This is a genomic window from Robertmurraya sp. GLU-23 (genome assembly GCF_052983275.1).
In genome coordinates this window covers 1-230686 of record NZ_JBRKCV010000004.1, presented here as the reverse complement: position 1 = coordinate 230686, position 230686 = coordinate 1, and the positions used below count along the sequence as shown (strand labels likewise).

The window sequence follows — 230686 nt, the reverse complement described above, 5'->3', positions numbered from 1 at the left end:
TTGAATTACTGGGTTACTCACCCTTGGTTTGAATGACTTGGGCATGTTTGCCAGATGTATCATTCATTTTTTTACCATTGTTGCCACTGAACCCACGTGGTTGAGTTCCGAGGTGACTTGGAACAAAAGGTTTGGAATTTCTTTTTGGATTTCCCATCACTATCCCTCCTCTTTAAAAAGTATCAGCTTTTTTGAAGAGAAACATGTAAGGGAATCCTTCCCTTATTCCGCTTTACCTAGTCTTTTTTCCTCAAGCTTTGCTTCGATTTTATCTAAAGCCTCTCGATCGCGTAATAACTGAAGTTTGTTTTCAGCTACTAGTTCCTCAAAAGAGCGTTTTCTTGGTTTTCTCATGACGTATTCACCATCCTTATCCCTATTATAACAGTCATTATGCCCGGTAGTGCATGAAATTATTACAACTTTTTGAAAATTTAATAAAGTGCAAGCATTTGCAAAATAAAATCTGCCTCTTGAAAGGCAGATTACATGTTTTTGATATGCTCGCGGATGATCTCGATTGTCATAACACTTAAATGCTTACTACGAATGATTCCTTCACCATCGATAAAATAAGTAGTCGGAATGGTGAGAATTCTATATAGGTTATTAACTTCATCCTTGCTGTCTAATAAAACAGGAAATGTGACATTCGCTTCGCGTACAAACTTCTTCACATCGTATTGAGGGTCGATATTAATTGCTAATATTTCAACATTGTCATCCGCTTCATTGTAGAACTTTTGAATATCAGGCATTTCGGCTTTGCACGGAGGACACCAAGTTGCCCAAAAGTTGAGGATCACTTTTTTTCCACGATAATCCGATAACTTTACTGTTTTTCCATCGAGGGTCATTAACTCAAAATCAGGTGCTTTCTCTCCTACCCGTAAACCTGGGAGATTGTCTGGGGCTGCTTTCGCCATCGAATGAGGAAGTGTAAAGGTCATAAATGATAATAGGAATACCGCTAACGTTACTTTTTTAAGCATGATGTCCCTCCATGTAAATGATTGATTTAAAATATTGCAAAAAGCGTATGAACGATCCAATAAGAAATAACGAATGTAAGGAGAGTATATACTGCAGCATGTATTGTTAAAGGCACACTCCACTTGTTTTTATAAGCCTTTCTGATAAAAAATAATACAGAAACGAAGGTCCCCAATAGAATCCCCTTTGAACCGCCTGAAAAATAAAGAATTTCAATGGGTCTTTCGAATAGAATACTTGGGCGAAAAAGGACGATGCTAAATTTATATATGAGAAACCATAAAAATAAAGCATTCGTTAATTCATCCATAAACATTTTGAAGAAAGACTTGTTCTCTTTTAAAGTAATTTTTACCGTAATGTATGTAGTTATACCCGCTAATAAGAAATACAGCCATTTATACGGGATGAGTAGTGGACCTAAAACAATTGTCTCCATGAATAACTCCTTGCTTTTATTTTCTACTATTATACCCTGACTAGTATAAAAAAAGAGAGCTACAGGAGCTCTCTTTACGCAAACTAATTAAATAATTTCTTTAGTTCCTCACTATAATTCCCTTTAATGACACCTTTTTCGGTAATAATTGCCGTGATGAGGTCATGTGGTGTTACGTCAAATGCTGGATTAAATACATTCACGCCTTGAGGAGCTGTTTCAATCCCGAACGCTTGAGTGATTTCTTCTGAACCACGTTCTTCAATTGGAATATCTTCTCCTGTTGGTGTTTCTATGTCAATTGTTGGCGTTGGTGCTGCGACATAAAAAGGAATATTGTGAGCTTTTGCTAACAAAGCCACTCCGTACGTTCCGATTTTATTAGCGGCATCACCGTTCGCTGCCACACGGTCGCAACCAACAATAACCGCTTGGACCATTCCCTTTTTCATGACCATCGCTGCCATATTGTCAGCAATCAAGGTAACATCTACTCCAGCCTGCATTAATTCCCAAGTAGTTAAGCGTGCACCTTGAAGGAGCGGTCTTGTTTCATCTGCGAATACCTTAATATCCATCCCTTTTTCCTTAGCTAAGTAGATTGGTGCAAGGGCTGTACCATATTTCGCTGTCGCAATTCCGCCTGCGTTACAATGTGTAAGAACGGTCATTCCATCTTTAAGAAGGGTTAAGGCATGCTCTCCAATCGCACGACATAGTTCTTCGTCTTCATTACGGATTTCATGTGCTTCTTTTATTAAAGATGCTTTGATCTCGCTAATTGGTTGAGTTTGCTGTTGTTTCACAAGCTCGTCCAAACGATTTAATGCCCAGAAAAGATTCACCGCCGTTGGTCTAGATGAAGCTAAGTAATCAAGATGTTTTTTAAACACTTGATAAAAAGAATCAAAACTGTCTTCAGGTGCATCCTTTACCGCTAATACAAGTCCGTATGCGGCTGCGATCCCAATCGCCGGTGCTCCTCTAACCTTTAGTTGTTTAATGGCATCCCATGTGTCTTCTACGGTTTGAATTTCAATGAATTCAGTGATATGTGGTAGTTTCGTTTGATCTAGAATATGCAATCGACCTTGGTCGTCAAAAGTAACGGATTGAATAAAGTTAGTAGTCATTTCTTGCTCCTCATCATGTTGTAATTGGTTGCTATTATATTTTAACAATATTCTGTATTTGAGCAACTATTTTTTATAAAAAAACCGTGTAGCTAAATGCTACACGGTCTGAGTAATTAGTTTTGTAATTTTTCACGAAGAACCATTGGTAAAATTCCACCGTGACGGTAGTAATCAATTTCTACTTCTGAGTCGAAACGAACGAGGACTTCGAATTCTTTTTTGCTTCCGTCTTCCGCAGTAGCTGTAACCTTTAATAGGTCACGTGGTCTTACATTTTCATCCACTTGAACGTCGATTGTTTCTTTACCAGTTAGTCCAAGTGTATCAGCGTTTTCTCCATCTTTAAATTGAAGTGGAAGAACACCCATTAATACAAGGTTTGAACGGTGAATACGCTCAAAGCTTTCAGCTAAAACGGTTTTGATTCCAAGAAGGTTTGTACCTTTTGCTGCCCAGTCACGTGAAGAACCCATTCCGTAGTCCTTACCTGCTAGAACAATTAGGCCTGTTCCGTCTTGCTTATACTTCATACATGCATCATAGATAGATGTTACTTCCCCAGTTGGCCAGTAAGTTGTAAATCCACCTTCAGTACCAGGAGCCACTTGGTTACGGATACGGATATTTGCGAATGTTCCACGCATCATTACTTCGTGGTTACCACGACGAGATCCGTAAGAGTTGAAATCACGAATTTCCACTCCGTTTTCAAGTAGGTATTTTCCAGCAGGTGTATTTTTACCGATTGCACCAGCAGGAGAAATATGGTCGGTTGTTACAGAGTCACCAAACTTCGCTACTACTTTCAATCCACCTAAAGGTTTTACCTCTTCTGGATCTGGCTTTAAGCCTTCGAAGAACGGTGGGTTTTGAATATATGTTGAAGTATCATCAAACGTGTATAAAGAATCATTGCTAGTTTGGATTTCGTTCCAACGAGCATTGTCATCAAAGACATTTTCATATTCTCTTCTAAATAGTTCAGGTGTAACCGTTTGTTTTACTACTTCATTTACTTCAGCAGTAGTTGGCCAAATGTCCTTAAAGAATACATCATTGCCGTTACGATCTTTTCCGATTGCATCGTTTTGAAGATCGATATCTACTGTTCCAGCAAGTGCATATGCCACAACTAGTGGTGGTGAAGCTAAGTAGTTTCCTTTTACTAGTGGGTGAATACGTCCTTCAAAGTTACGGTTACCAGAAAGAACAGATGTGATTAGCAGGTCATTTTCTGCGACTGCTTTTTCAATTTCATCCTTTAAAGGTCCAGAGTTACCGATACATGTCGTACATCCGTATCCTACTAGGTTGAACCCTAATTGATCAAGATAAGGAAGTAAGCCAGAATCTGAAAGATAACCTGTTACAACCTTTGATCCAGGTGCTAAAGATGTTTTAACGAATTTAGGTACTTCCATACCAAGCTCAACTGCTTTTTTCGCCACTAAGCCAGCCCCTACTAATACGTATGGGTTAGAAGTATTAGTACAGCTCGTAATTGCCGCAATTGCCACAGCGCCCGTCTTCATAACAGTCGTGTCGCCATTGTCGAAAGTAACGGTTACTTCTTTGTCTTTTTCAGACTCTGTTAAACCGAAGCCTTGGTTGCCTTGAGGAGCAGTAATGGCTTCATTGAATTCTTTTTTCATTTGAGATAGAGGAATCAAGTCTTGTGGACGCTTTGGACCAGAAAGGTTCGCTTCAATGTCAGCAAGATTAATTTCAACTACATCTGTATAAACAGGGTTTAATTCTGGATCGAAGAATAAACCATTTGCTTGGCAATATGTTTCAACAAGCTTGATTTGCTCTTCTGTACGTCCAGTTAAACGCATATATTCTAATGCTTCTCCATCTACTGGGAAGAAACCACAAGTTGCACCGTATTCTGGAGCCATGTTAGCAACCGTTGCACGGTCTGCTAGAGGTAAAGAAACTACACCAGGTCCGAAGAATTCAACGAACTTATTAACTACCCCTTGCTTACGAAGAACTTGTGTTACTTTAAGGGCAAGGTCAGTAGCTGTTGCACCGTTTGGAAGTTCTCCAATTAATTTAACCCCAACTACTTCAGGAACTGGGAAGTATGAAGGTTGACCAAGCATTCCTGCTTCTGCTTCAATACCACCTACACCCCATCCAAGAACACCGATACCGTTGATCATCGTTGTGTGTGAATCCGTTCCAACTAATGTATCTGGGAATGCTTCGAATTCGCCATCAGCAGTTTGGTTAGTTAAAACCACGCCTGCTAAGAATTCAAGGTTAACTTGGTGAACGATACCTGTAGCTGGAGGAACGGCACGATAGTTATCAAATGCTTTTTGAGCCCAGCTAAGGAACTGATAACGCTCTGTGTTACGTTCAAATTCAAGATCCATATTAGCTTGAAGTGCATCAGCTGTACCATATTTATCAACCTGTACAGAGTGGTCAATAACTAGGTCAACTGGTTTTTCTGGGTTTATTTTGTTTGGATCTCCACCAAGATCAGCCATTGCTTTTCTTAATGATGCTAAGTCAACAACTGCTGGAACACCAGTGAAGTCTTGTAGGATAACACGTGAAGGCTTGAAAGGTACATCTACTTCTTTTACATCACTTGTTCCCCATTTTGCTAAGTTTTCAACATGCTCTTTTGTAATAACACGGCCATCATACTGACGAAGAACCGACTCTAGCAATACTTTAATAGAGTATGGTAAGTTAGAAACTTTCCCAATTCCAGCTTCTTCTAAAGCTCCTAAATGATAGTAGTGATAGCGCTTCCCGTCGATTTCAAAGGACTTACGGGATTGGAATACATCTTGATTAGACATATGATTTACCCCCATTACAATGTTCATATACCAATAGATTGATAGTTGAAAAGTGAATAAAATGAATTTTCTTCAAACTTTTCTTTCAATATTATCTTAATACAACCTTTTATATAAGTAAATAACAAGAAAGTTATTGTTTTTGATAAGTTGAGCTTATGTTATTTTCTATTGCCTTGTTTAGTATCATTGAAATCTTGAATTCATGGATGTGACACTTTTTATTCGAAGTAAAAAGGTTTTAGGTAAAGCTATGGTGGGAAAATAGTGACCTTATTTACACTTGAGGGGATTTGATAGCGTTATCAGTATGATCCATATCATTTTGGTGAAAATATCAGTGGAGGTGATAGAAATGGCAAAAAGAAAAGCAAACCATATAATCCCAACCACGAACGCAGCTAGCGCTCAAGGAGCTGGTACTGGTTATAATGAGGAATTTTCAAACGAACCTTTAACCGAGATGCAAAAGAAAAATAATAAAAAGAGGAAGAAAAATCAATAGTGCAAAAAGCTGACTCGATTATCTCGAGTCAGCTTATCTATGTTACTCAGTCATATTTACTTCTGAGACAATCGATTGTAAATCTTGTTGAAATCTTTCCAGCTGTGCTCTTTGGGTTTCAGACGCCACCTCAAGTGCATTTTCTATTTGGGCATACGCTTCGTTTACCTCTTTTTTCAAGTGCTTTAACTGATGTCCATAGCTAGCACTGTCTTGAACAATATCGTTATACAGCTCCTGCGCTTCATTAACGCCTTGCTGTGCAGCTAAAAATGCATGTTGTTTGTCCTCTTTATATGGCATGTAAGCCTCTCCTTTCTTTATTTGCTTGAGGTTAAATTGTGCAGGTAACGATAAAAATATTCGGTATAAAAAATCTTGCGGATTCCATCCTATCAATAGGAGGGATGAAAATGAACAAAAATGACGGAAAAGACATGCGTAAAAATGCACCAAAAGGTCACAATAACGGTAGCCAACCAGAGCCACTAAGCGGTTCAAAAAAGGTGAAAAACCGTAACCATACGAGACAAAAGCATAACTCGGGACATGATATGTAAGAAATTAAAGAGCTGTAGGAAACTCCCTACAGCTCTTTTGATAGCATCTTATCAACGGAAACTAGCGCATCAATAATCATATCTTCTTCTTCTACTGTCACCGTTCGTAAATCCAATAGCAGTTCATCCTTTTGAATACGTGCCACAATAGGAGGAGTATTTTCGGTTCGTAGACGATTAGCTAGTGTATCTGCAGTCATGGACTCACTTTTGATGTGAACAACTTCAGTAGCAAGCTCCACGTCTGGCATCGTTCCTCCGCCTACTTGGCTAGTAGCCTCCTTGCTGGTCACTGTATAGCCGCTTGTTTGTTGTGTTAGCCGGTCGATAAACTGGTGGGTTCGTATTTGTACCTCTTTTTCTGTGGCAAGTAGATCTCGTACTACAGGAATGGATTGTATTGCTTCTTTCCCTTTACTATAATCTAGTAAAGTCCCCTCAAGTGCTGCTAATGTCATTTTATCCACTCGTAGCACGCGAGCAAGTTGATGTTTTTTTAACTGGTCGATTAATATCTTTTTACCAGCAATGATCCCTGCTTGTGGCCCACCAAGTAGCTTATCCCCACTAAATGAAACAAGGTCTACTCCTTGTTTAAGAACATCAGACACAACAGGTTCTTCCCCTATTCCGTGCTGACTATAGTCGTATAGTGCACCGCTACCTAAATCCTCGTAAAAAATAACAGATTTATGACTCTTTGCTAAATCCACTAAATCGGATGTTTCTACTGACTTTGTAAATCCAATCACTTTAAAATTACTTGTATGTACCTTCATAATCATCGCTGTGTCTTCACTAACAGCATTTTCAAAATCATACAAATGTGTTTTATTTGTTGTTCCCACTTCTACGAGCTTTGCGCCGCTCTCTTCCATAATGGAGGAAATACGGAAGGAACCTCCTATTTCAACCAGTTGTCCTCTTGATACGATCACTTCTTTTTGAAATGCTAGCGCACGTAGAATGAGAAAAACCGCAGCTGCGTTGTTATTTACGACCATTGCGGCTTCTGCTCCAGTTAATCGTTTAATAAGCTCTTCTACATGATCATGTCGGGAGCCCCTTTCTCCTTCTGCTAACTTGTATTCGAGGTTAGAGTAGTTTTGGGCGGTTTGAATGACATGATTTATAGCGTTCTGGCTGAGGCGCGCTCTGCCTAGGTTTGTATGTAAGATGGTTCCAGTGGCATTAATGACTCTTTTAATCGTATATTGATAAGCGTGTATTAGTTCAGATTCTGTTTCTTGAAAGAGCTGATCTATAAATGGTTGAGATCCCGGTAAATCCCCTTCCCAGCAACCAGATAGTAATTGCTCGCGAATGCTATTGACGACATGTTTTAAAATCAGACTTATTTCGTTTCTGTCAATTCCGTATGCTTGTGTGAGTGTAGAAAAACGAACGTCTTTTTGAAGCTCATGAATCGGTGGTATATATCGTACAAACTCCTTCAAAATTAACCCTCCAGCCCTTATTTTGCCTGTTTAGTATAACATGTTTCACCGTTAGAAAAAATTCTCATACGATAATAACAGTTATCAACTACATGAGAGGAACACAGCGATGACATCTTCAAAAAAGAATTCTGACTCCCGGTCAATCGACAAATGGTTAGAAGCCTTATTTTTGGACCCGCTTACAACTTTTTTAGACGAAACTGCCTTTCGCATAGATATATTTGAATCAGGAACACAGTTTATTATCGAAGCAGATATTCCTGAACAATCCATTGAAACAACCGTTTTCCTTCAGGAGAATACGGTTATTATTACTGTCAATTGTAGCGGAAAGATACGAACTAGGAAGGTGGATTGGCCATTTGATGTGAGAGCCCATGAGGTTGTTGCGTACAAAATCGATCAAGTACTTGAGATTTCTATTGATAAGGAAAAAACGTTAGCACCGGTAGATCGTCTAATAGAGATAAAGAGGTAGCCTCTCTTTTAAAAAAATGAAAAGCCGTCTCTATTACAAGACGGCTTTACTGCTATATTTAGCTTTCCATTTTTGCGATAATGTCTGGGCTTTTTGGAAATACGCCCGTTTCCACTTTAGAATACATCTTTTCACCATTTACCGTAACTTCGAAAACCCCACCGGATGCAGGTACGAGCTCTAGTTTTGTAATGTCCTTACGGAAATGATTAAACAGGTCCTCCGCGAAACTCGCGGCTTTTGGTGCGTAGTTTCACATCATGCAAAATTCAATTTTTACCTCAAAAGACATCGTAGCTTCCTCCATTTTCAGCAGAAAGATTTCACAAAACTTTCATTTCTTTGTGATAATACTATTTTATTACAGGGTTGCTAGTTTTAGCAAGGTTACGAAATTCTTAAATCTCCTGTCGGGAAAACTACCAAAAAAGTGCTTTTCCTCCGCTTAGGTTGTATACTATTTTTTGGAGGTGAGTAATCATGAGCGAGTTAGAAAAAGTACGACTAACTTCCCTTTCTACAAAGGCTGGTTGAGGCTGTAAAATTGGTCCTGAGGACTTAGCGCAAGTTTTGCGCCTTTTACCTGAACAAAAAAGAACACCGGAGCTATTAGTGGGACATGAAACGTCTGACGATGCAGGGGTGTACCAATTAACTGATTCTTTAGCCATCATTCAAACAATTGATTATTTTACACCAATTGTTGATGACCCATATATGTTTGGTCAAATTGCAGCAGCTAATGCATTGAGTGACGTCTACGCTATGGGTGGGACACCGAAAACGGTATTAAATATTGTTGGTTACCCTGTCAAAAAGCTGGGACCCGAAATTTTATCTGAGATCTTAAAAGGTGCGAGTGATAAGGTAGTTGAGGCTGGTGCCTTAACGATTGGCGGTCACTCCATTGATGATCAAGAGCCTAAATTTGGGCTTTCAGTAACTGGTATCGTTGAACCAAATAAAATTTGGAAAAACATTGGTGCAAAGCCTGGTGATGTACTTGTCTTGACGAAACCGATTGGTGTTGGCATTATGACTACTGGAATTAAGCGGGCTGTTGTAACAAAGGAACAAGAGGAAACGGTTACCCTGCTTATGGCGGAGTTGAACAAACAGGCTTGTGAACGATTGAAGGATTTCGCTCCTCATGCCGTAACAGATGTAACAGGATTTGGCCTACTTGGTCATGCGAGTGAGATGGCTCGCGGAAGTGATGTTAGTTTTGAAATTGATTTTGAGCAAGTACCAGTTCTTAATGGTACATATGAGCTGGCTGAGCAAGGAATTGTTCCTGGAGGTTCTAAGTCCAATCACAAATGGCTTGAAAAAGATATTGCGTATGGAACAGACATAAGCATTCAGCAACAGCTTGTCCTTTGTGATGCAATTACATCGGGTGGACTTTTGATTGCCCTTCCATTGGAAGACGCGGAGAAGTATACCTCACTTGATTCCCGATATACTATCATTGGTCAAGTAGTTGAAAAGAAAGACAAACTTATTTATGTAAAATAGTCTTGAAAAAGCAGTGAATTCTACCTTCGCTGCTTTTTTGTGTCCAAAGAATAATAAGGGGGCTACCCTCATGGTTAGCCCCTTCCCCGCTTTATATGATTTTCTTTCTTAATTTATCCAGCATGTCGATGGTCATCGTCTCTAAATTAAAATCCGCCTTAAATCCCCATTCTTCCCTGGCAGCGGTACAATCAATCGAATCCGGCCAGCTGTCAGCAATTCCTTGTCGAATAGGGTCTACATCGTATTTCATCGTGAAATGAGGAATATGCTTTTTAATTTCAGCTGCAATTTCTTCTGGCGCAAAGCTCATAGCTGTCACATTAAAAGAATTTCGATGGATTAGTTGGGCGGAATCCGCCTCCATTAAATCAACAATGGCATTTAAAGCATCCGGCATGTACATCATATCCATGTACGTTCCTTCTTTAATATAAGAGGTATACTGTCCAAACTTAAGAGCCTTATAATAGATTTCTACTGCGTAATCCGTCGTTCCTCCACCCGGTGCTGTTACGTAGGAAATTAATCCAGGGAAACGGAGACCTCTTGTATCAACTCCGTAGCGATGATAATAATAATCAGAAAGCAGCTCACCCGCGACCTTATTTACCCCGTACATCGTGGTTGGACGGTGTATTGTGTCTTGGGGAGTATTTACTTTCGGAGTCGTTGGACCAAAAGCTCCAATTGAGCTCGGAGTGAAAAACTGACTTTTGGTCTCGCGAGCTGTTTCTAGAGCATTCATTAACCCACCCATATTTAAATTCCAAGCAAACACAGGATTTGCTTCTGCTGTTGCCGAAAGAAGTGCGGCCATGTGAATAACGGTATCTGTTTTGTACTTCTTCGCAACATCAAGCATTCTAGCGCCGTCTGTCACATCTACAACTTCAAATGGTCCACTTAAAGCTACTTCGCTTTCATTTTTACGAATATCTGTCGCCACTACATTGTCAGCACCGTATAAATCTCTTAATTTAACGGTTAGCTCTGACCCAATTTGCCCTAATGCCCCCGTTATCAAAATGCGTTTCATGTTTTTCCTCCCGATTATGCTTCCTCTTAGATGATTCCTAGCTCTTTCCCAACTCTTTCATAGATGACAAGTGCTTGATCTAGCATCTCCTTTGTATGAGCTGCGGAAGGCATATTTCTTACCCTTCCAGTCCCTCTTGGTACGGTTGGGAAGACAATCGATTTGGCGTACACACCCTCTTCATAAAGACGTTTACTAAACTTCTGAGTTTTTACTTCCTCACCAATGATGCATGGAGTAATTGGTGTTTCACTGTCGCCGATATTAAAGCCTAATTTGACAAGGCCTGCTTTTAAATAATTCGCATTTTCCCAAAGCTTTTCGTTCAGTTCCGAGCTTTCCGTTAATAACTCGATGGCACGAATACTTGCAGCCACATCGGCCGGAGTTAAAGAGGTGGAGAATAAAAACGGTCTACTGCGAACCTTCAACCAGTCTATTAAATCTTGCTTACCCGCCACATATCCCCCGACCACTCCAATGGCTTTTGATAAAGTTCCTATTTGTAGATCTACTTTGTCGGATAATCCGAAGTGCTTAACCGTTCCTGCACCCTTTCCGAGTACACCAGAACCGTGCGCATCATCTACGTACGAGATTAAATCAAACTCTTCTGCAATTTGAACGATTTCAGGAAGCTTGGCAATGTCACCATCCATGGAAAATACCCCGTCCGTAATCACCATTACCTTATTGTAGAGTCCTGACTCTGTTGCTTCCTTTGCCTTTGCACGAAGATCATCCATGTCTGAATGATTGTAACGAATGATTTTTGCTCGTGATAAGCGGCAGCCATCGATAATGGAGGCATGGTTTAATTCATCAGAAAGAATAGCATCATTTTTATCCATAATTCCTGAGATAGCAGCCATATTACAATTAAAGCCTGATTGGTAGGCAATGGCAGCTTCTGTTTGCTTAAATTGAGCTAATTTCTCCTCAAGTTCTAAGTGAAGCTTTAACGTTCCATTGATTGTTCGTACAGCACCCGCACCTACTCCAAACTTTTCAATGGCTTCTGTTGCGGCCTCTTTTAGACGAGAATCGGTTGCCAGTCCCAGATAGTTATTGGATGAAAGATTCACAAGCTCTTTCCCGTTAATTGTAATCATTGGACCGTTTGCACTTTCTAGTGGATCAATGACGTTATATAGACCCTTCCCCTTTAAATCTTCGAGATTTTCAGTTAAAAACTTAGCTAATTTCTTACTTGACATACCATTCATCCCCCTTGTGATGTTGTTTCGGAATAAACAACTGTCCACTGGAAAAAGACAGTTGTTATGTAGTTTAAACGTTGAAATATAAAGGTTTTTATAGTTTTTACTTTAGCATATTTTAATGTGTTGTGCATAGTGCGTGGACAAATTTCGTATGAATTACATTCTCGAAATTGATAAAGTATTCCTCTTGCAATAAATCAGTAGTGTAAAACTTAAAATTTTAGTATGATTAGAAAATGAGGTTTTTTATGATTACTTAAATAACGTGAGGAAATGTATTAATAAGGATTGTTATTCTACATAATAAAAATTCACTAAGATTTGGGGGAACTAAAATGAAAAGATTAGTAACTTTTTTGACGTTTGTTTTACTGCTTGGTCTTCTAAGCGGTTGTGTGGAGGAGAACGAGACATCTGAGCAAGAAGAAACAACCAAACAAACCCTAAAAATTGGTGCGATTCCAGACCAAGATGTTTCGGTTTTAAGTCGTAGCATGGGTGAAGTGGCGGACTATCTTTCTAATAAGACTGGTTTAGAGGTCGAGTACGTACCATCCGTAGACTATGCAGCGCTAGTAACGGCCTTTGAACGAGGTGAAATCCAACTAGCTTGGTTTGGTGGCTTAACGGGTGTTCAAGCAAGAAGTCTCGTTCCAGACGCGGAAGCCATCGCTCAAAGACCTCGTGATGAAGAATTCCACTCTGTTTTTATCGCTCAAAAAGAACTTGGATTAACATCGTTAAGTGATTTAAAAGGAAAAAGCTTTACTTTTGGTAGTGAAAGCTCCACTTCTGGACATTTAATGCCTCGATATTATTTAATGGAAGAAGGCATTGATGCGGACCTAGATTTTAACGGCAAACCATCTTACTCTGGTTCTCACGATAAAACTTATAAGCTAGTAGAATCAGGTGCTTATCAAACGGGTGCTCTAAACGTAGCCGTTTGGGAGGCAGCAGTAGCAGAAGGAAAAGTCGATACGAACAAAGTGGATGTATTTTATACGACCCCTGCCTACTACGATTATCACTGGACAATTAATACGCTTGAAGGATACGATTCTGACGTAAAGCAAAAAATAACAGATGCCATTCTTACTATGGGTAGTGAACAGCAGACGATTTTGGATCTTTTCCAAACGGATAAGTTTATATCAACAAAAAATGAAAACTACGAAGCCATTGAAAAAGTGGCAAAACAAATCGGTATTATTAAATAGAGGTGTAGATGTGGAGACCAGTCAAAACATCATCGAATTAAAAGATGTATCAGTCTCTTTTGACGGGAAGATAGCCTTATCTTCCCTTTCTTTATTCATTAAAAAGGGTGAACGAATTGCCTTAATTGGCCCGAGCGGTGCGGGAAAAAGCACGCTCTTAAATGTGCTATCTTTGTCAAATGTCAGTGGAACGGGAACCATCTTGATTGATGGGCAACCTCCCTCCTTTTATCGTAATCGCAAAGTTCGTGCCAAAAAGATTGGTGTTATTCGTCAGCAGTTTGATTTAGTGAATGCTCTTCCTGTCGTACATAACGTGTTAGCTGGGAAACTAGCGGACTGGAGTTTATTCAAATCTGTTCTTTCGTTAGTTATTCCTCAAGAGAAGGAAATGGCCGAACATGCACTTTCGCGAGTAGGATTGGGTCACAAAATGTTTGAGCGAACCGCTTCATTGTCTGGTGGTGAGCAGCAGCGTGTGGCATTAGCCAGATTGCTCGTGCAACAGCCTGAAATTATACTAGCAGATGAACCAGTGGCCTCTCTCGATCCTGCTCGAGCGGAAGATGTGTTAGACATATTAACAAAGCTTGTTCAAGAAGAAAAACAGACACTGATTACGAGCCTTCATTCAGTTGATTATGCAAAAAAGTACTTTACTAGAGTCATTGGTCTAAGACAAGGTGGAATGGTTTTCGATCTTCCTGTTGACCAATTAACGGAAGGTCACCTCAAAGAGTTATACAAATTGAGGGAGACGAGCGAATGAAACAGAGACTTAGATTTCAACAAAAAAACCTTCTCACTCTTATTTTAGTTCTAGTATTTTTATGGAGCTTACGTGTGATTGATTGGAAGGAGCCGCTTCTTCATCCGGGTGGAGGTGCAACCTTCCTCCAAATTATTGAAGCGATGGTACACCCTGATCTTTCTCCTAACATTCTTCTCCTCGCCCTTGATTCTGCTTGGGTGACGATTACCTATGCAGTGGCTGGAATGACAATTGCCATCTTTATTGCTGTTGTTTTTGGGGTGCTGGCTTCAGGTGTATTACAAAGCTCTAAGAAGCCTTTGAGTAAAAGCTTTTTCCGAGGATTTCTTGGTTTCCTTCGTGCTATTCATGAGCTAGTTTGGGCGTTGTTGTTTGTAGCTGCTTTCGGTTTAACACCTTACTCAGCTATTTTGGCTATCGCGATTCCATATGGAGGAATTCTAGGGAGGATCTTCGCTGATATGCTGTCAGATGTAAAAAATGAACCGATTCAATCTTTACAGTCAACAGGTGCGTCTAAGTGGCAACTGTTATTTTATGGCTATTTTCCGCTTGTGAAAGCAAATATGATTTCTTATACACTGTACCGTTTCGAATGTGCGGTTCGTTCCTCTGCGGTCATGAGCTTTGTTGGTTTAGGAGGACTAGGGTATCAGATTCAGCTTTCATTGGATGATTTAAATTACGAAGAAGTGTGGACATTTGTATTATTTTTAATGGCTATTGTGATCGTCATTGACGGATGGAGCAGCCAATGGCGTTCTCGTCTAGCGAAACGCTCCTCACGCTTTTCCCAGCTATCATTTTTAATATCTATTGCATTAGTGGTGGGGTCTTGGATATATTTGTATGTAGTCGAGAATGCCTCTTTTTTTACTTTGTTTACAGACGAAAATGGTCAGTATGCAAAAAAGTTTTTCCTAAGCTTACTTGGAATGGATGAAGAGTCTCCTGCCTTTTTTTCGTCTCAGAGCTGGCTTCTGACCCTGCAGTTGACTTATGATACGCTGATGATGAGTATTATTGCTATAGGAATAGCCACTATTGTTATGCTAATCACGGTTGTCCCTGCTGCACGAAATGTAGCAAATGGAAAGCTAACGATGAGTCGTTCTCCCTTTCATTGGGTATCTTTCTCTCTCATTCGAGCTTTCTATATTTTGAGTAGAGCGGTACCAGAACTGATTTGGGCCATGATGATTATTTTTATTTTTCAACCAGGTATCCTTCCGGGTGCAGTTGCAATAGCCCTTCATAATTTTGGTATACTTGGAAAGCTATGTGCTGAGGTTATTGAAGATCTTGATGAAAGACCTATTCGGCATCTTTCCTCTTCAGGAGCGAGTCACGCACAAATCTTGTTATATGGTGTCCTTCCCACCGTCCTTCCGAAATTTTTAAGCTTTATCCTTTATCGTTGGGAAGTGATTATGAGAACAACGATTGTTGTAGGATTTGTTGGTGCAGGAGGGCTTGGTCAGCAGTTTAAGCTTAGCATGAGTTATTTCCATTATTCAGACATTACTTTGATTATTTTTTGTTATTTATTGCTTGTATGGTTGGCTGACTTTTTATCTGAGCTTTCGCGTAAGGCAGCCAAATAATACAAGCTTGGGTACCTCTTTTTATGAGGTGCTCTTTTTTTTGTTCCAATATTAGCAAACAATAACATTCCATTAGGAAAATCGAGTATGTTTTTTCATAAATTTACAAACAATACCATTATCGATACTTTCGAAATGGAGGATTAGTATAGTGAGAAAAATAAGTGCGCTTATCTTCTTCGGTCTTATTTTTTTGCAATTGGGTATTCCGATTGCCCATGCTGCTGTAACGGATACGGAGCTTAATGAAATATTAGCAGACTACGATTTATCCAGAGAAGAACTGGATGTGATTTTGGCTGAATACGGTACAACGGTTGAGGAACATGAGTCCAAGCAAGAATTAGCAGAAGCGGTAGATTTTTATTTAAATCACCTGTCTGTATTAAAAGATCTCGAGGAATTTCTAGCGTCGATTGGCATCACAGAGGGCGAAGCTGACCAACTGTTTACACACCTCGAGAAAATCGATTCGGATGAAATGCAGAAACAAATGGTAGCTATCGATACAAGAATTGAGGAAATAATGTTGGCTTCTGACTCAGAGTTTACAGATGCTGAAAAAGAAGAGCTCTCTTCCCTGTTTGCGAGGATGATGGACGCTATGCAGTTAGTTCCTTCCTTTTATTTAGTCGATTCAACTGGAGCGCAAACAGGTATATCGTATGAACAGCTATTACAGGCGAATGAATTTACAAGTGACGCTCTCTTTGTACAATTGCATAGTTCAAGTGGAGAGTTGCTCGCAGATGTTGAGTTAACAAACGCCATGCTTTCAGGAGATTTTGTTTTGAGTGCTTTTGAAAAGGTCGCAGATGTTGGGGAACTAGTGGCACAACTTCCTGAAACAGCAAGTTTTTATGGAACGGGAATCCTTCTTGGTCTCATTCTAGCATTCTCTGGCCTTGGTCTTTTCTTGATAAGAAAGAAAACGATCTCCACAATAAAATAATACATGAAAATAAAAATGCTGGCAGTAGGCTTTCTCCTTTTAGGGGTTAGTCTTATTGCTGTCAACACGTATTACTATATAATAGGAATCTCTTCCGTCCAACAGGTTAAAATAGAACCCTCTTCTTCTGAGCAATTGACAGAAGAACCTCCTGACAAACAGTGGCCAGTATATGAAGCGAAACCATCTATCGGTGAGAAATTTGGTGAACTGTACATTCCTCGATTAGAGCAAGTGTTTGATATTTATGAAGGTACTGGAAAAGAAGTATTGCGTACAGGAGTCGGTCATTATATTCGAAGTGCTTTGCCCGGTGAAGAAAATCATACGATTCTTTCAGGTCATCGAGACACCGTATTTAGAGGCTTGCGTCATCTGAAGGAAGACGATGAACTAATCGTTAAAACAACAGAAGGAACTTTCACCTATAAAATCTATCGCATACGAATTGTAAAAGCGGACGATCATACGGTTATGACACCAAAGCCTAGTGCAACTTTGACGGTGACAACCTGTTACCCCTTCTATTTTATAGGCAATGCACCTGAACGCTATATTATTAGTGCCAAGCTCATAAATAAACACCGCGTGATTACTTAGAATCATCCTAGGTAATCACGCTTTTTTTGGAATGAGGACAAGATTCTCCCGATATAATCTAAAGTTAACATAAGTTGAAGGGAGAATGGCCATTGGCTTATTATTGGGGTGTAGACTCTGCTGCAGAAGTAACGGAGGACCTGTATAGTTGTGTGGAAAAGGGATTTGGGAAACCATCCTATTGGGGAAGATATTTAGCACCCATTTCTGGAAAAGTAGCTGGGCTCACGAGAGAAGAAGTACGTTTTATTCGTAATAGAGGCATTAAACTGTTACCGATATTAAGTAATTTTAGTGAAGCGGTTGGATACCGGGAAGGAAAAGTTGTTGCACAAAATGCCATTTATCATGCAAGACGATTAAGTATCCCAAAGGGCAAAGTGGTTTTTGGCAATATTGAGAAGTTTTTTAAAGTAGATGAAGAATGGATAAGAGGCTTTGTCGACGCGATGTACCCGAGTGGCTACAAAGCTGGCTTATATCACGATCCGGTTCATGGAGAATTTAATAAAGCATATTGTGCCGCTATTGCTAAAGATAATAAAGTGGCCAACCAGCTCATTTTGTGGAGTGCAGAGCCCGAGCCTGGTCCGACGAGAGCAAGAAGCGCTCCTAACTTTCGTCCGAAAAAGCCGTCATGTAAGGCCAATGTGTGGGGCTGGCAATATGGCCGCGATGCATCACAATGTCCGATTGATACGAATTTATTTAATAGCCGTCTTTATGAATTACTTTGGTAACGTTGGAAAAGCACTTGAGAATAGCTAGCTCAAGCGCTTTTTATTTTGTCGAAAATGAATTTTTACTCGGGTATTATTATCTTGTTCCTCGAACTCATCTTCCCCATCGATCGTAAGTTGCGAGGTACATTGTGGGCACCGGACAGCCTTTGCAGGAATATTTGACAAACAGAATGGACATTCCTTTACCGGGATGCTAACAACAGGCACTTTTTTTAAACGCCCTATCTGTAAAAGGACAAAATAAGTTGCAAATGAAATAATGGCAAAATCAATAATGGTACCGATAAATACGCCATAGTTAATCGTAATCGCCCCTGCTTCTTTCGCCTCAGCTAAAGTCGTGTAGGTTTGTCCTGTCAGGGAAAAGTACATGTTTGTGAAGTTAACTCTCCCTAAAATAAGGCCAAGCGGCGGCGTAATAATATCCTTCACGAACGAGTCCACCATTTTAACAAACGCTGTTCCAACGATGACCCCGATCGCCATTTCAACGACCGTCCCCCTTGTTGCAAAATCTTTAAAATTCTTTAAAAACCGAATGGTCGTCCCCTCCTTTGTGCACGCTTGTACCAATATATGAAAGAGGATTGTGGTTCATTCATTAGAGCGGTGTGTGGCTTGGGCAAAAAAAAAGAGCCCAAACGGACTCTTCCTTTGTATTATTCAGCGTTGAATACGCGAACTTCTTTCATTGTGTCACCGTTTCTCATCGCTTTTACAGCACTAATTCCTGAAGTTACTTTACCGAATACAGTGTGAACTCCGTTTAAGTGTGGTTGTGGCTCGTGAACGATAAAGAATTGGCTTCCGCCTGTATCTTTTCCAGCGTGTGCCATAGAAAGGCTGCCTTCCTCATGCTTGTGAGGGTTTCCTACTGTTTCACATTTGATAGAATAACCAGGGCCGCCTGCTCCTGTTCCAGTTGGGTCTCCCCCTTGACTTACGAAACCAGGGATAACACGGTGGAAAGTAACTCCATCGTAGAAACCTTCGTTTGCTAATTTTTCAAAGTTTTCAACTGTACCAGGTGCTTCGTTCGGGAATAAGTCAAATTCTACTTTTTCCCCATTCTCCATTGCTATATATCCTTTTTTAGCCATTGTGAGAACATCTCCTTCTTATGTAAAATCAGTTTATATCATATCACTACTCTAGTAGAAAAAACAAACATTACAATTTTTATTTCCAAGTCTTTAGTCGCAACAGAACCTTCCTTCTGATTTCTTCTAGCTTTGGTGTCTCCCCTTTTGAGCGCTTTTGTTTATTCCATTCGTTATAGCTAGCCACAGAGATTAACAAGGATCCGGCTAGTAGCAAGTATGCCCACCATGGGAGATTGCCCCAATATGGTCTTGTTTGCAAGAAGACATTAAGTAACAGGACACCTGAGCCAACAAAGAAATACGATTTGATTCGATGTATCGTTCCAGCCAAAACCGAAAGAAGTGAAAGGGTTCCAACGATAATCGCATCATACACGGTATTGCTCTGTAAACCATCTTGAACGAGTAATAAAGCGACTGCGATCAATATTCCCCATTGAATTCTTTGAATTAATAGGGAATATGTCCCCTTCAAACATCGCCCCAGATAAACTCCAAGTAGGATGAATGGTAACACATATAACTCTCTCTCGAACAAAACAGGGATCGTAAGTTGGTCAAGCACTTGATAGTAAGGCTCGAGTAAATAGCCGCCCGCTAAAAATTTTGGTATCCAAACAAGCTTTGGACTAACCCGCCTTTGCTGCATCCACAAAAACATACATATAAGGATACCAGGCAAGATCCTCAAAAGTATCCCTTCTGTTTCCAAGGTATACAGAAATAAAACGTACAGAAAAGCTGTAACTGTATACGCATCACAATAGAGAAATGGAAGTTTTGCATTTGACACGAATAGTCCTTTGTAAAGCTTTCTACCTGCAAAAAAGGAACACAAGCCGAGACCCGCAAAAAGTACCATTGTACTCTCTGGAACGAGTAAGCTTGAAACATAAGAAAGTTGAATGCTGCCTGCTAGCATGACAATCAATGGGAGTAAAACGAGGAAATCCCATTTTTGATGGTGTATAAGGAACAATAGCCCTATCCCATAAAGCATCAGACAAATATACGTATATTCCCCAAAAGGATACGATGTTAGCATGGAGAGCATTCCGATAATTGAAAATGGAACAAGAAAAAGGGTTGTCCTCTCCTTCCATTCTTTCGTACTAATTCCCCACCATATCGTTATAGAGATACTTGTCACGAAAAAGGAATACTCGGTCGAGTCCCAATCAGTAAGAAATAGACTGACAGCAACAAATAAACTTACATAACAGCCGTAAAGGAGCGTTTTTATTAACCATTCTTTGCTAACGAGCTTAACACTCACGCCATACAGCGAAGTAGCAATCGCAAAGCTCCAAATGCCATCACTATTAAAGGCAAAGAATGTAAGTAGCAAGGCTATTGGTAAATATACATGAGCTGTGTATAAGAAACTAGTAGACAGTTCTAAGTCATATCTTCGAATTACATAGCTTACTACGATTAAAATCACTCCACCGAACACCCATTGCTCCTCTTCTAGCCATAAAGGAAAGCGAGAACTTTCATGAATCGCATATATAAGAGAAATATAGGTAATGAGAGAGCAAAGAGTCACGTAATACACGAGGGCCTTTTGCTTTGTCTGTTGATAAAGCACATACGAAACAGCGATTCCACCAGAGAGAATAAAAACTCTGATATAATCATTTACTGGCAAACTAAATGCATAAAGAATTCCTACCAAGTAGAAGGCTTGTGATACAAAAAAGGCCGGTTTCTTTGTCTTCTCGATCAAGAGAAGAAGTACGCTTCCTGCGATAAAATTTAGGGCAGGACCCACGGCTTCCTTGCTCCAGTCCAACCATTCCTTACCTTCCTCGAAGAAGGCAGCCATACTTAACCCATAACAAATAGGAATGACCCAAGTAGTTATTTCCTGATAAAACGAGCGTTCCTCCACTTTTTTGCCAAGGATCAAGCATATAGCTAATAACCCAAACATCACCCCTGTTTCCCACCAGTCATACATCAGCCATGACGGAAGAATCGGTAAAAGCATGACCCCCAACCCCACATCTCTAGAGCTTTGGTGAATGACCGACGGCACCGTAACACCAAAAACAATGAAGAGGAAGAACCCGATAAAAACCAATGGGAGAAAGGATTCAAACAGGGCAACCTTATTTACAAGCATCATTAATTCAAATAAAGCTGCAACTAAAAAACTAGAAGTTACATACGTAAACCACTGCTTTTTTTCAGAAAGAGCTAAGTAATAAAAATTACCGGCAAGAACCAAATAAGAAATCATCATCACCAGTGTTGGATCTCCTAAGTTGACGAGGAAGGCTTTGGCGGATATGTACACAAATGCAATAAGTGATACCACCGCACTTGTCATCGAGAAGGTTTTCTTCCAATCCATTCCTCCTTGTAAAAATAGAGGAATGCCTAGTAGAAACGACCCTACCAATGCATACATGATTGGTCCAACTGTTAGAAGGATAGAGTTCTCGACAATCTGATACATTCCATAAACCAAAAATAAGGTAAAAACAAAATGATAGTTTTTGTGGCCAGTCACAAATACCATTGATAAATATAAGACGGCAGTGAGTAAGATGTTCATACCATAGAAGACAGGGTTATCAAATAGAAGGAGCATAAAAGCCGTCGTCAGTACTAAGCTAGCTTGGAAAAATGGAAGGATCTCTTTTGTAAACCATGTAAGAGATGGTTTCTTTTTCATATAAAAATGGAAGACTAACAAGCCCGCATGGTACAACATCATTCCGAAATAAAAACCATCTCTTTGGATAGGAAGTGCCGTGAGAAAAAATGCAGTACCAATTGTAGCAGCAATTCCTGCAAACCAAATAAATAAACGAGAAGAAATCTTTTTAGCTAAAAATAGATAAACTGGAACAAGTATGTAGCCACTTAGCATTCCAAGCAAGTATCTTCCCTCTCCTGTAAAAGAGAAATAAGAGCCTAATAGCTGAAACCAGCCAAGAGATAGCAGGAAAATGGGCAGAAATAAGCTTCCCAGTACGGTAAAAGCGAAAGCTGTTTGGTTGATATGAAGAATTCTATTAGAAATATAAGCCATTCCGTAGAATAAGCAAGCAACCAGACCGATGGCACTAGCCTTCATCCAACTAGACATGGTCTCCCAGTTGCTAGTCGCCACATATAAACCACCAATCAATAGCAGAATGACCCCTAAGTTAAGCAACCAAGTGATATTTCTTTCACGTAATTGCTCGGGCGTTTTCTTCTTCTTTTCTCTTACCATTTTCTTTTTCTCTGGTTTGGCAACCACTGTTTTAACAGGTGTCGTCACTTTTTCTTTTAACGTTTCATTAGGGATACTTATATAGTAATAGTGTTCGTATTCTTCGATTACCTTGTTATAGATAGCATGAGAAATAAGTTGCTCTTGTTTTAATAAATAAAGCTCTTCTCGAAAGATCTGTTTCCTTTGCTCCTTTGTAATGGAGTTCATTGTCATATCCTCCTTTTTGTGTAATTTTACACCATTATACTACTCTCACTATATTTTTTCTACCAATATTATGAAAAATCCCCATGATTTTTTTTGAAGGATTTTTCGTTTCGTCTATCGAAATACTAATTAAGAACTGTTTTTATTAAAGGAGAATGAGTGATGAACAAAGAGATTTTTCAATATTTAATTTCGAATCGAAGCAAACATTTAGAAGAGCTTACAGAGTATTTGGCCATACCAAGTATTAGCTCTCTTTCTGTGCATAAAGATGATGTGAAAGAAGCAGCAAAATGGACGGCAAAAGCACTTGAGGATGCCGGTATGGAAAATGTCCGAGTGTATGAAACAAACGGACATCCTGTTGTGTATGGTGATTGGTTAAAGCAAGAAGGAAAGCCAACTGTACTCGTATACGGCCATTATGATGTTCAGCCGGTTGATCCGCTTGATCTTTGGGATACTCCCCCATTTGAAGCCAATATTCGTGACAATAAAATCTACGCCAGGGGGGCTAGTGATGATAAAGGTCAAGTGTTTATGCATATAAAAGCAGTGCAAGCGATCCTACGAACAACTGGCAGCCTTCCTGTGAATTTCAAGTTTTGTATTGAAGGGGAAGAAGAAATTGGAAGTCCTACTCTTCCACAGTTTGTTGAAGAGAATAAGGAACTGTTGGCGGCTGATGTGATAGTGATTTCAGACACCGGTATGCAAGGACCTGGAATGCCTGCGATTTGTTATGGATTACGCGGTTTATGCGGACTTCAGATCGATGTAACTGGTGCAAATAGCGATCTTCATTCAGGACTATACGGAGGTGCGGTGCAGAATTCGATTCATGCACTAGTGGAGATGGTGAATTCCTTCCACAGTCCTGACGGAAAAGTGTTAGTCGAAGGCTTTTATGATCGTGTTCAAGAGATTACACCAGAAGAACGAGAAGCTTTTGCTGCACTAGGTGACATAGACGAGGAACTAATGGAGCAGTTAGGAGTTTCTGCACTGCATGGAGAACCTGGTTTTACCGCCCGAGAACGTACATACGTACGACCGACTTTAGAAGTAAACGGCATTTACGGGGGCTTTCAAGGAGATGGTATTAAAACGGTCATTCCTGCTAAGGCCTCTGCAAAAATTACCTGTCGTTTGGTACCTAATCAAGATCCAGCTGAAATTGCAGATCTTTTAACCAAGCATATTTACGCAAATGTACCTGCGGGTGTGACGGTAAATGTTTCCCTGTTTGATCAAGGTCATCCGTACGTAACTCCTCTTGAGCATCCGGCCATCCAAGCAGCTGGCAGAGCATATGAAGCGATTTACAAGGTTCCTACTTCTTACACTCGTGGAGGTGGATCGATTCCAATCGTTGCCGCTTTTGATCAATTATTAGGCTTACCAGTCGTATTGATGGGCTTTGGCTTATCAACGGAAAATTTCCACGCTCCAAACGAGCATTTCCATCTTGAGAACTTTGACAAAGGGCTTGAGACACTCTGCACGTACTGGTTCGAGCTTGCAGACTCGTTATAAACATAGATAAACAGGCAGCCTATTTGAAGGCTGCCTGTAGTTTTTCCATACTATTTTTTAAAAGTATAGACGGTTCACCTAGGGAAAGGATGTGTAGCTCGTGCATCGCTCTTGTGCAAGCTGTATAAAAGAGTCTTCGTTCATTTTCTCTAAAGTACGTATGTTCAGATGCGTCGTGAATAACAACTGCGTCAAACTCGATCCCCTTTGCCAAATATGCTGGGATGACGGTAATCCCTTTTTCGAAGGAGACGGTTCCCTTTTCGACCAGGTGAACATCACGACTGTTTTTTAAGGAAGCATAGACTGTTGCACTTTCTTTCGCCGTTTTACAAATGACTGCAATCGTTTCATGCCCTGCTTCAACAAGCTGATCAAGAAGGTTTTGTAACCCCTGTTCATGACTTTCCTTCTTTTTGTAAATGGTTAGAGTTGGTTTCTCTCCATCCCTGTTAAACGGTTCGATCATTTCCCCGTTTGGTAATAAGCCTTTTGTAAATTCAACAATTGGTCTTGTTGACCGATAGCTCTTCGTTAAAATAATGGTTTCTTTGTTTTTCACGTCTTCTCCAAGCAAAATGGAGCTTGTGTCATCCGTATGTGCATAAATCCCTTGATTGATATCACCAAGTAAGGTCATTTTGCTTACCGGAAACAATTCACGAATATAAGCAAATTGAAATGGTGAATAGTCCTGTGCCTCATCAATAAAGACGTGTTTGATAGAAAGCCTAGATTTGCTTCCCTCGATCTTCTCTTTTAAATAGACAAATGGGGTTGCATCCTCATAGGTTAAAACTCCTTCTTCTAATTGCCTTAAGCTTAGTCCAACGACCTCCTCCCATTCTCCAGACAGAGTGAAGAATAGGTTTCGATATAGTTCTTCGTAATCAATGAACTGATATCTTTTAACTTTTTTGATGAGAGGTTTAAAATATCTAGCAACGACAACACTGGATAAAAATTTCTCTTCTACTTCAAAATCTTGAAACCCGTCATTTTCTTTTTTTTGAAGTTTTTTGAAGCTCTCTAAATAATCCTCCTTATCAAGAAACTGGATTTCTTCCTTTACCCAGTCTTTCTTTGCTTCTGCGCGTTTGTGTTTACGAATTTCTTTTAATAACCATTCTTTTAACTCTTCCATTCGACTTGGGATACTTGCTTGTTTATCTAGACGATAAAACTTTTCTGTTATGTCTTCAGCTGACAAAAGAACTTTTCCTTTGAAAACGATCGGATGAAACTGAAGGCCTGAATGGTTTAGTTGTTGAATATAGCCATCAAGAATATTTTTATAATCAAGACTCGACTTTAACTTAATACTCTTCATTCGTAGCTCGTACGAATTGATCTGTTCGGAGGAAAGGAGACTTTCTAGCTGCATGAAAGAATCCTCAAGCTCTAACTTTCGACCTACTCTTGATGAGAGAAATTCTAAAAACGTACTTTGCTGCATGTTCTCTTCACCAAGCTCTGGCAAAACCGTGGACACATAACTATTGAACAAAGGATTAGGTGAAAACAGCATAATGTTTTGAGAGGTAATCTTCCCGCGATAACGGTAAAGTAAATAAGCTACACGCTGTAAGGCTGCCGATGTTTTTCCACTTCCTGCAACTCCTTGAACAATTAAAAGTTTGCTTTTTTCATCTCGAATGATTCGATTTTGTTCTTTTTGAATTGTCGCAACGATACTTTTCATTTGTGAATTCGCGTTATTTCCTAGTACTTCCTGTAACATTTCGTCACCAATTGTAATTCCGGTATCGAACATGCCTTGTATAACACTGTTGCGAATTAAAAATTGACGCTTTAACTCGATGACACCTTCAATCGTCCCCTCTGGTGTGATATATTTTGCCTCTCCAGGAGAGTAATCGTAATAAAGACTGGATATTGGTGCTCTCCAATCAAATATAAGAAAGTCTTCATCTTTTTCATCCATTAATGAACTAATTCCTATGTAAATAGATTCGGTAGTTGGTTCGTTGTTTTCTAAAAAGTCTACACGACCAAAGTATGGTGATTTTTTCAATCGAAACAAGGTATTGATTTGTTTATCGAGTTGACTTTGGCTTCGTTCCCTTTCTAATAGAAGCTGGGCTTGTTGTTTGATGCTTGAGAATGTTTCTGCTAAATCATCCGCTTCGTCCGTATTCACCGTTACGTCATTCCAAAAATTTTGCCTAATTTCAAGTGCATCTCCACCAACTTTTTCAAGATGCTTAAAGATTTTGTTTGATTTATAATCAATTACTTTTATGATCTCATTAACTCTTTTTTGCTCTAGTTCTCGTTCCCTTTCCACAAGCGAATCCCCCTTCATCTATCTGCATACCGTATTTCTTGAAAGAAAATAGTCACCCTCGGATGAAGATGACTTGTTCCTTATTTGCCGACCACTTTTTGTTAGTATAGACCGAAAAGGGTCATTCTAGAACAATGGTTAGTTAGACGGAATAAGCGTGTTTTGCTTAAATTTTCCTTTTTTTATGAAAATGTAAAGAGCTAAGAAAAGAAAAGCATTTAATCCACGCAATACAGTTGCTGTCGTCATGGCCATGTCCATAGATGTGGTTTCAAGTAAATATACCCCAAACTGAGGAGCGATAAAAGCCACAAATGCTAATAACACATTGTAATGTGAGATACATAAGCTTCGATTGTCTTCTTTTGTTACTTCTAGCAGTTGATTAAATAAGATCAAGACCGTGCCTGAGACGAAGAAACCTGACAACCCGTTCACGATTAATAAGTATACTAGATTGGTAGACAAAACGTTTAAAATAGGAGCGGTTGCCATCCCGACCGACACAAGAATCATCATCTTCGCATTGCTATGCTTGTCTGCCATTCTTCCCCACCACTTAAAGCTGACAATTTGTGCGACTTGATTCGCAACAGCAAATAAGCTAATCCATAGACCCGTAGCCATGGCATATTTAATCTGGTAAATGCTAAAAAGTGACCAAGCCATTTGCCAAGCAAAGTTAAAGAATAATCCACAAACTAAGAAGTATAGAAATGGCTTGTGCTTATAAACATGAAATCCGAGTCCTTTGCTTTTGGACATAGTTTTCTTTTCTAGCTTTGGTTCCTTATGTTTAAATAAATAATACACTTCCACTAAACCAAATAAAAAGGCTAGAAAAAATAATACTTGGTAGGGCATTGGATTGGAAGGATGAAAATACTGTAAAGATAGACCGATAATAAAAGTTGAAATCATTCCTACCATTGTTAATATACGATTGCGGTTACTAAAGAAATTACTTCTCCGTGACTCTGGTATCAAATCTCCAATCAAAGATTGCCAGCTTACAAGAGCAAAGGAACCGGGGAAATTCATTAAGCCAACTAGTATGACAAAAACCCAGCTTTTATAGTCACCTGGAATATATATGACAAAGGTCATTAATATAAGAAATAATCGAGTAAAGAGTATGGATAAGGCGGTAAACTTCTTTTTCTCATTTAATCGCCCTAATAGAATTGATCCGGCAATCATCGCAAACATACCGATAAATTGAGGAAGGGAATTCATAAGGCCGATTTGAAAATTGCTCGCACCTAAGGCGCTGATGGCAAATAAAGTGAAGTAATTATTCGTAATGTTTGTGACGATTGTTGAAGCGACTCCATTTTGAATGCTAAGCTTTTCATTATACTCATACGAAGAAGGTTTCATACACACAGCTTCTTTCTTTTTCCAATTTCACTATTCAAAAGTTATCATACTCCCAATCAGTTTCTCCCCGCAATAGGAATCTTTCGAATACCGAAAAAAGACACCTTGTGAGGTGTCTTTTGTGCTATTTTTTCAATATTTTTTCTAACACTTGTTGTACTTGATAGCCATGTTCAAACGTTACTATTTTTGCTTCTTTTCCTTCAATGGCATTAAGAATCTCCATAACAATATCATGTTGCTCGGTTCTTTCAATCGGAAGAACCGTAGTGGGCTTATCTGGTGAACTCATAGAAAGCTGGCTCCAGTTTGTTAAGTCAAGCGTCCCCTTTTCTCCAAACACTTTAAACGAGAGATGTTCCTTCTGGCCAATCCCGCTTACGCCATTAAATAATACGGTTACGCCATTTTGAAGCTTCATATGTGTGACAAATGAGGTTTCACATAAAGACTCGTCTTCAGGATAATCGACAAACGATGTTACGTCACGCAGTTCACCTAGCATATCGTGAATCATCTGAATATAGTGTGGTGCTACTTCCCTTATAAAGCCGCCTTGCTCTCGGCTAGAAATCCAATTATTTTTCTGCCATGTACGTGGCCACTCGGTAAAATGTAAATGAACCTCTACTCTTTTTACCTCCCCGATTTCTCCAGATAACACTTTATCTTTAAATAATTGGTACACATTTGTATACACCATTGGAAAATTCATCGCATGTGTAACTCGAGCTTCCCTTGCTGCCTGGAGCATTTCGAGGGCTTCATTTAAAGAATTGGCTAACGGTTTTTCACATAATACATGCTTCTTTTGTTTTATTACGTATAAAGCAATTTCATGATGATATTTGGGAGGGACTGCAATATATACCAAATCAATCTCATTTTTCTGTAACATGTCTACATAGTCCGTATGGAGTGAAACGTCTTCTAAGTCTTCTTTGAGTGTCTGTAATTTTTTAGCATTATGATCACAAACAGCAACGAGCTCCACGCCTGAATGGTACTGGAATTTACGCAGAACACGTTCTCCAATTGCACCAATTCCAATCATTGCTACCTTTACTTCCTTTTTCATGTCGACACCCCAAATTTTTTAAACATTATATTCATTATATCTTCTCTTAATGAACTTTTATGCCTGACTCAATTTTTATACATTATGTAACACCATAAATAAACGCTTATTTCTTTGCTCTCGCTCTTCTTCTGAAGCAAGGTCGTATTTTTTTAACAGATGAAACACATCATTTAAGATATCTTGACTATGTTCATGGGTAAAAAATGCCTCAAAAGAGGTGATCATGTCTGACGGTAAATACTCTTTTTGAGTTTCGTATTTGTTTCGAACGTCTCCAATGGGATGATTAAGTTTGCATTTGTTTTCCAAAATAACTACCTCCAGTATTTAAGCCTACTCTATAACATCTAAAGCAGAATTGGCAAGTTGTATGTTCATACTTTGTGTGGAGATAATAGTTTGTATTAGTTCAAAAAGGAGTAGCTTATGAAAAACAGAATTGGATTTTTTCTTATCGGAATCATGATACTTACCTTTGGTGTGTGTCTGATCATTCAAGCAGGTCTTGGTGCGGGTGCTTGGGATGCGTTGGCGATTGGAGAGGCACGTGTATTTGGCCTTAGCATGGGTACATGTGTATTAATTAATGGTATTATCCTAATTATTATTAATTCCATTCTTCAAAAGAAGAAACCAGAATATTTAGCAGGACTTACAATTTTATCGATTGGTTTATTAATTGACTTTTGGTTTTTTGTCTTATTTAATCACTATCACCCGGAGTCACTTTTGTTGAAAGTCATCTCACTTATTTGTGGGATTCTTATTTTGGGTCTAGGTATATCCATTTATCTTCAGGCCAAGCTACCATCAAGTCCCATGGATGTATTAATGGTTGCGATTCATGAGCGCTTTGGTCTCTCTCTTGGGTTTGCGAGGGTGATCGCCGAAGGTTCAGCATTTATACTCGCTCTTCTCTTCAAAGGAGAAATTGGAGTAGGTACGATTGTGGTCACGGTAACACTCGGGTATGTGGTTCAGCATTTGCACCCATATTTTGAACGGCTTTATCAGAAAAAAATGAGAGCTCACAGCTGATGAGCTCTCATTTTTTATTTATGCTTCTTTTTCAATGTATGGAAACGAAATCGTAACCGTCGTTCCCTCTCCTTCTTTACTTTCAAAGCTAATTGTCCCATCATGATTTTCTATGATATTGTAGCTTGTCATCAAACCTAAGCCTGTTCCTTTTTCCTTTGTAGAGTAGAAGGGCTCTCCTATCAGTTTGATCCGTTCCTCTGGCATGCCACAACCGTTGTCAATTATACGTATACAAAGGACCTCGCCCCCTTCTTCAAGGTTAACCATGATTTTCCCTTTTTCCTCGATAGCGTCTAAGGCGTTTTGTAACACATTATAGAACACCTGTTTGAGGGAGTTGCTATCGCCATTAATTTTTTTATTTGACAGTCCATTTTTTTGAAAAATAATTTCCTTGTTCGCTAAAAATGCCTGTGGTGTGAAAATTTGAATCACCTGTTCTAAAAGGTCATTTACACAGATCGCTTCCTTCTTTCTTTCCGTTGGCTTTGCAAGAGATAGAAACTCAGATAGGATGGATTCAATCCGACTGATCTCATTCAGTAAGATGGCTGAGTATTGAGTAGAGACTTCGGCACCGGAATTTAGTAATTGAATAAACCCTTTTATTGGAGTTAAGGGGTTACGAATTTCGTGGGCAACAGCAGCAGCCATTTGCCCCACAACAGCTAATTTTTCCGACTTTCTTAGGAGTTCGTCGGTTTCCTTCCTCTTTTGAATATTACGTGTGACGGTAATAAATTGTGACATGCAATTGCTTTCGTCATCAGTGACTTTCTTTATCGCCGTTTCCATCCATATATACGATCCGTTCTTCTTTTTTGCTCGAAAAGCAATCGTTTGTTCTTCTAGCGTAACGCTGTCTTGATCCTCAGGATGAACGAGTTTCGGCGAATAAAAACCAATGAGTTCTTCAGGCTCGTAACCAAGCTCTCCTTTGATGGACGGACTAATATACAGAAAGTGACCATGAGAGTCATGTAAACAAATAATATCAGAGCTGTTCTCTGCAAGCAGTCGATATTTTTGCTCACTTTGCCGTAATCCCTCATAAATCTTCGTGAATTCAGTTAAATCATAAATTTGTGCGAGGAAGAATTTTTTCTTTGTTTCTTGGTCTCGGATTGTACAAACCTTTAATCTGCCTGTTTTGATTTGTCCATTTTTATGAATATAGCGTTTAACCATTTCATATTCTGCGATGATCCCATTATGTAACCTTTGAAATTGACGAAAATCCTGTAGAAAATCATCGGGATGTGAAATACTTTCAATCGTTAGCGAATCACATTCATCTTTTGAATATCCGAGAAATTGGCAAAATGCGTTGTTCATTTCAATATATGTTAAGTCAGGCTCTATAACTACCTGTGGGAGTGTGGATTGATGAAAAATGTCCCTGAACATCATTTCCCTCCTTTGTTTTCTTTTTTTATCTATATCCAAATTTATCCTTTTATAAAACTCACTGCTGTATTTTTCCCATTCCGAATGCTACTATTTAGTTGAAAAGGAGGAATCATGCATGGCGTACATAGATATAAACGAAACATTAGATTTATTAACCGAGTTAGTCTCTATTCCAAGTCCTTCAGGCAACACAAATGACGTGATTACCTTTGTAGAGAAGTTTTTAGAGGAAATTGGAGTGGAAACAAAAAGAAATCGCAAAGGTGGCTTACTCGCTACAATTAAGGGGCGTGTGGACAGTCATCACAGAATGCTAACTGCGCATGTTGATACATTAGGGGCAATGGTGAAGGAAATAAAGTCAAACGGTCGTTTGAAGATCGATTTAATTGGTGGCTTCCAATATAACTCCATTGAGGGTGAGTATTGCCAAATTGAAACACGTAATGGAAAGAGATTTACGGCAACCATTTTAATGCGACAAACGTCTGTTCACGTTTACAAGGATGCAGGTAAAGCGGAAAGAAATCAAGAAAATATGGAAGTCCGAATAGATGAGGTTGTGAAAAATAAAGAAGATGTTAGAAAGCTTGGTATTGAGGTAGGAGATTTTGTTTCCTTTGACCCTCGTGTGGAGCGAACAGAAAGTGGCTTTATCAAGTCACGCCATCTCGATGACAAAGCGAGTGTAGCTATTTTATTACAATTGATAAAAACGATTAAGCAACAATCGATTGAACTTCCATACACCACGCATTTTCTTATATCTAACAATGAAGAAATCGGTTATGGTGGCAATTCCAATATCACACCCGAAACGATTGAGTATTTGGCAGTAGATATGGGTGCTATGGGTGATGGTCAATCAACAGATGAATATACGGTTTCGATTTGTGTCAAGGATGCGAGTGGTCCGTACCATTATGAACTTCGAAAACATTTGGTACAGTTAGCTGAAGAAAATAAGATTGGGTATAAGCTCGACATTTATCCATATTACGGTTCTGACGCTTCTGCAGCGATTCGCTCTGGACACGATATCGTTCATGGGTTAATCGGACCTGGTATCGATTCTTCGCATGCGTTTGAGCGTACTCATGAGTCGTCAATTGAGAATACAGGAAAGCTTTTGTATCATTACATTCAGTCTCAAATGGTGCAATCATAAAGTAGGAATTCCTTACCTTCTACTTAGAATAGATGTTTATTGATAGAACATACTATCTTTTGAGGTGAGTCATTTGATAAATGAAGATATGACAAGTAGTGAATCGGAAATTAGACGAGCAAGCAAACGTGGTGCAGTTGAAGATATCATACATGTAGCATCAGATGAAGATGGTCACGATCTACGTGTCTCCAACCGGTTTGGAGCCAACTTAAAACAAGAAATCAACGATAGCGAAAACATATAGTTCCAGAACATAATGTCCTTTGAAAAATAAAAACCCGTCCACCCAGTTATGATGGTCATCAACTGTGTGGACAGGTTCTTCTACTTATATCTCATTAAAAAGTAGTACGTGCTCCTAGGTAACGTGATTTCCAATATGTGTTGTTCATATCAGATATCGTCACCCCTTGAGAAGAGCTTGCATGGATAAATTGATTGTTTCCAAGATATATACCTGCATGCGATGGACCTGCTTTATACGTTGTAAAGAAAACCAAGTCCCCTACTCTAGGTGCTGATACAGATTTTGTAGCTCCCCAGATCGTCTCCACTGTTCGAGGAATAGAAACTCCAACTTTTGCAAATACATAATTTAAATAACCGCTACAATCAAAACCAGATGGTGTACTTCCGCCCCAAACATATGGAACACCGATATACTTTTTTGATTCTGTAATTAAAGAATTAATCGTTGAAGTTGAAGTTGTTGTTGGAGCTGTCGCTGTCCCAGACAATTTTAATACTTGTCCAACATACAATGTATTTGTTGTTAAGTTGTTTAAAGCTTTTAACTGATTAACAGTCATTCCGTTTCTTGTTGAGATTCCCCAAAGTGTATCACCAGCTTTTACTGTGTACGTTGAAGAAGTAGTGGTTGTGTGTGAGTGTGGTGCAAGTAATGTTAATGTTTGTCCAACAAAAATGCTAGAAGTAGAAAGCTTGTTCCACTCCATAATTTGCGAGACTGATAGATTATTGTTTAAAGCAATTCGATAAAGAGTATCTCCAGAAGAAACTTTATATGTTTTTTCATGTGCGCTCGCTGTACCATTGAAGGATGTGAAAAGTAAACCTGCTGTCACTGCGGCTGCAAATAGTTGTTTTTTCATGTATTCCCTCCTGTTAGCTCTTGTTGTTACCTTAATGATAGTTGGTATTTTACTAGAAAGGTATCACTAATAATTGGAGGGAGTGTATTATACAACCATGTATGGAATTTTTTATATCTCTTAGAAAAAGGAGCCTTTTATATTACATGTATATTACAGCATGGAATGTACGGCTGGAATTGTTTGTGATCATAATGTTACAGGAATATTACAGGAGTGAAACTTTTCTGGAAAACTTTTTTGAATATGGTCAATCTTACTAATAAAACGTTTGCATGCATAGTATTCGAGGTTCATGGAAATGAATATTGATAAAATTTTCTGAAAATAAGTCTTGACATTATTAACAAATCGCAAATATAAAGGGTTTTTAATTGTGTTGCTGATATATTATAATGAAAGACAATAGATATTTAAAACAGTTACAAAGAAAGGCTGATTCTGGTTGGAAACTTCAAATTTTATTAAGACAATTATTAAGGAGGATTTAGAATCGGGAAAACATAAAGAAATTATTACCCGCTTTCCTCCTGAACCAAATGGATACTTACATATTGGTCATGCAAAATCGATTGTAATTAATTTTGGTTTAGCTGACGAGTTTAATGGACGTACAAATTTACGCTTTGATGATACTAACCCATTGAAAGAAGATCAAGAATACGTTGATTCTATTAAGGAAGATGTCAAGTGGCTTGGCTTTGAGTGGGAAGAGCTTCGATTTGCTTCAGACTATTTTGAGGAAATGTATGACAGAGCCGTATTATTAATCAAAAAAGGTCTTGCCTATGTGGATGATTTAACAGCTGATGAAATTCGTGAATATCGTGGAACACTTACGGAGCCTGGGAAAGAAAGTCCGTTTAGAAATCGCTCAATTGATGAAAATCTTGATTTATTCGCCCGCATGCGCCAGGGAGAATTCGAGAACGGTCAAAAGGTACTGCGTGCAAAAATTGACATGAGTTCACCTAATATTAACCTTCGTGATCCAGTTATTTATCGTGTTTCTCATGCAAGTCATCATAATACAGGTGACAAATGGTGTATCTACCCTATGTACGCTTTTGCACACCCACTTGAGGATGCAATTGAAGGTGTTACCCACTCATTATGTACAACCGAATTTGAAGATCAACGCCCTCTTTATAATTGGGTTGTCGAGCAATGTGAAATGGATAGCCAGCCACAACAAATCGAGTTTGGCCGTCTTGGGCTTACCAATACGGTAATGAGTAAGAGAAAACTAAAACAGCTTGTCGATGAAGGCTTTGTTGATGGATGGGACGACCCTCGAATGCCAACGATTTCTGGTTTACGAAGAAAAGGCTATACTCCAGAAGCCATTCGTGAGTTTGTAAAAGAAACAGGAATTTCAAAAGGGTCAGGTGTGGTAGATTCTGCAATGCTTGAGCATTTTGTTCGTGAAGATTTAAAGTTAAAAGCACCAAGAACGATGGGTGTACTTCGACCGTTAAAAGTCGTTATTACGAATTATCCGGAAGGCCAAGTAGAGATGCTTGATGCTGAGATAAATCCGGAGAATCCTGATATGGGCATCAGACAAATTCCGTTCTCTAGAGAAATATATATTGAGCAAGATGACTTTATGGAGAATCCACCTAGTAAATACTTCCGCCTCTTCCCTGGTAATGAAGTGAGACTTAAGCACGCTTACTTTATTAAATGCGAAGAAGTCATCAAGGATGAGAATGGCAATGTTGTTGAAATCCACTGTACGTATGACCCGGAGACAAAGAGTGGATCGGGCTTTACGGGAAGAAAGGTTAAGGGTACTTTACATTGGGTGGAAGCATCACAAGCGATTCCAACAGAGTTCCGTTTGTATGAGCCTCTGATCTTAGACGACAAAGCCGAGGATGAAGAAGAATCAGAAAACAAAACTTTCCTTGATAACGTAAATGAAAATTCATTGCAAAAAATTAACGGATATATTGAACCAAATATGTCTAACATTCAAGCACATGATAAATTCCAATTTTTCCGTCATGGTTACTTTAATGTAGATCCAAAGGACTCAAAGCCATCACATATTGTATTTAATCAGATTGTTTCGTTAAAGAGTTCTTTCAAACTATAAAAAAAGAAGGTCAATCCATTTGGATTGGCCTTCTTTTTGGTTCGCATGAAATTCTCTTTAAAACTTGGTAATAATAGAAAACGAAAGAATTCATCATGCTATAGAAAACGGGGGGATGGTATGGAGAAGAGAATATTAAATGGATTATTAATAATGGGATTATTTCTTGTACCTTTTACTATCAAAGGTAAATTTAAAAAAGATTGGATTATTATCTTTTTACTAAAAGGATTTTTTTCTAGTATTATGGATACCTTCTTAACTAGACGGAATAAAGTCTCTTATCCTAAGCGGTTTTTGCCTAAATATTTTCAGATTAATGTATTATTTGATTATTTACTTTTTCCGATTACTTGTGTCCTTTTTAATCAATCCACGTATCATTCGAACGTGTTAGGAATTATGTTTAAAGCCCTATTATTTAGCGTCCCTATGACGGTTGGTGAGATGATTTTTGAAAAAAATACGAAATTAATTAAATTTAGTAAACAATGGTCATGGTTTCATACGCTCGTCTCTGAAATGTTAACGTTTATGGGGACTCGACTATTTATTGGTTTAGTTAGAAAATATAGCAAATGAAAACTGCAAGGAGAAATTGATCTGACCCAAAAAAGTTAGACATATATTTTAAGCAGCTTCTAAGATCTGAGTTCGGTATTCTACTGGACTTAGATCTTTTAATTTTTCCTTCATTCGTTTGTAATTATAGTAATTAATATAATCATCTAATTCTTTTTCAAAGTGCTCCATACTTTCGAATTTCTGGAGGTAAAGCAGCTCAGACTTTAATAAGCCAAAGAAATTTTCCATGACGGCATTGTCTAAACAATTCCCCTTACGGGACATGCTTTGTATGATGCCATGCTCCTTTAATGCTCTTTGATATCTTTTCATTTGGTAATGCCAGCCTTGATCGGAATGGAGGATGACTCGATCTTCTGATTTTAAACGCTTAGCTGCTTGCTCTAACATATCCCCTACAAGTTGATAAACTGGTCGTTTCATTACTTTATAGGCAATGATTTCGCCATTACATAAATCAAGGATTGGGGACAAATAGCGCTTCTCACCAAATAGATGGAATTCCGTTACATCAGTTACCCATTTCTGATTCATTTTTTCTGCTTTAAAATCACGTTGAATTACGTTCGGGGCAATACGTCCAACATTCCCTTTGTAAGAGCGATATTTTTTCAATCGAACCAGGCATTTTAGACCCATTTCATTCATAAGGCGGTTGATGGTCTTGGGATCATGAGAGAACCCGATTTTCTTTAATTCTTTTGTGATACGACGATAACCATAACGCCCTTTATGTTCATGATAAATAGATTGGATAGCTGTCTTTACTGCAAAATATTTATCTTCTCGATTTAATCGTTTTTCCCAATAATAATAGGTACTACGTGGAATATCAGCGACTTTGATAAGATCCACTACATCATAGATTGCCTTTAGTTCAAAAATTACTTGCGCTTTAATTTTGGACGTAATTCTTCCTGCATTTGAACTAAGGCATTTAACTTTTTTAAATAGGCGTTCTCCATCTCAAGTTGTTTAATTCGTTCTTCAAGTGCTTCAGTTGAACCCTCTACTAACTTTCTCTTTTTTGTCTCTTTTTTCATGGATGTTAGCCCCTTTTTCTTAGGAACGAGGGTATCAAATCCACCAGCATTAAAATTTAGCCGCCAAGTTCGAACTAATGCTGGAGAAGAAATATTAAAAATAGCAGCCGTTTCGTAGGAGGATGAACCCGTATCCTTCATATAATTAAGTACATCCATTTTAAACTCCGCAGAATAACTTGTATAGGATTTCTTAAATCCTTCTTCTCCCTGTATTTGATATAACCTGACCCATCCTTGAATCATTTGATAAGAAACTTTATATAAATCCTGAAGTTCCAAAAAACTATGTCTCCCCTCAAGGTAAAGACGAGCAATAAATATTTTCTCTTGGGCAGTAAAATTAGCCATAAAAACACCCCTAAATCGTTAGATTTGGTGTCTAACAATCTAGGGGCAGTTCAAATTCCCTTGCAGTTTTTATTATTGGTTTATATCTTCTTGGGGTACTTCAGTCTCATCAGTTTTTAACTTTCCATCAGTTTCTACTTCAGATTCTGTTTGTTCCTCAGCCTTGTTTGTATAGTCATAATCTTCAGGATTTACCGGAGTAAAACCATCTGGTGTATAGAAACGAAGTAAATCTTTATTAACAATCACGTCAGATGTTCGGAGCTTTTCTTCTGTTTGTTCCTTCATACGAGTGATCTCTTCTGTTTCCTCGATGCGCTCACCAGTTGCTGTATTATAGAGTCTACCATCGATATAAGTAACAGATTCACTAATGAAATTCCCGTTACGGAATGGTACAACAGCATCATGCTGTGGTGAAAATAAATCAGTACCAAGCTGGACATATTCCTTCGTGCTTACACCAAGTAGATGTAGAACAGTTGGCATTAAGTCAATTTGACCACCATATTGATGCATCGTTCCACCTTCAACACCTGGGATGTGTATGAAAAGTGGTACTCTTTGAAGTTGTGCACTTTCAAATTCATTTACCTCTTTATCAAGCACAATTGACATGGCTTTATTATGGTTTTCTGAAATACCATAATGGTCACCATACATAACGATCATTGAATTTTCATATAAACCACTTTCCTTCAAGTACGTAAAGAATTCACTTAAAGCTTCATCTAAATAACGTGCTGTTTGGAAATAGTTATCAACCGAAGTGTCTCCAGTTGTATGCTTTTCAATTGTTGCTTCCTCTTGATCCATTGGATATGGGAAGTGGTTTGATAAAGTTATAAATTTAGCATAGAAAGGCTGTGGTACGGACTCTAGTAATGAAACAGATTCCTCGAAGAACGGTTTATCTTTAAGACCGTAGTTAAGGACATCTTCTTCTTTTGCATTGTAATAGCTTAAGTCATAAAACTTATCGAATCCAAGTCGCTTATAAATTTCATCGCGGTTCCAAAACGTACGATTATTACCATGGAACACCGCCGATGTGTAGCCTTGTTGTCCAAGAATGGCAGGTGCTGCTTGGTATGTGTTACGTCCTCTTGTTGAGAAAGCAGAACCTTGTGGTAATCCATATAATGAGTTTTCTAACATAAATTCAGCATCAGCTGTTTTCCCTTGCCCAGTCTGATGGAAGAAATTATCAAAATAAAACGTATTGGAATCTCTCGTTAATGAATTCATAAACGGAGTTACTTCTTGTCCGTTTAATTGGTAGTCAATTAGGAAGTTTTGAACAGACTCTAAGTGAATATAGATTACGTTCTTCCCTTTTGCAACACCAAATAATTCTGGGTTTGGCTCTGCATATAACGCTCTTGTAAAGTTTTGCACTTCTGTAATATCGTCCGTGTCTGCCATCGCTCGTTGAGCAGATACACCTGTGCTTTGAATCGCATCATATATAGTAAAGTTGTACATACCTAAATATTTAACGATATAGTTACGGTCGAATGTTCGTGTTAATAGCTGAGGTCGATCTGTCTCAGCTAACCCAAGATTGACTGCGAAGAATCCAAGACCAGTAAGAAAAACAAGAGCAAGTTGTCGTCCTTTTAATTTTCCAACCATTGGGGTTACTCGCTTAGTTAGTAACAGTGTAAGCAAAATCAATGTGTCAACGAAATACAATGAATCCGTTGGTCGAAGTAACGCTAGAATACTTCCTCCAAGATCTGATGCGTTACCAGTTTGAGTTAATGTTGGCAACGTGATGAAATCGGAGAAAAAGCGGTAATACACAATGTTTGCAAACAATAAGAAAGTAAGAAAGAAATTAAAAGTCACTAGCATCTTTAAAGATCTTTTTCCCTTAAATAATAAAGCAAGTCCTAGAAAGAGAATTGCTGAACTAATGGGGTTTATAAATAATAAAAATTTCTGTATTCCATTATCAAGATCCAAGTTAAATTCAAATCGATATGCTCCATATGTTTTAATCCACAGAAGAATAATTGCCACAATATAAAATTGTATGTGTGTTAATTTTTTGTTAAGCATATTTAGTCACCTCTTCATCATTAAAACCTTTACTATAATAGCTCATTTTTAGTAATTGTCAATATCTTAAATAGTAGCGAGTAACAAACAATAGTGTACAACATAGTTATTAACAAATTGTGACGACTCTTGTCTTTTCTTTAAAAATATTTAATATACTCTTAAAAAATGCTCTTAAATTTTAGCATTCTGTTTACAAAAACAGATTATACCATAAAAAAAAGGAGTAAGGCACCCCTTACTCACAATTACTGTTGATTTTTTTGTAAATTTTTTGGAAGCGTTTTTCTCTCTCTTCCGTACGAAATATCGGATCTTCTACTAATAATGAGAGCAACTTTCTTCTTTTATAAATGTCCTTTACACTTTCTTGAATAAAGGTGCGCTTTTCCATAAGGAAATCTACATATTCTTCATATTCTTCACCATAAATGCCCTCTAGCTCATTTTTAATTTTTTTCGATAAGCTAGGGCTAGCACCAGAGGTCGTAACAGCAATGGCAAGCTTCCCTCTTCTAACGACAGAAGGTACGATTACATTAGAAGAGGAATGATCATCTGCAAAGTTCACGAGTTGATGCGGACTGACTACTTTCTTTAATTCAGTACTTACATGTGGATCATTAGTAGCAGAGATAATGTAGAACGCATCCTCTATATCGCTTAGTTCAAACGTCTTTTGGATCCAATGAACCAAACCATTGCTTACATAGGTAAGGATCGACTCATTGATAGCGGGACTTATGATGGTAATAACCGCTTCTGATTGCAATAGTCCTTCAAGTTTGCGAGCAGCAATTTGTCCCCCACCGATTACATATACCTTTTTATGTTTTAGATTTAAAAAGACAGGATATAAGTTTTCCATTTCATCACCATTTGCTGTTTAGGAATCAGACTTATTTACTAAAGAAAATAGGAGCGATGGGATGCTTGCTTCTTTTGTTTGCTTTGCCCCTTGGATATCATGAGCTAGAAGCGCGCCCATCGTTTGATTTCCTAAGCAGTACATTTCCAGATCTTTTAACGTATCTATCGTTAGAAAATCAGTTTTTTCAAGTGTTTTTATCAAAATTGATACTGAAGCGGAACTTGGAAAGATTACTGTATTAAGCTTAGAGTCGTCAAGCATACGTTTAAAAATAGGAAGATAACTTTCATCGACTTCTTTTATTGATGTTGTAAAGGTATCAAAATTCCCAAAATTCAAGACGTTTTGACTAGTTTCTTCTATATTATTACTATTTCCTATAAGGAGGATAGTCCCTCCTTTTCTTAATTTCTCAATTGGTTCAGCGAGCAGTCCTTTATTCAATAGTTGATTTACTGATTTCCTCGACAAGCCGTACAAATCAGCTTGGATGGACCGGATATCTATTTTCTCATCAACTAATATTTGGAAGAACTCGTCAACACTCTCTGGAGACGTAAATATGATGGAAGAATACATCGAAAGCTTAGATAAAATGAGGTAATCTGGAGTGATTTTTACGCGTTTCCACTTTGGAAATTCAATCACGTCAGCCCCTTGTTCTTCTAATGCCTTTGCTATATTGCTTGTGTTCAACCCTGTTCTTGGGAGCAAAACTTGGCGGCCAAACAATGGTTTTTTCTCAAACCAGCTTATTTTTTCTCTAAGAGAAGCGATGTTTCCGACAAGTGTGATGGCTGGATTCGTAAAGTTTGCTTCCTCTACACGTTGAACGATCGTTTCAAGTGTCCCTTCAAGTGTTTTTTGACGTCCAAATGTTCCCCACTGAATGAGTGTGACTGGAGTTGAAGCTGGTTTGCCATGTGAGAGTAAATTTGTACATATATGTGAAAGATTTCCTACTCCCATGTAAAAAGCAATCGTGTCGATTCCTTTTGCAAGACCTTCCCAATTGAGTGCGGATTTACCGTCTTTTGATTTATCATGAGCCGTAACAATGGCAAACGATTCTCCATATTCTCGGTGGGTTACTGGAATTCCGGCATAAAGAGGGGCAGCAATTCCCGAAGTTATTCCTGGAATCATTTCAAAGGAAAGGCCATTTTGTGCTAAAGCTTCAGCTTCTTCGCCTACTCGTCCGAAAACACCAGGGTCTCCTCCCTTTAATCGAACGACGATTTTCCCTGCAGCTGTTTTCTCTACAAGAAGATCATTTATTTTTTCCTGCCTGAGGGTATGACGATCAGGAAGCTTTCCACAGTAGATAAACTCACAATTTGGCGGTGCAAAATCCAGAAGCTTTGGGTTTGCAAGTCGGTCATATAGAATAACCTCCGCTCTTTGAATGGCTTCTAGGCCTTTTACTGTAATGAGACCAATATCCCCTGGTCCTGCTCCAACTAAAAATGCTTTTCCTGTTGTCATACAAACTTCCTCCCCTATGGCAAATGGGGGCGAAGTCGCCCCCATCCTTTATATTAGTAATAAAATCCGATTATCTTCTACTTCTACTTCATACGTTTTTACTTGTCCTTCGTCTGGTGCTTGCACCTTACCATCATTCAAAGAGATTTTCCAATCATAAAGTGGACAGTATACATAGCTTCCACTAACTAAGCCATCTGCCAATGTGCCTCCCTTTGGATGGGGACTTTTGTTCTCAACGGCTTTTACTTCTCCAGTTGATAATTTAAATAAGACTATTTCTTTTTCTCCAAGTCTGATTATTTTTCCTGCTTGATGTGCTAATGTTTGATAATTTCCGACATCAACTTTTGTTAATGTTTGTGGCATATCAATCACCAAAACCTTTCCTCTAATTTTACCCATCATTTTCGTGTTCGTAAATATTAATTTTTCCACTTATGATATTAGACTAAAACTTCTGTAATTTCCTCTGTTTTGTAGTATTTTTCACGAATTTGTTGATTTTTCAATGCTTCATTCCAAGGCTCAGTGTATCTAGTTAGCGAACGATCCAGTTTTGCCGTTAATTCTTTTCTTACTTCAGCATCCTGCAATACTTCTTTAACATGATCTAGCCCCACACGCTCAATCCAAGCAGATGTACGCTCTAGGTAATTAGCGGTTTCACGGTAGTATTGAATGTAAGCACTAATCATATCCATTACTTCTTCTTCAGTCTTTAACGTGCAGAGAAGGTCACCAGCACGTAGATCGGTTCCTCCGTTACCGCCCACATACAGCTCAAATCCGCCATCGATTCCGACAATCCCCATATCTTTTATCCCTGCTTCAGCACAATTACGTGGACATCCTGATACGCCCATTTTAAATTTGTGTGGAGTGTCTAGACGTTCAAATTTCTTCTCAAGGTCGATTCCTAGTTGCATGGTATCTTGTGTGCCGTAACGGCAGAATTGAGAGCCGACACAAGTTTTTACTGTACGTAATGTTTTTCCGTAGGCATAACCTGAAGGCATTCCAAGGTCTTCCCACACATTTGTCAGATCTTCCTTTTTTATACCTAGTAATGCGATACGCTGTCCACCCGTTAACTTTACAAGCGGTATATTGTACTTCTCAGTTACCTCAGCAATTTTCTTTAAGTCCTCAGCATTCGTTACTCCGCCATACATTCTTGGAACAACAGAGTATGTGCCGTCCTTTTGAATGTTTGCGTGCATTTTTTCATTAACAAGGCGAGAGTCGCGTTCATCAAGGTATTCTTCAGGATGTAGCATACCTAAATAGTAGTTAAGAGCAGGACGACATTTGCTGCAACCTTCCTCGTTGTTCCAGCCAAGAACATTCATGACTTCTTTTGTACTCATCATGCCTTTTTCTTTAATTTCAGCTACAACCTCGTCACGACTTAATGTTGTACAGCCACAGAGAGTCTTCTTATTTGCTTTTGTTGCATCAAATGAATCACCCAATGTGTAAGCAAGAATTTCACCAACAAGGCCCTTACAACGACCGCAAGAACGTCCGGCATTTGTACAGCTAGATACTTGATCAACGGTCGTAAGTCCTTTTGCTTGAATGGCTTCGACAATGGTCCCCTTTGAGACGCCGTTACATCCACACACAATCTCCGTATCTGGCATTGAGTCAACGCTCATGTCAGCTTGACCCCCGCCACAGCATCCAGAGTCTAAGATGCTTGCGCTTGTTTTCCCACTTACATCTTCTTTATCAACAAGCATACGGAACAATTTTGTGCTATCCTTTGTGTCACCGTATAGAACAATCCCTACCACTCGATTGTCTCTTACTAGTATCTTTTTATAGATGCCTTCAAATTCATTGTGAACTTTAATTGCTTTTGTAGATTTATCATCAATAATTTCACCTGCAGAATACAAATCAACATCAGATACCTTTAGTTGAGTGCCTGTAACAGATCCCTCATAAGGTACAACCTCTAAACCAAGTATTCTCTGTGCTAAAACCTTTCCTTGTTCATACAGCGGTGCAACCATTCCATACGTGATCTCTCTATGTTCTGCACATTCCCCAACCGCATATACATTAGATGTATTTGTTTCCATAAAGTCATTTACAATAATCCCGCGGTTTACGTTAATACCAGCTTCTTTTGCAAGCTGTGTATTTGGTTTAATTCCTACAGCCATAACGACTAGATCTGTTTTGATTTCTGTTCCATCGCTAAATCGAAGGCCTGTGACACGGTCATCTCCAAGAATTTCACTCGTTTGTTTTTCGAATAAAAACTTCATCCCTTGAGCTTCAAGTTCTTCTTTCAGCATCGTTGCAGCAGTCTCATCTAGCTGTCTTTCCATTAAATGTGGCATTAAATGAACCACATGTACGTCCATACCAAGGTCAATTAAACCTCTTGCAGCTTCAAGACCAAGAAGGCCACCACCGATAACTACCGCTTTTTTATGAGTTCGAGCGACTTCCATCATATTTTCACAATCTTGAATATCACGGAAGCCTGTTACGCCTTGTTTATCCGCACCTGGTACCGGTAGGATGAATGAGCTTGATCCTGTTGCAATAATAAGTTCATCGTAAGCAACGATCCTTCCCGTTGAAGAAACGACCGTCTTTATTTGTGGATTGATTTTTGCAACTGCTTCATTTGTATATAAAGTGATATTATTTTCTTGGTACCATTCCCATTCGTTTAGGAAAATGTCATCTACCGTTGTTTTCCCTTGCAGTACATTTGATAATTGAATTCGGTTGTAGTTTGGATATGGCTCATTTCCAAAGATTGTTATATGAAAAGCATCGGGTGTTAGTTTTAGAATTTCCTCGATTACTCTTACTCCTGCCATCCCGTTACCAATAAGAACTAAATGTCGTTTTTCCATTTTGTTATGTCCTCCCCAGCTTTAGCGTTATGCTCGTTATTTCACAATCAACTTGATAGCTCTATTTTAACTTCTTTTATGTTGAAAACTTGTGAAGTTTGTCACACTTTCGTGAACTATGTGAAGGTATTCACATTTTGTTCAAAGTTTAGGAAGGTAAATGAAAAAAGCTGGTGCATATGTTTGCACCAGCTTTTAAACTACCTATACTTCTTGTTTGACTTTTGGAAGTCCAGTAAATAAGAATTCATATTGCTTATAGCGGACCGTGAACAGCTTAATTGGATCCTCAAAAGCTGTTGGATTCTGCTGAAGCTTTGTTAATGATTGTTCATACTGACTGATTCTTTCTACTAAGTCTTCTGCCGTACGTGTTAATTCATCTTTTGGCTTTTGAAAGAACGATTCTAAATCCCTTTGTATGGCCATAGCAAAAAAATGATAAGGTGCAAAAAACTGTTTATTTACTTGTTTTGCTACTTCTGAATAATCTTCCGTTTCCACATAACGCTTGTATTTTTGCTGCAGCATGGCTTTATTTTGACCGATGCCTGCGAATAGCTTACCTGCGCCCTTTAGTAATAATTGGGTTGGATTATGCTTTAACATAATGTTGATGTGCTCTAATTGAACACCACTGGTCAACCGTCCAGTATCTCTTCTCCAATCATGAAGCAATTGATCATCTACTGGAAATTGGAATTTATCAATTCCATATAAGCCATTAAAACTTGTAGCCATTTCGTCCAAATAAGCACGAATTTGCTGTAGCTCCTCTTTCGTAAGACCAATCCATTGTTGAAGGGAGGAGTAAAGCTTTGGAAGGGTGGTGTTTTGTAAATATTCCTCCATTCGCCTGTTCATTTCCTCGTTTAATTGAAGATGGACAGTGGCAAGGTTGCTTTGATCTGTAATAGATTCAGCTGTGGTCTTTAGAACATTAGGTATGTCAGCTTCTACTTCTGCAGAAAGCTCCTGCAGAATTGTAACATAATTGTTCTTGAGTCTTTCTCCGACTTCCTGTTCTAAATCTCCAAGCTGCATGGAAGCTCCACTAACTTTAGCTAACATCTCTTTATTCCATTGAATGACATCGATTAATTTTTCTTCTTTATCAGCTCGTTTTGCTAATAGATAGTGTAGTGTTTCTTTTATAAAATAAAGCTCTTTTCTGGTTCTTCTTTCGTTGGATTGCTCACTGTTAACATCGATCAAAATGTCACTCCAGTCTACAGACTGAGAAGACGTGTACGGGTAAATGTCAGCATTCGGGAAAATAGGATTCAGCTTTTTCTTTATGGTTTCCATATAAAAAGATACGCCAGTCTCTTCTGCTACCGCATTTGGAATCGGAAGGATAAAAATGAACGTATGATCGTTAGCTTGCTGGTTCATTTGCTTAATCACATTCAATTCCATATCGTTTAATGGATTTTCCTCATTCAGAACATAAATAATGCTATCAGCCATGTGTAAATTAACAGATAGAGAACTTCTTTCTTGAACCGTTCCACGATACGGTGGTATGGACATTAATGAGGTGTTTGCACCTTTTAGTAGTTCATAAGGTCCTTTAGAGTGGATGTAATGATCGGTTGACCCAATTTCCGTAGGACTGCCTACTTGTTTGGATTCCACAGAGTTCACTTCAGTTAATTCAGGCTCAGGCAAGTAGCTATACAACGCCAGTTTTGAAGACAATTGGTTTACTTGTTCATGTCCAAGCAAATCACTTAAAATCGTTGTTTGTAGCTTACTTGTACCTGTAAACAAAGTTATGGTGCTTTGCTTATTTTGTAGATTCTCCATGATCCATTTCAGCTTATTACTTACCGGAAGATCTTCTTCTTCAGCCCAAGTTACGATACTAGAGAACAGTTGTTTAGTCTGGTGCACGTCAATTAGTCCATTTGGTGTTGAATTGGATAATGCATGTTTTGCCTCCGTAACGGTGTCTTCATTGATCGTACCAGGGAAAACCTCGTTCCAAGCTAGTGTTGCACATGCGGTAAAGATAAAATGATTTGATTCTGCGAAACGCATCCAATTTCTCAGCAGTAATGGAATGATTTCCTGAATCTCGTTTAACGAATACTTTCCATTTAAAAATAGCTGAAATGTTTTTAAGTATTTCTGAGATAACAGCTTCCATGATAATTGTTCAGGGAGCTCAGATTGGAGCAGTAATGAATTAAGCTCGCTCACCCAATCGAGTAGCACTGCTTGCTCTTCGTAATTTTCCCACAGCCTAAAAACAATTTTTTCGAATCGAATGCGATCAAGGCGTAACAAATACGATAAAAATGGCGTGTACTCTTCAGGTTTAAAAATGGTGGTCCGCTGTTCATCGCTATATCTTTTAATAACATCGATCCATTCTGGAGAGTTGGTACGCATAAATTCTTTCATGGCAAGATGAATTGCATTAGCCCAATCTTCTATTTCTTCAAAGAAGAGACGGGCAAGTTCAGTTACTCCTGGATAGTCAGGATGGTTATTAATGATGTCGCTAATAATTGACGTGGCTTCATGGGTACGACTGTCTTTTACATACAGTCTAAATAGCTGTAACGAGACTTCTGTATGAAGTACAACGGACTCGGTACTGACTCTTTTATAGATTTCCTCTGCAGTTGAATATTGCTCTAACTCCAAGTAAGCATCTGCAATATTCTTTTTCGCCCAAGGTGCTAATTCATTTTGGATACTTTCCCATTTAAAGATCGCTGATTCAAAGTCTTTGTAGAGGAAATACACTTCCCCTTGCGCGAATCGAATGGGTGTTAAGTCAGGTACGTCTTTTTGTTGCTCCTTATAATAAGCTTCCCCAAGCGAACGTACGGGGAAATCCGTTTCTTGTTCAATTAGGGTTTGATAATATTTTTTTTGTACAAATTGCTTCTCTGATGTCATGTTAATTCCTCCATATTTTTTCTCCCCATTCATTTTAATAACCGATAGAGTAAAATATGCTATGATGCTATGTAACTCTTTTTGGATTCTGTTAATTATAATATGATTCTACATAATTCGGAGAGAAATATCTTTTTATGTCGTAAAATGAACAAAAACACCTAGCTCAATAGAACTAGATGTTTATATTGTCCATCTCAGACGGACAAACGAAGGTATTTGTCCACGAACGGTGTCAGTCACCCTTTGTAGTTGGTGACGGTGCGGTAGAGTAATTCGGTTCCGAGTGAGATATCTTCGATCGTTGAAAATTCCTTTGGATTGTGACTAATTCCGTCCTTGCACCTCACAAAAATCATACCGTATTCGCATGCATAAGACATGGAAAGAGAATCGTGAAAAGGACCACTCATTAATTCTATCGGATTAAGACCGATCACATCACTCTGTTTCCTCATAATATTCATTAATCTTTCAGAGCAATACCTTGGTTCGCTATTGGTATCCTCGGAAATGGTACAACGTAAACCATGAGTTTCCGTTATTTCTTTGATCTGATTTCTAAGATTTGCTTCAAGCACATGTCTTCTATTAATATCAATATCTCGTAAATCGACGGTAAAGCTTACTTTCTCAGGGATAATATTACGAGAGTCCGGGAAAACCTGTAGACTTCCAACGGTTCCAACAGTTGGCGCATTGGGATCCTGACTGGCTAGCTCGTTTAGTGCAATAATTACTTTAGCAGCACCAACTAATGCGTCTTGTCGCATAGACATCGGAACGGAGCCAGCATGACCAGCAAACCCTTCTAACTCAACAGAAAGCCAAAGTGGGCCAGATATACCCGTCACAATTCCAACAGGAATCCCCTTTGCTTCTAAAATAGGACCTTGTTCAATATGAAGCTCTAAGAAGGCACCAATGCTTCCTTCTTTATACTCTGATTCCTTAAATCTAGTAGGATCACAGCCGAACTCGATTAGTGCCTCTCTTCTTGTTACTCCATTTTTGTCCCTCCTCTCAAGCTCTCCTTCTTCTAGCTTGCCAAGAATTCCTCTGACCCCAAATAGACCTTTGTTAAATCGACAACCTTCCTCATCACAAAAGGCAACTACTTCGATAGGAGTATCAGGGACTATGTTTTTTTCTATCATCGTTTGGACAACTTCTAGCGCACCTAATACACCAATTACTCCATCAAATCTTCCTCCATAAGGCTGCGAGTCGATATGTGAGCCAACCATTAAAATAGGTGCATCAGGATTCTTTCCTTCTAGTCTGCCAATTAAGTTTCCAAAATGGTCAATTCGTGCAGCTAATCCAGCATCTTCCATCCACCCTTTAACGGTGTCAACTGCTTGCTTATCTTCATTGGAAAGAGCTAAGCGACAAACACCTGTATCGGAAATCTTTCCAATCTCTGCAAGCTCATGTATTCTTTTTTCTAGTCGTTCCTTATTGATAGAAAGTGTTAGTAACGTCATCTATATCCCTCCTTGCCTTTTAAATGGTTGAAACGTACGGAAGATTATGTGCCATTGCAACACCCTCGTAAACGACCTTCCCATCAATGACATTTAATCCTTTAAATAAGGCCTTGTTTTCTGCAAATGCAATTTTGTAGCCTTTCTCTGCTATTTCGATAATATATGGAACCGTGACATTTGTTAGCGCAATGGTTGACGTTCTTGGTACAGCCCCAGGCATATTGCCAACTGCATAATGGACGACACCATGCTTTGTGTAGGTTGGATCGGCATGCGTGGTCACATGTGTAGCTGTTTCAAAGATTCCTCCTTGGTCAATCGCGACATCAACAATGACAGAGCCTTCTTCCATAAGTCGAACCATTTCTTCTGTTACTAGCTTAGGAGCTTTCATACCAGGAAGAAGAACCGCACCAATGACTAAGTCCGAATCCGCGACCGCCTGGCCAATCGTATATGGATTGGACATAAGTGTCGTAATAGACGAGCCAAAGATATCGTCTAATTCTCTTAATCTTGCTGCACTAACATCAAGGATAGATACCTTTGCACCTAAACCAATAGCAATTTTAGCTGCATTTGTTCCAACAACCCCTCCACCGATGATCGTAACTTTCCCACGATTTACACCAGGTACACCACCTAGCAGGATCCCTTTACCACCTTTGCTTTTTTCTAAGTAGGTGGCCCCAATTTGAGCAGCCATTCTTCCTGCTACCTCGCTCATTGGTGTTAATAATGGCAAGCTGCGATCGTTCAGTTGAACGGTTTCGTAGGAGATGGCTACTACCTTTTTCTGAATGAGAGCTTCAGTTAAAGTGAAATTGGCAGCTAAGTGCAAATAGGTGAAAAGAATTAATCCTTCATAAAAATAAGCATATTCACTTGGAATGGGTTCTTTTACTTTGATGACCATTTCGCATGCCCAAGCTTCAGCGGCTGTTTCAACGACACATGCTCCCGCTTCTATATACTCTTCATCAATGAACCCTGAAGCCAATCCGGCTCCCTTTTCTACGAAAACATGATGACCTTTTGTGCTTAATTGTAGGACGCCAGCAGGTGTAAGAGCAACGCGGTTCTCTTGGCTTTTGATCTCTTTTGGTACTCCGATTTTCATAGCATTCTTCCTTTCTGGTTACTTTTGGCAAACGCACGATGCTCTAAGTTTATTTGACGAGCTCCTCTAGTTCAGTAGTGACAGTTGTAAACAAGAAGTCGAGATCTTCCTCTTTAATGGATAATGGGGGAGATATGGTAAGAACGTTATTAAATCCAGCTACGGTGGCCCCGTTCTTACCAATGATGAGTCCTTTTTTCTTACAGCCAGCAATCACTTGGTTTACCAAATCCACATCTAATGGTTCCTTAGTGGCTTTATCCTTAACGAGTTCAATTCCTATGAGTAAGCCTTTTCCACGAACATCCCCTACGAATGGATGGTTACGTAAGCTTATATTTAATCTCTCATTAAGTTGTTCTCCTAAATTTTTGGAACGATCAAACAGTTTCTCGGTCTCCATGATCTCTAGGTTTTTTAATGCAAGAGCACAAGCAGCCGGATTGCCACCGAATGTATTGACATGGCGGAAGTAATCGTATTCTTCACTGCCTTTAAAAGCTTCGTAGATTTCCTTTTTGACAGCTGTTGCCGATAATGGAAGATAGGCGCTTGTGATCCCTTTTGCCATCGTAACAATATCAGGCTTCACTCCGTAATTCATGAAGCCGAATGCTTTCCCTGTACGACCAAATCCGCAAATCACTTCATCAACAATTAGTAGAGCGCCGTGTTTTTCACAAGCTTCCTTAACACCCTTCATATAGTTTTCAGGCGGAATGAGGATGCCTCCACCGGTAATAATCGGTTCCATAATGACTCCAGCAATCGTTTCACTAAGCTCCCAGGTCATCACTCGCTCGATCTCTTTGACAGATTCGAGCTCCGAGGCTGGACTGCCCAATTGATCGTTTGAACGATAAGAGTCAGGTGGCGCTACATGAACGAATCCAGGAGCTAGAGGTTCATATTTGAACTTTCGCTGTGCCTGCCCCGTTGCAGCAAGAGACCCCATCGTGTTACCATGGTAGGCTCGATAACGAGAGATGAATTTATATCGTGAGTGATTCCCTTTTTGCTGATGATATTGTCTAGCAATTTTAAAGGCTGTTTCATTCGCTTCTGAACCGCTATTCGAAAAAAAGATCACGTATTCATCGCCCAAAAGTTCATTAAGCTTTTCAGCTAATTGAATCGCAGGTGTATGGCTTTGGGTGAGTGGGAAATAAGCCATTTTCTTTAGCTGATCATATGCAGCATCGGCGAGCTCTGTCCGACCATATCCTACATTGACACACCAAAGACCAGCCATTCCATCCAAAAAGCGATTTCCATCATGATCTGTTACCCAAGAGCCTTCTGCTTTTTCAGCAATCATCGTACCGTTTGGATTGTACGGTTTCATGGAGTGCCATACAAAGTCTTTATCTTTTGTTAGAAAATCTTCCCCTTGCTTCATTTGTGCCATCGCAAATTCCCCTTTCTCACCCTGTTATGTTTTAATAGTCGAAACGAGATGTAATCATTTTCTTTCTTGTAAAGAAATTGACGCCATCCTTTCCATTTACATGTAGATCTCCATAAAAGGAGTCCTTCCAGCCGGAAAATGGGAAAAAGGCCATAGTTGCAGGTACACCAACATTGATCCCAAGCATGCCAGCATCTGCTTCCTCTCGGAATTGACGAATAGCAGCAGCGTCCTTTGTGTAAATGGTTGCTCCATTTCCGTAACGAGACTTGCGAATATAGGATAAAGCTTCATCCAGGTCCTTTGCCCGTAATAGGCTTAAAACCGGGGCAAATATTTCATCCTTTGCTATTTTCATATCAGGGGTAACATGGTCGAAAATAGTGGGTCCAAGAAAACTACCTTCCTTATGCTGTTCCATCTCTGGTCGACCGTCGCGAACGAGAGTGGCCCCTTCTTTTATGCCGATATCAATGTACTGTAAGACCTTCTCGCGGTGAGAATCACGGATAACAGGTGTTAGTAATACCTCTTCATCAAGACCATTTCCGATTAGTAATTCGTCTGCCTTTTCCCTAAGTGCAGCTACAAACTCTTCTCCATCACCAACAACAACGACTGCACTACATGCCATACATCGTTGGCCTGCACTTCCATAAGCAGAGCTAATAATATGAGAAACGGCTTTTTCAAAATTGGCATCAGGCATGACGACATGATGGTTTTTAGCACCGGATAATGCCTGCACTCTTTTCCCTTGTGCTGCTGAACGCTCGTATACATACTTTGCAACCGGCTGTGAACCAACGAAGGAAATCGCCTTGACATCTTCATGTTCGATCAGCCCATTCACTACATCATGTGCTCCATGAACAATATTAAGCACTCCTTTAGGAGCTCCGGCTTGAGTAAATAATTCAACTAGTTCACTTGCTAAAAGAGGTGTTCGTTCCGACGGTTTTAGTACAAAGGTATTTCCACAGGCAATAGCAAGTGGGAACATCCATAGTGGAACCATCATTGGGAAATTAAATGGTGTAATTCCACCCACTACCCCTAACGGATAACGATACATTTCGGAATCAATATCTTCAGCAATATTGGATAACGTTTCACCCATCATTAATGTAGGAGCTCCCGCGGCAAACTCGACACATTCAATTCCTCGTTGTACCTCTCCGTATGCTTCCTTATACGCTTTTCCATTTTCTTTTACGACTAACTGAGCTAGTTTTTCATGATTTTCTGTTAATAAGTAATGGTATTTATATAGAATCCTTGCTCTCTTTGGAACGGGAGTATTTTTCCACGTTTGAAAAGCAATGTTTGCTGCTTTTACTGCTTGGTCAACGTCCTCTTTAGAAGAAAGGGGAACGGTTGCGATCACCTCTGAGGTTGCAGGATTTAGCACTTCCAATGAATCTGAACTACAAGCCTCTACCCATTCCCCATTAATATAGTTATTGAGTTTTACCGTTTGCTTTTTGATTACTGTCATTTGTGCATCCCCCTTTTAAATGATTAGTTATCTTCTTGTATTTATTATCAAGGATATGCTGCCTTTGTGGCATTAGACGTTTTGTGAAAAAATGCTTGTGTTAAACTTTACATTTTGCCTTCATTGGGGAATAACTGGGGCACTCCTTTCTCCTTCTTCAAATGGGAAGAAAGAAGGAATTCGTGAGACAGAATCATGAACTCAATCGCAAGCCTTTTTTCATGATGTAAAAAGTCCTCACCAAGTAGCTTTTCTAATTTTTCAATACGATGGTAGAGCGTTTGGCGTACGATAAATAATCGCTTAGCTGTTTCCTGCTTGGACCCGTTACAGGATAGATACGTTTTTAACGTTTCTAATAACTTGCCATTGTACATATTGTCATATGTTAGAACGGGCTCGAGATACTCCATGACAATTTCTTGTAGATTAATATGTTTATTTAATAAGGAAATAAGGCGGAAAATATGCAGATCATCGTAAAAATGACTTTGGGAAGGTACGGTTAAGCGGTCTTGGATGCGGATCGTTTCTAAGGAGGTTAAATAGCTTTCATGAACATGGGATAAATGTGTAACAAATTTTCCTACTCCGAGTACAAAGGGACTTGTTTGGTTGGCCATTTTTATATCCGATTTTTCTAAACGTTGTATCCCTTCCTTCATCCGGGCCTTCCACGATGAGGTGTTTCGTTCGTTAACGAAGATAAAAGTAATTGTATGCTTTTTTTCAATTGAAAAGAGTGTAAATCCTTGAGGCTCAAAGAAAGCACGAACGTATAAATTAAAATAGGTGATATCAAGCATGGAAAAGTCTGAGATTGCTTCTAACTTAAATTGACATACAAACGCACCCTTTGGCTTAATCTTAGGAAAATGATAGACCAGGTAGTCATGAATGGCATCTTCGCTATGCTCCCCATCGAGCCAACCTGAAAGCCATTCAGATTCCTCAACCCTCTTTTTTTCTTCTACGTATAATTGTCTTAAAAGGAGTTGTGCTAGAGCAGTTGCGGTTCGATCGAGTATTAAGTGATCAAATTCTGTCAGAGTGTGGTTTTCTGCAATTAGATATAATTCTGCATATGTATCTCCTAATAGATGAATCGGAACTTTTGTCATCGTTTGTGTGGCAAGATCAGTACCTTGATTCGTCTCATTATGAAACATGTGTATAATTTTCTTTTTTTCACTTTCTTTTACATCCGGAGAAAATTGTATTTCTTGATTGTTAAAGACGATCATCAATTGAATCTGTAGGTATTCCTTCGTAAACTGTAGGATTTCCTTTGTATGACCGAATGTCAGCAGTTTTTTGTTTAGTTCCTGTGTGTAGCTTTCGAGCTCAGATATCATTTGATATTGTCGATTGATTAGGAGGGCGTGAATATCTTGAGTGATTTCCACGAAGGGTACTTCATTGTGAAAAATGAGCAATGGAAAGTGGTGCAGGTTGCAAAGCTCAATAACTTCATTAGGTATGTGCGTGGTGTATGTTCCAAGTTCAATGCATAATCCAGAAGCGTGTACTTCAATTAATTGCTCCACTACGGATAAAAACAACTCGTTATTGTCATGTAATAAGGCACATGTGGATAAAATAAATTCACCTCCACGCAAAAGGTTCCGAATATTGGTTACTTCTACAATATGTACCCACTTTACTGGACGAATAAGTCCCTCTTCCCCTGCAAGAACTTCAATATCTTCAAAATGATTTCTTTGTAACAAATCTCCAACAGTAATATACGATTTCAAGGAACAGCCCCCTTCCAATTCAATTGGTAAAAACGTGAGTCACGCAGACATTGTCTGTGTGACTCGCATTTGTGTTAAGCTCCTTTTTGCTGTTTTATGACCATCACTGAGAAATACTTCCGCCCTTCAGCTGTAGCGACATGTAAGGTGACGGTTTCTTTTTCTTCAGAGTGTTCGTTTACAAAGTCAACAAAGGATCCGTTTAATGTTTCGGTGACACTTTTAATCGTAAATCCCTTTTGAATAAAAAAATCAATCTTATCTCTTTCTTGAAGATATTGTTGGAATTCGGACATGGAGTGTCCCCCTTTTATATTTGTGTGTTAATCGGCTCAGGTACAAGAACCGATTCTTCTCCTGCTTCTATATCCCAATCACGTCCGACGGTGATACCGAGGTATTTTTCGTCGCTAGGATCCACGAGCTCAGCTTGCTCATATTTTTTAAACCACCAATACTTGGCTAAGAAATAGTAAATAATGGCCCCTACCAAGAATCCAACAATAAACGAATAGGTTGATAAATAATATGCGGCTGCTCCTCCGATGATCCATGAAATCATTCCAGCAAGATTGACCCCATTCAAGTATTTGAACTGACCATCTGCTTCGTACAAGTCTTCTACGTTAACTCGTCTTTTGCGAATTACATAATAATCGGTAAATAATATACCAACGATGGCTGATAGAACCCCACCGATCACGAGTAGAGCAGGAACAATCACTCCAAATAAGCTCCAAGGTTGAACGACAATTCCTATCACACCGGCGATGATTACTCCAACCCAGAACGGAACTTTCGGACCGCCAACATTGGAGAAAATCGTAGCTGCTGGTATTACATTTGCTGAGGTATTGGTTGACCATTGTGCTAAAACGATCATAAGGAGAAGAATTCCTAGAATAAAGCCTGTAGCTGCTTCTTGTAGGGCGACGACCGGGTCATAATTTAAAACGGCAATATAGGACACTGCGCCGATAATGACCATAAACGTGTTTGTAATCGGCATGGCTATGATATTTCCAAAAATTTGAGCTTTGTTTCGTTTAAACCAATTTCTTTCGTTTTTAGGAGCTTTGATAAAACGGGATAAAGAAGGCATATCCGCGGCAAGAGTAGCCCAAAAGCCCATATTCGCCATAACCACAACCATAAATGCGGTTAATGCAGCACCACCTGTCACCGGACTTTCCACCCAAGTCCATACGTCTCTACCTTGCTCTATCGCTTTGTCAGATAGGGATGTATACATCCAGGCAGAGATAATAATGATGATCGGAGCGGCCAGATCGGCGAATCGTTCAATCGCTTTAATTCCTAAGGCGGTGTTCACAAGTTGTACAGTAGCAAACAATACGAAGCAAATAAACCAATTATCAAATTGAAAAAGTGCATTTAGTATTCCGTTCATTGCGGTTGCACCAAAGTACGTATTAATACCAAACCAGCAAGCAGCGGTTACTCCACGAACGATGGAAGGGATATGAGTCCCGATGGTTCCAAACGGTGCTCTCATATAGACGGGGAAGGATAATCCATGTTCGATTCCAATGTCTCCAATAATTGTCATAAAGATTCCAATTGCGACTGAACCAATGATCGTTGCTACAATTACCCAGCCAAGAGGCAGACTCTGGACACCAGAGCCACCAATCGCAAAGGCTGCTAAAACGACAGCCATCCCTACCCAAATAATTGAAAAGCCTAATGATCCAATTTTCTTATCGCTGTGGGAAATGGGAAGTAAATCTGGAGACTTTAAATAACCACTACTTTTTTTCATGAAACCACTCCTTTTCTAGTTTTAATATATAAAATTTTCTGGTAATGGAACTCGCAGAAAATTTATATCCTTCCCATTTGCATTTTTGTTTTAAATTGGTACGGATTTGTTTTCAGTTTCTAGTGTTTTTCCGTACCTTGCTCGTTTAATGTATTGTCCACCACCAATCTTCCCGATAAAGGCTTTGTCACGGATTACAAATTCTCCTCTTGAGAGAACCGAAACGGCTTCACCAACTACCTCCATTCCTTCGAAGGCATTGTAATCAACCGCCATATGATGTGTTTTTGCTGAGATCGTCCGCTCAACATTCGGATCGAATATGACAATATCAGCATCTGTACCAACCGCTATGGTTCCCTTTTTCGGATAAAGCCCAAAAAGCTTTGCAACCTTCGTTGAGGTGATATCTACAAACTGGTTTAAAGTGATTCTTCCTTTTTTCACACCTTCGGAATACAAGATGGATAATCGGTCCTCGATGATAGGACCTCCATTTGGGATTTTTGAGAAGTCTCCCTTACCAAGGCTTTTTTGGCCATCAAAATCAAAGGAGCATTGGTCGGAACCTAGGGTTTGCAGCTCACCTGTTTTGAGAGCATTCCATAATACATCTTGGTTCCATTTTTCACGCAATGGCGGTGACCACACGTATTTGGCTCCCTCAAAATTAGGTTTTTTGAGATAGGATTGATCAAGAACTAAGTATTGTGGACAAGTTTCTCCCCAAATATCAATTCCTTTTGAACGAGCTTCTGCTATTTTCTTAGCTGCCTCTGCACAAGAAACATGCACGACGTACAGTTGCGACTCAGCTAACCCTGTTAAAGTAGCGGCTCTGCCAGTTGCTTCGCCCTCTACTTCTGGTGGTCGGGTTAATGCATGGTAAATAGGGTCTGTCTGATTCAACTCAAGTGCTTTCTTTGTTAAGTAGTCAATCACATCCCCATTTTCGGCATGTACCATCACGAGCGCACCATGTTCTTTTGCTGCTAACAGGGTACGGAATAAGGTTTCATCATCCGCCTGGAATACATTTTTATATGCCATAAATACTTTAAAGGATGTGATTCCTTCCTCTTTCATGATTGTGGGCAGTTCTTCTAGAACTTGGTCATTAATTTCACCGATCATTAGATGGAAGCTGTAGTCAATAACCGCTTTTTCTTTCGATTTATCATGCCACACTTTTATCGCATTTTTTAATGGTTCACCCTTATTAGTCAAACAAAAATCGATAACGGTAGTGGTTCCACCAAATGCTGCAGCGATTGTCCCTGTTTCGAAGTCGTCCTTTGTTACCGTGCCGCCAAAGGGCATGTCTAAATGGGTATGGGGGTCGATTCCACCAGGAAGTACGAGTTTCCCAGTTGCATCAATCACTTCTGCGTCGTTCGAAGGGAGGTTATCACCAATTTGACGAATTGTTCCGTTTTCAATTAGAATGTCAGCCTGATACGTATCTGACGCTGTTACGATCGTTCCGTTTTTTATTACTTTCTTCAAGTTCGTTTCCCCCTTAATGAATTATCTTTTTATAACATCAACATTGCATGGGATGGCCCCTAACACGGCTTGCCTCTCGTTCCAAGTCATTGGTGGGAGTTCATTGGGCAACTCTACCATGTCGATCGCACCGTCGACGGGACAAACAATCGAGCATAAATTACAGCCCACACAATCTTCTTCACGAACGCGTAAAATACTTTCCCCGTTGGCTCCTTTTAACCGATCTATGCATTGGTGAGATGTGTCTTCACAGGCGATATGACATTTATTGCAGTTGATACACACATCGTTATTAATTCTCGCAACGATTTTATAATTAAGGTCAAGATTTCCCCAATCAGAGTATTTTGGTACAGATTTACCCACAATATCCATGACCGAAGCGATTCCTTTGTCATCTAAATAATTGTTTAAGCCTTCAATCATATCCTCAACAATACGGAAGCCATGATGCATTGCAGCTGTACACACTTGAACGCCTGTCGCACCCATCAACAAAAATTCTACGGTATCTCTCCAGTTTGATATCCCGCCTATTCCAGATATCGGAACATTGATATGAGGATTTCTCGCACATTCACCGACCATATTTAAGGCGATTGGCTTTACTGCGGGTCCACAATATCCACCGTGAGCCCCCTTACCAGCAACATGAGGAATGGTGTTCCAAGTATCAATATCGACACCAGCTAAACTATTGATGGTGTTGATCATGCTAATGGCATCTGCCCCGCCCCTTGTTGCTGCTTCAGCTGTAACGGTGATATCGGTAATGTTCGGAGTGAGTTTAACAATGACGGGTGTCTGGGCAACTTCCTTTACCCAATACGTTTGTTTTTCGACTAGCTCAGGAACTTGACCAGAGGCTGAACCCATTCCTCTTTCCGCCATTCCGTGAGGGCAACCAAAATTGAGTTCTAAACCGTCCACCCCTATGGCTTCTACCTTTTTGACAATTTCATGCCACTTCTCTTGTTTTGGCTCGACCATAAGAGAAGCAATAATCGCATGATTGGGGAATTTCTTTTTGGTTTCCGCGATTTCCTTCAAATTCACTTCAAGAGGTCGATCGGTAATCAGTTCAATATTGTTAAAGCCTGCTACCCTTTGTCCGTTAAAGCTTACAGCTGCAAAGCGAGATGAAACATTCAGGATCGGTTCTCCTAGCGTTTTCCATACAGCTCCACCCCATCCCGCCTCAAAAGCTCTCTGCACTTGATATCCAGAGTTTGTCGGGGGAGCTGAAGCGAGCCAGAAAGGATTCGGTGATTGAATTCCTGCCAAGTTGATACGTAAATCTGCCATCATCATACCTCCTTGAATTGATTGCCCTTGTTCAGGCGGTTTCAGATACGGTTTTGGTAATCATTTGGTGGATGGCGTGGGCAGTTTTCTTGCCTTGTTGTGCTGCAGAAACAACCATCGCTTCTCCTTGACCTTTTCCGAAAATTACATCTCCACAAGCAAATACTTTTTTGTTGGAGGTCTGGTAGGTGTTTTCGTTAATTGTAACGACGCCACCATCATGCACGAGGTTCATCTCTTCGATGAGATTTACGTATCTCGACTGGCCAATCGCTTTTATAACAGCATCTACCTCTAAATGGAATTCAGAGCCTTTTACCGGAACAGGCTTCCTTCGGCCATCTTCACCGGCTTCGGTTAGTTCCATTTTGATACATTCAATCGCCTTGACGTTACCAAGTTCATCTCCAATGATTCTGACAGGGGCGGTTAACCATCTGAACTCGACTCCATCTTGCTTGGCAAATTCATATTCAAAGTCATACGCCGTCATTTCCTCTAGCGTTCTTCTATATAAGATCTTTACATTTTCTGCTCCGAGGCGAACAGAGCAAGTAGCACCATCAATTGCCGTATTACCGGCACCAATTACAACCACTTTTTTACCGAGAAACTCATCAGTAATGGGACTCGTTTTCGTTTGTTTTACAAACTCAATCGCATCATATACCCCTTGTAAATCTTCTCCCTCAATCCCTATATTAGGGACACTAGACATGCCAATTGCTAAAATAACAACATCATAGTTTTCTAGAATTTCTTGGACAGAGATATCGATGCCAACCTTTGTGTTTGTCTTAATTTTTACATCAACACTTTCCACTTGTTTGACTTCCCAAAACGATACTTCCTTTGGTAGTCGGAACGAAACGATTCCATACGTATTTAGGCCGCCAGCATGTTCAGCTGCTTCAAAAATCGTTACGTCATACCCGAGGATACCGAGCTCTCTTGCCGCTGATAATCCAGCAGGCCCACCACCTATTACGGCAACCCTAGTGCCGTTTTTCTTACCAGCTTTAAAAAGAGTTTGGTTATTTTTCATTGCCCAATCTGTTGCGTATCGTTGTAGGTTGCCTATCATAATAGGTTTAGTAGAATGGTTGAGTACACATGCTCCTTCACATAATTCTTCTGTTGGGCAGACACGGGAGCAGCTTGCGCCAATTGGATTGGCTGACATGATGGTAGTTGCGGAACCTTTTATATTTCCTGAGGCTATTTTCTTAATGAAGGTTGGGATATCAATCCCTGTTGGGCAGGCTGTAATACAAGGTGCATCATAGCAATAAAGGCAGCGATTTGCTTCCTCTACAGCCTCTCGATTGGAAAGGCCAGGATGGACCTCCTGAAAGTTAGCGGCTATATGATCGTAGGAAATTCTCGATTGTTTTACCGTACTCAAATGTAAATACCCCCTCTAGGCTTTTTTTGTTTTTATACTTGCTCTCTAAATTGAGGTCATTTTCTCATACGTTTCGGGACGTCGATCACGGTAAAACTGCCAAACATCTCTTACTTCACGAATCATTTTTTTATCCATTACTCCAATGATTACTTCATCTTTGTCTCGGCTACCTGTGGCCACAAAGCTACCTCTTGGATCAACGAGGTACGATTGGCCATAAAATTCGCCCATATTCCACGGACCTTCGTAGCCAACACGATTGATTGCGGCCACGTAATAACCGTTGGCAACTGCATGGGCAGGCTGTTCAAGCTTCCACAAGTATTCGGAGGTACCAGATACTGTGGCGGAAGGGTTAAACACTATTTCGGCTCCATTAAGACCTAGTACTCGGGCACCTTCTGGGAAATGTCGGTCATAACAAATATACACTCCGACTTTTGCAAATGCGGTATCAAATACGGGGTATCCTAGATTTCCAGGCTTGAAATAGTATTTTTCCCAGAACCCATAACCCTGATCACCTACAGCTACATGCGGGATATGGTGTTTGCGGTATTTTCCTAAATAAGAACCGTCCGCATCAATAACGGCTGCTGTATTATAATAGGTGGCAATACCCTCACGCTCATAAATTGGGAGAATAATTACGACTCCTAGTTCCTTAGCGAGTTCCTGAAATAGCTTTGTTGTGGGGCCATTAGGGATTTCTTCTGCGGCATCATACCATTTTGTATTTTGCTCAGAACAAAAGTAGGGTCCGTAAAAGATTTCTTGCAAGCAAACAATTTGTGCTCCTTTTTCCTTTGCTTCACGAACGAGATTGATATGTTTTTCGATGGCTTTTTGTTTATGAACCTCAACGGGTTCTTTTCCATCCACATCATTGCTAGCCTGAATTAAACCAATGGTTACTTGATCCGCCATTCTCTTAGTTCCCCCTAATTCGAAATAATTCTATTCTATTTTTTTTTGAAAATAAAAAAACAATGAATCATAGCAGTCTTTTATTTTCATGCACATCTTGTACATTATATTTCTTGTAAATGGACAGTATCCCTCCTCTTTTTATATTAAATACAGAAAAATCGAAACTTTTAATTAATTTTACATTTGCTTGTTAATCCTCGCATGATACATTATGTAAAATCCTTCTTGGTAATAGCTAGTCATTTTGTCAATTATGTCTGGTAGGTTGTGAGATATTCTTACGAGAAGTTCTAGGGAGTTAGTTAATAGAGTAAGTTTTTGAAAGAAGATCATTTGTCATTGTGGAGGATAAAAAGACAAATCTTACATATCGTTCTTTAAGGTATGTGAAATTATGTAACAAAAAACTATTAAGCCCATTATAATACTTACAACCTAGTGACTGAGAACTATTTTGTTAGATATCATAACGTGCTTTTTGTTATCAAATATAAAAACCACTTCCTTATGAGAAGCGGTTTTGTAACTGTCCATCTCAGGCGGACAAATCCCTATATTTTGTTATTTATAACCACATTCGCTTGTTTTCAACTCGTCTTGTTATTCCGTTTTCATCTAATCGCTCTAGAAAAGGAATCATATATTTTCTAGACAATCCGAGTACTTCCTTTGCTTTCCCAACATCAAATTCTTGTTCTGTCTCAGCTTGAAGTCTTTTCACAGCTTCTGTAAAAACCTCACCATGATAATAGTATGATTCGTCTAGAGAGATAATCATTTCTCGTTCAGTCCAATATCTCTTAACATCCTCGACTAAGGTTTCCGGAATTCCAGCCTCTTTTATATAGTCATTTAAATACTTTACTTGTAGACCATCTTTTTTTAATGCATTTAGAAGGTTTTCTGTTCGTTTTTCCCAATTTGACGGTACATGAGGAGTAAAGGTGGCTAAGGATACAAATTGTCCCTTTCGTTGAAACTGATTTGAAGCAGAACCCTGTTCTATTACATATTCCACTAACGACCTGGAATACCATTTTTTTAAACCTTGTAAAAGCTCGGCTTTATTTACCCCATTTCGCAGAGGGAACTGTTTGTGGTAATCAGTCAATCGCTCGAATAATTCATCCTCAACTTCTTTAATAATTGCTTGTAAGGTGTATTCTTTATTACTGTAGTGGATAAATTCCCCTCCAGCAAGGGCAAGCAAAAGTTCCTCCTTATCGAGAGAGGTCCGCTTAATGAGTTCATCAATTGACAAACTCTTCGCCTCAATTAACGCGGCAGTTATTCGTTCGGCCGGTGACCCTTCTTTCTTCTTAGCGAGCTCTTCAACCGTTTGATGCCCGAAACGGTATTTCTCGCCTTTAGGATCGATAACCCATCCCCCACCTATTGTTTCCTGCGGGCTAGGTCTACGCAAAATAAAACGATCTCCACGCTTTGTGACGATTTGCTCCTCAAGTCTTAATTGACAAAGGATTTCCCCACTGTTCTCTTTCAGTTCATTTCGGTCAAAAAATACGATTCTACCCATCACTTCGGCTGTTCCTATATGACATTTAATCGGCATTCTTTGCTTTACCAGATGTTCAAGATCTTCTACCATTTGAATGGCAACGTCAATGGTACGTGTGACATTAAAATGCTCTGACGATACAAGAACATCGCCCCGTTCAATCGCCTCTTTGGTTATGTTTGATAAATTTATCGCAGCCCTTTGACCGGCAAACGCTTGTTTAGATGGTTGGTGGTGTACTTGAAGCTGCCTTGCTCTTACCTCAATTCCTTGAGGCATAATGGTAAGAAGTTGACCTTCCTCAACAGCTCCTTCATACACGGTTCCTCTTACAACCGTTCCTTGACCTTTTACGGTAAACACTTGGTCGATTGGCAAGCGGAAGGGTCCTTTTGCATCACGAACGTCTTGTTGTTCTAACGTTTGTATTATTCGTGATTTAAGCTCATCAATGCCTTTATTTGAAAGGCTGTCAACAAGGACGCAAGGTGAGTTTTCAAAGACGGTTCCGCTTAATTCTTCATAAATATCATCTTTTACTAATTCTGAAAATTCCTCATCCACCTTGTCCATTTTGGTAATCGCAACAATACCTGACTTTATTCCTAAAAAACCGAGAATTTCTAAATGCTCCTTTGTTTGTGGCATAACTCCTTCATCTGCTGCTACGACAAGGACGACCAAATCAATACCTGCCACCCCAGCAATCATTTGCCTAATAAAACGCTCATGTCCTGGAACATCAATCACTGATATTTGTATATGTTCATCTTCATATAAGGGAGCAAACCCTAGTTCTATGGAAATTTGGCGTTCCTTTTCTTCTTTTAAACGATCGGTATCAACATTGGTCAGTGCCTTTGTGAGTGTTGTTTTTCCGTGGTCGATATGACCTGCCATGCCTATTGTAAAATATCGTTTTTCCATATTTGCACCTACTTTAATGTTCTGCACCCTTTTACTTTAACTTTAAAATGTTAATTGCTCAACCTTTTTGGTGTACACGCTTGCCCTTCACGAATAAAATTACAAAGGAACCCATATTCCCTCCAATAAACCAAATAACCAGGAGTAAAGTTACCTTTACTCCTGGTTATGGTTAATTAATAAATTGAAAATAAGTAGTACTTCCGCTTTGGCTAGCAACTACCTCTAATCGAGCATCAATTCGTTCCTTTAGCTCAGGTACGTGTGAAATGATCCCAACAAGGCGTCCGCTACTTTGGATGTCAATCAGTGCCTCAATCGCTTGGTCGAGGGATTCAGGGTCCAACGTACCGAAGCCTTCATCAATAAACATCGTCTCTAAGGAAACCCCACCCGCATAATTCTGGACAACATCAGCTAGTCCAAGTGCTAAAGATAGCGAGGCTTTAAAGCTCTCTCCACCAGATAATGTTTTTACATGACGTTCTTGCCCCGTATATGAATCAACAACGAGGAGCTCTAGTCCGCTCTGCGTGTTCCCTTTTGATTTATCCATTTTTCGAAGCAGTTGGAATCTTCCACTCGTCATTTTTAGCAATCGACCATTCGCTTCTCTTAATATGTCATCTAAAAAAGAACCGAGGACGTATCTCTCAAATGTAATTCGTAGATTATTGTTTCCTTTTGAAATATCCGCAAGGTTACCAATCATCTTGTATTGTTCTTCAAATTGCTTCATTTCTTTGTTCAAGGAATGAATCGTTTCTAATATTTGTTCGTTTTCTCGCTTTTTAAAGCTCAAGTCACTCTTGTGATTATCAATATCCTTTATTTCCAGTGTCATTTTTTCAATGAGGTCTGTTAATTCCTGAATATTAGGCAGTGGTACATCCTTTAATACTGCTTCTAACTCTGTGTAACGATCCGTTACCGAGCGAAGTGACTCACGATAGTTTGAAATCTCTACTTCCATTTGTTGAAGCTCCACTTCAGATCGCTTCGCTGTTTCATATTGCTTATAGTTTTGAAAGCCCTGTTGTTCCAGTTTTACCTTAAATACTTCTCGCTCCACTTGAAGCTCGGCTTGCTTCGTCTCTTTTGACTGAAGGATCGACTGCAGTTGTCCTTCAATGGTGGAAAGGGAAACCTTAGAATTTTGGAGTGCTATCTGAGCCTGTTCTAGCTTGGTATTGAGATCGTGTAACTGGCTTTGCTGATGGTTTACTTCCAGCTCGAACCGATCAACTGAACGAAGTGCTTCAGGAATCGTTTCTTGCAGTCTAGTAAAATGACTGTTTTTTTCAACGAACGAGAATCTAGCTTCCTGGTAGGATTCATCTAGCTCTTTAGCCTTTACGGCCCATTCCACCTTTGCTGTTTCAAGTTTCTTTAGGCCCTCAACAATTGTATCCAGTTGTTCAAGACCTGTTTGTAATTTTCGTTGTTCTTCCTCGACATCTCTTTTCTTACTTAATACAGTCTCTTTAAAAACAGGAAGTTCCTCAATCAAAAAATCAGGCATACTCGCTTGTAATGACTCTAGTGATTGAGCGACTAATAATGTAGAAGTTTCCACACTCGATTGTAACTTGAAACTTTGTGACTGAGCTTCGTTTCTCTCTTTTTCTAGTACTTCGAGCTGTTGTTTAGCAGCCTTCAAATCGGTTTCATTTGGAATGGTGTTATTTTCCTGACTGGTCGGTTTTGGATGATGTTCTGAACCGCAGACAGGACAAGGAGCACCATCTTGAAGCTTGCTGGCTAGTATGGAAGCTTGTCCATTCATCCAGCTGTTTTCTAGTTCTTCAACGAGAAATTTGGAATCCAAGTAGCGATCAGTTGTCCGCTCAAACTCCGCTTTTTTTTGATTAAATTTCACTTCTAGAGTTAACAAGTTTTCCTTCTGTTTCTCTAGAGTAGAAATTAAATCAGCTTCACGCTTTAATTCGTCAAGGAGGCCTTTGTTTTCAAGAAAAACAAGTTTACTAGCATCGATTTCTTCTTTTTTCTCTGTGTACAATCGAAGACGTTGGTCAATTTCTGTTCCCTTTTTTTCCGCTGCCACCTTGTCCTCTTCAAGTTTTTTCCATTGTAGTTGTAGGTTACGAATTTCATCTTCAAGCTTTGCATAAGAGTGTATATCATCCTTTAATGACCTTAGCTTGTGAATACCTTCTTCTAATGCTTTTCTTTCCGGTTCTTTTTGTTTTTCTGATTGAAATACGGCTTCAAGTTTTTGCACTTGATCCACAAACGACTTTTGCTTTCCTAGCAAGTCGTTCGCTTGAGTTTCGTAAGTGGTCAGTTCCTTTTTTAACCTAGCACATAGTTGCTCTTGCTGTAGCAACAATATTGCTTTTTTTCCTAATTCTACGTCATCCTTTTTTTTCTCAAACAATTCCTTTTGATTTTCAAGGTGTAACTTATTATGAAGGGCTGTTTCCTTTGCTTCGAATTGTTTAATAACTATTTCTGCATCATAAAGCTTTTTTTGTTCAATTTGACGTAGCTGATCTCTTTCCACAATTTCCTTTTCAAATAAAGCGATTTGCTCTGACATTGCTTGGATTTCTTCTATTAATGCTGGAATAATGACAAGATCATTTGTGCTGCCCGCTTCCATATACTCTTTTAAATCCTCTGTAAACAAGGCATGGATTTTTCGAATCGCATGGTTACGGTCCGCCAGCTGTTTTTCTACTGCGGCTTTTAAAGAAGCTGCTTCTTCTTTTAGCTTTTCCTCAATTCTTTTATACAGCTGCGTATGGAATAAACGTTGTAGAATGGACTCTTTTTCCTTGCTGTCAGAGGTTAGTAGCTTTCTAAATTCGCCTTGAGGAATCATAATGATTTGGCGGAATTGATTGCTGTCAATCAACATGATTTGTTTAATTTTTTCATCTACATCACGAACATTTGATGCGATGATTTGCTTCGTCCCATCCATATCGTATACATACAACTCTGCTTTTGCGCCGATAGAAGTTACCCCTTCACCACGGGACTTTTTCTTGTCTTGTTGAGGAGAACGACTAATCTCATACGTTTTGCCACGAAGACGAAATTCCAATGAAACCTCTGTTAATGTATCATTATCGGCAAATTGGCTACGAAGCTCTGGACCATTCCGATCTTCACCACTCGCCTTTCCATAGATGGCATAGCTAATTCCGTCAAAAATGGTCGTTTTCCCTGATCCAGTTTTCCCAGAGATAACAAACATTGTTCGGTTTCCAAGTTCGGAAAAGTCAATTACCTCTGTACGAGAGTATGGGCCAAATGCCTGCATCGTAAGCTTCAAAGGTCTCATATTATTGTTCCTCCTTTAAGACACTCTCAATGACCCCTGCCATAATCCTTTTCTTTTCAGGTGAGAATTCTTCTGAAGTCATTTCTTTATAAAACTGTTCAAACAGATCGAGTTCCGATTTTCTTTCCTGTCCGATTGCAGTGAGTAATTTCTTTTCTTTCATATCCTTTAGCACGGTCTGTCTTTCTAAGTGAAGAACATTTGGATAGACATGACGAAGCTTACCGATTGGATCAAGTAATGCCCCTTCATCTAGCAACGTAATACTTAAATAATCATCGACCTTTTGTTTTTCATAAAAGCTCGTATCCAATAGTTCATCTAAGTATCCAACGAGTTCACGCATGTCCTGTTTTGGTGTTAACGAACGGTATCGGATCGAAAAATCACCTTTTTCATCCATTTCTACGATCTGAATGGATTTCTTTTGCTTTGCTTCTGAAAAGGAATATTTTAATAGAGATCCAGAATAGAAAATTTTATCATGTTTAATCGCATCAGGACTGTGCAAATGCCCTAACGCTGTATACTGAAATGGAGAAAATAAATCCTGAGTGACACATCCGGATCCTCCTACAGATAAGGATCGCTCAGAATCCGTAGACTCTCCCCCTAATACGAAGGCATGTCCGACGAATACATTTGGTGTGTTCGGGTCTAACTGCTCCTCAATTTTTCCGATGATTCTCTTCATTGCTTCCTGATGGCTATGAATGCTGTCTTCATTTAGTAATTGTCGAATAATACCAGGCTCTGCATAGGGGACACAGTAAAAGTTTACCCCATTAATATGAACAGGTTGTAAGTTCGCTTCCGGTTTACCAGTTAAGTATAATTGGCTGTTTCGATACCAGGAGGTTCCAAAAGATAAACGTTCGGCACTATCATGATTTCCGGCTATGGCTACGACGGGTATGTTAAGTCCTACATTGATTTCGAACAATACCTGGTCAAGTAGCTCGACCGCTTCTGTTGGTGGAACAGAGCGATCGTAAAGGTCTCCTGCAATCACAACTGCATCTGGCATTTCCTCTGCAACCACTTGAATAAATTGGTTTAATACTTCTTTCTGGTCGTCCGTCATATATATACCGTGGACGAGCTTTCCTAAATGCCAGTCCGCTGTATGAATAAATTTCAAACCTTCCACCTCGTTTGTTTAGTATATTTCTCTATTATAACAGAACGTGCATTCGTTTTTCTTTACATATTTTTGTAAGTTCATTTTTTAACAAAATAAAAAAGCAGCTTAACCGCAAGTGGTTAAACTGCTTGAAAGGTTATAGGAATTATTTTTTTGTTACGTTAGCAGCTTGAGGCCCACGTGCACCTTCTACTACATCAAATGATACTTCTTGACCTTCTTCTAGTGTTTTGAAGCCTTCAGCTTGGATGGCAGAGTAATGAACGAATACGTCGTTACCGTCTTCAGCTTCGATAAAACCGAAACCTTTTTCAGCATTGAACCATTTTACTTTTCCGTTTTTCATCTCAAAATCCCCCTACTGGCTGTTGAAAGCCATGCCTTAATTTTACCATTTACAACGTATAGCATTTGCAAACATTACGCATCCAAACATGGAACCTAGTCGTACAAAAACTCTAACACGGTGCAGAACGGTTACCCTAAATTTAGCATCATCGCCTATTTCTGTCAATAATATCTGACCTTTATTGTGTATAAAATTTAGAAAGTTAGGAAAATTTGACGCTAAGTGATTTCGCGAATTCGGTCAGGTAGACTTTGAATGGATTGAACAACAGCATCTAACTTTGCCTCTACTCGATGAAGCAAGTATAAAGTCACTACAATCGGAAATCCGACATCACTAATGAACGCAATAAGCTGTTCCACTAGCCTCAGCTCCTTTCTTTTTAAATATAAGGTGTAGGAGTGAATTAATCCTATTAACCTTCTACCTTTTATATATTATCGATCGACTGTTTTGGACAGGCATTGAAATAATAATTTTCATTTAGAGGACATGAATGCAAACCAACCACGACAAGCCTTCATATCATGTTAGTAGCACGATTAGGAGGTGAGAAAATGGATTTAGCATCCTTTTTAAATGAAAATTACTATATGCTTGTCCCAGCTCTCTGGGTCCTAGGTTTTGCACTTAAACGTACACCTAGCGTACCGAACTGGTCTATTATTTGGGTCTTATTAGGATTTTCCCTTATTTTCGGAGTCATTGCTTGGGGTTTTTCCTACACAGGGGTAATTAACGCGATCATTGCAGCGGGAATAGCCGTACTGGGCCACCAAATGGTCAAACAAACAATCAAAAAAGGTTGACAAAAAAGGGCGTCAGACACCCTTCGTGGACAAATGTAGGGGATGTGTCTTTTTAGGGTGTCTGACACCGCTCGTGGACAGAAGTGCTGCTTTTGTCCGTCTGGGGTGGACAGTTAGGTGTTGGATTTTTTCGTTTGTGGTTTTATTTTTATAATGTGAGGGTATATAAGGAATGGAATAACTGAGTTTTTATTCCCATCCACTCCCCCCTGGATGAGATATGGATAGGCTGCTTGACATGCGGAGGCAAAAATCCTTTTCCAATGAAAAAAGCCACCCATTTAGGCGGCCCTTTTATTTGATTAGAACGATACGAGAATCCATTCGTCCTGAATAAATACGCTATATCCGGTATAGTTCTCACCTTCAACACTAATCGTTTCCCCTGTGGAGGCGACTTTTCGAATATCGTCGCCGATAGGTCCCACTAGGTTAAACTCTCCAGTTTTCTCAAAAATGCGAACCAATAATTCTACATTTGTCATTGGAACAGCTTTAATTCCGGTAGACATCTGAAATAAAACTTCCCCATTCTTTACCATCGCAAAAACATCACTATTTGGAATGGCATAAAAACCTGCCCCTATTTCACTCGCTATATTTATATAAACAGAGAATTTTTCATCTGTAACTTTCTCATATGTTGATCCAAACAACTCGATTGAGTCCGGAACAAGAATTTCTTCCCCTTTGCTCACGACCTCTGTGGTTTCTTCAGCTGGTTCTGAAACAACCGCTACCACTTCCATTACCTCCTCCTCTTCGGTAGCTACTAAAAAAGCCGACTCATTATCCATTGTTTTTCCTAGGGAGACATCTGCTCTTTTTGGAACATCATGACTTACATTTGGTGAGGATCCCTGATTGGCTGTAACATTTGCACCAACATCTAAAAAACGTGAGAAACTAACAACAATAACAACCAAGAGCAGTGGTAAAACGGTCAAAACTTTCTTTTTCAAATGACTCCCCCCTAAAATACTTCATACTTATTAGACGAATTCAAATAAAAAAAGTTTCAAAATTTGGTAAAAATATTACAAGCCTATTACAATTTTTAAAAACTTGAAACAATTGTCCTTTCACACCCGTAAAACATATAAAATCGGCGAAGGGAGCTTACTAATGGGGAACATACTTATCTTTTCACTGCTTGCAGGAATTATTTCGAGCATTCTACTTATCCCTTTTTCAAAAATGACAAAAGAAACGAAAGTAACAGGTATTGCGTTGGCATTTACAACGACTCTTGTTTTGATAGTGTTCGGATTCTTTTATCTGACGAAACTGGATCAAAACTTCAGTACTCTTTGGGCTTTAATACTATTAGCATCAATTGGAGGAACAATCGCTTCGAAAGGAATGGAGCGAAAGTTGAAAGGAATCATCTCGCTAGGAGCACTTGGAATGGGAATTTATTTTTTATCTGCTTTTGTGTTCAATGCAAATGAGAAGTATGAGCTTTCCAAAATGGACGAAGAGGTCGAAATCCCGGCCTTTGATGAAAGTGTGACTCCAGCGAGTGTACCACCCCAATTTGCTAGAAATAAAATGAGAAAGGCTTTTGGACAGGTTCCAAATACGAGTTACTATGAGCTTGGAAATTTACAAATACAGAAAGTAAATGGACAATTTGTCTACATTGCCCCTGTTGAGTTCTCAGGCTTTTTCAAGTGGTTTAAGGGCGAGGAAACACCTGGTTATCTTACCTTGAGTGCAACGGATTCCTCTGCGAATCCTAAATTTGTTCAGTCAAGCATGAAGTACACTCCATCTTCCTATTTTCAGAAGAATCTTGAACGACATATTCGTCTCCACTATCCAAAGAACATATTCTACGGGGATGTGCAGCTTGAAATAGATGATGATGGAAAGCCTTATTTTATTCGAACATATGGTAGTTTTGTCACGGCACGAAACGGCTTTAAAGCGGAAGGTATCGTTCTTGTCGATCCTTCTACTGGAAAAACTGAAGCCTTTGATCTAGAGTCCGCACCAGAGTTTCTTGATGGGTCTGTCTCACCTGAAGCTGTGAGTTTACAAAATAGTTATTACGGTAATTTTGTACATGGGTTTTGGAATAGCTTATTTGGGAAATCAGATGTGAAGTTGCCTTCTGATGAAGGCACCGAGGCCAATGTTAGCCCAATTTTTGATGAGAATGGAGTGATGTATTACTTTACTGATTTTACGAGTCCGAAAGAAGGAGTAGATTCCATGTTGGGGTACTCGTTAACAAATGCTCGCACTGGAAAAGCCACCTTTTACACTGGGAATTTAGAGGAATCATATATGGATTCTCGAGGAGCTCTTGAAATTATCGATAAGAAATTTATCGAGAAAAAATGGGATGGAGAAATGCCTGTTCTCTACAATTTCTATGGAGAAGCAAGCTGGCTCACTCCTGTTCTTGATTCCAATGGATTCCTACAAAACTATTTTATCGTTTCGGCAGCAAATCCTGAAATATCATCGTATGCAGAAACTCCTAATGATGCGCTAAAAAAATTCAAGGTAGCGCTCCAGCGAGAAGGTAGTACACTTAATGGAACTTCGAAGGCTGAAGAAATGGAAACAAGCGGTGAAGTCCTTCGAGTGTATAAGGAGAGAATTGGAGATTATACAATTGTCTCTTTCCTGCTAAACAATCAACAGAATTATACCGTTTCATCAGAAAATAACCCTCTAGCCATCTACTTAGAGCGTGGAGACAAAGTAACTCTCACGTATTTAGATTCCGGAGAGGACTTTCTCTCGGTGAAAAAGTTAACAATAGATAGTATTGAATAAATATTGTAGGACGAACCGAATGGGTTCGTCCTTTTAGATCAGTTCAATTATAAGCTAGTGAATTCATCTACAAGCTCTGAAAACTTTTTCATAGCTGACTCGATTGGTTCACTATTGGTAAGATCCACACCTGTTTTCTTTAAAAGCTCAAGTGGATAATCAGAACTACCGCTTTTTAAAAATTCTAAATACGACTCAAGAACTTTTGCATCACCAGACAATAGATTCGAGGCAATATGAATGGCGGATGCGTAGCCAGTCGCATATTTGTATACGTAAAACGGTCGATAAAAATGAGGGATTCGTGACCAACCGTATTTTACTTCCTCGTCAAAAATAAGCTCTTCTCCGTTGTACTCTCGGAATAGTTGTTCATAGATTGAGTTAAAAACATCAACAGTTAAAGGAGTTCCCTGCTCCGCCATTTCATGTGTCTTTTTCTCAAATTCTGCAAACATGACCTGAGTAAAAAATGTTCCTTTAAATTGATCAATAAAATGATTTAAAAGATGCTTTCGAATATCAGGATCCGTTTCATGTTCTAATAAGTAATTGATTAAAAGTACTTCGTTTACAGTGGAAGCTACTTCCGCTACGAAAATACTGTATCTTGCTGAAATTTGCGGTTGATGCTCCGCGCTTAATTTACTATGAACACCATGTCCGCATTCATGGACGAGCGTGAACATACTATCCAAATCATCTTGATGGTTTAATAAAATATACGGGTGGACCCCATAAATTCCAAGATTATATGCACCAGACCGTTTCCCTTTTGTCTCACGAACGTCAATATATCGGGAATCCTTGAATGTTTTTAATGTTTCAATATAATCACTTCCAAGTGGAGCTAGTGCTTTTAGCATCGTTTCGTATGCCTCTTCGTAAGTAATGTCCATTTTCACACCACTTACGATTGGAACGCTCATGTCATAGGCTCGAAGTTCATCGAGGTTTAACTTTTCTCTCCGAATTTGATTATAACGATGCATCGGTGCAATATGTTGTTTTGTTGACATAATTAAATTATCGTACACTTCTTTCGGAACATTATCGCCAAACAATGATTTTTCAAGTGCAGACGGATAACTCCGAAGCTTCGACATCGTCACATTGTTTTTTATTGAATTGGAAAGTGTGGAAGCTATTGTATTTTTTAACTGAATATAAGGTTGGTAGTAAGCTTTATACGCTTCTTTTCTCTTCTCACGGTTCTCATCTTCAATCAATTTTGAATACAATCCTCGTGTGAGTTCGACCTTTGTGCCGTCTTCCTGTGTCACTTCTCCAAACTTTATATCCGCGTTGTTGATCATTCCGTAGATGGTACTTGGTGCGGAAAAAGCCTCTCCAAGCTGGGAAACGAGCTCTTCTTTTTCCTTAGATAGAACATGAGGCTTGTAACGAAACGATTCAAATAAATCCTCTTCAAAGTAACTCAAGCCCTTTTCTTCCTCAATAAAGGCCTTTAAGTCCTTCTCTTCTAAACTTAAGAGATAAGGCATAAAAAATGACGTAGAGGAACTTACTTTAATACCTAAGCTCTTCATTCGTTCGAGGTAGCTTTGAGACTCTGTTACACGAGTGTCTTCATCCACCTTCAGCATGCTGTATGCATACAAATGATTGAATTTGTAGGAAAGCTCTTCTTTTTTCTTTAAAAATTGAAAGAGGCTAGCTCCATCCTGGATCTTGCCATCAAAAGCTTTTAATTCACTCGTCATTTCTTCGACTTGTTTAAAATCGTTCTCCCATGATGCTAAATCGGAATAAATATCATCTAAATTCCACTTTTCTTGTGTGGGTACTTGGTCTCGAGACGTATAGGTAGTCATAGGCGAAGACAACTCCTTATGTATGTAATATTTTCTATTTATATCCATTATACGCCAATACAAATCGAATATCGTATAAAAAGGCTGTATTCGTAAAGTTTGTTGTTCTGGAAAAATCCCAAATTCCTGATTCTTCCCCGCATAACGCTGGGTATATTGGTCTATTTGGAGAGTAGCTCTTTTCTAATGTTTTAGAAAAGAGCCTATAAAAAACAAAAACCACACAATTGTGTGGTCGTCGATTAATTTAACTTACATTAAATTTTTTAATTCGTCTGTTAGTCTAAAAAACTCTTCTTTATTTCTCGTGGCTAAGGAATCATCAATTTCCTTTCTTAACTTATCTTTGCGATAATCAAGTAGTGCTTGACGGATGACCATATCTGCGGCTGACGACAATTGTTCTTCAGTTGGTTGTTGTGGTGAATTTAGCAAATACTTTTCCATTGGAAATCACTCCTTAACCTTTTTTCTATAATAACATTTGTTTTCTGAAAATTCAATAATTAAATAAATTATTTTTTCGGAATACTTTTTGTTAAGGAGTGATCAGAGTGTTCGTATTAGTTGTTCTTAATCTTCTCTAATTCTTTTTGGACCTGTTCTTCGAGTTCATAGTCATATACTTTATTTAAGTCAACGGACGGATGAAACAGTTCTCTTGCCTTTGATTTTGCTTCAAGAGCAAGAATCTTCTCCTCAGCACGTTCAAATCCCTTAACAGCACTTCCAGGAGTAAAAGTCGCAAAAGATTGTTCAATGGATTCAGTCACTTTTGCGACATGAGCTCTTGAAATTAGAAGCTGCTGCTTATTTTTTAATTCCTTATATTTATGCTTATAGTCTTCAATTTGTTGAACTAGTTTCTTTGTTTGTTGAGAGAGAGCTTCAAGCTGTGAAGCATAAACCTGTTCCTTCTTTTCTAGTTCAATTTTATCTAAGATTAATTGTTTGGCTGTTTCGTCGTCCCCTTTTTTTACCGCTATTTCAGCTTGTCCCACTCTTTTTTCAATTAATGCTCTAGTTTCAATTAATTGTGCTTCTTGTTTCTTCTCAAAAAACAATTGTTTGGCTAAAGCTTCTTCCCCTCCTGCAATATCCTGTTCCATTTCACGTAGATGCTGTTTAAGCATCACAATTGGATCTTCCATTCGGTCTAGTACATCATGTAAGTCTGCTGTTGCGATCGTTTTTAAACGTTTAAATAATCCCATTTCGTAGTTCCTCCTCAAATTCATTCCATTATGGTTCTTTTTCTACTGTTTGTTACTAAAAATAAAGCTAATCCAATCATCCCTACTGCAAATAACATGGGTAATAAGGAAATGATGGAAAAAGCGAACAATAGTAAACCTGATAGCTTAACTAAATTCAGCTTTTTCGTTTTACTCCAAAGGAGCCAACCAATGAACGCAGTAATAATTTTAATGATAGTAAGTATCGTTGACATACTAAGTGCCATTAAAAACGGTAGTGGATTATAATTCACATTCCAGTTACTTACATTTGGTAAGAATTGTACCCATTGTGTTGTTCCGTTTAGATAGGGAGCTGTATAGACTCCTAAACTAAAAGCAACTGCAAGTAAAAGGAAGAAAAGCAGCCACTTTAACTTTTTCAATCAACTACACCTCCTCTCCCTATTAACCGGATTCGCAGCCTCATTTTGTGAGTTATTCATTGGAGGGGGGAATTCCAAGGGTTCTCTTTTGGCTGAGGCTGCTATATCCTGGGCTTGTTATTATCATATCGAGGAGTTATGTCTAAACTATTAACGATCCTTTACGAAATGTAGGAAAAGAGAGGAACAATTCATTAAAGATCATAAAAAAACCTTACTCATTTTTCAGAGTAAGGTCACGGATTGGTTAGTTTAAGATTTGTTTCATGTAAACAAGATGAACAATGGGTTCAAATCCCATCTCTTTTAATACTCTATGAGTAGTGGAACTGCTTAATTTCGGAAGGTTTGGAACATAGTGACGAAGGTGGTCAGTGGAAGTCTGGAATGCTTCTGCTAATAAAAACTGAATGATTTCTTTTTGATCCCTTCTGCTTCGATCTGCTTCACATTGATATAAGGTTGTGCCCGTAGGATTTCCTTCCTCTGAAAAAATCTTACGGAAGTAAGCATAACCAATGGCATTTCCAAGGGTATCTTCAGCAATCAACGCTTCCCCGTCCATGACGCTTTGCCAGTGGGTTTGCCAAGGATTTTTTCCTTGATAGAACGATAGATTGCCGACTTCTTCAAGTGAAACTCGCTTTATTTGAAAAACATTTGAAGGAAAGGCTGATATTTGACCTTCCTTTTTTTCTAAGCATTCGAGATAATCAATAATGTCGTACCCAAGAGATTGATAGAGAGCAATAGCTCCCTTATTTTCGCTTATAGCCTCTAGCGTCGACACTTTCACGTTATTTTCTTCAAGAATATCTAAAGTGGCTTCGAGCATTCTTCTGCCGATTCCTTTGCTTCGGTAGTCCTTGTTGACTGCGGTTCCTCCATTCCAGCCAATTAATTCGCCTTGAAACTCTCTGATTCCATTTAAAATTAAACCGACTGGTTTATCATTCCAAAAGGCAATAACGGACAACTCATCAGATAGTCCCTCGGAAGCCATTCTAGCCATAAATGTTTCGGTAGTCATTGTTAAATCAAAGTAATATCCTTTAAAGCCAATATTCCATGCCTCTACTGCTTCTGAAATCTCACAATCTTTTAATCTTTTGATCTTAAGCATTGGTATCCCTCCTTAAAAGAGGGTGTGCCTGAAAGTGGTAAACACTCTTCATTTGGCACACCCTTCAATCATCTACAGCTGATACACTCGACTATATTTTTCTTCAAGATATTCGACTAAATAAGCGGCATTTAGTTGCTCGCCTGTCACAGAAACAATTAATTCATTTGGAGTATACAAGCTTCCATATTGATGAATCTTTTCCTTTAACCAACTCATGATTGGCTGTAAATGACCAGTTTCCAAGTACTGGTCAAAATTCGGGAATTCTTTTTTCAACGTTTTTAATAGTTGTGCCGCATACAGATTTCCTAACGAATACGACGGGAAGTAACCGAAGCCACCGAATGACCAGTGAACATCCTGAAGAACACCTAGTGTATCTGTTAGAGGTACAATTCCTAGAAACTCTTTCATTTTCTTATTCCAAACTGTTGGGAGTTCGCTTACCTCTATTTTTCCTTCAAACAATTCCTTCTCAATTTCATAGCGAAGCATAATGTGAAGATTATAAGTAAGTTCATCTGCTTCCACACGAATAAATGAAGGATGAACCGTATTGATTGCCTCGTAAAATTCTTGTAATTCAACGTTATGAAGCTGAGTGGGGAAAAATTCCTTAAGCTTTGGCAAAAAGAACTGCCAAAAGGCTGCACTTCTTCCCACCATATTTTCCAAAAAGCGAGACTGTGATTCATGAATCCCAAAGGAAGTACCAGCGCATAAGACTGTTCCCTCTAACTCTGAGCTAATTTGCTGTTCATAAATTCCATGACCCGCCTCGTGGATCGTACCGAACAAGGCAGAAAGTACATTGTCTTCTAGATAGCGAGTGGTAATTCGAACATCTCCTGTGTTTACCGTCTGGGCGAATGGATGTACGGTTTCATCGAGTCTTCCAGCGTCCATATCAAAGCCTAATTGTGGAAGCATGTAGTGGTTAAACTCTTTTTGTTTCTCTATAGAAAATGGCTGTTTCACGATTTCAACAGGTGTCTTATGTGAGGTAGTTTTAATTTTATTTAATAGTGCTATGCTCTTCGCTCTTAAGCTAGCAAAAAGTGGATCAAGTGCTTCTACCGTTAAGCCTGGCTCAAATTCATCAAGTAAGGCATCATACGGATGCTTTTCGTACCCGTAATATTCAACGAATTTCTTTTTTATTTCTACGATTTTTTCTAAATAAGGTAGAAATAGACCATAGTCATTATTTTCTCGTGCCTCTTCCCATGCATCATTAGCATCACTGCACAAAACGGAATATTCCTTATATAAATCAGAAGGAATACTCTTTGAACGGTTATAAAAGTGTTTTCGTAAACGGATTTTCGCTTTTGTTACTGTATCAAAATTCTCATTGCTTTCTGACAACTGATCTAAAAGTTCTCCCATTTCCTGAGAGATCATAAGATCAAATATTTCCGTTTGCAATGCCCCGTATGCTTTTGAAAACTGAGCTCTTCCCTTTTTTGGCGCAATTACTTTTTGATCCCATGAAAGGAGACCAGCGATACTTTCTAAGTGTGAAATTTTTTCGTCCAATGCTTGAAATCTTTCAAGAGCCGTATGTAGAACCGATTGAGTCATAGCCGAACACCCCTTTAATGTTTTTAACCGACTAATCGGTTTATTTTCATTATATGGAACATTCAGAATATTATCAAGTATAAATAATCGGTCAATTTTCGCGAAAAAATGCGTAGTATCAAAGAAGGGTCCTTAACATACCGACAAGTCTATTTAGTGATCTTTTTTAGGAAAGATTGCTTTTGGTCCATTAAGATTGATTGGTACGGAAGCTCAGGAAATAGAATTCGTTGCATATTTGCCGCATCAATAAACGACCAAAACATGTGAGTATAAATATCAACATGGATATTTGATTTGAGCTCTCCCGTCTCTTTCCCTTCTTGTAAAATCCTTTTCACTAATTCGAACTTCAAATTTTTATGTAATTCCTCTAGAATGGCCATCATGTCAGGATTTCTAGAAGCGGATAATTGAAAATCAAGTTGAACGAAAAAGGCTTCCTTTTGCTCTTCACACATCGGTTCTAACTGATAATAATGATCAAATAAATAGGCTATTTTTTCAAGATTTGTAGGAAGGGTCTTAATATGTGAATCGATCGGCTCAAATTCTCGGGTGACAATCCCTTTCATAAGCTCTAAGTATATTTCTTCTTTGCTTTTAAAATAGTTGTAAATCGCTCCTCTTGAAAGGCCCGAATGTTGAACAAGCTGATCCATTGACGTGATATGATAGCCCTTCTTCGCAAAGCAATGCTGGGCACTCAATAATATGTGATTTCTTCTTTGTCTCTTATGTTCTTCAGATACGATTGGCATAGTACCCTCCCTTATTCCGACTTTAATTCTTCTAAATACATATCTTTTAATTCCCTTAACACATCGTAATAAGGAAAATCATCATATACTGCATGAAGATTAACTCCATCGATGATCGTCCAAAATCGTTCAGCGTAAAGGTGGGATGGAATATCTGATTTGAATTCACCCTGTTGTTGTCCTTCTTGAATAATGTCATTCACTAAAGTAACCAATTTTCTTTTTCTTTCATGAAGCTGTTGAAGAAGATCAGAATCCCTTGTACTGTGAAGATTAAATTCGTAGAAAACAACAATATATTCTAATCGATTGCGGTCAATGGGATTTGCAGATAAATAAGCATTAAACAGATAATCCATTTTACTGCTTGCTGTCCGATGTTTGGCGAAGTGTTTATGGTATTGAGTAAAGTTTTTATCTGTTGCACGTGTTAGGAGATCTAAATAGATTTCCTCCTTACTTGAAAAGTAATTGTAGATTGCTCCTTTGCTCATACCACAATGGGCAACAATATCATCCATTGTCGCCGTTTGGAAGCCTTTTTTCGCAAAGCATTCAAACGCGCTGTCTAAAATTTGTTCTTTTTTCTCCTCTTTGTACTCCTCGGAAACGATTGGCATAAGCTCCTCCTTTGTTATTTTGTTGTGATTAAATGGTGGAAACGCAAATAACTTTTAATAATCGCAAGTAAATTCTGAAAATAGCAAATAAAAAATTTTAATCGCAAATAATTTTTTGGAATCGCAAATAATTCCCGATAATCGCAAATAAGTTCTGATTATCGCAAAAATATTAGAAAACAACAAGTGATTTTTAAGAAGTTTTAAAAAATCGTCCCCTCCTGCTCAGAAACAAGAGGGAAACGATCAAAAACTGCTTATAAAAGCTTTAAAATATGATGAATGGCGTGAGAAACTCCGTCTTCATCATTTGATTTAGTTACATACGTTGCTTTTTCCTTTACTTCATCTGGTGCATTCTCCATGGCGACGGATGCTGTCGCGATTTCGAACATTGGTAAGTCGTTACCTCCATCACCAAATGCGTAAATTTCAGAAAATACATGATTATGCATCAAAGCATAACGCTGTATCGCTTTCCCTTTATGAGCTTCTTTTGACATGATTTCAACGTTATTGGGGAAGGAGGAAGCCAGAGTTAATTCTTCAAAACCAGATAATTGCTCCTTAACGGTTTGAATTCTCTCAAGTTCTTCATAAGAAACTACCGCAATACATTTGAAAATCTTCAAATCCTCGATTTTTAAAATATGGTCATAATCGTATGTAAGGAATAGCTCTTTTAATTCCTCGTCACTTTTGCCTCTTAACCCGGGAAGTGTACAAGGAAATCCTCCATGATTTGTATATACCAATATCCCAACAGATAGTTTTCTTAATTCAGTCAGCATTTGCTTATAGACAGAAACGGGTATCGTCGTTTCGTATAATAAGGAACCGTCCTTTCCATAAAGCGCAGACCCATTTAACGTGAGAATCGGACAGTTTAGCTCGCGAATCGCATTTACCTTCACAACATCAGCATAAGCTCGTCCTGTATTCAAGATCACCTCTACCCCTTGTTCTTGGAGCTTTCGGATCGTCTTTTCGTTTTCAGCAGATACCTCATGCTCTGAATTGAGCAAAGTACCATCTAAATCAAGAGCAACACATTTCACACACATTCACACCTAACTAAAATTGAATTTTTGTAATATTTTTTAACATATCTTATTTTTACATAAAAACGACCACCTATCAATTCGAATAGGTGGCATTTTTTTAATTATTGGATAGGAAGCCAGTTTACGCACCAAATTCCAAGTTTATTTTTAGATAATCCGAACGATAAGCCTTTTGTTTCTGCTTCTATACTAACTGAAGCAGAAGTTTCATCAATAATATGCTCAAACAAGGTTCCAACTTTTACTTGTTCTAACAAGCCTGTGCTAGGGTTTTGTTGTTTGGCAGTAAGATAATCCTCATATGTTGCGAACACTCTTAAGTATTCTTCATCGTCAATAAAAAGTGAATATTGCGTTTCATAATCCTGCAGCTCCTCCGCATAGAAGTAAAGCTGGAAAACCTCTGAAGGGGATAATCCACTTAAAGCCTGTTTCTCTTTGGTGACCTTAAATTGTTCATAGCGATCAAGAAGAACGGCTGATAGTTCCAGTTTCTGACCTTGATTCACTTGAATATGAAAAGGTGTGGATTGAACTTCAGGTTCTACCGGTAAGACAATTTCCTTTAAACCTACTGTATCTGGTAGCGTTTTTCCTTTTAGATACCTAGCCGTGTAGTTGTCAACTACGAGTGTGACTTCTCCTATATCGATGCGATTGGTTCCAAGTCCGAACACGGCTTTGAGTTTACGTTGCTCATTGGAGGCGAAAGTAAGGTCTGGATGTCTACCCTCTTCTACAGGCAATGATTGTATGGAAAGCTTATCCGGGGTAAATAAAATTTGATCCGGGCGCTCTGAATCATCTATATCATAATATTTTAAAGTACCAGTAATTTGTGCTTCTCCTTGAAAAACAGCATGCAATAATCCGCTTTGTTCCCTTTTTGTCCCTTCGGATGGTCCTTTATTAAGGAGGCTCCAACCATTAAACATTTCCCCATCTTGGAGGTTTGGGTAAAACTTTTCTTCATCCGCAACATTGTTGCTTTGTGTGGCTTTATTGTTGTTTTCCATATTTGTTCCAATGATTCCACCAATAAATAATAAAAATCCTGCAACAGCAATAGAAGTGACCATCTTTGGAACAAATTGTTTAGATTTTTGGCTGCTTTGTGTATCTCCAGATCGTATTTTTCGGAGAACACGTTGTTTTTCTATTTCTGTGAAAATGGATTTTTCAGAAGCTGTTGTATGAACGGCGTCTTTTACCTGTGTATGAAGGTCAGCCATGTTGTTCTCCCCTTTCATTAATTAAGAAACGTTTACATCTTTCTTTTCCTCGAAAAAGCCTTGTTTTTACCGTTGCTAAAGGAAGGCCGAGTGCATCACTAACCTCACTGTAAGTAAAATCTTGATAATAGTGGAGTAAAAAAACTTCTCTGTATTTCACAGGCATGGCCATAATGGCTTTTGCGAGCTCTGACCGCATATCTTTTTGTAAAAGCAGGTCCTCTGGTGTTGTCTCCCCACTTTGTTTAAAAAAGAATAATTTTTCATTGATTACAAGATTTCGATAATGCCAGCTCTTTAGGTAGTCTTTGCTTTTATTGATCGCTATGGTGTAGATCCATGTTTTAAAAGTTGAGCGTCGTTTGAACGATAATAGTTTCTCATAAACGGTGATAAACACTTCTTGTGTGAGATCGCTAGCAACCTCCCAGTCCTTTACATAAGAGTAGATCATTCGTTTTAACTTGGTTCCATACTCATCCATCACCATTTCGATGATTTTTTCTCGTTCATATATTCCTACAAGGGCTTGTTCTATTTCTTTTTCTAAACTCAAAATATAAGCCCCTCCTTTTTTATAAACTTACTACCTTATTTGATTTCCATGCGTTAGACGAAGAAACAAACACATCGGTTTCACTTTTTTTACTATAGCATGTACCTTTTTGTTTCTCAGATAAAATAGTTAAGCATATCCTTGTTGACGGATGTTCCCCTCCATCTATATGATGAAAGATGTACATAAATGGTAAGGGGTGGTATCAGTTGAAATTGAAAATTGGTATGGTTGGGCTTGGAAATATAGCGCAAAAGGCATATTTGCCTATTCTAACTAGAGAGACAGATTGGGAGTTTGTTGGTGCTTTCACCCCAAATAAGGAAAAGAGAAGTTTAATTTGTAAGCAGTACCGAATAGAGGATTTTTCAAGTGTTCATTCAGTGGCTGATGCGTGCGACGCTGTGTTTGTTCATAGTTCCACAGATACACATTTTGACATTATCTCTACTTTACTTTTAAGAGGCAAGCATGTATACGTGGATAAGCCATTAGCGGCTACTCTTGATCAAGCGGAGAAATTGGTGGAGTTGCAGCATTCATCAGGCTGTAAATTAATGGTGGGCTTTAATCGTCGTTTTGCACCTATGTATGTGAAAGCGAAGGAACAATCAAAAGATCTTGCATGGGCGAGATTTGAGAAGCATCGTGCGAATAGTGTTGGTCCACATGATGTAGAATTTACAATGTTAGATGATTATTTGCATCTTGTGGATACAGCCCGTTGGTTGGCTGATGGTGATCTTATTCTTCAGCATGGAACCTTACATAAAAATGAAAAAAACGAGATGGTTTTTGGACAGCATACATTCTCCAAGAAAGATGGAATTCAAATGACGACAGCCATGCATCGAAATGCTGGTACGGGCTTGGAGCAACTGGAGCTTGTTACGTACGGGGCCATTATACGTGTAAAGAATATGAATGTGACTGAGAAAGAAGCTAGTGATATGATCTCTACTTCTTCCCCAGGCTCTTGGGATTCTACTTTGAAACAACGCGGATTTGAAGATGCTATCCATCATTTTATTCATTGTGTTGACAATGATATAACGCCTTCAGTTGATGGTGAAGAAGCGTTAAAATCACAACAATTAGTCATGAAATTAGTAAACCCCCACTTGTGAAAATGTGGGGGTATTTCATTGAATTAATTAATCATCATCTCTGTCATCGAAAAAGTCAGTATCCATTTCTCTAATTTCTCCTGTCATGGCGTCAATTTCAAAGTCAATCTCCTTGTCACCATCTCGAAGCTCAATTTCGTATTCGTTATCATCGTCAAGTTCAGCTTTAGTTACTGTACCTGGAGATTCTTTTAAGGCTATAGCAATGGCCTCATCTTGGGAAATTTTCACTTCTTGAGACGTTACAGATGTGCTATTGTCTGATTTTACATTTGTTTGTGTAGGTTCTGTAGGTTGGCTAGTTGATACAACACCGGTAACAGGGTTTACCGAATCCTCCATTTTATCGATCGCTCCTACCGCGATTGCTCCACCTAGTACAACGAAGCTTACAATACCAATTAATAATACATTTCTCTTTTTCATTTTGTTTCCTCCTTACTGTTGATACTCTTATCATAGCCAGAGAAAATGAGGAAACTCAGATAAGAAAATGAGAAATTGATGAGAAAACGAAAAGAAAGGTTTTAATCATCCCATGTGATACTTATGACTTCTCCTGTAATGGAGTGAACTTGTATAGTAGCTTCCTGCTGATCATTTGCTTCAATCTCAACCAAGTAGTATGAAACACCGTTTGATTCCTCGAGTTCTACTTCCTCCACTGTTCCAGCCATTTTTTCAAGTGCAATCCCTATAACTTCTTGTTCCGTAATTTGACTTGGAGGTTTTTCATTTGCTGGGGTTGGCTCCGAGGGTTCTTCTTCCTTTCCCGCCTCTACGCCCTCTTCAGTTGTAGTGTCAGAGTTATTATTTGGAGAAATTTTAGTTTTGGTCATACTTAAAATGTCGCCTGATTTTCGATCAAGGACAAGTTCGTACTCCCCACCTGATAATGACAAAGTAATAAGAAAACGATCATCTCTTTCAAGGGTGGTTATCACTTTGCCTGTATACAATTGTTCTACTTTTTCTTCGGCCTCAGAAGCGCTCATTTGACTGGCAAATGAAGAGGTTTGAAAAAAGATTCCAGTACTGATTGCGATGATTCCAAGAAAAATAATGATAATGACCCTCTTTTTTTGCCTCATTTTTCTCCCTCCGTTTGGATAGTAACCCTATTATACTTGTGAAAAATGAGAATTTACTGAGAGTTAATGATGTTAAAAAGAATACGTGCCGTTGTACCGTACCCTTCTTTGCTTTCTACTTGAAGCTTTATATTCATTGCCTCTGCTAACTCTTTAGCTAGAGAAAGGCCCAATCCAAAGCCACCTGTCTTCCTCTCCCTTGCTTTGTCTACCCGGTAAAAACGATCGAAAATCTTTTCCAAATCATCAGCAGGAATTCCGATTCCAAAATCCTTTATTTCCAAATAAGCAAGATTTTCTTTAGTAAGTAACCGTACTTCTATGCTTTCATCACTGTATTTACGTGCATTATCCATGAAAATATAGATAAGCTGTTTGAGCCTTTGGTGATCGGCCACAATAACGGGAACACCTTCAATATGGATATGTACTTGTCGATGGTACGCCTGTTGAAAGGAGTGAGCAATTTCTTGAATCAAAGGCGATAGTTCTATTTTCTCTATGTTTACTTGCCATTGCTCTTCGTGTTTGGCTAATAAAAGGAGATTGTTGGTTAAATCCCTCATCCGTTCGGTTTCAGAAAGAATGGCATGAACGGATTCATCGAACACCTCTTGCCTCGCCTTCCCCCTTCTACGCAATAAATTGGCATAAGATTCAATGACTGTTAAAGGTGTTTTAAGTTCGTGAGAAGCATTACTAATAAACTCTCCTTGTTTCTGATAATTGACCTCTAATAACTAGATCATCTTATTAAATGCATCTCCCATTTGGTAAAGTTCATCATTTGTTTTCTTCGGTAAAAGAAGTCTTTTAAATTGACCACTTTTTTGTATTTCCTTCATGGTGTAAATCATGGATGTTATGGGTCTTGTAATAACATTTCCTAATAGCCTCGAAGAAATCAGGGCAGGAATGGTCGCTAATGAGGTGATAGCAATGAGAAGAAGTTTTAATATGTGAAGCATTTCATCGGTTGAGTGTAAACTGACCATTACTTGTAGATCAACAACCTCTCCATCCAACCATACGATCGGGAGTGAGACAAAGGCAAAGGAATTTCCATTGTTGTTAATAATTTTCTTCTCTTCTTTCCCGTAGTAGGTTACGGATAAATTTCGTAATTCCGATTGTTGTGCTGACTCGGCTACGGCTCCTTGGCTACTTCCATCTGGTTTAACAATTTGTAGAAGGCCATTTACGGGTACGTATGCTCGGAGAAGTTGTTGGACCGGAACAGACGCATCCGACTGGTGAATACCGGTAGTTGATTGTTTCGCTTCTTCATACACTCTGTCTATTTCACGGTTCTTCGCCATTGCGCTAAAAGAGAGATATATCGTTAATACAATAATGATTAACAGAACAATGAACATGACTGCTGTAGATAAATTAATTTTATTTTTTAGTTTCATTCTGTTTCCCTTAGAACATAACCAACGCCTCGAATTGTATGAATCAAATTCGTAGGATAGGGCTTGTCGATTTTATTTCTTAAATAGCGTATGTAAACATCAACAACGTTGGTGTCACCGTAATAATCATAACCCCATACACCGTTTAGGAGCTGTTCGCGGCTTAGCACCTGTCTTGGGTGTTTGATAAGGTGTGATAACAACGTAAATTCTCTTGGGGTTAACTCAATTCGATCTTCCCCTCTCATTACTTCGTGTGTCGTTTCGCTTAGTTTTAAATCAGAGAAAATTAGCCAGTCGGATTCCGTGACATTATCTAGAATCGGCAGCTTATTGCGTAGACACACACGAATTCTGGCTAGCAATTCTTCGATTTGAAAGGGCTTTGTCATATAATCATTTGCTCCAAGATCAAGTCCAGACACCTTATCCTCAACTGAATCTTTGGCTGTTAACATGATAACTGAAACAGTTGTCTGTGTTGAACGAATCCGTCGCAAAAGTTCAATTCCACTGATACCAGGAAGCATCACATCTAATAGAATGACGTCCCAAGAGTCTGATTGAAACATCTGAAAACCTTCTAAACCATTTAATGCCGTTTTTACCTCATAACCCTCATAGGAGAGTTCCAGCTCAAGAACACGGGCAATTTTTTCTTCATCCTCAATAATTAATACCTTTGGTTTATCCATTAAAACCTCCAAAGAATGGAATTTACCGTCATTTTATCATAAATGTATGTTGTTTACTTAATTTGTGTATGGCGTGTGAAGAAGTAAGGAGAAAAGTGAATAAGATAAACCCTCCAAAACAATTGGAGGGCTAAAACGAGTTGCAAAATAAATAGTAACTATTAATCTTTCAATGTTTTAGTTCTTCGCTCCATTTTGTGGCTAACTCAGCTAGTTCAGAAACAAGTTCTTGTTTTCCTTCTTGGTATCGATGATGTTCATTGGGAAATTGGCTGGCTAGTTCCAGCTTTTTTTGCTTGTATTTGGCAGCTTGTTCCGGGTGTTGGAGTAAATACCTTTTAAAGTCTAGGTGGAAATTAATTTGTTTATCTCCTTCTTGAAAAACATGGACATGATGGCTGCGATGGTCCCCACCCTTTTGAAAGAATCGCCTTCCGGGTATCCCATTTTCTCTTTTTGCTTCGTACCCGAGTTCAAGCATGGATTTGTTTAAACGGTCAACTCTGGATATGTCATGTACGACCATCAATATGTCGATGATAGGCTTGGCGTAACCAATTGTTTTAATGGAGGTGCTTCCTATATGATGAATGTCAATCATGTTATCTTGAAAGATTTGTTTGAGAAGTCCGGCCTCTTTTTCAAAAAGGTTAGCCCATTCTTCTGACCATGGTACGATATTTGTTTTACGCATAAAATGAATCCGTCCTTTTTACGAGCTTGCAGTCATGATCCCAACAATTGAAATGATAGGGATGGCAGAAAGCAGTGCTGCACCGATAAAAAATAAAGTATTTATCATTCCTACTGATTGTTGATTCAACCTTGGAGATCCCATGATATCCCTCCTGATACGCAGAAGAGAAACCATTGCAACGACCAAGATTCCAATAATAACTACGAGTGGTACGATAACATTATTCTCAACTACCTGGCCAATTAGCGTAAATGCATAAACGATGATGAAAATAGGGATCGCTTCAGCCATTGCCACCTGAATAAAAAACTTCGTTTGCGCTGCTTGCATCGTATTCAGGTCTAGTTGGTCCCCTTTTTCTATTTTTTCTTGGACCTGTTGCATCATTTTGTTAAAGGCAAAAGAAATACCTACTACAGCTATTGCGGATGAAAGAACAAATAACCATGAAGCACTCATCTTCATCTCTCCTCTAAGTCGAAGTTAAAGGGTGCAACGAATTCTGCACCCTTTTTCCATTTTATAACTTTTTAAGCTCATACTCAATTTGATTGACTCTTTTTGCATTTCCTTCAGCCATATTATGTAATCTTGTTTTAAGCTCATGGTCTTCATGGACCGCTTCTGCGGTAATGGCGTATGTTCGTAAAAGCTGATTTTCAAGTTCAAGAGTTTCCTCTAAAGTTTGCTTTAGAGTTTTTCGATTCATAAAATCTTCTCCATGGTCATGATCGTGTTTCACTCTATATTCCTCCTAGTTAGAAACTGATATTAGTATAGACATCCATAGACTACTTATACAGTATTGTCCAGCAATGCACTTAAGTAGAAGTGTGATATCTTTCTGATAGCACAGCGTAGCACCTTTCTATTTTTGAATTGTTCTTTACTTTTTCCAATAAAACGTTTATATTATCATTATCAATAGTGATAATAAATAAAAAGGAGCTAGCTTATATGAGTGAATCAAAAGCAGACGTCATCCTACACCCTGTTCGCATGAGAATCATCCAGTCTCTTGTTAGCGAGCCCTTAACTGTTCAACAAATGAAAGAAAGAATGCCTGACATTCCCCAAGCGACCCTTTATCGTCATTTAAAAAAACTATTTGAATCCAAAGTTGTGTTTGTAGTAGATGAGCAACAGATCCGGGGAACGGTAGAAAAATGCTATTCTCTTCAACCCAAGGAAATTAACTTAGGGACTGATGACCTAGCCAACTATAATAAAGAACAATACATGGCTCTTTTCATGAAGTATATCGCTAATATAATGGCTGAATATGAACGGTACGTTTCACAGGAAAAGGTAGACTTTGTAAAGGATGGAGTTTCATTACGCCAAGCTTCCCTTTATTTATCTGACGAAGAGTTCACTTCGCTCCTTCAAGAACTCGGGCAAGTGTATTCTAAAGTCCTAACGAATAAGCAAGCATTAAATAGAAGGAAACGAACATTCGCTAATATCATCATACCAGAACCAAATGAGTAGGGAGAGATGTGTATGAGAGAAACAGAGGTTGTTATTCAAAGCAAAGTTAAATTAAGTGGAAGCCTTACCCTTCCTGATCGTGTTCAGCAAAAGTCTCCTTCCATATTGATTATTCCTGGCACTGGAAAGCTGAATCGTGATGGGAAAGTAAATAAAAAGTTAGACCTTAATTTATACAAACAGCTGGCACAGTTTTTTACAGAGCTTGGATTTATTACTTTACGTTATGATAAGCGTGGCGTTGGAAAAAGCGAAGGTGATTATAACTGAACTGGTCTTTGGGATCTAGTGGACGATTCGCAAGCAGCTGTTCAGTTTTTAAAATCGCATGATGCTGTGGATGCAGATCAAGTGATTGTCCTTGGTCATAGTGAAGGTTGTATGATTGGAACAGCTCTAGCAGCTAGAGAACCAATCTCTGGATTGATTTTACTTGCAGGTGCCGTGGAACGTTTAGAAGAAGCGTTAAAAAGGCAACGAGAGATAGCAGCTGTGGATATGAGGAGTGCCAAAGGGTTTATTGGGTTCCTGTTACGCTTGTTTAAAACTGATAAAAAAATTGAACCTCAGGCCCAGGCCTTTATGCAAAAAGTGATGGAATCTAAAAAGGACACGATGAAGGTTCAATTTCAGACCATCAATGCAAAATGGATGCGTGAACATTTTGCCTATAATGTACGGGAGGATTTAGCTAAGGTTACTTGTCCCGTTCTTGCGATCACTGGCTCTAGGGACATTCAAGCAAACCCTGCTGTTTTAGAGGACTTAGCTAGCTTTGTTAAAGGTGATTCTGAATATTATATTGTGGAGAATATGGGTCATTCACTGAAATTTCAAGCTCAGACCTCCCATATGCTAACGGCCAAGAAAGACATAATCGCTGAGTCTTCCCTCCCCCTTCATCCCGAACTAGAGAAGCTATTACGAAACTGGGTAGAGAAACAACTTTTAGAAACGAAAAATCTAAGTCACATTATCTCTTAAATATATGAAACGACCATCCTGATAAAGGAGGTCGTTTTTTATTTACGTTAATTTTGATGCTTGTGGTGGAGATTCAAACCAACCATGTTCAATCAAAATATTCGCCCCATCTTCAGTATACCGAGCAACATCTGCCATTAGGCTAGTAAAGGTTCTGAAAATATCACTTCTCATTGAACTTGTTAAAGCCACACCATAGTTAGCGATTCCTTGAGAGTTTAAGAAATTGATTAGAGAAATCATTAGTTTTGTTGAAAATGGAGCTATTTTGGAAGAAGTCGTACTCACGCTCCATGCACCTGGAGTGGAGATTTCCTCCTTTTTAAATATTTCACTTAATGTGTTCATATGCTTCGTTGCTATTTCTTTCCCTTTTATCATATAAGATTTGAAAGGCTCATCATCGGTTACCTGAATAAAGCCTTTCATCACTGTGAGCCCAACTTCATTCGTTAAAATATTATAAAAAATCATCGAAATTTCTTGTCCTGTCAACGGACGATGCTCCCCAAGCCATTTAGTTAAGTAACTTTGTTTTTGAACAAATTGAACCTCAATTGGGATGGGGATATAAGGTGAACGAATCCATAATCCTTTTTCGAGTAAAAGACTTCTTGCCTTATCCAACATTTCTAAAGACTCGGTATTATAGCGCTTAAACAAAACAAATATATCTTCCCGAGCAATGGTATTCAAGGCAATGGATGAATAATTTAAGTTTCCTTTTGAAACAAACCAGTGATAATAAAGGATGAGTGGTTCTGTAAATAGTTTGCCTGCTTGTAAGTTTACATCTTGATCCGTAAAGGCAACAGGAATGGGGAATTTCTCATTATTCATTATCGTGGTGATTTCACCTTGTGCGGTCAGACAACATGCTAAAAGTTCCTTATTTAACCCTTTAATCTCATCATCTTCAACAATTTGGTCAAAATACTTTAGAATGCACATATTCATGGATAGGGACTGGTACATCGACCAAAGATAACCTAGTTCACTTGCGGTCAAATCCATTTTCATTTTCAACTATGATCGTCCTCTCATTAAAAACTTTATTTCTTATTGTTGGCGAAACAAACGAAATTCATGAGTTTTATGTAAACGATATAGTTGTATTTTATTCGAATTTTGATATGTCTTTCCATCCATATACAAGTTCAATTACTTCTTTCCCAGCCAATGTATCTTGTAGTCGGTCAATTTCTATCGCTCCGAGTGATTGATAAAAAAGCTTTGATGGATTCTCCTCCAATACCAATACCGTCATTGAATTAATTCCATCAATAGTGAACTGTTCAATTAACGGCTTCATGAGTTGGCGTCCAATCCCATTCCCTTGGTACTCCTGCAGAAGGTAAATCGCATATAATTCTCCCTCATACCCTGGGTAGTCTCCTGTTCTTTCTTTCCCACCTGATGAAAAGCCAACGATCTCCCCTTGATGATTTTCAGCGACATATACATATCCGTTAGGGATTACACTTTTCCATAGTTTCTCTCGACTTTCATACGTTAGTGATTGTAGGTAATCTTCTGGGAAAATATGCTTATATGTGGTTCGCCAGCTATCAACATGGACTTTGGCAATGCCCTTTGCATCCGCTTGTAAGGCTTTACGAATCATCACTCTGTCCTCTCCCCTCATGAACTTCATAATAACCCCATTATATCAAGAAACCCTTCGTTCTCGATTATGTATTTTAATGATTAAATAGCCGATAGAACATACTAACACCAGGTGGTGATCAAGATGATGTATGAATTTTCACATATTGAACTAAAAGAACAAGATGGTCAGCTTATAGCTACTGTACATATGAAAATAGATAAACAAAAATTGCTAACTGAGTTTAGTTCAGAAGTTGGTGAAGAAAACGAGGAATCTCTCCAAAACTCTGCAAACATCTTTGTAAAGAAGCAATACCCTGGATTAAAGATCGCAAGGGTTCTAGTTGTTTCTGGTGTTATGATTCTTGCTAACTTCCCTTCATTAAGAACTTCCGCTCACGAAGTCACTTTTAACATGAGTTATTTGTATTTTGGTAATACGAGCTCTTATATCTCTCAAGTTGATAAAACACAAGGAAACTTAAGCCAAGTGTCCCCCAGCTATTTTGATTTAAATGCAGATGGGTCTCTCAAAATTACTTCTCAATATGATCCAGCTTTTGTTACTCAAATGCACGCCCGCGGCATAAAAGTCATTCCTTTTTTAAGTAATCATTGGGACCGAACCCTAGGACGCCAGGCACTTAGCAACCGTGAAAAATTATCTTCTCAAATCGCCGAGTTTATCGTGAAAAATAATCTTGATGGAGTTCAGGTGGATATTGAAAATGTGACAGATATCGATCGTGAAGCCTACACGGATTTGGTCCGCTTATTGCGTGAAAAACTTCCTGCAAACAAGGAGGTGTCGGTAGCGGTTGCTGCTAACCCGAACGGATGGACCAAAGGTTGGCACGGTTCTTATGACTACAAAGAGCTTTCGAAATATGCCAGTTATTTAATGATTATGGCATATGATGAAAGCTATGCCGGTGGACCTCAAGGACCGGTCGCAAGTTACAGCTGGGTGGAACGCTCCATCCAATATTCTTTGAATCAAGGAGTTGCTGCCGACAAAATCGTTCTAGGCATTCCTTTTTATGGCCGATACTGGAAAGAAGGTGAAGCAACAGGTGGAGCGGGTATTTCAAATAACCGGGTTGACGAAATGCTCGCCAAATATGGCGGTACGGTAACCTATGATGAAGCATCACAATCTCCTAAAGCAACGATTACGATTAAATCAGGAGACCCAACCATGACCATTGCCGGTAACAAACTTACAGCTGGTACGTATCATATTTGGTATGAAAATCATGAGTCGATTAAAGCGAAATTACAGTTAATTCATAAATATAATCTTAAGGGTTCTGGAAGCTGGAGCTTAGGACAAGAAAGCTCCTCCATTTGGCAATCGTATCGCACATGGTTAGCGCATGATGGACAGCTGGAAGTTTCTCCAGTTAGTGATACTCAGCCAAAAGAGCAAACCGAAACAGATACTCAACCACCATTAAAAAGTCAACCAGCTGCAAATACACCTGGTGCTGTTTCTGCACCAGTACCAACAACGCCGGTACCCGCACCTGCTCCAGCACCAAAACCAGCAGTTACGCCACCCAGAGCACCGGCACCTGTCGTAGCAGCACCAATAAAGAAATATCCAACCCTTCGTGTGGGATCAAGTGGATCAGCTGTGACGGATATGCAAAATAAATTAAAGAAAGCGGGAATTTATAAAGGAAGTGTTCATGGTAAATACGATACAAGTACCCGAAATGCGGTCATTGCCTTTCAGAAAAAATACAAGCTAAAAGCGGACGGTATCGCAGGACCTGCTACTTTATCCAAGCTTGATGCAGTAATCGCCCCAACCAAAGTGGCTACCGTATCAAAACCAGTTACAACCACTGTTAAAAAGTACCCTACCTTACGTTCTGGTTCAAAAGGTACGGCTGTAGTGGATATGCAAAACAAATTAAAGAAAAATGGTGTATACAGAGGAAATTCACATGGTTCGTATGATGCAGCAACAAGAAATGCCGTCATTGCGTTTCAAAAGAAATATAAATTAAAAGCTGATGGTATTGCAGGGCCAGCAACTCTCAGTAAATTAGATACGATAACTAAATAGGAGGATGAAGTGATGAAAAAAACGATGCATGTGTTTCTGATAATCTTGCTCGCTTTTGTGGTAAATAGCCAAAGTATTTTTGCGAAGGAAATAAAGAGCATTCAGTTACTTGGTGTTGGAGCTGTGGTTCAAGAGAGTCAAAACGGAGAATTTCTCATTAAAACAGAAGGATTGAAGGCCGGAGAAGGTTTTGTTGCAACACCTAAAGACCTTGATTCGAAAAACATTTTGTTTCAATTGGAATCCAAAGGATTAGGTTCGGTCATTTTAAAAATCGAAGAAACAGATGCTAGAGGCAAATTTTTAAAAGAAACAGAATCGGAAGTCTCATTAACAAGTAATTGGAGTACAAAACAACTAGACTTTATACTTGAGAGTGAAACATCACAAGTAGATGTATTTGTATTAACAAAAGAGAAGAAGAAAACGGAATTTTCGGTAAGAAATGTGACTGTGACCGGACAATAAGGCATATAAAAGGGGTCCAGTTTTAAAGACTAGGACCCTTTCGATTATCCTACAAACTGATAATACAGTTTTTTTGCTTCTGCAATATCCTTTGTTCCATGTATAAGCACACGTCCATCTGTAAAGAAAACAAGTCGGTGATCTCCCTTCGTCAGTGACAGTAAATAATGATTTCTACTCACTTGACCGTAGGGTTTTAATCGATCAGCTAGTGTTTCAAGATTTAACGTTGTGTTGGTCGCTGGTCGAATTTGTACGGTATTTCTTCCGCATAGCACCGCTGTTTTTGTTGAGTTGCTTTTATCTAAATACGGATAGCTTGGAGTCTTTCCGCAAGACGGGCAATCATCTTTTTTCATTTTTTCTACTGAAATCGATGACGATGAATTCAGCCATAAATCAAACGAATAAAGATTGCCTCGAAGTGCTGCTAGATTTCCAGTAACTAGCTTGAGTGCTTCTGTTACTTGGTGTGCAACGACGATTTGAACTGCGGGTGAAATGATGCCTGCTGTGTCACAGGTCATTCCACCTAGAGGAATACTATCTAACAAGCATTGCAAGCATGGAGTTTTTCCAGGGATAATGGTAAGAGATAACCCATAGCTCCCCACACATGCTCCATAAATCCATGGAATGTTCGCTTTTTGTGATATATCATTGATGAGCAGTCGCGTGTCAAAATTATCGGTGGCATCTAAAATAAGATCAACCCCTACAATTAATTGCTCCATCTCCTCGATGCTTACATCCATCACGTGTGATACTACTTCCACGTCAGAGTTAATATTCTGCAGCCGTTTTTTTGCTGCCACAGCCTTTGGGATCCGATCACGAGCGTCTGATTCGCTATATAGTTGTTGGCGTTGAAGATTGCTCCATTCAACGTAGTCCCGATCAACGATAGTTAGTTTTCCTATTCCTGCTCGTGTGAGAGATTCAGCAAGTGCTGTTCCTAGTGCGCCTGCTCCAATAATTAATACATGTGATTGCTGTATTTCCTTTTGACCTTCTTTTCCTATTGGTGAAAAAAGTTCTTGTCTCGAGTAACGGTCGTTCAAATCATCAGCCTCCCCCAACAAAATGTACGAGTTCGATATGATCACCATGTTCAAGTATTGTTGATTCATAGTTTTCTTTTGCAACGATATCTTTGTTGTGTTCAACAATGACAACCTTTGGATTCAGTTCGTAAGATTCAATAAGTGTCATGATTGTATTGGTTCCTGTTTCTAACAGTGTTTCTTTTCCATTAACGTAAATAGTCATTTTCCAATCTCCTCAAGTTCCTTATGATAATTGATGGCAGCTCTTACTGGATCATCCGCTCCAAAAATACCCGATAAGACAGCCACTCCACTAGCACCTGCCGTAAGTACGTCCTTTACATTCGAAGGGATCATCCCGCCGATTGCAATGACAGGAATAGCTACGTAGGCAGTGATTTCTTGTAAAGCATACAAACCACGCGGACGGAGTCCAGGCTTAGAAGTACTTTCGTACACATGCCCAAATAGTAAGAAATCGGCACCCCTTTTTTCTTTTTCCAATGCTTCACTGAGCGAATGTACGGAGCATCCGACTCGTAACATCGGATAATACTTTTTTACCATTAATACATCTTCGCCTCTATGGGAAAGCTGAATCCCACCTACTCCTCCAGCTAACGCTATACTTGACGATCCATTTAGTATCACTTTTGAAAGGGGGATATCAGCTTCTTTCATGCCTTGAATGAAGTGAAGAATTTCTTCTGGTGACCGATGATTCTCCCGTAAATGAATATAATCCACATATGAGTGAATGCTTCGGGCAATTTTGATCATATCTGCTTTTTCTTGCTGTCCTGTTGAAATGACATGCAATTCTTTTTTCATCATACACTCCTTATTTCATCGTATATCCACCGTCAACGATGATGGTTTGACCGGTAACAAATCGTGCCCAATTGCTAGCTAAATAAAGTGCCGTTCCAGTAATATCTTCAGGTCGGGCAATTCTCCCTAGAGGTGTCTCAGCAAGAATGACTGATTTCACTTCTTCCTTTGTTCGTTTACTTGCTTCTGTCGGGTACACTAGCCCTGGAGCAATACAATTAACGGTAATACCGAACCTTCCTAGATCAGCTGCTAAGTTTTGCGAATAGGTCATGACGGCTCCCTTGGCTGTGTTATAGTCATGGTAAGGTACAATCGGACGATACAATAAATTGGTGGTCATATTAATGATTCGACCGAAGTTCATGTCTTTCATATGAGGTATCGTGTATTTACACATTAGATAGGTTCCCTTTAACGAACCATCGATTTGTTTTTGATAATCTTTCCACTCTACTTCCCATGCCCATTTTCTTTCTGTAGGATCAAAAAGATATCCATGGAGGGCGTTATTAACTACAATGTCGATCCGATCAAACTCTTCAATTACCATACTTATCAATCTTCTTACATCATTTTCATTCGTCACATCTGCTTGAATGGCTAGGCAGTCCACTCCGTATTTTTTTTGTAATTTTTCCGCCAGTATTTCTGCCTTTTCTGCATTTTTAAAATAATTGATAACTACATGACACCCTGCGGAGGCGAAGCTTTCAGCAAATGCTGCTCCAATGCCTCGGCTTGAGCCCGTGATCATACATACCCTTCCTGCTAAAGAGAGATTCACATCTACACCCCCTTATTTTAGCTGCTCAACAAGTTCGTTCGTTGTAAGGTCTTCGATATGGACCGCTTTTTGTAATAATCCCATGTCTACGTAAGAAGCTTCAACCTCTTTTAAAACAGTAAAGTCGAACATCCCGAGACCCTTGTTGTTCTTACTTGTTTGGTTTCTTATCGCAATAATCTCTTTGTTTCGTTTGATATCGGTACCGTCCACTGCATGCTTCATTGCTATATCAGCCGCCTCATCTGGGTTCTCCATCGTGTACTCTATGCTATCTTTGTAGACTTGAAGAAAGCGCATAAGCAAGTCTTTCTTTTCATTAAATACTTTTTCGGTAACTACAAACACATCAGATGGAGTATTTAGAACATCTTTCACTTCAATGATATTTACTTCGCCTAAGCCCTTTTGCCTAGCATCATACAAACCGGTATCAGTAGCAGCGGTAGCAGCCACTTGCCCTTCCATCAAAGGGGCGAAATTAAGAACACCGGTTGCTGTTACCGTAATTTCCTCTTCCTTCACCCCAGCGTCATGCAATAGCACTTGTAAATTTTGATACGTACCACTTGCTAGGCTATAAACACCGACGTTTTTTCCTTTTATATCCTCTATCGATTGGATATTGCTTTCCTTTAAGGAAACCAAGTTAAATACGTTTTCAGGATAAATATTATAAATGATCTTCAATTTTTCACCTTTTTCGGCTGCTAACAGAACGGCCTCTAGGTTTGCGAAAGCTATATCAGCATTTCCAGCCAAGATATTCTTAACCGCATCTCCTCCACCAGCTCCCGGTATGTATTCAAATTTTAGATTTTCTTTTTCAAAAAACCCTTTTTCCTCGGCCACGTATAAGTTGCTTTGTTCAACAATTGGCTTGCTCCATGAGGCCATTCGAATCGTTTCCACTTGTTTTTCTGTTTCAGCTGGTTGGCTACTTTCCTTTGAACATCCCGTTACTATGACTGTTAATACTAGTAAAATAGGTAATAATCCTTTAAATATTTTCACGAGTTTTTCCTCCGATAAGTTGTATATTTTCTTAAAAAAAGTTGTTCGATGACAGATATCAAAGCGTACAAAAAAATGCCAATGATTGTTAATAGAATAAAGGCTGAAAATAATAAGGGCGTATCCATCATTCCTTGTGCCACGATAATTAACGCTCCCAATCCTTTATTGGCACCAATAAACTCACTAACAACTGCTCCAACCACACTAAGGACAATTGCCACCCTCATACCCGAAAGCAAGTAAGGGATAGCGGTTGGCAGCTGCAGTTTCCACAAGGTTTGCCATTTGCTAGCTTTTAATAGCTGAAAAAGGGCTAAACGGTCCTTGTCGACTACTAATAAACCCGTTATGGTACTCTCAAATAAAGGAAAGAAACTGATTAATGCCACAATCAAAATCTTTGGCGTGTATCCGTACCCAAACCATAGAATGAGAAGTGGAGCTAGTGCGACCTTTGGCATCGCTTGTGTGGCAATAATATAGGGCTTCAGAACAAGTCGAAGGGTGTTCGACTGTGCAACTAAAAGGCCTAGCCCGATTCCAATGAGAGCACCTACAAAAAATCCGCTTATAATTTCAACTAGGGTTGTGAAAATATGTGGCGTAAAATACCCACTAAGTACCAGGGTGAAAAGATTTTCTACAATCGTTGTTGGTTTGGGTAAAATCAGCGTTGATATTTTCATCACCTTTACAATCATCTCCCACAAAATAAGTAGGGAAATAAATAATAGAGTCGAATATAGATAGATTTTCTTCATGATTGAAGCCTCTCATTCATATCTTGCTGAAAGTTGAAAAAAGACGGATCAAAAAAAATAGTCTTCTGTCTTGGTCGAGTGAACGGTACTTGGTACTCTTGAAGAATTCTTCCAGGTTCCCCACCTAGAAGAATGATCCGGTCAGACAGGAAAAATGCTTCCTGCAGATCATGGGTGACAAATAATACGGTTGGTTTGTACATATCAATTAATTCATTAAGTTGAACATGCAACTGATCTCTTGTAAAAGAATCTAGGGCAGAAAATGGTTCATCCATCAAAAGGATGTGTGGTTGATCTAGTAAAGCACGTACGATTGCCACTCTTGACTGCATTCCTCCCGAGCACTCATATGGAAATTTATGAATCGCATCTGTAAGACCGACACGATCTAGCATTTCCTTTGCCTTATTCATATCCTTTTCTGTCAATTTTCTCTTTAACTGGAGTGGAAGTAAGACATTCTCCAAAATCGTCTTCCATTCTAGCAAAATGGGTTTTTGAAAAACGTATGAAAGCTCATCAACCGGTTCTTTCACCTCATGCCCACCTATAGTAACCATTCCAGTGGTAGGCTTTTGCAGTCCTGCAATCATTTGTAAAAGACTTGTTTTTCCGCAGCCACTTTTTCCAACAATGCTGATAAATTCCCCTTCCTTAATATCAAGGGAAAATTGCCGGATGGTATCCTTTTGATCTTTCTCATAGGTAAGACCGACCTCTTTTAATTGTATATATGGTGCCTGCATTTCCCTTCTCTCCTTATATTCGGTTCGGATCATACGTTTCCATTTCGAATTCTACGCTAGCCTCCACGTCGACCCAACGAACCAAATCGGCTAAATGTGGTCTGCCATCATGATGCCAACCAGGTTCTGGTTCTCCCATTCTACCTAAAAAGGTAACTCGATTGACTCCACATTGACCGAGCACTTCTATGATGGAACGAAAGTTGTTTGGAGTGCAGGCGACCCCAACGGTCTGTAATAATCCTCGTACTTCATGTAGATAGGAAGGTACATCCTCAACGGACGTAACGGGAATCACATACACAAAGCGGTTTAGTGGCGATATCGGAAACGAAGTCGCTTTCTTATCGTAAACAACCGTCCAGGAAGTACTATTCTCGCTTTCGAAAAGAGCTATTTCTTTCGTTTGAAAAGCTTGAAATTGAAAGGTTGAGCGAGTCTGAATGATCGCTTGTTTTTCCTGTTCACTTAATCTAGCTCTTGGCATTTTCACTTCATAATTATTCATTTCTTGCGCTAGCAAACTAGCAAATTCACGTACCGATACATTCCCCTTTTCCTCGACAAAAAAAACATGAGGAGAAAGACAGGCTTGCTGATCAAACTGAGAAGCATCCTTCGCGGCCCTTCTGGCAGTTTCGGTTACGAGAACACGCTGTAGGCAGTCTTTTGCTATAAAACCAGCACTCAGTTTATGTCCGTGTGCATGAAGGTGGACATGAGGTGGAACTTTTTTTCTAATCGAATCAATGGACGTCTCGCTTCCATATGCAATCACTGCCTCTGATGAAGAGAATGCTATCTGCTCTAATTCTTCTTCTCCACCTTTCCACCAAATGATGCTGATGGATTCCGCCAAGTCCTTGTCAATCTCTCTCAATGTTTCAATAAACAGACAGGGAAACAAAGGCTCGGAGGAAGAGAGCTTCCCAAGTGTACTAGACTTAACTAAAAGACCACTCACTAAACTCCATAACGGTAAGGCAGGAACATTTCCGGAAAACACATGTGTGATGAGCTCTGGTCCATAGGCTCTTGTTAAGCCTCCCGATGATCGTGGACGAAAGTCGTCAAGGACAAGAGGATTGGGGAAATCCACCTCGACCATTCTTTGGAGCTTTTCTTTACGAAACGAACGTAAATATGAATGTAAAAACACACGTATCATTTCCGAGTCATACCCGGTTATAAGTGGAAGTAGTTCTTCCGCTAGTTTTCGATAGTGGTAGTTCGGGTCAAGCCAGAGTTGAATGGCCTGATCAAGGATGTTAATAATGTCATTCGTTTTGCGTGCCTGTAGCTTTCTTTGCTGATGTCTTAGATGTAAAATGACTTGTTTCAGTTCCTCACTCGTTAGTTTTGGTACAAGTAGTGTTAGAGTATCAAACGTTCGTTCTTCATAAGAGGGTGAGATCATGCTTGGGACAAAACCGATTTTTAGTTTCATTTGCTTACTCCGTTACGAAACTGCTCAACAGCGAGGGAACAGCCCTTTGCCTCTGCCCCTTCGCTTCTTCCTAACAAGTAAAACCCATCACTTTCTTTAATCCCTATGTCCTCCGTCATAACCCCAAGGACCGAATGGAAGTTGGCTAGATCATAATGAACGAGGATTCCTCGATTTCCATCTTGTACACACAAACCGTTTTCCGAATTGATGACTACTGTTCTTACCCAATGAGGGGCTTTTTGTTGCCCAGATACGCTTTGATCGTAAAACTGAGAGCTTAACTCAGTCATTCCATACATGTTCACGCAATCCTCAACGGGTAAGCTACATGCTTCTGCCACCATTTGTTTAAATTGAACTGAACTCATTTCAATGGCTCGACCCTTAGACCCTCCTGTATCCATTATCCGGCTTCCTTTTGGTAGTTGAAATTGAAGGTTTTTGCCTTTCATGAACTCAACAAAATGGATAAAGGAAAACGTAGCTCCTAACAAATATACAGGAGTGTTGGTGCGTTCAGATTCTTCAATGAACGAGACAAGCTTTTCGAAATCATACGTCCCATTGCTTGCGATATAAACACTCTCCTCCGTTCCGTAGTCGCGAATGGCTGTATACAAATACTGAGACAGAGAGGAATTGGGCATTTCCGATGGATGAGGAAATAGTATAGCCATTTTTACACGGTTCTTGTTTTTCATGATATTTTCTTCAAAGTGCTTTTTCATCGAGGAAGTCCACACCTCTAAATCACGGTGAAAATTTCTCCCTTGCTTTCCACTGGTCGTTCCGCTTGTTTGAAAATAAGTCTCCACCTCTTCAATCGGTGTACAAACAATGTCCGCCTCCTTAAAAGCACCTACTGGTACAGGCGGAATTTGCTGATAGGATTGCACCATCGATGGGTGAACCTTTCTTGATCGACAAAACTTTCGGTAGATACGATTATTTTCGTACTGGTAGGCAAAGACCTGTAAAGCTAATGAATCAAATGAATCTTTTTCTTCATTTTCAATAAAAGTGAGAATTCTTTCCTTGATATTTTCATAGTGCATGATGTGGCTCTCCTTATGATGAATGTGTCAGTATTTCCCAATCTTTTACGACAGGTTGGTAGCCAAGTTCTCTTAGTGATTCCTTTACCTCAGCCACACTTCTTTTGTCCGATATTTCAAATTGACTATGTGTGTGTTCTTTATTGGCGTATCCCCCTACAACGGTTGATGAGGCAGCAGACATTTTGGTCACTCCTAATGGAAGCAAATGACGTCTTAGTTCAGCACTTTCTCTCGTTGATAGAGTCATTCCTGCACGTGGTAAAAATAAACGGGACGCGAGCATGGCTTGAACCAAATTTTTATCTGTAACATCCACCTTTGGTTGAAAGCCACCAAGATTTGGCCGAATTCGAGGAAATGACAGAGCAATATCCGTTTCAAGATAATTTTTTTGTAAATAATGACCATGAATTCCAGTGAAAAAGACTTCCTTTCTCCACTCATCCATTCCTAGTAGTGCTCCGATATTGACGGATCTCATGCCAGCTTTGGCACCTCTTTCAGGTGCATCTAGTCGATAGCGATAATTCCGCTTCGGTCCCTTTAAGTGGTGTTCTTTATAGATTTCTTCGTTGTACACTTCTTGGTACACCGTTAATCCATCAATTCCCCGGGCAACAAGTGTTCGGTACTCTTCCGTATCTAATGGCTGTATCTCAATGGATAGAGAAGAAAAATAGTTTTTCATCACATCAATCGTTTCACACAAATAATCGACGGAGGAATGTAGACGAGATTCTCCCGTTAGTAAGATAATATGTCGTAATCCCATTTTGACAAGTGCCTTCGATTCTTCTTCAATCTCCGCCAAAGTCAGTTTTCTACGTGGAAAATCATTATCAATACTAAAACTACAGTACGTACATTTGTTCACACAATAATCGGTTAAATATAGTGGTGCGTATAATTGAATCGTACGACCAAAATGCTGTACAGTACGGTGATGAGCCTTTTGCGCCATTTCTTCTAAACAATGTTCAGCAGCTGGAGATAATAGAATTAAGAAGTCTTCTGTATGAAGTCTCTCTTTTTGCAAAACCTTTTTTACGTCTTGAGTGGTGATGGTGGAAAAAAAGTGGTCAAATGGATAATTTTTTATTTTTACAAATTCATCGTAAAATGACATTTCACTCACCTACCCTAAAAATCCTGTTAATGGAGATGACGCTTGTGCAGTCGTAGTCGTCGGTCCTACACCACTTAGATAGGCTTTCCTTCCAGCCTTGACTGCTAGATCAAAGGCGATGGCCATTTCAACTGGATCCTTAGCTGTAGCAATGGCTGTATTTACTAGTACAGCGGCTGCCCCCATTTCCATTGCTTCTGCGGCTTCTGATGGCTTTCCAATTCCTGCATCAACAATGATTGGAAGCTCCATTTCTTCTATTAAAATTTGGATCAGTTCCTTCGTCCGAATTCCTCGATTTGAACCGATCGGAGATCCAAGTGGCATAATGGCTGCTGCTCCAGCATTTTGCATGGCTTTTGCTGCCATTAAGTCTGGGCTCATATAAGGTAGAACGAGAAACCCTTCATTTGCTAAAATCTCAGTTGCCTTAGTCGTTTCGTAATTGTCAGGAAGCAAGTACTTTTGGTCGGAAATGACCTCGATTTTAATCCAATTTCCCATACCGGCTGCTCTTGCAAGTCGGGCAATTCGAACCGCTTCGTCGGCGGTTCTCGCTCCCGACGTATTCGGAAGCAAAATCATGTTTTTAGGAATGTCTTCTAAGATGTTTTCTTCCCCAGTAGCATGCAGGTCGACTCGTCTCAAAGCGACAGTAACAACCTGTGAACCGGATTGGGTTAGTGCTTCTTTCATAAGTTTGTGATTATAAAATTTGCCTGTTCCGGTGAGTAGGCGATTATGTAGCTGTGTGTTTCCAATCGTTAATAAGTCGGTCATTGTGGTTCCTCCTATTGGTTTGTTTTGAATAAATAAAAAAGACTTACCAATCTTGGCAAGCCTTCACTTTCTTACATAGAGCTTTTCCTCTTAATAGAGCTCATGCAAAATGATTGCTTCCCTACGTTGGTTCTAACCAAATCAGGTTCAAGGGTTGGAAAGTTTCCTCTCAGCCTTTAGGCACCCCTAGCTAATTTCAAATTTTATTTGATTCCGATTTTTGATTTGTTTCGATTGTAAGCCCAATGATTGGTTGGACCGTGACCGGATCCGATGTGTAAGTCATCCTCAATGGCTGCCTGTATAAAGTCTTTTGCCACTTGCACCGCCTGTACAACCGAGCTTCCTTTTGCGAGTTGAGCGGTTATGGCAGCGGAAAAGGTACAACCTGTGCCATGAGTATTTTTTGTGGAAATCCGATTTGAAGTAAAGGTGTGAAATTTTTCTCCATCATATAAAAGATCAATCATTTCTTCACTTTCCGGATCATGGCCCCCCTTAATCATGACAGCTTCAGCACCCATCTCATGGAGCAATTTTGCTGCTTGTTTTCGGTCATTCATCGTCTCAATTTTTATTCCTGTAAGCACCTCGGCTTCTGGAATATTTGGTGTAACGATCGTCGCGAGTGGCAGTAATTTTTCTTTTAATGCTTTTACTGCTTCGTTTTGTAAAAGTGAAGCACCCCCTTTTGCAATCATCACCGGATCTACGACGATGTGTTCCATCTCATAAATTTCTATAAATCTCGCAACGGCCTCAATGGTGTCACTGTTAAATAACATCCCGGTTTTGATCGCATCTGGACGCAAATCTTCAGCAATTGATTGGAGTTGTTCTTGAATTCCTTCCAAAGGAACTGAATATACCCCCTGTACCCCTGTTGTGTTTTGTGCGGTTACGGCTGTTATCACAGACATTCCGTACACATCTAATTCTTGAAATGTTTTCAGATCGGCCTGTATGCCAGCCCCTCCACCACTATCTGAACCGGCAATGGTTAATGCTTTATTTACCATAGTGAATAACCTCTCCTTGACTAAAATTCATCAACTAATCTACGTAATAGCTTGGTATGCTCTTGAATATGACTGGCTCGACAAATATCGGAAATAATCGCTAGGCCATTTGCTCCTACTTTCATAACGGTTTCTCCATTGGTAGAATTAATTCCACCAATTGCAATTAGAGGCAGAGAGATTCCTGCGTTACGAAATTCAGTAAAGATATCCAAGTTTTGTTGTTTTTCGGTATCCTCTTTTGAAATCGTAGGATACATCGGTCCAATTCCTAAGTAATCAGCTCCGTCTCGAACGGCTTGAAGTCCCTCTTCAATCGTGTGAGTGGATACTCCAAGAATTTTGTTAGGACCGATTGTCTCTCTCACATATTTTGCATTTTCATCGTCCTGGCCAACATGAACTCCATCAGCATCAAGTGCAATAGCGAGTGGTAAATCATCATTAACGATAAATGGGACCTTATGTTCCGCGCAGAGTTCTCGCAGTTTTTTTCCAAGCTCGTACTTTTCTATTTCTCCAAGAGAGTGGCTCCCTTTTTCTCGATATTGAAAGCACGTTATTCCACCTTTAATCGCTAAAGCTAACGTTTCTTCAGGTGTTCGATCCATGCAATCTTGACTGCCCATTATAAAATACAGTTTTAGATATTCCATTTTCCCCAATGCTCCTTACATCGTTGTGATTTTTGAATACACTTTGGCTAGATCTACCACATCGGAGGATGAAGTGAGCATGAGTTGATTTAGAAATTCCATCTGAAAAGTACCAACATGTTGGTCACCTGTTGCTAAAATCGCGCGCTCAGCGACTGCACCATAAAATGCTGAAGCCCCTGCCGCGGCGAGTAAATAATTTGTTTCAACACTTGCAAAAGCTCCTACAACTGATGAAAATAAGCAACCAGTCCCAGTTACTTTTGTTAGAAGAGGATGTCCGTTTGAAACGATGATCGATTCTTCTCCATTAGAGACAATATCGTCTTTTCCAGTAACCACAACGGTCATATGTAATTTTTGAGCTGCTACAAGAGCGAGATCTGCGATATTTCCTTCACCTGTACCTGCATCAACACCGCGTGTCTGCCATTCTTCACCTACTACGTTGGCTACCTCGGCAGCATTTCCACGTAATATGCTAATATTCACTTCTGATAGAATTCGTTTTACAGTATTTGTACGATATACTGTTGCACCAGCTCCAACCGGATCAAGCACGACCGGTACTCCTTTTCCATTAGCAGCTTTTCCTGCAATGATCATAGCTTCTACTTCCGGTTCCCTTAATGTGCCGATATTGAGCACGAGTGAATTTGCTATGCTTACCATGTCAGCTACTTCTTCTTTGGCATAGGCCATAACTGGTGAAGCACCAAGAGCTAACAACCCATTTGCAACAAAATTAGTTACTACCACATTCGTCATATTATGAACTAACGGTGATTGTTCTCTTACTCTATCAATTAATGTTAAAAATTCATGACTCAACTTTCTTTACTCCCTTCGTATTAAAAACCTATTTTAAAACAAAAAAACCAGATTCTTATAGAACCTGGCATAGTTACGAAACAAAAAACATTCATCTTCGCAGTAACTACTTCCCTCCGCTGGTATGAGCCAGATCAGGTTCCAAGAGTCGAAAACTGGATATTGTTTTCTCTCAGCCCGAACATACGGGCCCCCCTAGTAGATTTCATATGAAACTATAATTCAATCATAGTGGAAGGTTTTTCATAACGCAACTATAAATTATTTAAATAGTAAAAAAGTTCTCTCTATACCAACAGGAGGGAATTCTATTTAAACCGTAAATTTCCTTAAAAGATCTTTTAAATTAATGGCCATTTCATTGACTGCCTGAACAGACGAAGCGATTTCTTCCATTGTTGCCAGTTGCTCTTCAGCTGATGCAGCCACCGCATGTGAGGAATTGGAATTCACCTTTGCAATTTCTGTTAGCACTTCAATATTCGCAGTTACATATTTGGAGCTTTCCGTCATCTTTTGCACATATTGATGAATTGACTGAATCGTCTTACGAATGTCTGTGATAGAGTGAGTAATTTGTGTAAATGATCTTCCTGCCTCGTTAACAGCAATTGACCCATTTTCTACTTCAAGTGTGCTCTTTTCCATCGCTTTTACAGCTTGATTTGTACCAGATTGGATTTTTAAAATAAGATCAATAATTTCGTTAGAAGAGCTCTTAGATTGTACGGCAAGTTTACGCACTTCATCAGCAACAACAGCAAAGCCTTTCCCATGTTCACCAGCTCGTGCTGCTTCAATAGCAGCATTTAAAGCGAGTAAATTAGTTTGATCCGCAATACTTGTGATCACTTTTGTTATTTGACTAATTTCCTTTGATTGACTACCAAGGTTATCAATCACTCCTGACACTTCTAAAACGGAGTCATGAATATGCGTCATTTGCTTAATCGCATGTTGTACGACTTGATTTCCGTTTTTAGACACTCCGTCAACCATATTTGCTGAAGCTTCGAGTTCTTCTGATGAAAGCGTTAGTGTTTCTTGAATCGTAGCCAATGTGTTCATTGTATGTATGGTTTCGTTTACGCTTTCTAATTGTTTATGAGAGGAGGCGGCCACCTCTTGAATGGAATAAGTAATACTTTCTGCCCCTTGCGCTGTTTCCTCTGAGCTTGCTGTTAAATCCTCTGCAGACGCAGAAACCTGAGTGGTTGTTTCATAGGCTTGTGAAATTAATGCTCGTAGCTCTTTTACCATTCGGTTGAAAGTAATGGTTAGCTCACCAATTTCATCATTTGATGTGACCTTCATATCCGTTTGACTAAAATCTCCCTCTGCCACTAGTTGAATTCTTTCTGATAAACGACGGATCGGATCATGAATAGACTTCATTAATACAAAGGCAACTAATACGGAGATACCAATAACTATTATTGTAAGAATCATTGTCCAAAGCTGAACTTGATTTCCGTTAGAAATGATTTCTTCTCCAAGCTGTTCTACGCTTTTATTTTTTTCGTCAGCTAAAGCTTTTAGTTTTGTCATCGTTTGTTCGGCTTTAAACTTTTCAGATCCAACATTTAGAAAGGCTTGACGCTTCTCTCCGCTGTCAAACACGTCAAAAGCATCCTTCATCATAACCTCATTCCATTTGACACTATCAGAAATGACCTTTTTTACTGAGTTTTCATCTTTGGTTCCTGCAACGTTAGTCAATAACTTTTTTTCTAACTGTTTACTAAGCTGTACATTGCTCTCAAAGCTTTCCTTTGCCTGTGGAGAACCATCAAGCATGTACTCATTTACGAGCCGTAATCGCTCAGCCATGTAAAATCGTAAATCTTGCAGATCGTTTAATTGCTGTGATTCTTCTAGAATAAGTGATTTTGCTAATTCATTTGCCTTTTGGGTATTGATCATGGAGTAAATAGCTAGTCCACTAGAAACTAATAACACTAGCCCGAAGCTAAGCATGATTTTTTTCCGAATACTTTGTGATTGAAATGGACTTTTTATGATTGGCAGATGCCATGTTGTATTCTTATTAATACGAATTCTTTTTTTAACCCATTTACCAATAGACTTCAATCCTTACACATCCTTCACCCGTTGTCCCATTCATTATGGCAAAGGAATATTAAGCAATTGTAAAGGGATTGTAAGTATTAAATAAATAATATAACTTTATACCTGATTCTTAAGAACTATTTTATAAAATAAAACCTAGGAAATGATGGTATTTCCTAGGCAAGCGCAGGTTATGACATTTCTCTGCAAAATTCCTTATCCGACTAATCGATTAGTTAGTTTTTTGACATAAAGAGATAAAAAGACGCTTCGGGATAGACTAAATAAGATAAACGCCATCCATACTCCGTGGTTCCCAAAAACAGGTACCAAACATACAATGGCTGCTAAAAACACAAGCAAAGCGATAAAAATAGAATTTCTAACCGATTTCGCGTCCGTTGCACCAGAAAAAATACCTTCTAGTTGTAATCCCCAAAATCCGACAAGTGGAAATAGAAACATCCAAACTAAGAATACATGAGTGGATTCTCTAACCTCATGAATTGTCGAAAATAGTGAAACAATAAAGTCTCCAAACAGGAAGGTCAAAAGGGATAAACAAATGGCTGTTGCAAATCCCCAGGTTGCAGAAAGAGACAAGGCTCGAAAATATAGAGAGCTGTTCCTTCCTCCAAACGCTCTACCCACTAAAATACTTGAAGCATTAGCGAATCCTCCAAAAAGATAGGCCATTACGTAATGGACTTGTAGAAGGATCGCATTTGCTGCTAATGTGAGCTCCCCCATGCTTGCTCCTTTTGAGGTGAAAATTCCAGTCATCGTGACTAAACATAATGTTCGGAGAAAATGGTCGCGATTCACAAGAAACATTTGAACTAAGGTGTCCTTCTTGATTAACGCAGCAATCGAAGGAATAAAGAAACGCCTTTTATTTGTATGATAAATAATGAGCATTCCAATTAAAACCGAAGACACTTCAGCGATTAAAGTAGCAAAGGCGACGCCTGCAACCCCCATATGTAAGCCCAGAACAAAGACAATATCTAGCACAATATTTAATAGGTTCATACCAATTTGCAGGAATAACGACATTTTTACTTTTCCTAAGCCGACTAGCCATCCGATGGTTACATAGCTTAGTAGAATAAACGGTGCACCCCAGATACGAATGAGAAAGTAAGTTTCAGCCAGGGCATTTGTTGATGTATTCCCTCCCATAAGGTGAAGGGATAAATGGATGATTGGCTTTTGAAAAAGGATGAAAATCAAACCCATCAGAATAGCAATTATCATCGGGCGGTAAAGCGCAAGCATAATTCCTTCTTCATTTTTTGCTCCATCAGCTTGTGACGTGAAGCCACTTGTCGTTACACGTAAAAAGCCGAGAAGCCAGTACATCGTATTAAAAATAACGGCAGCAATCGCTACCCCGCCTAACGCCGTGGGGTCTTGTATTCTTCCAACGACGGCCGTATCTACCACTCCAAGTAATGGAGTAGAGACTCCAGATAAAATTAAAGGAAAAGCTAGTATAAAGTATTCGCGATGAGTACATGTATGTGAATAACGGTGCACCATTTGTCTAACGGAAGCTAAGTTCATTCCTACTCCCCTTTCTTACAGCATAGCCGCTTGTAACAACGCTTTTGTATATGAATGTCGTTCAGGAGCATACAGTTCGGATAGTTGAAAATTATCGACCAAGCACCCATTTTTCATCACAAGGATTGTATCACATAAATTGGTGACTGCTCGTATATCGTGAGAAATAAACAAAATCGACATTTGTAAGGTTTTTTGCAATGTTTTTAATAGTTCAATGATATGCACTTGGACGGACACATCTAAGCTGGCAGTTGCTTCATCACAAACTAGTAAGGAAGGTTCAATACTTATGGCCCGTGCAATAAACACTCTTTGTTTTTGCCCGCCACTCAACTCATCGGGATAACGATCGACCATGGTTTTCTCTAGTCCTACAATTTCAAGCAATCTTTCTGCCTTTTCACGATTGGTATACTTTCCTGGCGGGAAATAGGAAGGCGTAAAATCTTTATAATTGTTAAGTGGCTCAAGTAAACTTTTCACTATGGGTAGTTTAGGATTTAAGGCACTACTTGAGTCTTGAAATACCATTTGGATATTTTTCCGGTAAGCACGAACGTCTGATCGTTTTTTAGGAGGGATTTGATGTTCGTTAAATGTGATACAACCATCTTTATACGATTCGAGACCAAGAATGAGTTTCGTGAGTGTACTTTTTCCGCTGCCGCTTTCCCCAACAATTCCAACGATTTCTCCCTTCTCTATTTGGAAGGAAATCCCTTGAAGGGCAGTAATATTGTTTGGATATACTTTGGAGACGTGTTCCACTGTTAGTAGACTCATACGGATTGAACTCCTTGATAAATGTGAGGATGATTTTCTCCTGGTAGTGACAACAAACATGAGCATAATTTTTTTGTATATGGATGTTGGTGTTCACATCGGATTTGTTCTGGTGACCCTTCCTCGACGATCCTCCCGTTTTGCATCACATAGATATAGTCGGTTCGCTTGTAGGCTTGGACGAGATCATGTGTGATAAATAAAACGGCACAGCCTGTTTCTTTTCTAACTTTCTCAATTGCATCTAACACTGCTTCTCCTGTCATAACGTCTAAAGCGGTTGTTATTTCATCACAAATCAGCAATTTTGGTTTTAGAGCTAATGCTAATCCGACCGCAACACGCTGGACTTGCCCTCCACTTAATTGGAAGGGATAGCTATGAAAGATTTGTTTGCTATTCAAATGTAATTCCTCGAGAACATGAAGAGATAATTCCCTCGCCTCTTTGTTACTTATGGAATAGTGTGAACGAATCGCTTCTACCATCTGTTTTCCTACTTTTATAAACGGGGTAAAGCTGCCGCGATAATCTTGGAAAATACTCCCTATCTCACTGCCTAGCAGTTGATGATGATTCCTTTTATCCATGGAAAGAAGGTTCATATCTTGATAGAATACATGACCAGTAACCATCATATTAGGAACCAACAAGCCTTGAATGGTCCTTGCGGTTATACTTTTTCCACTGCCACTTTCACCGATCAGTGCGACCATTTCCCCTTGATTCAATTCTAAGTTGATCTCTTTTAGAAGTATCTGATCATCTTTTGTCTTTATTGATAGGTTTTGTATAAATAAAAGACTTTCCTTCACATTAGGTTCCTCCTTTTTCCCGTCTTAAAATAACCTTTTAATCCATCTCCAAGAAGATTACAACATAGAACAGTTAATAAAATAGCAATGCCTGGATAGAGCATAAGAGATGGATGAACTTGAAAGAAGGATCTTCCTTCATTCAACATGGCTCCCCATTCGGGTAATGGTGCTTGAGCACCTATTCCAATATAGGAAAAAGAAGAAATCAGCAAAATGATTTTTCCTATATCAATGGCAGCCATAACGACAATCTCAGAATATATTTGTGGGATAATATGTAACCGTATGGTATGAAGAGTACTAGAATAAGAAAGCCTTGAGGCAAGAACAAACTCCTTCTGTTTCTCTTCTAACACCAAACCTCGCACAACACGAGCATAGACAATCCATTTTACGAGAACAATCGCAATTACAATATTGGTTAAGCTTGGTCCTAGGATTCCTGCTATCGCGATCGCTAAGATGAAATCAGGAAAAGCGAGAATTCCATCTATGACTCTCATAAAAAAAGCGTCTATCTTCCCGCCGATATAGCCTGATAGCAAACCGATAGGGATACCTATACACATTGCTAGCAAAATGATAAGGAGTCCTAGACCGATTGTTAATCTGGCTCCATAAACAATTCGGGCAAAAATGTCTCTTCCCATATGGTCCGTACCTAGCCAATGATGGGCTGATGAGGAACTTAGCCGGTTAGCCATATTTATATAAAACGGATCTTGTGTACCAATGAAACTTCCCAATAGAAAGATGATGGCTAAAATGGAAGCAAGAACAATCCCAAGTAACATACTGGGGTTTTGCTTGTTTTTCATACCCTTGCCTCCTTACCTTGCTGGACTTGCGGGTTAATGATCATATAAAGTAAATCAACGAGCAAATTGGTTAGTACGATTAATAAGCCGATCACAATAATAAAGCCTTGAATTAGTGGATAATCACGTTGAGTAACAGCTTGAACAATCAATTCCCCCATTCCTGGCCAAGAAAAAAGAATTTCAATCACAGATAAACCACCAAGTAAACTTCCGAGACTAAGACCGAACATCGTGACAAGGGGAATGAGACTTCCTCTAAATGCATGGAAGAATAGGATTCTACTTCTACTAATTCCCCTTGCTTTTGCTGCCTCAATATAAGGGCTTTGCAGAATGGTAATAAGCCGTTCTCTTAGCAGGGTAATATACATCGGTGCCATCGCTATTCCAAGAGTGATTGAAGGCAATACAAAATGGGCAAATGTCCCTCTCCCCATCATTGGTAACCATTGCAGTTTTAAAGAAAAGAAATACATAAGAAGTAAACCTAACCAAAAACTTGGGATGGAAGCACCAACAAGCGCAAACCAGCGGCCTATGTAATCGGGCCAACGGTTTTCATATAAAGCACTGATCACACCTAATGGAATGGAAATAAGGAAAAGAACCGATAATCCTCCCATTGCTAAAGCAAGAGTAGCTGGTAATCGCTCTAGTATCAGCTCAGAGACTGGTTTCTTTGAGATTAAAGATTCACCCAAGTCGAATTGGGCTACATTGATGATCCAGTCACCGTATTGCTTTAGAATTGGTTCATCAAATCCATATTCCTTTTTCAGCTGCTCTTCTTTCTCTGTCGTTACTGAAACATCATCTACCTTCAGGATGGACCGTATCGGATCTCCGGGAGTGATTTTCATTAACAGGAAAGTGAAAAAGGATAAAACAAATAACATGATAAAAAGCTGAGACAGCCTTGAACCAATCATCTTCCCTACTCTTTTCAAAAATAATCACCTTCCTCATAAGAAAAGTGAAAGTGCCAAAGGACACTTTCACCCCTTTTTATTCAACTTCTATTTTATTTGTTAAAATATAGTATTCTTCTGAACCTGGTACCCAGTTTTTTACACGACTGCTGACACCTACAATAATATGAGGATGTACAACAAACGAATGAAGAACATGTTCTTGGATTAACTGAACGGCTTCTTTTTCTAAATCCACGCGCTCCTCTATGTTACTCGTAGTATTTAGTTGTAAAATAGTGTCCGTTAGTTCCGGTACGTTAATCTGTCCAGGGTTTAATGATCCATCTGGAACATAGGCAGAATTCAAGAAAAAACCACCATCACCACGAGGAGCAGTTAAATTGGAATACGTCGCAATATCCCAGTCTTCTTGCTTTTCCCATAAAAATGTATCAATATTTTCAACCGTAACAATATTGATCTTTATGCCAACATTAGCTGCTTCTGCTTGTAAATATTGAGCAATTAACGGTAATTCAGGTCTTCCTTGATACGTAGCAACGGTTAACTCAAGTGACTTTCCGTCCTTTTCGAGTGTCCCACTTGCATTTTTTACATAGCCTGCTTCCTTCAATAGTTCCTCTGCCTTCACGGGGTTAGACTTTACCACTTCTGTATCAGACGAAAAAGCAAACATGGGGTTAAAAGGACCAGTAGCTTCTGTTGCATGGCCATACATAATTTCATTCACAACGGTCGTACGGTCTAACAGTAAATCTAACGCTTTTCTGACGTTTTCTTCCTGTAATTGAGGATTGGTGGAATTGTATACAAGGAAATGGGCACGCAAGCTCATAATCGATTCAATATGAAGGTCCTTTCTATCTTCAATGGGCTTTAGTGTTTCGGGAGGCAAGTGATAGACGATATCAGCCTCTCCTGATTGAAGAGCTAACGCACGAACATTACCGTCCGAATTAAATGTGACCGTTGCTTCGTCGACTTTTGCTTTACCATCCCAATACTGCTCATAGCTTACTAATTTCATTTCAGATTCTGGTGTAAATCTTTGTACTTGAAAAGGACCAGTACCTATGGGTTTCTCACCGATATTATCGGATTCGACTTTGATGACAGAAGCATTCGTATGAATTAATTCTGATAGAAATGCTGGATATTCTTCGGTGGTTTGAAACGTAATATCTTGGCCAGTAGCGGTGATGGTTGCGATTTTTAAGTTAGAGTTCATTGCTTCATTCACTTCTATTAATCTTTCAAATGATCGCTTTACTGCTTCAGCATCTAGTGACGTTCCATCATGGAAAGTAACCCCTTCTCGAATATGAAACTTCCATGTAGTTGAATCTACTTGTTCCCAAGTGTCGGCTAACCAGGGCTGAATTTCTAGGTTTTCATCTATCTTCACTAACGTTTCTGCGATCCCTGCCCGAACGCCCATCCAATCCTGATGCGGATCCAAGGTTTTTGATGCAAAGCTAAATAACAGTTTGACAGATTTCTTGTTTTCGCTTTCTTGAGAAGAAGTCGAACTGCTACTGCAAGCTGATGAGAAAACAATTACGAAAATAAGGAGTATGTAGGAGATATATGACTTTTTCAATAAGACCCATCCTTTGTACATTTTTTATAAACAGAAATCATTACGATTTAAATGTTATAAATATTGGTAAATCGAAATCATTTCAGTTTACATTACTAAACTATAATGTGTTGAATTCGTCGTGTCAATAATAAATCGTAATTTTTACGATTTAAATATAAAAAAACAGACCAACTATCATCAGTTGGTCCTTTTACTTATGATTTATTTAAACACGTCTGCTTCGCTTAAGTATCCATCTTTAATTACGGTATCACGCACGTTTTCTTTTGTGATGGCAATTGGATCTAAGAAGACTGCTGGTACATCGGTTTTTCCATTGTTAATTTGGTTCTCTGTCTTTACTTCTTCCCCCTTTGCTACCATCATCGCCATTTCAGCTGATTTAGTCGCTAATAGGTTAATTGGTTTATACACAGTCATTGTTTGTAAGCCTTGAACGACACGGCGAACACCTTCCAGCTCGGCGTCCTGACCAGATACTGGAACGGTGCCAGCTAAACCAACGGCAGTTAATGATTCGATTACTCCACCAGCGGTTCCATCGTTGGCGGCAATAACTGCGTTAATAGCATTTCCATTTTTACTCAGGGCGTTTTTCATATTTTCCCTTGCAATGTCTGGGTTCCAATCATCTGTATACTGATCATGAACGAGCTTCACAGTTCCGTTATCGATCAGAGGCTGTAATACCTTCATGGCTCCTTGGCGGAAAAGAATCGCATTGTTGTCAGATTCTGCTCCACCGATATAAGCGAAATTTCCTGATGGAGCTTTCTTTATTATTTCAGTAGCTTGAATTTCTCCGACTTTTTCATTATCAAAGGAAATATAATAATCAACATCGGCATTTTTTATCAGACGGTCATAGGAAACCACCTTTACACCTGCTTCATGGGCAATTTCTACAATTTCAGCTGAAATCACTGCATCGTGAGGAACGACAACTAATACGTCTACTCCCTCTTCAATTAATAATTTGGCTTGTTTTATTTGCACTTCATCCAAACCGTTAGCTGCCAGTGTTTTTACTTGTCCACCCAGCTTTTTAATTTCTTCTTCAAACAGTGCTTTATCTTTATACCATCTTTCGTCTTTTAACGTATCTAGTAAGAAACCAACATACGGTTTTGATTCATCGGTAATTAATTTTGAGTCGTTATTGCTTGACGCTTTCTCCCTTGAGGAACAACCTGCTGTAATAATCATAATGATTATTAAAAATAAACTTGTGAGTGACATCTTTGTAATATTCTTCATATCCTTCCTCCTTCCTAGTAAGCCATTATAGTTCGAATTTTTTGATCAAGTTGTTCATTCTTTCTACCATGCTTGTAAGCATTTTTGCACTTACAGAAATATTATCGAGTGATTGGTTTTGCTGAAGCACAGCAGCTGAAATCTCTTCCGAACCAGCTGCAGTTTCCTCTGATACGGCAGCAATATGCTCGATATTTTCACTCATCGATTGACTTGATTGCTGAACTTTATTAAAACTCTCTGAAATGTTTTTTATGCTAATCGACATATGTTCTACTTTTTCTTTAATGTCGGCAAATTGTTGACCAGTTAGCTCAATTTGTACGGTTCCTTTATTCACCTCACCGTACCCTTCGTTCAGATTATCTGCAATTTTTGATGTTTCTTCTTTAATGCTGAATACAATGGATGCGATCCCTTCTACAGAACGGGAAACCTCTTCGGCTAATTTTCTTACTTCTGTTGCTACAACAGCAAAGCTTTTTCCTGCTTCTCCAGCTCTAGCTGCTTCAATGGATGCATTCAAAGCAAGCAAATTGGTTTGATCCGCAATCGATTTGATCACATGGACAATCTCTGTGATCGATTGAGTTTTGCTTTCTAAATTCTTTACTTGATGAACGGATTCACTTACTACATGGTTGATTTTTTTCATTTGTAGTAATGATTCTTTCATTTGATTGTCTCCACGAACGGCTACATCTAACACTTGACCGGAGAATTCTACTAATCTTTCACCTTGTGAGTTAGACTGAACGATTTCTTCATTGAATTCCTTCGTTTTTGATGCAATATTGGCTGCATTATCCGCTTGTGTACTTGCACCCTTAGCCATTTCTTCAATCGTGATAGAAACTTGTTCACTTCCTAGTTTTACTTCTTCAGATGACTCAAACAATGTGACACTTTGCTTGTCCACTTCAGCTGATAGGGTTGAGATTTCAGAAATCATTGCTCTTAAGCTTGCTGCCATCTCGTTAATAGAGTGTGAGAGCTGTCCAATTTCATCTGTCCCACGGTAGGTTAATTCCTTATTGATGAGTCTTCCACTAGCAATCTCATTACTTTGAACGACGATTTCTTCCAAATTTCTTTTGATTCTACGGCTTAGGGTGAAAATCATGATAAATGAAAGAACGATCGATCCGATTGACGATATGATAAGAATCAGATAAAGTCTCTCTAGTTGACTTTGTGCGGCTGATAAATCAGCTTCACTAATTTTTGTTGCGGAATCTTTTAACTCATAACCTAATTTAATGGTTTCGTTTTTCAGTTCTCGTGCTTCACTTTCTAATGTCGCAAACTCTTCTGTATTAATTTGTTGTACTTTTGGTACGATCGTACTAAAGAAATACTCGTCGAGTTTATGATTGTTCTCAATGAGCTGATTAAACGTTTCCAATTGATTGGTAGTTAGATTTTGCTTTATTCTTTTAGCAATGCTAACAAACTCTTGACTATGGTCCAAATACACATTCAACTTTGTTTCATCAGACAATAGAATGTACTCTGGAACTAGTAAATACTTTTCATGGTAAAGAGTTACCAAATTTCCAGCATCTACTGCTACTTGGTTTCTAGTCACAGTATCTTCCATTTTTTCACTCGTGTCTTTAATAAAAATTCCTGTTACTACTACAGAAATTAAAAATGCAATGGTCATAAAAGAGAAGATTACCATGTACTTTCCACCAATTTTGATGTTTGACCATTTTACCCTTCTTAACATACTACTCCCCCTAACTCAGTGATTGTTCCTAACAATCGACAAAATTCATCATTCTTTTTATCGGCATTGAAATGTAGTTTGTTAAGTTTTCTTACAAATAATTTATTATATAAGAATAAAGAACTATAAAAGCCTGTTTCCATCATTTTGATAGAAACAGGCTTATATTTTTCAATATCCTTTATCAAAATCCACTGAATTCGATAAAGGTTGGTTTAATTCTATAGCGTTTAAGGTTTGAGCAAAGCATGTGATCGCTTCTTTCAGTTCGGTGACGGCAGAGATATGTGGAGTAATGGTTACGTCATTTCTTAACCAAAGAGTTGATTCTTCTGGTAGTGGTTCAATTTCAACTACATCTAGGATCGCCGTATGTATATTCCCTGAATCGAGCGCAGTGATCAGAGCTTTTTCATCAACTGTTGCTCCTCTGCCTACGTTAATAAAACCAACTGACTTCATTTGAGAAAAAAGTTTTTTATTGAATAATTGTTTTGTGTGATGAGTCAGCGGAAGTGTACTGATGATCCAGTTGGATTTTCCAATTATGGAAGAAACGGAGTATATCGGAACAACGTGATGAAAATACTCCTTTTGTTTCCCACTTTCGGAGACGCCAATAACGGTGGAACCAAAATGGGCAAATGTCTTTGCTACTTCTTGGCCAATAGACCCAGTTCCAAAAATAACGATCGTAACATCTTTCAGCAACTTTGGTGTTCTCTGAATCCACTTTTTATGTTGCTGTTGTTCCTGAAATTGCTCATGATATTGTAGGTTCTTTAATAGATAACTTAAACAGTACTCACTTATTCGCTCTCCGAAGGAACAAATGGTACGGGTAAGAAGAACATCATTCTCTTTCCACCCCTCTATGTCTAGAAAATTGTTCACACCGGCATTAAAGGAATGAACCCATTTTACTTTCGATAAATCAAATTTTGCGCATGGCTTAAAACCGACGTAGGCATCTGCCCAATTTAAGTCACGTGTGGTGATCACCTCCACAGGTAGAAAACGAAATTCCTTTCGTTTCATGTTTGGAAAATAGGTCTCAAATTCCTTCTGATACTCCCCTGCTATAAGAATGTTATGTATGTTCATACAAACCTCCGTTTCTATTTGTTTGTATTTTACTATAGCTTGATGAATAGAAATAGCTCTTTGACATTTCCTATGCTTCTTTTTCATACAGTGTAAAAACGGGGTGATTACTATGAAGAGATGGTTAAAAATTGTAATACTCGTCTATTTATCCCTTTTATTTTTCGGAAGTTTTATCGCTGTAGGAATGTTATGGACGGGAAGTATTGAACAATGGATGCCAGAGGTTTCTAAAATAGAAATCTTTTTATATTATTTCTTTGCAGGTGCAATCGGGGGTTCACTTCGTCATCTATATATGTTTTGCTCTCATTATATGAAGGGTGAATTAACGGATTATCGAAAGTGGATCATGTATATTTTTTATCCTATATTTGCTACAGGTACGGCCGTTGTGGCAGTTACCCTCATTCAAAGTGGGATCTTATTGATTCAGTTTATTGAGTATGAAGATACACCATATGCGCAAATCAGCATTGCGTTTTTTGTTGGTTTTGGTTTTAATCGGTTTTTAAATAAACTAAATGCTGTATCCACTAAGTTGTTTCAACCGGAACAAGAGACGGATAAATCATCCGGTTAAGGCTCATGGAACTTTCCCATGAGTCTTTTGAAATTCCCTTCGTTATCTTACCAATTTTTGCTTATAATATGGGAAACACCTAAATTATGATGAAGGGAATTTGGTAGATGAAAAAATGGGCATTTGTATCCGATTTCGATGGTACGATTTCGAAAAAAGACTTTTACTGGATGGTGATTGATAAATACTTTTTAGAAGGGAAAGATCTCTTTACTGACTGGAAGGCTGGGAAAATCAAAGATATTGATTTCCTCGCTACAGTTTTTCAAGCAATTCACCAAGAAGAAGAACATATTATTGCAGATATACATACGATTCCAATTGACGAGTATGTTCCTTCTTTTATCAAGCATGTTCAAGAAAATGGTGGAGATTTTTACATACTAAGTGCAGGTACGGATTATTACATTCATCATATTCTCAAGAAATACGACATAAAAGATGTGACGGTGTTTTCAAACGAAGGATTTTTTCACGAAAAAAATATTCATATGAAAATTGATCGTAACGATTGGAAATACTCTGAGCGATATGGGATTGATAAATCAAAGGTAATTCAAAAATTAAAGGAAGAATATGAGCTAGTGTATTTTGCTGGTGACAGTGAGCCTGACTCGCACCCTGCAGTGTTTGCTGACCTCACTTTTGCCAAGGATGCACTACAAGAGATGCTAGAGGAAAAAGGTGTTCCTTACAAAGCTGTGGAGGAGTTCACAGAAATTGAAGAATATTTAATTAATAAAGGGCTGATTTCACGATAATGCGTCAAGGTACAAATATTTCGATTCCTTCTTTATTAGAGATTAATAGTGGGATTATACATCAATTAGAATCCTACTTAGTCAAGCATGGCTTTCGTGATGCAATAATCTTTTTTGATGAATTTACGAATGAGGCTTTTGCTGAAACCATTGGGTCCTCCTTTACCAGGCTCTCTCTTGATACAAAGGTATTGAAATCTGGATTGGATATCAATGATTTGATTCAAGTATCCTTTTCGCTAAAGAACTATGATGTAGTTCTAGCTATGGGTGGTGGTGCTCTAGTCGATTATGGAAAATATATTGCGTTTGTTAGGAAGTTTCCGTTTATTAGCATTCCTACATCTGCGTCAAATGATGGATTTGCAAGCTCCAACTGTTCGATTGTGGTAAATAGCAAAAAGACGACGGTTCCAGCGCAAATCCCTTATGGAATCGTTGTGGATCTTGATATCATACAGACTGCCCCGAACAAAATGATTCTCGCAGGAATCGGTGACTTACTATCAAATATCACCGCCCTATATGATTGGGATTTTGAAGAGAATCATGGGGTTGGTTATGTTAATGCATTTGCGGCGATGCTAAGTAAAAAAGCGGTGAATAGTTTTATCCGAACACCTATGAACGATATTAAGAATCCAATATTCTTAAAAGAATTGGTAAGTTCGATGACGATGGGTGGAATTTCGACTGACATTAGTGGAAATAGTGCTCCGATTAGCGGTTCTGAGCATCTGATCTCACATGCATTAGATAAAATATCAGTTACACCACAAATGCATGGTGTTCAAGTAGGGGTTGCAACGTATATCGTAGCGAAAGTTCAGAATCATAGATACGAACGTGTGAGAAAGGTGTTTGAACGTACGGGATTTTTTGATTATGTACAATCATTATCACTACATAAAGAAGATTATCGACAAGCGATTGATTTGGCACCTTCCATGAAGCCAAATCGGTATACATTTTTACACGAAGAAAAGTATCGTGAAAAAGCCAAACAGTTGCTTGATGAAGATGAAATTTTGCAGGGATTATTTAAACAATAAAGAGGATGCTTTTCCAGCGCCCACTTTATTGTTGTTCTCTTTTATAAATGATATAGTCCGTGCTAACGGGTTCTTCGTCATTTTGCCGAAGAAGGAGATTGATTTGCCCTCGATGATACTGCCCGTGTAGAGCTACATGGACAAGGATATCTCTTATCGAGTTATGAAACTCCTCTCCCGTGCTATTTTTATAAATAACTATTTGCTCGATTCCTTGTTCTGTTACTCTCGATAAATAAGTCCGATAATCATAAAAGTTCTTGTGAAGAAGTTCATCACAACTTTTCAATGAGAGGTCTGTCCAAATAGGGAGATGAGCACTGCTCTTCCCCACCAGCCTTGTGATCCATACTCGTTCAGCTAATAAAGTGTGAGCGAATAATTTTTCTACTTGTTTATTGGGTTCACTAAGTGAAAGTAATGTGTTGTTGATACGTACATTTGCCCAATGTAAATGATCAAACATACTTTGAATGGATTCCATTCTTCCTCCTCCTCCTAAAAGTGCCCCGCCCTATTCGTAGTGAAAATAGGGCGGGAGCAACTTTACTCTTCTTGTATCGCCTTCCAAAATTCTTTTGCCACGGCCTGATATCCTTCTATACTTAAGTGGATGTCGTTAGGGTTAGGCACATATGCTGTTTCATATTTTTTAATCACTTTTGCGGTAGGCACAAACTCATCTCCGTTGGCAGAAGCTACTTTTTCAATGGTCTGATTCAGCGCATCTAATAATGGAAGTAAAGCAGCCTGCTCTTGCTTTGGTAAATGAGGGAATGGATTGTAGTAGCCCATAACATAGACCTTTATTCCGGGATTGATCTTATCGATTTCACTTAAAATAAGGTATAAGTTTTGGGCAATGGTGTTTAGGACAGCTGGTGCTGTGGAAGGATTTTGCTGTATCGTTTTTATATTGGCTAACAAATCATTCGCTCCAATATCAATGGTAATAAGTTCAGCGTTTTTAGTGGATTCCCTTAGTGGACCGTATTTGGAATTGGTAGGATTGAGAAGCTCACTTACGATATTGGTAGTCCTGTATCCAGGGACACCATAGTTATTTAAAGTGATTTCGTACTGTGATTGCTCATAACGATCAACTAGAAAATCTGCGTACCCTTTATCGAGTTCACGATAAGGTGTTGCCCCAGCGGCTAATGAATCACCTAGCGCCACATAGTCGACTTGTTTACTGTCTTTCGCAAGCGTTGTCATTGGTAAGGTTGCTAATAGTGACCCAATTACCAAAGAACGTAAAATTATCTTCTTCATTTTCATAACCCACTCCCCCTTATCCTTATTCTTTATAATAATTCGTGATTAAGAACAAAATTCCTATTCGCACGATAAATATTTTATTTTCTTTTTCCATTTGACCACAAAAATAAAACAAAAATCCAACTCACCCTTCATTAATCAGTGAGTTGGATTTCTTATTACTTACTTAATTCTGCCACCTGCTGTTCAGTTAATGCCCCTTCATATACATGTAAGTCATCGATTAATCCTTTATATGGTGTATCCCACCAGTTTACACCAAGGCCAAAGGTTCCGTTCGTTGTTGTAAATACATTCGGGAAGCCGCCTTTGTTAAATTTCTCTTCTCCATTCACATAAACCGAGATTTGACCTTCATTGACTATAAATGCGAGATGTGTCCACTCTCCAGCTGGAATTGTCATCCCGGTAACCGCATCGTACCAGGCAGTGCCAGACCAGATCATGGTTTGATTACCAACTGGTCCCATTGGAACAAGACTCACCCAATTATTTGAATCTCTTGCCCCAAAGAATGTCGTAGTAAATGGTGTTAGCTCTTCAGGCTTTAACCAAAGTGCCACAGAATAGGAGTTGCTTGAAATCAAGCCATTTGGTAGTCGTACTCCTGAATCCCCGTTAAAAACAGCCGCATTTCCACTTTTTCCTTCTGCGTAGCTGATGTTTCCAGACGTATTATCAATACGATTTCCAGTAACCGTTCCTGTGGCTACATTACCTAATGAATCTGTTAAATCTCCGTTAAAGGAATAGTGTGCAATTTCCCCACTTGCCTTTGCTGGCAGAACAGTAATGGTAAAGACTTTTGTTATTGTTTCGCTTCCTTTTTGAATCGTTGCTGTTAATGTCGCTTCGGCAGGCTCAGAACCTGCTGCAGGACGTGAAATGATCCCTGTGTCTGTTACCACATCTGCATTTGAAGATGACCAGCTGATTACTGCATCACGAGTTCCTTCGGTTGGTAGTTCGAGATTATTAATCACAGCCGCCGTATCCCCAATATTCAAATCAGCTTTAACATCTGCGACGATTTCTTTATCTGTTTTAGCTGGAACCTTGCTTCCCCAAATCGCAATTCCTTCCTGAGATAAAGCACTAAAGGTCATCACATGTGTTTCTGAGGTTGGGTCCCACTGACGTAAAAATACCCCTTTATACGTATAGCCATCAATAATCAACTCGGTTGAGTTATGATCTGTCTTTTTCCACGTTCCTGTCACATCACCGGTGATTTTATTGTTTTTCGCTAGCGTAATATCAACAGTTTTCTTGATTTCTGCCGAGATGTCTTTTCCGTGGTTGATCATTTTGTAGTCGCCAATGAGATCTTCTCGGTATACTTTTTCTAATGTCTCACCAGCATAGCGATAAGGTGCGACCACTGGCCAACCATCTTTATTCATAAACATTTGATGAACACGAATTTCATGCATTTCGCCTGTTTGCGGGAAACGAGTATGGAATATCAAAAAGTTTTCACCTGTTTCTGGGTCATAGTAGGCTGAGTTATGGCCTGGAGAAACATACCCCGTACCAATTCCTGTTCCTTCGTCACCGATTTTTCTATCAAAAAGGTGATTCCCCATAACTTTAACCCCATACGGTTCAATTGATTTGTCATCGAATATAGGAAGGTTAGGGTCCGCCTTAACGTTAATCATGTCATTGCCTTGTGCATCATAGTAAGGACCGTCTGGATTCTCGGAGCGAACGACACGCATATTATAGCCGCCAATTGCATCAAGACCTCCAAATGATAGATACATATAATAATAGTCGGTTTCAGGGCTGTATAATACGTAAGCGCCTTCAATTCTGCTGTGATTTCCACCTAATAATTTCTTCCCATAGCCTTGGCCTGAAAAAGGCTTCCCTGTTTCAGGATCCATTTCCATAATAAAAATTCCACCGGAATACGACCCGTACATCATCCAAAGCTTTCCGTCTTTATCAAAAAATACATCTGGATCTACCGCATTTGGATGAACGGTAGCATTATAAATGGTTCCATCCTCACTCGTTTGGTCCCACATACCCGATTTTATAATAATTCCTAAATCTTTATAAGGTCCTTCTACACTGTCAGCTACCGCCACACCAAGTGCTGATCTTGGAGAGTCCCCTTTACAAGCATTGTAATACATATAAAACTGTCCATCTTCTAGCTGAATCACGTCAGCTGCCCACAAAGTATCTGATTGAGCCCATTCAAACGTCTCTTTTAACTCTTTAACCACATCTTCAAAAAGTGGATTGCTGCTACTAACTCCATTTGCTACCTGTTCCCACTTCATAAGGTCATTCGATTTAGCGGCAGCTAAATGCGAGCCAAACACATAATACGTTTCGTCTACTTTAATAACGGATGGATCATGAACAGACGCATTTTCAAAGGTTGGAGCTTCGATTGTGTCTTCTGTTGTATGTTTACTAGCTGCAAATGCCGAGATCGGAATAATTAATGAAATAGCGACGACACTCAAAAACCATTTTTGTAAAGTTCGTTTACTCATCTTTTCCTCTCGCTTTCTGAATTTGAATTCCTTGTTTCCCATAAATGTATAAAAAACCTCCTATCCGCTTCATATATGTACGTACAACCATATAAAGATTAAGCGCTTTCAACTCAACCTAAATACAGAGTACACCATATTCTACTAAACTATCAATGTGACCAAAGAACTATATTTGTACGGTCAAGTTGGTTTGGTATGACAATTACAATAAATATATGTGCAATCAAGTTTGCAAAATACTATGAAACATCTGTTATAGCTTCTCCTCTTGACATAAACCACCAATTGCTTTAATATACTTCAAGTTCAAGATACTTCTACTTTCGAAGTATTATATATAGTTCAGTGTGTATAAAGGAGAGTTTTTATGAATAGTAGAGTAACTGTCATGATTAGTATTGTCCTGGCAATGCTAGTAGCATCCATAGATACAACCATCATGAACACCACCATGCCCGTTATTGCCGAGGAGCTTGGCCGTTTTGATTTGTATGCATGGTCTTTTGCTTCCTATATGATTGCAAGCACCATTTTGTCCCCGGTAGCTGGAAGATTATCTGATTTGTTTGGGAGAAAGAAAGTATTTGGCTTCGGGATCTTACTTTTCTTAGCTGGATCACTTTTATGTGGTATATCTGCTAATATGATACAATTGGTTATTTTCCGTGCCGTACAAGGAATGGGTGCTGGTTTTATGATGACATTTCCAGCAATTATTGCTGGTGACCTGTTCTCCGTAGAAAAACGAGGAAAAATCCAGGCGTTATTCACCGGAATGTGGGGATTGTCAGCTGTACTTGCTCCCCTATTAGGATCTTTTTTTGTGGAAGTTTTGTCATGGAGATGGATTTTCTATATTAACCTACCCATCTGTCTGATTTCGTTTGTCACTTTATTAGCTTATAAAGAGGAATATGTACCGAAAAAAGCAAAAGTCGATTATATTGGTGCGGGACTGTTTGGAGCTAGCATTACTAGTCTGCTTCTTGTTACAGTGGTTGAGGAAAATAGATGGATCTATTGCATTGTAGGAGTGTTATTGCTTGTAGGTTTTTATTTCTTCGAGAAAAAACAAGCTTCACCGATCGTTCCATTTTCTATGTTTAAAAACAAGATGATAACGAGAATTAATTTTAATGGATTTGTTGGAAACCTAGCGCTTTTTGGTACAGCTAGTTATATTCCATTGTTCTTACAAAATATTGCTGGTCTTTCCTTATTTCTCAGTGGTGTTGCGCTTCTCGGTTCGGCTATTGGCTGGATGATGGCAGCCGTACCGGCAGGAAAATGGATATTAAAATACGGATATCGAAGATTGCTGATTATCGGTAATGCGTTTTTATTTGCATCTGGTCTTTTGTTGCTTCTTCTAGATCCAAGTCATGGTTTTTGGTTTGTATTCTTTGTTATGCTTATCCAAGGAATCGCTTTCGGAATGCTTTCTACAGTGGGAGTGATTGGAGTTCAACAACTGGTGGGAGTACATGAAAAAGGAGTATCAACGGCATTTTTTATGCTCTGCCGTAACATGGGTACCGTTATAGGTGTAACGGTTATGGGTTATCTTTTAACAACAGGTGCTACCGATATGGACGGTATTCATCATTTATTCCAGTTTGGTTTTATCGGAAGTATTTTAGCTCTACTAACATCTTTCCTTATTCAAAAAAATGCAGCAGAACAATCCGCTCCAGCTGCTAAAATTGGGTAACATAAAAGGACGCTCAGGGAGCGTCCTTTTACTTGCTATGAGCAACTTTTCTCTTTTGGGATGTCTGAACTCCGTTTCCATTCCAGAAGACAACAGCTGTTGCTGCAAATAATAATATCGCGGTAACGAGGAAAACTGTCTGAATCGGGAATAAACCACCGATTGCTCCACCAAGTATCGGTCCAATCATCCCACCTAATTGGTTGGCGGTTTGGTTCAGTCCGAACGCTCTGCCACGGAAATCCTCTTCCGTTGCCTTTACCACAAGACCGTTTAATGCTGGGAATACCGCACAGAAGAAAACACCAAACAAGAAGCGTACGATTGAGAATCCCCAAATTTCAGAAAACGCGATTTGGGCGAGCATGCCAATCCCCCCACCGAGAAGGCCAATGAACAATACTTTATGAAATCCCACTTTATCTGCCCATTTGCCCCATACAGGTGCGAACAAAGCACTCGCAATTCCAGGCAAAGAGAAAATGATTCCCGCTAATAGTGAAGTATTTTCATAGGCTCCGCCGATTTTCACCACATACAGTGGGAGAACAGGCTCAAGAATCATAATGGAACAACTGGTTATGATGGTCAGTACAATGACCATCACTAGTGGACGGTTGGACATTGCTAACTTGATATCGTTAGAGACTGATCCTCTTTCTTTACTAGGTACAAAGTTCTCTTCTGTGACCCATAAGATAATAAGAATGGTGGCAATGAATACAATTATCCCACCCGTTGCAAACGCCCATCTGTTACCAACCCACTCTGCAATGGCACCACCAATTAATGGTCCAGCAATCATACCAGAGGCTGAGGCTGTCGATATGAGCGATAACGCATAGCCTACGTGCTTAGAGGGAGTATTTGTTCCAATAAGTGCGATGGCTCCAGGAATAAAACCACTGAGTAAACCTTGTAGTATTCGAAGTACCAAAATTTGATAAGGGTTCGTGACAAAGGCCATTAAAGTGTAAATAAAGAACAGGACAATTCCAGCCCGTACAATCATTGGTTTTCTACCGTATTTATCGGCTATTCTTCCCCAGAATGGTGAGGCAATTGCCCCTGCAAAAAATGCGGAGCTAAACAATAATCCTGACCACATTTCCGTATGGTCGTGCACACCAATTTCGATTAGAAAGATGGGTAAGAACGGAATGACCATAGAAAAACTAGCTGCTGTAAAAAAGACGCCAATCCAAAGTACCCACAAATTTCGTTTCCACGTTTCCATCCTTTACATCTCCGTTTTTTTCATTCGCTAATGCTTTGCAAGATTTATATCTTTATATAATAACATAAAATGGAATTGTTTTCATTTCCGAAATATTCGAGGTTTAAAATAAAAAACATTCACCAAAAAGGCGAATGCTTCTATTTTATCTTATACTCCGCGCTTATTTCCCCATAAAAACGCATGTAATTGTGGCAAAACTTTTACATCGTTGAGTTCAGGATCAGCAACAGCACAATCTACTAGCCACTCGTATTTTTGTAAAAGCTTTTTCACAAGCTCATCGTTGTTTGTATTGGTGAGGTCGTCATTTCCTACTTGTAAGTAAAAAGGAATAGTAGCGTATCTTTTATGAACCATTTTCGCATACTCTAAATCAAGATCATCAAAAATAACTACTTTTACACTCACTTGATTTGCAAATTCTCCTGCTTGCAAGTTGACGAAAATGCTGTCCAACACCTCGAAATTCGTCTCCATGCCAGAGCTTGGCGGCTTCGGAGAAAGAGTTAGTTCGTCAATTTGTAAAAACCAATCTTGCCAACGGCTGCCTTGTGTTTCAATTCCGATCTTGATTTGATTTTCTTTAAGCTGGCCAATTAATCCATCTAAATTTTTCAAAAGGGCGGGGTTTCCACCTGAGATCGTTACAAATGAAAAATTGTCTCCGCCGATTTCTTTAAGCTCGTGCCAAATTTCTTCTGCTGTCATCATGCGAATATCATCTTTTGCGCTGCCATCCCAAGTGAAGGCTGAGTCGCACCAGCTGCACGAATAATCACAGCCAGCTGTGCGGACAAACATCGTTTTTTGCCCGATGACCATGCCTTCTCCTTGAATCGTTGGACCAAAAATTTCTAACACAGGAATTTTACTCATTCCTCCATCCACTCCCTTCTTGCTTCGGCATAGCTTGTAGGAGTTTCATAGAGTTTCACAAATTCCACTCTTGCCCCAAGATACAGATTTTGACGTTCTTCTGTTGAAACAGCTTCTTGCATTTTTTCATAAATCCAGACAACCATGTTTTCCGCCGTTGTATTCATCGGAGGTAGTGTTTCGTTTAAATATCTATGATCAAGAAAAATTTCAATTTCATTTTTCCAAATGTCTTTAATGTCACCAAAGTCCATCATTAAACCTCTGTCATCAACAAAGCCGCTAATTCCAAAGATCACTTTATACGTATGGCCGTGAAGGTTTTTACATTTTCCTTCATAACAGTGTAGGTGGTGTGCAGCATCAAACGTAAATTCCTTACTCACAAGCACACGTTTGGTATGATATTTTAGTTCGTTTCGTTTGATGTCTTGATCTATTTTTTGAAGATTCTCTACGATGCGAAATCCGTACATGTGTTAAAACCTCCCGTTATAAAATTCATCAAGGCCTCTTTTACGTAACACACAAGCGGGGCATTCTCCACAGCCATCAGAGATGACACCATTGTAGCAAGTTAATGTATTTTCACGAACGTAATCAAGCTTACCTAACTCATCCGCTAATGCCCAGGTTTCGGCCTTATTTAACCACATAAGCGGGGTATGGATCACAAATTGATCATCCATGGAAAGATTTAAGGTAACATTTAATGATTTAATAAAAATGTCACGGCAATCTGGGTACCCGCTAAAATCTGTTTCACAAACGCCTGTTACTAAATGCTTCGCACCCACTTGACGTGCTAAAACACCAGCAAATGTTAGGAATAAGAGGTTTCTTCCTGGAACAAAAGTAGATGGAAGTTCTCCTTCTTCTCCTTCTTTTACTTCGATATCTGAGCGAGTTAACGCATTTGGTGCTAATTGATTGAGTAATGACATATCTAATATATGGTGTCTGACACCTAATTCATTGGCTATATTTTTTGCACATTGTATTTCTAAGCTATGACGTTGGTTATAGTCAAACGTTACCGCTTCGACTTCTTTAAAGTTTTTAAGTGCCCAAAATAAACAAGTCGTGCTATCCTGTCCGCCGCTAAACACAACAATGGCTTTATCGTTTTTCAATTTGCATGCTCCTTTTTAACAGAAAAAACAGCACTACTAAGAAAGCAGTACTGTTTTCCTTAGTTTTTTAGAGAGGGTAGCTAGAACCTCTTTTTATTTATCCCTCGAGAATTATATCATATTTCGACAAAAGTGGTAGTAAATTTGTTCTTACTATCATACTTATTAATAAAACTATAAAATATGTAATCTATTTGCATAAATTTTATATATGTGTATAATATATTTTGTTATATATGGAAAATGTTTTCTAGGGTTCCGCAACAGCTTGTTGGACTGGACCGAGAGGAAACTCACAGTTTTTTCGGCTGTGTCACGGAGGGATAAAAGCCCGGGAGGTAACTGATTTTTCAGTAGCTCTCGGGCTTTTTTTGTTTTGTGGGAATAATAAATTTTGGAGGGATTTCTCATGAATAAGCATTGGATCATGGTGTTTATTGCTGCTTTTTTTGAGGTGTTTTGGGTGATTGGGTTGAAGCATGCCGATAATGTCTGGAGTTGGTTAGGAACAGTTATTTCGATTGCTATCAGTTTCTATGTGATGCTTCGCGCGAGCCGCGCCCTACCAGTTGGAACGGTGTATGCAGTCTTTGTCGGATTAGGAACGGTCGGTACGGTATTGGCAGATATCTTGTTTTTTGGAGACATTTTTAAAATAGAAAAAATGCTGCTGATTCTGATTTTATTGATAGGAATCATTGGTCTTAAGATCGTCACGGGAGAAAAAGTACTGGAAGGAGAGGAAAACTAATGGCATGGTTTGCCCTAATTTTAGCAGGTATGTTTGAAATAGTTGGTGTGAGTTTGATCAATCAATTCAATATAAAACGAAATTGGTATTCACTAGCTTTCGTAGTTCTTGGATTTGGAGTGAGTTTCTTTCTTCTCTCATTTGCGATGGAAACGATACCGATGGGAACTGCGTATGCGATTTGGACAGGAATTGGGACTGCAGGTAGTGCTATTATAGGGATTATGTTTTATGGTGAATCAAACGATTGGAAACGTATGCTTTTTATCGCTATGGTGTTAGGGTCTGTGATTGGGTTAAAGCTAGTATCATAAAAGGAGTAGCCTTAAAAGAAGCTACTCCTCTTTTTATCTATTTAATGATTTCATCAATAATCCCATATTCCTTCGCTTCTTCTGCGCTCATAAAATAATCTCGGTCTGTATCCCTCGCTACCTTCTCCACAGGCTGGCCTGTTTGGTCGGAAATAATCTGATTGATATGTTCACGAAGTTTGATAATCCGTTTGGCTGAGATTTCGATTTCTGTTGCTTGCCCCCTCGCTCCCCCAAGAGGCTGATGAATCATGATCTCACTATTCGGGAGTGCCATCCTCTTTCCTTTTGTTCCAGCGAGTAAGAGCATCGCCCCAAAGGAAGCAGCCATCCCTGTACAGATCGTCCTTACATCTGGTTTAATGTATTGCATCGTATCATAAATCGCGAATCCCGCCGAAGTGGAACCACCAGGACTATTAATATAGATAGAAATGTCTTTCTCGGGTTGATCGGCTGCTAAAAATAATAACTGTGCTACTACGTTATTAGCTACAGCATCATTAATCTCCTCACCGATCATAATAATTCGATCCTTTAATAGTCTAGAGTAAATATCGTACGAACGTTCTCCGCGATTCGAATGTTCAATTACATAAGGAATTAAACTCATATTTGTTTCCTCCTTCGTTTCAGCATAAAATTATGCAGCCATACAGACAGTGCGTGAAGGATGATTGAAGAGAGGTGATGGTTTTTTCATACTGCAAGTTAGGGAATCCTCTTTACGTAACGAGCGAATGTTCGGAATGGAACGAATCAGTATCGACGGATTTTGAGACTTGAAAGAATCATGAAGAAGGATCTCGATTTGTTGACGTTCTTCCTCATTCCAATACTGTTCAATGAACGGATTGTGTTCTTTTTTTCCAAGCCGCTGTTTTGCCCGGAAGATGGCCGCCTTTACAGCCGCTTCAGAAGTATCCAAAAGCTCTGCTATTTCCGAAAGTTGAAATTGAAAGCCTTCTTTTAAGGCAAACATAATTGCTTGTTTCGGTGTTAATTGATAAATCAGTTTTTGAATCACTTCAAAGCGGTTAACAATTTGTTCTGTCTCGTTTTGGGATTGTTCAGGAATATCTTCGAGTGTTTCTTTGTTGCGCTTTCTTATGGTGTCGATCCATTCATTATGAGCAATCTTATTCAAAAGCGCGGCAGAAATCTCCGGCTGATACTTATAATGAAGCCAAGCCTTGAGGAACGATTCCTGAGCCAAATCCTCTCCATCCCATTTATTTTGGGAAATGAACTGACAATATCGTTGAAGCTTTGAATAAAGTTCCTCGATTTCTTCCTCATGTGTAAGACTAGGGTGTTCCTGAACATCCGTCTTCTTTTTCCTAACTTTACTATGCACAACCATCACTCCTTCAGCACTCTCTATCCTTTAAACGAAGAATGGAGAAATAAAGATACGGGGTCACCATCTTTTTTTAGTTTATACGAAATGTATATGGTGGTACCACTATTTGAAACATAAAAAATGTGACTACTCTAAATCGAATAGTCACATTTGAGTTCAAGGAAACAGCTTTAACTTTTTTGCTTCCTCTTCATGGTTGGTCATCATTTCATCAAAAAGTTCTTCCATCGTTTTATTTTCGGTAGAAAGCCCTAATTTCTTTGCTGCTTGAAGAATTTTTGCTTCACGTACTTCATGTGCTAGCTGACGGAAATCCTTGTTATCTGTAGATATTCCCAATTCTTTTGCTTCTTTCTTGATACTGGTTTCACGAACTTCTTTGGCTAGTTCTTTGAGTTCTTTCCCCTCAGTAGAAATGCCAAGGTCCTTTGCCCTTGATTTAATGAGGGTTTCTCGGACTTCTTTTGCTAAGGTGTCACTATCTTTTCCATCCGTTTTGATACCAAGCTCGTCTGCTTGTTTTTTAATAAAGGTTTCTTTTACTTCTTTAGCTAGAGTGTCAAAGTTCTTTCCCTCTGTTTTAATTCCGAGTTCTTCCGCCTTCTTTTTGATCATGGCTTCACGAACTTCTTTCGCTATCGTTTCGGAATTCTTTCCCTCAGTTGAAATCCCTAACTCTTTCGCTTTTTTCTCAAGAAACTCTGGACTATGGTGGAAATGTCCCTTATGAGCATGTGCTTCCTTCGATTCCACTTCCTCCTTTTCCTCTGTTGCAGCAAATGCTTGAACAGATCCCAACAATCCAAAAACTAGAGCAACCATAAATAATCTACTGATTTTATTCACCATTTCTTTCCTCCTTCATTTTATGTTTTGTACTACAGAAGGTAGGATGTCCAGAAATTATTACCAATTTATGAACAAATGATGAAAGAATCATTAAACAATTTTATACCCACTTTTCTTGACGCAGCTTTCTTCCATTATCACATCAAGAATTTCTTCGGTATAGTGGTGAAAGGTTGGGTTGGATCGACTTCTAGGTCTTGGCAAATCAATATTTTTGTTCAACACTACTTCCCCTTCACCAATCACAATCACTCGGTCCGATAGAAGAACGGCTTCTTCCACATCATGCGTGACTAAAATCGCAGTGAGTCGATTCTCTTTCCATACGGACTCAATCAGGTTTTGCATTTCCATTCGAGTTAACGCGTCAAGAGCTCCAAGTGGCTCATCTAACAGTAACAGCTTTGGTTCATGGACAAGCGCCCGAGCTAGTGCTACTCGTTGCTTTTGTCCTCCTGATAGCGAAGATGGATAATGGTCAGCTCGTTCTTTTAAACCAACACTATTTAATACATACGTAGCTTTAGGTTTCCAATCACCCGTTAAGCCCAAACCGACATTTTGGAGAATGGTTTTCCACGGCAGCAATCTTCCATCTTGGAACATCATTCTTGCATCATCGTTAATGGTTGTTAATCTTTCACCATTCACTTTTACTTGACCCTCATTTATTTTTTCTAGACCAGCAATTATACGAAGCAGTGTACTTTTTCCGCAGCCACTTTTCCCAACGATCGAAATAAATTCTCCTTGAAAAATAGAGAGGTCAATGCCTTTTAATACCGGGGTGTTGCTATACGATTTCCGAACATGATCGACATGTAATATTGGGTTAAAGTCCATACGATATCATCCTCCTTCTGTTACGATAATTGCTTCCACATCAGCCATTTTTTTTCAAAGAGTTTTGCAATCCAATCAGAGAGCTTTCCAAGTAAGGAATAGATGAGAATGCTTAACACAATCACATCCATCTGCATAAATTCTCTCGCGTTCATGGCCATATAACCGATTCCAGAATTGGCGGCGATAGTCTCGGCCACAATAAGTGTCGTCCACATCACCCCTAAAGCGTATCGAATACCTACCAAAATGGAAGATAACGCACCTGGTAAAATGACCTGAAAGAATAGCGAATATCCTTTCAAACCATAGGCTCTTCCCATTTCAATAAGTCCTTTATCAACCCCTTTGATTCCGTGGTACGTATTGATATAGATTGGAAAAAGAACTCCTAAAGCGACGAGAAACACTTTAGACACTTCATCAATTCCAAACCAAAGGATAACGAGTGGAAGTAACGCTAAATGCGGAATATTTCTAAGCATTTGAATCGAAGTATCCAATAGTAAATCCAAAGGTTTAAATAATCCATTAAATAAACCGAAAAGAAACCCTAATAACCCTCCGATCAGAAAACCAGTTAAGGCACGACCTAGACTTATAGTAATGTGGTTGATTAATTCACCTGATGCAGTAAGCTCCGCTCCAGATTGGATCACCGCTATTGGTGAGGGTAGAATGGTAGCCGGAATCATCCCGTTCATACTTAGAATCTGCCATAACCCAAGGATGAACATAGGAAGCATCCAAGGAATCAGCTTTTCCCTCCATATACGATTGAACATTCCCTTTCCCTCCATTCTTACTGTTTGACTGCCTCATTGACCTTTATTTCATTAGGAATAATCTCTAATGTGTAAAACAAGTCAGCCATTTCTTGTTGTTCTTTCAAAATTTCATCATTGATGTCCTCTACCCCATACACACGTCGTTCAACCGCTAAGGTAACAGAAGCTTCATCCATTTTTAGCTCTGTTGCTAGTAACTCAATGAGCTCCTCATGATGACTATTCGCCCAGTCCATAGATTCTGACACTTCATTTAGAACGGTGTTAAGTAATTCTTCTTGGTTAGTTGCGAAATCTTCGGTAGAAACAAAAAAGTCTCGATCAGAGGTTAACCCTTCCCCAGTGACCAGTAATTTGGCATTGGCATTTACCTCAGTAGAAGATGTATAAGGATCCCACACAACCCATGCGTCTACCTGATCTTGCTCAAATGCAATCCGAGCATTTCCAGGAGTTAAATAGGCAGGTTCAATATCATCGAGAGAAAGACCAACAGATGCTAAGGCTTTGACGAGTAAATAGTGGGAACTAGAGCCTTTTGAAAAAGCGATCTTTTTCCCTTTTAAGTCAGCGAGCGACGTGATTGTTGAATCATTTTTCACAAGAATTCCACTGCCTTCATACTTCGAAAACCCTGCAGCAACATATGTTACTTGAGAACCCGCTGCCTGTGAGAAGATCGGCGGTGTGTTCCCGGTTCGACCAAAATCAATGCTTCCTGCATTTAAGGCTTCTAAAAGAGAAGGTCCATCCTGAAATTCCTTCCATTCGACCGTAAATCCTAACTCTTTTAAGCTTTCTTCTAAGGTTCCACGTGACTTTACAATAAACAAAGGTCCATTTTTTTGATAACCAATTCTAACTACCTTTTCCTCATCTGTTTCATTACTCGATTGATTGCTACAACCGATCGTCACGAAACATAGCAGAAGTAAACTACTAAGGATCATCAGATACTTTTTATTCATTTTCAAATTGATACACAACCTATCTATTTTTATCTCATACTTGAATGCTGGAGATTTTGAAAATATTCCACGCTTATTTCTTTTAATCTACTTCTTTGCACTTTTCCTGTTGGTCCGTGAGGGAGATCTTTAACGATGACAACTTTTGCTGGACACTTGAAACTTGTTAGGTTTCTTTTACAATGATCCATGACCAACTGTTCCAACTCATCATTGTGATCGTGTTGATTTTGATGTATATAGGCAACGATTTCTTCTCCATAGAGATGGTGCGGGATCCCAATGACAGCCGCTTCTTTAATCATAGGAAGCTGACGTATTACGTCCTCCACCTCGTAGGGACTGATTTTTTCCCCTCCGCGATTGATCATTTCTTTGATTCGACCAACGATAAATACATACCCCTCCTCGTCTACGTAGCCGAGATCGCCGGTATGAAACCAGCCTTCTCGAAAATCATCTTGGTTCAGAGCTTCCACATACGCGGTGATGACATTTTTTCCACGAATGGTTATTTCCCCTACTTTATTAGCAGGCACTTTTCTTCCGTTAGAGTCGACAATTTGAAGCTCAAGCCCAACTGGCCGACCAACAGATCCTAGTACTCTCTTTTTTGGTGGAAGTGGATTTACGCATATCTGACTCGCCGCTTCTGTCATTCCATACGATTGAATTAAAGGAATACCAAATCGTTGTTCAAATCGTTTTGCATGAATCATTGGTAGCTGTGCTGAGGCGGAACGGATAAATCGAAAATGAGTGGGAATTTCTTTCGGCTTTGGTTTTTCTAGTAAAATCCCTATTATCGCAGGTACGGCTGATACCCATGTGATCTGAAACTCAGAGATGACCTCCCAAAACTTTGTTGCACTGAACTTCTCTTCAAGAACGATTTTTCCATGTGATAAAATGGTCGAAAGAACGGCCACCACTTGGGCATTAATATGAAATAATGGCAAAAAGCAGTAGGTTGTATCTGTTGGTTGAAGCGCATGAGACATGATAATATTTTTGGCCGTCTCCAGAATTTGTTGATGAGTTAATCCAACTGCTTTTGGAACGCCCGTCGTTCCTGATGTATATAAAAGGATCGCAATGGAATTTTCTTCTATATTGGATTCACGCTGGTGTGGTTGAGGTAAATCTTTAAAATCAAAGAAGGTGTAACCGTCGTAGTCCACACGGCAAAAGGAATCGAGTGGAATCCTCTTCACCTCTTCTTTTAATAAAAAGTTTGTATACTTTGGTTTGATAAATCCAAATACCGGCTTGCTTCTTTCAAGGAAAGAAAGAAATTCAATCTCTGGCATGTTGGGATTCATCGGTACAACGACCGCACCGTAATCGATGATTCCTAGAAAAATAGAAATAAATTGATATGAGTTTGGTAGGCCGACAAGGATACGATCTCCTTTGGAGACACCCGCTGTGATCAAATAATCTTGAACTTTTGCCATCTCCCATTGCAATTCTCTCGTTGTATACCAGGTTTCTTTCTCATGTAAAATGGGCCTATTTTGTAGTAACGCTTCTTGTATTTGTTGTGTTAGTTTTGACATTTGACTCCACTCCTATCTAAATTCTTACAGTTGTTCCCGTGCCTTCACCATTTTTGGCCCACGTGGAAGTTTTGACTTTTTTCCAACCACATAAGATACGATGGGGGTTCTGTTCAACATGTACGAAAGGATCATGGATGTAGCATATACAAACACAATCGAAGCCGGAAGAACAAACACATACATCCACTTTGCTTCAGAGAACAATGGCACCATTTGCTTAACCATAAACAGTGGAAACGGTTGGACGAGAAACATGCCAAAGGAACAACTAGACGCAAACATAATAAATTGGCTGAACTTTTCCCATTTGGGTTGGTTGCGAACGCTTGCCCACTTCCTGCCGTAAATCAATAGAATGGCAATCACTAGTAAGCTATATGGAAGGAAGATCGGTTGCTGTGGTGACTGTGCCCTTTTATCACTTTCCAAAAGAATGAAGCGATTAAAATAGTAATACACCCACATAATGACGACTCCAGCAAGTAATAGAATCAGAATCGTCATTTTATGTTGTTCGAGAAACGCACATATTTTTTCATAGTGACAAGCCACCATTCCCCCTGCCACAAACCAGCATTGGTACGACAACACAAATACACCGTAATGAGAAAGCAAATAGGGCCAATCGCTTGTATCAAGATGAGGAATTCCTAGCTTATAAAAGGTTGTTAACAGTACCTGAAAAATCACACTTCCAACAAATAGCTGCAAATGCCATTTTTCACACCTTTTTAGCAAAGCTAGTAAAAACGGAAACACGAGATAAAACTGGAAACTTACTAAAACAAAATAAATATAAAACTCATCACCTTGTAGCAATGAATTCTTAAGTTCCACTAAAAAAGCTGAGATGGATCCGTCAAAATCAATGCTGTACGTCCCTCGAAACAATAGATAAACAATATTCCAAAAGATATACGGAATGGCGATCAATGATAGTCTTTTTTTCCAAAAGGTAAAAAGTTGAAGTTCCTTATGATAATACGTTAGAAACAAGACAAAACCAGTGATGAACATAAAGGCAAGTCTTGTCACTTTCACCGAGGAATGGAAGGCAGACATGGACAGAAAGGGAAAGGTCCAATCATCAAATTGTTGATTAAAAATCGTCATCGTATGTACAGATAAAACCCCCAGCATGATGAACGTTCGCATAAAATCAACTTCATATACATGTGTCTTCTTCACCTAATCTAAGTCCCTCCTTATCTAGAAAGTTTGTACTATCTCATTTAAAAGGATAAATATGACGATTTTGTTACCATTTATGTAACAAAGTAGGTAGAATGCGAAAAGGTGAACCTAGTGGCTCACCTTTTTAAATGGTTATCAAAAAATTGCTTTACGGTGTTTAATATTTCCGGCTGTGAAAATCCTCCGTGACCTGCGCCTTTGATTTTAATCATGGTTGCTTCTACATTTTCTTTTTTTAGTGCTTCGTATAAAAGGACACTTTGATTGTAAGGAACCCTACGATCTTTGTCACCATGCATAATTAAAAATGGTGGATCATCTTTGGTTATATATGTGATGGGGTTGGCGCGTTTCACTTTTTCCTTGTTTTCTTGAAGAGGTCCGCCAATTAGGACTGATTCTGGTGAGTGCGGTGAGTCAAAATCAACATCAGCGGAATATTTACTCATCTGTAACATATCTGTCGGTCCATACCAATCGACTACGGCTTGCACGGAGCTTGACTCGTTCAAGTATTCACCATCGCCTTCTAGTTCACGGACTTCTCCTGTGGTTCCTAGTAAAGCAGCTAGGTGGCCACCGGAGGAGTTGCCCCAAACACCGATTCGATTGGGGTTAATATTGTATTGGGCTGCGTGCGCGCGTAAGTAACGTACGGCGTTTTTTATATCGTATAGCTGGGTCGGGAATTTTCCTTCATGACTGGTTCGATGTTCGATGCTTGCCACCACATAGCCATTTTGGGCGAACATCACTAATTGGGGGATGAACTCGAAGGTCTTTTGAGGATGATGGAATCCCCAGCCCCCTCCCTTTATAAACACGATTAGCGGACGAGGTTTTGATTTTTGTTTTGGTAGCAGGACGTGCATATGTAAGGGTTTGACCTCCGTCTTGGCGTAGACGATATTTGCTTGAAGATGCACTCCGTTATAGGCTGACTTTTTCGTTGGAATGATTTGAATGTCATCGTTATTTTCAGCATAAGAGCTGCAAGTAGTTAAATTTGTTATGGCGACGATTATTAATAAAAGAATGCTATTTCTCATGTGATCAACTCGTTTTGGTTATTTGGATTGATGAAGGTGGTGCTCGTGTTTGGTATGGGAATGAATGCGTCATTCGGACTGTGAATTAGTTTGCGTTGCTGCTACTGTCCGAATCAGACCGTCATTTGGACTCTGAAATACTTGGAACTGCAGTTGCTGTCTGAATCAGGCTCCCATTTGGACTCTGAATTGGATGGTGTTGCCGTTACTGCGAATTAGGTCTTCATTCACACTCTAAACTGCTTTTTATTAAATTAACCAATTTATTCTATTTTATGATGGCAAGAATAACCCTTATAGTTGGTAAAACGATTGATTTGCGTTATCCTTAGAGTGAAAAAATAATAAAGGCAGGGACATTTATGGATCAAATTATGTTTATTGAAACAGGAATGGGGATTGATGTTCACGGGCAAAACGTGACGAAGGCAGCAATTCGCGCGGTACAAAATGCAATTCACTTTAACTCAATGCCTGGCATTCGCACGGTTCTTCCGGAGAATAAGTTGGAGAATATGAAGGTGAATGTCAAATTGGCGGTTCCTGGTGACAAAGAGCTACTAGATATTGAAGCGGTGAAGGCCGTCCTTCCATATGGAGAGGTGACTGTACAGGTTCAAGACGGTGGAATGTTAACGACAAGTGGAATCGTTCTTCCTGATAAAGAAGATAAAAATGATTTAATGTACATAGTTGTGGCAGCTGTTGAGGTTGGATATTAATAGATATTATAGGGCGGAAAATTGCTTTCCGCCCCTTTTTAGTTTATCTCTGTGCAGGTGAAAGTGATTGTTCTGTAGGATAGATCTTTGAAAAAATCAAGCGAACAGCTGGACCGACAATAATAAGCTGTAGTGGCAAGGCTGCAATAAAATTGAAACCTACCCCTTTCACATACGCGCTTGGAAGCTCGGTGCTAACTCCAACATTCATGATGGCCCCATACAGAGACATTAACAAAACCATGCCGGTTACCATAAAAAATGACATAAATAGAATCTTTTTAATTAATGGATCTCCCTGTTTAACGACTTTGGTTACTACGGATTTAGATAGTTTTCCTACTACAAAAATATCTAATAATAATCCAACTATAAATGCTGGAATAAATCCAATGATCACATCAATCCATACAGTAGAAGTAAATCCTTTTACTAATAATACATTGTAGATGCTCATCCCTAATACCATACAAGCGCAAGTAAGGGTTGTGAACACCAGTTGTTCCTGTTTATTTTTCCCCACTCTTTTCCTCTCCTTTTCCAAACGTAAACTTAGTTGACGGTTTATTTTAACTTGATATTCGCGTTATTGTCAACTGTGTTGACAGTTTTGGTAGCGCGGTATTTTAAAAAAAATGTTACAATGGAAGGAATAACATACCATAGGAGAATAAAATGAGTGAATTGAATTTGTTCGGATTAATTGATTTAGTCAGTGATAAACACGCCGAGCTTAGAGGAGAGGTCCGTCAGCGCTGGATCCAAAATGGAAATGAAGATGTCACCCCACAAGAGTACTACTTAATGACAAGGCTAGAACTCCACCAGGAATTAACCATTGCCGAAACAGCTAGAAAAATGAATATTTCCAGACAAGCCGCCCATAAATGTGCAAAGGGCTTAATTGAAAAAAGACTGATTGTAGCAGAAACATCTGAAGATAATTTGCGTGAAAAATTGTTGCGATTAACGAGTAAAGGCTTAGAAAGTTGCAAAGAAATGACAGAGATTAAAGAAGCAATTGAAAAAGAAATCGCTGACTCTTTGGGGCAAGAAAAAGTCAAACTCTTAAAGGACATATTAAAAGCTAACTGGTATAGAAGCTGAATTCCACTTCCTACTAGTTAGCTTTTTGATTAAAATTCGATTCCTTTTACTGCTGGAATGCCTTCCTCATAATAATGTTTGACCTCTTTCATCTCGGTAACAAGATCGGCTAGCTCCAAAATTTCCTGTCGAGCCGAGCGGCCTGTAATTACGAGGTGCATAGCTTCAGGACGATGTTTGATCAGTTGGATAACTTCTTCAACTGGAAGAACATCCCCAATCGAAAACTTTTCGATAGCAAGTGCGTTATTAAGCTCGTCTAGAATCACTACATCGTATTCCTCGCTGTAAACTTTTTCCTTTGTGATTTCCCAAGCTTTTTTCAACGCCTCCCGATGCTCTTCTGGCGTTTTCGTCCATGTAAAGCCAATACCGAGTTGCTGCATCTCTATTCCTATTTGGTCAAACATGATTTTTTCCCCATAGGTTCGGGCGGGAGACTTGATAAATTGAAGAACTAAGACACGTTTTCCTCGGCCTTTTGCCCGAACAGCTAGACCGAGAGCAGCTGTGGTCTTGCCCTTTCCGTTTCCGGTATAGATGAGAGTTAATCCATGTTGAGACAATTTGTACCCTCCTTTTGTGATGAGTTTTCGTTTTGTTTGGATATTTTCGTGTTATATGGATTTCAAGGGCACTAGTTCTGTATTTGGCTTCTTCGTCCTCTATATTTATTGCTTAGCCCAAGATCCCTTATGCCATCTACACTGCGATATCCAGTTTTCTACTAATTCCGTGCAGGAGCCGAAATGCAAATGCGTATAGCCGGCAACTAGATTTCTTGTTAGGAAACCTTCCTTTTTCATTCCACGCATGCCTTTGGTTTGATAAGCTGGAGGTAGCTTGGAGGTCGGATGAAAAGTAGAGTAGTGAAACTCGTGCCCCTTTGCTCCTAGATCTCCTTGAAACAGAAAGTTCCCTTCTTCTCCGGTGATTTCCCTATAACCAAGTGCAGCTAGATTTTTGTGCATTTTAACGACCCCATGAATCAAGCCAACCATCGGAAAACTTTCCCCTTCTGTGGTTTCAATCGCATCTGTTAAATACATAAAACCTCCACATTCGGCCAAAGTTGGCAGGCCGTTTTCTATCGCGTGTTTAATAGAATACTTGACCTCTTCCAACTCGGTTAACTCTTGTGCGAACTCTTCAGGGAATCCTCCTCCGAGGTATAGACCATCTATCTGTTCTGGGAGTGATTCTCCCTTCAACGGAGAAAACTCCACTAATTCTGCTCCATACGATTCAAGCAATTCCAAGTTTTCCTGGTAATAAAAATTGAAAGCAGCATCTCTTGCAATAGCAATTCGTATATCTTTGGCCTTAGTTCTTCCAAACTGTTCTTCTTGAAGCACAAGCTCAGGAGCTAATGCTAGTTCGTAAAGCTTGTCAACATCAATCGTTTCAAGCACAAAATCTCCTAGCTTTTGAAAAAATGGTTCTAGTTCTCCACGTTCAATGGAGGGAATTAATCCAAGATGTCTTTCGGGAATAGATATCTCATCCTCCCTTTTTAAGTACCCAATCACAGGAATCCCACACTCTTGTTCGACTGCTGCTTTGACTAGTTTGTAATGTCCAACGCTTCCCACTCGGTTCGCAATGACAGCTACGATATTCACGTCATCACTAAAAGCTTGGAACCCTTTTACGATGGCAGCAGCGCTACGGGCCATGCTCGCACAATTAACAACCAGAACAACAGGACTTTTTGTAATCACACTAATCTCTGCCGTCGTGCCATCATTTGAAGTAGGGCTTTTCCCGTCATAAAACCCCATAACTCCCTCGATAATCGAGATATCGGCTCCTTCGCTGCCTCGAACAGCGATTTCTTTTACAAGCTCGTGGTTGAGCATCCAGCTATCCAAATTTCTAGAGGGCCTTCCGGTTACAGCTGTATGATAGGTCGGATCGATGTAATCAGGTCCACATTTAAATCCTTGAACAACTAACCCTTTTTTCTTAAAAGCTGACATCAGTCCGATGGTTAATGTCGTTTTCCCGACACCACTCCCTGTTCCAGCAATGACTAATCTCCTTTTAGACATGTTATGTCCTCCTTTCTATTAGTAGTGAATTAGTGCAACAGAAATGGTGACATTTCCTGATTTTTTCTTCTCAAGTATGGGTTTCGATGCTCCAGAGTAAAGCAAGCAAGCGGGTTCACTCACTCCGTACGCTCCTGTAAACTTATAAACCGTATCTGACGGGCTGGAGATAGGTACGTTGTTTAGCTGTTCAGGAGAATAGGTAACGAATTCCCACCCATATTGATCAGTGATCTCTATTAACCCTTGCTCGTCTTTTTTCAAATCAATCGAGCAAATCGCCTTCACACTTTTTATAGAATAACGAAGCTCAGCCAATGTTTCTTGAATCACTGACTCGATTTCTTCCTTTGACGTCCCACGATTACAGCCAATACCTAAAGCAATGACCTTGGGGCGGTACAGTACACCATTATCCAAGATAGCTTGATCCTCTTTATCTAGTAATCGATGCGTAATTACAAGTGCTGCCTGAGGCTTGGTACCTAATGCTTCTGAGATACTAGAAAACACCTTGATTTTTTCTGGGAGTGGCCGATCATACGTCCACCAGCCCTTCTCTCCTGATTCCTGGACTACGGCGACTGTTTCCTCGTTCACCACCGATGCGCTTACAGGTGTTAGCTTCTCTGCAGATTCCCACACCCAACCAAATCGTTTTCCGAACAAATCAACAGGAATGGTTTTTTGTACATCAGAGGCAGTGGTAATCACCGGACGAGCATCTAAAATGGCAGCTATTTCCTTTGTTAGCTCATTTGCTCCGCCAATATGCCCGGATAAGACGCTAATCACGTGCTCTGCTTTATCATCTATTACGACTACAGCAGGGTCAACCTTTTTATCTACTAAAAGTGGAGCAATCATTCGAACCACTGCCCCTAAGGAGACAATGATGATCAAACCTTTATACGCCTGAAATAAAGAAGGAAATAGAAGACGAACGCTACCGGAAAACATTTGTATTCCACGGTCCTGTTCGTCTCCCTTTTCAAATTTACTCATATAATACAGATCGGTGTTTTGTAGAGAAGGTGCTAGCATTCTAGCAATCTCGACTCCGTGCTTCGTAATGGCAACAATCGCATAGTCTCCGGTTTGATGGATAGAAGCAAATTCTCCTTCTTTTAAAGATATCATCACGGCTTCACCCCACGTCTAAAGCCATGAGTAAAGCTTTGATCATACAGCTTTGAGCGGTAGTTTTTATCATGTATTTTTTCGTCTAATGCCCATCCTGCAAGGATCATCGCCTGTTTACGAATCCCGTTTTTACGCATATCATCATCCAAATGTTCAACCGTCGTTCGGACAATTTGTTCATCTGGCCACGAGGCTTTGTAGACAACAATGACAGGGGTATCCTTACTCCAGCCTGCATCGATAAATTCCTTCATCACTTTTTTTGTTAACGTAGCACTTAAGAAAAGAGCGATCGTACTATGATGACTGGCAAGATCACGAAGCTTTTCAAACTCTGGAACTGGCGTTCTCCCTTCTGCTCTAGTTAAAATCACTGTTTGTGTTAAATCAGGAATGGTTAGTTCTGCCTGGGCAGCAGCTGCCGCGGCAAACACGGAGCTGACTCCAGGAACAATCTCCACGTCAATGCCAGCTTTCTTTAATAGAGTCATTTGCTCCATAATTGCTCCGTATACAGCAGGATCACCTGTATGAACACGAACCACCTTACGTCCAGAACGAATTCGGTCGACCATGATGTCTACCATTTCATCAAGATGCATTCCTGCTGTTTTCATTACTTCAGCTGTTGGTTTTGATTTATTAATTAACTCTTCGTTCACAAGCGAATCCGCATATAAAACCACATCGGCCTCTTGTAAGAGCTTTAATCCCTTCACTGTAATTAAATCGGGATCTCCTGGTCCGGCACCAATAATGTACAACTTCATTTTCTCACCACCATTAAGGTTAAGTATTCAAGCTCAGCACCATCAAGCTCGGCTGCGTTCCAAATAATTTCCTCATCAGACGTAACTTTCGTAACAACAGAAGCTTTATGTAATAGATCCAAATCGCGAAGTACGTGTAACATGACATCGATGACCTTTGCGACTTTAATAAAAATGACACAATCATTTTCTTGAATCACTTTTTTCATGGTTTCATAGTCATCTCTAGCGGGTACGATGGCAATATGGTCGTCACCATCAGCTAGGGCAATTCCTAGTCGGGATGCGGCACCGTTAAACGATGAAATACCAGGCACCACTTCAATCGGTACTTCTGGGTGTCGCTCCTGCATGAGACGCATCATATGGATGAATGTACTATATAGAAGGGGATCCCCTTCTGTTACGAAGGCAACATCCTTTCCTTCCTGAACCTTTTCCCATACTAGTTCAACTGTTTCCGACCACTTTTTATCTAAAATTTCTGGATCCTTGGTCATGGGGAATACAAGCCCGAGCATTTCTTTTTCATCTGGTTGGAAATAGACATCAATGATCTTATGTGCGTAGCTTTTGCTTCCTCTTTGTTTTTTCGGGTATGCAATAACTGGGGACTCTTTTAAACGACGAAAGGCTTTTACCGTAATTAGCTCGGGATCTCCTGGGCCAACTCCTAATCCGTACAATGTTCCTAGCATGTTTGTTCTTCCTCTCTTTTGGCAGTAATGATATAAATGGGATTTAACGCATCGAAGCGTGTTAGCTGTAAAATAGGCTTGCTTCTTGAAATTTGCGCTAGTATGACTTCTGTAGTGAAACCATTCTTTTTAAAAGCAGCCATGGCTTCGGCTAAGTTTTCAATTGTTACTGCGTTTAAAACGATTCGACCGTTTTGATTCAGCCTTTCACAGCAAATTCTTAGGATTTCCTCCATCCCACCTGCTGTTCCCCCTATAAAGACAGCATCTGGTGAGGGAAACTGATCCAATTGATCAGGAGCTTTTCCATGTACGACCGTCGCATCGACACGAAATTTCGCTAAATTTTGTCTGCAGTTTTCTAAGTCCGCTTCATTTTTTTCAATGGCAAAAATTTGACCTTCACGAGCGATTCTACCTGCTTCAATGGCAACCGATCCGGTACAGGTCCCAATGTCCCACACAATACTATTTGTTTTTAACTGTAGAGCACTAACACTTAACACCCGGACTTCTTTTTTTGTAATCAGACCTTTATCCGGCTTTCTTTGTATAAATTCTTGATCATCAATTCCAACGGACCATGATGGTCCCATGTTCATTTTTTTCAATATCACAACATTTAGAGGAGAAAACTCTACATCTTTTACATCTTGGAGCTGATACCAGCCAACTCTTTCATCTTCCCCTCCTAAATTTTCTCCAACAAAAACCTCGTATTCGGTCATTCCAAAAGACAGGAGATATTCGGCTATCTTATTTGGGGAATTTTCCGCATCCGTTAGAATGGCAACCTTTGATTTTCCATCAATCCGTTGGGCCAAGCCTTTCATCGTTCTCCCATGGACACTCTCCAAATGAGCATCCTGCCAGCGTTCTCCCATTTTTGCAAAGGCTAATTGAATGGAGCTTAAGTAAGGATAAATTTTTAAATCAAGCTTTCTAGAAAGATAGCTTCCAATTCCAAAAAATAAGGGATCTCCAGAGGCTAAAATGACTACCTTCTTAGTTTCGATCTGTAATCTTTCCACTAAGTGTGAAAGGCCGCCTTCAATGGGAAGTGTTTCACCTTGATAGTCAGAAAAATAAGCCAACTGCCGATTTCCCCCTACTAATAGCTCACTTTCATAAATCCACTCTTCGTATATCGGAAGAAGACTTTTCTTCCCGTCATCACCAATTCCAATCATTTTAATAGGTTTCATCCTTGTCGCACCGCCTTTCCTAATAAGTCTCCTTTTAATGTGTAAATGGTCGTATCTACTTCCAAATCACCATTCACTTCCTTTAATGCTTCCTCACAGCATGAGCTACAAAGTAAGTCGAAAAATTGATGATAACCCGATTCTGACATCATATCCCCGACCTGTGAAGCTGTATTAGCACCCTTGATTTCACTCACAAGTTCTTCGTGTGCGCCGGCTTGTTCCGCCACTTTAGCAAGAAACCCGAAATCGATGGGAGCACTTTTTGAGTGAACCATCATAACTCCTTGAGCCACTTTGGAAAACTTGCCCATCATTCCAACCATCGAAACCTTTTTTGCCCCTTGCTTTTTGCATTGTTTTAACGAAAATCCGACGAAGTCACCCATTTCAACGAATGCTTCTTCTGGTAACTCGGGATACTGCTTCATTGCGTACTTTTCACTCCGACCACCAGTCGTGATAACAATTTGTTCGCAACCACTCGCGCGTGCCACACTAATGGCTTGGACGATACTTGCTTTATAAGCAGATGTAGAAAAGGGAACGACAATTCCTCTCGTTCCTAAAATCGAAATCCCGCCAAGAATACCTAATCGGCCATTTAAGGTTTTTTTTGCAATTTCTTCGCCAGCGGGTACGGAAATAACGATTTTAATTCCTTTTGTCACTCCGTAAGCCTGTAACACTTCCTCAGCTACACCGAGGATCATTTTTCGAGGGACGGGATTGATGGCTGCTTCACCAACCGGGACAGGCAGACCAGGTTTCGTTACCCTTCCAACTCCAACCCCTCCATCAAGTGCGATTCCTGGTTCATTTGACCAAATAACGGTAGAGATGATTTGTGCTTCATGGGTGGCATCCGGGTCATCACCGCCATCCTTAATCACAGTGGCTTCCCCAACGGTGGGGGATGCTTGGCAGCACTCAATGGCGAAGGTGACAAAGCGGCCAACAGGAAGAAAGATGGTTGATTCAGTTTGGTCTTCCCCGGTGATTAATGCAATGAGTGCCGCTTTCGTTGCAGCTGTGGCACAAGCTCCCGTTGTGTAGCCTTCCCTTAGCTTTTTCTCCTCTTTTGCTTGCTCGGCCATTGTTTATACCTGTTCGGCTAAAATAGAAATGGCATTTAAGGCAGCAACAGTTACCGTACTACCACCCTTTCTGCCTATGTTCGTAATAAACGGTACATCTAGTTTTGCGAGCTCTTCCTTTGATTCAGCAGCGGATACGAATCCAACTGGCAACCCGATGATAAGTCCTGGCTTTGCGTCTTCTTCTTTAATCAGGCGAATCAGTTCTAATAAAGCGGTTGGTGCATTTCCGATGGCAAAGATTCCACCTTCAGCTTCTTTAATTGCTTTTCTCGTAGCAATAATGGCTCTAGTTGTGTTTAACCGTTTGGCTTCTTTCATCACGTCTGGGTCAGAAATGTATACATTTACTTCTCCACCGAATTTCTCAATTCTGGTTTTGTTTACCCCTGATTGCACCATTTGAACGTCAGCCACAACTCTTTTTCCACTGCGAATGGCTTGAATGCCAGCCTCCATGGCTTTTGGGTGAAATAAGAGACTTTTTCCAAGTTCAAAATCAGCTGAAGCGTGAATCACTCGTTGGACTACGCGGTATTGTTCTGGAGTATAATTATGCTCTCCTACTTCATCATCAATCATTTGAAAGCTAATACCTTCAATTTCTTCTGGTTGAACGGTTAATGGTTTAAATTCTGTTTTAAAGTCCATGAAATCTGGCTCCTTTTTTTAATAAATTTAAAATGGGTGAGAACTCTGAAAAGCTGACGCCGTAGTCCATTTTAGGTCTAGCGATCATGATAATCTCGATGCCTAACTCTTCTGCTGCCTCTACTTTTTCATCGACCGAGCCCACCTTGCCACTTTCTTTTGTAATCATGACGGTGACTCCGTATTGCTTATAAAGCGCTTGGTCAAATTCTTTAGTGAAGGGTCCTTGGATGGCGATAATGTTTTTTTGCGGAAACCCAAGCTGCTCGCATTTCTCCATATTATCTAAACGAGGGAGCATTCGGGCTACAAGACGAATATCTGGTTTGTCCAGTAATTCCTCTGTAAACACTTTTAATGTCTTGCTTCCGGTCGTCAACATAACGACACCTTGTTTGGTCGCGGCTAGTTTCGCTGCTTCCTTGTAGGTTGAAACAACTGTTAACTTTTCGTAATCAAACGATTGTGACTCTCGTTCGTAACGTATATAAGGAAGCCCTAGTTGTTTCGCCGCTTCGATGGCATTTTTTGAAGCTTCCTCAGCAAATGGATGGCTCGCATCGACTACTACGTTAGCTCTGTTTTTTTGAATAAGGCTGATCATTTCATCAGCAGGCAGTCGACCAACATAGACGGGAATTTTCGCCTTAATCATTTCCGTTGCCGCATTTTCTGTTACTACTGTTGTGAGGAGTTGATGACCTTCATTTTTAATTTCGAGCGCAAGCGCTCTTGCATCGCTTGTTCCTGCTAACAAAAAAATCACTTGGTATTTCCCGCCTTTACCTCATCGTGATGGTGGTGATGATGCTCATGGTCATGGTCGTGATGGTGATGATGACCGATAAATTCCATTGCATTTAAACGGTATTGGCATGTATCACAGTTCATTTTCACATCACCTTGAAGTGCTTCTTCTGCCCGGTCCATTAAAATGGTCTGTAATTTAGGATGGAATCCAAAATATCCAGCGAGTTGGAATTCAATGTCTGGGTAACTTTGTTGAAACTCATTAACTAGCTCTTCTAGTCGTTTAATTAAGATGCCCGTGAAAAGAAAATATGGCAAAATCACTACTTTCTTTGCACCAAGCTTGATACATCGTTCGATTCCTGCATTCACTAGAGGATCAGTAACCCCCATAAAAGCTGGTTCAACGACCTGATACTTCGTTTTTTCCCATAGCAATCTCCCAATCTTGTATAAATCACTATTCGCATCCGGGTCACTTCCACCTCGACCTAGGAGGAGGATGGCTGTATCGTCAGAAGGCGAGTCGAGGTCTTCTCCTGCCTCTATTAATCTTGTTTGTAAAATGTTAAGAGCCTCTTCATGAATTCCGATCGGTCTCCCGTATGTAAACGAAACATGATGATATTTTTCCTTTGCTTCGTCAATCGCACCAGGGATGTGAATTTTGGAGTGACCAGCTTGAAGGAGCATAATTGGGATCACCGCGATATCTGTTGCACCTTTTTCTACACATAAGTCGATGCCCTGTCCAACGGTTGGTCTCTCGAACTCTAGGAAACATGTTTCAACGAGGATGGACTCATCTACACTTGGTCTTAAGTTCTGAATAAATTCCCGGATTTGATCATTGCCTTCGTGGTCTCTGCTTCCATGTCCAACGAAAAGAATCGCTTTCATGTTTTTCCTCCTTAAATGGTATGTTTTAGGCCTTTTTATGGATGGTTTTTATTTCCTTAATCTCCACAAGGGGCGGGCTCTATTTTTAATGATGGTGATACGTCTTGAAATTCAAAGTCACACACGTTCTTCACACGCTTAAAGAATTTATGGAAACGCTCATTCGGATGACCTTTTTCCTTGTACTCTTGAACAATTCTCTCAACTAGTTCAACGATTTCGTCCGCAGCAATCCCTTCTGCGACAATTTGTCCAGAGTGTGCGTTTCTCCCGATGGTTTTTCCACCTAAAAATAAATCAAAGGCGCCTTTTCTAAATACAATCCCAATATCTTCACGTACTGCACCAAAGCACGCCATTCCGCACCCGTTAAAACCGATCTTCAGTTCTTTTGGTAGCTCCATTCCACCAAGTTTTGCTTGTAACGACTCAGCATAAGGAATGCTATCTTTCTTTTCTCCTTCACAAAAATCGCAGGCCTTCAGTGTTAGCACATCGCCAACAGGGGCAAGAAGAAAACCTACCTCTTCAAGCTCCCTTACGACATGTTCGGGGTTAGAGGTTGGAACTTGAAGCTTAATATGATGGTCCTGGGTATACTCCATGCATCCATCATCACCAACGATCTCAGCTAGTGTGATCATTTGCTTCGAGGTAAATTTTTTGTTCGCAACACCCGGACTAACCGACACTTCAAAGATTGATTGAATGGGGTGTTGGATGAATTCTTTTGGTTGATTTCTTTCTCCTAAAATCAGCTGTAATGCTTCATCCGCCATTTCTCTTGAGGAAGTATCGGCCACCTCCTGCTCTAACGCCCATGGCTCAGCTTCTTTTTTCAATCGTTGATGAGGTTTCAATGGTTGTTCCTTTTGACTCAATGTATACTTTCGTTGATAACCTCTTGGGGTAATCATCAAATCGTCGTAAAAGAAGGTTGACGAGTTTCCGATCAGCACGGTTGATAACATGCCAATCTCATGATTCAGCATGTCTTTTAATGTGGTTCGCGTAATACTTTGCCGTTCACGATAGGCACTTTTTACAAGTCCAACCGGTGTCTCTGGAGAACGGTATTTTAATAATATCCGTTGGGCCTCAGCAATTTGTCTTGTTCTTCTCCCACTCATTGGGTTATACAAGGCAATCACAAAATCGGCTTGTGCGGCTGCTTCTATTCGTTGTTCAATCAAGCTCCAAGGAGTCAGGTGGTCACTCAAACTGATGGTGCATGCATCATGCATGACCGGGGCTCCCAATAGGGAAGCACATGAGTTGATAGCAGAGATTCCTGGGATTACTTCAACCTCAACACCTGTGTCCTTTTTCCATTCTTTTTCCACCAACACTTCGTACACAAGGCCAGCCATTCCGTAAACACCCGCATCTCCACTAGAGATCACGGCCACTTTTTTCCCGAGCTCTGCTTGTCTCACTGCCTCTTGTGCTCGACTTACTTCTTCTGTCATTCCAGTGCTGATGATTTCTTGTCCGTCGAGTAACCCTTCAATCAGTTCCACATATGTTTTGTAACCGATGATCATATCGCTTTCTTGAAGAGCTTTTTTTGCTCGGTCCGTTATATGCTCCTCGCTTCCTGGCCCAAACCCAATGACTAATAGCTTTCCTTTCAATTACGCTCCTCCTTTCACTAATTCCACCATCATAAAAATTCCGAGTACTAAGCTATAGGCTCCTGTTACCGAACCTAATAATATAAACAACTTGTCTTTCACTCTAGCTTTCATAAATCCCCATGAAAGACAAAACGTAATTCCGATTGTAGCGATGAGTAGACCAATAACAAATAGAGTCAGTTGAATAAGGGCAACGGTTATATTATCAAGCCCCATTGCATTAGAAATTATCGCGATCTGAGTCGGACTTTCCACACCAATGCCGTGAAGAATGCCAATAATAAACGCACCAATGCCACCAAGTTTCGTAGGTGAAAGTTGATTGGTTTTTGTTCCCGATTTCACCTTAGTAGCCATGTTATGGAAAAACTCAACAACAATTCTGAGTCGACTTTTATACTCGTATTCTTTCTTTTGTTTAAAAATGGACCAAATAATAAACATTCCAAGCAAAATAAGGGTGAAGCTAACGAGCATTTCTAGTACTTTCTTAGTTGCATCCGGAAGTTGTAAACCAATATAAATAAATAGCACTCCAATAACCATCACAATCATGCCGTGTCCAATGGCATACATCACACCAAGAGTAAGCTGTTTCTTCTTTCGCTGCTCACTTCCAACCATGTCGGCAATTGCTGCTACATGATCTCCGTCGATTCCATGCCTCATGCCAATAAACACAGCAAGCAGAGCAAACATGATAAATTCCATAGGTCATACCTCTTCTTTCACATTTTTCGAGATTCCCTCAATACTATCTGAGTTTTCAGGTGCTACGATGCCTTCCTGGTCGTATGTATAAATAACAGATTCTTCTAGTATCTTTCCTTGAGCGAGATGACTCCGTACGATTTCTCGTCCCGTGTCCTCTGTAAGTGCCTTATACCAGATGCCTTCTGGATAAACGATGGTGACACAAGCATCCTTGCATCTACCATTGCATCTCGTTCTTGTTGTATGAATCTTGTCGTCCAACTCCAACTGCTTAATTTCATCACGAATCGCTTGCGTTACTTCTTCTCCCCCTTTTCTCATGCAACTACTTCCATTGCAAATCAAGATGTGATGCTTTGTCCCCTTTAAATTCCATGTTGTCATGTTTTCCACTCCCTTACATTTTTTGTAATAAAAAAGCACCCCTACAAATAGAGGTGCATAAGAACATACGGAATGTAGATCTTTCTACACATCTACCTATAGTCCCGTAGGTATGTGACACACTTTATAGGCAGGTCTCCTGGCTCTGGTTCCTTGCTTTTGTTACGTCTTCCCGATTTTACTCAGTGACTATTTGTAACAAAGCTCCCCAATACAGTGGCGGGTACCGCGACGGCTTTTCACCGTGCTTCCCTTTTAAGCAAAAGTTTTTTCTTTTGCACCTATCAAGTAAACTATGAAGTTATCAACCCAATGAATGATTTCCATAAAAAAATCCGCTCAAAGGGAATGAGCGGATGAAACGAAAGCACGAAAAGACAAATAGAATAACAGAGTCTATTCTCACCATCGAAACACCTTCTCTATTCCCGGAGAAACTGAAACGTTTAAAAGTAAGACAGGTTTCCTGACTTGTGCTTCTTCCTACTTTAAGACCTTCCCATATCCATACGAATCAGGTATGCACACAGTGGATTTCTTATTTCGTCCACACATACAGTTGCGGGTACAGCTCTGGATTTTAACCAGATTCCCTATTAAGCCATCTTGGCATCTTAACTTTCTGGAAAACTATTCAATTAAGCTAGATTCTATATTAGATGAAACGTTCTTATTTTTCAACTACTAATATCACAAACATGACAGATTTACTACTGTAACCAATTTTACAAGAATGCCCACCATTAGATGTTTAAAAAAGAAAAGACACTACCCTATTTGGATAGCGTCTATATATTATATTGAGATTTTACTAGGTTCTTCGATAGATGGTTTTACAACGGAAGCCTTTCGTACCAAAAGTAAATATGATAGAAAAGCTAAAAAGCTAGCACCAAAGATAATGGAGCCCATCGGTATGGCAGAATTCTCACCTGCAATCCCTACAAGTGGTGAAGAGATAGAGCCTAGGATAAATGGTAATAATCCTAATAAGGCCGATGCACTACCAGCAATATGGCCTTGTGACTCCATAGCAAGAGAAAACGATGTGGTTCCAATAATCCCGATCGATGCAACGAGGAAGAAGATAGGAATAACAACCATAATTAATGGAGCCTTTAGTAATAACGCCACAAGAAGAATGGCACCTGATACATTTGAAATGGTCAGACCTATGACTAAAAATGTCTTTTCCGATACCACGTCTACGAACTTCCCTACTGCCTGGCTTCCAAGAATCAAGCCAATTCCGTTCAATCCGAATAATAAACTAAATACTTGAGGAGAAACACCATATATATTTTGATAAACAAACGGTGTACCAGATACATAAGCAAAGATCCCAGCAACAATAAATCCTTGTGTGAAGGCATATCCCGTAAACTGACGATCTTTTAATAAAGTTCCAAAGTTTCTAAATGTTTGCCCAATATTACTTGGTACACGCTTCTCCGCTGGTAGTGATTCTTCCAGCTTGGAAATGACCGTGAAAAATAAAACTAGACCGACAACACTTAAAACGACAAACACTCCCGTCCAATTTGTAAAGGCTAGAATTGCACCACCTGCAACAGGAGCGATAATAGGACCTAGATTACTTACTAATGTTAATAACGCAAAAAACTTCGTTAATTCTCTACCGTTAAACTTATCCCGAACGACGGCTCTAGAAATAACGATACCACCTGCTGCTGAAAATCCTTGCAAGAAACGTGCAGCAATAAAGAAATAAATATTTGGGGCAAATGCACAAATAGCAGAGGCAATTAAATACATAATAAGGAATATTAATAATGGTTTTTTTCGTCCCTGCACATCACTCATTGGGCCGATAATTAATTGCCCTAATCCTAAACCTAACAAACAAGAAGTTAAACTAATTTGTACGAAAGATGCCGTTGTACCTAACTCTTCTACAATAGTCGGAAAAGAAGGCAAATACATATCGATGGTAAACGGACCTAAGATTGCCAGAGACCCTAGAAGCAATGCCAGCTGTATACGCTTTGTACCTGTTAAATTGTTCAAGTTCCTCTCGCCTTTCTTTTTAATATGAAGATTCATAATTTCCTAAGTTTGTAACTTAACCATTTTATAACATTGCCTTGCTAAAGTAAATTGTTTCGGTCATTGAAATATATAATAAATTTTATTAAGTTTTTGTATGCGGTCACAGCAGATGACACGGCTTTAAAAATTGACGAAGCCGATAGAAAAAGATTAAAATTTGATTAAAGTCTCAAATTCAGAGTATTTTCATAATTCGCTAAAGAGGGTTGATAAATATGCAGGATGAACAGCTTACTAATAAAGAGTTTAATAAAGATGGATCTTTCAAAAGACAAGGTAATCAATTTTCAACTCCTTTTGGAGACGGTCCCGGAGAGTTACCGATTGAGCCTGGTCGCTACCGCTTGTTATGGTCTCAAGCTTGTCCTTGGGCACATCGCTCTGTTATTGTTCGCCGTTTGCTAGGGTTAGAGGATGTGATCAGTTTAGGAACAGTGAGTCCAATTCGTCCCCACCTCCCCCACGTCGATTGGGAGTTTTCTCTAGATAAGGACGGGGTAGATCCGAAACTTGGTATACGGTACATTAGTGAAATCTATAAAAAAACCGATCCGGAGTATTCTGGCCGCCCAACCGTTCCCGTTATGGTGGATGTAAAAGAGCTTAAAGCCGTTAACAATGATTATTTTAAACTAACAAATTATTTGGAAACCGTGTGGGCTCCCTTTCATAAAGAAAATGCTCCTATTCTGTACCCTGAGCATCTACAAAATGAGATTGATGATTTAAACACAATCATTTTTAACGATATAAATAATGGTGTGTACAAATGCGGGTTTGCGAAATCTCAGGAAGCATATGAACAGGCGTATGATACGTTGTTTGCTCGACTCGTGGAGTTTGAGGAGCGCTTATCAAAAAAACGTTTTTTATTTGGGGACTATATCACCGATTCTGATGTTCGTCTTTTTGCCACATTAGTCAGGTTTGATGCAGCATACTATACTTGTTTTAATACTAACCGGCAGCTCATTAGTCAATATGAGAATTTATGGGGATATGCTCGTGATCTCTACCAGACTTCTGGATTTAGTGATACAACCGACTTTGATGCTATAAAAAAACACTACCACACATCCATAACGATTGATCCAGACAAAACATCCGTAAAAATATTGCCGAAAGGACCTGATTTATCAGGTTGGAACATGAAGCATAATCGTCATTTACTAAGTAATCAACCAGACAAATTTTTAAGGAAGTTGGAGGTGTAATATTATGATTATTCGTGAGGCAAAAGAGACCGAAATAACTTTTATACGGGAACAACGTGTGAATGCGTATACGGAACATGCGAGGAAAATTCCGAATGCACATTGGGAGGCGCTAAAAAAAGCCATCTCTTCTGATGCCGACAGTCAGTTGGGTGTAGAGCTACTTGTGGCAGAAGTAAAAGGCACAATCGTTGGCAGTGTGGCTCTTTTTCCAGCTAAAACGGATGCGTATGAGGGGATGGTTGAAGAACTGGATCACCCTGAAATTCGTGTCTTGGCTGTTGCTGAAGAATTCAGAGGTAAAGGAATTGCATCTGCTTTAATAAAAGAATGCATTCAACGATCTAAGGCCAAAGGTTACCAAGCAATTGGGTTACATACAGGAGAATTTATGACAAATGCGATCAAACTGTATGAACATTTTGGTTTCGAACGTCTGCCACAATACGACTTTGAGCCAGCTAATGATGGCATAATAGTGAAAGCATTTCGTTTATCTATCTAGAAAATAAGGATATGTTCAAGGCGAACATATCCTAAGTTGATTAAATGAACTCTACTATTCTCTCGTAAGTCGTCATAAACACATCTAAGTCTGGGTCTTCCCCTTTTTTCTTTACCACATTAAAATTAGATAGGTCAAAATGATAAGTGGGTTGAACAGCATGCCTTGCGAGACAGTTTTTTGTACAGGCCAACGGACATCCATCAATGGCGATGATTGGCCTCCCTGATTTCGCAGTTTTTACAAGTGGTTTAACATCTCCTCCAACTCCAGCGATGCAAGACATTTCGGCAATGTCCTCCCGATCCATTTTAATTGCAATTAAGTTTGCAGTTTGTGCGGCTGAAGAACAGCCTGAGCAAGAATATACCAACGGCAAATCTGTTCTTTTCAACATTGTTCCTCCTTTGCAGTTTATTCTCCAAACTGTTCTGATTGTTAATTACTGTAAAGGAAATGGTGGTTGAATTCTGTGAAGAATGTTACGTTTACGTGATAAAATTAATAGGGATTCGTATGAATTTTGCATAAATATATTAACTTTTCTAACAAAAACTATTTGCTATTTTTGCTCTAATACTTGCATTCTCAACAAGAGAAAAAAGATCAGCCCTATTATCTAGGACTGATCTCTACGATTACATTTGAAACAATGTCGATTTTTCCACTACAATTTCTTTAATCTTCTGGTTGGCTGGCTTTAGCAAGGTGCGCAGTGAGGTTAATGGTGTGGCGGATGGGAAGGTTTTGTTTACTTCTTCAATATACGATTTATTCAATTCAGTTCCCACATTCACTTTTTTCATTCCCTGAGACACGCATTTCCTCATATCGTCATCAGATACACCTGTTCCTCCATGTAGAACCATTCCAACGTTTTTCAAATTGGTGGATAGTTCTTTTAACAAATCAAAGTTAATTTTTGCTTTTGATTTATATTGTCCGTGAGTTGTACCAATGGCTACGGCTAGCGCATCTACTCCCGTTTCAGTTACGAATTTGTAAGCATCTTGTGGATCCGTGTACATCGCATCATGACTTGAGACAACGATTCCCTCTTCTGCTCCACCAATCGTTCCAACTTCCCCTTCAACGGAAACGTTTTTACTAGAAGCATAGTCAACGACAATTTGAGTATTCCTGATATTTTCTTCTAATGGTAAGCTTGAACCATCATACATGACCGATGTGTAGCCCATGTCAATCGCACGTTTAATCGCGTCTATATCCTTACAATGATCCATATGAAGACAAACATCCACGTCTAGCTTTTCAGATAACGTCCTTAAACTGGAGACTAGTAGGTCAAACCCAATATATTCAGCAGTACCTAGGGAAGTTTGTATAATAATTGGTGAATTGATCTCCTTTGCTCCTTCTAGCATAGCGGGTAACATCTCAAGACAATGTACATTAAAGGCACCAATCGCTCGTTTACCATCATTTTCTTCAAACAATTGCTTTAAGTTTTTAAGCATTAGTTTCTCTCCTTTAAAATCTTCCTCTTATAGTATCTTTGGTGAGTTGCATTAATTGGTCAGTTTTTCCTAAATATAATTGAATTTTTGCATTATCTTTTTCATCGACTGCTTCTTTTCGTTTGATATTATAAAGCTTAATCAAGTCAGTATAGGCTTTTCCAAGCGACCTGTTTTCTGAAATACTTGTTTCGTAATATTCAATTGATTGGTCGATTAAGTTGGCTTCGAAGGATAATGTTCCTAATTTATTTAGAATTTCTATACGTTTATCTCCTTCAGCGTTCTTTAGGTCTTCTGATGCGGATTCTATATTCTGAAGCAACTTTTCTATATCGACTTCAATAATCGTTTCAACTTCAACTTTAGGTTCTTTTTTCCTTTTAAAAAATGCCATATATGATAACCTCGCTAGTTAAATAGATTAATAATAGGACTGATCAGCCAATCAAACACAAGAGCAGCAGTTACAGTATCCACATCGGTTGCGGTAGCATTGACAAAACCAAGATCGTTGAAAATTGGAACCAGTAATGCAGGTAAAAGAGTGATAAAGAAACCATGAGCAATTCCTCCAATTAACACTCCTCTTCTACCACCAACAGCATTCATAAATACCCCTGCTGTTCCTCCAGCGAAGAAGTTTGTTAACATTCCTGGTAAAATCATCGCTAACCCAAACCAAGGGAGAACAAACATTGCGATTACGGATCCAATCGTTGTGGTAACAAATCCTGCTGTTACTGCATTTGGAGCGTATGGGAAGAGCACTGGACAGTCTAGAGCAGGCTTGGCATCTGGAACAATTTTTAAAGCAATTCCTCTAAAAGCAGGGACAATTTCAGCTAAAAGTAGTCGAACCCCTGATAGTAAAACATACACACCGACAACAAATTGGACGGATTGTAAGAAAGCGTATACAAGGTAATTCACATCGCCTGAATAAGTTGATCCGAACTCTGGACCAGCAAATGCAGCAGTAATCACGTATAAAGGAATCATAACTACTCCTACGGATAAATACGTATCTTGTAAAAAGCTAAGTCCTTTTGGAAACTGTATATCTTCCGTAGACTTGGAACCTTTTCCTACTAGCTTTGATACGCCAGCAGCAAACACGTAACCAATGGTACAAAAATGTCCAAGAGCGATATCATCAGACCCTGTAATTTTTCTTACAATCGGTTGAGCGATCGCTGGCATAGCAACTGCAAAGATTCCACCGACAAGTCCACCAACAAGTATTAATGAAAACCCAGATAATCCTGCAAAACTACCAAACACAGTGGTCATCGTCGCCATCCAAAGTACGGCCTGACCAGTTAAAAAGATGTACTTCCATTTTGTAAAACGAGCAAGAATAATATTAAAAACGAAGATAGCTAGAAAGGTTAACGCAATTTGGTTGCCAAGACCTAATTCATTCATGGCCTGACCATTTATAGCTTCAATCGAAGGTACGATACCTTGCATTCCAAAGCCTTCAGAGAAGATTTCACCAAAGTAGATTAAAGAAGTGACAATAATGGATGAACCGGCAGAAAGAACTAAAAATCCAAGTAAGGTCTTAAAACTACCTGACATGACCTCACCAAAAGGTCTTTTTTGTAGCAGTAATCCTAGAAATGCAATTAGAGCAATAGTGATTGAAGCTTGAGTTAATATACTTTCAATAATAAAATCAACGATGCCCATAAAAGCTCCCCCTTTTTATAACTCTCCTTTATTTTGTAAAATTGGGACCAGTTTTTCCTTTATTTCGTTTTTATCTACTAACCGATTGAGGAAAATGAAATCTACGGGTAAATTATATCGGCTAAATTGAGATTCAAAGTTTTTTCCTGAAATGATTACATCCACCTGGTGCCCTGCTGCAGATGAAATATCTGAATGATCCAAATGTGCTTTTACACCTAAGTCCTTTAAAACGGATTCCACACTCATTTGACAAGCAAAACTACTTCCTAAACCAGCACCACAACAGACAAGTATTTTTAACATCGGTCTCCATCCTCCTAGGATTCAATAATTATTTTATGTTTTTTTGCTATTTCTACTAATCTACCATCTAGTCTCTTTGGTGATTCCATCGCAATACTTAACTCTATTGGTTGGACAATCCCATTTTTTACTCCCATTATGACACCGGATTTCCCTTCGATCACGCATTTGCTAGCTTCATATCCCATGGTGCTAGCGATCAGTGCATCCTTACTTGATGGTTTTCCGGCTCTGATATAAAAGCCCATGATCGATTTTCTCACTCGGATATTGGTTTCGGCCTCAATCGCCTCGGAAATTTGAAAGGATATTCCTTGATTACCTGGATGAAAGTTTTTTTCTTCATAGGCTGCTTCCGAGCATACGATCAGCAGGGACTTTTTCTCCTGCAGTTTCTCTTTTACACGCGAGACGATTACCGGTGGATCGGTACAAAACTCCGGAATAATCGCTAGGTCACATGCCCCTGCAATGGAACTTTCTAAGGCAAGGCTACCAGCATTTCCTCCAATTACCTCTACCATGAAAATTCGGCCGGGCATATTCGAGGCGGTATCGTGCAAACCGTATAGTACCTCGTTGATATAATTTAATGCGGTATCATAACCAATCGTATAATCGGTTCCATTCACATCATTATCCACGGTCATCGGGATAAAAATCGTTTTAGTTCCTTCTACATTCAGAAGATGCGCAGCCTTTTGTGAGCCATTTCCCCCACAAACTATCAAGTATTCGTAACCATCTTCGTTTAGCTTTTTGTGCAGTTTATCTCTTCCCTCTTTTGTGTATGGGAGCTTGCTTCTTGCGGTCTTGATCATATGTCTTCCGTCAAGCGAGCGATTTTCACAGTAACTGGGTGTTAAGTGAATAGGAGAATTGGTTAAGATCCCATCGTAGCCACCGGAAAAACCGTATAGGTCAAGTTCTTTCGTTCTTGACAGCATTTCAAGGGATGCGTTAATTCCCGCTCCATCTCCCCCACTCGTGATGATCGCAACTTTTTTCATTGTGAACCCTCTCCAATTAGTTCATTTAATTGATCAACGTTATGAATTCTCCAAATATCGTCAACAAGGCCCTTTTCGGCAATTTTCACGATCGTTTTGATTATTTCTAAATGTTCGTTACTATCTGTAGCTGAAAAAGAAATCAAAATCTTTACGGGAGGCTCCTCCTGTTGAAATTGGATCGGCTGCTTTAACGTGATCAAGCTCATTCCAACTGATAGAGCCCCATTTTCTGGTCTTGTATGTGGAATCGCTATCCCAGGTGCAATCACAATATAAGGACCATACTCGAGAACATTTTTTATCACTTCATCGGCATAAAGCTTATTGACGTACCCGTTATATTCCAATATGGAAACACCAGCTCTAATTGCATCCTGCCAATCCACGGCTTCTACTAGGAATTGTACATTGTCCTTTGTAAAATAATGATTTTCCATCTTACTTCTCCTTGTACTTTGCTAAGTTTCGAATAAAGTCTTCATAGCTATATTCAGAGATCATTTTAGTTACTCCAAAATCCTCTATTAGAAAAAGATAGAGCTTTTTAAAAATCGTTTCCCACCACTTTTGTTTTTCTTTTGGGACACTGAGCAAGATTACTACCTGAACCTTTTCCTTATCCCAGACAATAGGTTTTTTTAAAATACAAACGGCAATCGAAACTTCACTCATATGGTTTTCTAACGGATGAGGTATCGCAACTAATTGTCCCAGCTCGGTGGATGCCATCCTTTCTCTTTCAAATATAGAGTCTAAGGTTCGGCTATTAATATAGCCTTTTTTATTCATTAACTGCGTCATATAGTGAAGTACGGCTTCTTTTGAATCTAAATCGATTTCTCTTTTAAAAAGGTCCTTCTTAAACACATCCTGATAACTAATAAAAATCGGATTGTCTTCATCTTCCTTTATTTTTTGATAAATAAATGAAAGATCTTTATTTGTCAAAACTGGACTCACTATGATGATTTTTGCAGAGGGTATATGTGTGATTGGAACAGTAGAAACGACTATATCTACCTTATCTAGTTTACTTTCATTAAACTCTCTTAAACTAATACATTCTATAATACTAATTTGTTCTCCGTAGACATTGGTGATTCTTTCTCGAATCAATGAAGCAGTTGCAAGCCCGGATCCACAGACAATCAGTATTCTTTTCATCGTTCGTTTGTTTAAGCCCATCTTTTCGAGTGCTACACCGAAATGGATAGCAAGATAACCGATTTCATTTTCATTAATAGTGAAATTTGTTAATTCTTTTATTTCATTACTAGCAATAACTGCTAATTCGAACGCTAGTGGGTAATTATTTTTAATTGTAGGTAATAATTCATTTCGAATACTCATATCGTATTCAATTCTCTTTAATGCCACATATAAATGAGTGATTAGACCCGCCATTAGGTCATGCTCCATACTTAGATCAATGGAGGTTTTCCTATTAACAGCAGTCAATATCGTACGTATCATTTTTTCTAATCTTATATAGTCAGCATCATTTATATCTTTATGACTGAGGCGGCTACTTGCTATGAGATGCTGGGCAATATAGTAGATTTCTGGCTGTATATCAATAGAAAATCCGTTAAAAATCTCTTTTATAATTTCGTCAGCAATGATAAATTCTTTTGAGCTTTGAATACATTTCTTAAATTTAGGTGGAAAGGTTAAATAACACTCATTCTTATGTCTCTTGATTGTAATGCCCATATGAATAATAAACCGTTCTAATGACATATCTGTGAGCTTTAATTTATGCTTGTAAAGCACCTTTAAGGTAATTTCCTTTAGCTGTTCGAGTTCCTGCTTTGGAAATAAATCGTTATAAACACTCATGCTATGCTGGTTAAACAAAAACTCTGATATACAAAAGCGAATTTTATTTTCTTCCCCGTGTAGTCTAATCCCATTGAATCGATCGGTAACCACCTTTAAATCAAACCTACTGACTTTTTCCTTTACCCCTGGAAAATAGCTCTTTAGAGTAGAGAGACTGATATAAAGTTCATTTGCAAGTTCTTCCTGAAACATACTCGTATCTGATAATGTGTTAATCAGAAGCTTCCCAATAATCACATCTTCTAGATTTCTTTCTTCAAGAGCTTTCATGTTCCGATTTGAATGATGCTCACTTGTTCCATTTACTTGTACGTTTAACCGACTAAAGGCTTCATGATCTTGTAGCTCAAGCTCATAACCGAGTCCTTTTTTTGATGTTATATTTGCTCCATGATTCATAAGGGTTTTATTTAAGCTTTTTACATCATTTCTTATCGTCCTGGAAGAAACACCTAATAAAACCGCTATGCTCTCCCCTGTTTGATACTCTTTTTTTGAAGAAAGTAATCTAAGAATTTCCATCTCTCGCTTATTTAACAGGTTCATGTATTCCCTTTCTCCTTTCTATCTACAGTATAAAAAGTAAATAATAAGTTATTAAGTTAGCCTTTTTCCTCTTCTTAGGAAAACGCTTACATCATCATTGAAAATTTACTTTGTCTATGTATTCAGTTTATTGATTCTGACGATCTAAATGATTTTAGTTGAGCAAAGCAAGACATTGATTATGTACCATTCGATATAAAACGGAAAAAGCCCTTTCTTTCTACATAAAAGAAAAGGCTTTTTATTTAATAAGAAAAGGCAGGAATCTGATCGGGCAGATTTCTCCAATCTCTATTCATTTCCTCGTTTGTTAGTAAAAAGTGATCAAGAGAGATTTCTATTTCCGAAAAAGCGACAGGTGAAACACTGAATCCGAAGCATTTTGTGGATCAGTTTGTAAATGTAGGTTAATAATATGAAAAGGACGCTAGATGGCGTTCTTTTTTTATATTTTTAGCACTATATATCACTCTAAAGGCTAACTGACAAGAATCGACTGGATTTAGGAATATTAGACTTAGGATATCCTTACTACTAAGTTATTTTAAGATAAATATTTCGGGAAATAAATATCTTATGAAAAAACCTGGTTGTACAAAGATTGTACAACTAGGTTTTTGTGAAGAGATAGAAAATTTGTAGTATTAATGAAGACCGTAAGCGCAAGTTTACTTCATCGCCTCTGTCTGCACACGCTCTAGAAACTCTATCACCACATCATGATTACTTTTCTTCCCAGCAAGCTTCAGCATCGCTCTTCCTACAAAGTTGACCCCTTTGTTCTCCCCTTCATAAATCAGTCTTGTGTGTGAATCATCAACCTTTATAAGTGTAAAAGTTAGGGTGACTTCAAAGGCTTTTCCTAACACAAACTGAATTTGTTTTTTCTTTTCCTCTTCCCTGTTTTCATAAATGAGTGTATCCACAATATAGGTTTCTAGTCTTTTTCCCTCTCGATAGGTTTGTCGATGCTTGGCTCCTGCTTCAGTTTCACTTTTTTCAATTAAAATATGTTCTTCTACTTTTGGCATGATTCTCTTGATATTTTTATCTGAAAATAGATTCCACACCTTTTCGATATTGGTAGGTATCACTTTTTCTTCCTTCCACTGTATCATTCGGTTTCCTCCTTGCCTGAGGCTAAAAATCCATCTATTTCTTCAACTTGCAACTGAAGTTCATGGATTTGCTGCAGTATATTTCTTTTCTTTTGTATTAATAATGTTTCTAGATTCGCAAAGGATTCGTCCTCCATCACGGAGATCATTTCTTGGATAGTGAATCCTAATTTTTTAAGCTTTGTTAATAGAGTGGCTAAAAAAATACTTCCATCGTCATAGTAGCGATAATTGTTTTTTGGATCTATAAAAGCGGGCTCTAGTAGTTTCACTTCTGCATAATAACGAAGTGTTTCCTTGCTTAATCCTGTTAACTCCGCAAATTCACTAATTTTATACATTTCGTCCTCCCACCCTTAGGATAAACTGTGGGGTGTACAACACAGTCAATAATTTTTTCTAAAAAAAAACGAATGAGCATCTCTCTCATTCGTCATTCTATTTATTTCTTCTGTTGTTTATACAAATCCATGGTTTTATAGCCTTGCGAAAGGACTTTAACCATTCCCCGCGGCGCTTATCTCTTGTTTGTTGCTGTTTCGCTGAAAAAATATATCTTGCCCAGTCTTTTCGATATCCCGGGGTCAAGCTTTGGTAAAATGCAAGCTCGTTTGGTGTCTCTGCTAATAAAACTTCCACATCTGTGATATTGTCCTCATAGTCTGCTACACATTGACTGGCAGCCGGAGTTTTCTTTACTTTCTTTTTCTCACGCTTTAAGCCAACAACAGTAAACACGTCATCCATACTAACCATGCGTCCAAATTTAATATCACTGTCAGCAATATAACCATCCTCCCCAACATTCATTGCAGGAAAGATATCGTCTCTATGTACATAAGTACTATATCGTTTATTCCCCTTTTTCGGATAGGCAAAGAAAAGATAGCCTTTTTCAAGTAATAGTTGATCCTTAATAACATGTTGTGTATAAGAGACCATTTCGTCCAATGTTTCAATAAAGATAAAAATCGCATCATGATCGTTAGATAATTCCGTAGGATAACCTGTAAAAACTTCATAATCACTAGGTTGTTTAATTATTGCCATGTTAGTGTATTTATCTAGTTTTAATTTATCGATGATTGACATAGTTAACTCCCTTCTCTTTCGGCATTAAAATATATATAGTAAATGTAAATATAAAAATCATTATTAGTTATATCATACAATTTCTGAAGTTGATATCTATTAATAGGATGTTTTTCACTTGATTCTCTTTTTAATTCACACTACAATCAGTAGTGGAAGGTGATTAGATTGTCTATTAAACGATTTAAGTACAATGAGGAAGGTCTTTCGCGTTTCTTTGGTCCATTAGAAGCAAGAATTATGGAGCTTTTTTGGGATAGTAAGCAAGGTGAATTCAGTATTAAAGAAGTCCAGCAAAGCCTTGATTCTGAAAAAAATATTAATTTTAATACTGTCATGACGGTCATGAATCGACTTGTAGATAAAGGGGTGCTAAAAAAACGAGCGAGTGGCCGTGTGTCCCTATTCAGTCCTATCCAAACAAAAGACGAATTTTTGGAAGAACAGTCCAAAAAACTGACTGAAAATTTACTCGATGAATTTGGGGGAGTTGTGATCAGTCACATGATTGATTCCCTCACCGACGTGGATGATAAGTTACTAAATAAACTAGAACGAAAAATTCAACAATTAAAAAAGGACAAGTTATGATGTGGTGGAAAAAGAAATCACTCTACTTACTTCTACTTAGCCTTGGGTTAGCGACTCTAATATGGGTTCAAATGGGTATGTTTCTTACCCATATGATTTTTGGAACACAGCTTAAAATGAATTTTTTTAAATTTTGTTTAACCTTATTTATGGAAGATTCCTTCTATTATTTTTTAGTTATATTTCTCGTTAATACCCTTCTGACCTATATTTTTTTAATAACCGTAATAAAAATAGGTAGACAAGTTATCGAGTCTAAAAGGTTTTCAAAACGATTATTGGAAGCCAAGGATGACGAGTTAAGCTCGTTGATTCAAACTACGTATGGTCATAATGAAAATTTAATCGTTGTCAAAAGTAGTTCCGTACTCGCCTTCACCATGGGGTATTTAAAACCTACAATCGTTCTATCAACCAGTTTAATCCAGATACTTGAAAAAGATGAGTTAAGAGCTGTGATTGAGCACGAGACCTCTCATAAAAACAATCATGATCCGTTAAAGGTCTTTTTGTTAGAGCTCATCGCACAGTCTTTGTGGTTTATTCCGCTAACCCGGTGGTGTCAACAAAACTATAGTATCATTAGTGAAATTCTGGCTGATGAGTATGCGGTAAGAAAAATGGGGTCAGAAATGGAGTTAAGTACCGCTTTAATCAAGTTAATTAAGTATCATGTTTCAGTGAAGACCCCCCCTTCTATGGTCCATTTTTCTGGTGGGTCTATTAACTTCCGACTGCAGCAATTAGTCGAACCAAACGAAGCAATCCCAATTAAATTGACCACAAAAACGATCTTCATTTCGGTGCACGTGTTGCTTTTTTTCATAGGCATGGTATTTCTTACTACTGCCTAATCTTTTTCGGGTTTTACACTACAATATGTAGTTTGAAAATATTGAGAGGAGAATGAATAATGAACAAACATGAAATGGGAGTACTTCTATTAAGGGTTGTGCTTGGTATTACCTTCTTTGTCCATGGATTAGCCAAAATACAAGGAGGAATTGAAAATACGGTTGGCTGGTTTTCTAGTATAGGTCTACCAGGAACACTTGCTTATGTAGTTACTGGAATTGAACTCATTGGTGGTGTTGCCTTAATCGTTGGACTAGGAACGAAAATGGTTTCAGCCCTGTTTGCACTTATTATGTTAGGTGCCATTGTAAAAGTGAAAATTGGCGCAGGATTTATGGGAGGATATGAATTAGACGTTGTACTACTATCTATCGCTGTCTTTTTATCAATTACTGGCAGCTCTATGTTCAGTCTGGATTCAAAAATCCCCACGAAAGAAACGCAAGCTCAAACTCAAATATAAAGACAAGGTTATGGTGTAACAATGAAAACAAAACGATTTTTTATTCTATTAGCTTTCGTCCTTTTAATAACCGGTTGCGGACAAGAGAAAATGGACGGAACGATGTCTTTAGTTGACCAAAATAACAAGGAGATCACGTTCCCACAAGAGAAACCAACATTATTCTTTTTTATCACCACCTATACCTGAACGCACTGCCAACAGCAGCTGGTTCAGCTGCATGAAAATCTCTCGCAATTAGAAGAGTTAGATGTGAATATGTATATCGTAAGCGGTGATACCCCAGATGAACAATTACAGTTATATCAGGCTATAGTCGACATGTTCGGGAGTAGCATCCCTTTTATATCTGACCCTAAGCTAGAATTAATTGATTTATTTGGGATGAAAAATGATGACATGGCTTATAGAGGCTATGGTATGTTAAACAGTGATGGTGAGGTTGTGTTTCATACGATTAATGACCTTTGGGGTGAGGAGTTTGACGAAACCTTGAAGGAAATAAATAAAGAGTATCAATTACTTGAAAAGTAACCTTTTGCCGCAGGAGCTCCTGCGGCTTTTCATTTGAAATGGACCGTATATTAATTTTAATTAAAGCCAAAGTAACTCATATCAGGAGTTACTATAGAGATTAGGAGTTGATTTTACATGGACACTGCCCTTTTACTTGAATATCTATGGGTTTTAATTGTGTTAATCGGATTAGAAGGAATCTTGGCAGCAGATAATGCATTAGTCATTGCCATTATGGTCAAACATTTACCGGAAGAAAGGCGAAAAAAAGCTTTATTTTACGGCTTAGCTGGTGCATTTATCTTTCGCTTTGGTTCGTTATTTATCATTTCCTTTTTAGTCGATGTGTGGCAGGTACAAGCTATCGGTTCTCTTTATCTACTATTTATTTCCTTCAATCACATTTTTAAGAAATTTGTTTTAAGAAAGGGAGAAAATAAGAAAACGGGAGATGAAAAGCAAGGTTCAGGTTTCTGGATGACTGTGTTAAAAGTTGAATTAGCCGATTTAGCTTTTGCCGTAGATGCGATTTTAGCTGCGGTTGCTTTTGCTGTTGCTCTCCCTGAAACGCCACTACCTCCTATTGGGGGATTAGATGGTGGACAATTTTTAGTGATCTTGGCAGGTGGAATCATCGGTTTAGTGATTATGAGATTTGCCGCTAATTTCTTTGTAGGGATTCTTCATAAAAAACCTGGGCTTGAAACGGCCGCTTTCTTTATCGTCGGTTGGGTGGGTGTTAAATTGGCAGTATACACCCTTGCTCACCCTGATTTAGGTTATCTATCAAAGGCATTTCCTAAATCAACAGAATGGAAACTAACATTTTGGTCCGTTCTGTTATTAATAGCCATTTTAGGCTGGTTTCTTTCTAAAGAAAAAGTTGCTGAGGAACCCGGTAAATAAACTTTGAAAACGCTATTATGAAAAAAATGGAGTACTACATGAAATTAAAAATACAACTTCTCATTGCATTTCTAATAAGCCTAGTCTCTTCACTAGCATTTAGTGTAATGGCAATTTTAGTAAAGAAGAATACCATTGTCTCTTTTGATAGCAAAATTATTTCCTTTGTTCAAGGATTGGAATCTCCATGGTTAACCTCCATTATGCGATTTTTCACGTTTATTGGCGATACGATTCCGGTGATTATTTTGTCTCTAGTCAGTATCATTCTTCTTTACAAGGTTCTCAATCACCGAGCTGAGCTTATTCTATTTATAACGGTAATCTTAGGTGCGAATATGCTTTTTCTCACGTTAAAGATGTTCTTTCAACGGGCAAGACCTGATTTGCATCGTTTAGCGGAAGCGACTAATTATAGCTTTCCAAGTGGTCATGCGACTATGGCTTTCTCCTTATATGGAGTTCTAACCTTTATTTTATGGCGTCATATCAATACATCCTTCAAAAGGACGATTCACATAATTGTGAATAGTATCGTTATCCTTTCCATAGGTATCAGTCGAATTTACCTCGGTGTTCATTATCCAAGTGACATTTTAGCGGGCTATTTTATCAGTGCTTTTTGGCTTACGTTAGCTATTGGATTTTTCCAGCGATATATGGATAAAAGAAAAAGGAAAGTGAGCAGCCCATCTGGGTAATGCTCACTTTCCTTATTGTTAGTATACCTTATCTCCGTTAAAGATCGAGTTCTTCACAATTACATAATCGACTGTTCGAATCGCTGACAGTTTGTTTCCACCTGCATAGGAAATGGATGATTGTAAATCTTGTTCCATTTCAATCAACGTGTCCTCTAATGACCCTCTAAATTCCACGTGCATTTTCTTTCCCTCGACATTTTTTCGTTCACCCTTCTGAAATTCAGAGGCAGATCCGAAATACTCCTTAAACTTTTTCCCATCTTTCTCAACAGTTTCTCCTGGGGATTCTTCATGTCCCGCAAAGAGCGAACCTATCATAACCATGGATGCACCAAAGCGAATCGATTTGGCAATATCTCCGTGAGTGCGAATCCCCCCATCTGCAATAATGGGTTTACTAGCGGCTTTCGCACACCATCGTAAGGCCGCTAATTGCCAACCACCTGTTCCGAAGCCTGTTTTTATTTTCGTAATACAAACTTTCCCTGGTCCAATTCCAACCTTCGTCGCATCAGCACCTGCATTCTCCAACTCTCTTACTGCCTCTGGTGTACCCACATTGCCTGCAATTACAAAGCTATTAGGTAAATGATTCTTAATGTGGTGAATCATATTAATTACTGCATTTGAATGACCATGCGCAATATCAATCGTTATAAACTCTGGGGACAAATTGTCCTTTGCTAGTTGTTCAATAAACGGATACTCCTCTTCCTTTACACCTACACTTATCGAAGCGTATAACCCACGAGCTTTCATATCTTTAATAAAATGTATTCGCGTTTCTGGTTGAAAACGATGCATAATGTAAAAATAGTTATTTTTTGCTAGAAATACGGATATTTTTTCATCAACAATCGTCTGCATATTCGCCGGCACCACCGGCAATCGAAACGTATGACCGCCAAACGTCACACTCGTATCACACTCCGTTCGGCTGTTAACAATCGATTTGTTTGGAATTAATTGTATGTCTTCATAATCAAAAACGTTATCCATCACTATCACCTCTATGTATTGAATAAGCTTAGTATGGCCTTTCCCCTTTTAATCATGAAAGATAGTTTTGAAACCTTTTTTCAGGTAATTCCGTATCTAATGATTAGAACAATGATGAATAAGAAAAACTGAGGAAAATGGAGAAGGACAAGGATGATTATTTTGGAAAAGAATGAGGAATTAAAAAAAGAACTAGCTATAATTGAAAATTGGGAACGGGACCAAGGGAATTTGTGGATTTGGGAACGACTTGGAAGACTTCCTTTTAAATTACTAGACAAAATTACCCCACAGTTTGTTCACAATAAAGTGGGAGTTTTATTAGATGAAGTTGGAAATTACATTCAAACTGGTGGAAAATATTTAGTATCGGAAAAACAGCTTTTTGAGCTCATCGAAAAAGAAACAAACCAATCAATAGAGAGCATAGCGGAGATAAAAGAAATCCATCTTTCCACTATGAAAACGGTAAGTCAAAAATTAACGGAAAACCGGAAAAAGGTCGCAACGTTCCAAGGAGCAACAACAGGGATCGGAGGAATCTTCACCCTCGCGATTGATGTACCCGCGCTTTTAGCCATCTCATTAAAAACACTGCAAGAAATCGCAATCATCCACGGGTACGATCCAAACGAAAAAAGCGAGCGAATTTTTATCATCAAGTGTTTACAATTTTCATCAGCTGATATTGTTGGAAAAAAGGCGATTCTCAAGGAGTTATCCAGCTACTACCAAAACGGCAATCAATCGGGTGAGATGATGTCTCAGCTTCAAGGCTGGCGAGAAGTCGTGTATACATACCGAGATCAATTTGGATGGAAAAAACTATTTCAAATGGTCCCTATCGCTGGAATGGTATTCGGCGCCTTCACCAATCGCTCGATGATTAATGATTTAGCAGAAGTGGGAGTTATGTTGTATCGGAAAAGAAGAATTATGGAGCGATTGGGAGTTACTACTGAAGAACAGGCGTAAGGATGGTTGGATTTTGGAGTCGAAGCTTGATGGATGGTCTTCATCGCTTGGTCTTCATAATCGCCCAATTTCTCTAGGACATTCATCGAGCAAAAGCTTTTAGGAATATAGTATATAAGCTTTTGTGAGGTGATCATTATCAAAGGTTTATATAAAGATGAAGTGATATTACGAGAACAACTAGCCCTATGGGAAAGAAATGCTCTCGAAAAATTCGAAGCAAAAATGACGGATAAAGAAAGACCCTTTCCTTGCATACCAGCTACTATTGGGTATTCCACTAATCAACTTCGCTATGGATTTGTAGGTGATCCAAGGAGGGATTCCACGGTACATGCACTAGCAGAACTATTAGTGAGGTTCACTGAAGAATCAAAGGGATTTGGTAACTTTACGTCACTTATTGTTTTTTATGAAATTCCAAAAGAAGTAGAAAAATCATATACAGTGGAACAGTTTGAACAACTATTTTGGCAACAATTAGCTGGTCTTTCTGCTATTGACGGGATGGAGTGGCCTAAAGACATTCCCACTGACCCTCATGATCCGGTCTGGGAGTTTTGTTTCCACGGGGAAAAATACTTTATGTATTGTGCCACCCCATCACACCAAAATCGACAAAGCCGGCATTTTGATACGATGATGCTCGCAATTACCCCAAGATGGGTTTTACAAGAATTTGGTAAAAATGAATCCTATGTCCAAAATATTAAAAAGCAGGTACGTAAACGCCTAGTGATGTACGATTTTATTTCCATCCACCCCGATTTAAATAGCTATGGGTCAGAAGATAATTTTGAGTGGAGACAATATTTCTTACGCGATAATGATACGTCATTATCCAAATGTCCCTACCACCGCTTCATAAATTTGTTTAAGCAAGATAAATAGCGCAGAGCTCCCCTGCGCTTTACATATGTATTAAAGCTGAACGAGTTGATTAATAATTTCATCGGTTGTTAATACCGTAGCAAATTCCTTTTGGAGCATCGCCAATTCAACTTCCTGAATGGTATCAGCAGCGTGTTTTTTTCCTTTGTGATCCGTAATCTCAAAAGCTGCGATCGCATCTGAAACAAGATAGGTTTGAAAACCGAGGTTCCCACTCATTCTTGTAGTGGTCGAAACGCAATGCTGTGTAGAAAGTCCTGTGATAACAACTGTATTTATTTTCTGTTCATTTAAATACGTTTCCAACTCTGTTCCTATAAAAGCACTGTTCACCTGTTTCGTAAAAACTGTTTCATTAGGTTTAGGTTTAATCATTTCTTTAAACTCTGTTCCTTCTTTGTTCGTATGGTGTAAAGGTGATTGGGGTTGAATGGATAGATGCTTCGAGTAAAAGATGGTCCCCTTCCTCCTCCTCCACTCCTCTTGTAACCGAGCTATGTTTTCCTCTGCCTTTGGGTTGTTCCTATTGCCCCAGTATGGATCATCAAATCCTTTTTGAACATCTAGAATGAGTAACGCTGGTAAATTAATTAATTTTGCCATTGGATGACTCCTATCTTGATAAACTTTTTCTACAACTTACATTGTTTGCAAGTTAAGACCCTTCCATTACATAATTTTATCTTTAACAAGAAAGAGTAAGAGTAGAATCATTAGGAGGTCATTTGATGGATAAGGATTATACAGAGGTTGGAACAGATATCAATGAAGTTAAAAGGAAAAATGCGGAATCAGGTTTGTCTTATAATGAGGTGAAAGCGTTACTAGCTCAAACAGGCGGAAAAGGAACTAGTCAGTACAGTAATACAGATATAGAAGAAATCAAAAGAAGAATTCACGGAGAAGACATCCAATCATAGTCGGATGTCTTTTTTTACATTCTTTCTCTCATGCCGATTCCCTCTTCTATCTTATAGCATTAGATGAGAAAGAAAATATTGAAAGCCGTAAAATCCAATCGAACTCAGGCTCGTCACTAATAAGGCAATCAAAATGTATGTGTTCTCTTTGTTTGGTTTTAACAAATAAAAAATGGATAAACCAAGTCCAATGATAAAAAAGACGAGCCAATACCATTCAAGAAAAACATGTTCAAAGTTCACTAAGAAATTGACGATGTAAAATAAGTTAATGCCTAGTAATATATAAATGCTGATTTTCTTCAAAGGGAACACCTTCTTTTTATGATTGAAAATATGTTTGTAAGTAACTCTTCATCACTTCTTTATTTTCTGCAAATTGACGGTGGCGATGACCGTTTCCACCGGAAGGATGCGGGAAGCCGCGGAGGATCGTATGCTTTTTGATTTGGTTATCCTCGATTAAAAAATCGAGCAGTTGCGACACATTCACACCAAGTGGTATGAGTAAAGGTTTGTCCATCATGTTAATTTCCTGAACAAACCCCTCTTTTATATACGTTAAAAGAGTGTCTGTTCGGATCATATTTGGTGTAGATCCATTGTAATTTTTCCCTCGATAAAACACTGGATACTTAATGACCGAATTGGTTTGAACCAAATGGGTGTATGTATCAAACAAGTTAGTGGTTGATGGAATTTGTAGATATTTATGTAGCCCCAACTCATCCAGCATATTGGTTAGATTCTTCCGCATGGGTCCTTGAAAGCTCGATTGTTTTTTCACTTCATGTAGAAGCTTCCCGTCTGAAATCTTTTGGTTGCGATGATTCCAGATTGTTTTATAGGATTGTTCCATTTGAAAGTATCCGGGAGTAATCCCGATGATCACTATTTTTGCTTTATTGTTAACATATTCAAAGGGTGCATAGTAGATTTCAATCTTCTTTTTTTCGTTAGATTCTAGTAAAAAGGTTTCTGACCTAATCGTTTCCTCTGAGATATACGGCAACGATTGAATCTTATGTTTATATGTAGTGAATTTTGAATTAAATGCGATTGGCATGTTTGTGACAGGACTCCTTTATGACATGAGATCCGTTGGAAAGATGTTTTAATATTGTATCATATAGTGAAAAATGTTTGGGTGTGTTTGGAGGACGTTCTAAACCAGAATGGTTAATATATAGGATGAAAATAGCCAATAATAATTTCGACTACATAGAAAGGAGTGAAACTCTTGACCAACCGAAACGATAACCGCGAACGTAAAAATAAGTATCCGAACAATAAAAAGCAAGATACAGAATTCTCAAAGGAAAAAGATATTCGAGGCGAAATGACAAAGAAAGATTTAAATAAATAATACAAAAACGCTTGGGTGCTCGCTACCTAAGCGTTCTTCATTCTATTTTGTTAGTCATCTCTGTCGATGGCATGAGGTGGCTTTTCCATCCAGCGATGTTTGATATTTATGTTTGTTCCATCTTCTGCGAACTTTCCTACCTCTGGAATTAATCGAGCATACATAGCAGCAATATCTCTTCTTGGCGATAGCGACATCGCCACCCCGTAGTTCCCCATTCCAGCCGCACTTAATAGACCTACATGAAACATTATGAGTTTTTCTGAAAATGGTAAATTGGTTGAGCCTGTTACTTCTTGGTCCCATGTCATAGGAGCTGGAAGAAAATTAGAGTGAAGATACTCACTAAAGAGGGTAATGTGTTTTTTACAGATCTCAACTCCTCTTATCATATAGTCCCTAATTTCTTCTTGTTTTGCTACCTGGGCTAACCCTAGACAAAAAGCCTCTCCCAGCTTGTTCGTTTGTATATTGGCATATAAATGTGTGACTTCTAGTCCGGTCAAGGGTCTTTGTTCACCAAACCAACCAGCTAAAAAGCTTTGCCTTTCTACAAATTCCACTTTTGTAGGGTAAGTTAGATTTGGTGACCTAGTTTCAAGTCCTTTCGAAAGTAAAACATTGGTTGATTCATTAAACAATTCCATCGTTGAAGAGATACAAGACATATAATATTCCCGAATATCATTTCGAAACACATTTGGTAAAACAGCACTATAAGTGGCAAGTCCTCCCTTTGTCATATGCTTCACATATTGCAGGTAAAAGGAGTCAGAAAATAATCGTTCCGCATTTGGATACACATCTTCATTGGTAAACCCACGGGGTACGGGAATTCCTTCTTCCTCAAAAATTTTCGTGATTTTTTTGATGTGTTGGGAGGATAAATCCATGGCGTGCTCTAATACCTGTTTAATTTCTATTTCATCGATATGATTCAAGAAATATGTAAATACGCAGATAGACATACTATCTCCCATGTAGTTTGCCCATAGATTCGCTACCTCTGAGGAAACGAGTCGTATATTATGCTTTTCCATTGAATTACCTCCGTTTCCAATAGAAGTATTTTTCTCTTTGAAGCAGCCATTCTATACGTTTTTAGTGATATTTAAACCAAACAAACCACCTGCTGTCACCTTTTTTGGCAATAAAGATCTGACCTTGGCTTCCACTAGCAACCTTCACTTTAGGAAAATGCAACAATTTATTTGACCATTTGTATCACCTCTTTCCTAATCTTTCCGAACTTACAATTTGCCAAGCATTCTTGTAAAAAAATAGACAGCTATTCTTTCATGAATAACTGTCCGTTTTATATCAAAATTCATGATCCTTAAACATCTGTTTTAATCTTCCAATACTGCTTCTTGGTGTGAGGATGTAAAGAAGATCACCCTCTTGCAAACAAGTATCCCCTCTTGGTGTGACCAATTTATCGGAGCGAATGATGGCGTTGATCAGCACATTCTCTGGAAATAAAATGTCTACAACTTTTTTATTTACTAGTAAATCTTCTTTATGAATCTCGTACTCGATGATTTCTGCATTGGCTTTCCCTATAGAGACTAATTCCAATGAATGTGCAGGGGTTGTCTTTTTTGGTCCAGTTAGCCCTAGTTTTCCTGCAAGTAGCAAAATGGTTGACCCTTGAACCAATGCGGACGTGAACACGACGAAGAACACCACATTAAAGATAGTTTGACTATCGGCGATTCCTGCAAGCATAGGGAATGTTGCCAATACAATTGGCACCGCTCCCCGTAATCCCGCCCAAGCTACAAAGATCTTTTCTTTATGGTTAAAATTCATTTTTATCGTTGAAACATATACCGCGATTGGACGTGCTACAAAGATTAAAGCTACCGAAATGAGTATGCCTTTTATTATCACATCAGCGGTAAATAGCTGAGATGGGAAAACCAACAATCCTAGAATGATAAACATTAAGATTTGCATCATCCAGGCAAATCCTTCATTGAAACGAAAAATGGATGTTTTATAGGTTAAGTCAGAATTCCCTATAACAAGAGCTGCCACATATACAGCTAACAATCCACTAGCGTGTGCCAACGCTGTGGAGCTATAGGTAAGTAAGGCAAAAGCTAATGCAAAAATTGGATAAAGTCCACTAGAATCTAGATTTATTCGATTAATAGCCATGGTTGCTAGTTTCCCGAAGATAACGCCAATAAGTAATCCCATTCCCATCTGCCAAAAGAAAGAGAGGATTAGTAGGAACACGTTCGCCTCATCTATCGTCAGCAACTGTATAAACATTAAGGTTAAAAACATGGCCATAGGATCGTTCGTACCAGATTCAGCCTCCAGGGTTGCTCCAAGTTTAGGATTAATATTTTGCCCTTTTAATACAGCAAAGACAGCAGCCGCATCGGTTGAACCTACGATCGATCCTATTAAAAATGCTTCCAGCCAAGGAACATCAAATAATAGGTTAACAACAACAGCTACGACGGAAGTTGTAATCAATACACCTACGGTTGCAAGAGATAACGATGGCTTCAACACTGATTTTACTGTTGTCCATCTCGTCTGCAAACCACCTTCAAACAAAATGATAATCAGTGCTAGAACACCAATTAGCTGTGCGTAAGTAGCATTATCGAAATAGATGATTCCTAACCCATCACTTCCAACAATCATCCCTACGGCTAAAAAGAGAATTAGAGCTGGCATACCGAGTCGACTTGAGAATTTGGTTGTAATGATTCCTATAATAAGAAGTAACGAACCTAGTAAAATCGAGTAATCAATATTAATCATGTTTTTTTCCCCCTTATAAATTCACATCGATTTCAGTTTTGATTTCTTCCTCCTTTTTGATTCCTAAATATTTGAATGTCTCAGAAGATGATGTATGGTGAAAGATTTTTTGTAATAGTGCAATAGCGATTCCTTTTTTGTAGGCGTGATATCCAAAGGTCTTTCTCATGGAGTGTGTTCCGATATTCCCTTCAATCCCCACATGTTTTGCTGCTTTATTAATGATTCGATACGCCTGCTGCCTCGTGATGGGGTCATTTGTTTTAGAGGATTTGAAAACATAGTCACTATAATGATAGGAAATTGAGGAAAGATAAAGAGAAATAGCATGCTTTACTTTTGCATTTACATAAATGGGGATTTCTTGCTCTTCTCGCTCCATGAAATTTTTAATACTTCCATTTTCGTTTAAAATATCGCTCCACCTAATAATCAAAATTTCACTAATTTTTAATCCTGTATTAATTCCAAGAACAAATAATAAGTAATCTCTTGACGATTGGTCTTTCAGATACTTTTTAAGGGCTTTTATTTTCCCTGTATCACGAATCGCATCTACATATTCCATTGTGACTGATTCCCTTCTTCTAAGCATATAATTGGTAACATAACCTTATTATATTATATACTTATGTTACATACAAATATGTTGCTGCTTTCAGGGATCTTATGTTTTGTTTATCACATATAATAGAAAAGGCGTGATGGGTTTTGACAGATTTAGCGTTAGAAAAAAGACAACACCGAAGATTATCAGCCCTTAGAATTGTTCAAAGAGGTATTTTTATAACTATCGGGGCTTTGTTGATGGCTGTAGGTTTAGAAATATTCTTGATTCCTAACCAGGTTATTGACGGGGGTGTAACCGGGGTTTCGATTATGCTTTCACATATTACTGGAATTAAATTAGGGGTCTTTCTTTTCTTACTAAACCTACCTTTTGTTTATTTAGGTTATAAGCAATTTGGAAAAACATTTGCGATTTCCACGGTGTATGGAATTATCATGTTATCCCTATTTGCAACATTCTTTCATCCAGTCCCTGCTTTTACCGATGATATCCTACTAGCAACGATTTTTGGTGGTATTTTCTTAGGGATTGGTGTGGGACTAGTTATTAGAAATGGTGGAGCACTCGATGGAACTGAAATCCTTTCGATCGTAATTAGTAAAAAGGTTCCTTTTTCCGTTGGTGAGATTGTTATGTTTATTAACTTATTCATTCTTGGTTCTGCCGGTTTTGTGTACTCCTGGGATCGTGCTATGTATTCGATCTTAGCGTACGTGATTGCTTCAAAAGCGATTGATATTGTCATTACTGGGATGGAAGAATCCAAATCGGTTTGGATCATTAGTGACTTCGCCCATGAAATCGGGGATGCCATTACGGACCGTCTTGGTAGAGGTGTTACCTTTTTACATGGAGAGGGTGCTTATACAGGCGATGATAAAAAGGTCATTTTTTGTATCATCACAAGGCTAGAAGAGTCGAAAATGACTAGTATTGTCGAAGAAATTGACCCATCTGCTTTTTTAGCGATTGCAGATATCGCTGAGGTTAGAGGCGGTAGATTTAAGAAAAAAGCTATCCACTAAAACAATAAGACCTCTTCTCATGTTTCTGAGAGAGGTCTATTTTTTACAGACTATTTATTGCTTGAAGGATGTTTGGATCTTCATTTCTCGGACTATTTACTAATGAAGATATCTCATACTTCATCATTTCCTCAGCTGGATAAGGAGTTAAGAGAGATTTTAGTAAAGAGGTTTCTTGGTTATTCGGGTCTAACCACTTGTCATAGTCTTCTTTTTTTAAAATTACGGGCATTCGATCGTGAACATCCTCAGTTACACTGTTTGGTGTTGTTGTAATGATCGTGCATGTGGTTAATGTGGGCTGCCCTTCCTTTTTCCACACATCGTAAAGACCAGCTAGTGCGAATGGCTTGTGATCTTTCATAACAAACCGGTATGGATGTTTCTCTTTCCCGATCTTTTTCCACTCATAAAAGCCATCGCTTAAGATCAGACATCTCCGCTGTTTGAAAGGTTGTTTAAATGATGGTTTTTCATCAATCCCTTCACTTCGAGCATTAATCATTTTATACCCTATCTTTGGATCAGCTGCCCAGTATGGAACCAAACCCCATTTGAGATACGCTCCTTTACGTACCCCTTTATTTTGTCCAATCGCTAGCACCATCTGACTTGGAGCAATATTATACCTTGGACCGAATTCCTCCAAGAATTCAAATTCAAACTGCCTCTTTAAATTATATATTTCTTCGGTTAAGGAAAATCTTCCACACAAGGAACGTTCACCCCTCTCATTAATTAATTCAATATGTATCAGTATAACGATTTTTAACCATTTTATTATTATTCAAAATTATCTTAATTCCTTGATAAATATGGTATGATACTTTACCCTTAGTTACAAGGGAGTGAACATCGTGAGTGAAGATCTTTCAAAAATAAATTACCTCCAGATCGTTGAATATTCGTTAGACCCCGTTATTATTCATACAGATTTAAAAATAATTTATATCAACCACGCAGCAGAGACTTTTTTTAGAACAACGAAAGAAGAGGTTCTAGGCCTTAGCCCACTTGATATTTTTCAAGACTTCTCCAAGGCAGCCATAAAGAAACGAATAGAATCCGCTTACGAAACACCCATGCCAGTCATTGAAGAAACCGTCTATCGAATGGATGGAACAATGGTAGATATTGACCTGTATTGTCATCCTGCCCCACTTGCCGATAAAAGAGCGATTCAATCCATCGTATGGGATATCACAGCAAGAAAAGAAAACGAAAAGTTACAAAAACAAATGCTGAAACAAATTAATGAACTGTCTGCAACCCTTGTACCTTTTTCAAATGAGATATCCGTCCTTCCACTCGTAGGATCAATTGATGAAGACCGAGCTAGGCAGCTACTTGATACCATACCGATGAAGATACAAAAGGAAAGGGTTGAATGCTTAATCATCGATTTTTCTGGAACTTTTAATTTAGATTCCTTAGTGGCTGATACGCTCTTTAAAATCGTTCATGTTATGTCACTTCTGGGTGTATATTCCATTATTGCTGGACTGAGACCCGAATTAGCTAAGCTGGCTGTAGATCAAGGATTAAACTTGTCATCCACTCGCTCGATGGCCACCGTTAAAGACGCGATTAGTTATTATCAAGGAAGATAAAAAAGACCAAAATAGATTTTTGGTCTTTTTTTAATTTATTTAATTAGGTGTCTGAATATTCACCATTAATATCAATCACCAGCAGGCAAGTATCATCCGGTTGCCTTTGATGATTTTTGTGTTCTATTAGCAGCTGAGTTTTTAGCTCTTCTATGTCTTTTTCTTGGTTAGAGACAAGAATGTGTTCCATTACCTTAAGTTGTACTCTAGGATGATCACTTATGCCCTCCATAAATCCATCTGTATATAACACGAGTCTTCCTTGTCCTTCAAAGGAAATCTCATCAACTATGATTGGTAATTCTGCTACAAGTCCAATCGGTGGACACGTGGACGCAATAGGTACAACCGGTTCCCCTTTTACCTGCCAAAGCCCTGATGGATGACCTGCATTAACATAAGTGATCCTTTTCTGTTTCGTATCGACTAAAAGATAAATGGCTGTAAAATAAAACGGGTTATCACTTCCCTCAAACATCGAATTCATATGATCTGACAGCTCCTTCATTACACTCATAGGTTCACTTACTCTCCCTAATACTCCTTGAAGATACGATTTTATCGACACACTGATAATGGATGAAGAAACTCCATGTCCCATCACATCCATAATAAATATCCCGTACTGATCGCTGTCTGTTTTTGACCAATAATACAGATCGCCTGACAGTTCTTCGGACGCTTTGTAATAGGCACTGATGTTTATCCTCTCGTTATGGATAGGAAGAGGTAATGATTTTTCCTGAACCGCTCTTGCTAAGTTTAGTTCTGTGAGCTTTAGTTTAAGGAGGTCTTCGTTTTCATTTCGAAATACATTATAGGTAATTCCAACGATGATTATCGTCATAACAATAATGGCAACAAGCACCGTTACAATAACGGTCGGATAATTAAACGCTAAATAAGTATACGCCACTCTATTTTCCTCGAAACTCTATTTATTTTAGAATTCGTAATATTCTCATATTCTACCACAATGCCAAACAATGGATATAGTAATCTTGTCTTATTTTTAGTTCTTTAGTCCTAAGGCATTTGATGACTATTTTATCAAAGATTATTCACAATTTAGCCAGGTAATTTATGGAATAAGTCAACGAATAGTTCATGGACCTTTTTTAATGTAATGAATATACATAACAAAGGTATGGAGTAAGGAGTGACCTGAAAAATGCAGGGAAAAGGAGACCAACAGGAGCAAACGAAGTTAGTATTGGAAAAACAGGTAGAAGCCAGCCTATGGATTCAGTTCTTTGCTTTACTTTCGGAAGCGATAGCAGTAACGAAACTATATGAGTTAGAGGAACAGAGGCCAGGTTCTCAGGATATTGTTACTGGCATCTGGATACAAGTGATTGGACAATTAATAGAAGCCATTGGCGTCACACAACAAAGTCTAGCAAAAGACAATAAAACCGTCCTTTCTGGGCAAAGAACCGCCATAAATGGGGATTGGTTACAATCCATGGGGGCTGCTGTGGAGGCAACAGGCGGAGAACGTTTTATTAGAGACGAAATTGCTAGAGATAGTGAAGGGTTTATACCCTAATTTATTAATAGGGTGTAAAAAATGGTTTACACCCTTACTGTAAAAATACTAGGAAAGCCCCCTTTTCAATGGTCGCAACTCTTATATGTAAATCTGAAAAACTCATACACTCCCTCCTTCATTGTTCTATTTTAGAATACAACTAATTTTTCCATTTCTCTGCAAGTTCCTTTTACTAACACGAGGAAAGAAACTTCGTTTACAATGGAAATAGGTATGGGCCTTGAAATTGGAAGCTATAATGGAATAGATAGGATTTATGGTAGAAAGTGAGGAGAAAACTTGAGACGACTATTTCTCTTAGTTATCTTATTGTTTAGTTTGAATTATTTATGGAATTCGTACGGTAAAGAATTCGGATTAGGTGATATAACTAAGGAACTTAACATACAAGGAGATCATATCGATATATCTGAACTTTTGAACGACTTATACACGGGTATTGCTGGCAGCATAGGGTTTCTTGAGGGAAAAGTCGAAGAACTGGCTGAAGAACAGGTGCCTTCTGAAAAAGAAGTCCCTTCTCCCGATCTGGAGTCACCCTCCAATCAAGTGTTTTCGATATATAATATCGAACTCGGTGAATCGAAGACAGATATTGAAAATATGCTGGGAGCACCCAAGCGTTCTGAGATGAATGAGTATGGAACGGAATGGCATACGTATCATAAAAATTACCATAACTTTGTTAAAGTCATGTACAATGACCAGCAAGAAGTAATTGGTTTGTACACGAATCAAGATTTGATTTCTTCCACAAACGGAATTAAACTAAATAGTCCAAAACAAACCGTTCGCGACTCATTAGGGCAGCCAATCACTCGATTGCAAAAGGGATTAGTTTTTTATCAGCTACAAGAAGACAGCGATTATGACATGTATGAGCTTGATGAAACATACGTGACTTTTTTTTATGATGTGCATGAAGAAAATACGGTAACCGCCATTCAAATATTAACTGAGAATGTTGAAAACAATAAAAAAGCAATTTATTCAGAGCCAAGTGACGCATTAAAAGAAGGATTTGAGTTGCAAATGTTTGATTTGGTTAATGCGACTCGGGTCAATCATGGGCTACAGGTCCTTTCATGGGATGAACATGTGATGCAAACGGCACGGAAGCATAGCACGGACATGGCCGTTAACAACTATTTTGATCATACGAATCTTCAAGGAGAGTCTCCTTTTGACCGAATGGAAAAAGACGGAATAAGGTACACTTTGGCTGGAGAAAATCTTGCGTACGGTCAGTTCAGCAGTATTTTTGCACATGAAGGATTAATGAACTCTTTAGGGCACCGGAAAAATATTATAAAGTCTGGTTTTGAATACTTAGGTGTTGGAGTTGCCTTTAATGAGGAAGCACAGCCTTATTACACACAAAATTATTACGCTAACTAAAAGAAGCGGTCTCCGTATTGAGAGACCGCTTTGTTGTTATTTCTTTGTTTTTAATCGATATCCTACGTAAAGGATAAGAAACCATACAGGGGCTACATATAAGGCTTCTCTCATGCCCTCCATGAATGCCATTAACACAATCACAAAAGCTAAGAACACAAGAGCCACATAGTTCGATAGTGGATGAAGAGGCATTTTAAACGCTAACTTTCCAACCTCTTCCTTTGTTTTTGATTGTCTAAACTTTATTTGCGTAAGTAGTATAATCGTCCAGCTTGTAATAACAGCCACTGTCGCAACTGAAGAAATAAACATAAATACTTTTTCTGGAATAATATAATTAAGAAATACAGCGACTAATAAAAACGAAGCCGAGAATAGTATTCCACGTCTTGGGGTTTGATGTTTGTTTAACTTACCAAAGTATTTAGGGCCATTATTTTGTAGCGATAAATTGTAAAGCATTCTCCCTGTGCTGAACATGCCACTATTAAAGGCAGACAACGCAGCCGTTAACACGACAAAATTGATAATATGTGCAGCGCCTGGTATTCCGATTTTATCAAAAATCAAAACAAACGGACTTCCATTGGATCCCACTTCATTCCAAGGATATAAAATCATCATAATTCCTAAAGCACCAATATAAAAAATTAAAATTCGCCAAACGACATTGTTAATCGCAGACGGAATCGACTTGCGTGGATCCTTCGCTTCACCTGCCGTGATCCCTACTAGCTCAACTCCGCCAAAAGAGAACATCACCAAAACTAAAGATAATAAAATCCCCTCTATTCCATTTGGCATAAATCCTCCATGTGCCCAAAGATTGTCTAGACCCATAGGTTGTCCACCATTTCCAAACCCAAACAAAATGATCCCTAAGCCAACTAAAATCATTCCGATAATAGCCACAACTTTAATAAGTGCTAACCAAAATTCAAACTCTCCAAAGGCTTTTACATTCATTAAATTAATTAGGGTTACGACAATTAATGTAGCTAGAGCCGTCACCCACTGAGGGATATCTGGAAACCAATAATTCACGTATACGCCGATGACCGTGATTTCGGCCATTCCGACAACCACCCACATAAACCAATACGTCCAGCCAGTAAGGTAGCCCGCAAACGGTCCTAAGTAACGATGAGCATAAGAACTGAAGCTACCAGAAATCGGTTCATCGACTGCCATTTCCCCTAATGCTCTCATGATCGTAAAAATGACAATTCCTCCGATTAAATAAGAGAGAAGAATCGCAGGACCAGCCATTTGAATTGTTGCACTCGATCCATAGAATAAGCCAACTCCAATCGCTCCTCCTAGCGCAATCAGCTGGATGTGCCTGTTGTCTAACCCGCGCTGTAACTTCTCACTTTCGTGATGTTTCCCCACAAAATATTCCACCCTTCAAAAACGGTTTATCTTATCAGAATATACAATCAATCCGTACTTTTCCATACGAAAGAAAATTGCCAATATTCTTTTATTATTATTCTTGTATAGAATTTTCCATTTATAAAAATCTATAATAAGGAGGTGTTTTTTGGATGACAAGTAAAAAACAAAGCTCGAATGACATTAAATATAGTATTTGGGAAACTCGTACGGATGAAAAGCATTCCTATAAAGGTAACAAACATAAACAAGCGATTGATCTACCAGATCGTAAAGAAAACAAATAAAATCAATTGAATAAGCCAAAATCTTTATGGGATTTTGGCCTTTTTACAGTTATAATGTTTTATAACCTATTATCAAAAACTGGAGGTAATTATGTATAAAGCAATCATTTTTGATTTTGATGGATTAATTGTTGATACCGAATCCGTTTGGTATGACGTGACCAAGGAGGTCATGCTAGATTACGGTTGTGATTTAAAGCTCGAGAATTTTGCTAAATACATAGGAACAACAGGTGGTGGCTTGTACGACGAACTGAACGCCATGTCCGATCAACCAATTGATAGGGAATTAGTGAAATCTAGAACAAATGAACTTTATCAGCAAAGAAAGGATCAATTTGCTCTTCGTGAGGGAGTGTTAGATTATCTTCAAGCTGCGAAAGAACATGGGTTAAAGATTGGACTTGCCTCAAGTTCGAGTAGAAAATGGGTGGTTGATTACCTTGATAGATTTAAGATTCTAGATTATTTCCAAGTGATCAAAACCTCCGATGACGTTCAAAAAGTTAAACCAGATCCCGAGTTGTATGTAAAGGCCCTTCAGGAGCTAGAAGTCGAGCCTAATGAGGCACTTTGCTTTGAAGATTCTTTAAATGGGCTAACAGCTGCAGTTGGAGCTGGACTTCATTGTGTCATCGTTCCCAACCCTGTTACACAATACTTGGACTTTAAAGGTCATGTTCACCGACTTACTTCCATGTCTGAACTATCTTTTGACGATTTATTAGACCATCTAACAAAAAAGCAACACAAATAACGTGCAATAAGCCAGTTCCTTTTTGAAGGGAAACTGGCTTATTTTAAAAAACCAGCATCCAATTAGACGCCGGCTCACTTATTTTCAAAATAAAAATCAAGTATTCGCTTTCCGATATATTTATTAATCCCGCTGCTATCATTTTCTGCATTGGGTACAACGATCGAGATTGCGATTTCGGGATTGTCATAGGGTGCATAGCCAACTAATGTTAAGTTATAGTTGTAGCCACCCTTTCCATCTGACACCTGAGCCGTCCCTGTTTTTCCTGCTGGATCATAGGTGACCCCTTTAAAGTAGGACGCTGCGGTTCCTTTTGATCCGATCATCACCCGGCGGAATCCTTCTTGTACGCGTTCAATATAAGATAAGTCCATATCCACCGTGTTTAACACATTGGTTTCAAACTCTTCAATCACTTCACCTGACTCACCACTTTCATGATCCGGCTCGCGTACCTCCTTCATCAAGTGAGGCTGCACTCTTTTTCCATCATTTGCGATGGTAGAAACGTATTGTGCTAATTGAAGAGGCGTGTACGTATCAAACTGTCCAATCGCAAAATCCATTAAGTTTCCTAATTGCTGAACCCCACCATTATAACCCGTTGCTTCACTCGGAAGATCAATTTCCGTTTTTACTCCTAAACCGAATTGGTTGAAAAACTTTCTCATGGTTGCATATGCTTCATCAGGATCGTGAAATCCTTCTTTCTCCGCATAATCATAGTTTCCTATTTTCATGGCGATGTGGAACATATACACATTTGACGATCGCTCGAGAGCGGTAAGGTCATTAATGATCCCCATATTCTGATATGACTTCTTCGTTGGAGTGCCAGCAATTTTAATCGGACTGTCTAGGAAAGTATCTCCTGGAGATATTACTCCTGTTTCATAACCCGTTAACACGGTTGCTCCTTTGACCGCAGAACCCATTGCATAGGCATTATATAATGCTCCGTATGTTTCATCGTTTATAGAACCATTATCTTCACTTTTTCCAGCAATCGCAAGAATTTCACCTGTTTGTGGATTGGTTACGACCGCATATGCTTCGCTTGCACCACTATCTTTTTTCAACTCTTCCTCTATGATTTTCTCCGCTTCCTGCTGAAGGGCTAAGTCAATGGTAAGAACCAAGTCCTTTCCAGATTCCCCAGGGGTCACTTCCCCTTCAATCAGGTTACCTGTCTTATCTTGAACATACGTTTGTTCTTCCTTGGTCCCTCTAAGCCAGGTTTCGTATTGTTGCTCAATAAAGCTTGTACCAACAAGGTCACTCAATTCGTACCCGTTATTTTTATACGTATCGGCTGCTTCTTCTGGAATCTGTCCCACATTGCCAAAAAGCTGACGAAGCGTATTTTCGTATACATATTTTCGGATCGAGTCCACTTTGACCTCGAAACCTGGAAGTTCTTCAAGACGTTCATTAATGATGGCCATTTCTTCCGTCGTTAATCCCATCTTAATTCGTTTGATTGAAGAACTATCCACATCCATTTCTCTTTTAATCGCAAGAACTTCCATTTCCGCAGCTGTGATGGTTGCTAACTCTTCTTCCGTAATTCGCTCCAAAATCAGTTGATATTCTTCATTATCATCCAGGTTCGCTTGTTCTTCTGCGGTCACCTTCGCGTATGCTTCTTCTTTTCTAGTGTAAATCCAATAATCTTTTTGGTCTCGCTCTTTTACATTTTCTGTACTTACTTGAATTAATCCAGCAATCTTTTGTGCCAATTCAAGTCGTTCCTGCTGGTTGTGCTCGTTGGAAGGGTTAATGTACGTTAATGTGAAAATGGCCTCGTTTTCCACCAAAACATTTCCATCACGGTCATATATCTTTCCGCGAGGAGTCGTCCAGGAATAAACAGTGGTCGTCGTCTCTTCACTTTCCTTCGCGTATTCCTCTCCTTGAACAATTTGAATTTCCCCCAGGCGAATAATCAAAGTCGAAAACAATAAAAAGACCACAAAAAAAAGAATATTCATCCGACTAAAGAGTATCTTATTTTTCCTCTTCTCCCTCATAACTGCTTGTGAGTGCTCCTTTCCTAAAAACGAGAATCGTGCCCCAATTTATCATTCATACGTGTATGATATCGTGAAATTATGAACAAATTATGACGAAAGTTTTACTAGAGAATGAAGGTTTTGCGTGGCTGGCTTTGGGATCATTTGGTTTTTATATGATGAAGTTCATTTACATGCGGAATCTTGGAGGAAAAGATTTTCATACCCTTAATGAACGTCATTTGGATGGGGATTCTTGATGAAATGGTGGTCATACCCATGATGAAGGCCATTAGCTAAATCATATCTTAAGATAACGGTCTTCATAGCGTGAATGAAGACCGTTAGAATTCAGTTATTTTAAAAAAATGGTCTTCATCAACCGTATGAAGACCACTAGCAAGGAGAATCCTTTTGATAACGGTCATCATTATCCAATAATTAGAATAGCCTCTCACAACTTCACCGCGGGACTATCAATTTTGAGACTTAAACAGCTACATTCTGCAGATACATATGCAATTTTTCCTTCATTTCATTCGAGTCGTTCATTTTCTCTGTGAAATTCATAAAAGAAATTTCGTCTCCCTCATCGAGAGCTTGATTGATTTTATATTGAAAATAATTTATCTTAAGATCCACATCTAACAAGGTAATCAATTGTTCTTTTGTAAAGTACCATTCTATATCTTCCACAGCCATGTAAAATGAGAAGCCTTGATTGATGATCACTAATGCATACCATCCGTTGATAACGGTGTATTTCCGCTCAGGAGTAATTTCGATAATGTCGCCCCTGTGAATGGTGACTACCTCGCTATGGTCCTCATCTGGGCAGAAGCAGTCAACTTGATGGTCAAATGTTTTTACAGCAATATAAGGTGTTGGTTTCATAATCTTCTCTCCCAGCTTTCATGTTTAGTTTCCTTCAAATCATTCACATACTGTTGACCGAGAGTGAGATCCTCGATCGTCGGATAATATTCATACTCCTTGCCGTCCAACAAAGTTACTATTATAACCTTGTCAGGTAGTTTTCCGTAAACATTTACCGAATAAACGGACATCATTAATTGATAAAGTTTAATCAAATGATCATCTGCCATTAATAAATATTTCTTCATACTATATAATTTACTCGAATATTCCGTCAACTCTATATTTACGGAAAATGAATATTCCCCTACCTCTATTACCCCTTTTTGATGATGGTAAAAATAAAGCTGTGGTACTTGTTTAGCCTCACTTGAGAGGAAAGTAAGTAAGTGATCGGTAATCTTTGCCATTACGACACAGTAATGAGTGACAGATTCAAATCCTTCTATGTTCAAATTCTTTCGGTATGTATCAATCAATTTCATAATGCTAATAGAATTTTGTATGTTTCTAGGCAGTTGAAAATAATGTTGAACGACCTGATTAATCATAAGTTGAACTCCATGTCTCCAACAGGGCTTTACACTAGAATCATTTACATGATAGGGGCTATGAATAAACGACTCTAATAGACGTTTGGTCATAAAGAAGTCCTCCTTTTTAATTTTCTAACTCATCTTCAAATAAACCGCAACATGGACAAGGTTCCATGTGGTCACTTAAATCTGTTTGTTTTTCTATAAAACCGCACCATTCACACGTGAGGATCGTCATTGATCTTGTACCCTCCGGTTATAGGATATAGTTATAATTGAAAATGATTATCATTACCATTGACTTAACTACATAATAATTGATAATGATTATCAATGTCAAGGAGAGTTACTCTTTTATTCATACAAAAAGCCAGTATACAGTGATACTGGGCATTTATCTTTTATATAAATTTATTACAACCCCGTCTTCCATTTGAAAACAGGTAGCAATGGATGATGAAGATATTTTTCAAAACCAACAAATCAAACAGTTTTCCACCTTGTTCCTATTCAAGAATAATAATCCTACTACAAATCGCTATATCACTCCCCTCCTTTTGTAACTTTTCTACAATTCCGTTCACTATTCCTGCTCTTTGGTTTCTTACCTATGCTGTTATAAAATAAAATTTATATATTCTGAAAAAATGCATATGTCTTGATTTCAAAATATGTTCATATTATGATTGACTGGTCAATAATTGATACCTCAATGAATTTATTCTGGTAATGGAGGCTTGGAAATGACTCATTCCATATCCGATCAAGAGCATATTTTGTTTTTGCTAAAAGAGCTTAGTAATCATATGGGCCCGAAGTTTGAGCGTAATACTCAGATTAGCTTATCTAGATATGAATTGTTGCATCAATTGTATCAGGTGGATGAGATCAAACAGTCTTCCTTGCAAAAGTTGGTTAATATTGATCATGCAGCCATTACAAGACATTTGAAACAGTTGGAATCGGAAGGAATGGTTACTAGACGAAGAAATCCCTCTGACAATCGAGAAACATTTGTCCAATTAACCCATGAAGGGCGCGAACGCATAGTGACCTGCCAATCAGATAAGCTAAGCTTTATCAATCAAATGTTTCATGATTTTTCGGAGGCAGAATTACGTTCAATAGTAACCATGCTAACCCGGATTCAAAAGAACATAAAAGAATATTAAAAAAGGATAGTGATTTCATCATGAAAAATACGGATTTTAAAGAAATTTTACACGGACGTCGTTCGGTAAAAACTTATGACCCTAATGTAAAAATCAGCCACGAGGAAATGACAGATATTTTAACAGAAGCAACTACTGCTCCATCTTCGATCAATATGCAGCCATGGAGATTTGTTGTAGTGGATACGCCTGAAGGAAAAGAACAAATGTTAAAGCTTGCTCAATTTAATTCATCTCAAGTAACAACTTCTGCAGCAGTAATTGCCGTATTTGGTGATATGAACAGTATCGAGTATGCGGAAGAAATTTATGGAAAGCAAGTAGAACAAGGGTTTATGCCGGAAGATGTGAAAGAGAAGCTTCTAGCTATGTACGCTCCTCTTTATAAAAACATGCCGGCTCAATCAATGAAAGAATTGGTATTAATAGATGCTAGTCTTGTATCGATGCAAATCATGCTTGTTGCCCGTGCACACGGATATGACACAAACCCAATCGGTGGTTTCGATAGAGAATTGATTGCTGAAGCATTAGGTTTAGATAAAGACCGTTATGTTCCAGTGATGCTTATTTCAATCGGAAAAGCAGCAGTCGAAGGTCGCCCTTCTTATCGATTACCGGTAGATACGGTTACTAGTTGGAAGTAGTTTTTTGACACCACCAAACCTATTATGGGTTTGGTTTTTTTTTGTTAAACTTTACTTTGACAATAAAACCGTCCAGACGGTACAATAAATGTAATGAATTTTTTCCAAGGAGAGAATAACAATGGACTCAAAAGCGAATCAAAAGCGCCGGCTGATCTTACAAACTGCCATTCAAATCATTCTAGAACATGACTTTAATTCCCTCACGTTAGACGCGGTGGCAAAAGAAGCGGGTATTAGTAAAGGCGGTTTGTTATACCACTTTCCAAATAAAGAAAGTTTAATTAAGGGTTTAGCAAAATTTGTATTTGAGGAGCTATATGTGAATTTTGATCAATTTGCGGAAAAAGATTTACAGAAATCTGGAAAATGGACTCGTGCCTTGATTGAAGCGTCCAAAACGGATTTAGAGCAAAATGCTGAGTTAAATGTAGGGGTTTTCGCCGCATCTTACCTTGATCCCCATGTAGCAAACGACATTTCAAAAGGGTATCAGTCAATTCTAACAAAAATAGAAAACGACGGTATCGATCCAGTAACGGCCACCATTATTCGCTTAGCCTTAGACGGTCTGTATTACTCAAAAATGCTTAACATTGCTCCATTAGAAAAAGAACGTCAAGATGAAGTGTTTCAACAGTTATTTGCGATGACGGAAAAGAAGGAGTAACTACTATGAATGCGTATGTTCTTTTGGTCGTTTCTATCGTTTGTGAAGTGTTTGGTAGCTCAATGCTTAAAGCGACAAATGGATTTAAGAAGCTTCTCCCTACTCTGGGGCTGGTGATTGGTTATGGATTGGCCTTTTACTGCTTATCCCTTTCACTACAAACCTTATCACTCGGTGTGGCCTACGCGGTTTGGGCCGGTTTAGGTACCGCCCTGACTGCACTTGTTGGTGTCTTCATTTATAAAGAACATTTTAATAGGAAAAAAGCATGGGGCATCCTGCTCATTATCGGTGGAGTAATCCTATTAAATATTGGAGGTCCTCATTCATGAAAGGTTATTTATTCTTATCCATTTCTATTATTTCTGAACTAGTGGCTACTTCCTTACTAAAACTGTCAGATGGGATGAGTGTTTTGCTCCCTTCAGTGGGTGTTGCGGTCGGTTACGGTCTAGCATTCTATTTTTTATCCCTTTCATTAAAGACAATACCTCTCAGTTTGGCTTATGCGATTTGGTCTGGTGTAGGGACCGCTTTGACTGCCTTGATTGGTGTTATATTTTGGGGTGAAGTTCTTACGATCCTAATGCTAGTGGGAATAGTTTTTATTATTGGCGGGGTTGTACTGTTAAACTCTTCGAAAGAAGTGGAAGAGGTTCAAGATCAAATGAATACAAGTATAGGGCTGGACAGATAAGCGCTCCGGCCCTTTATTATCTTTCTCTTATTCCCTTCCCCCTCAATCTTGCTCCGACTACAGACTCCACAATTCTTGATTGAATGTCTTTCTTCTTATTGTTCGGATCGACGTACACATTTAGTGATTTGGCTAACTTTATTAAGTTTACTTTGGTTTTAAGAGTGCCATGGTTATTAATAAATGTTTTACCGTCCTTAATGGTGTCCATTTTTTCAAGTCGCTGCTGGATTTCTAGGAACTCCGTTGATTCCTCGGGAACTTTTACAGTTGAATTCCCAAAATTGGCGACTATTTTCTTCGTAATTATCGCTTTTGTATCAGTTGATTTCGTAGAAATTTGAAAGTATCTACAAATGGATAGGAGAGACTTTTTCGTATGAGTTTTAAAAATCTGTTCAATGTCTTTTAAATGTTCTGCTTTATGAATGTCTTCTCTGATTTGCTCATAAGGATGGCTTTCGGTTGATAGTTCTACATAATGGAGGGTTGCTTTACCTGTACTAAGCTTTTCAATCTGCTCATCAGACAAATGCTTCATGGTATCTAACATCAATTGAAGTATTTCTTCAACATTCTTTTTCGACATATTCTCCCCCTATAAATTAGCCAGCTGCTGTACTTCTATCGCAAGATTTTGAATCTCTTTAATCACATCTTCCTGCTGCCTAGTGACCTTCTTGAACACCACTGGAATGCCAGACTCAGGTGCATCCGCGTACAATGTTTTATTTTCGCGCAGATAAGATGTAAATATATGAAAGTCATTTCTCACTTGCCTCATGTATTCTTGTTGAATGGTAATCGGTTTCTTCCCATTGGTGGAGATCATCGTAAACACCACGCCAAGCATCTCTGGAGAAATTTCCGTCAACAGGTTTGCATCCCCTTGGCGAAGATGGTGATTATATTTATCTTTTAAAATATGAATATGCCGGATAAGAGTATGAATTCCAAGGGTTGATAAATAATCTGCTTTCGCAGGAACTATATAATAATCGCTTGCCACCATAGCGTTCTGCGTCACAATATTAAAATTCGGCGGGCAATCGATTAAGATCACATCATATTCCTCTCTAAGAGAATCTAGATTCCTTTTTAAAAGCGATAACACACGTAAATAATTTCCGCGAATCGCCCGATCCGTCGGTCCACCGAGTCTACTTGATAACTCCATATCCACATGAATCAATTCTAAGTGAGAACAAATAAGATCTATTTTCCCATCTTGATTAAAAAATGAATGCAGCCGGTTGTTCACTTGATAAGGAGTGATAATCGAATTTCTCAACGGAGCGTTCGTGTTGTGATCTAAAAATTCATCATACCAGTCCTTGATCGTTCGTTTCTGTTGGTCCAAATTCCTCCACTCTTCAAAACTTACAAACGAAAGGGTTAAGTTCGCTTGCGGATCTAAATCAATCAGTAACACTCTCTTCCCCTGATGCGCGAGTTCCGCCGCTAGGTTTGATGTAACCGTTGTCTTCCCTACTCCACCCTTATAATTCATGATTGAAATTATCCCAAATTCATCGCCTCCTGTGGTCCGTTCGTAGTCTCACAGTTTTATGTATATGCCTGGGGAGAATGATTCTTTCTTGTGGAGTAAGAATTGTAGGTTGATGGGGAGTTTCATTCCTGCACCAGGAGGGTAAAGACCATTACCCAGACATCAATCCTTTCTTACTCCGATATAACGGTGGAACGATAGTATGAGATTCCTCGATTCCATAAATATCTTCTATATAAGGGACCATCTGTTTTAGCTGGTCATTTAGTTGATACAGTAATTGTTTGCGTCTTTCGATTTCATCGCTGTCTGCGCTGTCCATCCAAGTGGATGCTCGCACCCATGAACGCATAAGTCGATCTAACTCTTCGATGTTTTGGTAAATCGCAGACAACGAGTATTGTAGTTGTTTTTTTGCCAGGGGGGATTGTTGCAAGTTTGATAGTGTTGAGTATAATACTATGTTTGCTCCATTCAGCAGAGGGGTCATTTGTTGTTCTATAGGGGTATGATTAACCGGAAATTCTTTGAGCAATTCTTGAATCATTCGATAGCTTTTCCATACATGCTTTAACATGTTAACACCCTCCTAAATATTTACTACTCGTCTGAATGACCATCAATTCTTACATTGTATGTTTAGGACAATCTATCTTATGTCAACGAAGGTGCACTAAAAAGAGCGTATCATTCAGATACGCTCGACAAATCATCTTTTATTTACCGATAAACATTTGTGTCCAATAATTCCTAGACTCTACATATCCCACACCAATGTAGTTGAAGTTTGCACTCAAGATATTTTTACGATGACCTTCACTATTCATCCATGCTTGTACCACTTCTTCTGGAGTTCTTTGTCCCATCGCAATGTTTTCACCTGCATATTGATAAGAAACGCCAAACTGCTTCATCATATCAAAAGGTGAACCGTACGTTGGGCTTGTATGACTAAAATAGCCATTCTTTGACATATCCAATGACTTTTCACGAGCCACTTTGCTCAAAGCTGTATCCACTTTTAAAGCCGCTAAGCCGTTTTTCGCACGCTCTTGGTTCGTCAGATCAACTACTTTTTGTTCATACGCGCTTAAATAGCTTGTTGTTTGAGTAGTTTGAGTTGGTTCGGTGGTTGATGTTGACTGTTGAGCCGGTTGTGTTGTTGTTTCGGTAGTAGGTTGCTGTGTCTCAACTGTTGGTTGAGTTGGCTGTTCTGTTTCAGTCGTTGTCGTTGTATTTGTATTAAACTTGATTCCAAGATTAACAAAATACTTTTGTAAGTAACTATTTAATTCATTTAAATTAGAACCTTGATACACGTAAACCTTCTGTTGAACGTTCGTTGTATTTTCAGCCGCACTTGCTTTTTCTGCCATTGGACTTGCTACGGCTAATGCTGCCGCTGCTGCCACTGTAAGAATGATTTTTTTCTTCATCATGTGTTCTTCCTCCTAAAATCTATTGGTCGTTCATGACAAATTCATCGTATCATACGATTTTCGTCATATTTCAGGAAGGATTTGGAAGGTATTCAAAATCATCTTACAATTTTCCTTATTTATTCGTCAAATACTTGATTTCATAAGGGATTTCCATATTATCTAATACTCTTCTATAAATCTACCAAATACTTGAAAAACTACCAACATATATACTAGAAGTTAGGGTTGACAACTATTTGATTTGGTTCCATTTTTAACAAATATTTCAGTATAATGTCATAGATGAAGTTTTTATGATTTGTACACTTTCGTTGCTCCATATTGAAAGTCAATCAATTGGTAATTTTGTCTTTGATACATGTTTCTGGGCGTATCACTACCTTCCGCCACTAAAATAACCGTTTTATCTGAATAATGTTCCATGACGTATTTTTGCAGCCTACTTCCGATCCCTTTTCGTTGATAATCAGGTTTTACCGAAAAATCATCGATTTCAACTGTGCCTTCAGATAAAATTACATGTACAGAACCCACTGGGATTCCTTTATAATAAGCCAGCAACTGGACGATTTTAGGATCTTCTAAGAATCGCTTATATAATGCAATCTTTTGCTCGGCAAAGTTTGTTCCAAATTGAATATCCTGCTGGTATTGTAAGGATAAAAAGTCTTCAACATTCGTATTGTTTACTGGTTGAATGCTTATATCCGGGTGATTTTCTACACGAGGAAACAAGCTTGGTTGCAAGGAGTATAATTCCATTTTTTCTACATCAAATTCATTTTCAGTTAATACGCTCTTTATGTGGTCAGGGATTTCTCCCCCAGTTGGAAAATAAAACTTCACATGCTTTTGACCATTTTTGGCATGAAACTCTCGTAAATATTTAATATCACGCAAGAACTCTTCTTGTGACACCCATGTTTTGTATTCGATAAAATTACTATTATATCTTGATAGCATTTCTGGATAATGGATATGCGTGAATGTCTCTGTCTCGTGTATATTATGACCTACTTTATGAATATCTTTGAACGTGATTGCTGTAATAAAAGTCTCTCCCTATGTAAAAGTATATATTTTAATTATACAATGTTCCCAGATTCCTGGTATATTCGGAAAGGAGAAAAGTTATGAATTTTACACTCGAAGAAGCGATAGAGGTATTGGAAAAAACACCCCAAATCCTAGAAACGTTCCTTCTTAATTTATCGGAGGGCTGGCTCGAACGTTGTGAAGGAGAAGGAACATGGAATGCCGTAGAAGTCATTGATCATCTGATTGAGGGAGAAAAAACAAATTGGATTCCTCGTTTACAAATGATCTTAGAAGACGGTAAAAACAAACCCTTTCCCTCTTTTGACCGTTTTGCCCACTTGGACCAAAAGTCTGAGCAAAGTTTGAAGGAAAAGTTTATAGAGTATAAAAGATTGAGAGAGCAAAATATCAAAAAGCTGAAAGAATTGGTTGATCCAGAAGAACATCTTGAGTTAACTGGCATCCATCCTGCTTTTGGTGTGGTAAAGGTAAGAGAGTTGATTTCCACATGGGTCGTACATGATCTAACCCATATCGCACAAATTGTACGTGTGATGGCCAAAAGATACCAAACCGATGTTGGCCCGTGGAAGGAATATTTAGGGATTTTAAGAAAGTAATTGGCAGTTAATCTTCATTATTAGGTAATACGACTCTTGCTAATTTAATATTTATCTTAATTTTCTGAATATAATAAAAAATTACTCGTAAACACAAAAAATTGCTATACATCAGCCCTTATCCTATCGTCCTCTTCATGATAATCTTTATTTGTAAGGGCTTACATATAATCTAATAGAGGAGGGATCATCTTTTTTCCTAATGCAGTGTTTCTGTGCCCATACTTGTTAACACAAAGGAGGAAAAAGAAGAACATGTTAAAAACAATGAAAAAACGTGTAAAATCCGCTATGATGGTAACTTTTGCTGCTGCCATGACTTTTTCATTCACCATTGATGCATCCGCCGCTAAGCAATTAGACACAAACTCGTCCACTTATCGAACCGTCACAGAAATTGAAGACTGGGGCGCCGCTATTACAAAGGTCATCGTCAACCTTAACACCCCTATCCCCCAGAATTCGGTCACTAAAGATACGTTTAACGTTCATGTAAAAAGAAGTGACGACAGATTAGCTAATCCCTTTTTAGAGGAAGGCTATCGAACGGTCACCAACGCTTTCGTTTCCGATGAAAAAGGAAACCCTGCTGTGAGAGGGAAATATGTTGTATTAGAAATGGAGATAGGACCAAGTGTTACATTAGGATCCGCTCTGAATTATTATCGATTTAACGACTGGGTTGATAGTGAATATACAATTACGCAAGTGAAGGATATTGTATACAATTCAGGAAAGATTTCAGGATTAGTTGTAAATTCAAGCGATGGAGGAACTCGAGAGTTAGTTGACGATTTCTCATCAGGGAGTTTCACACATGAAGATACGACTTTAACTTATGCAAACTATGAACCTCAAAAAACGAAAGGAAAAGAAAAGAATCCACTAGTCATTTGGCTGCACGGTGGTGGTGAAGGTGGAACAGATACCACCATCCCTCTTTCAGCTAATAAAGCTACTGCATTTGCATCTGAAGAAATTCAAGCCTACTTTGATGGCGCTCATGTATTAGTACCTCAAACACCAACAAGATGGATGCAAGGTGTTACAGGATCTGCTGATGGAACCTCCATCTATCAAGAGGCTCTTATGGCTTTAATTGAAGATTATGTGGCCAATCATAAAGATGTAGATCCAAATCGCATCTACATTGGTGGTGCCTCGAACGGCGGATATATGACCATGCTAATGGCTCGTGATTATCCAGGATACTTTGCGGCAGCCTACCCTGTCTGTGAAGGTTTAAATGACTCGTTAATCACGGACGAAGATATTCAGGCTCTGAAACAAACTCCAATTTGGTTTGTACACGCGAAAAACGACACCACTCTTCGACCTGAACAAAATACTATACCAACGTATAACCGTTTACTTGAAGCCGGTGCGACCAATGTTCATTTATCATTGTTTGATGATGTTCACGATACGTCAGGATTATATAAAAACGCAGATGGTACTCCATACCAATACCCTGGACATTGGTCTTGGATCTATGTATACAACAACGAACCAGTCACTACTATTGATGGTAAAACAACAACCATTATGGAATGGATGGCTGCTCAGTCGAAATAATATTTTAGTAGAAAAATGCATTCATATTAAAGAGTGCATTTTTCTTTTACCATTAGAAATTCTCCTATCCTCATCCTTTCCCAGTTATTTCTTACTTTTTAGTGAGTTAATCAAGCACCATTAAACTTCTTTAAATATATATTATTCATTATATGTTTAATTTGAGGTGCACTTATGACAATAAGAAAAGGAAATGCAATAGAAACTGACTATATTCTTAGGCTTTCAGGAACTGTGCTTAACGAGAGCTCTATGGGGTATTTACCTAATAATATTGAACATTCTTATACCATGTTTGTCCCAGTTATTCATAAAGGGGGGTATTATTTGATTGAAGAGGAGAATAGGATTCTAAAAGGCTGGATTTTGTTAACCATAGATTGGAATCGGTTGACAGGTAAGGCAATCGGACATATTGACCAGTTATATGTATTTCCTTTTTATAGAAAGACAGGGATAGGTAAAAATTTAATGAAAGCAGCAATTCAAAATTTTTATGAGCAAGAAATACAAACAATTCAGCTCAATGTGTTCACCGGAAATCCAGCTAAATCCTTGTATAAATCACTGGGGTTTAAAAAAATCTCAACCATTATGGAATTAAATTTATAGGATCAACGAGTGAACGTGTCTCCAAAATATATATTGGTCATCAAATCTCTCCTCCTCTATCACATCATACAAAAATAAATGTAAAAATAAAAAGCCCACATAGCAATAGCTAAATGGACTAATATGAGCGTTAATTTCTCGGGAAACCGAATTCATACTGCTTCGGCAATGCTACTTCCTTCTTTAATACCGTTGCTGCTTCGATTGCCCAATAAGGATTTCTTAGCATTCCTCTTCCCACCGCAACAAGATCGGCGTCTTCATTTCCAATTACGGAATTAGCAAGTGCTGGTTCTTCTAATCGGCCCACAGCAATCACAGGAACATTCAGCTCTTCTTTGATGGCTCTTGCTAATGGTACTTGATACGCGACATGTGTGCCAGGTTGACCGGCAGCAGCGATTGGTCCTTCTCCACCAGCACTTACGTGGAACATATCTACGCCCGCTTGCTGGAATACTCTTGAGAACTCGATGCTTTCGTTAATGCCATATCCACCTTCCACATACTCCCTAGCAGAGATTCGCATGATTAACGGCATATCTTCTGGCATTTCACTCTTTGCAGCTTCTATGACTTCACGGCCAAACTTGGTTAGCTCTTGACCATATTCGTCAGTTCTTTTATTCGTGAATGGAGAAGTGAATTGATGAATCAAATATCCATGAGCCCCGTGAAGTTCAATCACGTCAACTCCCGCCTGAACCGCACGACGAACGGCTAGACGGAACTTTTCTACCATTTCTTTTACTTCTTCTGTAGAAAGTTCTCTTGGTGTTTTTGATTTATCATCAAACGGAATAGCAGATGGCGCAACGGGTTCAGAAGCATCCTGTGCTTTACGTCCAGCATGGGCAATTTGAATACCTACCTTTGCACCATACTGATGACAAGCTTCTACAATGCGTGTGAGCGCAGGGATTTGTTCGTCTGACCATAATCCTAAATCGTAATCACTAATGCGGCCGTCTGGCTCTACGTCTGTCATTTCAATAATGATTAGGCTGGCACCACCAATGGCGCGGCTTACATAATGGACATAGTGCCAATCCGTAGCAATACCATCCTTATTCGTAACAGAATATTGGCACATAGGTGGCATAACAACACGGTTTTTTAAGGATAATCCTTTGATTTCATAAGGGGTGAATAAATGATTCATCAGTAAACTCCTTTTTGGTGCAGGGCACGATTTTTATTAAAGATGTTTAGATATTACCTCTATTAGATTTTCCTTAGGCTGGAATCCTATAACCTTTTCGACCACTTCTCCGTCTTTAAATAAAAGTAGGGTTGGAATACTCATAACTCCAAATTCAGCTGTTGTAGCTTGGTTATCATCTACATTTAGCTTAGCAATTTTTACTTGGTGTTCCATTTCTTCGTTGATTTCTTCTAGAACAGGCGCAATCATTTTACATGGTCCACACCAAGGTGCCCAGAAGTCAACAAGGACTAACCCGTTGCTGATTTCATTTTTAAACGTATCATCAGTAATCTTCACAATGCTCATGTTTATCCCTCTTTCTTTAGATGTTCTGCCTTTTTTCTATGAGATTGAACGGTGATTTATTAATCATTTGTGCTTCAAGTTTGGTTGGCTTCGTTAACAAGGAGGTAAGTTCCATAAACCATTCTTTGTCCTTGATCAAAAGGGCAATATCAATTAATGCAAGGATTGAATCTTTGGAATAGGTTGCGGATGTTTCTAAGCGTCTCATTTTAATAGAATTCGCTGAGATCACCTTTCCCTCCATCTCTTCATTATCACTCTTGATGACTCTGACTTTCATGTTCTGTGAGAATGGTTCATCGCTATGAATATAACCATGAAACAACTCCCCATAGTTTGTTTTCCCTCTTACCCAATCTCCCACTTGGAAAGGTTTCATCACGTTGCACCACCTTAACTGTAATGTTTTATCTTACATTTTACCTAGTGATTAATGCTGGTGAAATCCTGTTGATGGATTCGTAATCATAAATTCTTCTTTTGGTAAAAAGAAATATTGAATCCATACGCCATCTAAAAAGCTTTCACGACGATCTAATAGAATTTCAATATCTTTGTCTGTTTTTACAATTTCATCATGCTCGGTTGGTGTGTCCAACTTAAGGTCAAAGTGTGCGTGATTCACATGATTTTCTGTCACATATACGCGAACCATTTTTCCTTGTGCCTCTTCAGTTTCCAACATCTTCTTTAATACCTTTGACGCATTACGGTTGATTTTCACTTTCATTGGTAGGTCTCCTTTTTTATCTGTAATGATTTTTATTACATTTATTCGAAAAAGAAACGTGCTAATTATGTTTCTTTTTGTTTCACTAATTCAACTACTTCTTTTATTGTGTAATCTTTTAAATATACACCTAGATGTTCTTCTGCCCCCATAAAGATGGAGAATAGAACACTCTTCATATTCGCTCCTACTATGCACTGACCGTTAGACTCTGTACATTTTGGCTGGAGAGCACCTTCAGATGTGATTTGATAAATATCCCAAAGATTAACCTGATCCAAGTCCAAGGCAAAAATAAATCCGCCACCTGTACCTTCTTTTGATGTGATAAAACCATTCTTCTTTAACAAGCTAAGCACTTTGCGAATACGTACGGGATGTACTCCTGCACTCTCCGCGATGTACTCACTGGTTGACATTCGGTCCGGCTGCAACGCCAGAAGAGTTAAACTGTGAATCGCAAGGGTGAAATCACTATTCATGGGTTGCCTCCTTCGAATTGGTTTTAAATCTTACTGTAATATTATTCGTTACAGTAAAACATGTCAAGGGCAAAAACCTATGTGAAGAAAAAATATCAAACACTTATTTTAATTAATTTATTTTTTTATAAAATTAGTCTATAATAAGGGTAGATATTCCAAATAATAAAAATAAGCGCAGTGCTCGAAACACTACGCCTACCTTGACAACGCATAATCGCAGAATGATGCGATTGGCATGAACATTAGTGTATTCTGAGTAGAACCCACCTGTCCGCCAAGATCAGGGTGGGTTTTACTTTTTTATTTTATCAATCAAAAGTATGATTAGAGTTACCAGCGATATCATAAACATTGCGGTATTCAAATCAACGATATTTATCACCTCCCCTACGGAAGGCTCAACCGCCCCACCCTGGCTATATGCAATTGTCTACTCTATTATACCACATCGCACAGGTCTTTTTTTCCTTAGTAGGGATATTTTAGTAGTGAATATAGTAAACCTTAAGTATAACTTACATGTAAAAAGCCTAAATCCAAATAAGATTTAGGCTTTTTTAGTTATATCTTTATTTATGGGCAATGGCCTCAATTTTAAGATTGCTTTTCACCAAAGAATTCACGGCACTAAACAATGCACGGATGGATGAAGTCATAATATCTGTATCAATTCCACAGCCCCAATGGACGGTGCCGTTTTGATCTTTTATTCCAATATACGAGACGGCATTTGATTTAGAACCCATTTCCTGCGCGTGCTGTTTGTATTCTAAATCAGCAAACTCGATCCCGAACTTCGTTTGGAGAGCATTGCTCACTGCATCCAAACGCCCATTTCCTGCACCTGGAATCTCCAGATGATTTCCTTCATATTTTACGGTGAGGATCGTATCATAGTTTTCATTTTTAGCTGATTTCGACTGAATGAATTGAATTGGATCAGTAATATTCACATAGCCATTGATAAAGATGTCATAAATCTCACTTGGCATAAGCTCTTTGTTTTCATGATCAGAAACATTTTTGACGGCATAACCAAAGTGTTCACGCATCTTAGGTGGAAGATCAAAGCCGTATTGTTGTTCAAGAAGATACCCAATACCACCTTTACCTGATTGGCTATTGATCCGTATAATATCTCCTTCGTATTCTCTTCCAATGTCCATTGGATCGATGACTAAGTATGGAACATTCCACACTACATTTTCCTTTTCTTCCCGCCACTTAAAGCCCTTTGTAATCGCATCTTGATGGGAACCAGAGAACGCCGTAAACACAAGCTTCCCAGCATACGGATGTCTTTCATGAACCTTCATCTTTGTTAAGCGCTCATATGTTTCCATGATTTCGATGACATTTTCAAAGTGTAGCTTTGGATCCACACCGTGTGAGTAAAGGTTCAGAGCTAGTGTCACGATATCGACATTCCCTGTTCTTTCACCGTTTCCGAATAATGTTCCTTCAATTCGTTGTCCTCCCGCTAATACCGCCAATTCTGCATCAGTAATTCCGCTACCTCGGTCATTATGCGGGTGAATCGATAGAATTACGTTGTCTCGGTAGCTTAAGTGATCACTGATGTACTCGATTTGGCTAGCATACACATGTGGCATCGAGTGAGAGACTGTTGCAGGCAGATTGATAATTACTTTGTTCTCAGCTGTTGGCTGCCATACGTCAAGGACTCGATTACATATATCTAGTGCAAACTCCATTTCCGTTCCAGTAAAGCTCTCAGGTGAATATTGGAAAACAAACTCTCCTTCTGTTTCCGCCGCATACTTCTGAAGTAGCTTCGCACCTGTTACTGCAATATCAATGATTTCTTCTTTTGATTTTCTAAACACCTGTTCCCTTTGAGCAACAGACGTTGAATTATATAAGTGAACAACTGCTTTTTTTACCCCTTGAAGTGATTCGAACGTTTTCTTAATGATATGATCTCTGGATTGTGTTAGCACTTGAATCGTCACATCGTCTGGGATTAAGTTTTGTTCAATCAATGTACGTAAGAATGTATACTCTGTCTCAGACGCTGCTGGAAAGCCTACTTCAATTTCTTTAAATCCAATTTTCACGAGCAATTGGAAGTACTCTAGCTTTTCTTCAAGTGTCAACGGAACAACCAGCGCTTGGTTTCCGTCCCTTAAATCGACACTACACCATAAAGGAGCTTCTGTAATGTATTCCTTCTCCATCCACTTCATACTTTTCACAGGTGGCATAAAATAACTTCTAGAGTACTTCTCAAATTTTTCCATTGTCACAACGACCTTTCTTCAGAAAATATAAAAAGCCCATCATCTCATAAGAGACGACAGGCTTTGCCTTCGTGGTACCACTCTTTTTGGTTTGTTATAAACGCAACAAACCCACTTTATGACTTGATTACGGTTGTCATCCGTTAAGGCCTACTACTACTTCAGCCTTACCACTTCTGGGCGAGTTGGGGGATTTATTGACTGTCTTTCACCAACCGACAGCTCTCTAAACAATAAATGATCCTTAATGCTCCCATTCACTGTGTTTCAACTTTTTAAATTTTCTTAATTCTATTACGAGTGATGGGATAAGTCAACAGGATTTTTGAAAAATTTTCATTTGTGCAAAAATAAAGTTTATTTATATAAGGCTTATTCTCTAATAAACCAGACCTTTGAAATAAGGTTGTTATCCACCTCGTAAATGGCTATTAAGCTCACCGTTTCACCTGTTAACCCGTTGGTCGCAAACTCCCAATCAATCACTTTGTTTCCGACAATTGAGCGATTTTTAATTTCTGCGTGCATGTTCTTTTTAAAGGTTTCTGTGTATCGTTCGATCAGGGCTTGCTTTCCGTTTATTGTGACCAGGTTGTCTGGGAAAGTGTATACAGTGATATCATCTGCGTATGTACCCGCAAAGCCTTCAAGATCTCCGGCGTTGTAGAATTGTATTTGTTTTTGGACGATGTTTTCTACGGACAATGGCTTCACCTCTTGAATAAGAATAATTAACTTATTTTAACATAGTATTACATATCAATTATTTAACCATCCCTCGAGCATCTATCTTCCAAATATCCATCACACGACCATTCTCGTGTACCACATATTCTTCAAATTGATTAACCACTGTACACGCATGGTTCGGAATGATTTGCACTTTATCATTTAGCTTTAATGTTGTCTCCTGTAACAAAACCCCAACTCCATGTTCCTCCGACAGACGTTCAATGACGATTTCTGGGTGTCCCATTACATGTCCAAAGCCAGTAACGGTCTGGTTTCCATGCGCTCCTTTGTCTAGGCAAAGTGATTTGCTTCCTGTATCAAAAATGACGCGATCCTTGTAGACTCCCACTACGGAAGCAAGCAGTGTGAGCGCACAACGGTCGATTGTCGTCACACCTAATCCAGCCTGTATAGCATCGAAAAACACTGCATTTCCAGGACGGATTTCGGTCACCCCTGCTATTTTTCCAGACTTCTTATAGGTTGGTGTTGAACCAACGCTTCGAACAGGGATTATGATACCTTCTTTTTCGCACGCATTGGCACTATCCACAACGCTCAGGCCTTCGTGATGTCCAATCTTTTCAATTTCGTCCATTGTTTTTGCAGCATAGGAATGACCTGCGTGCGTAAAAATTCCGCCCAGCTTTAACTTGGACTGAGAACTAATAGCCTTTGCTAAGGTGACAACTTCCTTCCCTGGATCTACCCCGCAACGATTTAATCCTGAGTTTACTTTGATCCAAACCTCAAGTGTAAAGGGTGTATGCTCCAATCCCTTTTGTAAATACAATAATGATTCATGATTATCTACCGATACTTTTAGTTGAACTCCTTGTTCAAGCATTTTGACTAATCGCTTGATTTTATCCGGGCTAGAGATGGGATAAGCGATCAATATATCTTTGATCCCACCAGAAGCCATCACTTCAGCTTCACCGACTTTTGCCGTTGTAATCCCAACGGCACCCGCTTCCATTTGTAATTGGGCAATTTTTATTGATTTATGTGTTTTAATATGTGGACGGTACGCGATTCCTTGCTCCTTTGCAAAGGATGACATTTCGTTTATATTTGTTAAAAGCTTTTGATAGTCAAGAAGCAATGAAGGTGTGTCTAACTTGTTCATACTTGCCCTCCTTTATGTAATATTTACCTTTATTATACAAAAAGAAACTCCTCTTGAATGGTTGCAAGAAGAGTTCAATCATTTATTTTTCATCCTTATTATTATCTCCATATAGTTCCTCAGAAAACTCCGTCGCAAAATTCGATTGAAGCGTACCTCGTACTTGCTTGTCACTTCCTTGTAGTCCACTTCTGCGACTCACGACAAAATACGTTAAAGAAAAAAACACCACCATACTTATCCCGGTCACTAATCCCGCCGTTTGTCCGGGAATCAACGGCATACTGAGTAGTACAATGATCAAACTGACCAAAGCAATCCAAGACGTATACGGAAATCCTGGCATCTGACAAATGCCACCTGGAGGACAGCCGTTTCTTTTTCGGTAACGAATATGACTGGCCATAATTACGGCATAAGTGAAAATTAAGGCAAATCCACCTGACGTAATTAACACTAGATAGGCTCTCGGAAACAAAAGACCGAACAATAAGCCCCCGAGCATGGCTAACCCTGAAAATAATATCCCCCGATAAGGAACATCAGTACTATCCTTTAATCCTTGTGGTGCGTGACCTTCAATTACGAGAGACCGAATCATTCTCCCTAACCCAAATACGGCTGACAGCATAGCTGAAAGAATGGCCGAAATTAAGACAAGATTCAATGCCGTCCCTGCCCAACCAATTCCCCATCGAGTGAGTGATGCGACCATTGGACTGACGTTTTCACTTAGAAGGGCTGTTGGGATAAGTGGAAGCAACACAAGCACGTATAATAAATACAACCCTACCAAACACAACACCGTATTACGAATGGCTCTTGGAATGGTATCAGTAGGGTTGTCAGCTTCGGTTGCAGCGAGAGCAATAATCTCAAACCCAGCGTATGTAAAAATGACCAATAACATACTCCCTGCAATTCCGCTGATTCCTCCTGGCATGAGGGGTTGTCTCGTGACTTCGCCTAATCCAATTGCTGAAGCCCCAGGAAATACTCCAAAAATCAATCCTAGGGCGGTAAGGATAAAAAAGATAATCGCGAATACCTTAATCGCCGATAATCCACTGGTAAGCTTCCCAATCTTGTCTACTCCTAATAAATTGATCAGCGTAATTCCGACGATGATCGATCCACCAAACCAGGCGATCGAAACGTTCGGATACCAATTGCTGATGAGCATCGAGATTGCTGTCGCTTCACTGGACATCGAGAGAATCGTACCTGTCCAGTAGAGCCAGCCAACGACAAAACCCGTCCCATTTCCAAGCTCTCGTGCAGCAAACGTACTAAACGATCCAATCGTCGGACTTCCTACTGTCATTTCAGACAATGCATAAAGGATAAAATAAACAAGTGCTCCCCCTAGTATAAACGATATTAAAATCGCAGGTCCTGCCGCATTGATGGCAACCGATGATCCGAGGAAAAAGGAACCTCCGATAACACTTCCTAACGCCATCATCGTCAGCTGCCAAGCAGACAACCCTCTTCGTTCTTTCTTCATTCACTTTTCACCCATTTTCTTAATAATGTACCGTTATTATTTGCGCTTATTGGGAAAGGATACGATTTAGTGTGATTTGTTAAATATAAACAAAAAAACTGGCAGAAATCCCGCAAGTTTTAATATAGTTAATCAACTTTAATTTCGATACTAGATACATCCATCTGAATTATCGGTTAACACGTCTTCTACATCTTGTAAATCACCCATTATAAATCGCTTCATTCTTTTTCGATTGAAAGTAAGTTGATATGAAAAAAAGCTGACATCACTTCAGTCAGCCTTCTCTGCTTTATGCAATTCCAATTCATCTCTCATTCGCTCTTCCTCTTCATCCACGCTGATACGAGCGATTTGTTCAATGAGCTGGTGATGGACTTGATCCATGTCTTCTTGGCATTCGAATGGGTCTTTTTTGTTCAATTTAGAAACACTCCTCTTCTAATATAAACTCTTACGTTTATTATCAAATGTCTTGTAATAATTTATACTTAGAGGGGAAAATAGAACTTACTAAGCTTTATGATAAATGTAGAAATATTAATGAACTCTACTCAAATACATGAGGTACATCATGAAAATTATCGTCATTTCTGATACACATATCCCTAAAAAAGCAAAAACATTCCCTCCCCAGGTCGTTACAGAGTTACAGAAATGTGATCTAATCATCCATGCTGGAGATTGGCAAACTCTAGAGGTTTATCAGGAGATATTACAATTTGGAGAAGTAAAGGGAGTGTTTGGAAATGTAGACTCTAGTGAATTGCAGACACTCCTCCCTGAAAAGCAAATAATAGAAATAGAAGGTTTTCGGATTGGGGTCGTTCATGGTCATGGAAAACGCTGGACAACGGAGAGGCGTGCAATGGAAGCTTTTGCGGATGATCTTGTGGATTGCATCATCTTTGGTCATTCTCACATTCCCGTTTTGAAAGAAACAAACGGCATCCTATTATTTAATCCTGGGTCCTGCACTGAAAAAAGGAGGCAGCCAAAGTATTCATACGGAATCATCACTATTACGAATGGAATTCATGCCGAACATGTGTTTTTCGAACAAGACAAAGAAGACAAATCTTAAAGTCTATAGCGAAAAAAAGCAGAGGTGCTAGCCCCTGCTCCCTATAGCTTCATATCCGTCCCCGAATTCTGATTCTTCGTTTTTCCTGTCTTTTTTAACTGAAAAAAAACTTCCCGAATCGACGCAATACCAATAAACAACATACCCAGTCCACACCAAATAAAAATGAGCCAATTAAAAAACTGAAATGCACCAAATGACATTTGATCGCCTCCTTTTACAGGTTAATTTTATGTTCCGGTTGATAGTTTTTCAGCTTTTTAAAGTCATACTTTTTATTAGTAAATGGAAGGCTTATCAAGATAATGAGAAATGGTAAAAAGAGGGATAGCATATTCCCAACAAACCAATTGAGATCATCATTTGCGATCATAAAGTAAGCCGTTAAGCCTGAAGCCAATCCAATGACAATCGAAAACATCGATACTTTTGGGTTTAATCGACCAGACCATAAGCCAATGATTAACGACGCCGTTGGAGCAGCAAATAAAATTCCACTAAAAATATCAATGGTTAATAGGGACACCCCATCTAAGAATAGAGAACAAATTCCAATGGTAATTCCTAGTACGAAGATAATCCCTCGACCGAATGTGAGTTGTTGTTTTTCGGTTGCTTGTTTATTTACGTATCTTTTATAAAAATCGATCGTTAGCATGGCTTGAAGCCCGGCGAGACCATTTCCGCCTGTCGTTAATCCTGCCATAAAGATCATTACAACAAAGATGATCGCCCCTCCACTACCGAGAAAATAATCGAATATATACGGAGCCGCTCCCGTCGATACACCGAGCTCATCTGAAGAGACCCCTAAATGATAGACACTTCCTCCAATTACATTTCCAAAAATCATAGGAATTGGCAGCCAAGCGACGATGGTTCCGATGAGATACGCCCAGAATAACCCCTTTGAACTAGAAGCAGCTGCTGCTGTTGAATAATAGCCCTGACTAAGTACAACCTGCCCCATCGCGATCACAACGGCAGATAATCCATACATCCAACCCGCGGAGCCAAAAAAGTTCAGAGCGTCTGGATTATGTTGTGGATGACTCGTATCCGTCGCTGCCCGTAGCATTCCTTCGTACATATTTTCTAACCCCACGCTTTTGATAATCAGAGGAATTGTGACAAAAATGACAATCATAATAATGAAAAATTGGAAGACAGAATTATAGATGGAGCCTTTTAGCCCAGACATGGCAATAAAACTTGAGAAGAGGACCGCTGATAAAAAAGCAACGACCTTAAAATTTAGATGAAAGGTATATTCGAAGGCATACGCAATTCCTACCGCCTGCATGACACAAACATATAACACCAAGGCAATTCCAAATAATAAATACACATTGGCTAATTTCGTACCAAAGCGCTCACGAATGAATTCAATAAACGTGGTGGTTTTTGGCATGATTTTTCGTAAGCGTAACGCAATCGGGATAAAAATCATAAAAGGAACAACAGCACCCCAAGCATAGTTAAAACCGCCGTTAATTCCAAACCACACTCCCGCTTCCGCAGAAGCCATAATCGTGCCCGTCCAGATCCAGGCCACACAAACGCTGGCAGCAACGAGGCCAAACGGAACTCTTCGGCCCGCCGTTAACAAATCATCGACATTTTGATTGCCATCCTTTTTATTGATGAAAAGGGTAATGGCCGTCATCATAACGGCAAAGAGAATAATTACAGAGTATCCCACGATTGGACTGTTCATAATATTGTTTCCCCCTTTCGTAACATGGCCGACTGGTACACATGAGGTCTTCGGTCCGCTAAATAACAGAACTCATTCCTAGCTGCTTGAATTTGAGAAACATCTACTTCGACATAGTATTGATTTTCCTCGCCATCTCCTAGAACCAACAACTTCCCAAATGGATTGGCCGCAGCACTTTGTCCAAAAAAGTGGGTCGTCTCCTCCACTCCAATGCGGTTGGTTGTGGCGACAAACACTTGATTTTCCGCTGCACGACTTTGTATATATGTCTTTTGCAAATGCTCTAGTGGTGTCATATTCGCGGTTGGTGCCAAGATGATTTCTGCCCCTTTTTCCACTAGTATTCGAGCCGTTTCCGGAAATTCGGTATCATAACAAATCATAACCCCAATCGTACCGAAATCGGTTTTCCAGACTGGAAACTCCTGTCCAGCAGAAAAATACTTCTCTTCCTCGTCCCATAGATGGACCTTTTGATATGTACCTGCTACCTCACCATTGTGATCAATGATGACCGCTGAATTAAACACCTCTTCCTGTACTTTTTCGGGAAAACCAGCAATGATCATTAGGTTGTATTCACGTGCCCATTCTTTTAGTTGGTTGATGCTTTCCCCATTGAGGTCCTCAGCGAGTTCCTTCGTTTTCTCCCGGGTAAAATAACCCGTTAACACTAACTCTGGAAACAATATAAGCTGGCAATTCTGCTGGGATGCCTTCTGAATATGGTGGAGCATCATTTTGAGATTTTTTGATTTGTCATGTAGAACAGGCTTCAATTGTGCTAAAGCTACTTTCATAGACTTCCCACCTTTATCTAATTGTTTGATTAATCTGACTTTTCTTGATGTAATTATATCTTCTGATGCTGTGATTAGCCTTAGTCACATTGTTAATTTTTTATGGGGTTATTTTTAACATAATGTTAAATTCCTAGGCTTATGCCTTATTATAAAAATATGTTTTTCGTTTCATCTATAAGCTAGTAATATTTTCTGACAAGGAACATTTGATACTTAATTTCTTCCCCCCCTTAACAGCTTAATAGATAAAGAGGTATAATAAATTTGACTTTTGGATAGAAATGGAGTTTTCTTATGAGAATTTTAGGAGCAGTTGTCGGTTTTTTTACAGTGGATTTTCTATTTCATATTATAGATGCGTTAGCATTTGGATTGAAAGCCGATACCGGACCTGAGCGGATTGGTGCGGTTGGATTCGGGATTCTCATTCTTCTTTTACTAATGACCTTGTTTTACCGATTGTTTTCAAAATCCTTTTTCCATGGGTTTATCGTAGCAACAGGTCTTTTCTTGAGTTTTGATATTGTCGTGTTTCATTGGGTCTTTCAGCTTCACCGAATTACTAGTGGTCCGGAGGCGAATTGGCTGGAGCCTTTGTTTGTTATAGGGGGAACAGTTCTACTTATAGTCGGGATTCGAAAAGAAAAATCTGCAAGTATTTTAGAAGATAAAGGAATAAGTGTATAAAAGGTTGTAAAGGACAGGAAAATTTCTCCTGTCCTTTATTGATAATTGATTCCTTTTTTATCTTCTTGATCATAAAAAATGAACATGGTTCCAAATGGTATTCTGAACATTTCTCCTCATGTCGGGTTCCCTATTAATTTTGATTACTTAGCATTCACGTCTGGTTGATGAATTCCGAAAATATTCCCTTCCGTATCCAAATAATAACCCTGCCATGCCATACCAGGAAGTGCGTGTTTTGGCAAGGCCACCTTGCCACCATTGTGAAGAATTTTTGCTTCAATGCTATCGTAATCTTCCACTCCCAATGTAAGAGCAGAACCATTTAACGCTTGGTTGGGTTCTGGAGGAGGTCCTTGACGTTGCATTAATGCACCGTTAATTCCAGGTTCATCTTCCGTGCCGGTCACAGCCCCAAAATAAGGCATTCCTGCATACTCACTCCAGTCTTGAAAAGTCCACCGAAATACTTCTCCATAAAACTTGGTCGCGCGATCCATGTTATCTACGTGAATTTCGAAATGAATTGGTCTTCCCATAATTTCCTCCTATTTTGAAAAGAATTTTTTATCGAATCTAATATGTATTCTACTAAAAATTGGGTACTCCTTCATTATGGTTACAATTGGACTCATTTATTCTTATATCCACCCCATTCTTCTCTAATTAGTTTTTTAACCTCCCCAAAACTTAAAACCATCTTAGATAACTTAGTGAAAAATGGTATATTCGCAACCTCTCCATTATACTGAATATAGGAAATGTATAAATCTAACAATTATGATTTTAAATGGAGGTCGGAAGAGTGAAACTTGGCGCTTTTTCTATTAGTTTAAATGTAAAAGATATACATAAATCAAAGGAGTTCTATACCAAACTTGGATTTGAAGCATTAGGAGGAGATATTTCTCAAAATTGGCTTATTATGAAGAATGATAGCTGTATAATTGGGCTTTTCCAAGGAATGTTTGAAAAAAACATCCTTACTTTTAATCCTGGCTGGGATGAAAATGCACAAAATCTAGAATCCTTTACGGACGTAAGGGAACTTCAAAAAAAGCTTGAAGAAAAAGGAATCCAGATTATCTCTGGAGTGAATGAATCAAGTGAAGGGCCGGCACACTTTACTATTGAAGACCCAGATGGGAATCCTATTCTTTTAGATCAACATCGATAAAAATAAAAAAAGGCTCAGAGCTTAAACATTAGTAGTTCCGATAACGAGTAGAAATACTAAACAACCATTATAAATCACATAGTAAATAACAGTAAATCTAGCAATTGAATGAACATATTAATTAGCACCTATTGTTGTCCGAATACGAGGTTTATTCAAAACAGGAGTATTTTAACAGAACAATTCGCACTTTAATAAACAAGTTGACAATAGATATTGTCATCCGGATAACTTTTATGTTAATTCATGTAGAATAATTCAATAATCGTTGAATTATTAAGCCCCCATTCACTATGGGATGGGGGTTATGATTTGATAGGTTATTTCTAATGTTTCTCCACAAAAACTGAACCACTTAGCTAAAACACTCTAAGCCTTTTTCTAATAGGATTTTCCTATTTTGCCGGTTCCTCTACTACTGGCTTCCCCGTTTCGAGTAAAACTTTATTCACTCCTAAGAAAAGGGAAAGGATAAAAATCAATATTCCCGTTCCAACCAATAGCCATTCCACCTTGATCACGTCTGCCATAGGGCCGAAAATCAGCATCCCGATTGGCATCATCGAAGTAGAAATCATCCCAAATACACCGAAAATCCTTCCTAAATACCCTTCATCTACCTTCTCCTGTAATAAAACCGTGGTTGGAGTATTGAAGATTGGCATAGCAATTCCGAATATAGCCATGAACAGTAAATACACCCAGAAAACCGGTACAATCCCTAGGGCAAGAGTACAGATCCCCATCAAAAGGCTTGCAAATGTCATGGTATGAATTTTGTTTGGAAAACCGCCCCAAGAGGCAATGAGCCCACCTCCCACCATCATCCCAACCGAAAATGCTATTTCAATGGCCGTTAGTCGCCAAACATCGTCACCAAAACTTCGTGTGACCTGAAGCGGAGTCAAAAAAGCGGCCGGTGCCATCAAGATAAAAAATACGCCAAAGAACAGAAAAAACTGTTTCAAAAATGGGTTACTTTTAATATACGTGACACCGAACTTAAAATCCTCGAAATAGCTAGTTGCTTGTTGATCAATTGCTTTCTCGTGAGCTGAGATTTTAAGGAAGACTAGTAAGGTGAATATGGCAATCACTGCCGTTATCACATCAATAAAGAAAATCACTTCAAGTGTAGCCATAGTTAATAAAGCAGCACTCACCATGGGAGCGACAAACATAATGACTGCATGAAGACTCCCGTTTATTCCATTCACCTTTGTCAGGTTTTCCTTTGGAACAATTTGAGGCAAGATCGCTCCCACTGCGGGAGTTTGGATGCCCGTTCCAATAGCACGGATCGCTGCCATTAGGAAGAGTAACCAAACGGCATCATAACCTGTTAAAAAGACAATGGCTAAGATTAATGTGGCTGATGCAATTAACCCATCTGATAAAACGATCAGGATTTTTCGGTTATAACGGTCCGCCCACACTCCCGCAAATGGCGATAAAATAAAGGTTGGAATGAAGCCACATATGATAAATAGGGTCATCATCATTCCAGACTCTGTGTGTAATGTGATATGCCACATCATCGCATATTGAACCAAGGCTGATCCAAAAAGAGAGATGGTCTGACTGCTTAAAAATAATATTATGTTCTTTTTCCAATTTTCCGTTCTGTTCGCTTTTACTGAGTTCATCTTTTCACACCTTATCTAGTTATACACTTTTATCTACCTGAATTCCCCAGTAAATTTAAGTCGGTATTGTTTACATTAGAATATTATAGATATTTTAATCTTCAATCAAACCTAGTCGTCTCAAATCCATCCAAAATATCTTCTAATTCCGTTAAAAAGGTGATATAAACAGGACCAGGAATTCTTTCAGCAAAGCTTTTAATTTCTGGTAATTCCTCTGCTTCCTCAACCGTTTCAGGCTTCTCATCCAGACCGTTCCACCATACCTTTAATTCATCAAAAAATGCATAAAAGTATCGTTCAAATCTCTCAGCCCATTCTGCTCCTTCATCGCCTTCCGTCTTCTGCATCATGGACCAAGCTTCAAGGGCGGTGTCAAAGTACAGGTTCATTTTTTCCATATAAACACTCCTCACTTGTTAGCAAAAACAAATCATTCGATAGTTTCTTTACTTGAGTTTATAATACTTTGTAAGTTTTGGTAAACTTATATTAAAAATATTGTAGGTGTACAAAAATAAAAAATTGTATAAAATAGAACCATTTGATTACTAGTAGAGTCCAGAGGGTTCTTTATAAAATATGGAATATAGCCACTTAGAGGTTATAGAAAAAGTGGGTCTAGGTAATGAGGGTTATTGCTTCTCGTTTATAATCTCATGTACATGTTGATGTTGTTTTTGAACCGAAGATATGTGTTTGATTTCACTGCTTAACTCTGTTTTTACTTCGTCAAGCTTTTTCATCATTGTCCCATAATAAAAAGCTACTTCTTTTCTCATCTCCGCTTGCTCTTCTTTTAATCCACCAAGTTCTTTTCTCGTCTCTGTCTGCTCTGCTTTTAATCCACCAAGTTCTTTTCTCATCTCTGTCTGCTCTGCTTTCATCTCTGCTTGCTCAGTCTTGATATCATGTATGTCTTTTCTCATGTCTAGTTGGCTGTTTTCAACCACTTGGAGTTTATCAAGTATTTGTTGTAGGATTTGTTCCATCTTTCTCACCTTCCTTTCATTTAATTTCATTATACTTCACTAAAATGTTTTATACCATTGGCCTGGCGGTTTATTCATTCCACCTCAAAAAATAGAGACCCCCTGGGAGGTCTCCGAAAATTAGTATATACTTTTAGTTTTTCCCTCTATATTAATTTCACTGGTTATACTATCTTTGTGACAATCTCTCGAATTCAACCTGTGGAGCTAGGACGTCACTTACTTTCGCAACGACCATCGTTTCATCCACCTTGAATACCGCCGATCCTTTAATATCTTCAGAAGACGCGCCTATATTAATTTTATATGTGCCTTTTTCAAGAATCCAGGAGGAGGACTCTTCATCAAAGGAAGCTAAGTCTTTTGCATTGAGTACAAAGGTAATTTCTTCTTTTTCTCCAGGTTTTAATTCTTTTGTTTTCGCAAAATCTTTTAATTCTAGTTCAGGTTTTTCAAGTTTTCCGTCCGGAGCGTTCACATAGAGTTGAACAGCTTCTCTTCCGGATGTCTTTCCGGTGTTTTTCACTGTGGCAGTCACTTTGATTTCTCCATCGAATTTCTTTCCTTCTGTAACTTTTATGCCACTGTAATTGAATTTTGTATACGACAATCCATAGCCGAATTCATAGGCTGGTTCGACGTCAAAGGTTGTATTATATCTGTACCCAACATAGATATCCTCTTCATAAGGGAAACCGTCTGCTGATCCAGGGAAACGGTCTTCGTAAGGAAGATCTTCATAGTCTTTCGGGAAGGTCTGGGCCAATTTTCCGGAAGGATTGACTTCCCCAGTCAGGATGTCCGCCACCGCATTTCCAAGTTCTTGTCCCGGCTGCCAAGAAAGCAGGATTCCATCTACTTGATCCTTCCAGCTTTCGGTTTCAATTGGACCTTCAACCGTTAACACAGCAATCACTTTTTTGCCCTGCGCTCGGTAAGCCTTTGATACTTGCTCGACCATTTGCTTCTGAGAATCAGAGAGATAGAAGTCTTCTTTTGCCCGATCGTTCGCATAGGAGCCAGGAGCAGTTCCGATGACCACGATTCCTACATCTGTATTCTTGGCTGCTTCAATAACGTCTTCACTGATATCCATTTCAGGTAGCTTCGGTCCGACCGAGCCGAATGTTCCAGGTGTGCCTTTGTATTCGTCTAAGGCCCTCATCTTCGCAACATATTGGTCATTCTTTTGAATCAATTCTTCATTGAGTGTAAAGCCGGCATTACGGAGTCCTTCAGCCACCCCTACATGGTAAGGTGCATAGACGAGGGCGCTTCCTCTGCCACCCGTATTGATTTCACTCACAGGTACCCCAAATAAGGAAACACTTTGCTTATTGCTAATTGGCAAGGCGGCTTTATTGTTTTCCAGAAGTACCATTCCGTCTGCCGCTGCTTTTCTTGAAATCTTGGCATTTTCCGTGAGATTTGGTTTATTTGTAACCGTTTCTCCTTTGAATGTTCGAGTATTGACCACTATTTTTAGAATTTCCTTAATATTTCGGTCAAGGATAGCCTCATCAAGGATCCCGCTATTCACAGCATCTATGATTCTTTGTGACTGGGCGGCACTGCCAGGCATCAATAGATTTGTCCCCGCTTCCATTTGCTTAGCAATATCTCTCAGTCCAAACTCCCAGTCTGTCATAGCAAACCCTGTAAACCCAAAATCATTCCTTAACACATCGGTTAAGAGCTCTTTATTTTCAGTCGCGTACGTTCCATTGATCATGTTATACGAATCCATGATCGACCATGGATCAGATTCTTTTACTGTAATTTCGAAACCTTTTAGATAAATTTCTCTAAGTGCGCGCTGGCTAACGACCATATTTCCATTGTTGTTTGTCCGCTGATTAAAGGCAGCAAAATGTTTGATTGTTGTTCCCACTCCATTATCTTCGACCCCGTTAACAAACGAACTAGCCATTTCTCCCGTAACGACAGGGTCTTCGGAAAAGTATTCAAAGTTTCTGCCGTTAAGGAGGTAACTTTGAATATTCATTCCTGGTGCAAGCAGAAGGTCAATTCCGAAAGCCTTCAATTCCTGGCTCGTCGCCTCGCCGACCTTCTTTGCTAACTCCTTGTCCCAGGAGGCACCAAGTACGGTTGGAGAAGGGAACTTTGTAGCATAATAGGTATTGCTGTCATTTTCCCTTGTCGGCGAGATCCGAACTCCCATTGGTCCATCTGCCATGACAATAGCCGGAATGCCCAAACGTTCAATCTCCTGTGTCTGACCGGCTGCCCCCGGTACCTTAGTAGACTGACCGCCGATGACTTCTCCGTTTTCGGCTACCAAACCACCTTTATTCCCCCCTACAACCATAAATGCTTTTTCCTGAAGTGTCATCGCAGCAATAACTGCATCAATTGACTTTTCATCCACTAGTTTGGGTGTTGCTGCGATGACGGAAGATTGAACCATATTCGGATTATTCTCTGCTGCACTAATCGGTATAGTTGAGATTCCCGATAACGCGATCGTTGATACCATGGCCAATGCTAATAACTTTTTTCTTTTGTTTTTCTTGAGCTTTTTTAACATGTTTCCCCCACACACCCTTCTTCTTTTCAAAGTTTAATTAAAGCGCTTACATTAATATTAAATAAAATCAGAATATTCCGCTGATTATTGTTCTGTATTTTTTTAGTTGTATCTGGAATTATTTATTATTATTGTTTTTATTAATTAGTAACTAGTTCTATCTATTCACTACTAAATCATCAGGCAATGGAAGGATGCATCTAACAAAAAACCTCTAGCCATAGGTAGAGGTTGGATTGTGGTTACTTTTATTTCAAGGCGTCTTTAAACTCAGTACAAGGACTAAAAACGGCATATCTGGTTGCTGGAATCGTTATCTCTTCCCCCGTTTTCGGGTTTCTTCCTCTTCTCTCCGTTCGTTCACGCGTTTCAAAGCTTCCAAAGCCTAATAATTGTACCTGTTCACCAGTTGCTAATGAGGAGGAAATTCGATCTATTATAATATTTACTACTTTTCTTGAGTGTTTTTTCGGCATGTCACATTTTTTAGCTATCGAGTAGATTAAATCTGTTTTGTTCATATGATGTACCTCTATTAATCATGTTCTAGCAATTCTAAAATTGCTTACTGATAGTTTTAACATAAGCGAATTCCATAATGCAAGGAATTAGTAGTTTATTAGATTCACTGATTACAGGAATGATAGAAAAAATAGGCTGCCAAAGCAGCCTACCTGTTTACGATTTTACACCATCAAGTATTTGTGGACTTCACTAGCCACTTCTCTACCTTCGTTGATTGCCCAAACGATCAGACTTTGTCCTCTTCTTGCATCACCTGCAGCAAATACGCCTTCAACGTTTGTTTTGTAATCACCTTTAGCAGCTTTAATCTTTTGATTAACCGATTCTACTCCGAATTGGCTTAACAGAGGCATTTCTGTTCCCTCAAAGCCGATCGCGATAAACACAAACTGAGCTGGCCACACCTTTTCCGTACCTGGAATTTCTTTAAAATAGAAACGTCCGTTCTCATCTTTTAGTTTTTCCATTTGAATCGTGTGGAGCTCTTTCAAATTTCCATTCTCATCAGAAATGATTTTTGTTGTTTGAATGGAATATTGACGTGGATCTTCGCCAAATTTTGCTTCTGCTTCTTTATACGCATAATCCATCGTAAACACATTTGGATATGCAGGCCATAAGTTATCAGACATACGTTCAGATGGCAATTGTGGATGCTTACCAAATTGAACAACACTGCGGCATTTTTGACGAAGAGCAGTTGCCACACAGTCAGCACCAGTATCTCCACCACCGATCACGATGACATCTTTACCTTCCACGTCGATGAAATTACCGTCTTCAAAATTTGAATCTAATAGACTTTTCGTCGCAAGTGTTAAATAATCCATTGCAAAGTGAATGCCCTTTGCTTCACGGCCTTCAATGACTAAATCGCGTTGTCTTTGTGCCCCTGTACAAAGGATAACCGAATCGAATTGTGCTTGAAGTTCAGACGCTTGAATGTCCTTCCCCACTTCAGTATTCGTTACAAAGTCAATTCCTTCTTGTGTTAATAAACGAATGCGGCGTTCAACCACTTCTTTTTCAAGCTTCATGTTTGGAATTCCATACATGAGCAAGCCTCCTGGACGGTCTGCACGTTCAAATACAGTCACCGAGTGGCCGGCTTGATTCAGCTGGTCCGCTGCTGCTAAACCAGCAGGGCCCGAACCGATGATTGCCACTTTCTTTCCAGATCGAGAAGCAGGAATACGAGGAGTAATCCAGCCGTTTTCAAAACCTTTATCAATGATCGCTTGTTCAATATTTTTGATCGTAACTGCCGGGTCGTAAAGGGCCACTGTACAAGAACCTTCACATGGTGCCGGACAAACTCTTCCCGTAAACTCAGGGAAATTATTTGTTTTTAACAGGCGATCGAGCGCTTCTTTCCAACGCCCTTTATACACAAGATCATTCCACTCAGGAATCAGATTATGAATTGGACACCCGGAAGTAGCTCCCCCAATCTCCATACCGATATGACAGAAGGGAGTGGCGCAGTCCATACAGCGCGCCCCCTGTGTGCTTAATTTCTCATCTGAAATAGGAAGTTTATGTTCTTTCCAATCGTTTAGTCTTTGTAATGGATCTCTTTCTGCTGCTTTTTCGCGAGCATATTCCATAAATCCTGTTGCTTTTCCCATTTTTTTACTCCCCTTTCTTAGCGGATGGCAGCTTCCTGCTGTTTCGATGGTTTTGATGTTGCTCCGGAATTCGCTAAAAAGGCGCTCATGACGGCTTCTTCTTCCGATAACCCTGCTAGTTTTTGCTCGTCTATCAAAGTGATCATTCGTTTGTAATCTTTTGGAATGACTTTGACAAATTTTCTGACACATTTTGCCCAGTCTTCTAGAATACAACTCGCCTTCACACTCTCTGTGTAGCGGTAATGGTTTTGTATTAATGTTTTTAGCTCATCCTGTTCAGCAGGAGAAGATACTGCTTCAAATTCAATCAATTCTTGGTTGGTTAGATTTTTAAATACTTCCTCGTTCTCTGTATATACATAGGCAATTCCACCGGACATACCAGCTCCGAAGTTTTTCCCTACATCGCCTAAAATAACGACACGTCCACCTGTCATATATTCACAGCCATGGTCGCCAATTCCTTCTACGACTACCTGTACGCCACTATTACGAACAGCAAAACGTTCTCCGGCACGTCCGTTAATATAGGCTTCACCGCTAGTAGCTCCAATGAAGGCAACATTTCCTGCGATTACATTTTCACCTGAAGCGAATTTTGTATGTTCATCCGCTTTCACGACGATTTTTCCACCAGAAAGACCTTTTCCAACATAATCATTCGCATCACCCGTTAATTCGAGTGTCATTCCCTTCGGTACAAACGCACCAAAGCTTTGACCAGCCGAACCGTCAAACTTTAACGTAATCGTATCTTCTGGAAGACCCACTTCACCATAACGTTTTGAGATTTCACTTCCAACAATCGTACCCGCTACGCGATTCACGTTTGTAATTGGAAAGCTTGCTACTACTGGTGTTCCGTTTTCTAATGCTCCTTGAACAGCCGGTAGGATATGTTTTATATCAAGACTTTCGTCAATTCGATGATTTTGTGGATGTTTAAAGGTTGTTGCTCCTTCAGGCTTGTGCAGTAGTGCTGTTAAATCTAAATGCTGTGCCTTCCAGTGTGATTTAGCGCGATCACTTACCGTTAACACATCGGTACGCCCAACCATTTCTTCCACTGTTCTAAAGCCAAGCTCCGCCATCATCTCACGAACTTCCTGTGCCACAAAGCGCATGTAGTTCACGATATAATCTGCTTCACCTGTGAACTTTTTACGAAGCTCTGGATTTTGAGTAGCGATCCCAACCGGACATGTATCCAAATGACACACACGCATCATGACACAGCCAAGAACTACTAATGGTGCAGTAGCAAAGCCGAATTCCTCGGCACCAAGTAAAGCAGCCATTACTACATCTTTACCTGTCATTAACTTTCCGTCTGTCTCAAGTACCACACGGTCACGCAATCCATTTAACATAAGCGTTTGATGTGCCTCTGCTAAACCAAGTTCCCAAGGTAATCCAGCGTGCTGAATACTTGTTTTTGGTGATGCACCTGTTCCGCCGTCGTATCCGCTAATGACGATCACGTCCGCTACCGCTTTTGCCACACCAGCAGCAATCGTTCCAACTCCGCCCTTCGATACTAGCTTCACACTAATGCGAGCTTGACGATTAGCATTTTTCAAATCATGAATCAGCTGAGCCAAATCTTCAATCGAGTAGATGTCATGATGTGGTGGAGGTGAAATTAAGCTCACACCAGGTGTTGAACCACGAACATCTGCTACCCATGGATACACCTTTTTACCCATTAATTGTCCGCCTTCACCAGGCTTCGCTCCTTGAGCCATTTTAATTTGCAGCTCTTCAGCATTCACCAGATAATGACTTTTTACGCCAAAACGACCAGAAGCGATTTGCTTAATCTTACTTCCTCGGTTGTCACCATTTTCATCAGGTACAAATCGGCTAGCGTCTTCTCCGCCTTCACCGCTATTACTTTTTCCACCTAAACGGTTCATGGCAATTGCTAAGGTTTCGTGTGCTTCCTTACTAATGGATCCAAAGCTCATCGCGCCTGTTTTAAAACGACGAACGATTGAGTCCACGCTTTCTACCTCTTCAATAGGTAATGGTTGTCTAGAACCATTAAAAGAGAATAGGTTACGTAAAAATCCTAGTCTTTCTTCATTGGCAAGTGTCGAATATTTTTTAAATAGTTCATAATCGCCGTTGCGGCAAGCCCATTGCAACGTGTGAATCGTTCCTGGATTAAAGGCATGGTGTTCGCCGTCATGTCTCCATTGGAAGTTACTTCCGGATTCTAACGTATCATCTGTTAATGGAGAGTAAGCTTCTGCGTGACGCAGCTTCGCCTCTTCCGCGATCGTATCTAAGCCAATTCCTCCAAGCTGTGAAACCGTTCCAGTGAAGTAACGGTCGATCACATCAGAGCTGATTCCAACCGCTTCAAAAATTTGAGCCCCGCGGTAACTTTGCACCGTTGAAATCCCCATTTTTGACATAACCTTCACGACGCCTTCGTTCATAGAAACGATGTACTTTTTCACCGCTTCTTGGTATGTGAATGGTAATGATCCTTCAGAAACGGCTTGCTGATAAATCGCGAACGCAAGATAAGGATTAATCGCGTCCACTCCATATCCGATCAACACAGCAAAGTGATGGACTTCTCTTACTTCCCCAGATTCCACAATAATACTTGCCTTCGTACGTAATCCTTCACGAATCAAATGCTGATGAAGGGCACTCACTGCAAGCAAAGATGGAATCGCAATCGTAGTTTCATTTATATGACGGTCAGATAGAATTAGTAAGCTCGCTCCACCTGCAATCGCTTCTTCTGCTTGACAGCAAATATCTTTCAGACTGCTTTCTAAATCGTTCTCGAACACCATGTTAATAACAGCACTTTTGAACTCTTTTCCATCTTTTAATGTTTCTAGCTGGCTGTTTGTCAAAATCGGAGTTTCTAACTGAATGCGACGACAATTTTCTTCTGATGGATGAAGCAAATTCCCTTCTGCTCCTAAATAAGAAACCGTTGAAGTAACAATGGCTTCACGGATCGCATCAATCGGAGGATTCGTTACTTGCGCGAATAATTGTTTAAAGTAGTTAAACAAATTCTGCGGCTTATCAGATAAGACCGCTAGTGGCATATCATTGCCCATCGCTCCAAGTGGATCTTTGCCTTCACTCACTGCTGGAATAATGTATTTTTGAATGTCTTCATAGGTATATCCAAAAGCTTTTTGACGAACGATAAAATCCTCTGGAACTTCTCCTTCAGACTCTACACTATCTTCCAATCGAACAAGCTCTTCATTTAACCATTGCTGATAAGGCTGGGCTTGAGCCATCTCAGATTTAACTTCCTCATCTGAAATAATACGTCCTTCTTCTAAATCAATTAAAAGCATTTTTCCTGGTTGAAGGCGCTCTTTATATAACACCTTTTCCGGTTCTACATCGATGACACCAACCTCAGATGAGAAAATAATATAATCATCTTCCGTTACATAATAACGAGCTGGTCGAAGTCCATTCCGGTCTAAGATCGCTCCGATCTGTTTTCCGTCTGTAAACGAAATCGCTGATGGTCCGTCCCATGGCTCCATTAATGAGCTGTGATATTCATAAAAAGCTCTCTTTTCGTCTGTGATGTGCGGATTATTAGACCAAGGCTCAGGCACCAACATCATGGCAGCATGCGCTGGCTTTCTGCCGGCAAGAACCATGAATTCAAGCGCATTGTCTAAAATCGACGAGTCACTTCCATCTGTATCAAGGATCGGCAATACTTTTTCTAAATCAGATCCAAATGCTTCAGAAATGAATTGTGTTTCACGTGCCTTCATCCAATGAATATTTCCTTGAAGCGTATTGATTTCACCATTGTGAATCAAATAACGGTTTGGATGTGCTCTTTCCCAGCTTGGGAATGTATTTGTACTAAAGCGTGAATGCACTAAAGCGAATGCCGACACAAAGCTCTCATCCTGTAAATCCAAATAGAATTGATCCACTTGTTCAGGAGTTAATAGTCCCTTATAAACAATCGTTCTGCTTGAAAAGCTTGCAAAATAAAAACGATAGTCAGAACTCTTTGCCCAGTTTTCTGCTTGTTTACGAATCACGTATAATTTTCTTTCAAACGCTAGTGAATCACCTTCGTTGTCCCCTACAAACACCTGGCGAACAACTGGACAGCTCTCCTGTGCGGTAACTCCGATTTTTCCTGCATCGACTGGAACGTTTCTCCAGCCTAGCACCGTTTGACCTTCTTGTTCGATACATTTATTAATATAAGCTTCTATTTCTTCCCGTTCTTTGTCATCCTTTGAGAAAAATAGCATTCCTACACCGTACTTCCCTTTTTCAGGTAAGTTCATGTCAGAACATACTTGTCTGAAAAACAGATCCGGTATTTGAACCATTAGTCCCGCGCCATCACCTGTTAACGGGTCACTTCCCTGTCCTCCGCGATGATCTAATTGACAAAGCATTGATAGTCCTTTTGCCACTATATCATGTGTGGCGTTCCCTTTTATGTGAGCGTATAAGCCGATTCCACATGCATCATGTTCAAATTCAGGACGGTAGAGACCTTGTGCTTTTGGTAGTTGATGATATGTCATATTCTTCTCTCCCTGCCGATTGTTGTCGAAAAATTCATATAACAACATTTTATGTTTTCAAAATCATATAAACAATATATAATTTATATTAAATTAATCGTAAATCAATATGAGTGGGAGGACAATCAAAAATGGAGCTTCGACAATTGCGATATTTTATAGAAGTAGCTGAACGAGAACATATGACCGAAGCAGCCGATAATTTAAATGTCGCCCAATCAGCAGTGAGCTATCAAATAACCAAACTTGAAGAGGAGCTAGGTGTAAAACTACTTGAACGAGTGGGTAGAAACATTAAGGTCACACAGATTGGATATATCTTTTTGAAATACGTCAAAAGTTCCTTAAAAAAGCTGGATGAAGCAAAAGAAAAAATAGATGAATATCTTGATCCACAAGCAGGCACGATTAAAATCGGCTATCCAACCAGCCTCGCCCGATATTGGCTTCCAACGGTGATTTCTGCCTATAAGAATGATTTCCCAAATGTATCCTTCCATCTGCGTCAAGGATCTTATGCAAACTTAATTGATGCCGTAAAAAACGGGGAAATTGATTTAGCGTTTCTTGGCCCAGTTCCAACAAATGATCCAGACTTAGACACGAAGATTTTATTTATGGAAAACATCGTGGCCTTGATTCCTTCACTACATCCGTTGGCTGAGAAAAAAAGGATTCCTTTAAGTGATTTGCGCTCAGACAAGTTCGTTTTATTTCCTAAAGGATATGTTCTTCGCAAACTTGCCGTGGAAGCATGTCGCGAAGCAGGCTTTGAACCGGAAATTACGTCCGAAGGTGAGGACATGGACGCACTAAAAGGATTGGTTTCTGCTGGAATTGGGGTCAGTCTCTTACCTGAGAGCACGTTTTATGACTCTACTCCCCGGTTTACCGTTAAAGTACCGATTGAAACACCAAAAGCAATGCGGACGGTTGGGGTGATTATACCGAAGCACCGGGACCTTGCTCCGGCTGAGAGGAATTTTTATCAGTTTCTTATTGAATTTTTTAATAGGTTGGAACAATATAAATAGAAGTTTATTAAAAAAAGCTGGCCGAAATGATATTTGGCCAGTACTTTTTTTGTTCTAGAGGGACATCTATCATAAACTTTAAACAGTTAACACTGTGTTTGTTTCTTCTTCACTCAATTGGAAACTATTGATAATCTCCATTAAGAAAGACTTCTTCTCTTCAGTAGTTAAGTCCGCTGCACTTTCAAACATAGTAGATGTTGCTGCCTGATTATCTACTAGCAAATTTTCATCCAACACTTCCATTACAATATTAAAAACAGACTCAACATCCTCATCTGTTGAAACGTCAACTCCTGTTAGTGCCTCTTGTAGTTTGAGTAAATTAGATTCGGCATTGTCCTCTGAGGAAGTTAAATAATTGAGAATAGTTGACAGTAAATGGCTATTTGCTTCATTAGCCAATGTTGAAGTCACTCCCTCCATACTTTCGATTGGTGGTAGGCCATGAGGTACTCTCTGAGGTCGAGACTCTTTAAATATTTTTGTGACATTGGTGAAAAGGCTTTCGATTTCTTCATCTGTTGCAGACGTTAAATCAACCCCTGCTAGCGTTTCCTTCAATGTAGAAATAGTAGAGGCGCCTTTACTTGCTGATTCACTCTCTTCAGATTCTAAATTTCTTGTGCTAAGTCTTTCTATCATTCTAGATAAATATGAACTCATTTCTTCGGTTGTCAGTGGTTCGGTACGTATGGTATTGGTGTAGTTTCCTGAAGGTAGAATCGTTGAGCTTTGGTTGGGAGACAAATATGCTAAGGCTTCTTCACTTAACGTTAAAGAATCCGAATTAGTCCCTAAAATGTTTGTGCTTTGCTGTACGCTTTGTAATTTGTTAGTAGTTTGGTTCTGTAACACATAGTTTGAATAACCGTTTGTTGAAATTGAAATGGACAATGAATTTCCTCCTGCTCTATATCTGTTTTAAGACCATCCTTGTCCATTTTCAGATTTAAAGCTTAAAATAAGCTTAAAAATCGTTTACAGAAACAGAATTTCTTAATAAAAATACTGATTTCTAAGATGAAATCAGCATTTTTTATTAAGAATTACTTAGAAGACATTAATTTTCTCTCGCCTATCTCTTTCAAACCTGCACGAATAAACAAAATAACAGCAAGCCATGACGTAGCCATTAAGATGACATGTCCAAAGGGAAACATTCCGGGAATCGATGTGTCCCATAGAGCGTGTATGCCCACTACTAAAATAAACACTTGTAAAAATTGATAATGAAATAGCATGTTAAATTGAAAAGGTTGGTCCTTTTGTACTCTACAGAACGCAGCACCTGTCAAAGCCGCCCACGCAACATGCCCACCAGGAGCATAGAAGCCTCTCAATAGGATCGTTCCATACAGACTGACTGCATCTCCCGAAAGCAGTGCTCTAAGTGCGTACCCTGCCGTTTCAAAAGCGGCAAAACCTGCCCCGACTGCAGCACCGATTAGCAAACCGTTTAAAATATATTTGTACCTTCTGTAGTGAACAAACGTAATAACGATGATGGTTTTGGCAAGTTCTTCAATGATTCCAATGGTAATCGGATTGATCGTTTTCTTCAGAATGTCGAAAAACACGAGTGCAATTAACATGGAGAGTATACCGCCAACTAACACCACATAAATCACACGGTAAATTGCAATGTTCTGCGGTACATTCATCTCCCAGAAGAAAATTAACGTGGTCAAAGGAACCCCAAATGCCCCAACAATGATCAGTCCCGGAAGAAAGTTTGCATTTCCAAAGTAACTCGCACCTACGTAAAATCCCGCAAAAACTAGTAGTGCAATAATGAATAACCTCGCAAATAGCCAAGGTTTGGGCCATGTATCTTTTACTTCCGATATTTTCGGTGTCGTAAGTGCTGTTCCCACAATAAACAATCGTTCCGCTTCTAGTTCACTATGATCAGCAAAAACACGGGAAAAGATATTGACAATTTTTGGTTCAACCGACCGTTCCACCTTTGGTACCACATTTACATAATTAGCAAACTCATAAAAAAAGCTGCTTTCATCCTGTGGTGTATTCATTTTAAGGAACTTTTCGCCACAGCTTAAGCAGAACTTTGAACCAGTTGGATTGGCGTAATCACATTGTGAACATTTCAAAAAGTCCCACCTCTATCAATTGATGTAGAATGATTAATGGAAAAATAGCTTGAACGGGAAAAACGATAACAAAAAGAGTATGTCCCAGAATAGGAGAATTATTTATTTTTTACACAATAAAGTTACCAAATTAATGACAGGTGATATGTATGGACAAAAGCGAAAAAATGATTAGAATACATAAATTTTTTGAAGAATTTCATCATCACCATAAAGAATATGCAGATTTTAGTTAGAGCCTCGATTCCAATGATTCTCAGAAGTAGTATATCCCTAAATGCACAACATAATATGGCTTAAGACTTTCCCAATAATAAACTATAAAGGAGCATTCCTGTTAGAAGGATTTTCGGGGACTTGAACAAAAAAGAGCCCTCTTGGTATGATACGGGGTGTCAAATCGTGTGCCGAAATGACCCCTAACTTAGTTAACCAAGGAGGACTCCA

The 230686-nt window shown here is 39.1% G+C and carries 231 protein-coding genes, 4 pseudogenes, 6 riboswitches and 1 other annotated feature; of the genes and pseudogenes, 63 read left to right on the top strand and 172 right to left on the bottom strand.

The window, feature by feature from the left end; translation table 11 throughout:
• Positions 1-13: 13 nt before the first annotated feature.
• From ACVBAX_RS10235 to acnA, 6 genes are all read right to left on the bottom strand, one after another.
• A complete protein-coding gene (locus ACVBAX_RS10235; RefSeq protein WP_119708493.1) occupies positions 14-157 on the bottom strand; it encodes an acid-soluble spore protein N in 144 nt (47 codons plus the stop codon).
• 65 nt (positions 158-222) lie between these two features.
• Positions 223-354 carry an FbpB family small basic protein gene (locus ACVBAX_RS10230; protein WP_066049346.1) on the bottom strand — a complete coding sequence of 44 codons (132 nt, stop codon included), beginning with the start codon at positions 352-354 and terminating at the stop codon, positions 223-225.
• A 131-nt stretch (positions 355-485) separates the two neighbouring features.
• Complete coding sequence (locus ACVBAX_RS10225) at positions 486-992, bottom strand: peroxiredoxin family protein (RefSeq protein WP_447116932.1); 507 nt, start codon at positions 990-992, stop codon at positions 486-488.
• Between the two features lie 26 nt (positions 993-1018).
• A complete protein-coding gene (locus ACVBAX_RS10220) occupies positions 1019-1432 on the bottom strand; it encodes a hypothetical protein (protein ID WP_447116931.1) in 414 nt (137 codons plus the stop codon).
• Between the two features lie 83 nt (positions 1433-1515).
• A complete protein-coding gene (mtnA, locus tag ACVBAX_RS10215) occupies positions 1516-2565 on the bottom strand; it encodes an S-methyl-5-thioribose-1-phosphate isomerase (protein ID WP_447116930.1) in 1050 nt (349 codons plus the stop codon).
• A gap of 116 nt (positions 2566-2681) precedes the next feature.
• Complete coding sequence (acnA, locus tag ACVBAX_RS10210) at positions 2682-5390, bottom strand: aconitate hydratase AcnA (RefSeq protein ID WP_447116929.1); 2709 nt, start codon at positions 5388-5390, stop codon at positions 2682-2684.
• 355 nt (positions 5391-5745) lie between these two features.
• Between acnA and sspO the strand changes: the two genes are divergently transcribed.
• Positions 5746-5895: a small acid-soluble spore protein O gene (gene sspO / locus ACVBAX_RS10205; protein ID WP_430774319.1), complete on the top strand. Its 150-nt coding sequence runs from the start codon at positions 5746-5748 to the stop codon at positions 5893-5895.
• Positions 5896-5937: 42 nt separating this feature from the next.
• On the opposite strand, the gene ACVBAX_RS10200 is transcribed toward sspO, so the two are convergent.
• A complete protein-coding gene (locus ACVBAX_RS10200; protein ID WP_119708487.1) occupies positions 5938-6198 on the bottom strand; it encodes a hypothetical protein in 261 nt (86 codons plus the stop codon).
• 110 nt (positions 6199-6308) lie between these two features.
• Here ACVBAX_RS10200 and ACVBAX_RS10195 point away from each other — a divergent pair, with 110 nt between their 5' ends.
• Positions 6309-6455, top strand: coding sequence for a small acid-soluble spore protein P (locus ACVBAX_RS10195; protein ID WP_119708486.1), 147 nt, complete (start codon positions 6309-6311; stop codon positions 6453-6455).
• Positions 6456-6481: 26 nt separating this feature from the next.
• Here the strand turns inward: ACVBAX_RS10195 and selA are convergent, their stop codons facing one another.
• Positions 6482-7912: an L-seryl-tRNA(Sec) selenium transferase gene (gene selA, locus ACVBAX_RS10190; protein WP_447116928.1), complete on the bottom strand. Its 1431-nt coding sequence runs from the start codon at positions 7910-7912 to the stop codon at positions 6482-6484.
• 109 nt (positions 7913-8021) lie between these two features.
• Between selA and ACVBAX_RS10185 the strand changes: the two genes are divergently transcribed.
• Positions 8022-8393: a hypothetical protein gene (locus ACVBAX_RS10185; RefSeq protein ID WP_447116927.1), complete on the top strand. Its 372-nt coding sequence runs from the start codon at positions 8022-8024 to the stop codon at positions 8391-8393.
• Positions 8394-8451: 58 nt separating this feature from the next.
• Here the strand turns inward: ACVBAX_RS10185 and ACVBAX_RS10180 are convergent.
• A pseudogene (locus ACVBAX_RS10180) lies at positions 8452-8634 on the bottom strand (Rdx family protein); the annotation flags it as partial.
• A gap of 239 nt (positions 8635-8873) precedes the next feature.
• On the opposite strand from ACVBAX_RS10180, the gene selD reads away from it, so the two are divergent.
• Positions 8874-9911: a selenide, water dikinase SelD gene (gene selD, locus ACVBAX_RS10175; protein ID WP_447116926.1), complete on the top strand. Its 1038-nt coding sequence runs from the start codon at positions 8874-8876 to the stop codon at positions 9909-9911.
• Between the two features lie 91 nt (positions 9912-10002).
• Here selD and ACVBAX_RS10170 read toward each other — a convergent pair whose 3' ends face one another.
• Both ACVBAX_RS10170 and ACVBAX_RS10165 read right to left on the bottom strand, forming a co-directional pair.
• Entirely contained in the window at positions 10003-10950 is a 948-nt protein-coding gene (locus tag ACVBAX_RS10170; protein ID WP_447116925.1) for an L-threonine 3-dehydrogenase, read from the bottom strand.
• Positions 10951-10976: 26 nt separating this feature from the next.
• The gene (locus ACVBAX_RS10165) at positions 10977-12167 is read right to left on the bottom strand and encodes a glycine C-acetyltransferase (protein WP_447116923.1); all 1191 of its coding nucleotides are present in this window, start codon (positions 12165-12167) and stop codon (positions 10977-10979) included.
• A gap of 341 nt (positions 12168-12508) precedes the next feature.
• Here ACVBAX_RS10165 and ACVBAX_RS10160 point away from each other — a divergent pair, with 341 nt between their 5' ends.
• The 6 genes from ACVBAX_RS10160 to ACVBAX_RS10135 all read left to right on the top strand — a co-directional run bounded on the left by ACVBAX_RS10160 (position 12509) and on the right by ACVBAX_RS10135 (position 18061).
• Positions 12509-13393, top strand: a complete 885-nt coding sequence (locus ACVBAX_RS10160) for a putative selenate ABC transporter substrate-binding protein (RefSeq protein ID WP_447116922.1) — start codon at positions 12509-12511, stop codon at positions 13391-13393.
• Positions 13394-13403: 10 nt separating this feature from the next.
• Entirely contained in the window at positions 13404-14162 is a 759-nt protein-coding gene (locus ACVBAX_RS10155; RefSeq protein WP_447116921.1) for a phosphonate ABC transporter ATP-binding protein, read from the top strand.
• Positions 14159-15769 carry a PhnE/PtxC family ABC transporter permease gene (locus ACVBAX_RS10150; protein ID WP_447116920.1) on the top strand — a complete coding sequence of 537 codons (1611 nt, stop codon included), beginning with the start codon at positions 14159-14161 and terminating at the stop codon, positions 15767-15769. The genes ACVBAX_RS10155 and ACVBAX_RS10150 overlap by 4 nt, the downstream gene beginning before the upstream one ends.
• Positions 15770-15920: 151 nt before the next feature.
• A complete protein-coding gene (locus ACVBAX_RS10145; protein ID WP_447116919.1) occupies positions 15921-16721 on the top strand; it encodes a processed acidic surface protein in 801 nt (266 codons plus the stop codon).
• 3 nt (positions 16722-16724) lie between these two features.
• Positions 16725-17321: a class D sortase gene (locus tag ACVBAX_RS10140; RefSeq protein WP_447116918.1), complete on the top strand. Its 597-nt coding sequence runs from the start codon at positions 16725-16727 to the stop codon at positions 17319-17321.
• Positions 17322-17413: 92 nt separating this feature from the next.
• Positions 17414-18061 carry a glycoside hydrolase domain-containing protein gene (locus ACVBAX_RS10135; RefSeq protein ID WP_447116917.1) on the top strand — a complete coding sequence of 216 codons (648 nt, stop codon included), beginning with the start codon at positions 17414-17416 and terminating at the stop codon, positions 18059-18061.
• A 24-nt stretch (positions 18062-18085) separates the two neighbouring features.
• On the opposite strand, the gene mscL is transcribed toward ACVBAX_RS10135, so the two are convergent.
• The 3 genes from mscL to ACVBAX_RS10120 all read right to left on the bottom strand — a co-directional run bounded on the left by mscL (position 18086) and on the right by ACVBAX_RS10120 (position 22606).
• Positions 18086-18637 carry a large conductance mechanosensitive channel protein MscL gene (mscL, locus tag ACVBAX_RS10130; RefSeq protein WP_447116916.1) on the bottom strand — a complete coding sequence of 184 codons (552 nt, stop codon included), beginning with the start codon at positions 18635-18637 and terminating at the stop codon, positions 18086-18088.
• Between the two features lie 86 nt (positions 18638-18723).
• Positions 18724-19164, bottom strand: coding sequence for a peptidylprolyl isomerase (locus tag ACVBAX_RS10125; protein ID WP_447116915.1), 441 nt, complete (start codon positions 19162-19164; stop codon positions 18724-18726).
• Positions 19165-19243: 79 nt separating this feature from the next.
• On the bottom strand, positions 19244-22606 hold the full coding sequence (locus tag ACVBAX_RS10120; protein WP_447116914.1) for a hypothetical protein: 3363 nt from the start codon (positions 22604-22606) through the stop codon (positions 19244-19246).
• 162 nt (positions 22607-22768) lie between these two features.
• On the opposite strand from ACVBAX_RS10120, the gene ACVBAX_RS10115 reads away from it, so the two are divergent.
• Complete coding sequence (locus tag ACVBAX_RS10115; protein ID WP_447116913.1) at positions 22769-24142, top strand: dipeptidase; 1374 nt, start codon at positions 22769-22771, stop codon at positions 24140-24142.
• Positions 24143-24161: 19 nt separating this feature from the next.
• On the opposite strand, the gene helD is transcribed toward ACVBAX_RS10115, so the two are convergent.
• The 4 genes from helD to ACVBAX_RS10095 all read right to left on the bottom strand — a co-directional run bounded on the left by helD (position 24162) and on the right by ACVBAX_RS10095 (position 29220).
• Positions 24162-26450, bottom strand: a complete 2289-nt coding sequence (gene helD / locus ACVBAX_RS10110) for an RNA polymerase recycling motor HelD (RefSeq protein WP_447116912.1) — start codon at positions 26448-26450, stop codon at positions 24162-24164.
• 138 nt (positions 26451-26588) lie between these two features.
• Positions 26589-27830, bottom strand: a complete 1242-nt coding sequence (locus tag ACVBAX_RS10105) for an MFS transporter (RefSeq protein ID WP_447116911.1) — start codon at positions 27828-27830, stop codon at positions 26589-26591.
• A 124-nt stretch (positions 27831-27954) separates the two neighbouring features.
• On the bottom strand, positions 27955-28908 hold the full coding sequence (locus ACVBAX_RS10100) for a Gfo/Idh/MocA family protein (protein ID WP_447116910.1): 954 nt from the start codon (positions 28906-28908) through the stop codon (positions 27955-27957).
• A gap of 75 nt (positions 28909-28983) precedes the next feature.
• Entirely contained in the window at positions 28984-29220 is a 237-nt protein-coding gene (locus ACVBAX_RS10095; protein ID WP_430774300.1) for a hypothetical protein, read from the bottom strand.
• A gap of 117 nt (positions 29221-29337) precedes the next feature.
• Here ACVBAX_RS10095 and ACVBAX_RS10090 point away from each other — a divergent pair, with 117 nt between their 5' ends.
• Complete coding sequence (locus ACVBAX_RS10090) at positions 29338-29949, top strand: YczE/YyaS/YitT family protein (protein WP_430774299.1); 612 nt, start codon at positions 29338-29340, stop codon at positions 29947-29949.
• Positions 29950-29967: 18 nt separating this feature from the next.
• Here ACVBAX_RS10090 and ACVBAX_RS10085 read toward each other — a convergent pair whose 3' ends face one another.
• The gene (locus tag ACVBAX_RS10085; protein ID WP_447116909.1) at positions 29968-31359 is read right to left on the bottom strand and encodes a PAS domain S-box protein; all 1392 of its coding nucleotides are present in this window, start codon (positions 31357-31359) and stop codon (positions 29968-29970) included.
• 118 nt (positions 31360-31477) lie between these two features.
• Between ACVBAX_RS10085 and ACVBAX_RS10080 the strand changes: the two genes are divergently transcribed.
• Both ACVBAX_RS10080 and ACVBAX_RS10075 read left to right on the top strand, forming a co-directional pair.
• Positions 31478-32530 carry a M42 family metallopeptidase gene (locus ACVBAX_RS10080; protein ID WP_447116908.1) on the top strand — a complete coding sequence of 351 codons (1053 nt, stop codon included), beginning with the start codon at positions 31478-31480 and terminating at the stop codon, positions 32528-32530.
• 88 nt (positions 32531-32618) lie between these two features.
• Entirely contained in the window at positions 32619-32777 is a 159-nt protein-coding gene (locus ACVBAX_RS10075; RefSeq protein WP_447116907.1) for a hypothetical protein, read from the top strand.
• Positions 32778-32871: 94 nt separating this feature from the next.
• Here the strand turns inward: ACVBAX_RS10075 and ACVBAX_RS10070 are convergent, their stop codons facing one another.
• Positions 32872-33645, bottom strand: coding sequence for an NlpC/P60 family protein (locus ACVBAX_RS10070; RefSeq protein WP_447116906.1), 774 nt, complete (start codon positions 33643-33645; stop codon positions 32872-32874).
• 445 nt (positions 33646-34090) lie between these two features.
• Here ACVBAX_RS10070 and ACVBAX_RS10065 point away from each other — a divergent pair, with 445 nt between their 5' ends.
• The gene (locus ACVBAX_RS10065; protein ID WP_447116905.1) at positions 34091-35746 is read left to right on the top strand and encodes a glutamine--tRNA ligase/YqeY domain fusion protein; all 1656 of its coding nucleotides are present in this window, start codon (positions 34091-34093) and stop codon (positions 35744-35746) included.
• 120 nt (positions 35747-35866) lie between these two features.
• Entirely contained in the window at positions 35867-36328 is a 462-nt protein-coding gene (locus tag ACVBAX_RS10060) for a CBO0543 family protein (protein WP_447116904.1), read from the top strand.
• Between the two features lie 48 nt (positions 36329-36376).
• Here the strand turns inward: ACVBAX_RS10060 and ACVBAX_RS10055 are convergent.
• From ACVBAX_RS10055 to ACVBAX_RS09945, 23 genes are all read right to left on the bottom strand, one after another.
• Positions 36377-37725, bottom strand: a protein-coding gene (locus ACVBAX_RS10055) for an IS3 family transposase (protein ID WP_447116903.1) whose coding sequence is annotated in 2 segments (ribosomal slippage) — positions 36377-37281 and positions 37281-37725 — 1350 coding nt in all. Because the reading frame shifts where the segments join, the coding sequence is not laid out codon by codon here.
• Positions 37726-37797: 72 nt separating this feature from the next.
• Positions 37798-39789, bottom strand: coding sequence for an LTA synthase family protein (locus ACVBAX_RS10050; protein ID WP_447116902.1), 1992 nt, complete (start codon positions 39787-39789; stop codon positions 37798-37800).
• A gap of 238 nt (positions 39790-40027) precedes the next feature.
• Positions 40028-40657: a precorrin-2 dehydrogenase/sirohydrochlorin ferrochelatase family protein gene (locus tag ACVBAX_RS10045; RefSeq protein ID WP_447116901.1), complete on the bottom strand. Its 630-nt coding sequence runs from the start codon at positions 40655-40657 to the stop codon at positions 40028-40030.
• Between the two features lie 18 nt (positions 40658-40675).
• Positions 40676-42145, bottom strand: coding sequence for a uroporphyrinogen-III C-methyltransferase (cobA, locus tag ACVBAX_RS10040; protein WP_447116900.1), 1470 nt, complete (start codon positions 42143-42145; stop codon positions 40676-40678).
• Between the two features lie 48 nt (positions 42146-42193).
• Positions 42194-42514, bottom strand: coding sequence for a nitrite reductase small subunit NirD (nirD, locus tag ACVBAX_RS10035; RefSeq protein WP_447116899.1), 321 nt, complete (start codon positions 42512-42514; stop codon positions 42194-42196).
• A 77-nt stretch (positions 42515-42591) separates the two neighbouring features.
• Positions 42592-45027: a nitrite reductase large subunit NirB gene (gene nirB, locus ACVBAX_RS10030; RefSeq protein WP_447116898.1), complete on the bottom strand. Its 2436-nt coding sequence runs from the start codon at positions 45025-45027 to the stop codon at positions 42592-42594.
• A gap of 204 nt (positions 45028-45231) precedes the next feature.
• A complete protein-coding gene (locus tag ACVBAX_RS10025; RefSeq protein WP_447116896.1) occupies positions 45232-47940 on the bottom strand; it encodes a tetratricopeptide repeat protein in 2709 nt (902 codons plus the stop codon).
• Between the two features lie 239 nt (positions 47941-48179).
• Positions 48180-49427, bottom strand: a complete 1248-nt coding sequence (locus tag ACVBAX_RS10020; RefSeq protein ID WP_447116895.1) for a M20 family metallo-hydrolase — start codon at positions 49425-49427, stop codon at positions 48180-48182.
• Positions 49428-49446: 19 nt separating this feature from the next.
• Complete coding sequence (gene ald, locus ACVBAX_RS10015) at positions 49447-50550, bottom strand: alanine dehydrogenase (RefSeq protein WP_430774285.1); 1104 nt, start codon at positions 50548-50550, stop codon at positions 49447-49449.
• Between the two features lie 49 nt (positions 50551-50599).
• A complete protein-coding gene (locus ACVBAX_RS10010; RefSeq protein WP_447116894.1) occupies positions 50600-51958 on the bottom strand; it encodes an aminotransferase in 1359 nt (452 codons plus the stop codon).
• Between the two features lie 31 nt (positions 51959-51989).
• Positions 51990-53456, bottom strand: a complete 1467-nt coding sequence (locus ACVBAX_RS10005; protein WP_447116893.1) for a CoA-acylating methylmalonate-semialdehyde dehydrogenase — start codon at positions 53454-53456, stop codon at positions 51990-51992.
• A 107-nt stretch (positions 53457-53563) separates the two neighbouring features.
• Complete coding sequence (locus ACVBAX_RS10000; RefSeq protein WP_447116892.1) at positions 53564-55213, bottom strand: PucR family transcriptional regulator; 1650 nt, start codon at positions 55211-55213, stop codon at positions 53564-53566.
• A 74-nt stretch (positions 55214-55287) separates the two neighbouring features.
• Positions 55288-55509, bottom strand: a complete 222-nt coding sequence (locus ACVBAX_RS09995; protein ID WP_447116891.1) for a hypothetical protein — start codon at positions 55507-55509, stop codon at positions 55288-55290.
• Positions 55510-55523: 14 nt separating this feature from the next.
• Positions 55524-56996, bottom strand: coding sequence for an NCS1 family transporter (locus ACVBAX_RS09990; RefSeq protein WP_447116890.1), 1473 nt, complete (start codon positions 56994-56996; stop codon positions 55524-55526).
• 90 nt (positions 56997-57086) lie between these two features.
• Positions 57087-58502 carry a dihydropyrimidinase gene (hydA, locus tag ACVBAX_RS09985; RefSeq protein WP_447116889.1) on the bottom strand — a complete coding sequence of 472 codons (1416 nt, stop codon included), beginning with the start codon at positions 58500-58502 and terminating at the stop codon, positions 57087-57089.
• Positions 58503-58523: 21 nt separating this feature from the next.
• The gene (gene preA, locus ACVBAX_RS09980) at positions 58524-59810 is read right to left on the bottom strand and encodes an NAD-dependent dihydropyrimidine dehydrogenase subunit PreA (protein ID WP_430774278.1); all 1287 of its coding nucleotides are present in this window, start codon (positions 59808-59810) and stop codon (positions 58524-58526) included.
• 31 nt (positions 59811-59841) lie between these two features.
• On the bottom strand, positions 59842-61215 hold the full coding sequence (locus ACVBAX_RS09975) for an NAD(P)-dependent oxidoreductase (RefSeq protein WP_447116888.1): 1374 nt from the start codon (positions 61213-61215) through the stop codon (positions 59842-59844).
• 45 nt (positions 61216-61260) lie between these two features.
• Positions 61261-62145 carry a nitrilase-related carbon-nitrogen hydrolase gene (locus tag ACVBAX_RS09970; protein ID WP_430774276.1) on the bottom strand — a complete coding sequence of 295 codons (885 nt, stop codon included), beginning with the start codon at positions 62143-62145 and terminating at the stop codon, positions 61261-61263.
• Positions 62146-62713: 568 nt separating this feature from the next.
• The gene (selB, locus tag ACVBAX_RS09965) at positions 62714-64594 is read right to left on the bottom strand and encodes a selenocysteine-specific translation elongation factor (RefSeq protein ID WP_447116887.1); all 1881 of its coding nucleotides are present in this window, start codon (positions 64592-64594) and stop codon (positions 62714-62716) included.
• Positions 64595-64766: 172 nt separating this feature from the next.
• Positions 64767-67904, bottom strand: a complete 3138-nt coding sequence (locus ACVBAX_RS09960; protein ID WP_447116886.1) for an AAA family ATPase — start codon at positions 67902-67904, stop codon at positions 64767-64769.
• A 1-nt stretch (position 67905) separates the two neighbouring features.
• Complete coding sequence (locus tag ACVBAX_RS09955) at positions 67906-69045, bottom strand: exonuclease SbcCD subunit D (protein WP_430774273.1); 1140 nt, start codon at positions 69043-69045, stop codon at positions 67906-67908.
• Positions 69046-69193: 148 nt separating this feature from the next.
• Entirely contained in the window at positions 69194-69394 is a 201-nt protein-coding gene (locus ACVBAX_RS09950) for a cold-shock protein (protein ID WP_430774272.1), read from the bottom strand.
• 221 nt (positions 69395-69615) lie between these two features.
• Positions 69616-69759, bottom strand: coding sequence for a YvrJ family protein (locus ACVBAX_RS09945; protein ID WP_340903521.1), 144 nt, complete (start codon positions 69757-69759; stop codon positions 69616-69618).
• A 195-nt stretch (positions 69760-69954) separates the two neighbouring features.
• Between ACVBAX_RS09945 and ACVBAX_RS09940 the strand changes: the two genes are divergently transcribed.
• The gene (locus tag ACVBAX_RS09940; protein WP_430774271.1) at positions 69955-70206 is read left to right on the top strand and encodes a phage holin family protein; all 252 of its coding nucleotides are present in this window, start codon (positions 69955-69957) and stop codon (positions 70204-70206) included.
• A 302-nt stretch (positions 70207-70508) separates the two neighbouring features.
• Here the strand turns inward: ACVBAX_RS09940 and ACVBAX_RS09935 are convergent, their stop codons facing one another.
• Complete coding sequence (locus ACVBAX_RS09935) at positions 70509-71168, bottom strand: hypothetical protein (protein WP_447116885.1); 660 nt, start codon at positions 71166-71168, stop codon at positions 70509-70511.
• A gap of 163 nt (positions 71169-71331) precedes the next feature.
• Between ACVBAX_RS09935 and ACVBAX_RS09930 the strand changes: the two genes are divergently transcribed.
• The gene (locus ACVBAX_RS09930; RefSeq protein WP_447116884.1) at positions 71332-72996 is read left to right on the top strand and encodes a hypothetical protein; all 1665 of its coding nucleotides are present in this window, start codon (positions 71332-71334) and stop codon (positions 72994-72996) included.
• 47 nt (positions 72997-73043) lie between these two features.
• Here the strand turns inward: ACVBAX_RS09930 and pepF are convergent, their stop codons facing one another.
• The 11 genes from pepF to ACVBAX_RS09875 form a co-directional block, all read right to left on the bottom strand.
• Entirely contained in the window at positions 73044-74831 is a 1788-nt protein-coding gene (gene pepF / locus ACVBAX_RS09925; protein WP_447116883.1) for an oligoendopeptidase F, read from the bottom strand.
• Between the two features lie 252 nt (positions 74832-75083).
• Positions 75084-75278, bottom strand: coding sequence for an IDEAL domain-containing protein (locus tag ACVBAX_RS09920; protein WP_066049157.1), 195 nt, complete (start codon positions 75276-75278; stop codon positions 75084-75086).
• A 116-nt stretch (positions 75279-75394) separates the two neighbouring features.
• A complete protein-coding gene (locus ACVBAX_RS09915; RefSeq protein ID WP_447116882.1) occupies positions 75395-76045 on the bottom strand; it encodes a PspA/IM30 family protein in 651 nt (216 codons plus the stop codon).
• A 20-nt stretch (positions 76046-76065) separates the two neighbouring features.
• A complete protein-coding gene (locus tag ACVBAX_RS09910; protein ID WP_447116881.1) occupies positions 76066-76452 on the bottom strand; it encodes a hypothetical protein in 387 nt (128 codons plus the stop codon).
• Positions 76453-76699: 247 nt separating this feature from the next.
• Positions 76700-77575, bottom strand: a complete 876-nt coding sequence (locus tag ACVBAX_RS09905) for a GNAT family N-acetyltransferase (protein ID WP_447116880.1) — start codon at positions 77573-77575, stop codon at positions 76700-76702.
• A gap of 72 nt (positions 77576-77647) precedes the next feature.
• Complete coding sequence (locus tag ACVBAX_RS09900; RefSeq protein WP_447116879.1) at positions 77648-79162, bottom strand: carboxypeptidase M32; 1515 nt, start codon at positions 79160-79162, stop codon at positions 77648-77650.
• Positions 79163-79311: 149 nt separating this feature from the next.
• Positions 79312-79923, bottom strand: a complete 612-nt coding sequence (locus ACVBAX_RS09895; protein WP_447116878.1) for a TetR/AcrR family transcriptional regulator — start codon at positions 79921-79923, stop codon at positions 79312-79314.
• Positions 79924-79934: 11 nt separating this feature from the next.
• Positions 79935-80543, bottom strand: a complete 609-nt coding sequence (locus tag ACVBAX_RS09890; RefSeq protein ID WP_430774262.1) for a TetR/AcrR family transcriptional regulator — start codon at positions 80541-80543, stop codon at positions 79935-79937.
• A gap of 257 nt (positions 80544-80800) precedes the next feature.
• Entirely contained in the window at positions 80801-81607 is an 807-nt protein-coding gene (locus ACVBAX_RS09885; protein WP_447116876.1) for a Cof-type HAD-IIB family hydrolase, read from the bottom strand.
• 101 nt (positions 81608-81708) lie between these two features.
• Positions 81709-82839, bottom strand: a complete 1131-nt coding sequence (locus ACVBAX_RS09880) for a hypothetical protein (protein ID WP_447116875.1) — start codon at positions 82837-82839, stop codon at positions 81709-81711.
• Complete coding sequence (locus ACVBAX_RS09875) at positions 82832-83395, bottom strand: sigma-70 family RNA polymerase sigma factor (protein ID WP_447116874.1); 564 nt, start codon at positions 83393-83395, stop codon at positions 82832-82834. The genes ACVBAX_RS09880 and ACVBAX_RS09875 overlap by 8 nt, the downstream gene beginning before the upstream one ends.
• A gap of 227 nt (positions 83396-83622) precedes the next feature.
• Between ACVBAX_RS09875 and ACVBAX_RS09870 the strand changes: the two genes are divergently transcribed.
• The gene (locus ACVBAX_RS09870) at positions 83623-84522 is read left to right on the top strand and encodes a Gfo/Idh/MocA family protein (RefSeq protein ID WP_447116964.1); all 900 of its coding nucleotides are present in this window, start codon (positions 83623-83625) and stop codon (positions 84520-84522) included.
• A 27-nt stretch (positions 84523-84549) separates the two neighbouring features.
• Here ACVBAX_RS09870 and ACVBAX_RS09865 read toward each other — a convergent pair whose 3' ends face one another.
• The 8 genes from ACVBAX_RS09865 to ACVBAX_RS09830 all read right to left on the bottom strand — a co-directional run bounded on the left by ACVBAX_RS09865 (position 84550) and on the right by ACVBAX_RS09830 (position 89162).
• Positions 84550-84948, bottom strand: coding sequence for a PepSY domain-containing protein (locus tag ACVBAX_RS09865; protein ID WP_447116873.1), 399 nt, complete (start codon positions 84946-84948; stop codon positions 84550-84552).
• A gap of 101 nt (positions 84949-85049) precedes the next feature.
• Positions 85050-85613, bottom strand: coding sequence for a PepSY domain-containing protein (locus ACVBAX_RS09860; RefSeq protein ID WP_447116872.1), 564 nt, complete (start codon positions 85611-85613; stop codon positions 85050-85052).
• A 53-nt stretch (positions 85614-85666) separates the two neighbouring features.
• Positions 85667-86317 (bottom strand): sensor histidine kinase, encoded by a 651-nt coding sequence (locus ACVBAX_RS09855; RefSeq protein WP_447116963.1) that lies wholly within the window; start codon positions 86315-86317, stop codon positions 85667-85669.
• Positions 86318-86353: 36 nt separating this feature from the next.
• Entirely contained in the window at positions 86354-87028 is a 675-nt protein-coding gene (locus ACVBAX_RS09850) for a HAMP domain-containing protein (protein ID WP_447116871.1), read from the bottom strand.
• Positions 87025-87723 carry a response regulator transcription factor gene (locus ACVBAX_RS09845; protein ID WP_447116870.1) on the bottom strand — a complete coding sequence of 233 codons (699 nt, stop codon included), beginning with the start codon at positions 87721-87723 and terminating at the stop codon, positions 87025-87027. The genes ACVBAX_RS09850 and ACVBAX_RS09845 overlap by 4 nt, the downstream gene beginning before the upstream one ends.
• A 169-nt stretch (positions 87724-87892) precedes the next feature.
• On the bottom strand, positions 87893-88417 hold the full coding sequence (locus ACVBAX_RS09840) for a GrpB family protein (RefSeq protein ID WP_447116869.1): 525 nt from the start codon (positions 88415-88417) through the stop codon (positions 87893-87895).
• Between the two features lie 18 nt (positions 88418-88435).
• Positions 88436-88879: a hypothetical protein gene (locus tag ACVBAX_RS09835; protein ID WP_447116868.1), complete on the bottom strand. Its 444-nt coding sequence runs from the start codon at positions 88877-88879 to the stop codon at positions 88436-88438.
• 61 nt (positions 88880-88940) lie between these two features.
• A complete protein-coding gene (locus ACVBAX_RS09830; protein ID WP_447116867.1) occupies positions 88941-89162 on the bottom strand; it encodes a hypothetical protein in 222 nt (73 codons plus the stop codon).
• Between the two features lie 215 nt (positions 89163-89377).
• On the opposite strand from ACVBAX_RS09830, the gene ACVBAX_RS09825 reads away from it, so the two are divergent.
• The 3 genes from ACVBAX_RS09825 to ACVBAX_RS09815 are packed head-to-tail and all read left to right on the top strand — an operon-like array spanning position 89378 to position 90895.
• Positions 89378-89911, top strand: coding sequence for a helix-turn-helix domain-containing protein (locus ACVBAX_RS09825; RefSeq protein ID WP_447116866.1), 534 nt, complete (start codon positions 89378-89380; stop codon positions 89909-89911).
• A 12-nt stretch (positions 89912-89923) separates the two neighbouring features.
• On the top strand, positions 89924-90181 hold the full coding sequence (locus ACVBAX_RS09820) for a hypothetical protein (RefSeq protein WP_447116865.1): 258 nt from the start codon (positions 89924-89926) through the stop codon (positions 90179-90181).
• Between the two features lie 18 nt (positions 90182-90199).
• Complete coding sequence (locus ACVBAX_RS09815) at positions 90200-90895, top strand: alpha/beta fold hydrolase (protein ID WP_447116864.1); 696 nt, start codon at positions 90200-90202, stop codon at positions 90893-90895.
• 42 nt (positions 90896-90937) lie between these two features.
• Here the strand turns inward: ACVBAX_RS09815 and ACVBAX_RS09810 are convergent, their stop codons facing one another.
• Positions 90938-91915: a DUF3231 family protein gene (locus tag ACVBAX_RS09810; RefSeq protein ID WP_447116962.1), complete on the bottom strand. Its 978-nt coding sequence runs from the start codon at positions 91913-91915 to the stop codon at positions 90938-90940.
• 97 nt (positions 91916-92012) lie between these two features.
• Entirely contained in the window at positions 92013-92519 is a 507-nt protein-coding gene (locus ACVBAX_RS09805) for an N-acetyltransferase family protein (protein WP_447116961.1), read from the bottom strand.
• A 126-nt stretch (positions 92520-92645) separates the two neighbouring features.
• Here ACVBAX_RS09805 and ACVBAX_RS09800 point away from each other — a divergent pair, with 126 nt between their 5' ends.
• Both ACVBAX_RS09800 and ACVBAX_RS09795 read left to right on the top strand, forming a co-directional pair.
• Positions 92646-94577 carry a peptidoglycan-binding protein gene (locus tag ACVBAX_RS09800; RefSeq protein WP_447116863.1) on the top strand — a complete coding sequence of 644 codons (1932 nt, stop codon included), beginning with the start codon at positions 92646-92648 and terminating at the stop codon, positions 94575-94577.
• A gap of 12 nt (positions 94578-94589) precedes the next feature.
• A complete protein-coding gene (locus ACVBAX_RS09795; protein WP_447116862.1) occupies positions 94590-95045 on the top strand; it encodes a hypothetical protein in 456 nt (151 codons plus the stop codon).
• 44 nt (positions 95046-95089) lie between these two features.
• Here ACVBAX_RS09795 and ACVBAX_RS09790 read toward each other — a convergent pair whose 3' ends face one another.
• The 24 genes from ACVBAX_RS09790 to ACVBAX_RS09675 form a co-directional block, all read right to left on the bottom strand.
• Entirely contained in the window at positions 95090-96106 is a 1017-nt protein-coding gene (locus ACVBAX_RS09790) for a thiazole biosynthesis adenylyltransferase ThiF (protein WP_447116861.1), read from the bottom strand.
• Between the two features lie 4 nt (positions 96107-96110).
• The gene (thiS, locus tag ACVBAX_RS09785; protein ID WP_447116859.1) at positions 96111-96314 is read right to left on the bottom strand and encodes a sulfur carrier protein ThiS; all 204 of its coding nucleotides are present in this window, start codon (positions 96312-96314) and stop codon (positions 96111-96113) included.
• A complete protein-coding gene (locus ACVBAX_RS09780) occupies positions 96311-96925 on the bottom strand; it encodes a thiamine phosphate synthase (RefSeq protein WP_447116858.1) in 615 nt (204 codons plus the stop codon). Before ACVBAX_RS09780 ends, thiS begins: the two co-directional genes overlap by 4 nt.
• Positions 96926-96932: 7 nt before the next feature.
• Positions 96933-97709: an SDR family oxidoreductase gene (locus ACVBAX_RS09775; protein ID WP_447116857.1), complete on the bottom strand. Its 777-nt coding sequence runs from the start codon at positions 97707-97709 to the stop codon at positions 96933-96935.
• A 12-nt stretch (positions 97710-97721) separates the two neighbouring features.
• Positions 97722-98723 carry an ABC transporter substrate-binding protein gene (locus ACVBAX_RS09770; protein WP_447116856.1) on the bottom strand — a complete coding sequence of 334 codons (1002 nt, stop codon included), beginning with the start codon at positions 98721-98723 and terminating at the stop codon, positions 97722-97724.
• Positions 98720-99487 (bottom strand): ABC transporter permease, encoded by a 768-nt coding sequence (locus ACVBAX_RS09765; protein ID WP_447116855.1) that lies wholly within the window; start codon positions 99485-99487, stop codon positions 98720-98722. Before ACVBAX_RS09765 ends, ACVBAX_RS09770 begins: the two co-directional genes overlap by 4 nt.
• A complete protein-coding gene (locus tag ACVBAX_RS09760; RefSeq protein WP_447116854.1) occupies positions 99484-100236 on the bottom strand; it encodes an ABC transporter ATP-binding protein in 753 nt (250 codons plus the stop codon). Before ACVBAX_RS09760 ends, ACVBAX_RS09765 begins: the two co-directional genes overlap by 4 nt.
• A 13-nt stretch (positions 100237-100249) precedes the next feature.
• Positions 100250-101683: an acyl-CoA reductase gene (locus tag ACVBAX_RS09755; RefSeq protein WP_447116853.1), complete on the bottom strand. Its 1434-nt coding sequence runs from the start codon at positions 101681-101683 to the stop codon at positions 100250-100252.
• Positions 101680-102741 carry a LuxE/PaaK family acyltransferase gene (locus ACVBAX_RS09750; protein ID WP_447116852.1) on the bottom strand — a complete coding sequence of 354 codons (1062 nt, stop codon included), beginning with the start codon at positions 102739-102741 and terminating at the stop codon, positions 101680-101682. The genes ACVBAX_RS09755 and ACVBAX_RS09750 overlap by 4 nt, the downstream gene beginning before the upstream one ends.
• Positions 102742-102754: 13 nt before the next feature.
• Positions 102755-103870 (bottom strand): 2-iminoacetate synthase ThiH, encoded by a 1116-nt coding sequence (gene thiH / locus ACVBAX_RS09745; RefSeq protein WP_447116851.1) that lies wholly within the window; start codon positions 103868-103870, stop codon positions 102755-102757.
• Between the two features lie 9 nt (positions 103871-103879).
• Positions 103880-104650 (bottom strand): thiazole synthase, encoded by a 771-nt coding sequence (locus ACVBAX_RS09740; protein ID WP_447116850.1) that lies wholly within the window; start codon positions 104648-104650, stop codon positions 103880-103882.
• 101 nt (positions 104651-104751) lie between these two features.
• Positions 104752-104848, bottom strand: a riboswitch (TPP riboswitch).
• A gap of 5 nt (positions 104849-104853) precedes the next feature.
• Entirely contained in the window at positions 104854-105669 is an 816-nt protein-coding gene (gene thiD / locus ACVBAX_RS09735) for a bifunctional hydroxymethylpyrimidine kinase/phosphomethylpyrimidine kinase (protein ID WP_447116849.1), read from the bottom strand.
• Between the two features lie 20 nt (positions 105670-105689).
• Complete coding sequence (gene thiE / locus ACVBAX_RS09730) at positions 105690-106325, bottom strand: thiamine phosphate synthase (RefSeq protein WP_447116848.1); 636 nt, start codon at positions 106323-106325, stop codon at positions 105690-105692.
• Between the two features lie 15 nt (positions 106326-106340).
• The gene (thiM, locus tag ACVBAX_RS09725; RefSeq protein ID WP_447116847.1) at positions 106341-107156 is read right to left on the bottom strand and encodes a hydroxyethylthiazole kinase; all 816 of its coding nucleotides are present in this window, start codon (positions 107154-107156) and stop codon (positions 106341-106343) included.
• Positions 107157-107250: 94 nt separating this feature from the next.
• Positions 107251-107363, bottom strand: a riboswitch (TPP riboswitch).
• 105 nt (positions 107364-107468) lie between these two features.
• Positions 107469-109247, bottom strand: coding sequence for a methyl-accepting chemotaxis protein (locus ACVBAX_RS09720; protein WP_447116846.1), 1779 nt, complete (start codon positions 109245-109247; stop codon positions 107469-107471).
• A 195-nt stretch (positions 109248-109442) separates the two neighbouring features.
• Positions 109443-110792, bottom strand: a complete 1350-nt coding sequence (locus ACVBAX_RS09715) for an MATE family efflux transporter (protein ID WP_447116845.1) — start codon at positions 110790-110792, stop codon at positions 109443-109445.
• A 15-nt stretch (positions 110793-110807) separates the two neighbouring features.
• Complete coding sequence (locus ACVBAX_RS09710) at positions 110808-111578, bottom strand: ABC transporter ATP-binding protein (RefSeq protein WP_447116844.1); 771 nt, start codon at positions 111576-111578, stop codon at positions 110808-110810.
• Complete coding sequence (locus ACVBAX_RS09705) at positions 111575-112393, bottom strand: ATP-binding cassette domain-containing protein (protein WP_447116843.1); 819 nt, start codon at positions 112391-112393, stop codon at positions 111575-111577. The genes ACVBAX_RS09710 and ACVBAX_RS09705 overlap by 4 nt, the downstream gene beginning before the upstream one ends.
• Entirely contained in the window at positions 112390-113214 is an 825-nt protein-coding gene (nikC, locus tag ACVBAX_RS09700) for a nickel transporter permease (RefSeq protein ID WP_447116842.1), read from the bottom strand. The genes ACVBAX_RS09705 and nikC overlap by 4 nt, the downstream gene beginning before the upstream one ends.
• On the bottom strand, positions 113211-114146 hold the full coding sequence (nikB, locus tag ACVBAX_RS09695) for a nickel ABC transporter permease (protein ID WP_447116960.1): 936 nt from the start codon (positions 114144-114146) through the stop codon (positions 113211-113213). Before nikB ends, nikC begins: the two co-directional genes overlap by 4 nt.
• Before the next feature lie 76 nt (positions 114147-114222).
• Positions 114223-115749, bottom strand: a complete 1527-nt coding sequence (gene nikA, locus ACVBAX_RS09690) for a nickel ABC transporter substrate-binding protein (RefSeq protein WP_447116841.1) — start codon at positions 115747-115749, stop codon at positions 114223-114225.
• Positions 115750-115953: 204 nt separating this feature from the next.
• Entirely contained in the window at positions 115954-117009 is a 1056-nt protein-coding gene (locus tag ACVBAX_RS09685) for a sugar ABC transporter substrate-binding protein (protein WP_447116840.1), read from the bottom strand.
• A gap of 25 nt (positions 117010-117034) precedes the next feature.
• Positions 117035-118741, bottom strand: a complete 1707-nt coding sequence (locus tag ACVBAX_RS09680; RefSeq protein ID WP_447116839.1) for a methyl-accepting chemotaxis protein — start codon at positions 118739-118741, stop codon at positions 117035-117037.
• Between the two features lie 171 nt (positions 118742-118912).
• Positions 118913-119845, bottom strand: coding sequence for a D-2-hydroxyacid dehydrogenase (locus ACVBAX_RS09675; RefSeq protein WP_447116838.1), 933 nt, complete (start codon positions 119843-119845; stop codon positions 118913-118915).
• Between the two features lie 112 nt (positions 119846-119957).
• Between ACVBAX_RS09675 and ACVBAX_RS09670 the strand changes: the two genes are divergently transcribed.
• From ACVBAX_RS09670 to ACVBAX_RS09660, 3 genes are all read left to right on the top strand, one after another.
• Positions 119958-120428: a hypothetical protein gene (locus tag ACVBAX_RS09670; RefSeq protein ID WP_430774225.1), complete on the top strand. Its 471-nt coding sequence runs from the start codon at positions 119958-119960 to the stop codon at positions 120426-120428.
• A 107-nt stretch (positions 120429-120535) separates the two neighbouring features.
• Positions 120536-121189, top strand: a complete 654-nt coding sequence (locus tag ACVBAX_RS09665) for an MtnX-like HAD-IB family phosphatase (RefSeq protein ID WP_447116837.1) — start codon at positions 120536-120538, stop codon at positions 121187-121189.
• A complete protein-coding gene (locus ACVBAX_RS09660; protein ID WP_447116835.1) occupies positions 121189-122241 on the top strand; it encodes an iron-containing alcohol dehydrogenase family protein in 1053 nt (350 codons plus the stop codon). Before ACVBAX_RS09665 ends, ACVBAX_RS09660 begins: the two co-directional genes overlap by 1 nt.
• Positions 122242-122266: 25 nt before the next feature.
• On the opposite strand, the gene ACVBAX_RS09655 is transcribed toward ACVBAX_RS09660, so the two are convergent.
• The 3 genes from ACVBAX_RS09655 to ACVBAX_RS09645 all read right to left on the bottom strand — a co-directional run bounded on the left by ACVBAX_RS09655 (position 122267) and on the right by ACVBAX_RS09645 (position 126035).
• Positions 122267-122725 (bottom strand): DinB family protein, encoded by a 459-nt coding sequence (locus tag ACVBAX_RS09655; RefSeq protein ID WP_447116834.1) that lies wholly within the window; start codon positions 122723-122725, stop codon positions 122267-122269.
• A gap of 62 nt (positions 122726-122787) precedes the next feature.
• Positions 122788-123522: an SGNH/GDSL hydrolase family protein gene (locus ACVBAX_RS09650; protein ID WP_447116833.1), complete on the bottom strand. Its 735-nt coding sequence runs from the start codon at positions 123520-123522 to the stop codon at positions 122788-122790.
• 158 nt (positions 123523-123680) lie between these two features.
• Positions 123681-126035: a family 43 glycosylhydrolase gene (locus ACVBAX_RS09645; protein ID WP_447116832.1), complete on the bottom strand. Its 2355-nt coding sequence runs from the start codon at positions 126033-126035 to the stop codon at positions 123681-123683.
• A 370-nt stretch (positions 126036-126405) separates the two neighbouring features.
• On the opposite strand from ACVBAX_RS09645, the gene ACVBAX_RS09640 reads away from it, so the two are divergent.
• Positions 126406-127749 carry an MFS transporter gene (locus ACVBAX_RS09640; protein ID WP_447116831.1) on the top strand — a complete coding sequence of 448 codons (1344 nt, stop codon included), beginning with the start codon at positions 126406-126408 and terminating at the stop codon, positions 127747-127749.
• A gap of 28 nt (positions 127750-127777) precedes the next feature.
• Here the strand turns inward: ACVBAX_RS09640 and ACVBAX_RS09635 are convergent, their stop codons facing one another.
• The 4 genes from ACVBAX_RS09635 to queC form a co-directional block, all read right to left on the bottom strand.
• Positions 127778-128986 (bottom strand): MFS transporter, encoded by a 1209-nt coding sequence (locus ACVBAX_RS09635; RefSeq protein ID WP_447116830.1) that lies wholly within the window; start codon positions 128984-128986, stop codon positions 127778-127780.
• Positions 128987-129136: 150 nt separating this feature from the next.
• Positions 129137-129865 carry a 7-carboxy-7-deazaguanine synthase QueE gene (gene queE, locus ACVBAX_RS09630; protein WP_447116829.1) on the bottom strand — a complete coding sequence of 243 codons (729 nt, stop codon included), beginning with the start codon at positions 129863-129865 and terminating at the stop codon, positions 129137-129139.
• Complete coding sequence (gene queD, locus ACVBAX_RS09625) at positions 129862-130341, bottom strand: 6-carboxytetrahydropterin synthase QueD (protein ID WP_447116828.1); 480 nt, start codon at positions 130339-130341, stop codon at positions 129862-129864. The genes queE and queD overlap by 4 nt, the downstream gene beginning before the upstream one ends.
• Positions 130342-130344: 3 nt before the next feature.
• On the bottom strand, positions 130345-130998 hold the full coding sequence (queC, locus tag ACVBAX_RS09620; protein ID WP_447116827.1) for a 7-cyano-7-deazaguanine synthase QueC: 654 nt from the start codon (positions 130996-130998) through the stop codon (positions 130345-130347).
• A gap of 53 nt (positions 130999-131051) precedes the next feature.
• A riboswitch (PreQ1 riboswitch) is annotated at positions 131052-131094 on the bottom strand.
• A 143-nt stretch (positions 131095-131237) separates the two neighbouring features.
• Positions 131238-131338: riboswitch (guanidine-I (ykkC/yxkD leader) on the top strand.
• Between the two features lie 69 nt (positions 131339-131407).
• On the opposite strand from queC, the gene ACVBAX_RS09615 reads away from it, so the two are divergent.
• Positions 131408-131749: a DMT family transporter gene (locus ACVBAX_RS09615; RefSeq protein ID WP_430774216.1), complete on the top strand. Its 342-nt coding sequence runs from the start codon at positions 131408-131410 to the stop codon at positions 131747-131749.
• Positions 131749-132063 (top strand): DMT family transporter, encoded by a 315-nt coding sequence (locus tag ACVBAX_RS09610; protein WP_447116826.1) that lies wholly within the window; start codon positions 131749-131751, stop codon positions 132061-132063. The genes ACVBAX_RS09615 and ACVBAX_RS09610 overlap by 1 nt, the downstream gene beginning before the upstream one ends.
• A gap of 37 nt (positions 132064-132100) precedes the next feature.
• Here ACVBAX_RS09610 and clpP read toward each other — a convergent pair.
• From clpP to ACVBAX_RS09565, 9 genes and pseudogenes are all read right to left on the bottom strand, one after another.
• Positions 132101-132682: pseudogene (gene clpP / locus ACVBAX_RS09605) on the bottom strand (ATP-dependent Clp endopeptidase proteolytic subunit ClpP); the annotation flags it as partial.
• A gap of 24 nt (positions 132683-132706) precedes the next feature.
• The gene (locus tag ACVBAX_RS09600; RefSeq protein ID WP_447116825.1) at positions 132707-133420 is read right to left on the bottom strand and encodes a sigma-70 family RNA polymerase sigma factor; all 714 of its coding nucleotides are present in this window, start codon (positions 133418-133420) and stop codon (positions 132707-132709) included.
• A 162-nt stretch (positions 133421-133582) separates the two neighbouring features.
• Positions 133583-134275: a hypothetical protein gene (locus tag ACVBAX_RS09595; protein WP_447116824.1), complete on the bottom strand. Its 693-nt coding sequence runs from the start codon at positions 134273-134275 to the stop codon at positions 133583-133585.
• 90 nt (positions 134276-134365) lie between these two features.
• Positions 134366-135118 carry an ABC transporter ATP-binding protein gene (locus tag ACVBAX_RS09590; RefSeq protein ID WP_447116823.1) on the bottom strand — a complete coding sequence of 251 codons (753 nt, stop codon included), beginning with the start codon at positions 135116-135118 and terminating at the stop codon, positions 134366-134368.
• 20 nt (positions 135119-135138) lie between these two features.
• Positions 135139-135903 carry an ABC transporter permease subunit gene (locus ACVBAX_RS09585; protein ID WP_447116822.1) on the bottom strand — a complete coding sequence of 255 codons (765 nt, stop codon included), beginning with the start codon at positions 135901-135903 and terminating at the stop codon, positions 135139-135141.
• Between the two features lie 17 nt (positions 135904-135920).
• The gene (locus tag ACVBAX_RS09580) at positions 135921-136874 is read right to left on the bottom strand and encodes a sulfonate ABC transporter substrate-binding protein (RefSeq protein ID WP_447116959.1); all 954 of its coding nucleotides are present in this window, start codon (positions 136872-136874) and stop codon (positions 135921-135923) included.
• Between the two features lie 29 nt (positions 136875-136903).
• Positions 136904-138433, bottom strand: a complete 1530-nt coding sequence (locus tag ACVBAX_RS09575; RefSeq protein WP_447116821.1) for an AMP-binding protein — start codon at positions 138431-138433, stop codon at positions 136904-136906.
• Positions 138434-138457: 24 nt separating this feature from the next.
• Complete coding sequence (locus ACVBAX_RS09570) at positions 138458-139624, bottom strand: acyltransferase (protein WP_447116820.1); 1167 nt, start codon at positions 139622-139624, stop codon at positions 138458-138460.
• Between the two features lie 122 nt (positions 139625-139746).
• Positions 139747-140502 (bottom strand): prolyl oligopeptidase family serine peptidase, encoded by a 756-nt coding sequence (locus ACVBAX_RS09565; RefSeq protein WP_447116819.1) that lies wholly within the window; start codon positions 140500-140502, stop codon positions 139747-139749.
• 539 nt (positions 140503-141041) lie between these two features.
• On the opposite strand from ACVBAX_RS09565, the gene ACVBAX_RS09560 reads away from it, so the two are divergent.
• On the top strand, positions 141042-141401 hold the full coding sequence (locus ACVBAX_RS09560) for a Lin0512 family protein (protein WP_066049581.1): 360 nt from the start codon (positions 141042-141044) through the stop codon (positions 141399-141401).
• 43 nt (positions 141402-141444) lie between these two features.
• Here the strand turns inward: ACVBAX_RS09560 and ACVBAX_RS09555 are convergent, their stop codons facing one another.
• The gene (locus tag ACVBAX_RS09555; protein WP_447116818.1) at positions 141445-141924 is read right to left on the bottom strand and encodes a DUF2798 domain-containing protein; all 480 of its coding nucleotides are present in this window, start codon (positions 141922-141924) and stop codon (positions 141445-141447) included.
• A 152-nt stretch (positions 141925-142076) separates the two neighbouring features.
• Here ACVBAX_RS09555 and ACVBAX_RS09550 point away from each other — a divergent pair, with 152 nt between their 5' ends.
• Positions 142077-142508: a MarR family transcriptional regulator gene (locus ACVBAX_RS09550; RefSeq protein WP_447116817.1), complete on the top strand. Its 432-nt coding sequence runs from the start codon at positions 142077-142079 to the stop codon at positions 142506-142508.
• 29 nt (positions 142509-142537) lie between these two features.
• Here ACVBAX_RS09550 and cobO read toward each other — a convergent pair whose 3' ends face one another.
• The 14 genes from cobO to ACVBAX_RS09480 form a co-directional block, all read right to left on the bottom strand.
• Positions 142538-143074 (bottom strand): cob(I)yrinic acid a,c-diamide adenosyltransferase, encoded by a 537-nt coding sequence (cobO, locus tag ACVBAX_RS09545; protein WP_447116816.1) that lies wholly within the window; start codon positions 143072-143074, stop codon positions 142538-142540.
• A gap of 105 nt (positions 143075-143179) precedes the next feature.
• Positions 143180-144559, bottom strand: a complete 1380-nt coding sequence (locus ACVBAX_RS09540; RefSeq protein ID WP_447116815.1) for a cobyrinate a,c-diamide synthase — start codon at positions 144557-144559, stop codon at positions 143180-143182.
• Positions 144560-144577: 18 nt separating this feature from the next.
• Positions 144578-145699, bottom strand: a complete 1122-nt coding sequence (locus ACVBAX_RS09535) for a cobalt-precorrin 5A hydrolase (protein WP_447116814.1) — start codon at positions 145697-145699, stop codon at positions 144578-144580.
• Positions 145699-146472: a precorrin-4 C(11)-methyltransferase gene (cobM, locus tag ACVBAX_RS09530; protein ID WP_447116813.1), complete on the bottom strand. Its 774-nt coding sequence runs from the start codon at positions 146470-146472 to the stop codon at positions 145699-145701. The genes ACVBAX_RS09535 and cobM overlap by 1 nt, the downstream gene beginning before the upstream one ends.
• Complete coding sequence (cobI, locus tag ACVBAX_RS09525) at positions 146469-147170, bottom strand: precorrin-2 C(20)-methyltransferase (RefSeq protein ID WP_447116812.1); 702 nt, start codon at positions 147168-147170, stop codon at positions 146469-146471. The genes cobM and cobI overlap by 4 nt, the downstream gene beginning before the upstream one ends.
• Entirely contained in the window at positions 147164-148375 is a 1212-nt protein-coding gene (gene cbiE / locus ACVBAX_RS09520; RefSeq protein ID WP_447116811.1) for a precorrin-6y C5,15-methyltransferase (decarboxylating) subunit CbiE, read from the bottom strand. Before cbiE ends, cobI begins: the two co-directional genes overlap by 7 nt.
• Positions 148372-149472 (bottom strand): cobalt-precorrin-5B (C(1))-methyltransferase, encoded by a 1101-nt coding sequence (locus ACVBAX_RS09515; RefSeq protein WP_447116810.1) that lies wholly within the window; start codon positions 149470-149472, stop codon positions 148372-148374. Before ACVBAX_RS09515 ends, cbiE begins: the two co-directional genes overlap by 4 nt.
• 3 nt (positions 149473-149475) lie before the next feature.
• Entirely contained in the window at positions 149476-150123 is a 648-nt protein-coding gene (locus tag ACVBAX_RS09510) for a precorrin-8X methylmutase (protein ID WP_430774196.1), read from the bottom strand.
• A complete protein-coding gene (gene cobK / locus ACVBAX_RS09505) occupies positions 150113-150889 on the bottom strand; it encodes a precorrin-6A reductase (RefSeq protein ID WP_447116809.1) in 777 nt (258 codons plus the stop codon). The genes ACVBAX_RS09510 and cobK overlap by 11 nt, the downstream gene beginning before the upstream one ends.
• Positions 150886-151773 (bottom strand): sirohydrochlorin chelatase, encoded by an 888-nt coding sequence (locus tag ACVBAX_RS09500; RefSeq protein ID WP_447116808.1) that lies wholly within the window; start codon positions 151771-151773, stop codon positions 150886-150888. The genes cobK and ACVBAX_RS09500 overlap by 4 nt, the downstream gene beginning before the upstream one ends.
• A 56-nt stretch (positions 151774-151829) precedes the next feature.
• Entirely contained in the window at positions 151830-153407 is a 1578-nt protein-coding gene (gene cobJ / locus ACVBAX_RS09495) for a precorrin-3B C(17)-methyltransferase (protein WP_447116807.1), read from the bottom strand.
• On the bottom strand, positions 153408-154121 hold the full coding sequence (locus ACVBAX_RS09490; RefSeq protein WP_447116806.1) for a HoxN/HupN/NixA family nickel/cobalt transporter: 714 nt from the start codon (positions 154119-154121) through the stop codon (positions 153408-153410).
• A 3-nt stretch (positions 154122-154124) separates the two neighbouring features.
• Positions 154125-154508 carry a (2Fe-2S) ferredoxin domain-containing protein gene (locus tag ACVBAX_RS09485; protein WP_447116805.1) on the bottom strand — a complete coding sequence of 128 codons (384 nt, stop codon included), beginning with the start codon at positions 154506-154508 and terminating at the stop codon, positions 154125-154127.
• A gap of 112 nt (positions 154509-154620) precedes the next feature.
• Positions 154621-154808, bottom strand: a riboswitch (cobalamin riboswitch).
• A 139-nt stretch (positions 154809-154947) separates the two neighbouring features.
• A riboswitch (cobalamin riboswitch) is annotated at positions 154948-155140 on the bottom strand.
• Between the two features lie 163 nt (positions 155141-155303).
• Positions 155304-156536 carry a multidrug effflux MFS transporter gene (locus ACVBAX_RS09480; RefSeq protein WP_447116804.1) on the bottom strand — a complete coding sequence of 411 codons (1233 nt, stop codon included), beginning with the start codon at positions 156534-156536 and terminating at the stop codon, positions 155304-155306.
• Between the two features lie 257 nt (positions 156537-156793).
• Between ACVBAX_RS09480 and ACVBAX_RS09475 the strand changes: the two genes are divergently transcribed.
• Complete coding sequence (locus ACVBAX_RS09475) at positions 156794-157792, top strand: glutathione S-transferase family protein (protein WP_447116803.1); 999 nt, start codon at positions 156794-156796, stop codon at positions 157790-157792.
• Between the two features lie 4 nt (positions 157793-157796).
• Positions 157797-158297, top strand: coding sequence for a GNAT family N-acetyltransferase (locus ACVBAX_RS09470; RefSeq protein WP_447116802.1), 501 nt, complete (start codon positions 157797-157799; stop codon positions 158295-158297).
• Between the two features lie 40 nt (positions 158298-158337).
• Here the strand turns inward: ACVBAX_RS09470 and ACVBAX_RS09465 are convergent, their stop codons facing one another.
• The 11 genes and pseudogenes from ACVBAX_RS09465 to ACVBAX_RS09415 form a co-directional block, all read right to left on the bottom strand.
• Entirely contained in the window at positions 158338-158691 is a 354-nt protein-coding gene (locus ACVBAX_RS09465; protein WP_447116958.1) for a putative zinc-binding protein, read from the bottom strand.
• A 244-nt stretch (positions 158692-158935) separates the two neighbouring features.
• Positions 158936-159775, bottom strand: a complete 840-nt coding sequence (locus ACVBAX_RS09460) for a class II fructose-bisphosphate aldolase (protein WP_447116801.1) — start codon at positions 159773-159775, stop codon at positions 158936-158938.
• Positions 159776-159788: 13 nt separating this feature from the next.
• Entirely contained in the window at positions 159789-160172 is a 384-nt protein-coding gene (locus ACVBAX_RS09455; protein ID WP_447116800.1) for a hypothetical protein, read from the bottom strand.
• A 14-nt stretch (positions 160173-160186) separates the two neighbouring features.
• Positions 160187-161470, bottom strand: coding sequence for a PTS sugar transporter subunit IIC (locus ACVBAX_RS09450; RefSeq protein WP_447116799.1), 1284 nt, complete (start codon positions 161468-161470; stop codon positions 160187-160189).
• A gap of 15 nt (positions 161471-161485) precedes the next feature.
• The gene (locus ACVBAX_RS09445) at positions 161486-161776 is read right to left on the bottom strand and encodes a PTS sugar transporter subunit IIB (RefSeq protein WP_447116798.1); all 291 of its coding nucleotides are present in this window, start codon (positions 161774-161776) and stop codon (positions 161486-161488) included.
• 14 nt (positions 161777-161790) lie between these two features.
• Positions 161791-162786 (bottom strand): 6-phosphofructokinase, encoded by a 996-nt coding sequence (locus ACVBAX_RS09440; RefSeq protein WP_447116797.1) that lies wholly within the window; start codon positions 162784-162786, stop codon positions 161791-161793.
• On the bottom strand, positions 162783-163226 hold the full coding sequence (locus ACVBAX_RS09435) for a PTS sugar transporter subunit IIA (RefSeq protein ID WP_447116796.1): 444 nt from the start codon (positions 163224-163226) through the stop codon (positions 162783-162785). The genes ACVBAX_RS09440 and ACVBAX_RS09435 overlap by 4 nt, the downstream gene beginning before the upstream one ends.
• Position 163227: 1 nt before the next feature.
• On the bottom strand, positions 163228-165177 hold the full coding sequence (locus ACVBAX_RS09430) for a BglG family transcription antiterminator (protein WP_447116795.1): 1950 nt from the start codon (positions 165175-165177) through the stop codon (positions 163228-163230).
• Positions 165178-165845: 668 nt separating this feature from the next.
• The gene (locus ACVBAX_RS09425) at positions 165846-166295 is read right to left on the bottom strand and encodes an SRPBCC family protein (protein WP_447116794.1); all 450 of its coding nucleotides are present in this window, start codon (positions 166293-166295) and stop codon (positions 165846-165848) included.
• Entirely contained in the window at positions 166292-166636 is a 345-nt protein-coding gene (locus ACVBAX_RS09420) for a MerR family transcriptional regulator (RefSeq protein ID WP_447116793.1), read from the bottom strand. Before ACVBAX_RS09420 ends, ACVBAX_RS09425 begins: the two co-directional genes overlap by 4 nt.
• A gap of 101 nt (positions 166637-166737) precedes the next feature.
• Positions 166738-167387: pseudogene (locus tag ACVBAX_RS09415) on the bottom strand (YdeI/OmpD-associated family protein).
• 168 nt (positions 167388-167555) lie between these two features.
• Here ACVBAX_RS09415 and ACVBAX_RS09410 point away from each other — a divergent pair.
• The 7 genes and pseudogenes from ACVBAX_RS09410 (at position 167556) to ACVBAX_RS09380 (ending at position 171419) form a co-directional block, all read left to right on the top strand.
• Entirely contained in the window at positions 167556-167978 is a 423-nt protein-coding gene (locus ACVBAX_RS09410; RefSeq protein WP_447116792.1) for a BlaI/MecI/CopY family transcriptional regulator, read from the top strand.
• Positions 167975-168832, top strand: a complete 858-nt coding sequence (locus ACVBAX_RS09405; protein ID WP_447116791.1) for a M56 family metallopeptidase — start codon at positions 167975-167977, stop codon at positions 168830-168832. Before ACVBAX_RS09410 ends, ACVBAX_RS09405 begins: the two co-directional genes overlap by 4 nt.
• Positions 168833-168888: 56 nt before the next feature.
• Positions 168889-169296, top strand: coding sequence for a DoxX family protein (locus tag ACVBAX_RS09400; RefSeq protein WP_447116957.1), 408 nt, complete (start codon positions 168889-168891; stop codon positions 169294-169296).
• Positions 169297-169317: 21 nt separating this feature from the next.
• Entirely contained in the window at positions 169318-169485 is a 168-nt protein-coding gene (locus tag ACVBAX_RS09395) for a hypothetical protein (protein WP_447116790.1), read from the top strand.
• A gap of 15 nt (positions 169486-169500) precedes the next feature.
• Positions 169501-169830 (top strand): annotated as a pseudogene (locus ACVBAX_RS09390) (redoxin domain-containing protein); the annotation flags it as partial.
• Between the two features lie 117 nt (positions 169831-169947).
• Complete coding sequence (locus ACVBAX_RS09385; protein WP_447116789.1) at positions 169948-170718, top strand: TerC family protein; 771 nt, start codon at positions 169948-169950, stop codon at positions 170716-170718.
• A gap of 38 nt (positions 170719-170756) precedes the next feature.
• Positions 170757-171419, top strand: coding sequence for a phosphatase PAP2 family protein (locus tag ACVBAX_RS09380; protein ID WP_447116788.1), 663 nt, complete (start codon positions 170757-170759; stop codon positions 171417-171419).
• A gap of 18 nt (positions 171420-171437) precedes the next feature.
• On the opposite strand, the gene guaC is transcribed toward ACVBAX_RS09380, so the two are convergent.
• On the bottom strand, positions 171438-172421 hold the full coding sequence (guaC, locus tag ACVBAX_RS09375) for a GMP reductase (RefSeq protein ID WP_430774178.1): 984 nt from the start codon (positions 172419-172421) through the stop codon (positions 171438-171440).
• 162 nt (positions 172422-172583) lie between these two features.
• Between guaC and ACVBAX_RS09370 the strand changes: the two genes are divergently transcribed.
• Positions 172584-173396 (top strand): EcsC family protein, encoded by an 813-nt coding sequence (locus tag ACVBAX_RS09370; protein WP_447116956.1) that lies wholly within the window; start codon positions 172584-172586, stop codon positions 173394-173396.
• A 138-nt stretch (positions 173397-173534) separates the two neighbouring features.
• Positions 173535-174287 carry a YqcI/YcgG family protein gene (locus ACVBAX_RS09365; protein ID WP_447116955.1) on the top strand — a complete coding sequence of 251 codons (753 nt, stop codon included), beginning with the start codon at positions 173535-173537 and terminating at the stop codon, positions 174285-174287.
• Positions 174288-174317: 30 nt separating this feature from the next.
• Here ACVBAX_RS09365 and ACVBAX_RS09360 read toward each other — a convergent pair whose 3' ends face one another.
• Positions 174318-174890 carry a cysteine hydrolase family protein gene (locus ACVBAX_RS09360; RefSeq protein ID WP_447116787.1) on the bottom strand — a complete coding sequence of 191 codons (573 nt, stop codon included), beginning with the start codon at positions 174888-174890 and terminating at the stop codon, positions 174318-174320.
• Between the two features lie 125 nt (positions 174891-175015).
• Here ACVBAX_RS09360 and ACVBAX_RS09355 point away from each other — a divergent pair, with 125 nt between their 5' ends.
• Positions 175016-175207 carry a gamma-type small acid-soluble spore protein gene (locus ACVBAX_RS09355; RefSeq protein WP_447116786.1) on the top strand — a complete coding sequence of 64 codons (192 nt, stop codon included), beginning with the start codon at positions 175016-175018 and terminating at the stop codon, positions 175205-175207.
• Between the two features lie 51 nt (positions 175208-175258).
• Here ACVBAX_RS09355 and ACVBAX_RS09350 read toward each other — a convergent pair whose 3' ends face one another.
• The gene (locus tag ACVBAX_RS09350; protein WP_447116785.1) at positions 175259-175513 is read right to left on the bottom strand and encodes a hypothetical protein; all 255 of its coding nucleotides are present in this window, start codon (positions 175511-175513) and stop codon (positions 175259-175261) included.
• A gap of 16 nt (positions 175514-175529) precedes the next feature.
• Complete coding sequence (locus ACVBAX_RS09345) at positions 175530-176273, bottom strand: hypothetical protein (RefSeq protein ID WP_447116784.1); 744 nt, start codon at positions 176271-176273, stop codon at positions 175530-175532.
• A gap of 174 nt (positions 176274-176447) precedes the next feature.
• Between ACVBAX_RS09345 and ACVBAX_RS09340 the strand changes: the two genes are divergently transcribed.
• Positions 176448-176573 carry a hypothetical protein gene (locus ACVBAX_RS09340; protein WP_447116783.1) on the top strand — a complete coding sequence of 42 codons (126 nt, stop codon included), beginning with the start codon at positions 176448-176450 and terminating at the stop codon, positions 176571-176573.
• A 50-nt stretch (positions 176574-176623) separates the two neighbouring features.
• Here the strand turns inward: ACVBAX_RS09340 and ACVBAX_RS09335 are convergent, their stop codons facing one another.
• The 3 genes from ACVBAX_RS09335 to ACVBAX_RS09325 all read right to left on the bottom strand — a co-directional run bounded on the left by ACVBAX_RS09335 (position 176624) and on the right by ACVBAX_RS09325 (position 179925).
• Positions 176624-177613 (bottom strand): DUF3231 family protein, encoded by a 990-nt coding sequence (locus ACVBAX_RS09335; protein WP_447116782.1) that lies wholly within the window; start codon positions 177611-177613, stop codon positions 176624-176626.
• Positions 177614-177893: 280 nt separating this feature from the next.
• Entirely contained in the window at positions 177894-179357 is a 1464-nt protein-coding gene (locus ACVBAX_RS09330) for a potassium/proton antiporter (RefSeq protein WP_447116781.1), read from the bottom strand.
• A gap of 13 nt (positions 179358-179370) precedes the next feature.
• Positions 179371-179925: a tyrosine-type recombinase/integrase gene (locus tag ACVBAX_RS09325; RefSeq protein WP_430774172.1), complete on the bottom strand. Its 555-nt coding sequence runs from the start codon at positions 179923-179925 to the stop codon at positions 179371-179373.
• Between the two features lie 143 nt (positions 179926-180068).
• Between ACVBAX_RS09325 and ACVBAX_RS09320 the strand changes: the two genes are divergently transcribed.
• A complete protein-coding gene (locus tag ACVBAX_RS09320; RefSeq protein WP_430774171.1) occupies positions 180069-180953 on the top strand; it encodes a YitT family protein in 885 nt (294 codons plus the stop codon).
• Between the two features lie 43 nt (positions 180954-180996).
• On the opposite strand, the gene ACVBAX_RS09315 is transcribed toward ACVBAX_RS09320, so the two are convergent.
• Entirely contained in the window at positions 180997-181668 is a 672-nt protein-coding gene (locus ACVBAX_RS09315; protein ID WP_447116780.1) for an SOS response-associated peptidase, read from the bottom strand.
• A 142-nt stretch (positions 181669-181810) separates the two neighbouring features.
• Between ACVBAX_RS09315 and ACVBAX_RS09310 the strand changes: the two genes are divergently transcribed.
• Positions 181811-182563, top strand: a complete 753-nt coding sequence (locus ACVBAX_RS09310) for a PAS domain S-box protein (RefSeq protein WP_447116779.1) — start codon at positions 181811-181813, stop codon at positions 182561-182563.
• Between the two features lie 43 nt (positions 182564-182606).
• Here ACVBAX_RS09310 and ACVBAX_RS09305 read toward each other — a convergent pair whose 3' ends face one another.
• Entirely contained in the window at positions 182607-183479 is an 873-nt protein-coding gene (locus tag ACVBAX_RS09305; RefSeq protein ID WP_447116778.1) for a PP2C family protein-serine/threonine phosphatase, read from the bottom strand.
• A gap of 255 nt (positions 183480-183734) precedes the next feature.
• Between ACVBAX_RS09305 and ACVBAX_RS09300 the strand changes: the two genes are divergently transcribed.
• Complete coding sequence (locus ACVBAX_RS09300; RefSeq protein WP_447116777.1) at positions 183735-184112, top strand: hypothetical protein; 378 nt, start codon at positions 183735-183737, stop codon at positions 184110-184112.
• A gap of 282 nt (positions 184113-184394) precedes the next feature.
• The gene (locus ACVBAX_RS09295) at positions 184395-185513 is read left to right on the top strand and encodes a CAP domain-containing protein (RefSeq protein WP_447116776.1); all 1119 of its coding nucleotides are present in this window, start codon (positions 184395-184397) and stop codon (positions 185511-185513) included.
• 36 nt (positions 185514-185549) lie between these two features.
• Here the strand turns inward: ACVBAX_RS09295 and ACVBAX_RS09290 are convergent, their stop codons facing one another.
• Entirely contained in the window at positions 185550-186908 is a 1359-nt protein-coding gene (locus ACVBAX_RS09290; protein WP_447116775.1) for an amino acid permease, read from the bottom strand.
• Between the two features lie 155 nt (positions 186909-187063).
• Between ACVBAX_RS09290 and ACVBAX_RS09285 the strand changes: the two genes are divergently transcribed.
• Both ACVBAX_RS09285 and ACVBAX_RS09280 read left to right on the top strand, forming a co-directional pair.
• Complete coding sequence (locus ACVBAX_RS09285; RefSeq protein WP_447116774.1) at positions 187064-187198, top strand: hypothetical protein; 135 nt, start codon at positions 187064-187066, stop codon at positions 187196-187198.
• Positions 187199-187289: 91 nt separating this feature from the next.
• Positions 187290-187955: an HAD family hydrolase gene (locus ACVBAX_RS09280; RefSeq protein ID WP_447116773.1), complete on the top strand. Its 666-nt coding sequence runs from the start codon at positions 187290-187292 to the stop codon at positions 187953-187955.
• A gap of 74 nt (positions 187956-188029) precedes the next feature.
• Here the strand turns inward: ACVBAX_RS09280 and ACVBAX_RS09275 are convergent, their stop codons facing one another.
• The 3 genes from ACVBAX_RS09275 to ACVBAX_RS09265 form a co-directional block, all read right to left on the bottom strand.
• Complete coding sequence (locus ACVBAX_RS09275; protein WP_447116772.1) at positions 188030-189919, bottom strand: peptidoglycan D,D-transpeptidase FtsI family protein; 1890 nt, start codon at positions 189917-189919, stop codon at positions 188030-188032.
• A gap of 540 nt (positions 189920-190459) precedes the next feature.
• On the bottom strand, positions 190460-190864 hold the full coding sequence (locus ACVBAX_RS09270) for a hypothetical protein (protein ID WP_447116771.1): 405 nt from the start codon (positions 190862-190864) through the stop codon (positions 190460-190462).
• Positions 190861-191490 carry a hypothetical protein gene (locus tag ACVBAX_RS09265; RefSeq protein ID WP_447116770.1) on the bottom strand — a complete coding sequence of 210 codons (630 nt, stop codon included), beginning with the start codon at positions 191488-191490 and terminating at the stop codon, positions 190861-190863. Before ACVBAX_RS09265 ends, ACVBAX_RS09270 begins: the two co-directional genes overlap by 4 nt.
• A 635-nt stretch (positions 191491-192125) precedes the next feature.
• Here ACVBAX_RS09265 and ACVBAX_RS09260 point away from each other — a divergent pair.
• The 5 genes from ACVBAX_RS09260 to ACVBAX_RS09240 all read left to right on the top strand — a co-directional run bounded on the left by ACVBAX_RS09260 (position 192126) and on the right by ACVBAX_RS09240 (position 194568).
• On the top strand, positions 192126-192554 hold the full coding sequence (locus ACVBAX_RS09260) for a MarR family winged helix-turn-helix transcriptional regulator (RefSeq protein WP_447116769.1): 429 nt from the start codon (positions 192126-192128) through the stop codon (positions 192552-192554).
• A 17-nt stretch (positions 192555-192571) separates the two neighbouring features.
• Positions 192572-193201 (top strand): nitroreductase family protein, encoded by a 630-nt coding sequence (locus tag ACVBAX_RS09255; protein ID WP_430774368.1) that lies wholly within the window; start codon positions 192572-192574, stop codon positions 193199-193201.
• 121 nt (positions 193202-193322) lie between these two features.
• Positions 193323-193871: a TetR family transcriptional regulator gene (locus tag ACVBAX_RS09250; protein WP_447116768.1), complete on the top strand. Its 549-nt coding sequence runs from the start codon at positions 193323-193325 to the stop codon at positions 193869-193871.
• Positions 193872-193876: 5 nt separating this feature from the next.
• Positions 193877-194203, top strand: a complete 327-nt coding sequence (locus tag ACVBAX_RS09245) for a DMT family transporter (protein WP_447116767.1) — start codon at positions 193877-193879, stop codon at positions 194201-194203.
• Entirely contained in the window at positions 194200-194568 is a 369-nt protein-coding gene (locus tag ACVBAX_RS09240; protein WP_447116766.1) for a DMT family transporter, read from the top strand. The genes ACVBAX_RS09245 and ACVBAX_RS09240 overlap by 4 nt, the downstream gene beginning before the upstream one ends.
• Before the next feature lie 16 nt (positions 194569-194584).
• Here ACVBAX_RS09240 and ACVBAX_RS09235 read toward each other — a convergent pair whose 3' ends face one another.
• The 5 genes from ACVBAX_RS09235 to ACVBAX_RS09215 form a co-directional block, all read right to left on the bottom strand.
• A complete protein-coding gene (locus ACVBAX_RS09235) occupies positions 194585-195157 on the bottom strand; it encodes a hypothetical protein (protein WP_447116765.1) in 573 nt (190 codons plus the stop codon).
• Between the two features lie 9 nt (positions 195158-195166).
• The gene (locus ACVBAX_RS09230; protein ID WP_447116764.1) at positions 195167-196078 is read right to left on the bottom strand and encodes a ParA family protein; all 912 of its coding nucleotides are present in this window, start codon (positions 196076-196078) and stop codon (positions 195167-195169) included.
• 151 nt (positions 196079-196229) lie between these two features.
• A complete protein-coding gene (locus tag ACVBAX_RS09225; protein ID WP_447116763.1) occupies positions 196230-196655 on the bottom strand; it encodes a hypothetical protein in 426 nt (141 codons plus the stop codon).
• Between the two features lie 139 nt (positions 196656-196794).
• The gene (locus tag ACVBAX_RS09220; RefSeq protein WP_447116954.1) at positions 196795-197514 is read right to left on the bottom strand and encodes a CAP domain-containing protein; all 720 of its coding nucleotides are present in this window, start codon (positions 197512-197514) and stop codon (positions 196795-196797) included.
• 297 nt (positions 197515-197811) lie between these two features.
• The gene (locus ACVBAX_RS09215) at positions 197812-198561 is read right to left on the bottom strand and encodes a GNAT family N-acetyltransferase (protein ID WP_447116953.1); all 750 of its coding nucleotides are present in this window, start codon (positions 198559-198561) and stop codon (positions 197812-197814) included.
• Between the two features lie 92 nt (positions 198562-198653).
• On the opposite strand from ACVBAX_RS09215, the gene ACVBAX_RS09210 reads away from it, so the two are divergent.
• From ACVBAX_RS09210 to ACVBAX_RS09200, 3 genes are all read left to right on the top strand, one after another.
• Positions 198654-199178, top strand: a complete 525-nt coding sequence (locus ACVBAX_RS09210) for a DinB family protein (protein WP_447116762.1) — start codon at positions 198654-198656, stop codon at positions 199176-199178.
• Positions 199179-199433: 255 nt separating this feature from the next.
• The gene (locus ACVBAX_RS09205) at positions 199434-200753 is read left to right on the top strand and encodes a prolyl oligopeptidase family serine peptidase (protein ID WP_447116761.1); all 1320 of its coding nucleotides are present in this window, start codon (positions 199434-199436) and stop codon (positions 200751-200753) included.
• Positions 200754-200927: 174 nt separating this feature from the next.
• On the top strand, positions 200928-201365 hold the full coding sequence (locus tag ACVBAX_RS09200; RefSeq protein WP_447116760.1) for a GNAT family N-acetyltransferase: 438 nt from the start codon (positions 200928-200930) through the stop codon (positions 201363-201365).
• Positions 201366-201495: 130 nt separating this feature from the next.
• Here ACVBAX_RS09200 and ACVBAX_RS09195 read toward each other — a convergent pair whose 3' ends face one another.
• The 10 genes from ACVBAX_RS09195 to ACVBAX_RS09150 all read right to left on the bottom strand — a co-directional run bounded on the left by ACVBAX_RS09195 (position 201496) and on the right by ACVBAX_RS09150 (position 210145).
• A complete protein-coding gene (locus tag ACVBAX_RS09195; RefSeq protein ID WP_447116759.1) occupies positions 201496-202527 on the bottom strand; it encodes an NADH:flavin oxidoreductase/NADH oxidase in 1032 nt (343 codons plus the stop codon).
• 36 nt (positions 202528-202563) lie between these two features.
• Entirely contained in the window at positions 202564-202878 is a 315-nt protein-coding gene (trxA, locus tag ACVBAX_RS09190) for a thioredoxin (RefSeq protein WP_447116758.1), read from the bottom strand.
• 16 nt (positions 202879-202894) lie between these two features.
• A complete protein-coding gene (locus ACVBAX_RS09185; RefSeq protein ID WP_430774144.1) occupies positions 202895-203257 on the bottom strand; it encodes an IDEAL domain-containing protein in 363 nt (120 codons plus the stop codon).
• A 51-nt stretch (positions 203258-203308) separates the two neighbouring features.
• Positions 203309-203608: an iron-sulfur cluster assembly accessory protein gene (locus ACVBAX_RS09180; protein ID WP_430774143.1), complete on the bottom strand. Its 300-nt coding sequence runs from the start codon at positions 203606-203608 to the stop codon at positions 203309-203311.
• A 65-nt stretch (positions 203609-203673) separates the two neighbouring features.
• Positions 203674-204090, bottom strand: coding sequence for an RrF2 family transcriptional regulator (locus tag ACVBAX_RS09175; protein ID WP_447116757.1), 417 nt, complete (start codon positions 204088-204090; stop codon positions 203674-203676).
• A gap of 572 nt (positions 204091-204662) precedes the next feature.
• Positions 204663-206354 carry a 2-isopropylmalate synthase gene (locus ACVBAX_RS09170; protein ID WP_447116756.1) on the bottom strand — a complete coding sequence of 564 codons (1692 nt, stop codon included), beginning with the start codon at positions 206352-206354 and terminating at the stop codon, positions 204663-204665.
• A gap of 46 nt (positions 206355-206400) precedes the next feature.
• Positions 206401-206624, bottom strand: a binding site (T-box leader).
• A gap of 102 nt (positions 206625-206726) precedes the next feature.
• Positions 206727-207059, bottom strand: coding sequence for a nuclear transport factor 2 family protein (locus ACVBAX_RS09165; protein ID WP_447116755.1), 333 nt, complete (start codon positions 207057-207059; stop codon positions 206727-206729).
• A 58-nt stretch (positions 207060-207117) separates the two neighbouring features.
• Positions 207118-208215, bottom strand: a complete 1098-nt coding sequence (locus ACVBAX_RS09160) for a D-TA family PLP-dependent enzyme (protein ID WP_447116754.1) — start codon at positions 208213-208215, stop codon at positions 207118-207120.
• 82 nt (positions 208216-208297) lie between these two features.
• Entirely contained in the window at positions 208298-209722 is a 1425-nt protein-coding gene (locus ACVBAX_RS09155) for an amino acid permease (protein ID WP_447116753.1), read from the bottom strand.
• Positions 209723-209995: 273 nt separating this feature from the next.
• Positions 209996-210145 carry a hypothetical protein gene (locus ACVBAX_RS09150; protein WP_430774138.1) on the bottom strand — a complete coding sequence of 50 codons (150 nt, stop codon included), beginning with the start codon at positions 210143-210145 and terminating at the stop codon, positions 209996-209998.
• Positions 210146-210296: 151 nt separating this feature from the next.
• On the opposite strand from ACVBAX_RS09150, the gene ACVBAX_RS09145 reads away from it, so the two are divergent.
• Complete coding sequence (locus ACVBAX_RS09145; RefSeq protein ID WP_447116752.1) at positions 210297-210806, top strand: metallophosphoesterase family protein; 510 nt, start codon at positions 210297-210299, stop codon at positions 210804-210806.
• A 41-nt stretch (positions 210807-210847) separates the two neighbouring features.
• On the opposite strand, the gene ACVBAX_RS09140 is transcribed toward ACVBAX_RS09145, so the two are convergent.
• The 3 genes from ACVBAX_RS09140 to ACVBAX_RS09130 are packed head-to-tail and all read right to left on the bottom strand — an operon-like array spanning position 210848 to position 213326.
• Positions 210848-211009, bottom strand: a complete 162-nt coding sequence (locus ACVBAX_RS09140) for a hypothetical protein (protein ID WP_430774136.1) — start codon at positions 211007-211009, stop codon at positions 210848-210850.
• A gap of 14 nt (positions 211010-211023) precedes the next feature.
• Positions 211024-212523, bottom strand: a complete 1500-nt coding sequence (locus ACVBAX_RS09135; RefSeq protein ID WP_447116751.1) for a sodium:solute symporter family transporter — start codon at positions 212521-212523, stop codon at positions 211024-211026.
• Positions 212520-213326 (bottom strand): carbon-nitrogen hydrolase family protein, encoded by an 807-nt coding sequence (locus ACVBAX_RS09130; RefSeq protein ID WP_447116750.1) that lies wholly within the window; start codon positions 213324-213326, stop codon positions 212520-212522. The genes ACVBAX_RS09135 and ACVBAX_RS09130 overlap by 4 nt, the downstream gene beginning before the upstream one ends.
• 297 nt (positions 213327-213623) lie before the next feature.
• Between ACVBAX_RS09130 and ACVBAX_RS09125 the strand changes: the two genes are divergently transcribed.
• Positions 213624-214016, top strand: coding sequence for a DUF2243 domain-containing protein (locus ACVBAX_RS09125; RefSeq protein WP_447116749.1), 393 nt, complete (start codon positions 213624-213626; stop codon positions 214014-214016).
• 143 nt (positions 214017-214159) lie between these two features.
• Here the strand turns inward: ACVBAX_RS09125 and ACVBAX_RS09120 are convergent, their stop codons facing one another.
• Positions 214160-214555, bottom strand: a complete 396-nt coding sequence (locus tag ACVBAX_RS09120; RefSeq protein WP_447116748.1) for a VOC family protein — start codon at positions 214553-214555, stop codon at positions 214160-214162.
• Between the two features lie 266 nt (positions 214556-214821).
• On the opposite strand from ACVBAX_RS09120, the gene ACVBAX_RS09115 reads away from it, so the two are divergent.
• Positions 214822-215193: a VOC family protein gene (locus tag ACVBAX_RS09115; RefSeq protein ID WP_447116747.1), complete on the top strand. Its 372-nt coding sequence runs from the start codon at positions 214822-214824 to the stop codon at positions 215191-215193.
• 395 nt (positions 215194-215588) lie between these two features.
• On the opposite strand, the gene ACVBAX_RS09110 is transcribed toward ACVBAX_RS09115, so the two are convergent.
• From ACVBAX_RS09110 to gltB, 7 genes are all read right to left on the bottom strand, one after another.
• A complete protein-coding gene (locus ACVBAX_RS09110; protein ID WP_447116746.1) occupies positions 215589-216839 on the bottom strand; it encodes an MFS transporter in 1251 nt (416 codons plus the stop codon).
• Between the two features lie 101 nt (positions 216840-216940).
• Positions 216941-217240, bottom strand: a complete 300-nt coding sequence (locus ACVBAX_RS09105; RefSeq protein WP_430774128.1) for a hypothetical protein — start codon at positions 217238-217240, stop codon at positions 216941-216943.
• 234 nt (positions 217241-217474) lie between these two features.
• Positions 217475-217831, bottom strand: a complete 357-nt coding sequence (locus ACVBAX_RS09100) for a hypothetical protein (protein WP_447116745.1) — start codon at positions 217829-217831, stop codon at positions 217475-217477.
• Positions 217832-218000: 169 nt separating this feature from the next.
• Positions 218001-220379: a beta-glucosidase gene (locus ACVBAX_RS09095; RefSeq protein WP_447116744.1), complete on the bottom strand. Its 2379-nt coding sequence runs from the start codon at positions 220377-220379 to the stop codon at positions 218001-218003.
• 248 nt (positions 220380-220627) lie between these two features.
• Positions 220628-220900: an HU family DNA-binding protein gene (locus ACVBAX_RS09090; RefSeq protein ID WP_430774124.1), complete on the bottom strand. Its 273-nt coding sequence runs from the start codon at positions 220898-220900 to the stop codon at positions 220628-220630.
• A gap of 165 nt (positions 220901-221065) precedes the next feature.
• Positions 221066-222532, bottom strand: coding sequence for a glutamate synthase small subunit (gltD, locus tag ACVBAX_RS09085; protein WP_447116743.1), 1467 nt, complete (start codon positions 222530-222532; stop codon positions 221066-221068).
• Positions 222533-222549: 17 nt separating this feature from the next.
• Positions 222550-227091: a glutamate synthase large subunit gene (gltB, locus tag ACVBAX_RS09080; protein ID WP_447116742.1), complete on the bottom strand. Its 4542-nt coding sequence runs from the start codon at positions 227089-227091 to the stop codon at positions 222550-222552.
• Between the two features lie 131 nt (positions 227092-227222).
• Between gltB and ACVBAX_RS09075 the strand changes: the two genes are divergently transcribed.
• On the top strand, positions 227223-228125 hold the full coding sequence (locus tag ACVBAX_RS09075; protein ID WP_430774121.1) for a LysR family transcriptional regulator: 903 nt from the start codon (positions 227223-227225) through the stop codon (positions 228123-228125).
• A 78-nt stretch (positions 228126-228203) separates the two neighbouring features.
• Here ACVBAX_RS09075 and ACVBAX_RS09070 read toward each other — a convergent pair whose 3' ends face one another.
• On the bottom strand, positions 228204-229022 hold the full coding sequence (locus tag ACVBAX_RS09070; RefSeq protein ID WP_447116741.1) for a hypothetical protein: 819 nt from the start codon (positions 229020-229022) through the stop codon (positions 228204-228206).
• 152 nt (positions 229023-229174) lie between these two features.
• Positions 229175-230239 (bottom strand): PrsW family glutamic-type intramembrane protease, encoded by a 1065-nt coding sequence (locus ACVBAX_RS09065; protein WP_447116740.1) that lies wholly within the window; start codon positions 230237-230239, stop codon positions 229175-229177.
• Positions 230240-230686: the final 447 nt, after the last annotated feature.

Bases quoted from the DNA above. Each gene is read 5' to 3' on its own strand.
- ACVBAX_RS09435 (WP_447116796.1), bottom strand. From the start codon at position 163,226: ATGGAAAATCATTATTTTACAAAGGACAATGTACAATTCCTAGTAGAA.
- ACVBAX_RS10105 (WP_447116911.1), bottom strand. From the start codon at position 27,830: ATGAAACCTTCTTCGTATGAGTATAATGAAAAGCTTAGCATTCAAAAT.
- ACVBAX_RS09995 (WP_447116891.1), bottom strand. From the start codon at position 55,509: ATGTCCGAATTCCAACAATATCTTCAAGAAAGAGATAAGATTGATTTT.
- ACVBAX_RS09325 (WP_430774172.1), bottom strand. From the start codon at position 179,925: ATGGAATATGTAGATGCGATTCGTGATACAGGGAAAATAAAAGCCCTT.
- ACVBAX_RS09360 (WP_447116787.1), bottom strand. From the start codon at position 174,890: ATGGCAAAATTAATTAATTTACCAGCGTTACTCATTCTAGATGTTCAA.
- ACVBAX_RS09805 (WP_447116961.1), bottom strand. From the start codon at position 92,519: ATGATTCGTAAAGCCTTACAAGCGGATGCAAAGGGCATTGCCAAAGTC.
- nirB (WP_447116898.1), bottom strand. From the start codon at position 45,027: ATGGAAAAACGACATTTAGTTCTTATTGGTAACGGGATGGCAGGAGTA.
- ACVBAX_RS09850 (WP_447116871.1), bottom strand. From the start codon at position 87,028: ATGAAACTAAAAAATAAAATTAATTTATCTACAGCAGTCATGTTCATT.
- ACVBAX_RS09960 (WP_447116886.1), bottom strand. From the start codon at position 67,904: ATGAGACCTTTGAAGCTTACGATGCAGGCATTTGGCCCATACTCTCGT.
- ACVBAX_RS09680 (WP_447116839.1), bottom strand. From the start codon at position 118,741: ATGTTAAGAAGGGTAAAATGGTCAAACATCAAAATTGGTGGAAAGTAC.
- gltD (WP_447116743.1), bottom strand. From the start codon at position 222,532: ATGGGAAAAGCAACAGGATTTATGGAATATGCTCGCGAAAAAGCAGCA.
- ACVBAX_RS09270 (WP_447116771.1), bottom strand. From the start codon at position 190,864: ATGAAACCAACACCTTATATTGCTGTAAAAACATTTGACCATCAAGTT.
- ACVBAX_RS09405 (WP_447116791.1), top strand. From the start codon at position 167,975: ATGATGTGGTGGAAAAAGAAATCACTCTACTTACTTCTACTTAGCCTT.
- ACVBAX_RS10150 (WP_447116920.1), top strand. From the start codon at position 14,159: ATGAAACAGAGACTTAGATTTCAACAAAAAAACCTTCTCACTCTTATT.
- ACVBAX_RS09685 (WP_447116840.1), bottom strand. From the start codon at position 117,009: ATGAAGAATATTACAAAGATGTCACTCACAAGTTTATTTTTAATAATC.
- ACVBAX_RS09825 (WP_447116866.1), top strand. From the start codon at position 89,378: ATGAGTGAATCAAAAGCAGACGTCATCCTACACCCTGTTCGCATGAGA.
- ACVBAX_RS09655 (WP_447116834.1), bottom strand. From the start codon at position 122,725: ATGGAATCCATTCAAAGTATGTTTGATCATTTACATTGGGCAAATGTA.
- ACVBAX_RS09820 (WP_447116865.1), top strand. From the start codon at position 89,924: ATGAGAGAAACAGAGGTTGTTATTCAAAGCAAAGTTAAATTAAGTGGA.
- ACVBAX_RS09760 (WP_447116854.1), bottom strand. From the start codon at position 100,236: ATGCAGGCACCATATATACAATTAAAAGAGGTCGGTCTTACCTATGAG.
- ACVBAX_RS09460 (WP_447116801.1), bottom strand. From the start codon at position 159,775: ATGCTTAAAAACTTAAAGCAATTGTTTGAAGAAAATGATGGTAAACGA.
- ACVBAX_RS09470 (WP_447116802.1), top strand. From the start codon at position 157,797: ATGATTATTCGTGAGGCAAAAGAGACCGAAATAACTTTTATACGGGAA.
- acnA (WP_447116929.1), bottom strand. From the start codon at position 5,390: ATGTCTAATCAAGATGTATTCCAATCCCGTAAGTCCTTTGAAATCGAC.
- ACVBAX_RS09880 (WP_447116875.1), bottom strand. From the start codon at position 82,839: ATGGCTGACCTTCATACACAGGTAAAAGACGCCGTTCATACAACAGCT.
- ACVBAX_RS09795 (WP_447116862.1), top strand. From the start codon at position 94,590: ATGAAAAAAACGATGCATGTGTTTCTGATAATCTTGCTCGCTTTTGTG.
- ACVBAX_RS09145 (WP_447116752.1), top strand. From the start codon at position 210,297: ATGAAAATTATCGTCATTTCTGATACACATATCCCTAAAAAAGCAAAA.
- ACVBAX_RS09425 (WP_447116794.1), bottom strand. From the start codon at position 166,295: ATGATACAGTGGAAGGAAGAAAAAGTGATACCTACCAATATCGAAAAG.
- ACVBAX_RS09515 (WP_447116810.1), bottom strand. From the start codon at position 149,472: ATGGCCGAGCAAGCAAAAGAGGAGAAAAAGCTAAGGGAAGGCTACACA.
- ACVBAX_RS09535 (WP_447116814.1), bottom strand. From the start codon at position 145,699: ATGATATCTTTAAAAGAAGGAGAATTTGCTTCTATCCATCAAACCGGA.
- ACVBAX_RS09175 (WP_447116757.1), bottom strand. From the start codon at position 204,090: ATGAATAGTGATTTCACCCTTGCGATTCACAGTTTAACTCTTCTGGCG.
- queE (WP_447116829.1), bottom strand. From the start codon at position 129,865: ATGAGTAAAATTCCTGTGTTAGAAATTTTTGGTCCAACGATTCAAGGA.
- thiE (WP_447116848.1), bottom strand. From the start codon at position 106,325: ATGGAATATCTAAAACTGTATTTTATAATGGGCAGTCAAGATTGCATG.
- ACVBAX_RS10165 (WP_447116923.1), bottom strand. From the start codon at position 12,167: ATGTCAAGTAAGAAATTAGCTAAGTTTTTAACTGAAAATCTCGAAGAT.
- ACVBAX_RS10115 (WP_447116913.1), top strand. From the start codon at position 22,769: ATGAACAAAGAGATTTTTCAATATTTAATTTCGAATCGAAGCAAACAT.
- ACVBAX_RS09590 (WP_447116823.1), bottom strand. From the start codon at position 135,118: ATGGACTTTAACCCAATATTACATGTCGATCATGTTCGGAAATCGTAT.
- ACVBAX_RS09900 (WP_447116879.1), bottom strand. From the start codon at position 79,162: ATGACTCAATCGGTTCTACATACGGCTCTTGAAAGATTTCAAGCATTG.
- ACVBAX_RS09205 (WP_447116761.1), top strand. From the start codon at position 199,434: ATGTTAAAAACAATGAAAAAACGTGTAAAATCCGCTATGATGGTAACT.
- ACVBAX_RS09385 (WP_447116789.1), top strand. From the start codon at position 169,948: ATGGACACTGCCCTTTTACTTGAATATCTATGGGTTTTAATTGTGTTA.
- ACVBAX_RS09905 (WP_447116880.1), bottom strand. From the start codon at position 77,575: ATGCTTAAGATCAAAAGATTAAAAGATTGTGAGATTTCAGAAGCAGTA.
- ACVBAX_RS10020 (WP_447116895.1), bottom strand. From the start codon at position 49,427: ATGACGTTACTAACACTTTCTATCAATAAGGAACGACTAGAAAAAAGA.
- ACVBAX_RS09180 (WP_430774143.1), bottom strand. From the start codon at position 203,608: ATGAAAGTGAAAATCAACCGTAATGCGTCAAAGGTATTAAAGAAGATG.
- ACVBAX_RS10140 (WP_447116918.1), top strand. From the start codon at position 16,725: ATGAAAATAAAAATGCTGGCAGTAGGCTTTCTCCTTTTAGGGGTTAGT.
- ACVBAX_RS10170 (WP_447116925.1), bottom strand. From the start codon at position 10,950: ATGAAACGCATTTTGATAACGGGGGCATTAGGGCAAATTGGGTCAGAG.
- cobA (WP_447116900.1), bottom strand. From the start codon at position 42,145: ATGACAACAGGAAAAGCATTTTTAGTTGGAGCAGGACCAGGGGATATT.
- ACVBAX_RS09345 (WP_447116784.1), bottom strand. From the start codon at position 176,273: ATGCCAATCGCATTTAATTCAAAATTCACTACATATAAACATAAGATT.
- ACVBAX_RS09635 (WP_447116830.1), bottom strand. From the start codon at position 128,986: ATGGAAACGTGGAAACGAAATTTGTGGGTACTTTGGATTGGCGTCTTT.
- selB (WP_447116887.1), bottom strand. From the start codon at position 64,594: ATGGAAAAACGATATTTTACAATAGGCATGGCAGGTCATATCGACCAC.
- ACVBAX_RS09450 (WP_447116799.1), bottom strand. From the start codon at position 161,470: ATGGGCATCGTTGATTTTATTATTGAAAGTATATTAACTCAAGCTTCA.
- ACVBAX_RS10100 (WP_447116910.1), bottom strand. From the start codon at position 28,908: ATGAAAAAGGAAGTAAAGGTAGCAATGATTGGAATTGGTGCAATTGGA.
- ACVBAX_RS09160 (WP_447116754.1), bottom strand. From the start codon at position 208,215: ATGAACAAGTTAGACACACCTTCATTGCTTCTTGACTATCAAAAGCTT.
- ACVBAX_RS09865 (WP_447116873.1), bottom strand. From the start codon at position 84,948: ATGAAAAAGAGAAATGTATTATTAATTGGTATTGTAAGCTTCGTTGTA.
- ACVBAX_RS09665 (WP_447116837.1), top strand. From the start codon at position 120,536: ATGAAAAAATGGGCATTTGTATCCGATTTCGATGGTACGATTTCGAAA.
- ACVBAX_RS09885 (WP_447116876.1), bottom strand. From the start codon at position 81,607: ATGTGTGTGAAATGTGTTGCTCTTGATTTAGATGGTACTTTGCTCAAT.
- ACVBAX_RS09200 (WP_447116760.1), top strand. From the start codon at position 200,928: ATGACAATAAGAAAAGGAAATGCAATAGAAACTGACTATATTCTTAGG.
- queD (WP_447116828.1), bottom strand. From the start codon at position 130,341: ATGTACGGATTTCGCATCGTAGAGAATCTTCAAAAAATAGATCAAGAC.
- ACVBAX_RS09560 (WP_066049581.1), top strand. From the start codon at position 141,042: ATGGATCAAATTATGTTTATTGAAACAGGAATGGGGATTGATGTTCAC.
- ACVBAX_RS09970 (WP_430774276.1), bottom strand. From the start codon at position 62,145: ATGGCGGATCAAGTAACCATTGGTTTAATTCAGGCTAGCAATGATGTG.
- ACVBAX_RS09640 (WP_447116831.1), top strand. From the start codon at position 126,406: ATGAATAGTAGAGTAACTGTCATGATTAGTATTGTCCTGGCAATGCTA.
- ACVBAX_RS09715 (WP_447116845.1), bottom strand. From the start codon at position 110,792: ATGAACTTAGCTTCCGTTAGACAAATGGTGCACCGTTATTCACATACA.
- ACVBAX_RS09095 (WP_447116744.1), bottom strand. From the start codon at position 220,379: ATGTTAAAAAAGCTCAAGAAAAACAAAAGAAAAAAGTTATTAGCATTG.
- nirD (WP_447116899.1), bottom strand. From the start codon at position 42,514: ATGCCACAAACATTAACAAAAGTTGATGTCGGAAATTATCAAACATTA.
- ACVBAX_RS09140 (WP_430774136.1), bottom strand. From the start codon at position 211,009: ATGTCATTTGGTGCATTTCAGTTTTTTAATTGGCTCATTTTTATTTGG.
- ACVBAX_RS10045 (WP_447116901.1), bottom strand. From the start codon at position 40,657: ATGGAAAACTTATATCCTGTCTTTTTAAATCTAAAACATAAAAAGGTA.
- ACVBAX_RS10185 (WP_447116927.1), top strand. From the start codon at position 8,022: ATGACATCTTCAAAAAAGAATTCTGACTCCCGGTCAATCGACAAATGG.
- ACVBAX_RS09510 (WP_430774196.1), bottom strand. From the start codon at position 150,123: ATGGACTTTAAAACAGAATTTAAACCATTAACCGTTCAACCAGAAGAA.
- ACVBAX_RS09990 (WP_447116890.1), bottom strand. From the start codon at position 56,996: ATGAAAAAAAGTAGTGGTTATTTAAAGTCTCCAGATTTACTTCCCATT.
- ACVBAX_RS09335 (WP_447116782.1), bottom strand. From the start codon at position 177,613: ATGGAAAAGCATAATATACGACTCGTTTCCTCAGAGGTAGCGAATCTA.
- ACVBAX_RS09765 (WP_447116855.1), bottom strand. From the start codon at position 99,487: ATGAAGAAAATCTATCTATATTCGACTCTATTATTTATTTCCCTACTT.
- ACVBAX_RS09245 (WP_447116767.1), top strand. From the start codon at position 193,877: ATGAATGCGTATGTTCTTTTGGTCGTTTCTATCGTTTGTGAAGTGTTT.
- ACVBAX_RS09265 (WP_447116770.1), bottom strand. From the start codon at position 191,490: ATGACCAAACGTCTATTAGAGTCGTTTATTCATAGCCCCTATCATGTA.
- ACVBAX_RS10090 (WP_430774299.1), top strand. From the start codon at position 29,338: ATGAAAAACAGAATTGGATTTTTTCTTATCGGAATCATGATACTTACC.
- ACVBAX_RS09540 (WP_447116815.1), bottom strand. From the start codon at position 144,559: ATGTCTAAAAGGAGATTAGTCATTGCTGGAACAGGGAGTGGTGTCGGG.
- ACVBAX_RS09395 (WP_447116790.1), top strand. From the start codon at position 169,318: ATGAAAACAAAACGATTTTTTATTCTATTAGCTTTCGTCCTTTTAATA.
- ACVBAX_RS10220 (WP_447116931.1), bottom strand. From the start codon at position 1,432: ATGGAGACAATTGTTTTAGGTCCACTACTCATCCCGTATAAATGGCTG.
- cbiE (WP_447116811.1), bottom strand. From the start codon at position 148,375: ATGAAACCTATTAAAATGATTGGAATTGGTGATGACGGGAAGAAAAGT.
- ACVBAX_RS09355 (WP_447116786.1), top strand. From the start codon at position 175,016: ATGGATAAGGATTATACAGAGGTTGGAACAGATATCAATGAAGTTAAA.
- ACVBAX_RS09950 (WP_430774272.1), bottom strand. From the start codon at position 69,394: ATGAAAAACGGAAAAGTAAAATGGTTCAATGCTGAAAAAGGTTTCGGT.
- ACVBAX_RS09110 (WP_447116746.1), bottom strand. From the start codon at position 216,839: ATGAACTCAGTAAAAGCGAACAGAACGGAAAATTGGAAAAAGAACATA.
- ACVBAX_RS09155 (WP_447116753.1), bottom strand. From the start codon at position 209,722: ATGAAGAAAGAACGAAGAGGGTTGTCTGCTTGGCAGCTGACGATGATG.
- ACVBAX_RS10160 (WP_447116922.1), top strand. From the start codon at position 12,509: ATGAAAAGATTAGTAACTTTTTTGACGTTTGTTTTACTGCTTGGTCTT.
- thiS (WP_447116859.1), bottom strand. From the start codon at position 96,314: ATGACTATTTACGTTAATGGAAAAGAAACACTGTTAGAAACAGGAACC.
- ACVBAX_RS10120 (WP_447116914.1), bottom strand. From the start codon at position 22,606: ATGAACTCCATTACAAAGGAGCAAAGGAAACAGATCTTTCGAGAAGAG.
- ACVBAX_RS09105 (WP_430774128.1), bottom strand. From the start codon at position 217,240: ATGGAAAAAATGAACCTGTACTTTGACACCGCCCTTGAAGCTTGGTCC.
- ACVBAX_RS09250 (WP_447116768.1), top strand. From the start codon at position 193,323: ATGGACTCAAAAGCGAATCAAAAGCGCCGGCTGATCTTACAAACTGCC.
- ACVBAX_RS09645 (WP_447116832.1), bottom strand. From the start codon at position 126,035: ATGAGTAAACGAACTTTACAAAAATGGTTTTTGAGTGTCGTCGCTATT.
- ACVBAX_RS09130 (WP_447116750.1), bottom strand. From the start codon at position 213,326: ATGAAAGTAGCTTTAGCACAATTGAAGCCTGTTCTACATGACAAATCA.
- ald (WP_430774285.1), bottom strand. From the start codon at position 50,550: ATGAAAATCGGAGTACCAAAAGAGATCAAAAGCCAAGAGAACCGCGTT.
- ACVBAX_RS09550 (WP_447116817.1), top strand. From the start codon at position 142,077: ATGAGTGAATTGAATTTGTTCGGATTAATTGATTTAGTCAGTGATAAA.
- ACVBAX_RS09135 (WP_447116751.1), bottom strand. From the start codon at position 212,523: ATGAACAGTCCAATCGTGGGATACTCTGTAATTATTCTCTTTGCCGTT.
- ACVBAX_RS09075 (WP_430774121.1), top strand. From the start codon at position 227,223: ATGGAGCTTCGACAATTGCGATATTTTATAGAAGTAGCTGAACGAGAA.
- ACVBAX_RS09125 (WP_447116749.1), top strand. From the start codon at position 213,624: ATGAGAATTTTAGGAGCAGTTGTCGGTTTTTTTACAGTGGATTTTCTA.
- ACVBAX_RS09915 (WP_447116882.1), bottom strand. From the start codon at position 76,045: ATGGGATTATTTAAACGTTTAAAAACGATCGCAACAGCAGACTTACAT.
- ACVBAX_RS09710 (WP_447116844.1), bottom strand. From the start codon at position 111,578: ATGAGTCTACTAACAGTGGAACACGTCTCCAAAGTATATCCAAACAAT.
- ACVBAX_RS09930 (WP_447116884.1), top strand. From the start codon at position 71,332: ATGGGGAACATACTTATCTTTTCACTGCTTGCAGGAATTATTTCGAGC.
- ACVBAX_RS09895 (WP_447116878.1), bottom strand. From the start codon at position 79,923: ATGCCAATCGTATCTGAAGAACATAAGAGACAAAGAAGAAATCACATA.
- nikC (WP_447116842.1), bottom strand. From the start codon at position 113,214: ATGAAAAACAAGCAAAACCCCAGTATGTTACTTGGGATTGTTCTTGCT.
- ACVBAX_RS09750 (WP_447116852.1), bottom strand. From the start codon at position 102,741: ATGCACTATGAAAATATCAAGGAAAGAATTCTCACTTTTATTGAAAAT.
- ACVBAX_RS09120 (WP_447116748.1), bottom strand. From the start codon at position 214,555: ATGGGAAGACCAATTCATTTCGAAATTCACGTAGATAACATGGATCGC.
- ACVBAX_RS09420 (WP_447116793.1), bottom strand. From the start codon at position 166,636: ATGTATAAAATTAGTGAATTTGCGGAGTTAACAGGATTAAGCAAGGAA.
- ACVBAX_RS09575 (WP_447116821.1), bottom strand. From the start codon at position 138,433: ATGTCAAAACTAACACAACAAATACAAGAAGCGTTACTACAAAATAGG.
- ACVBAX_RS09445 (WP_447116798.1), bottom strand. From the start codon at position 161,776: ATGTTAAAAATACTTGTCTGTTGTGGTGCTGGTTTAGGAAGTAGTTTT.
- ACVBAX_RS09230 (WP_447116764.1), bottom strand. From the start codon at position 196,078: ATGAATTATAAGGGTGGAGTAGGGAAGACAACGGTTACATCAAACCTA.
- ACVBAX_RS09490 (WP_447116806.1), bottom strand. From the start codon at position 154,121: ATGGAATTTATCATGTTTGCTCTGCTTGCTGTGTTTATTGGCATGAGG.
- ACVBAX_RS09455 (WP_447116800.1), bottom strand. From the start codon at position 160,172: ATGGCATTTTTTAAAAGGAAAAAAGAACCTAAAGTTGAAGTTGAAACG.
- ACVBAX_RS10005 (WP_447116893.1), bottom strand. From the start codon at position 53,456: ATGACAGTAATCAAAAAGCAAACGGTAAAACTCAATAACTATATTAAT.
- ACVBAX_RS09660 (WP_447116835.1), top strand. From the start codon at position 121,189: ATGCGTCAAGGTACAAATATTTCGATTCCTTCTTTATTAGAGATTAAT.
- ACVBAX_RS10225 (WP_447116932.1), bottom strand. From the start codon at position 992: ATGCTTAAAAAAGTAACGTTAGCGGTATTCCTATTATCATTTATGACC.
- cobM (WP_447116813.1), bottom strand. From the start codon at position 146,472: ATGAAGTTGTACATTATTGGTGCCGGACCAGGAGATCCCGATTTAATT.
- ACVBAX_RS09170 (WP_447116756.1), bottom strand. From the start codon at position 206,354: ATGGAAAAATTTGAGAAGTACTCTAGAAGTTATTTTATGCCACCTGTG.
- ACVBAX_RS09485 (WP_447116805.1), bottom strand. From the start codon at position 154,508: ATGACAACATGGAATTTAAAGGGGACAAAGCATCACATCTTGATTTGC.
- ACVBAX_RS09860 (WP_447116872.1), bottom strand. From the start codon at position 85,613: ATGAGGCAAAAAAAGAGGGTCATTATCATTATTTTTCTTGGAATCATC.
- ACVBAX_RS09430 (WP_447116795.1), bottom strand. From the start codon at position 165,177: ATGAACCTGTTAAATAAGCGAGAGATGGAAATTCTTAGATTACTTTCT.
- ACVBAX_RS09940 (WP_430774271.1), top strand. From the start codon at position 69,955: ATGGATTTAGCATCCTTTTTAAATGAAAATTACTATATGCTTGTCCCA.
- ACVBAX_RS09565 (WP_447116819.1), bottom strand. From the start codon at position 140,502: ATGCACGTCCTGCTACCAAAACAAAAATCAAAACCTCGTCCGCTAATC.
- ACVBAX_RS09675 (WP_447116838.1), bottom strand. From the start codon at position 119,845: ATGAACATACATAACATTCTTATAGCAGGGGAGTATCAGAAGGAATTT.
- ACVBAX_RS10080 (WP_447116908.1), top strand. From the start codon at position 31,478: ATGGCGTACATAGATATAAACGAAACATTAGATTTATTAACCGAGTTA.
- ACVBAX_RS10070 (WP_447116906.1), bottom strand. From the start codon at position 33,645: ATGAAAAAACAACTATTTGCAGCCGCAGTGACAGCAGGTTTACTTTTC.
- ACVBAX_RS09835 (WP_447116868.1), bottom strand. From the start codon at position 88,879: ATGAGTGCTTCATGGTTATTTGTTCTTTCATCCGCAATAGCTGTAGTA.
- ACVBAX_RS09920 (WP_066049157.1), bottom strand. From the start codon at position 75,278: ATGGAAAAGTATTTGCTAAATTCACCACAACAACCAACTGAAGAACAA.
- ACVBAX_RS09810 (WP_447116962.1), bottom strand. From the start codon at position 91,915: ATGAAAATGGATTTGACCGCAAGTGAACTAGGTTATCTTTGGTCGATG.
- guaC (WP_430774178.1), bottom strand. From the start codon at position 172,421: ATGGATAACGTTTTTGATTATGAAGACATACAATTAATTCCAAACAAA.
- ACVBAX_RS09285 (WP_447116774.1), top strand. From the start codon at position 187,064: ATGACAAGTAAAAAACAAAGCTCGAATGACATTAAATATAGTATTTGG.
- ACVBAX_RS09195 (WP_447116759.1), bottom strand. From the start codon at position 202,527: ATGAATCATTTATTCACCCCTTATGAAATCAAAGGATTATCCTTAAAA.
- ACVBAX_RS10050 (WP_447116902.1), bottom strand. From the start codon at position 39,789: ATGCTTAACAAAAAATTAACACACATACAATTTTATATTGTGGCAATT.
- ACVBAX_RS09840 (WP_447116869.1), bottom strand. From the start codon at position 88,417: ATGCGTAAAACAAATATCGTACCATGGTCAGAAGAATGGGCTAACCTT.
- ACVBAX_RS09225 (WP_447116763.1), bottom strand. From the start codon at position 196,655: ATGTTAAAGCATGTATGGAAAAGCTATCGAATGATTCAAGAATTGCTC.
- ACVBAX_RS09100 (WP_447116745.1), bottom strand. From the start codon at position 217,831: ATGGAACAAATCCTACAACAAATACTTGATAAACTCCAAGTGGTTGAA.
- ACVBAX_RS09595 (WP_447116824.1), bottom strand. From the start codon at position 134,275: ATGGTGAATAAAATCAGTAGATTATTTATGGTTGCTCTAGTTTTTGGA.
- ACVBAX_RS10025 (WP_447116896.1), bottom strand. From the start codon at position 47,940: ATGACATCAGAGAAGCAATTTGTACAAAAAAAATATTATCAAACCCTA.
- ACVBAX_RS09475 (WP_447116803.1), top strand. From the start codon at position 156,794: ATGCAGGATGAACAGCTTACTAATAAAGAGTTTAATAAAGATGGATCT.
- pepF (WP_447116883.1), bottom strand. From the start codon at position 74,831: ATGACTACCTATACGTCTCGAGACCAAGTACCCACACAAGAAAAGTGG.
- ACVBAX_RS09330 (WP_447116781.1), bottom strand. From the start codon at position 179,357: ATGATTAATATTGATTACTCGATTTTACTAGGTTCGTTACTTCTTATT.
- ACVBAX_RS09610 (WP_447116826.1), top strand. From the start codon at position 131,749: ATGGCATGGTTTGCCCTAATTTTAGCAGGTATGTTTGAAATAGTTGGT.
- ACVBAX_RS09890 (WP_430774262.1), bottom strand. From the start codon at position 80,543: ATGCCAATCGTTTCCGAGGAGTACAAAGAGGAGAAAAAAGAACAAATT.
- ACVBAX_RS09260 (WP_447116769.1), top strand. From the start codon at position 192,126: ATGACTCATTCCATATCCGATCAAGAGCATATTTTGTTTTTGCTAAAA.
- ACVBAX_RS09280 (WP_447116773.1), top strand. From the start codon at position 187,290: ATGTATAAAGCAATCATTTTTGATTTTGATGGATTAATTGTTGATACC.
- ACVBAX_RS09500 (WP_447116808.1), bottom strand. From the start codon at position 151,773: ATGAAAGCGATTCTTTTCGTTGGACATGGAAGCAGAGACCACGAAGGC.
- ACVBAX_RS10075 (WP_447116907.1), top strand. From the start codon at position 32,619: ATGACAAGTAGTGAATCGGAAATTAGACGAGCAAGCAAACGTGGTGCA.
- ACVBAX_RS09585 (WP_447116822.1), bottom strand. From the start codon at position 135,903: ATGTTCAATCGTATATGGAGGGAAAAGCTGATTCCTTGGATGCTTCCT.
- trxA (WP_447116758.1), bottom strand. From the start codon at position 202,878: ATGAGCATTGTGAAGATTACTGATGATACGTTTAAAAATGAAATCAGC.
- ACVBAX_RS10010 (WP_447116894.1), bottom strand. From the start codon at position 51,958: ATGGCACAAATGAAGCAAGGGGAAGATTTTCTAACAAAAGATAAAGAC.
- ACVBAX_RS09755 (WP_447116853.1), bottom strand. From the start codon at position 101,683: ATGAAACTAAAAATCGGTTTTGTCCCAAGCATGATCTCACCCTCTTAT.
- ACVBAX_RS09580 (WP_447116959.1), bottom strand. From the start codon at position 136,874: ATGAATAAAAAGTATCTGATGATCCTTAGTAGTTTACTTCTGCTATGT.
- ACVBAX_RS10060 (WP_447116904.1), top strand. From the start codon at position 35,867: ATGGAGAAGAGAATATTAAATGGATTATTAATAATGGGATTATTTCTT.
- ACVBAX_RS10195 (WP_119708486.1), top strand. From the start codon at position 6,309: ATGAACAAAAATGACGGAAAAGACATGCGTAAAAATGCACCAAAAGGT.
- gltB (WP_447116742.1), bottom strand. From the start codon at position 227,091: ATGACATATCATCAACTACCAAAAGCACAAGGTCTCTACCGTCCTGAA.
- ACVBAX_RS09235 (WP_447116765.1), bottom strand. From the start codon at position 195,157: ATGTCGAAAAAGAATGTTGAAGAAATACTTCAATTGATGTTAGATACC.
- ACVBAX_RS10085 (WP_447116909.1), bottom strand. From the start codon at position 31,359: ATGTTCAGGGACATTTTTCATCAATCCACACTCCCACAGGTAGTTATA.
- ACVBAX_RS09670 (WP_430774225.1), top strand. From the start codon at position 119,958: ATGAAGAGATGGTTAAAAATTGTAATACTCGTCTATTTATCCCTTTTA.
- preA (WP_430774278.1), bottom strand. From the start codon at position 59,810: ATGGCAGATTTACGTATCAACTTGGCAGGAATTCAATCACCGAATCCT.
- cobI (WP_447116812.1), bottom strand. From the start codon at position 147,170: ATGCTAGGAACATTGTACGGATTAGGAGTTGGCCCAGGAGATCCCGAG.
- ACVBAX_RS09380 (WP_447116788.1), top strand. From the start codon at position 170,757: ATGAAATTAAAAATACAACTTCTCATTGCATTTCTAATAAGCCTAGTC.
- ACVBAX_RS10125 (WP_447116915.1), bottom strand. From the start codon at position 19,164: ATGGCTAAAAAAGGATATATAGCAATGGAGAATGGGGAAAAAGTAGAA.
- ACVBAX_RS09800 (WP_447116863.1), top strand. From the start codon at position 92,646: ATGATGTATGAATTTTCACATATTGAACTAAAAGAACAAGATGGTCAG.
- ACVBAX_RS09780 (WP_447116858.1), bottom strand. From the start codon at position 96,925: ATGATGAAAAAAGAATTGCATGTCATTTCAACAGGACAGCAAGAAAAA.
- ACVBAX_RS09740 (WP_447116850.1), bottom strand. From the start codon at position 104,650: ATGACCGACTTATTAACGATTGGAAACACACAGCTACATAATCGCCTA.
- thiD (WP_447116849.1), bottom strand. From the start codon at position 105,669: ATGGTAAATAAAGCATTAACCATTGCCGGTTCAGATAGTGGTGGAGGG.
- ACVBAX_RS09845 (WP_447116870.1), bottom strand. From the start codon at position 87,723: ATGGATAAACCAAAGGTATTAATTATTGAGGATGAAGAAAAAATTGCC.
- sspO (WP_430774319.1), top strand. From the start codon at position 5,746: ATGGCAAAAAGAAAAGCAAACCATATAATCCCAACCACGAACGCAGCT.
- thiH (WP_447116851.1), bottom strand. From the start codon at position 103,870: ATGTCATTTTACGATGAATTTGTAAAAATAAAAAATTATCCATTTGAC.
- ACVBAX_RS09650 (WP_447116833.1), bottom strand. From the start codon at position 123,522: ATGAAAATGAAGAAGATAATTTTACGTTCTTTGGTAATTGGGTCACTA.
- ACVBAX_RS09240 (WP_447116766.1), top strand. From the start codon at position 194,200: ATGAAAGGTTATTTATTCTTATCCATTTCTATTATTTCTGAACTAGTG.
- ACVBAX_RS09615 (WP_430774216.1), top strand. From the start codon at position 131,408: ATGAATAAGCATTGGATCATGGTGTTTATTGCTGCTTTTTTTGAGGTG.
- ACVBAX_RS10230 (WP_066049346.1), bottom strand. From the start codon at position 354: ATGAGAAAACCAAGAAAACGCTCTTTTGAGGAACTAGTAGCTGAAAAC.
- nikB (WP_447116960.1), bottom strand. From the start codon at position 114,146: ATGATTGGTTCAAGGCTGTCTCAGCTTTTTATCATGTTATTTGTTTTA.
- ACVBAX_RS09210 (WP_447116762.1), top strand. From the start codon at position 198,654: ATGAATTTTACACTCGAAGAAGCGATAGAGGTATTGGAAAAAACACCC.
- ACVBAX_RS09220 (WP_447116954.1), bottom strand. From the start codon at position 197,514: ATGAAGAAAAAAATCATTCTTACAGTGGCAGCAGCGGCAGCATTAGCC.
- ACVBAX_RS10200 (WP_119708487.1), bottom strand. From the start codon at position 6,198: ATGCCATATAAAGAGGACAAACAACATGCATTTTTAGCTGCACAGCAA.
- ACVBAX_RS09090 (WP_430774124.1), bottom strand. From the start codon at position 220,900: ATGAACAAAACAGATTTAATCTACTCGATAGCTAAAAAATGTGACATG.
- ACVBAX_RS09870 (WP_447116964.1), top strand. From the start codon at position 83,623: ATGGTTGGGCTTGGAAATATAGCGCAAAAGGCATATTTGCCTATTCTA.
- mtnA (WP_447116930.1), bottom strand. From the start codon at position 2,565: ATGACTACTAACTTTATTCAATCCGTTACTTTTGACGACCAAGGTCGA.
- ACVBAX_RS09185 (WP_430774144.1), bottom strand. From the start codon at position 203,257: ATGAAACCTTTCCAAGTGGGAGATTGGGTAAGAGGGAAAACAAACTAT.
- ACVBAX_RS09300 (WP_447116777.1), top strand. From the start codon at position 183,735: ATGCAGGGAAAAGGAGACCAACAGGAGCAAACGAAGTTAGTATTGGAA.
- ACVBAX_RS09440 (WP_447116797.1), bottom strand. From the start codon at position 162,786: ATGAAAAAAGTTGCGATCATCACGAGTGGGGGAGATGGAGCGGGAATT.
- ACVBAX_RS10235 (WP_119708493.1), bottom strand. From the start codon at position 157: ATGGGAAATCCAAAAAGAAATTCCAAACCTTTTGTTCCAAGTCACCTC.